The organism is Vibrio sp. HENC-03 (assembly GCF_000305755.2).
In the GTDB taxonomy this organism is placed as follows: domain Bacteria; phylum Pseudomonadota; class Gammaproteobacteria; order Enterobacterales; family Vibrionaceae; genus Vibrio; species Vibrio owensii.
In genome coordinates, this window is record NZ_JH976122.1 from 1 (window position 1) to 230,686 (window position 230,686).

Genomic DNA, 230,686 nt, shown 5'->3' on the forward strand with positions numbered 1-230,686 from the left:
CGATTAAAATTTCTGTTTGCACTAAAATTTTAGCTCCTCCTTGGAGGGGGGAGTCCATACATCGAACCGCGAGGGACGAGCATGATTCAGAATCTGCTCACCGAGTGCTGTGACTTGATGTGAAATATTGATTGAGAGCGTGTGGCAGTTAGATTCCTGATCTCTCCTAGGCTCGTCGGAATGACCGAGATTTGAGTGTTGAAAGAGATCCCCAACTCGCTCGTCCCTCGCTCTTGAGGATGACGGACGTAGGGTCTCTGAGGCTCATCAGAATGCTCGGAATATTGAATTGAGCATGTCACTCAACAACGCGTCATTCCCGAAAGCGACGAAGGAGCGCAGTCGGGAATCTCTTGTAAACGCAGTACTATCCAAATGAAAACAAAGCCGAAAGTAGAATAGGCAAGTATGAAAGAACAGAAGATTTCTCCGATATCCGTCTTGGATCAAAGCCCGATGTTTGTGTGCAGCGTGATGAACCGAACCTTCCGTAATCGTGCCCAAGCAGAGCTATCGCGTCAGGACTTGATGACGTTGGAAATGGCGAGTGCCTTGGCGGCGTTAGAAGAGTTTCAACCGATGAGTCAGCAAGAGTTGGCGGATGCGGTTCTAACGGAGCGAAGCGTCGCAAAACGTATGGTGGATAACTTAGAGAAACGAGGCTTTGTTAAAGTTTCTAAGAGCGAAACCAATCAGAGATTAAAGATTCTGACACTCACCAAAGAAGGGGTAGAAGCAGTACGCAAAGTGCACCGCATCATGACTAACCTCAAGCAAGATTTCTTTTCTTGTTTGACGGAAGAGGAATCCGACGAATTCTTCCGTTTGGTGCGGAAAATGACCTTAGCCAATCACGCTTAATTCTGCATTTCAAACGATGGCGAGCCAATTAGCTTTCTGTGAGGAAACGGTTCGCCACTTCAGCTTCTTGCTTCTTCATCAATTGATGCGCGGTCAGCATGTGTTGTTCCATCACTTGTTTGGCTTTTGAAGCGTCACCTTTACGCAATGCTTCCACCAGTGCACGTTGGCTTTGCACGCCCGTTTGCCACAGCTTGTGGTTCCCCGGTTCATACAATTTACGGTAAATCGTTAGCTCAGTAAGCATCTGCGCAGTGAAGCGAACCACAAACTTCAGCAGCTCGTTGCCAGAGTAACTGGCTAATAGGCTGTGAAACTCTATCGATGCAATGTGGTGTTCGCGCTCTTGATACACGTCTTCTGGTGGCGTTTGGTACTTATCGATTTGCTGATCGAGCGTGACAAGTTGTGCCTCGGTTAATGTACCTGCCAAAGAGGCAGCGATTTCTGGTTCAAGTGACAAGCGGATTTGGTACAGGTCAGAAATCGAAACATCTTTGAAGAACAGGTAGTTGCTTAGCAGTGCCTGAGCTTTGTTCTCGCTCATTTCGCTAACAAACACACCGCCTTTTGGTCCCGTCTTGGTCGAGAGAATGCCTTGTGCTTCAAGGATTCGCATGCTTTCTCGCACCGTGCTTTTGGAAGCATCAAAGGTTTCCATGACTTCGATTTCACTCGGCAGACGATCGCCGGGCTGCAAAGCTTGATCGACGATCCAAGTTTTGATCGACTCGGCCAGTTGTTGAGTTCTACGTCCTTTCGCGCTGCTTGCCACATTTTCCTCGCTGGGTTATCTCGCGGTATCTATTGAATTTTGAAGGAAATTCAAAGGATGTCACCTGTTTTCTACCTTTCATTTTCTGAAAAACGAACATGGTTTTAGTTATGAAACCATCCGATTATCGATCGAATCGCACTCACAAAAAAGTCTATTTATCATGATAAATGTCTTTCATTTGATATTTATCATGATAAATTAAAAATGAACATGGTTAGAAATAGAGCGATTCAAGATGGAAAAATTTGTAGAAACGGCCAGTCTAGCGTGGGAATGGTTGGAAGATATTGCTCAATGCAGCCAAACCAATGACCCAGATAGCGAAGGCGTGACGCGTTTGTGTGCCAGTGAAGAGCACGCAAAAGCGAATGAAAAGCTACGCGAGTGGATGTTGTTGTCTGGCATGGAAGTGCGCATGGATAACGCGGCTAACCTTATTGGTCGTTACCACAGTCCGAACCCAAATGCGCAGACGCTGATCTTTGGTTCTCACCAAGATACCGTGCCAAATGGTGGCAAGTACGATGGCATCTTAGGTGTCATCCTACCTATCGCTTTGGTCCATTATTTCCATCAGAAGAAATTCGAATTTCCTTTCCATATCGATGTGATTGCCTTCAGTGATGAAGAAGGCACACGATTCCAATCGACATTACTTGGTTCAAAAGCCATTGCCGGAACGTTTGACCCGAGTGTTTTGGATGCACGCGATGCTTACGGTATTACGATGCGTGAAGCACTGACTTCATTCGGTTGCCATCCTGAACTTATTGCGCAAGATGCTTACGACAAAGACAAGGTGTTGGGTTTTGTGGAACTCCACATTGAGCAAGGCCCGCAACTTGAGCAAGCGAATTTGCCTGTGGGTGTGGTTACGGCCATCACCGGTATCGAGCGCCATACTTTGTCGGTTTTGGGTAAAGCTGGTCACGCGGGTACAGTGCCAATGGACATGCGCCAAGATGCGCTAGTTGGGGCTGCGCAGGTCATCCATATGTTTGACCAACTGTGTAAACGTGAAGACGATCTTGTGGGTGTAGTGGGCAAAATTGCCAACTTCCCGAATGGTGTGAATGTGATTCCTCAGCAAACGGACATCACTATCGAACTGCGCTCGCCAAATGATGCTTCCCGTATTGCAGCACGACAAGAAATGCTGGCAAACATCGAAACCTTAATGACGCAGTACAACCTTGCGTATCGCCACGAGCAAACTTACGAGCAAGCGGCAGTTACTTGTTCTGATTCGCTCTCTTCGGCACTCACTCAGGCGATCTCGCTATCCAACATTGAAGCTAAGCACCTATTTAGTGGTGCAGGGCATGATGGTCTTGCGGTGTGTGAATTAACGGACATTGCGATGCTGTTTATGCGTTGTACGGATGGGGTTAGCCACCATCCAGATGAAGCGATTCTACAAAAAGATCTGATGGCCGCAGTCGAAGTGTTGAACCATTTCTGCATGCTGATGAAACATCAATAACACGCGAATAAAACAAGAGAGGGTGGGGATTCATCCTCTTTTTTACTTTTAAAACCAAGTGTTGGTTTTGCTTGCAAACGTGATTGCTCAAACGAGTGAGCTTTCATTCCTATACTAAGGAGAGATTTTGTTATGGATATGACAAAGAAGATGGAGACGACAGAGAAAAAGGCTTGGTACAAAAGCATGCCGGACCCAATGGTCCTGATCTTTATGATTTTAGTGGCGACTTACCTACTGACCTTTGTTGTGCCTGCGGGGGAATTCTCACGCGTTGTTGTCGATGGCCGAACCACGGTAGTGCCGAACTCATTTGCCTATCTGAATGACGTTCCAGCGGTGCATTTCTTTGATATTTTTGTCGCGATTCCGAAAGGTTTGATCAGTGCGGCGCCTTACTTGTTCATCGTATTTATTGCTGGTGGCTTGTTCCACATCTTGCAACGCACCGGAGCATTAGAGAACGCAATTGGTGTGGCGGTAAACAAAGCGGGTGTGAAGAACCGTAATCTGATCATCACCATCGGTACCTTCATTTACGGTTTCTTTGGCGTGGCGGTAGGCTTTGAGAACAACATCGCACTTGTTCCTGTCGCGGTTCTGATTTCTGCTGCGGTTGGTTACTCCAGCCTTGTCGGTACGGTAATGGCAGTGGGCGGCATCGGTGTGGGCTTTGCACTGTCACCAATCAACCCTTATACCGTAGGCGTGGCTCAAGGTATTGCAGAGCTGCCAACTTTCTCGGGCGCTTGGCTGCGTGCGGCGATGGTGATTTCCTCTTTGGCATTATTGTCTTACTACATCTGTACTCGCGTAGCGAAGATGGAGTTTAAAGAGCCAGATTCAGCAGAAGGCTTAAGCAAAGATCTATCGGAATACCATCTAGAGAAGAAAGACAAACTGACGCTGGGCGTATTCCTAGCTGGTCTTGGTGTGATGCTTTACGGTGTATTTGCCAATGGTTGGTACATCAACGAGATCGCAGGCCTGTTCTTATTGATGGCGATTGTGATCGGCGCAGTCAACGGCTTAAGCGCTAATGGCATTGTGAAGCAAATGATGGAAGGTGCATCAGGCGTAACCGCAGGCGCATTGGTCATTGGTGTTGCGGCATCGATTCAAATCATCCTCGACCAAGCACAAATCATCGACACCATCGTTAACGCGTTAAGCTCACTGATCCAAGATATGCCGATTGCTATCTCTGCGATTGTCGCGAGTGTGGTGCAAGGTGTGATCAACCTATTCGTACCATCGGGCTCTGGTCAGGCAATGGTGACCATGCCAATCCTAATTCCTGTAGCTGACCTTACTGGCATGAGCCGTCAGCTGATGATCACCGCATTCCAAGTGGGTGACGGTCTGACCAACCTTATCGTTCCGACTTCTGGTGGTACGCTAGCGATGTTGGCACTTGGTCGCGTGTCTTACGAGCAGTGGCTCAAAGCTATCATGCCATTCATGGCGTTCGTTTATGTTCTATGTTGGGTAGCCTTGTTTGTTGGACAAATGGTTGGTTACTAACGTCTTTTATATTGAGAATCTATGACGATTTCACTTATACACGTTAACCCAGAAACGGGGTTATCGGCTTCCATTACAGCCACTGGCGGCGTTGCCGTTGGTGGTTACGTAAACCACAGCTGGCGCGGGATTGGCGCCTGTGCAACCCAAGGTTTGTTTACTAACCCTTGGTATGCCGACAATGCCAAGCGATGGTTATCTCAAGGGCTTTGTTGCCATGATGTGGTTGAGCGTTTGAAAGAGGGCGATGCTGAATTTGCGAAGCGCCAATGCATGGTAATGGATAAACATGGCCACGCGGCGTTTATCAATGGTGAAGAGAATATCGCGCACGTGGGTTCTCTTGCTTTTCAAGATCTCGCCGTCGCAGGTAACATGCTAGAAAGTGATGCGGTTATTGAAGCTTTTGCGGATTCATTTATGGCTCAGACAATGCTGAATGCTGAGCAAGTGAGAGCAGGGGACAAACCTCAATATCGTGATAACTACGAAGCAAGGTTAGCGGAAGTGCTCATTACTGCACTAGAAGCCGCATTGGAAGCGGGTGGCGATAAACGCGGTACGTATTCCGCTTCGCTTCGTATTGAAAGCTACACGCAAGCACCGATTGATATTCGCGTTGATTGGTCTGATGACAGCTTGATTGAAGACATGAGAAAGGTACTGAGCCGCGTACAAGCGCCGAGCTTCCAAGAGTTTCTCAACGGATTGCCGAATCAATAAATCGACAGTTTTGCTGAGATTTGTTCAGAGACAAAAACAAAAAAAGCCGAACAGCGTATCACTGTTCGGCTTTTTCATATCTTAACGAGGTGAGGGATTAGTACTTCACTTCGTAGTTCAAGTGGAAGCGACGACCCGGTGCGTTGTAGTAACGTGAGTTGTTACGCTCTGATTGCGCGTACGCCGTCATGTAGTCTTCGTTGAATAGGTTTTCAACAGCGAAGCTTAACGTACCGAACGGAAGGTCGTAGTCCACACCAGCGTTTGCAACGAAGTAGCTGTCTACTGCGTATTTCGCGCCAGAAGTGATTTCATCTTCTTTATCACGGTTGCCTGAGTAAACCAGCGTCATGTTGTAGCGACCGAATTCGTAAGCGTCGTAACTGATAACAGACGTTACTTTCAATGGTGCGATACGCGTGCCGTCTAGTGGTTCCCAACCGCTGTCTTCGTTAAGTTTACGCTCACCTTCTTGCCAAGAGATCGTGCTGTCTGTACGAAGGTTAGCAAGAATGCTGTAACCAAGCGTTGCTTCCGCACCCCAAACTTTCTCTGGTGCACGAGTACTTTCTAGCGCATCGCCTGCTTCGTTTACGTTCAGCGTCGAACCTAGGTCAGATTCGCTGTAGAACGCTGCAAGAGAGTAGTCCGCTTCACCAAGGAAGCCGCGCACACCCACTTCGTAGTTGTCAGTAGTAATTGGCTTGATAGCACCTTCAACGGTCGAGCTGTTGCCAGAACGAATGTCACGTAGTGCTTCGTTCGTTGACATACCTTGCGCGAAAGATGCAAACAGCTGGTGGTTGTCGGTCAGATCGTGTGTCACACCAATGTTGAATAGGAACTCGTCAAAGTACGGATCTCCGCCTTGAACTTGATCACCTGCATTGTTGTGCGTGTTACCTACCGTGAAATCATCCACGCTTAGACGTACGTACTCGTAACGGATACCGTAAGAAAGAACCGTGTTATCGCTTACGTCAGTGATGAACTGTGCGAATGGTGCGATAGCAAACTGCTCTACATCCGGTGTGTTGTTGTAGAAACCGACGCTGTTTGGCTGTTTGAACGACTGTTGTTCAACGTCCATACCCCAAGTCACGAATGCCCAATCAATTTGGCTAGAGATGTTGGCTTTCACACCGAAACGATCAAAATCTGTCTCGTTGTGGCCGTATAGCGTTTGACCAAAGGTTGGAGAATTTGGGTTCTTGTCTTTCATCGCAAGCGTGAACGTCTCAGTGTCCTGAGTCATCCAGTAACCCGTTACGTCGAGCATACCTAGGCTAAAGCCCAGATCTTGGTAACGCGCTTGGTAGTTAGCGAACGTACGTGTCACGTCATTTGGTTTCGCGCCATCTTTGCCTGCTACGCCGTTGTTGTAACCTGGGCCACAGTGAACCGCTTCTGCAGGTTTGCCGTTAGCTGCATCGCCATTCGCTGCACACCAGCCGTCGTTGTCAGTAATGTTACGAACGCCAACAGTCAAAGTCAGTGAACGATCTTCGTCGATGTTACGGTTCCAAACGCCGTTTACGTTTAGGTTGTCCATGTCGTCTTCGTTGTTTACCGAAGGTAGGCGGTCACCGTTAGCATCGTAGCTGCCGCCACGTTGCTCGTAACCCAAACCTAAACGCCATTGATCTTTCTCATCACCGCCTGTCGCTTCTTGGTACACGTTCCAAGTGAACGCATCGCTACCAAACTCTTGGAAGCTTGTGCCAACTTTAGTGCGGTATTCTACTGCGCCTTCTTCTGGCATTTTGGTGATCACGTTGATGATACCGCCCTGTGCGCCAAGGCCGTAAACCGCAGAACCACCACGGATAACTTCGATACGCTCTACGTTTTGTGGATCAATGGCCGACAACTCTTGGCCGAAGTCTAGGAAGCTGTTGTTTTGTGCTACGCCGTCAATCAATAGTAGAACGCGACGACCACGGATTTGGTTTTGACCTTTGCTGCTCAGGTTACCGTGAACAGAAGTGCCCATACCCGGAACCAACGTTGAAAGCACATCGTTGATGCTGCGGCTTTGGTTTAACTGAGACTGAAGTTGTTCTTGATCGATAACGGTCACAGAGCGAGGAACGTCGTTAAGCAGCTGTTGAGAACGGCTTGCGGTAACAACCATTGTTTCCATTGCTTGGACTTCGTCGTTACTTTCTGCTGAAACGCCGAAAGATGAAAGAGTAATTGCACTTACCACTGCAATATTTAGCTTAGATAGTTTGAGTTTCATAACTTCCTGCAACTAAAAGTTGTCTTTTATAAACTTGTTAATAAATCGATTTAGCTAGCGATTATTGAGCACTTTGTAATTGCGTGGTAGTCTAGCACGCAAAGAAGTAATGTAAATATCAATAATTATCATTTGTCATTTAATGAGCAATTTTACTGCAGTCGTTATCATTTCAATAATTAGCCAAATGCTGTCTATTCAGCTTGCTTATGCAAGTGGATTAAACGCATCAGTTGTCGATGATTTAGACCATACGATATCGACGTCGAATGTGACCCATTTTCCGCGTGTTGCAAGTGTATCTACTTTTGGTGCAGAGCTAGTAATAGCAATGGGTGAGAAGCCTGTTGGTGTGTCCGATTACCCTGGTGGATTTCCTCCTTATCTTTCTGCTTTAAATGACGTGCCAAGTCTTGGTAATCGTTCAAGAACCAGCTTTGAAGCTTTGTACGATGTTAAACCAGATTTGGTCGTTGGTTTGGGGCGAATGTTAGAGCCTTACTATCAGCGCTTCGTCGAAATCGCACCGCCTCTCGGTTTTGATTTGATTACTTTAGAAGACAGTTTTTCTGCGGTAGAGCGTGCAAGCATGGCAATGGGTCGAGAAGAGCAAGGAAAGTCACTAAATATGTGCTTTCAGGCTTTTCTTGATGAAATGCAATCAAAGCTCGGTAATAGACAGTTTTCTGGTTTGTTTCTGACAAGTGCAGGCGTCACTCCGCGAGCATACTACTCACACTTTATGTCCGTCGCTCTTATGGAAAAATTGAATATCCAAAGTGCGAATGGTGATTCGCCGTACGCGACGAAAACGCCTTTTTCTGGACAGGTGGGTCTTGAGTGGTTGGTGAAACTCGATCCCGATGTGATTTTCATGTACCAGAACGCCGAGCCACAATTTACCGAATCGAAAATTTGGCAAAGCCTAAAAGCGGTGAAGAACAATCGAGTTTACTTGGTTGATATGACATGGCGAGAGCCAGAAGGGCCACTTTCACGAATTTGGGTTGCGATGGATATCGCCCACAAAGTGTATCCCGATCTTTTTCCTGCGCCTTCTGTTGAACGAGTTTATGAGGTGATCAATGGCTCATGCTCTTAGGATAACCAAACCAAGTGCGGTGATGGTTCGCAGTTTGGCGACGGCTTTGTTACTAGCTGTGGTTTATGCGTCTTTGTCGAGTGGCATTTACCATTTTGATGCACAGCAGATCATGGCGTTTTTGATTTCTGATTCAAGCAGCCAAGCATCTTTAGTGTTTTGGGAACTGCGTTTACCTCGTACCTTGATCGCACTCTTTGGTGGGGCGGCGTTGGCGGTATCCGGCTCGCTCATGCAAGACATCGTTCGCAACCCGTTAGCGTCTCCAAACCTGACCGGTGTGATGTCTGGCGCAGCGCTTAGCGTGTTGACGGCGACCATGTTTTTGCTGCCATTGCCAACGTTGTTTTGGGGGATAGTGGGTGGTTTGCTTGGCGGTGCCATTACCTTATCCATCAGTTGGAAACAGGGCGTCACACCAGCGCGTTTGGCGTTAGCTGGTATTTCTGTGAGTGCGTTTTGCCAAGCAGCGGTGACCTACATTCTGTTGTCAGATCGCGTAGACAGTGAGTCACTGTTTTTCTGGTTAACGGGCAGTAACGCAGGCGCGAATTGGTCGGTGTTTACGCCGCTTGTTTATACCGTCATTCCTGCGTTTATCTTGCTTGCGGTGACACATCGACAGCGTGGTTACTTACTGCTGGATGACACCGTTGCTCGTGGTTTAGGTATCGCGATTAACCGTTATAGATTGGCGTTTGGCTTTGTATCTGTCGTGCTTACTGCGGTTGCGGTTGGTGCATTTGGTCCTGTTGGTTTTGTTGGCCTTGTTGCTCCTCATCTCGCACGCATGATGGGATTGGGGCTTGGCGGTGCAGCTGTGATTGGTGCAGCACTCGTCACCGCAGCGGATCTCCTTTCTCGAACCCTGCTTATGCCGTTGGAAATTCCTATTGGCGTCATTACTGCGACTTTAGGTGCGCCTTGGTTTCTTATGTTGATTGTTCGTAAGCTGAGAGGGAATTAATGAAAACGCGTTTCTTATTCCCTTGCTTGGTATTGCTGGTGTTCGCTCCTGCATTGTTTATCGCTTCTAACCCAGAGCTTAGGCAAGCAGGCGAGCTGTTTATTACTCACGGTACTTATCACCCATTTTGGTCGCTAACCCTACCAAGGTTTTTGCTGGCAATAATGGCGGGTATGATGCTGGCAGTATCAGGCTTATTGCTGCAAACCACCCTCAAAAACCCGTTGGCAGATAGCGGTATTTTAGGTGTGAACGCTGGTGCTTCTCTTGGTGCCGTCTGTGCGATTTTGTTACCTGCTTGGTTTAATTGGAATATCACCACAGAAAGCGCGTTGCTGCTGTTTTCAATGGCGGGAGGTTTGCTCAGCGCGATTCCTGTTTTGATCGTGAGCCGAATCGGAAATACCAGTCTCACTCTACTCACAGGTGTGGCAATTACGGCGATTCTTGGCGCATTGAGTTCGGCGCTGATCTTCACTATTGGTCAGGGTAAAACCGACATCGCATTGCAATGGATGGCGGGTGGTATGTATGGCAGAGGTTGGGAGCAAGTAAGTTATCTTCTGCCTTGGTTCTTGGCCTGTTTAGCGTTCATTGTTTTGGTGTATTTGCCATTGAAATGGGTACGCTACGATGATGCGATTTTGCGTGGTATTGGTATTAACGGTGCTTTGCTGCGTTTGGGGATTCTGTTAGGCACGGTATTTATTACTGCGCCTGCCGTCTCAGCAGTTGGGCCGATTGGTTTTGTGGGATTGGTGATTCCGCACATTGCACGTTTGCTCAGTGCGAATGATCCTTTGCGAACCATGTTTACGACTTTGATTTTCGGCGCTGGCTTCCTCGCTCTTTCAGATGTTTTAGCCAAACACTTACTGTTCCCAACCGAAATTCCAGCGGGCGTGATTACCGCACTGCTTGGTGTGCCATTTTTCCTCTTCTTGTTAAGGAAACACTCATAATGACCCTATCTTCAAAAGGGCTTGAAGGGCAATCGCTCACCTCAGGCTACAACGATACGATGATCTTGAACGATGTGAACATCCGTCTTCAAGAAGGTAAGGTAACGGCGTTTATTGGCCCAAATGGGTGCGGTAAAAGTACGCTGATGAAGACCTTAACCGGTGCGATAAAAGCGAAAAAAGGCGACGTGACTTTTAAAGGTAAAGCGCTTAACCAATGGAAGCTTAAAGATCTCGCTAAGCACATTGCGATTCTGCCTCAACATCCTACGGCGCCAGAAGGTGTCTTGGTTGAGCAGCTTGTTGCGCTTGGTCGTGTTGCTCATCGCAAGTGGTATCAGGGCAACAGTGAGCGTGACCAAGAAGTGATTACTGAATCGCTTGCTTCTGTCGGGTTGGCTGGTTACGAAAAGCGTGTAGTGAGTACGTTGTCGGGCGGTGAGCGTCAGCGCGTATGGCTAGCGATGTGTTTGGCGCAAGAAGCTCAGTGGTTATTGCTGGATGAACCAACCAGTTATCTCGATTTAGGTCACCAACTCGAGTTACTTGAAGTGCTCGATAAGTTGAACAAGGAACGCAACTTAACCATCGTTTATGTTCTCCATGAGCTGAGCCAAGCTGCACAGTTCTGCGATGAACTGGTACTAATGAAAAAAGGTCAGATCTTAAAACAGGGAGCGCCTTTGGATGTGCTCACTGAATCGACCCTTGAATCGGTGTTTAAAGTGGAAGGAAAAATGGAAGTCATTGATGGCTACGTTTACTGTTTACCAAAAGCTTATGTTCGTGAGGAAGTGCGTTAATGGAAAGCCTGTTTAATCAGTTTCGTACTTTAGTGTCTTTGCCTGAGAATGTTAAAACGCTGAGTGTCAGCGAGCAGCAAGCCATCTTGAATCGACACGAACCTTTCTTCCGCTTACGTTTTGCTGAACAGCCGAAAGGCATTAAAGCCAGTGAATGGTTTGAGCGTGAGTTTCCTGCTGTTGTGCAAGATTACGCAGATTCTATTGAGGCGAAATTGCCATTTGCCGTGCCGATTTGGCAGAAAGTGTTCAACGCGATTTTGCTGACGTCGCTGGTCGGTCAACGTGTAGTGTTTGATCGCGTGTTGCAGTTAACACTCGATGATCTGTATCTGACGATTGGTGAAGACCATCGTGTCGCAAGCATTGAGGTGTCGAGTGCAACGCCTTTCTTTGCTCTTGAGAGTGGTAACGAAAATGCGATGCAAGTGGAATCGGAACAGGCCTTAGATGAGAAACTCGCGCAAGTTATTACGACGCTCTCTGAGCCATTGGTGCCGTTGTACAAAAAGCAGAAAGTTAGCCCGAAAGTGTTTTGGGGTAATGCCTTGTATGCGTGCGATTTGGCGTTTTCTAAACTTGCATATCAGCCATTAGCCAATGATATGGTAGAGCTAGACGTGCAAGCGGCATCAAAGTGGCAGCAAAACCTATTTAACGCGGTAACACCAAAAGGCGGTGAGTTAAACGCGGTAAAAAAGGTGACCTTTAATGGTTTTCAAAAGCTCTATGTGAGAAGAGAAACGTGCTGTCTGAAATACAAAATTGAAGGTAAAGAGAAGTGCTCAACCTGTAACTTGCACGATTCAGAAATCCAAGAAAACATCATGCGTAACAAGCTGCTTAGTGCTATCGCATAGTTTTGCCTGTACCGCTTGTTGATATCTCTTCTCTCATCGGCGATTTTCTAATTGAGAATCGCCGTTCTAAATCAAGCCATACGCTTTTAAAATCACAATCCCCACGGTACAAGTCACTGTTGAAAGCACAGTTGTCAAAGCAATGATGTTCGCTGCTAAGACGGAGTTTCCTCCCATCGAGCGTGCCATCACATAACTTGCTGCCGCCACAGGAGAGGCGTTCATAAAGAACAGAATGCCAAGCTCAATCCCTCTAAAGCCGACTAAATACGCGCCTGTGGTAATCACAATAGGGGCGACGATCAGTTTGTAGCTGCTAGCAAACCAAGACGGTCCTTTCTCTTTCTTCATCAAACTTAAATCGAGTGAGCCACCGGTACACAAGAGGGCAAGGGGAAGCGTCATCTTCGATAGATAGTTACCGGCATCAATTGCCACATCTGGAACAGGAATCGACAGAAGGTAGAACACCATGCCAGAGACAATCGCGATGATCAGTGGGTTGCGCGTTAAGGTTCTCACCATCATTTTGGCGGCTTGAGAGCCAGACGTTGCGCCTTTTGGAGACAAACAAATCACGGCTTGCACGTTATAGATAAAGGTGGTTACCGCAACATAAAGCGCAGCCAGAGCGACACCTTGTGAACCGTAAGCATTCGCCACATACGCAATGCCGATGATGCCCGTATTGGCGCGAAAGCCACCTTGGATTAAAACGCCTTGGTCGGGTGAAGATTTGAAGAACAGTTTGACGGAAACATAGGTGAAGATGAAAAACGCGATGCTGGCAATAATGCCGTAATTGACGAAGCCGCTAGCCGCAGAGAAATCGTGCTCGGAGACGACGATACTCAAGAACAACATCGCAGGTAGCGTGACCTGAAACACCAGTTTAGAACCGACTTCGATAAAGTTGTCGTTGATTAGCCCTATGCGTTTGAAGATAACGCCCAATACCAACATTAAGCAGATGGGGCCAGTGATCGACAACGAGAATTGCAACTGATGTAAAACAGCATCCATGAGTGTATCCGCAGCAAAAGAAAAGAGTTTTATAATTGTCATACAATTAAACCACAACTCAATCTTGGGAGACAGTAGGGTGGTGAAATTTTCTTCAGTTATTGTGGGGTTACTGGTGAAAGGAGAGGAAAACCAGTCTGGCTTGTATCACCAGACTGGAAGCAAACTCTAAAGCAGAATTACTTTTGAGCGTTTGAAAGGAGGTAATCAGGCCCTGCTGTTTCCGCCGTTACCACAGATAGCTTGCTCGTATCTGCACCAACGCCTTGGTATTGAGTAAAGCCTTTCACTTGTTCGCTTTTTGGTAGCTCTACCGAGTAAGAAGCGATTTGTTCTGCGTTAGTCACCGTGCCGATGTAAACTTCGTTGTTGTAGGTAGGATTCACCAGCGGCAACTCTTCTGTCGCGCGTACGCTGACGAATTGCTCTTGCTGGTGGTTATCAACCACGTTGCTGTCGAAGTGAACGTCCACGCCAGCGAAAATGTTCTTCACTTCACTGTTGTTGAACAGGCTCACACGGTGCGTTTGGTTGCCGTAGACAATGCCCCATTCCGTATCCACAAGGGTGTTGTTACGAATGGTGATGTTCTTTGGTGTCCATTGCTTGTTGAGCTCTTTGCCTTTCACTGCTTGGTCTAGCTTCTCGCCGTTTGCTACATCAATTATGCCGGTATTGATCACGATGCCGCCGCGTAGATCCGCATTGCCTTCAATCTTGCCATCACGACCGCGTGTGCCAGTGATGTAGTTGTTCTCAATCACGTGGTCTTCATCGTAAATACGCATACCGCCAGTCAGCAGTTTTTCATTACCTAGAATCACGTTGTCTTTCACCACGTTCGCTTTACCGTGACGAAGAGAAATCAGAGAGGCACTTTCAAAGATGGTGTTGCCAGAGATTTCATTGCCGCCTGACTTAATCGAAATCAGCTCGCGCTCACCATCCATATCAATCATCAGGTTGTTGGTGAACTTAGAGTTTGATGCCCATTGAGAAGATTTAGAGTCACCAATTCGAATCGCTTCCCAGCTGTTGCCGTTGTAGCGAATCGCTTCTTTGATATCGAATTCATTGAACTGGTTTGGTTTTTGGTCCAAGAAAATGTTGTTAGCAATAAGGTGGTTATCTGGTGTGTCGTCTTTTTGTACGCCAATTAAGGTGCCGCGCTTTTGCTTACCTTCAAAACGGTTATTGATCACCTTGCCATCTTTACCCCAAAGTGAAACCCACAAGTATTTCGGGTATTCAGAGCGACGTTCGTCCGGTTGGTATTCGTAAGCGTGGTTGAAGTAGTAGAACGTAGAGTTTTGCAAAGTGTTGTTGTTACCCATCATACGCACGCCGCCGAAACGTTCAGCAGGGCCGCCTTCGGTAAACACCAAACCGTCGACAGTGATGTTGTTACCTTCAAGGCGAAGCTGAGCCAAACCCGTTAGCCAAACGCTGCCAGGTTGCTCCGCCTTGATGGTAATGTCGTTGGCTTTCACCGTGACGATATCAAGATCCGCGTATTTACCCGCAGGAATCGTGATTGTTGTACCGTCCTCGGCATTCTCCATCTGTTGTTTCAATGCTTGCACAGCGTCTGCTGATTGCGCTTCAAGTACGCTGCCATCCACTGTGTTTAAGCGATCCGTAGCAAGCAAGTAATCGCGAGTGATGTCATTCACTGCGGTTTCAACAACAGCGGGAGCCGCAGCTTCCGTAGTTTGAGAAGGTGAAGTGTTACAACCTACTAGGGTTAGGGCAGAAATGGACGCGGCAACCACGCCAGCAAGCATTGTTTTTTTCATAATGTATCTCTTTGTAGAAGCACAAAAAGCGGTTGAATACTCAACCGCTTGTTTCTCGTTATGAGTTCTCCGTTATCGGAGCCCCCTCAGAAGCGCGCTCTGCGTTGCCATCGACTGCTCTCATCAGCGCCACGCCGACGCCAAGAACAATCACACCACAGAACACGAAAATCATGCGTCCCCAGAATGGGTTAGGCAGTAAGAACATCGCCATCACACCCACACCAGACACCGCAATCAACGAACCCAACATTTGGCGTTGTTTGTTATCCAGTTTTTTCTGTTCCGTTGAGTCAGAAACCAACGGTGTTGCTAAGTTATTGAAGAAGCGGTCAACGTCTTGTTGGCGTTTCTCTTCAAGCGGTTTGTAGAACAGTGTCGACAGAGCAAAGAAGCCTGCGGTAAACACCAAGTGACCAATCAAACCAACCGCAACTTTTAGATCTGACCATTCACGACCTGTTAGAGGCTGAAGATCAAACCAGTTTTGAATCATTTCCGGTGTGATGACAAAACCAACCGTGTAAGACACGATGCCACCTACCACCAATGTGCCCCAGCCAGCCCAGTCCGGTGTTCTCTTGATGAAGAAGCCACAGAACGCAGGAATCGTCATTGGGAAACCAATCAACGCGCCAACGTACATCATGGTGTCGAACAGGCTCAGACCTTTTAGCGAGTTGATGAACAGAGCAATCAAGATGATCGCGATGCCGAAGAAGGTAGAGGTGATTTTCGATACGATCATCAACTCTTTTTCTGTCGCGTTCGGACGCAGAATCGGCAAGTAGAAGTTCATCACGAAGATGCCTGAGTTACGGTTCAAACCTGAGTCCATTGACGACATCGTCGCTGCAAACATCGCTGAAATCAGCAGACCTACCATGCCCGCTGGCATGTATTGCTCAACAAAGTACAAGTAAGCAAAATCACCTGCTTTAGAGCCCGCTTCTGGGTAATGCGCTGATAGGTCAACACCTTGGCTTGCAATGAACCAAGAAGGGGTAAACCAAATCAATACGCCCACCGTCATTAGTACACACGCTAGTAGTGCAGCTTTCTTTGCGTTCTTAGAGTCTTTTGCCGCTAGGTAACGGTGACAGTTCAACATGTTGTTGTTGATAGAGAACTGCTTTAAGAAAATGAACACTGCCCAGATACCAAAAATACTGAGGTAGTTCAGGTTGTTACCGGTTACGAAAGACCCGTTTTCTTGAACAGGGAAGTTCGCAATGATTTCTGTAATACCGCCGCCTTTTACTACCGCAACCACAGCACACGTCACCGTTACTGCCATGATGATGACCATCTGCATAAAGTCAGATGCGATAACCGCCCAAGAGCCGCCCGTTACGGACATTATCAGTACAACTAAGCCCGTGATCCAAATGGTGGTTGTCATATCGAAGCCGAAAATGCCCGATGCAATGATCGCCAAGCCATTCAACCAGATACCCGCAGAAATCACGCTGCTTGGCATGCCAGACCAAGTGAATACTTGCTCGTTAAAGCGACCAAAGCGCATGCGAATCGCATCGATCGGCGTGATAACGCGCAGCTGGCGGAATTTCGGTGCGAAGTACAGGTAGTTCATCAAGTAACCGAACGCATTCGCTAAGAAGATAGTCGCTACAGCGAAACCATCGGTGTACGCTTTACCGGCCGCACCAGTAAAGGTCCAAGCACTGAACTGGGTCATAAACGCCGTTGCGCCTACCATCCACCACAGCATGTTGCCGCCCCCGCGGAAGTAGTCACTGGTGGTGCTTGTAAATGTTCTAAACATCCAGCCTATCGCAATGAGGAATAGGAAATAGATGCCAACAATCAGGGTATTGAGTTCCATTTTTCGACCTTCTCATAGTCATTGATTTCTGCCGGATATATTATCCGTTCGATTATTTATTTGTACTACAATAATTCAATTGTGTGATGAAGTGATTAATACTGGAAATCTGCTTGACCCAGTACATTCTTCTACTTCTATCTACACAAACTGATGGTTGTGAACTTAAAATATATTATTCAATAACTTATGATGAGTTTTGTCAGTATGGAACCCCGTTAATTACATTCGCTTATCGTTTCAACAAGAAACTTTGGTTATACATTTCGCTTATTTTGTATGATTATTTCTTTGTTAAATTCGCTGGTTATTTAATGTCTCAACCGCAACGGACTTAACAAAAAAGTAAACAAATAGACCTGAGTGATAAGGGAAGAATGAAGCGGCTGTGTACAACCGCTTCATAAGGTAGATTTAGCTTTCGGTTACTGCTTGTTGGGTTTGAGTACCGTTGTCGTCAACCGCTTTAACAAGTAGTAGACCAACGCCACCAACAATGGCACCACACAAGATGAAGACTAAGCGTCCCCACATTGGGTTTGGCAGTAGCGCCATCAGCATTACGCCTACACCAGCGACTGCGATGAGTTTGCCAAGCATTTGACGTTGCTTGTTATCCAGAATTTTCTGCTCTGTAGATTCAGCAACAAGTGGTGTTGATAGGTTGTCGAAGAACTTATCTACGTCTGCCTGACGTTTCTCAGTTAGAGGCTTGTAGAACAGCGTTGATAGAACGAAGAAGCCACCCGTTAGCGTAATGTGGCCAACTAGACCAATCGCGACTTTAATGTCTGACCATTCACGGCCAGTAAGCTGCTCAAGACCGAATGCTGAAGAAACCATGTCAGCAGTGATAACGAAACCAACAACGTAAGAGACAAGACCACCGACAATCAGCGTGCCCCAACCAGCCCAGTCTGGCGTTTTCTTAATAAAGAAGCCAAGGAATGCAGGGATGGTCATTGGGAAGCCGATCAAGGCACCAACGTACATCATGGTGTCGAACAGGCTCAGGCCTTTTAGTGAGTTGATGAACTGCGCAACCAGGATGATGGCAATACCAAATACCGTTGAGGTAATTTTCGATACCGTTACTAGCTCTTTCTCTGATGCTTGGCCACGGCGAATCACTGGTTCGTAGAAGTTTTTAACGAAGATACCAGAGTTGCGGTTTAGACCTGAGTCCATTGAAGACATGGTCGCGGCAAACATTGCTGCTACGAGAAGGCCAACCATACCCGCTGGCATGTACTCTTGTACGAAGTAAAGGTAAGCGAAGTCGCCTGCTTTGCTGCCTGCATCTGGGTAAGCGGCTGATAGGTCTACGCCTTGACCCGCAATGTACCAAGAAGGCATGAACCAAATGAATACACCGCCTAGCATTAGAACACACGCTAGCAATGCCGCTTTCTTCGCATTTTTCGAGTCTTTTGCTGCAAGGTAGCGGTAAGAGTTCAACATGTTGTTGGTAATAGAGAACTGCTTAACAAAGATGAAGAACGCCCAAATGCTAAAGATGCTTAGGTAGTTCAGGTTGTTACCAGAGACGAAAGAACCACCTTCTTCGACAGGGAAGTTACTGATGACTTCAGTAATGCCGCCGCCTTGAACGATCGCAACAACTGCACAAGTTACTGTTACCGCCATGATGATCACCATCTGCATGAAGTCAGACGCGATAACTGCCCAAGAGCCACCCGTCACTGACATCATCAGTACCACCAAACCGGTAATCCAGATGGTTGCTGTCATATCAAAGCCGAAAATACCAGAAGCGATGATCGCCAGTGCATTCAACCAAACACCAGCAGATACCACACTGTTTGGCATGGAAGACCAAGTAAAGACTTGTTCGTTCGTGGTGCCGAAACGCATACGAATCGCTTCAATTACCGTTACTACACGTAGCTGGCGGAACTTTGGTGCGAAATACGCAAAGTTCATGAAGTAACCGAATGCGTTTGCTAGGAAGATAACCGCAACCGCGAAGCCATCGTTATAAGCTTTACCAGCAGCACCAGTAAACGTCCATGCAGAAAACTGCGTCATGAAGGCCGTTGCACCAACCATCCACCAAAGCATGTTGCCGCCGCCTCGGAAATAGTCACTAGTCGTATTGGTAAACGTTCTGAACATCCAACCTATTGCAATTAAGAATAGAAAGTAGATGCCTACAATAAGGGTATTGAGTTCCATCTTTAGACCTTTTGATCGTTATTTAATGTCTTGAGGCAATACTAACTATCAGTTTGCTTATTTGTAGTACAATAACTCAAAAGCGTGACGAATGATCCGGAATGGGTCATTTCAATAATCATACAAGTGATCGTGATCGGATATTGACATTGCACTCAAAAGGGGAAGGGTGCACCAAGTCAATATCACGACAAGTTATCAATGCCTTTGGCGTGCACTCGATTGGTTCAATAGCATTTATAGCCTTAGATAATAAGGGTTATAACGGCGTAAGAAGGTGTGAAGTATTGTCAGATTTGTATGACTATTGCAGGTAAAAAAACGCCCACGACATGCCTGTAATGCGTGGGCGAAAAACGGTATTAATACCGTCTGAGCCAAGGGCTCTGTTGGATTGCAATAGAACAGTGAAACGAGGTTCTGGATGTAGCTGAAAGATACTCGAGGGGTATATCTCTCATCGCTGCTAAGCACGTTACGCTGTAAGATCTTCGACAATCATTGCAAAGTTCAACAAAGCTAGGCTCTGTAAAGTGTTGTTATGATATGGGAGCAACTATACCAATCGACACAAGTCATCATCCTCGTCTGATCGATCTCGGCGCTTTACTTATGCCGATTGGTATTAAACATTTCCCACTTAAGTAACTACTCCTAAAAACTCAATTAGTCATAACCAGTTAAGCGTTTTCCTTGGCTTGCTACCTATTGATAGCGAAACCAGGCTGTTGATTTTTCTCTATAACTGTCTGTTACAAAAGACAAACTGCTACAGCCACTTAAGTCCAATGAGAACCACAACCGTTGGAAGCAACAACAAGCTGCTTAGAACCATCAAGACTTGAGCAACAGCGAGTAAGGATGACAAAACAGTATTCTTCAATGTTGAAAGTTTCACTGGTCGCATCCATCTTGTTCGCTGTACTTTGCTTCTATTCGCTATTTCTTCTACTTACTTATTTCTTCTATCCACTTATGTCTCAGCCTGACATAAGTGGCCTCTGCTTATATAGCCTCGGCCTTTCTCATTTCATCTCTATAACCAAGCGATGCTTAACCTGTTATTGGACTTTATATAGAAAAGGACAGAGCGAAAAAGTGCGCGTCAATAGCAATTTGATGTTCTGTGTCTCAAAAACTTGAAATGATTATATTGTATGACAAATAAAAATGAACTCATTTGGTGCAAAAATATGCGGTAGAGCACATTTTCAGCCTAAATATTAAGACAATTCATGAGTCGTAAGTATCGGTAATATATTTAATATCAATAAGTTAATGTCAAATTTAGTGGTTGTAACAAAGTTTGATAGCGTGGATAAATCATACAATTAGATCTAATTCACAGAACGCTCAACATCGGCTGGGTACTATATTTGTAGTATTTTAATTCAAGATATAAGGCCGATAATAATGAAACCCCTACGACCTCTACATCTAGCAACCTGCCTCAGCGCCATTCTTTTCAGTGCTAACACTCTTGCTGCAGACTTTGTGTTCCTTGATGAAGCAACGCTTGAACAAAACCGCGCTGTTTTACAGTCAGATAAAGCGAGCGATTCAATGAAAGACGCGTACGACCGTCTGATTGAAGAAGCAGAACTGGCGATGAAAGATGGCCCGTTTACGGTAACGGCGAAAGGTATGACGCCACCAAGCGGTAGCAAAAACGATTACATGAGCATCAGCCCGTACTGGTGGCCAGATGAATCGAAAGAAGATGGCCTTCCTTGGGTTCGTCACGATGGCAAAACCAACCCTGCATCGAAAACAGCTGAAACAGATTCTAAACGTATTGGTCACTTCACTCGTTCTGTTCGCGCATTGGCATTGGCTTATTACTTTAGTCAAGACGAGAAATACGCAAAACAAGGTATCGAATACGTTCGTACTTGGTTCATGAATGATGAAACTAAGATGAACCCGAACGTGAATTACGGTCAGGGTGTACCTGGTCGAGCAGAAGGTCGTCGTGGCGGCATTATCGATACGCGTACTCTAGCAGACCGCATGCTGGATTCGATCGCCATCCTTTCGCTTTCTCCTGCTTGGACGGATAAAGACGAACAGCAAATTACACAATGGTACGGCGAATACCTAGATTGGTTGATTGTTGACGATCTATCAGGTGGCCCGAAAGGCGAAGCTGCTGCGGCAAACAACCACGGCACTTGGTATGACTTCCAAGTCGCCAGTATTGCTTACTTCTTAGGTAATGAGCCTCTCGCAAAACAGATGGTTCAAAAAGGCAAGATGCGCGTAGACACTCAGTTTGAAAAAGACGGCTCTCAGCCTCATGAAATCGAACGTACTCGCGCATACCACTACCACTACTTCAGCTTAGATCCATTGGTCGGCATCGCTCAAATCGGTGACAAAGTGGGCATCGACCTATGGCACTACCAAAACAAGAAAGGTGGCTCATTAGCGCAAGGTATTCAGCTAATGGCGACTTATCAAGATCCTGCGTCTGACTGGCCATACACCGCGAAAGACAATCCACGCCGCGTAGAGCGCATGACACCGATTTACCTAAAAGCAGGTGTGGCGATGGAGAAACCTGAGTGGGTGAAACTGGCAACCGAAACTGACTTTAGCCGCTTCACAGTGAAGAAGAACTTGGCAGAAGTTTGGGCTCAGCGCGATATCGAATTGCTTTACCCAAAACAATAAAACCCTAAAAAGGGCGGCGTGTATGCGCGTCGCCACTTTGAAATACAATTTATTTACAGTGGAACATTACTATGACTTCTAAAAAACAAATTGCTTTAGCGATCGCGACAACCCTTTTTGCAGGTAGCATTTCAGCCGCGTCTCTAGACTTCCGTGAAGAATACAAACACGATTCAGAGCAGTGGGCAGGTCGTATCAAAATTGGTGGCAGCACAGGTAACCATTACTACGGCGTAGAGATGAAGCACGCTGGTAACTTGAGCGAGCTTCAGCGTGGTGATAGCGAATTCGAATACGGCTACCACTTCAAATTTGATAACAACTGGCGTGTAACCACATCGATGCCAATTACCTTTGGTGATGAAGCCGTAACGTACAAACCTCAGGTTCGTGTTCAATACAAATTCGATTCTGGTATCACAACCAAGCTTCGCTACCGTCACGAGTTCCGCAACTACGCATCTGGTAAAACATCAACAGGTCTAGACGGCAAACAACACGATTCACTTAACGCGAGTAAAATCACGGGTAACATCGATTACAACTGGAACGCTTGGCAATTTGGTTTTGAAGCAAACTACAAAGAAGACTTCTTCAGCGATGAGTGGAAGCTAGGAAACCGCGACGGCAAGTACGAATGGGACTACAACTTTAAACTAGGCTACAAAGAGAAAGGTTGGGATTGGCGTCCATACGTAGAATTCGGTAACGTTCAATGTAACAGCTCTTGTGATGACAGCTCATCACGTCAGCTACGTAGCCGTGTTGGTGTGACGTACAGCTTCTAATCCAAGCCTGTATAAATTAAGAGTCTGTCCAATAGCCCGCCCCCGAAGCGGGCTATTTTTATTTTCGAACAAGCCCAGGCTCAGACCTAAGACATGCCAGTGAGCTTTTATTGCTAAAATTATCATTAATGATTTAGCGAACGGATAAGCTCATGGTGGGAAAAATACTTTGCATCGTCCTGTTTCTCTGGTCTTTCTCTCATACCAGTGTCGCATTGGAACTCTCTCCTTTAAAGTCTGACCCCTACGTGGGGGACTTAGATACCCTGAAGGAAAAGAAAGCCGTTCGTATTTTGGTGTCTGCTGATCTGGGTTTTTACTACATCCAAAATGGTAAGCCAAAAGGCATTATCTCTGAGCTTATTTATGAATTTGAACGCTATTTAAGGAAGAACAAAAAGGCTATCAACATTCAGGTTATTCCGGTCGCAAGAAACGAACTCATCCCCAAACTGATTGCTGGTTATGGTGACGTCATAGTTGCGAATCTAACCATTACCAATGAGCGCAAAGAGCTGATTGCGTTTAGCGATCCGGTGCGAGAAAACGTCTCAGAAATCATTGTGACCAACACCCGATACTCGGACATTAAAACGGTGGATGATTTGAGTGGACTGGATGTTTGGGTGAGAGAAAGCTCGAGTTACCATAAGAGCTTAACCAAGGTAAATAACTACTTCACGATACAAAACAAACCGCTGATTAATATCTTGTTTCTTGATGAGATCATGCAAGATTATGAGGTTCTGGAAATGGTCAGTGCGGGCATTATCGATATCACCGTACTCGACCGCCACAAGACGGGGATGTGGGGGAATATCTTTCCGGGCGTGGCGTTCCACAATCAAATCACCATCAGAGAAAATGCACAAATTGGCTGGGGAATACGACAAGATTCGCCTCAGTTAGAAGAGGCGGTGAACAAGTTCATCAAGGAAGTTCGGATAGGAACTTTGTTCGGCAATGTGGTCAATGAAAGGTATCTCGAAAACGACAAGTGGTTGAGAAAGTTCCTTAACCGAGACAATGCAGTTCGTTCTAAAGAATTGTTAGATATCTTCTACGCGTATTCTCAGGAGTATCAATTCAACCATTTACTAATGCTGGCTCAGGGCTTTCAAGAATCCGGATTGAACCAAAACGTCATTTCTCACAAAGGGGCGGTGGGCATCATGCAGATCTTGCCGACTACGGCGAGAGACAGAGCCATCAACATTTCTAATATCTACGAGAAAGAACCCAATATTCACGCTGGTTTGAAGTACATGCATTATCTTCGAAAGTACTTCTTTAACGATGAAAACATCAGCGAAAACGACATCATTTACTTCTGTCTTGCAGCCTACAATGCAGGGCCGGGTAACATGAGGAAGATGAGGAGAATCGCCAAAGAAAAAGGGTATGATCCCAATGTTTGGTTCGGCAATGTGGAAGTGGTAACGCGGCAATACATTGGACTTGAGCCGATACGCTATGTCAGCAACATTAACCATTACTTTATTGCCTACAAGCTGCTAGAACGACTCAACAATCGTCGTAGCGAACTCGAACCTTACCTTCATCCGCCATACAAACTCGAAACCATTAAGCTCTATTACTAACGAGGTAGTGGTCATCGGCAAAGACATTCGCAAGATAGCTTAAGCACAATAAAAAAGAGGAGCGCTGTGCTCCTCTTGAGTATTTATTGCATTGCTTGAGACGATTAAGACACTTCTTGCGCAGTTTCTATTCGACGCTTGTTACCCAATAAACGCTGCCAATTAAGCGGCATCATCGGCAATACAATGAGGATGATCCCGAGCGCGGTAAATAGGTCAGGTATTTCATCAAACCACATCACACCAAACAATGTCACAAATGCCAGCCCAGAATACTCTGCCAGTGCAATCTGGCTCGCCGGAGCACGCTTAAACGCTTTGACCACCAAGGCATGGTAGGCAAGTACAAACAAGTTAATCGCGACAATCCACATCAGGTGTTGCCATGTAATGGCTTGCCATTGAGGGTAGGCGAGCAATAAAGCGACTGGTAATGTCATTAACGTTGTCCAAAACAAGGTGCACACCAAAGGCTGCTCTTGTGGCATCCGGCGAATAAGAATGTTGCCCACTCCGATGGCAAGCGCGCTGCCTAGAGCAATGATCGCAGCCCAATGGAAATGTTCGGGACGAAGCACAATTAAGACGCCACCAAAACCAATCAAAGTACCGAAAATCTTGCTTTTGGAGGGTTTTTCTTTAAGGAAGATAACCGACAGCGGCAGCACCAATAGTGGACCGACATAGAAAATCGCATTCGCTGTCGCCAATGGCAGATGGGTGATTGCTACCATAGCGCTTGCACTGCCTATCAGAATCAATTGCGCACGCCAGAAGGTGATCCAATCGCATCCCATTTGACGTTCTCGTTTATCCAAACGAAGCCAAAGAGGCAACAGCAACACCAGACTGATTAATTGGCGAATAAAGACGTATTGAAAAGTGGGTACTTCGCCATTGAGCATTTTGAGGGAAACGTCAGAAAGAGACGCAACCAAGTTCGCCGCCACCAAAAGGAAGATGGCGCTAGAGACATCAGATTTTTTCATATTGGAATGGTTAGAGAGTTAGAGACTCAATCGATAAAGGGTACCGATGGTGGTTTTTCCTTGAGGAGTAATGCGAGTTTTTTGTGCCAACAACAGCTCTGCAGTCGCGACCGCATCCGCTAACGCATTGTGCCCATTGTATTCTGGCAGGCCATAACGAGCGCGAGTGCCAGAGAGAGTGACATCAATTTCGTCACGAGGATTAATCGCTTTCTGTAGATGTTTTTCAATGCACATGGTGTCGAGCCAAACCAAAGGCGGTTCGCTGAGTTTAAACACCCGATGTAGATACTGATTGATGAACTGGGTTTCGACCACACACGCGTGAGCGACCAAGATCTTGCCTTTGGCGGCGTGGAAAAACGCTCGCATGGCATCATGGATTGAAACGCCCTCGGACAGCATTTGCGGCGTAATATGGTTGATCACCGCGGTTTCTGGTTTTATTTGCGAATCGCTATTGATGTACATGTGCTGGCTGGTGGCCAGATCCACTTTGCCATTCGCAATGTCTACCCAACCGATCGACAAAATCAAATCTTCTTCGCTGTCTAAGCCGGTTGTCTCCAAATCCAGCACAATGTAATTGGCGTCTTGTGCAAATTGCGCCGCTTCCAGACGTGGCGTTTGAACCAGCGCTTTGATGTGCTCTGGCATGGTTGTCTGTTTCACGTATTGCTCGCGCTTTCGATTCAGACGCGAGCAAGGATGAAAGTGTTCTAGGATTCGCTTCATTAACGGCTCCCAAAGCGCACTTTCGCCGCTTCCTGCAAATCAGCAATAATACGGAACGCGTCTTTCAGGTGCTGACGTTCAAAGCTACCGAACGTATTTGGATCGATGTGGTTATTTGGCTCTTCACCGCGTTTCAGCGCTTCTAACTGATGAGCAAAACGGAACGACAAGATGAACTGGTACGCGTTAAGGATATTCTTGTACGCATCTTCACTTAATACGCCCGCTTCATTCGCGGCTTTGAAACGCTCGTCGGTTGCGGTTAAGTCGCACTCTACCGCCAAACCGTAAATGCGTGCCAAATCGATGATCAGATTGATGGCGTATTTCTTCACATCGAGCGTCTTCTTGTTCTCCCCTGACTTCTCCAAAACCAAACTGTTGAAGATGCCCAACGGTGGGTTGGTGTTCACCGCATCGTTCACAAGCATGGAGAGGAACTCACGATTGCTGCGAATGTTGGTATGCAGTTCATCTCGCAAGATGAGCTCGTAATCTTTATTGCCGTAAAGGGTACGAATTTCCAAGAACACGCTGATGTTTAGCAAGCGCTCGTACTCTGGGTTAGCCACCCATTTCTTATAGTACTTCTTCCAGACGCTCAGAGGTTGGCACCACTTTGGCGTTGCGGCCATAAATTTGCCAGGACACAAAGGGTAATCACAGCTCGCAAGGCCGTTACTGACGATCATAGCAAGGTGCTTGAAGTAAATTCGGTCGTTCTCTGTCGCGTGGTCAGCAAGGACGATCGCGCTGTCTTGATCCGACAACATGTGGACTTCGTTTCGAGCGTGAGAGCCAGCCACAATCCATGAGAACTTACAAGGCGGTGGACCAAGTTTATCAATCGCGATTTGAATCAAGCGACGCGTGTAGGCGTCCATGATCATCGTCATCACTTTACCGATGACTTCCGGTGAAACGTGTCCATCTACCAAAGCTTCAAAGATAGCCTGGCGCTCTGGGGTAAAGCTCGACAGGGATTTCACGCTACCTGCGTATTTGATCTTCTCGATCAAAAAGATGGCTTGCACACGGTGGTTTTGCACAAGGTGTGTCGTAGTCAGTACGCCGACGACCTTGTTGTTTTCCACTAATGGCAGGTTGCGAATATTGTGCTGCATCATCATCGATGCGGCATGCAAGACGAGATCATCCGGTTTGATGGTTTGCGGATCGTGGGTCATCACTTCAGAAATAGGGCGGTCAATACTTACCCCTTGTGCGATAACGCGCTTGGTCATATCGCGGTCGGTAATCAAGCCAACGATTTTGTCGTTCTCGTAAACCACGGCGCAAGGGGAGCATTTGGTTAGCATCTCGTTTGCAACGGTTTGAATCGACTGGTCGGCAGTCACCACAGCAACGCGACCGCTGGCAACCTCACCAACGCGGCGAATGAACAAGCCTTTCTCTTTGTTTGACCACACCACATCCAACGCGGATTTCAAACGAACTTGCGCTTGAGAAGCAAAGTGCTCTGCACATTCAGGGTGGGTTTCAAATAGCTTTTTAAGCGCCGAGTTGGGAATCACGTAAACCAGTGAGTTCTCAATCGCGATGGCACGGTAGCCCTTCGTACTGTCGATTTGGCTGCCGAGAAAGGTAAAACCGAAGATGTCTTCTGGCCCCAGTTTCGCACGTAGCACACCATCGGACTTTCTTTGCTCCATAGAGCCAGTACGTATGATGTAGAGTGACTTTTCTTGGCCTGTCGCGCATTGGTCAATGACTTCACCTTTGCCAAGGTAGGTAATCTGCACGTGCGATGCGAGTTCACGCAAGGCTGGTTTTGGGATCTTGTCGAATGGGTCGATTTGCCCAATAAATTGCAGGATGTTTGGCAGCAAAGATTCAGTCATAACACAGCACTTTAATAAATTTAATTTGTATTATTATATATCTAAATTTAATCAAAGTATCACTGAATAAGAAGTTTTTTGTGAGGATAGAGAGGATTCTGGCTAGAACAAGAGGGGGAGTAGATACAAAAAAGCACGCGAAGGACGCGTGCTTTCTATGGTTTGTCGCTGAACTTATTTTACTGGCGCTAAGCGGTGCTTAGAGTCTAATAAGTGATTCGCTGATGCTTGGCGTGCTTTTTCAGAGTTGCCTGCCATGATTGCATCGTAAATCTGACGGTGCTCTTTGATACAAGTGCTGCCTTCTTCCGAAGAGTGCGCAATAAAGTTAACGAACATTGTCGTCAGGATATTGCCGAATGGTAGGTAGAAGTCGTTACCTGTTGCATTGAAAATCAGGCTGTGGAAGCGAGTATCCACTTCCATCCATTTTTCGTGATCAAACTCTTCCGCTTCTGCAACGTCGACCATCTGTTGGAAAGTTTCAGATAATTCAATACGTTGTTCCGCAGTCGCGTGGATAGCAGCAAGTGCACATGCCTCTGGCTCGATCGCACGGCGTAAACCAAGGAATTGACCACAGAACTGATCAGTATCAGCTAGACCGTCCATCCATTCAATCAGTTGAGGATCTAAGAAGTTCCAGTAAGCGCGGTTGATGACCCGAGTACCAACTTTAGGGCGCGACTCAAGTAGGCCTTTTGACGTTAGCAATTTCACTGCTTCACGTAGTGCAGTACGGCTGATGCCAAATTGCTCACAAAGAACCATTTCGCCAGGTAGGATAGAGCCCTGAGGAAGCTTACCAGACAAAATACCACGTGCGATTTCACGCGCTACTTGCACATGAAGGCTTCGCTTAGAGCCTGAGATAGAATGAAATTCGCCAGACATAATCTTCACTTAATTGCTAAATATGTATTATTTAAGCCGTACTATAGCACTCTTGCCCCCACCCACCAAGCAGATGTGAACGTAATATAAGAGGGTTCACAGAACGCGCGTTTTCACTAGACACAATCAATGATTGCGTTGACCTGACCGCTTCTTCAATATCGTTTTTATCACTATCAAGTTGTTAAATTATTCATACAAATAATAGCTGTAAAATCCTACTTGTTGTGACCTAAACCACAAATGCAACGCAAAACTGACGAATTTTGCCGGATCTCGCTCAATTGGGCGCAAATACGCTTGCGACCGAAAGATCTTATTGTATGATTTATTTCGAAAGCACGAATAACTAACATAGGTAAACCGTCATGTTTAACGATTTGAAAGGTAAGCGCGTACTTATCACTGGTTCTACGTCTGGTATGGGCCTAGCGGCGGCACGCGTGTTCGCAAAATACGGCGCTAAAATCGGCATTAACAGTCATCAAACCGGTCCTGACGCAGATGCAGCAGTGACTGAGCTAACCGCACTTGGTGGCGATGTTAAGTTTTTCCAAGCGAACCTTATGGTGACCGCAGATTGCGAAAAACTGGTTAAGGAATTTACCGATCATTTCGGTGGCATGGACGTGCTAATCAACAACGCTGGTGGTCTTGGCGGTCGTGAAAACCTAGAAAACATCGATGATGAGTTCTACAACCGCGTGATGGATCTGAACGCTCGTTCTGCGTTGATGACAACCAAATATTCAATCCCGCATCTACGTGCATCCGCAGCGGAATCTGGTGAGACTGCATGTGTGATCAGCACTGGCTCTATCGCAGCTCGTGAAGGTGGCGGTGTTGGTGCTGGTATCTACGCAGCATCAAAAGCGTGGTTACACGACATTCACCGTAACTGGGTGAAAGAGTTCACTAAAGACAACATCCGTTTCAACATCGTTTCTCCAGGCACTATCGACACCGCATTCCACGATGGTAAATCTGACGAGTTGAAAGCAGCAATCGCAAGCGGTATCCCTATGGGTCGTTTCGGTCGAATCGAAGAAGTAGCACCAACGTTTGCTTTCTTCGCTTCACACGCATGTTCTGGTTACATCACTGGCCAAGTGCTGGATGTAAACGGCGGACAAATGGCGCCATAAGCGCTGACCTATTTCGTTTCAGACGAATACACTGACCTCAAAAAGCCAGCTTCGTCTGGCTTTTTTTGATCATTTATCAAGTGCTATGGCACTGGAAGCATAATTATAAGGAGCGTCAAATGGCAAAGTTTTCTCTTGTGGAGGATTCACACCGCAAGATCCATGTGCAAGTTGCCAGACAAATCGCCCGCAAAATACTGTCAGGTGAGCTAAACCAAAATGAAAAACTACCCAATGAGATGGATCTCTGTGACGCGTTTGGCGTGAGTCGCACAGCATTACGCGAGTCAACCAAACTGCTATCAGCAAAAGGGCTAATTGAGTCAAAGCCGAAGGTGGGGACGACCATTCGCGCGCGCAACCACTGGCATTTTCTCGATCCTCAACTCTTGGAATGGATTCAAGATTTAGAAGATACCGAGCCGTTTCTGGCTCAGTTTTTGGGGCTGCGTAAAGCGATTGAACCAGAGGCTTGTGCCTTAGCGGCGAATAACGCAACAGCAGAGCAACGCAAAGAATTGTCGGTCATTTTTCAGCGTATGACCATGGCGGCCAATCGTTTCGATTATGACGATTGGACGGTCAACGACCACCTGTTCCACCAGACAATATTCCTTGCAACAGGCAATCAATTCTACATTCCGTTTAGCAATATCTTGTCGACCATCTTCAAGCAGTTTATCGATCATTCAGCTGAAGGCGGTCGATTCTGTATTGAAGAGCATCGTGCGATTTACGATGCCATTATGGCGGGGAATGGAGACCAAGCTCGTATCGCGTCGCATACATTGCTTAACGACGAAAACCAAAAACTGGCTCAGGTCGTCAACGGTTGATGAATCAACGTGTATTTGGCTTTGCTCTAGCGGTGAAAGGATAGGGCAAGGCCAACGTTTAGCGGCAACGGCTGGCTTGCTAGTTGCGCTTGTGACAACTCCGAAAGGTCTACCATGTCTTCCCAACCCTATATAAGAAAAAATCTGTCCCTTGCTTGGCCGCTGGCCTTGAACGCATTATTAATGCAGTCGATGTTAATGATCGACACCTTCCTTGTCTCACCACTCGGTGAAGTTTCCCTTGCTGCCATGGGTATTGCCACCACCATCGTCTCCTTTGTTTTAGGTATTCAAATGGCGTTGGCGAACGGCTCACAGTTGGTACTCAGTCGTGCAGTTGGATCTGGGCAACACCTATCGTTGAACAAAGGCTTTTGGGCGGGCTTAATTATCAACGTTTTGGTCGCGGTTGTGTTTTGGACACTGATTACCGCCTTCGACAAAGCGTTGATCAGTAAGTTGACCGACAACGTTGCTCTTTATGCAGAGACCGAACGTTACCTCGCTGTGGCCAAGTTCATCATCATCTTCAACGCGATTACGCAAGTCATGATTGCTTTATTTAATGCGCTTGGCCGAACCAAAGTGCCGTTCAAAGGTTACTTGATTGAGCTGCCCGTCAACATGGCAATGTCGTACGTGTTGATTCATGGCTTTGCTGGTTTTGAGGGGATTGGTGTGCAAGGCGCGGCAGCAGGCAGTTTAATCGCCATCACCATTCGATTGCTGTACCTAACTCTTTGTATTCGATGGGATGATTCCATCGTCTTGTCGATTAAGAACCTAGATGCGTCACTGAAGGCCAACACGCTGAACCACTTTAAAGAGATATTCCCCGTTGCAGCAAACGTAACCATGTTGCAAACCGGCGCGACTATCTACATGTTGTTGTACTCACAGCTGACATTGAACGCCTACGTAGCGATGACCATCGTGATGCCTTGGATCAAAGCGGGGACACAGTTCATCACGGCTTGGGCGCATTCGTCGGCGATCACGATCAGCCAAGCGATTGGATCTCGACAAATGGATGAGCTACGTAAGAATGTTGATATCAGCATCGACATGGCTGTGATGATCTCATTTGTCTCAGCGGCGTTCTTCTTGGTCTTAAGTTTTGTTCTACCGGATTTATACCCAGACCTAGACCCAAGCACTTACGTTGCCCTTGCTTCTATCGCGCCGTTATACGTCTTTCTGCCGATTGTTCGTGGCTATAACACGGTACACGGTCACGTGTTACGTGCGTTGGGCAAGACCACGGAAGTCTTCAAGATCAACTTCACGGGTCAGTGGATAGTGTCCATCCCATTGTGTGCATTAATCATTCTGCATTGGGAGCTCTCTTTCTTTTGGGCATTCGCCGTTATGCCATTTGAAGAAATAGTGAAAGCGCTGCCATTTAGGCACTTGGCGCGTAAATCACTTAACGAGTTTGATCTAAAGAAAGCTGAGAAGCTTATGTATGATTAATTTGTCGTTTTTATGTTGATTTTTCGTCTAATAAAGAGCCCTAAACGATGAGGGCTTTTTTGTCTCTATAGTTTACTGCTGAGTGTTTGGTTTAAATAACCTGCTTTTATCTATCACTTTTTCTTAAAGTTTGATCCAAGTAGAACTTGCGATGATCAAACTGTGAGCGATTTTACACACCCGATTTTCCGTTCGGTTTAATCTCTGGATTAATAATTAATATGTACGACAATAATACATAAATAAGGGAATCCAAATCCATGTGTAATAACAAAAGACTGAACAAGAACCTCCTCGCAGCCACCTTACTGACTACGTTACCAATGACCGCTTTGGCTCATAATCAGACACCTCATCCAGTGCCAGCGGATAAGTTCGATATGATGAACTGGAAAATCACCTTGCCAATGGACAAAGACAATAACGGTCGAGCGGATGAAATCGAAGGCGTGGCGATGCTCAGCTACTCCCATCACCAATTTTTCTTCTTAGATGAAAACGACAATATGGTCTTTGAAGTACCCAACATGGCCGTGACAACAAAGGGCTCAACGAATGCGCGTTCTGAGCTGCGCCAAATGGGGCGAGGCACTGATGTGGATATCAGCGTGAAAGCGCCAGAAAACAACTGGGCGATTGCCGCGCACCCTCAAGCGGAATCATTCAGCGCAGTAGGAGGAACATTAGAAGCGACGTTAAAAGTAAACCACGTTGCTACGCGCTCTAAGAATCCAGAAAAATACCCAGCGTATTCCGTCGTGGTAGGGCAGATTCATGCAGGCAAAGATCCGGCTCAGTTAGAGGCGAACACAGGGTTTGGACACGGCAATGAACCACTAAAAATCTTTTACAAGAAATGGCCTAACCATAAGATGGGATCGGTGTTCTGGACATACGAACGCAACCTAGCGAAAGCGGATCCTGATCGCACAGACATCGCTTATCCGGTATGGGGTAATACATGGGAAAGCAACGCCGAGCCGGGAGACAAAGGCATCGCACTTGGTGAGGAGTTCAGCTACAGCGTAAAAGTCGAAGGTAACATTATGCAGCTTGCATTTGAAGCTGAAGGCCACCCAACCGTGAAGTATGAACTCGACTTGAGCAATAACGTCGACGCCTATGGAAAAGTGGATAAGAAAGATTTCGCCAAAGGCTATGCGAACGAGTGGTTCTACTTTAAAGCGGGCGCTTACGGACAATGCAGCGTGAAAACTGGCGATAACTTCTGGGCGACAGGTTGTGAAGGAACGGGAGATTTCGAGACGGATAAGAAGAACGGCGATTACAGCAGCGCGACCTTCTCTGTCCTGAAGTTAAACGGCAAATAAGCCCCCAAATTGGGTACCTTGCTAAAGAAAATCCCTACCACGTGGTAGGGATTTTTAGTTGGTTACTAAGTTTTTTGGTGCTTATGTTTGTCGGCGTCTGGGAAAGCGTTATAGATCGAAGCGATCGTTGTTCATCACTTTCACCCAAGCTGCGACAAAGTCTTGGACAAACTTCTCTTTGTTATCGTCCTGAGCGTAAACCTCAGCGTAAGAGCGCAGTACCGAGTTAGAGCCGAATACCAAGTCGACACGTGACGCTGTCCATTTGGTTTGGCCAGAAGCGCGTTCGCGGATTTCGTACTCGTTATCACCGGTTGGATGCCATGTGTAGCTCATATCAGTGAGGTTAACGAAGAAATCGTTGGTCAGTGCGCCGACGTTATCGGTGAATACGCCTTGGCTCGTACCACCATAATTGGTGCCAAGAACACGCATACCACCAATGAGCACCGTCATCTCGACAGCGGTCAGTTGCATCAATTGGCTTCTTTCCAATAAGAGCTCTTCAGCCGTTACGACGTAATCGGATTTCAGCCAGTTGCGGAAGCCATCGTGAATTGGTTCAAGCACATCGAACGAATCGGCATCGGTCATGGCGTCCGTTGCATCTCCACGTCCTTGGCTAAATGGTACAGAGACATTTATACCTGCGTTGGATGCCGCTTTCTCGATACCAAGGCCACCCGCTAGCACAATCAAATCCGCCATGCTAATTGGCGAGTTGTGTGTGGTGCGAATATCGTCGAGCACGCTCAATACTTTCTGCAATCTTTCTGGCTCGTTACCCACCCAATCTTTTTGCGGAGCAAGACGAATACGTGCGCCATTAGCACCACCGCGACGGTCAGAACCACGGTAAGTACGAGCGCTGTCCCATGCGGTAGAAACCAGCTCAGCAATGCTCAATTCACTATTGAGAATCGCCATCTTGAGCGCGTCGATGTTCTCTTCAGATAGGTGGTAAGAGACAGGTGGTACGGGATCTTGCCAAATCAAATCTTCTGCTGGCACATCAGGGCCGAGGTAACGAGATTTAGGGCCTAGATCGCGGTGAGTAAGCTTAAACCAAGCGCGAGCGAAACAATCTTCGAAGTACTTAGGATCATCACGGAAACGCTCTGCAATCTTGCGGTATTCCGGATCAAACTTAAGCGCCATATCCGCATCGGTCATCATTGGATTGCGACGGATGCTTGGGTCTTCCACATCCACCGGCATGTCTTCTTCTTTGATGTTTACTGGCTCCCATTGAGCAGCACCCGCAGGGCTCTTAGTAACCCACCAGTCGTAAGTGAACAACAAGTGGAAGTAACCGTGATCCCATTTGGTTGGGTTAGTGGTCCACGCACCTTCCACGCCACTGGTGACGGTATCTCGTCCTATGCCGCGAGAGGTTTTGTTGAGCCAACCAAAGCCTTGGTCTTCGATTTCTGCGCCTTCCGGTTCAGGGCCGAGTAGGGAAGCATCACCATTACCGTGTGCTTTACCCACAGTGTGACCACCCGCGGTGAGCGCTACGGTTTCTTCATCGTTCATTGCCATGCGCGCAAAGGTGACACGCATATCGTGTGCAGTTTTGATTGGGTCAGGTTTGCCATCGACCCCTTCAGGATTTACGTAAATCAAACCCATCATTACGGCTGCAAGCGGGTTTTCTAGATCGCGTTCACCGGAGTAACGGTTGTTCTCGCCGCCACTTGGTTGCAACCACTCTTTTTCTGCGCCCCAGTAAATGTCTTTTTCAGGATGCCAAATGTCTTCACGACCGCCAGCAAAACCAAACGTCTTAAAGCCCATGGATTCATAAGCCATGTTACCAGCAAGAATCATCAAATCGGCCCAAGACAATTTGTTGCCGTATTTTCTTTTGATTGGCCAAAGTAGGCGACGTGCTTTATCTAGGTTGCCGTTATCTGGCCAACTGTTGAGTGGAGCAAAACGCTGATTACCTCGGCTTGCGCCACCACGACCATCCGCAATTCTATAAGTACCCGCAGAGTGCCACGCCATACGAATCATTAAGCCACCGTAATGACCCCAGTCCGCTGGCCACCAATCTTGGCTGTCGGTCATTAGATCTTTTAGGTCTTTTTTCACTTCCTCTAAATCGAGAGAGTTAAAAGCATCGGCATAATTAAAATCCGCGCCCATCGGGTCGGTTTTTTGGTCGTGTTGATGAAGAATGTCGAGGTTGAGGGTTTTCGGCCACCAATTGAATTCAGCTGCCTGTTGGTTGGTATTCGCTCCATGCATGACAGGACATTTGGAGTGATTGTTTTTGTCGCTCATCTCTTGCTCCCTAACTGGGGTTAGTGTTCCCAAAGTTTAGTTACAGGTTGCGTATTTCGCCCTTGCGGTTTTACGTTATATTTCGGGATTTTGTTCAAAAGATGATCAGTGTCATTCTTCAAGCGTGCTGCTTATAACGCGCGCTTATTTGCAATTGGAAGGTCATGTATAGAAAGGAATATTTAAAGAGACAAGGCCAGCATTTAGCTAGCCTTGTTTTGATGGAGATTATTATGGCTCCTGCTCAAACATGGTGATTCTTGCTGATTTAAAGTCATACATGATTCTAGTGCAGTTGATGTGCTCACTGCCGTTCGTGTTTGATAGAACGAAGTAGATACTTTCCTCACCCCAAGTTACGTCATTGACGTGGTAGTTACTCTGTTCCGAAAGATCATGAAGCACCAAGGTATTCAACTCGTGCGCCTGAGAGCGAATCAAGGAATAAGCGAGATCGGACGTTGCTGGATTGTCTGGTGCATTACCAATCAGCACTTCAACAGGTGAGTCAGCGTAGATGTGTTGACGAAATTCCGTTTGACCCTCTATTCCATAATTAAGAGAGAATGCCGTGTTTGGATCGCTTATCTGTGTATTCGTCATCCGTGCTAGAGCTCCGGATAGTGGGTTCGTAATTGGCTTCCAAGCCCCGTTTTCTGGTTGGAGAAGATGTTCACCTCGCACGTGATAAGTCAGATCCAATTGTTGGCTGTGTGGGTTGAGAATCGTATTTAGCTCAATGGCGACATCATCAAGCCAAATGAAGGCTCGACGGAACACTACATCTTGATACGCCTCTTTGTCCCATTGCACGATAGTATGGCTATCGACACTGGCTTCTGGTTGTGACCAATCCACAACGGCATCGATGGTGGTGTAATCCTCAGTTTGTGTAAAACCCAGTAATTGCGGGTGGATTGGGGATTGGTTTTGCTGATTCACCACCAGTGTATTGTGTGTTGCGGTGTTTTTGTAATAGCCATAATGCAGTTCTGCACCGTAACCTGTCGTGCCTAAATCGGGCAAAACCTCTTTGCCATTTCGCGTTAGGATAAAGCCGAGTCGGTCATAATGGTCGTGCTCACCGCCATACGGTGCGTGCTTGTACAACAGAGCATTATTCAATGTTGGGTGATGGGCAATGGTCAAGCCAGCGGCTTCGCTATGTGTTGAGTGACAAAGTAACGGGCTAACTTGAGGGAGTTCATCCACGCCATAGAGCAAAGCGTTGATGTTATCGCGACTGATGTTTTGATAGATGCTGGCTAAGGCACGAGCAAATTCTTCACACGGTGTTTGTTTGTAGGCAAATTCAAACAAGTGAGCATGAGTGAGCTTTTCTTGTCCTGCAATACAATCGTTCAAGCGAGGGAAATCCCCGGTGTTCATTACCAACTGTAGCGGGAATTTCAGTAACTTTAAGTAGTTTGGATTCGAGCTGACAGAGTACGGGGTTTGATGTGCCATTTTCTCGAAATTCAGCAAGGCTTGTAACGCGTAGTAGTGATAGTGGATCGAGCCTTCAAACCACATGCCTTCCCCGATACAACCGTGTTCTAGCTGATAGTGCAGTCCGTATTCGGTGTTGAGTGCGAAATCGAGATAACGTTGTTCATCAAGAATAAGGCCAATCACACCGATAGTCGCGTTTATCTTCATCTCATGGTTATGCAGCTGAGCGGTGCGATGCTCCACCAGAAAGTCCGCACCTTCTCGTAGTAATCGCAATTCGATATAGGCTTGCTGTTCTGGCGTTAGAGCTTGCTTGATGAAGTCATAGCCTCTAGCGAAATCAAGGTGACAGTTCGCCTCACACAAGGTTTGTGCGTTTGCTTTACCAGGGCCATTGTAAGGAATGCCACCGTGTACCTCGTAGTCTGGGTAATATTTTGCATACTGGAGCAGTATTTGTTTCACTTTCTCTAGATAACGGTCTTCATTGGTCAGATGCCACAAAAGCCCTAGGTCATAACACGCCTTGGCGTTTAACCCATTCAACCAACGCCACCATGCACCGTCGTACGGCTCACCAGTAAATGTTTTTCCATCAACAGGGCAGCAATGAGACGTTGGTTTATTCCGATCCCAAGTCAGTCTCACCCCATGTTCAGGGCAATAATAGAATAGGTTCCAAGTCGCACGCCCGTCTTCGGGAACTAGGACTTCGTGATTAAGCACAATTTGGTTATCTTCAATAAGCGCTTTGATGACAGAAGGCGTCGCGCGATGACGAATATTCTCCATTTCTTTGTTTGAAAATTGCAGCATGGCGGTTACCCCTCTAAGCCTTGATCAGAATTGAAGCGAAAGTAGCGTTTGGCGTTGTAGTAACAAATGTTCTCTATGGTTTGTTTGAGTAATGGTTCGTCGTGAGGTATTTCTCCTTCCTCGACCCATTTTGCTAAGAGGTTGCACAATACTCGGCGAAAATATTCATGTCGGCTAAAAGAGAAGACATTGCGAGAGTCTGTCAGCATGCCAATAAAACGTCCAAGCGCGCCGAGATTTTTGAGTGTTGTCAGTTGAGATTCCATGCCGTCTTTATGATCGTTAAACCACCATGCCGCACCAAATTGAATCTTCCCCGCGACAGTATCGCTGTCCTGAAACGCACCCGCCATGCAGCTTAGTACTGGGTTGTCGTTGGGGTTGAGATTAAAGAGTACCGTATTAGGCAAACACGAACTTCGATCCAGTTCACTCAGTAACTGGGAAAGGGCATGGGCATACGAATCACTGTTAATGACGCTAAACCCAGTTCCTCCACCAAGTTGCGCTTTGCGTCTTTCATTGACGTTCATTAAAACGCCTATGTGAAGTTGCATACTCCAGCCGAGTTGGTAGTAACGTTGACCTAGCTCGAAAAACAATCTGGATGTCAGTTGAACAAATGCAGTTTGGGTAATCGCTTGGTTTTGTAGAAGCTGTTGGAAGATGAGTTCTGCTTGCTCTTCACTGCATGGTTCAAAGCTTACGCTTGGTAAGCCTAAATCAGATAAACGACAACCCACTTCATGAAAGGCATCTAGCCTTGTTTGGATTACACAAAGATAATCTTGAAATGTGCCAATTGAGGTAGTGGTTAACTTCGATAAGTGTGTGAGTAGCGCATGAAACTTGTCGGTTTGGTTGAAACAAAACAACTCGTCAGCACGGAACGTCGGTAACACTTGCACCTTAAAGTTAGATTCTTTTAGCGCGAGATGGTGCTCTAGGTTGGATAAAGGCGAATCCGTGGTACACAAGGTTTCGACGTTTAATTGTTCCAGTACATCACGAGTACTGTTGTTTCCTTGTTTGAATTGCTGGTGGCTTAACCCCCAGATGTCTTTTTGATTGTCTGGATTGAGTAATAAATCGCAATCAAAGAAACGTTTTAGCTCCAGATGAGACCATTGATAAAGGGGATTGCCAATCAAGTAAGGCACGGCTTCGCACCATTTGGCGAACTTTTCTGTTTCCGTTGCATCACCAGTGATGTAGTGCTCGTCGATTCCGTTGCTTCGCATCGCTCGCCACACATAGTGATCGCTATTAAGCCATGCTTGGGTGAGGTTCTCGTGTTTTGTGTCCTGCCAAATGTCTTTTGCTTCAAGGTGATTGTGAAAGTCAATGATCGGCATCGGTGCCGCAAAGCGATGATACAGATCCTGAGCAAGTGGGCTGGAGAGAAGAAAATTATCGTGAATGTAAGCTTGATTCATGGTTCTTACCTCAAAAAGTATTCAGCGAGTCACTCTGTAAAAAATGACTGACTCAAGACTTATCTGTAGTTCGTTGTGAATGTAGGAGGCTCAACCCTTCGAGCCTCCAAGGTCTGAATTCAACCGAGAATTAGTGTTGTAATTGTGTCGACAGTACTTCAGTTTTCTTGGCGCTCTTAAGAAGCAAGGCACCAACGGTAAGTACAACGCCACCACAGAATAGGAAGGCCATGCGTCCCCAGAATGGATTTGGAATCAACACCATGGCGATAACCAAAGCGCCGAACACCAAGATCAGTCTGCCAAGCATGCTGCGTTGTTGACGATCCACTTCATCTTGTCCTTCAGCTTCCACCACTGGTGTATCAACATCCGTCCAAAATTCCGAAAGCTCTTTTGCGCGCGCTTCTTGAGGTGCTTTGTAGAACTTAGTGGTTAAGCAGAAGAAGCCACCTGTAATCAGTAGATGACCGATGATGCCGTTCATGACAATCAGGTCAGACGCTTCACGGCTGGTAAAGCCATTTTCAAGGTTTAGTACGTTAGCGATAACGTCTGGTGTGATAACAAAACTCACGAGATAAGAGACCACCATACCAACAGCAAGCGTTGCCCATGCTGCCCAATCCGGCGTTTTCTTGATGAACATGCCGAAGAACAACGGCACCAAGATCGGCATTTGAAGTAGGGTACTTACGTACATCATTGCGTCGAATAAGCTCAAACCACGCAATGAATTGATGAACAATGCGACCATGATAATCAGTACACCAAACACAATGGTGACCGCCTGGCTGACACGCATAAGCTGACGTTCGGACGCATCTTTATTGATGATTGGGTTGTAGAAGTTACGAACGAAAACACCTGCATTTCGGTTGAGGCCAGAATCCATTGAAGACATCGTGGCTGCAAACACGGCAGACATAAGTAGGCCAACCATGCCGACTGGCATCACACGTTCTACAAACACAAGGTAAACCGCATCGGCTGCTTTTCCGCCAAGTGCATCGACGTGCGCAAGTGCTGCGTCTGGGTAGATAACTGCAGTTACCCAAGGAGGCATAAACCAAATCGCAGGGCCAACAAGCATCAACACAAAGGCAAGCAGAGCTGCTTTACGTGCGTTGATAGAATCTTTTGCAGTAAGAAAACGGTAAGAGTCCTGCATGTTGTTGATGTTTTGCAACTGCTTAACGAACATGAAGATAAACCAAGCGACGAACAGCAATGGGTAGTTCATACCCGGTCCCATAATTGAATCGGTAGGAAACTGCTCGATCAAGTTACTTGGGCCACCGATCTTAATGATCGCCGCTACGGCACACACTACAGTTACGGCCATGATGACAACCATTTGGACAAAATCTGACGCCACAACGCCCCATGAGCCGCCAATCACAGAAATAAACAGAACGATCAAACCCGTGACAATGATGGTGGTCTCGATGTCAATTTTGAACACCGCACTCACGAACAGCGCCAAGCCATTCAACCAAATACCCGTGTAAACAATGCTGGTTGGCATTGTTGCCCAAGTGAACACTTGCTCGTTCGTTGCACCAAAGCGGCGGCGCACACCCTCTACAGGTGTCACTACTCGCATTTGACGGAAACGGTACGAGAAGAATAACCAAGACAACAAGAAGCCGAACGCATTCGCCATGAAGATCACCATGATCGGAAAGCCGTCAGTAAAGGCCTTGCCTGCTGCACCGGTAAACGTCCACGCACTGAACTGGGTCATAAACGCCGTTGCGCCTACCATCCACCACAACATCTTGCCGCCACCTCTAAAGTAGTCACTGGTTGAGTTACCGGCCAAGCGTTTAAAGATGATCCCGACAGCGATCATAAACACAAAGTAAACGGCGACTACGAGTATATCTATGTTCATTTTTGTACCCCTAGTGATTTTAAAAATAAGGTTTCTGTTTTTTAAAACGTTGGTTCATTATTTAATATGTATGACAAAAGGTCGAACGGGAAATACAAAAAATGTGACAAATGAAACGCTATTTCAATTTTGTTATTTAAACAGTAAAGAAATGATTTTTCTTATGAGGCATTTGGTTAAGTGATTGAAATGTAATATTTTAAGTTAATTTGATTGGAGGGTGGGTAGGGCGATGGTACGATTTTATTTTGAAGGAATTAGAACGGATATCACGCTAAGAAAGAGTGATATGTATGATTATATTTTGGGTGGGATATATGCGTAAAACCGTTGCCGCTTAAAGATGGAAGAAAAGCGACAACGGGATTTAAGACATTAAGCTAAGATTTCGCGTACGAATGCTTCGATCTCCGCATCTTGGCAGTGCTCAAAGAAACATTGCTGGAAACGCACGCCACTTACTGCGGTTTTCACCAGTTCTGGGTCAATGGCTTTTAACGTATCGAGGTAGTTTTCTTTTACGACAGCAGACTTCACATCGTTAAGAATGGCAGCATTTCGCTGCTGCGGTTCTGCTCGTTCTAGTGGATAACCTTGGCCGCGATCTCCGGTTGTGAATGCTTTCTCGAAAATATAACGAACGTTTAATTCTGCACCCCAGCCATAACCTTTTGCGAACGCAAGCGATAAGGCATTACCGTTGTTAATTTGATTAAACAAGAATGCGTCAGATGGATCTAAGCAGTAGCCACAAACAATGCCCGGATGAATATTCAATGACATCATGGCACCTTGCCCTGTACCACAGCCAGTCACGATGAAATCCACTGCTTTAGAGTTGATCAAGATGCTCGCCATGATGCCTAGGTGGATGTAAGTCAGGTGATGATCGTTTTCATCACTCATGCCTACGTTAAATACTGAGTATTCTTGTGAACGAGCCACTTGCTCAAGTTCGTTTAGCACAATCGCGTTTTTACCCGCTTGGCTATTTTCCATCATCAGTGCAATCTTCATGGGTTTCTCCAATAATAATCTTTTAAATTTAGACAAAATCTTTGCGCATAGGCGTGAAGTTATCGAGCAGCACACCTTCGCTTAAACAAGTACAGCCATGAATGATGTTCGGCTGCTTATAAAGCGCATCTCCGGCTTTGACGACTTTCGTCTCGTCGCCAATGGTGAATTCAAACTCACCGGAGAGCACATAAGTAATTTGCTCATGAGGGTGACTGTGCAAAGCGCCGACCGCACCTTTGTCGAAATACACTTCGACGCTCATCATGTTGTCACTGTAAGCCAAAACTTTGCGTTTGATACCATCGCCAAGATCTTCCAGAGCAATGTCTTTATTAAATACAAACATCACTTTCTCCTTAACGAGCTAACCAGCCGCCATCGACCGCGATGGTATAACCGTTCACGTAATCAGAAGCAGAAGATGCAAGGAAGACACACGGCCCAGCCAGATCTTTTGGTGTACCCCAACGCTCTGCAGGGATGCGCTCGACGATTGCTTTATTTCGTTCTTCATCTGCTTGCAGAGCTGCGGTGTTGTTAGTCGCCATATAGCCCGGCGCAATCGCATTGACGTTAATACCTTTGCTTGCCCATTCATTCGCCATCAAACGCGTTACGCCCATCACCCCGCTTTTCGATGCCGTGTATGAAGGTACGCGAATACCACCTTGGAATGAAAGCATGGACGCCACGTTAATGATCTTGCCGCCAGTACCTTGAGCAATGAACTGCTTGGCTGCGGCTTGAGACATAAAAAAGACCGATTTGACGTTGATGTCCATCACGTCATCCCAATCTTGCTCACTGAATTCGAGTGCGTCATTACGACGAATGATGCCAGCGTTGTTTACCAAGATATCGACCTTGCCAAATGCAGTAACAGCTTGATCAATGATGCTTGGAATATCGTCTAGAACCATAAGATTCGCACGTACATCCAAAAAGCGGCGACCAAGCGCTTCGATCTGTTGTTTGGTTTCTGTTGGTTCAGAAATGTTCACGCCGACAATGTCACAGCCTGCGCTAGCCAAACCCAACGCCATACCTTGACCAAGTCCAGTATTACACCCAGTCACAACAGCGACTTTTCCTTCAAGATTGAACGAATCGAGAATCATAATGAGTTCCTTACCATGCAAATTAAGTATTAATGTATGACTTATTGCCATCAGATGAAGTCACTTTATAGAAATGAAATTACGCGATCAACTAAAATGAAAAGGCGTTTTAAAAATTTTATGATGTGAGTCACCTTTACGCGACGATTTATCATACAAATGAGATTTTTTATTGAAAAAGCTTTTCATTTTTTTTGAACACTAAAGGTATACTGGCTGAAACATTGATGTGGAAAAGCGAGAATATGGCAGAAAAGAACACACAACCAGAATCCGTCTCTTCCGTTCTAAAGGTCTTTAGTATCTTAGAAGCGTTAGGCGAGCAGAAAGAAATTGGCGTGTCGGATTTGTCTCAACGATTGATGATGTCGAAGGCGACGACTTACCGTTTTCTTCAAACAATGAAGACGTTAGGCTATGTATCCCAAGAGGGCGAAGCCGATAAGTACAGCTTAACCATTCGCTTGTTTGAATTGGGAGCGAAGTCGCTAGAGTATGTCGACCTTATCGAATTAGCAGACATCGAGATGACCAAGATCGCGGATGCAACGGGTGAAGCGTTACACCTTGGCGCATTAGATGAAGACGCGATCATCTACATCCATAAATTGGATGCTAAATACTCATTGCGAATGCACTCACGTGTCGGACGCCGCAATCCACTCTACAGTACCGCGATTGGTAAAGTACTTTTAGCGGAACGCGAAGAAATATTTGTCAGAGAATCATTGAAAGATATTGAGTTTATTTGTCATACAAAAAATACTCATAAAGACGTTGAATCTTTACTTAAAGAGCTTGAGTTAGTTCGTAAGCAGCATTACGCGGAAGATAACGAAGAGCAAGAACCTGGCTTATATTGTGTCGCAGTACCTGTCTATGACCGCTTTGGGCATGTGGTTGCGGGTGTGTCTATGTCTTTCCCAACGGTGCGCTTTGAAGAGTCTCGCCGTGAAGAGTACGTATCCATGTTGCACAATGCTGGCCGTGTGATCTCCGAGAAAATGGGTTTCCACGAATATCCGGCATGATCGTTCATACTGTTGAGATCAAGAACTCAACGAAAATGCTAAATTGAAACGGAGGCGCTAATGCCTCCGTTTTTTGTTTTTCCCCGACCTTATTTATTGCATCCTGCTAGGGGAACCTCAAAGCGTCGCTAATCGCTCGCCACTTTGTCAGATTGTTCTCGAACCCGACGTAAGATTTCCCAATCCAATGTTGGCCAATAGTAATCTCATTTCACCGATCTAACATGTGCCCTAAGCAACAAATACAGGGCTTTTAAATGAGAACAGCAAAGGGTTTCACCTTAATTGAATTAGTCGTGGTTATCGTGATTCTTGGGATATTAGCCGTGACCGCCGCGCCACGTTTTTTGAATATTCAAGGCGATGCGAGAGCGGCAGTGATTGAAGGCGTGAGAGGCGCTGTGGTGAACGCAAACCAAATTGCCAATGCCAAGTATCAGCTTGGTTATGGCGTATCGATTGGATCTACGGCAACAGACAATACCTTTTTAGATTTGAACAAAAATGGCTCGCAGGACGATGGCGAACCTTTGATGGTTTGGGGGCATTTAGACAACGTTTCGGTCGAAGAAATGGTGAACCTCGATGGGGATTTAGTGGTGTCTGATCCAGAGGCGCCGGGCAAGAACAAACTCTACATTGGTTTTGCGCAAAGCGCCGATGCATTAGAGAACGGTCAATGCTATTTCCTTTACACCCAAGCACCGGGAGAAGGCACGGAACCGGGCTTTGAAACCGTGACATCCGGTTGCTAGTTCTTTTGAACCTCGACAGTTTTGCACAATAAATCTGGCCGTTTTTAATAGACACGTCTCTGTAAACCTTGTCGGCTTTCATTGAACTTGTTCTAACGTCATCACACTTCTTGGACTAAGTGGTTTAAGTTTTCGCCAAAAATCGTAACGCTGTGTGCAACAGAGTGAACCGAAGATTGTTTGGCGTATCGATTCACCGGAAAGGATTTATCACTGTTCAACTTAGTATGAGAGCGGAGCAATCAACGTTGCTCTACGTGCTCTAAAGTCGAGAAGTAAAGGATGAGAAGCAAACAGAATAAAGCGGTATTGTGTGCGTTTGTATCGGGTAGCCTATTTGGCGCAGCACTGGTCATCGCCATGTATATCCAGATTTGATCCAGTGCTGGCAAAGCGTGCCAAAACTGAAAAATCAAATTGTACAAGGAGTAGGGTTGTTTTCAGCTCTGCTCCTTGTTAGTTTTAAAAGCATGAAAACGACATTCACACCTTCATCAAACTTCTTCTGGTGGCGCTCTAATTAGAGCGGCGCGGAATCTTTACATTCTTACGTTGCTGGACGGTAGCTAAGAGTGTCATGTCTTTTTATCTCCAGTAGCGATCTATTTTTATTCGGAGATAAGTTATGAACACCACACAAAACACTCAACAACGCGAAGTCATTCTCACTGGCGACCGAGCCACTGGCCCTCTGCATTTAGGTCATTACGTCGGCTCACTAAAACAGCGAGTCGCGCTACAAACTCAGCACGATCAAACCATTCTCGTTGCCGATATGCAGGGCTTAACCGATAACGCGCACAATCCTTCCAAGGTCTCTTCCAATATCTTGAACGTCGTTGCTGATTACCTTGCTGTTGGCATCGACCCAATTCAAACCACCATCTGTTTGCAGTCTCAAGTTCCGGCGCTTGCTGAGCTAACCATGTACTACAGCAACTTGGTTTCTATCGCACGCTTGGAGCGTAACCCGACGGTGAAAAACGAAATTCAAAGTAAAGGGTTTGATCGTTCCATTCCGGCTGGATTTTTGACTTACCCAATCTCTCAAGCGGCTGACATTACCGGCTTTCACGCGACACTTGTTCCCGTTGGTGATGATCAATTGCCAATGCTAGAGCAAACCAATGAAATCGTGAGAAAGATAAACCATCTTGGCGGGAAAACCATTTTGAAAGAGTGTCGTCCACTGCTCAGTGACGCGCCGCGTCTGCCAAGCACGGATGGCAAAAACAAAATGTCGAAAAGCATGGGTAACGCAATCAACTTAGGAGCGACAGAGAAAGAGATCAGCGCAGCGGTGAAATCCATGTACACCGACCCAAACCACATACGTATTGAAGACCCAGGCCAAGTGGAAGGCAACATCGTGTTCACTTACCTTGATGCGTTCCATACTGATAAAGCTTATGTGGAAGAGTTAAAAGCGCATTATCGCCGTGGTGGATTGGGTGACGGAACAACCAAGAAAGTGTTGGAAGAGTACCTGCAAGAGATGCTTCGTCCAATCCGAGAAAAACGCGCCATGTTCTTAGATGACAAAGCACAACTAATCGAAATCTTAAAACAAGGCAGCCAACGTTCGCGTGAGAAAACTGAGCAAGTGCTATTTGATGTGAAAGGTGTGTTTGGTTTGAATCTGTTCTGAAATCGAGCCTGCAAATCACGACCCAAAAATAATTCAAAAAAGTGTGCATCCTTTTGCGACCTCAAACGTGTTAGAGGTAAATCGTTTAGAGGGTGCCACTATGTTGGACGTTTTTACCCATTTTGCCGACTGGCTGACTTATTCCATTTTCAACTTGGAAGCCAGCACTTCAATGGCAAAAGGTGTTCATTTTTTTATTGAAGACACAATTAAGATCCTAGTCTTACTGGTTGTGTTGATTTACGTTATCTCCGCACTGAGAGCCAGCTTGAGTGTGGACAAAGTTCGCCAATATCTACAAGGTAAGCACCGTGGTGTGGGTTACTTTCTTGGCTCTCTATTTGGTGCGATTACCCCATTTTGCTCGTGCAGTTCTATTCCTCTTTTCATGGGGTTTGTCTCCGCGCGCATTCCTATTGGTGTGACCATCGCATTTCTTATTACCTCGCCTCTGATCAACGAGGTGGTGGTCATCATGCTTGGTAGTGTCCTCGGTCTGAAATTCACCATCATGTACGTCGTCATTGGTATGTTGCTGGGCATTTTTGCAGGCTTTGTCTTAGATGCTTTTAAAGCCCACCGTTGGTTACAACCTTTCCTCGCAGAGGCGTATCAAAAAGCCAATGAGCTAGATGCGCTGCCTCAAACGGCGATTGAGTCTCCGCCAATGACGTTGAAACAGCGCCACGAATTTGCAGTGAACGAGACCAGCACCATCTTCAAGCGCATTTGGATTTGGGTATTTGTTGGGGTAGGGATCGGTGCGTTTATTCATGGTTTTGTTCCGGCTGATTGGTTCGAGCAAAACCTCGCAAATGGACAATGGTGGACCGTACCACTCGCCACGCTCAGTGCCATTCCGATTTACACCAACGCAACGGGCATCGTGCCAATCATGGCGTCGTTGATCGACAAAGGTATGCCACTGGGAACCACGCTGGCGTTTTGCATGGGAGCGGTCGCCGTGAGCTTGCCAGAGTTCATGATGCTCAAACAAGTCATGCAATACCGATTACTTGGTGTCATCGCGGGTTACTTGCTGGTGGCAATTTCCATCACGGGTTGGTTGTTTAACTTCTTCTATTAATCACAACAGAGCAAGTGCTCACAGGAGTCTGATATGAAAAGCATTCAAGTTTATGGTTCAGGTTGTAAGAACTGCATCGTCACCGCAGAACGTATTGCCGAGGTTGCGCAAGAGCTAGGGCAACAAGTCAGCATTGAAAAAGTCACCAGTTTAGAAGCCATTATGAAAGCGGGCATTATGAGCACACCGGGTGTCGCGATTAATGGTGAATTGAAACACACAGGTTCGGTGCCATCTGTTGATCTGGTTCGCGATTTGCTCAAAGAAGATGTTGTAGCGTAAAGGCAAGGAAAGCGCGTCGCGCGTTCGGATTGTTTGAATGAGCACGCGCGACGACCAATCGAGATTCAAGAATGAAATGTTTGATGAATGCGTGGAATCATGCAGAACCGAGCCTTTATGGTTGGCTACTAAAACAAACCCAAAATCCGCATGAAGCGGAAGACATCATGCAAGAAGTGTTTCTGAAAGCCATGGAGAACAGCGAGCGTTTCTGTACATTGCAGGACGGTAAATCATGGCTGTTTAAGATGACCAGAAACCACTTCGTCGACCAACTAAGACGAAAAATCCAATCGGTAGAAATCGAAGAGTTGGTCACGCCAACAGAAATCTCTCCCGCGATGGTTCAACTTCAACGTTGTCTTCCAAAAGTATTAGTGAAACTTACCGAGCAAGAGCGAGATGTGATAGAGCAATGTGACCTCAACGGCATGGCACAAAAAGACTACGCAGAGAAACACCAGCTTAGCCTGCCAGCTGTGAAGGCGCGTTTACGTCGAGCCCGAATAGAGCTCAAAAGCATTTTGGTGAGCGAGTGCAAAGTGACCCAAGACCGAACGGGCGTCTGCTGCTTTAAGTCCTTTCAAGCTGAACCTTAAATTTTTCTGACAGTAACGTTTCTGATTTAAATTTATTGATAATAATTCTCATTACGTTATGTTTGTGGTCTCAAATACACTCATTGTTGCGGAGACCAACATGGAACACTCGGATATTACTCAACTGCTTATTCCAAAGAGTGATTGGGCATCGCCTGATCTTTTTCTTTATGAAGGGGAAGACAAACTTCGTCTGAGCTTAGAAGGTGCAATTCAATATAGCGGATTGAACAGCATTGGTGGCGTGGTTCTGGGTTTTAGGATGATCCAATACGCGGTGCAACTGGCGGCGGGTGATCAGTCTTTGCAACGAGATGGCATCAGTATTTATACCGCGTTCCCTGGGCGAGGTGCTCAAGATGCCTTTGAATACACATGCCGCGCGCTACGTGATAAACGATATTGCTGCGATACCACATTGCACCACCCAGCAGCGCAAACTGGGCAACGTGGTCAGTTCCTATTTACGATTCGTTTGAATGAACAATCTATGGTGATGACGCCAGCAAACGGACTACCAAGAAAAAGCTACTTTGAAGCCGACCGACATTCGCAAGACAGCCGAGAAGCAGCATTGAAATGGCGCGATGAGAAGATCAACTTCGCTAACACGCTCTTGAGCTTGCCTCCGGAAGAGTGCTTACGAGTGTTGTAACCCTTGAGTTGCAGCAAAGAATGAATAACAAAAGGTCGCTCGCTTTCAATTGAGCGACCTTCTTGTATCAAGCATTCGCGGGAACCAGATTCCTAGTCGCGCCAAGGCTTGCTGGAATGACACGGTTTAAGCTTTGAGTTAGTAGAGGACTTATTTGCTGTCGATGACCATGAACTCAAACATCGCCATTGCCTAGAGCGAAAATGAATGAGTAGAGAAGCTCATCTCATACTCATGCTCTAAACACCGTCATTCTGAAAAACGAGGGACGAGTGTAATTCAGAATCTACTTACCAAGTGCTGTTGAATCTTGGTGTTATCTCTAATTCACAGCTCGTCGAAACCAGATTCCTAGTCGCGCCTAGGCTTGCTGGAATGACCCAGTTTAAGCTTTGAGTTAGTGGAGGACTTATTTGCTGTCGATGACCACGAACTCAAACTCAAACAGCGTCATTCCCTAGAGCGAAGAATGAGCGAGTAGGGAATCTCATTTCATACTCATACTCTAAACACCGTCATTCTGAAAAACGAGGGACGAGTGTACTCCAGAATCTACTCACCAAGTGCTGTTGATTCTTAGTGCTCTCGCAAGTCCACAGCTTATTGAAATCAGATTCCTAGTCGCGCCTAGGCTTGCTGGAATGACACGATTGAAGTTTTGAGTTAGTGGAGGACGTATTTGCTGTCGATGACCACGAACTCAAACATTGTCATTCCCTAGAGCGAAGAATGAGCGAGTAGGGAAGCTCATCTCATACACATGCTCTATGCACCGTCATTCTTAAAAGCGAGGGACGAGTGTAATTCAGAATCTACGCACGAAGTGCTGCTGAACCTTGGTGTTCTCGCAAATCTACAGCTCGTTGAAACCAGATTCCTAGTCGTGCCTAGGCTTGCTGGAATGACCCAGCTTAAGTTTTGAGTTAGTGGAAGCCGTATTTGTTGCCTACGATCACGAACCCAAACAGCGTCATTCCCTAGAGAGAAGAATGAGCGAGTAGGGAATCTCTCACTTCCAATTGCTCAGACAAACAAGCCATTAACCCGCAAAAAACTCGCGACGAAAATCCGCCACCTCTTGTTGGTAATAACGCTGCCATTCCGAGTCCGATAAACCCGCGTGGCTGGTGGCTCTTTGAGTTGCCAGTTTGGATTCAAGCTGCTGCAACTCACTCTGATAATCGCGCACTTGCTGCTTTTGCTCGGCGACTTGTTGTTCGCGAGCGTGTATATCTTCACTCTCTTGTTCAGAAAGGTAAGTTTGTTGAAGCTCTTCAATCAAAGCCTCGCGCTCTGTTTGGCTCACGTTATTCGGAATTAACGCCACCGCACGCTCGTACTTTGCTTGCTCGCTGGCTAATCCCAACGTCTCTTCATTGCCTTGCCACTCTTGAACTAAATCCTCAAAGGCTTGCACGTAGTCTTGAGCGGGAGTCGAATCCAACTGTTCTGCCTGCAAACTAAAATCGTAAAGGGCAAATTCATCAGCAAAAATGACTTCGGCCAGCTCACCCCATATCTTTCTTGCTTCCGCTTTGAGCAGGGCAACACGAGAGGCGAGCGGTTGCTGCTCATCAAACAACAAATCACCTACACTTTGCTGCCATAAACTATTGAGCTGATGGTAGTTCGCCAATAAAGCAAATCGCTCACCCGACATATAACTTTCCAGTTCGGCCAGCTTAGATTCGCAGTTATAGTCAGACATACACGCATGCCAGAACGTCTCTATTTCGGCTTTTAATGCACGACCTTTGGCGTCATTCAAACGTCCAGCAATGGCTTTAATTGGAGAAGGGGTATCTTTGGCTTTCGGTACGACTTTTTTACTGGCAGTTTGATTATCTGCTGAAGAAGAATGACCACTGGTATCTTGCTCAGCACGCCCTTCAATAACAGAAGAAAACGGCAACAAGCTTTCACGCTTATCACCCGCCATTGAGAACCAAATCGTGCCCGCCACAACGGCGGACACAGTAACTAACGCAATACGCTTCATGGTTTGATCACAGCGCTAACAGGGAAGTGATCCGACAGATTGTAATGCTTCCACAAACTCTCTGCGGTAGAGCGCGGAACGTCGACACGGTTATCGTTGAACGACTTCACGCCATATTCATTACTCACCATCACGTAGTCGAGGTACTCCACATTCTCGCCACCAGATAAAGCCTCTCCGGCAAAGTTATTGATGCGAGGGTCGAAGGTCGAAGCGGTATAACCAGAGTACTGGGGCTCTATCGCACTCAAGTTCGCAATCATCTGCTGGTAGTCACCAGGGAACTTCAACTTGTTCACGTTAAAGTCGCCGCTGTAAACCACAGTCTCGTTGGTAGGGATATTTAGAGATTGGGCCATTGTGCGCATTTGTTTGAACTGGCGCTGACGATATTCGCGCGCCGTATCCGTATCAAAAGACGCAGTATGAGTCGCGAACACATGGTAAGCCTGACCACCTTTGATGATCTCCGCATAATTCACGCCCTTATCGGCAAAACAATCCGTACCCGAGCAATCTGGAAAGACGTATTGAGCCTGATTGACAATAGGGTAGCGGCTCACAATGATCACGCCGCCGTCGTAAATATTGAAGCCATCTTTATCCAGCATCTTAGTCTGGTAAGGGTATTCCTTTGCAAGCTCACGCAAGAAAGCATCACGTCCACTTGCAAACACCTCTTGCAATGCCAGTACATCGTAACCTTTGACGTAATCAGGAATCAGCTCGTAACGATCGCCAATGTGAGAAGCAATCGCAGGCAGTGCCCAGATGTTATAAGTCATCAGCTTTAGGTTCTGCTCATCGGTATCGACGACTTCATCCACCTTGTTTGGCGTGATGGTGTAATACAAATCATCATAACGAGCCGTGCTGGCAGATTTGAACGCCAGTTCTGACGTGCGGTCGCCAAATGCATCGGTACGAGAGCGGTGAATATTGCGATCGTCTTTGAGTGCTAAGCCCACATCCGCCGCAGACAAGCCATATTCAATCGTCGAGTTATACCAATGGCCTTCCATCACTTGGTTAAGCGTGATGCTCTCACCTTGTGGGTTAGACACCACGGTTTCAAAGCGATAGTTCTGACCAGATTTCACGCCTTCCCAGCGATTAAAGCTCAGTACGGATTTGGTTTCCCAAGGGCCAAGCACTTGTACATGCTGCTGCCATTCTTCTCCGTATTTCAGTAAATCACTGCCTTCGTGTTTCACTTGAATGGTTAACGGTTGGTCTGAGTTATTGGTGAGGTATACGTCCGTATCTGCCAAGCTCGGGAATGCCACTAAACCGCTTAGCAAAAGACTCCACTGCGAAAATTTCATCTTGTTTATCCATAAGTTGTGTTAGAGCAATAATTCTTATTTATAAATATGACTAGCACGTTAAATATGGATGACAGAAAGGCACTCAGCAGAAATAGTTAACGAGTTGTGATCTTTGTTCGGATTGAATTGCAATTTGAGCGACTTTGTTTACCCGATGCTGCTCGCTATCTATATGAAAATAAACGATTGTCACCATAAAAACTTCTTGTGAAAAATGAGAAGGTTTCACGCATATAAACCTGATTGACTGTGATACCGTTAGCGTATGTATCAGTTGGAAATTCGTCACTTTGCTCGACACGTTCTCCCACTGAGTAATACACATACAAGGGTTTACTATGAGAGTTTTTGGACACATACCCGATACCGAAGTCGGTTACATGTTCGAAAATCGAGCCGCGTTAGCCAAATCAGGCATCCATCCTCCAACGCAGGCTGGTATTAGTGGCGGCGCGAAAGAAGGCGCTGACTCAATCGTACTTTCCGGTGGTTATGAAGACGACGAAGATTTTGGCGACGTGATCATCTATACCGGAGCTGGTGGCCGTGACGAAAACACCAACAAACAAATTGCCGATCAAAAATTAGAACGCACCAACCTCGCTCTGGCTAGAAACAAGCTGGAGGGTTTACCCGTCCGCGTTACTCGAAGTCATAAACACCAAAGCCATTATTCTCCAACCAAAGGTTACCAATATGCGGGTTTATACCGCGTTGAAGACTATTGGTGCGAGCGTGGATTGTCTGGCTTCAAAGTATGGCGTTACAAACTTGTCCAAATTGATTCGGAACCTGCGGCAGAGGTGCAAGACACAAGCAAAGCACGTTATGAGGTAACGTCTCGCCAAGCCGTTACGGTCAACAAGATCGTCCGAGACTACAAAAAGGCAAAGCAGGTAAAAGACTGGCATCAATACCAATGCCAAGTATGCGGTTTGGCCATCGATACTGGAGCAGGGTTCTACGCGGAAGCTGCACACATTCAACCGTTGGGTGAACCGCATCGCGGACCTGATGTGGTCGAAAATATCCTGTGTTTATGTCCAAACCATCACGTGATGTTTGATAACGGTGTGTTCTCAATCGCAGATGATTACAGTTTGATTGGTCTGGACGGACAGTTAACGCTGAGCAAAAAGCACAAGATTGAACAGGCGTTTCTTCAGTATCACCGTGAGCATTATTTTAAATAAATATTGAGTAAGAATTAATGGAACCTAATTTAGATAATTTTGAGTTTTACAGCAGTTTCTTCTCTGGTTTAGCATCGACAATTTTAGGCGGTATAATCTTAGCATTGTTCTTCTTTTTGGTAAGAGAGAAGTGCTTTGGACCTATTGATATAGTTGGTCGATGGTATTTTGAAATAAAAACGGAGAAAACAGCATACAACCCTTACAAAGATATGGTTTTGAGGTACGTATGTGTGATCTGGAAAGAAGGTAATCACTTAAATGGCTCTGTAGAGAAAATATATGAGAATAGTACTATTAATAATAACAAGGAGTATGTAGGGGAGAATAGGTCAAGAGGAACTCTAACAGGTGTTTATGAGAAGAACTACTTTAGTAAAGATAGAGTATATATCCACATTAATGAAAAAGGAGAAAAAAGAGAGTCGACAATATATTTGTCCTTAGATATGAATAAGAATTTAGCATCAGGTGATTTTTTCACTTTTATCGCAGATCAAGAAGGAACTTGCATTTGGAAGAGAGAACCATTTTAGATTTAAAATATGAGTAGTTGTTTATATAATAATGATTGGAAAAAGCAGTTTCCAACTTACAATTTCTTAGAAAGAGATATTGCTCTCGAAGAGTATATATCTTCAACAAAAAATTTAGAATCAGAAGAGAGGATATTTGTTACTGCCTCAAATATCACATTAGTGTCTTTTACTGCGTTAGTATCATTGATAATGGCATCGACTGAAAAGATATCTAAACTATTTATCGATATACTACCGTCATATGTTGTTTCATCTTTTCTGTTATTTTTTGTTTTTGCTTTTTCAATTATACATGTTAGATATTTTGCTGAGCGACAAAAATCAATATTATTTTCAAGTCGGAAGATAGTTACTCTAAGAAGAATGCTCGGTTTGTCATATGGTACCATGAGGTTGGTATTGCCTAACTGGCGCGTTGAAGGCGCAGAACATCCTTTATCAATAAGACTTTTTCCTGGATGGTTTACTTATGTTGCATATCCTTTCTGGATACTGTTGATCACTTCAAGTTCTATATGCTTTGTTCTGTTGGCCGTAATATTTAATGACCTTTCAACGGGTGTTTTTTTCATCAATGAAAAGGTTTTTATTTTAGGTGGAACGCTTTGTTGGATTATAATGCTTTCTTTGTTTTTTAGAGCTTCATTATTAGATACTCATGAAAACTTAAGGTTGTTATTTTCATTACGACTTGCCAAGTTTCTCAAGTTGCCAATGGTTGATAATGTTGAATATACAATATATAAAGCTATTATATCAAAGTATGAGACTGAATGTTTAAAAGTAAAAATAGATAGTATTAAGGATTTTCTATTATTTATTGAAGATAAGAACTTTTTAAAGCATTCTGGCGTAAGTTATAAAGGTATAGTTCGAGCTATTCTAGGGATTTTAAGATTAAGAAATAAATCAGGTGGATCTACTATTCATCAGCAACTTATTAGAACATTGTTCATTTCTGATCTTAAAAAGAGAAAGAGAAGAAAGATAATTGAAATGATAATGGCAAAATGGCTTGATGATTCTTTTGATAAGAGTACGATACTAGATATTTATATATCCTCAGTAAGATTTGAAAACCATTGTTTTGGTATCGTTTCAGCAATGAATTTCTATTGGGGAGAAGTGAGGAAAGAAGTCACTCCAGCGCAAGCATTCTTCTTAATAGAAAGAGTTTCTAATATTCGTAGCTCATTATTGGTGGATAAGATAATTGCAACCGCTTTGTCCGCTCGTAAAGAAAACTTACTTTCAACAAAGGATCTTGATGGGTTGGCAGTTTTATACAGAGATGGGGTCAAGTTTGGGAAGATTAAGGCGCAAGAGGAAGATATTCTGCGTCTTACAACTGCTTTGACTCAAGCAAATAAAATTATTTAATAGGTAGAAGATATGGAAATCACATGCCATTGTGGGAACATCGTTGTTCAAGCTGACGTACCGAAAGAGATAGCATCATGTAATTGCTCTATCTGCCGTCGATACGCAGCTTATTGGGCTTACTACTCGCCCGAGCAAGTATCAGTTCGCTATTTGAAAGAGCCTTCTGTCTTTTATATTTGGGGTGATAAAGAAGTCGAGTTTCACCGCTGCAATCTGTGTGGGTGTTTGACACACTACGTAACGACAGAGAAATGCGACGCTAATATCGTCGCCATCAATATGAGGATGGCAGAAGAGGAAGTCTTGAAAGATATCCCGCTGAGACTCATAGATGGTAAGCGCTACTAATCAAAAAGCCAGACACATGTCTGGCTTTTCTCTTTCTAGTTAACTGACTTTATCTTTGACATTTCAATCAGTTGTGTAACGTTTTCGGCGAGAGATAATCGGCAAATCTGGCAATTTGTTTATAAATTAGAGTTAAATATCTAATTCCTGAACTAGCTTCATAAATTCTATGCAACTCAATTCACCTTATTTGTTGTAAGGAATATAACAGCGCCCTCAAACATATAACTAATTAATGAGTGTTGTTATGTCTCATACCCGTCTATTCCCACGTCATCGCTTGGCGCTAGCTTGCATGCTTGCCAGTGTTTCCAGTTTCTCATTCGCTCAAGAACAGTGTGATATTCCTGATCTTCAACAGGCGCCTGATCTTGCTTTAGCCATTTCTGAAGCGACTCATCATTGCTATGGTGCTTGGTTCTCTGCATCTGCTGATTCACTGAACGATATCTACAGTGAAGCGAGCTTAAGCCGTATTCAAATCGCGTTAAACCAAGCCATTGCAAGTTACCGTGGTGAGGCAGAACAAGCGCGCAAACTCGAAAACCTTGGTGAGTTTGTCCGCGCAGCTTATTACGTTCGTTATAACGCGCAACAGCCGGACTTTTCTCAGGCGTTAGGCCAACGTTTTGCTCAGTCGATTAATGCGTTCTTAGCGAATCCACACGCGCTAGACCAAGGACGCGAACAAGTCGGGGCGATGAAAAGCCTGACGTTGATGGTCGACAATGTGAAGCAACTTCCTTTGACGATGGAAGCACAACTTGCGGCACTGCGTCACTTCAATCGCGAAACGGCGCAAGACACACAGTGGGTCGATGGGTTGAATAACCTTTTCCGTGCGATGGCTGGCCATGCTTCGCGAGATGATTTTTACCAATACATGGCAAGCCATACGCAACACATCGATACGTTAGCAGCATTTGCTCGTGATAATGCTTGGGCATTGGACACGGATGCGAGCTTCTTGGTTTACAACGCCGTTCGCGAAACCGGACGTTTATTAGCGAGCCCAAACCAAGCAACCAAAGAGAAAGCGCTGCGTGTGATGCAACAAGTGATGGAGCAAAACCCGCTTGGTAGTGAGCACGATAAGCTTTGGTTAGCCGCAGTAGAGATGATGAGCTACTTCGCGCCAGAGGGTTTGAATGGTCTGGATTTAGATCAAGCGAAGCGTGATTTGGCGGCTCGCGTGCTACCGAATCGTCATGAGTGTGATGGTCCGGCCATCATTCGTTCTCAAGATTTAACCCAAGCCCAATCTATTGAAGCTTGTGAGGTTTTAGCCGCAAAAGAGGCCGACTTCCACCAAGTGGCGAACACAGGGCATCAACCTGTTGCGGACGACAACAACGAGCGAGTAGAAGTGGCCGTGTTTGCAAACAACGGCAGCTACGTGGATTACTCGTCTTTCTTGTTTGGTAACACGACGGATAACGGCGGTCAATACCTTGAGGGTAATCCGGCACAAGCAGGCAACGTGGCGCGCTTTGTCGCTTACCGTTATGACAATGGTGAGGCGCTTTCTATTCTCAACCTAGAGCATGAATACACTCATTACCTAGATGCAAGATTCAACCAATATGGCTCATTCAGCGATAACTTGGCACATGGTTACATTGTTTGGTGGCTAGAGGGCTTTGCTGAGTATATGCATTACAAGCAAGGTTACGATGCAGCGATTGGGCTGATTGCTGACGGCAAGATGAGCCTATCGGACGTGTTGGCGACCACTTACTCTCACGATACCAATCGAGTTTATCGTTGGGGCTACTTAGCGGTTCGCTTTATGTTGGAAGAGCATCCGCAAGAGGTAGATAGCTTACTGGCGCTTTCTCGTTCTGGTCAGTTTGCTGAGTGGGCAAAACAGGTTCAATCATTGGGTGAGCAATACAATGGCGAGTTTGACCGTTGGTTAGATTCAGTCTCTAGTGAACCACAGCAACCTGATCCAAACCCAGACCCAAATCCGGGTGAGCCGACTGGGCCTTCTGATCAAGTAACGCAGCTTGTAGCAAATCAAAGTGTGGTGCTCAGTGGCGCAGCATACAGCGAGCAACTGTTCTATGTGGATGTGCCAGAGAACACAACTCACTTTGACGTAGCGATTCATGGCAATAGCCAAGGCGATGCCGATTTGTACATGAGCTTTGAGAAAGAAGCCCATTACTATGACTTTGAGTTCAGCCAATATGGTGATGGCAGCAACGAGATGGTGACGTTTGAGCCGGAGCAATCGGGTTACATTAAGCCGGGTCGTTACTACATCAGCATCGCGGGCCGTTCTGACTTTAATGATGTGACGCTACAGTCATCATTAGTGACTGAAACCCCAACACCGCCAGCACAAGAGCAAGATGACTTAACCCCAGTGGTATTGGAATCTGGCCAAGCGCAAACCTTAACGGTGCACCAACAACGTTACGCAGCGGTTTATGTTCCGCAAGGCGTACAAGAGGTGCGAGTGTGGCTAACCGACAAAAACGGTAATGCAGACAATGGCAACGTTGATCTGTATGCGAGCAAAGCTTATTGGCCAACAGTAGGGCAGCACGAATACGCATCAAACTACTGGGGCAGTAATGAATACCTGCAAATCCCAGTGACAGAAGAAGGCTATGTTCATTTCTCTTTAAATGCTGAGCAGCAAGGGGATGACGTCGAGATGTTGGTTTACTTCTACTAACTCGCTGTACCGAAATCAAACCCTCATAAAACCAAAGCCGGACATCAGAGTCCGGCTTTTTACTGTGTGTTATTCGTTACGTAACCTTTTTCTAGGTTGTGACTTGGGGTTTGGCTTTCTTTTTCATCTTTAATGTTGAGTACACCGAGAAGATCGCGAGCAACACGAAGGCAAGTGCGATTGGTCGTTCATACAAGAATGACCATGAGTTGTCGTACATGAGCAAGGCTTTGCGTAAGTTGGTTTCTGCCATTGGCCCTAGAATGATGGCCAACAGTATTGGTGAGGATGGAATGTCCATCTTGCCGAGGGCGAAGCCCAGTAAACCGAACGCGATAGCGATGCCGACATCAAACATGGAGTTGTTAATTGCATAAGCACCTACCACGGACAGGAAGATGATGATTGGAATCATCAGTATTTTCGGAACTTCGATGATGCGACAGAAGAAACGAATACCAAGTAAGCCAACCAGCAGCATGACGATATTAGCGACCAACATCGAGCTAAAGACGCCATAAACCACCTCAGGGCTTTGGCTAAACAGCAGAGGCCCAGGCGTTAAACCTTGCACAATCAGTGCGCCCAACAAGACTGCTGCAACGGCATCACCCGGAACACCCAGTGTGAGCAAAGGGACTAATGAACCACCGGTTACGCCGTTGTTACCGGATTCCGCTGCGGCCAATCCATGAAGTGACCCCTTACCAAACTCCTCTGGTTTTTTCGCTGAACGTTTGGCTTCGTTGTAGCAAACAAAAGCCGAAACATCCGCACCCGCACCGGGTACAGAGCCAATCGCAGTACCAATCAGGCCGCTTTTAGTGGCTGTAGGCAGGATTGTCTTGAGGTCTTTTTTGCTTAGGATTTTACGATCAAACGTTGGTACTTCTGCATGCTTCTCATTGATGATCTTCTCGATCTGATTGATGGCTTCTGACAAGGCAAACAAGCCAATAAGCACCGGAATAACATTGATGCCGCTATAAAGATCCATCATTCCAAACGTGAAGCGCGGAACACTACTGATAGGGTCAAGACCAACCGTAGACACCAATAAACCAATGCTACCAGCCAACAAGCCTTTCAAAATATTTTGAGAAGAAACGCTAACAATAATGGTTAGGCCAAACAGAGCGAGCGCAAAGTACTCGGGCGCGTTAAAGCGTAGTGCAAAGTTTGCCAAAAGCGGGGAGATGGCGATTAAGACAATCGTACTCAGTAGTCCGCCGACAAATGAGGCAACCGCAGAAATACTGAGCGCGCGAGCAGCTTGTCCTTTTGCTGCTAAGGTGTGTCCATCGAGTACCGTCGCGGCCGAAGCCGGTGTACCCGGTGTCTTCAATAGAATGGCGGCAATTGAGCCTCCGTAAATACCACCGATATAGACGCCAATAAGCATCACCAGTGCTGGTGTGGAATCCATACCAAAGGTAAAGGGCAATAGAATCGCCACGCCCATGGTAGCCGTTAGTCCGGGTAGTGCGCCCAAGATGATCCCACCGACAACGCCGAAAATTAAGATGGGCAATACTTCTGGGCTAAATGCGGTTAATAGGCCATTGAGTAAGTGTTCAAACATAGCCTCTCCTTAATAGTACAAGCCTTGAGGTAGAGCGATGTAAAACACCTCTCCAAATAGGTAATACACCCCAAATACAAAACACCAAGCGATAAGGTAATACAGCGGCTTTTTGACTTTGAAAAAGACCAAGTAAGCGGTGAACGCGATTAAGCTTGCGATCAAATAACCGATGATATGAATCAGCAGCGCATAAGCCACGAGAAAGCCGATGCCAAATATCGCCATTTTTGAAAACACGGGAACGGCTGGCTGTTGAACGGCTGCTTTTAGCTTTCGTTGGACGATAAGAGCGATACAAATGATGATTTGTGCAATTGCGATAGCACTAGGAAAGAATTGGGCGTTAACGCTGGCGTCTTGGTAGTGTGGTTCATCGAATTGGCTGATTAGCACAAGTACGATGCTGCTAATGACGATCATCAAAAGCGGGAAAAAGATCTCTCTATCCAGTTTTGATGAGGGTTGGTTTTGAATGGGTTCTGTGGGCTGTGAGCCGCTTTGTTGTAGGCTGTTTTGACTCATGCTGATTCTCCTCAACACGAAGAGCATCGTGGTGATGCTCTTCGCTTAGAACATCACTTACTGAATTAGTTTTGCGAGTGCTTTGCTGTCTTCATCAACAAACTTGGTAAACGCTTCTGCATCCATGTTGTGGATCGTCATTGCGCCTTTCTCCATAAACTCTTTGAACTCTGCCGATGCCATCGCTTCATCAAAGGCTTTACCTAGCGTTTCAATAACTTCATCTGGCGTGTTCTTTGGTGCGCCAATACCGCGCCATGTACCAGTGACGACATCAACACCTTGCTCTTTCAATGTCGGAACATCAGCGATGTATTCAATGCGTTCGTCTGACATGACGCCCAATGCTTTTAATTGACCTGAACGCAACTGAGCAATAGCTTCTCCTGGCGTTACCATGGTGACGTCTGTGTGTTTACCAAGTACCGCGGGAATTGCTTCCGATGCACCGTTGTATGGAATGGCGTTAAGTTTGATTCCTTGGTTCTGCTCTAATGCCATCAGGTAGAAGTTTGGCGCCGCAGTCGAGGCAAACTTCACTTTACCTTCGCCTTTTTTGGCTTCGGCGATCAGGTCATTGATGGTGTTGAAAGGGCTGTCTTTATGAACCAAAACCACGGCAGGATCGAGGTTAACCATTCGAATCAGTTTAAAGTCGCTCGCATCATGTCGCATTAAACCCATTTGAGGGAGAGAAGCGATTTCACGAGTGACAACGGTAAGCGTGTACCCATCTGGACGCTGCTGCGCACCAAAACTCATGCCCACCGCGCCAGCGCCTCCAGTGCGGTTCATCACGGCGATGTTTTGTCCTAGTACATCTTTTGCGGAGTTAGCCAGAGTTCGACCGACGGCGTCTGTACCACCGCCTGCACCAAATGGAACAATAAGACGGATGTTTTTCGTTGGATAATCCGCGGCAATAGCCGTTGCAGAGACCATGATGCCAGCGGCGACAAGTAGAGATTTAAGAAGCTTGTTCATAATAATCGACCTTTTGTTTCCGTTAGTTTTTGTATGCTTGTGTAGGGTGGTTTGTTTTATTGTTTTGATATTCGCTCATGCAGAGCTGCTCAAATGCGACAGCGATCCAGCCGCTTATGAGCATGTCATACCATTGCTCGACACCACTGCACGCAACGACGACGTCGCCATGTACAAATGAGCCGAAGAACAGCAAATCGTTTTCTTGTAGAGAAGAGGTTTGGGTGGTTTGGTTATGAATATTAGGGCGTCCGTTACGCCACGCTTGTTGCGCTTTGTTTCTCGCGAACTCATCAAATGGAATGGTCCATTCTTGTGGTTTTCCCAGAGATGTTTCATAGAGAACGGCATCAGTAAAAGACGCTTCCCATGGTTTGACTCTAGGATCCATCACCACGATATGAAGTTCTTTTCGATTGGTTCGTTCGAATAATCGTTCTATGGATGGCTTGACTAACTCGACAGCATCCATGGCAATTTCAACATGACTTTTCATCATTGATTCCTTTTGATGTTCTTACCTGAACTTGCAAAAGAAATGATATTGTATGACAAGTGAGTGCGAAACGTACGAAACGATTAAATGATGGTCAGATCACTTGTGAATCAAGAGAATAGTGCGAGGGATCTAACTTTAATAAGGATATGGGTTATAAAAATGAGGGCTGAATCAAGTTTTATAACTAAGACAATAAATGGCCTAATAGAGAGATAAATTAGATGGATTTGAGCACGAATAAAGAACGTTTCGCCAAGATAAATTCGATAAAGCCGGACATCAGAGTCCGGCTTTTTGCCATTTTTGCGCAGGGCTTAATCTGCTTAGATTGGTTCATTCACTTTGCTCTTTGTTGCGACTTTGCCATCGGTAGAATACGCAAGCTCACCTGCAATGTAAGTGGCTTCGACGTTTCGTTCGTCACCCAACATCATCAAGGCAAACAACTTGTCTTCTAAGCTCTTGGAATGCTGGTAACGCAACTTCTGCAAATCTGTTGCCGCCCAGTTAAGGACAACAAAATCGGCCTCTTTCCCTGCTTCGAAATTGCCTATCTTGTCATCGAGACTCAGCGATTTCGCACCACCCAATGTCGCTAAGTACAAGCCTTTAAACGCAGAGAGTTTCTTTCCTTGTAACTGCATGATTTTATAAGCCTCATTTAAAGATTCTAACTGAGAAAAACTGGTGCCTGCGCCAACATCGGTCCCCAAACCGACGCGTACCTCTTTTTGCTCTGCTTTTTCTAAATCGAACAGACCGCTACCGAGGAATAGGTTGGAGGTAGGGCAAAAAGAAATCACGGAATCGGTACGCTGAAATGCACTCCACTCTTTATCCGTAAGGTGAACTGCGTGGGCGAAGATGGAGCGCTTGCCAGCCAAGCCGTAGTGCTCGTAAACATCGAAGTAGCCTTCACGATCCGGGAAGAGTGATTTCACCCATTCGATTTCGTTTTTGTTTTCTGACAAGTGCGTATGCACATACACATCGGGATACTCGGCTTTGAGCTTTCCGGCAGCCGCTAACTGTTCTGGCGTTGAGGTCGGCGCAAAGCGAGGCGTAATGGCATATTGCAATCGCCCTTGGTTGTGCCATTTGTTGAGCAGGTTTTTGCTTTCTTGATAACCCGTTTCTGGTGTGTCGAGTAGGTAGTCTGGCGCGTTGCGATCCATCATGACTTTCCCTGCGATGATGCGCATGTTCTTGTCTAGTGCTTCTTCAAACAACGCTTCTACAGATTGAGGGTGCACCGTGCCAAACACTAATGCGCTGGTGGTGCCGTTCTTCAGCAGTTCGTTGATAAAGAACTGAGAGATGGCTTTGGCGTGGGCTTTGTCTTCAAACTGCTTTTCTGTAGGGAAGGTGTAGGTTTCTAGCCACTCCAACAGTTGTTCACCATAGGCGGCGATCATTTGTGTTTGTGGGTAGTGGATGTGTGTGTCGATAAAGCCCGGCACGATGAGTTTTCCCCTGTGATCGACAATCTCTTGGTACTGTGACGTATTGCTTTCACTGAACGCTTTGATGGCTTTGATGTGACCATCTTCAATCACTAACAAGCCGTCTTCGAAGTACTGGTAGGCATCAGGCAGGTGTTCAACCTTGGCAGGATCATTGATGAAATGTAATAGGCTAGAGCGGATAGCAGTGACGTCTGCCGTCGCATGAGAAGAGAAGAAAGCCGTACCGAGTAAAGATAGAAGGATCGCGTTTTTGTTCATAAGTCACTCCATTGAATCGTTTGAAAATCCATGGTTTTTGACTTATTCGAGCAAGCCCTTGTCAATAGAGTGTAACAACCGAAAACCATTAAAAGCGAAGAGACTGTTGCGAGATGTATGCCAATCAACGACAAGGCGGTTAATGGTAAGCAGGACAAGGCTTGAGGGCGAATCCTCGAGACAATAAGTAGGTATTCGCTAACCATGATGGTGAGGAAAAACAGACAGTTGAACCGATGTGGTGCATTTCATGTTTTGCTAATAAATGACCTTGGGCTGCAATAAAGCTGTCATGTTTGGGTTATAAGTTGTGCGACTTAAATGGCTATGCCAGATGAGAAGCCCAAGCCAGATGATACGAGTAAACCATTTGGCGAACAACGTAACCAGTAGATTGGAGAATCATGGCAAGAGTAGTAAACGCAGCCGATGAAGTGATCATTAAGTTGCTCCAAAACCAAGGCTTTATTAAAAGCGAAGCTGAGGCCCGCTTGAAAGAAGAAGTGTACCGTTTACACCCACACGAAATCGAAAAAGTGAAAAACTACGATCAGCACTTTGGTATCAATGCAAAAGAGAAATTGATTGATGAGATTTTAGAGCTTAGACGTGAAGCATTGATCAAGGAAATATCCCGCCCAGAGACTGCTGTTTTTAAGTAGCTTGTCCTCAAACTATCCAAGACATTTGATCGACACTCAATGTGTAAAAGTAAGTAAATAAGAGAGTCAAAGCTAGTGAGCGGTTTGACACTTATGGAAATGCGTTTTAGTTTTCGATTCAATCAATCTTTGTCATGAATGGGTATAGATAGCAGGATATGGATTCAATCACACAAGCTGCATTAGGCGCGACTGTCGCCGGTGCGATTGCCGGTAAGCGCTGTAATGCGAAGGTATTACTGATGGGTGCTGCGCTCGGCACTTTGCCAGATCTGGATGTGATTCTGGATTATGGTGACGCAGTACAAAACACAATCAAGCATCGCGGCTTTACGCATTCTCTCTTGGTGTTACCTCCTTTTGCTTTGCTGATTTCTTGGCTTTATTGCCGCTGGCGACCAGATACGTTTTGGACGCTTTCTCGTGTGTTCTTTTTAACCGTGAGCGTGTTCGTTACCCACACTTTGTTGGATGCAATGACAACGTATGGCACGCAGTTGATTTGGCCATTTGAGGGCTATTTTGAGCTGCGGAACGTGTTCATTATCGATCCGCTTTACACTCTGCCTTTATTGCTTGCCATTGGTGTGGCTCTGTTTTCCAAAACTCGCGGCGGACGTTGGTGTCAGAGTGTAGTGCTCATCTCTACGCTTTATCTCGGTTGGGGTTACGCATCGCAGCAAATGATCGCATCTCGCGTGGAGCAAAACTTGGCGGCGCAGAACTTACCGAACCAACAAGTGCTGATCACGCCAACACCGTTTAATACCTTCTTGTGGCGAGTGGTGGTGATGGATGATGGCCAATATTACGAAGGCTTGGCATCGGTACTCGATAGCGATGAGCGTATTGATTTTGTTTCGCACCCGCTAGGCAGCTGGCCTTTGGCAGATAAGCCGGAGACTTTGAAAGGGCTTAAGGCTTTCTCTCATGACTATCTGAACTATCGAGTAGAAGATGATGCACTGATTGTGTCTGACTTGCGTTTGGGAATGTCGAACAACCTTTCCTTCGAATTTATCTTTGCGGAGAAGGGCAAAGATGGCGATTGGCAGTTGTTGGAATCAACACAACGCTACCCAAGTGAGCGCAGCTTGGATTTGTTAGGCCAACTTTGGGAAAGGTTGAAAGGCGACCAGAGTATTGATGCGAATTTGGAACGTGTGGAGTTAAGCGCGCGTTCCTAGTTTAGGTGTATAGTGATCCCCACCTCGCTCTTGAAGATGATGAGACGAGAGCGTGTTGTCGGGAATCTCTTCATCAAAATGAATACTGACACCAAACTGAATAAAGAAAGCCGGACGTGATGTCCGGCTTTTTCGTATTTGCTTTAATCAACTATCGGTCGAACTCACTACGGGAATTCATACCCGTCGTGCGAGTTGGTCAGGTAGTAGAACGTAGCTTGAACATAGTCAGTTGGATCACCTGAGTTGTTTTGGTTGTACACGCCCGCTTTGAAGTACATGTATTGGCCGCCAACATCATAGCCGCTGGTGGTCATATCTACCGTTTCAGTGACGTCTTCGTGGTCATCACGTTTGATGGTGACGATAAGTTGGTTGCCTTGCACTTCGATTCGGTAGAAGAACAACTCGTTTAGTGCGATGCCATCTTCAGGTTCTGAAGCGTTGGATGCTGAACTACCAATAAGATTAATGAACTGCTCTGGATCTGATGACGCGTCTTCGTTAGGTTCATGCGCAAAGTAAAGCGAACCTTTGGTGTGACCAGGTAATAAACGATAGTAGAGGCGGATTGGTTCATCGTTATTTGCGTGGATTTGGCCGACGATCACGCGGCCCACTTGGCTGGAATCACCCGTTGTCGTTACTGCGTTGACGGCCAATGTCGCTTCTAGGACGCCATCCACACCGCCAGAGTTGTTTTGATCATCGCTTGGTGCGCTCGCAAATACCCAGTTGTTTTTGGTGATGCCTGTGGTTGAGATGCTGGTGTCGCCACGACGGAGCATTTCACGCATTTCTGAACGTGTGTATTTGGTATTTGCAGATGTGGTTGCGCCTTCGACGGGTGAGATAAACACCAAACCGCCGTCATCACCAGTGTAGAAGAACTCGCTGTTCTCAAAGCCGCTAGAGAGTTCGCCTTCTTTCACTTCTTGAGCATCGCCAGACGCGTTACCGTTATCATCAACTGGCAGGTCGAGTTTCCAATCTAATAAGTCGAAGTTGCCTGATGGCGGCAGGGCAGGATCGAGATCGAAGACTGGCAGGGAAGTGGTCGGCGGGTCAATGATTTCAGAAGATGTGAGTTTGAAGAGATCGACACGACCCTCAGCGCCACTGTATTCACCAAAGACGGTGATTTCCGTTGCATCTCCTGAGTTGAAGGTAATGGTGGTTTGCGCCCAATCTGAGTTTGAAGCGGTTTTGCTAAAAGTGTCGCTGCCAACATTCACGCCGATGTTTGCATCTGCTAGCACGTACGCGCTCAGTGTGTATTCTGTATTGCTTGTGACCGGAACCAACTGCTCTAGACGTGCACCACTGCCAGAGAATTTTGCTGACTTTGCGCCGTCATAGGCAACACCGGAGACTGCGGTTGGATCCACCTCTGTCCATCCAGAAAAATCTTGTTCAAAACTTGGGTTAACGAGATTGACTTCGGCACTGTATGCGGCAAAGGAGCTCAGTAAAACGGCGCTGCCGACAATATTGACTAACTTGCTTTTCATGTTGTTCTCCACGGTTTTCAACGATGGCTTATCTTCTAATCCTGTAGAAGTAAGTTGTGCTTCATGTATTTTAATAACACAAATAGGCGTTAGTTCTTTCTCTGGAGAACAAAGATGAAGATGAAAAGCGAACTTCTGTATTTTGGTTGCGGCTAACTAGCGATCTTACGCAACTATTTGCAATGTAATTCTTCAGCATGCTGCTTTGGTTTGGAAGCGCGATAGCACTTTGTAGGTGTCAAAGCTTAGAAAAGTCTTTCAGGAATAGAGGGTTACAAGCTATACAATATGAATAATTGTGAGCGAAGATCGGTTTTATGAAGACGAAAAAAAGCCGAACATGACGTCCGGCTTTGAATTAGTTCCCGATTTTTACATTAATTTTTAGTGACTAGCTAAAGATTAAATTTGTGCGAATGCGCCTTCCCAAGTGTAAGTCACACCGTCGAACTCAACGCGATGTGCCGCGTTTTGCTTGTCTTCGTCTAGGTTGCAGATAGCGAAGTGGTAAGCGTTGCCTGTGGTCGTTTGCAGGCGAATCACGGTGCCCACTTCGTTGTTGCCAACGACGGTTACTGACTCTACTAGGCCACGAGCGCCAACCGATGCTTCAATAGACTCGTTGAAGTAACCGTGTGTCTCTAGCACTGAGGCAAACACGTGGTTCTGACCAGATTGACGTAGGATCAGTGCTGGTTCGCTCTTCAAGTTGAAGTCTGGATCATTTGCGCCTGTGCGAGTGAAGAACACTTTGCCGCCGTTTGTTGCGCTTGTGATTAGCGAGTAGTAGCTGTTGTCGTGCAACCAACTTACAAGCGAGCTGCCTTGAACTTGGCCTGAACCCACATTCCATAGATGCTGGTAGCCGTTGTCTTCGCCCATTGGACGCAGCGTGCTTTCTACATCGTATTCAAAATCCGTACGGATGATTTGACCAGAGTAGTGCACTGGCAGGTCGTATTGGTGCTCTTGATCTGCTTCGATGCGGTAAACATCAATCACAAGTGGTTTTTCGAATTCTGGCAATTCAGCAAGAATGATGCTGCGCTGCATGTCTACGCCGTTGTAGTAACCAGAAATACGACCGCTCATGCCTTGCAGTTTTTCGTCATCAGCTTTGAAGAAGTGCTTAGAACCGAACTTGGTTTCTGCTAGCGCTGTGTCGAAGTTGTTTTGCGTCTTTTGGTCAACGGTTACTGTGTTGTGTGCGACAGTCTGTTTACAGTAAGACTTGTTCTCTGGGATGTAACGACCGCCAAATTTAGGCTCAACGTTAACCCAGCGACCAAAGCCGTAATCGTGCAACACTTCATGACCGCGGTTGAATACGCTCAGGTGCAGGCCATCGTAGTGACCGTGGTCTAGCGCTGAGTGGTACTGGTGATCGGAGCCGTGCTGACCAAACCAGATAAGCGCCATTGTGTCGTCGTTTTGTTCGTCACGGTGGCGAAGAATGCTTACGCCGCCTTTTTCGCCTTCTGGGCCGTCAGTCACGAATAGGCTACCCCAGTTGAATGGCTTGATGTTGTCTGCGGCTGCAACTGCGTCAGACAATGTTTTACCTGAGATATGAACCCAAACGTCTTGCTGGTGGTCTGCCATGCCAAGTAGCGTTTCAGACTGCTCGTAACGATGGAAACATACTGACGTAGCCATGATTACGCCTTCATCGTTGATCGAAATCGTCTTCGATGAATCGTTCAGTGCTGGCAAAGTACCATCTGGGAATGCCGTCTTAAATACTGCGTAAGACGTGGTCTTGATGACCGAATCGTTGAACTCGTAAATACCAAGCTCAGGCTGACGACGTTCAATCGCTTCTGCGAATAGGTAGATTGGACGTAGCGAGAAACGGTGGTAGTAAGGACCTTCCATGTAGTAGCCATCTGGCGAGAACAGTTGGTCTAACTGAGCTAGGAAGCCGCCGCTAACTTTATCCAGTTTCAAGCCGTAAAGCGCTTTGTCTACTGCATCTTGATCGTTAATTGCGTAACCACAGATACCTACTGCTGCTACCGCCCACAGACCGTGGTTGTGTACGATGTCGAAGTCGTGACCGTAAGTGACAACGAACAGCTCAATCATTTGTTTGAACAGGTCGTTTTCAATCAGTGTTTTTTGCTCTTCTTCCAACGTGTGGTAAATGCAGCTGTACGCACAAGACGCGTATAGCATCCACATGTTCTCGTTCAGAGTTTGGTGGAAGATCTTACCCGGAGGGTTAGAGTCACGGCTGGTGTTGCTCTCTAGCGTCGGGTATACCTTCGCGTAAGCCGTTAGCATGTCCACGATGTAATCGCGGTATTTCTGTTCGCCAGTGATAAGGAATAGGCGACCCGCTAGATCAATGTGGATGTAGTTTTGCTTGTGGCGGTTGTGCTCGTAACCGCCGCCTTCGCCGTGACCTGGAACTTCAATACCGACCTCAGCCATGTAAGCGTCAGTTTGTTTGATGTCACGTGCTAATGCATTTCCTAATAGGCTATCCGTGCCAAGTGCTTTGCTTAGTTCTGCCGCTTCTTCAAAGTTCATTAATAGCGGTTGGTAAGACTGGGTTTGGTAGCTCATTATTATTTCTCCTGCCCGAATGCGTTCACTTCTAGAGAGTAGAAGCCATTCCAGCTGTAGGTTTTACCGTTCAATTCTACTTGGTGTGGGGTTTGGTCGTCAGCGCCTAGCACATTGCTGATCATCACAGTAATCAGTGATTTCTCAGTCGTGATTTCTACGATGCTGCCAACGGCGTTGTAACCCACGACGCGGATATCTTTCACCTGACCACGTGCATTCACCGACTGCTCAAACTCTTCGTTGAAGTAGCCGTGTGTTTCTAGCACAGAAGCAAATAGTGTCGATTCGCCCTTGCTACGTAGGATGAATGCTGGCTCGCTACGTAGGTTAAAGCTTGGGTCATTGGCGCCAGTGCGAGTGAAGATTACTTCATTCTCGCCGTTTTGTTTCGCGCTGCTGCTTGTGCCTAACCAAGTGTAGTAGGTGTTGTTTTGTAGCCAGCTAACCAGCGCCGTATCTTGCACTTTGCCGCTTGCTACTTTCCAAAGGTGTTGGTAACCGAAGTCATCGCCAAGCGTGTTCAGTTCACCAAAGCTTTGGTAATCGAAGTTAGTACGTACGATTTGACCATCGTATTGATGAGAGTAGTCGTACTGATGCTCGCCTTCACCTTCGATGCGATAAAGGTCTAGCAATAGCGGTGCTTCAAGCTCATCTAGGTTAAGCATGAACACACTGCGCTGCATGTCTGTGTTCGGGTAATGGTCGTTAGCAAACGCGCTCATACCGTTGATTTCAGTGCCTTCTACTTTGAAGAAGTGAGGCAAACCGTGTACTGAATCAGCGCGGTCTACATCGAAACCATTCTGACATTGCTCATCAATCGTTACCGCGTTATGCGCGATAGTTTGACGTGCGTACGATTTGTTTTCGTCTAGGTAACGACCGCCGAATTTAGGCTCTACGTTTACCCAGCGACAGAAGCCGTATTCACGCAGTACTTCTTGACCACGGTTGAAGAAGGTAATGCCAAGCGTATCGAAGTTACCATGTCCCATACCGTGTTGACCGTAGTTCATCACAAGCTGTGACACATCACCGGTTTTATCCTGCATACGGATAAAACCTTGTGCACCGTTGTTACCAGTTGGACCTTCGTTTAGTTCCACACTTGGCCAGAAAGGCATGCCGATTTCACGGTCAGCGATGGCTTTATCGTAAGCTTGAGAAAGCTCAAGACCACAAGGGTGCATCCAAACGGCGTTTTGAATCTTCGCCATGCCAAGGATATTGTCATCCATACCGTAGTGTTTGCTGTAAACGCTCACTGCAACTTGAACACCCATGTCGGTAATGCTCATGGTACGAGATGCGTCGTTTAGGGCAGGGAACTCACCATTCGGGTAAGCCGTTGCCAGCATCGCTTGTACAGTGTTGCCAATCACTTTGTCTTTGTAGTTGTAGATGTCTACTTCAGGCATGTGACGGTGTACTACTTCTGCAAATACACAAGTTGGACGAATCGCATAACGATGGTAGTACGGACCTTCCATGTAGTAACCAGAAGGGGCGAACAGTTGCGAGATTTGCGCTAGGAAGCCACCGGTATCATCACGGTCTTGACCGTATACCGACATCTCTAGATATTCAGGTTTGCCAATAGCTAGACCACAAATACCAACAGCCGCAACTGCCCAGATACCGTGGTTGTGAATACGGTCGAAATCGTGCGCGTATTTCACTGTGAACATGTCTAGCATTGGTTCGAAAATGCGCTCAACAACGGCTGTGCGCTCTTCTTCTGTCATCACTGATGCCACGCAAGAGTAAGCAAGGCTAGTAAACATTAACCAACAGTGTTCATTAAGGATCTGGTGGAAAAGACGACCTGTTGGGTTAGTGTTTTTCTGTACGTGGAAATCAAAAGTGAGGTACTTCTCTGCGTAAATAGCGAGAAGATCTTTAACGAACTGCGCGTACTTTTCTTCTTGAGTGATCAAGAACAAACGACCCGCTAAGTTCATGTAGGTATAGTTTTGTTTGTGGCGGTTGTGCTCGTAGCCACCCGCTTCGCCGTGACCTGGTACGTCTAGAGGCAGACGCATAAAGGCTTCAAGTTCCTTGCGATTCGCTTCAATGGATTTGCCCATTAAGCTCGGCTTTCCGACTTCCTTTCTTAGTAGTTCGACTTCTGCTTCAGTCAACAAAATCGGTTGTGTAGTCATTTCTTTACCACCCTCAGATGAAGTGTGTTGTTTTCTTAAACTTTCTATAAAGTAATACAATATTAAGTTTGGGTGTAGTTTTTGTGGCAAAAAGGGAGAGTGAAATCACGCGAATTTAGCTAAGTCATTGATTTATATTGTTGTGGTAATCCTTGTTGTGACTGATGTTTCGGCGTTATCAATCGTTAAGTGGAATGCTTTAACGAGCACCGTTTGATGAATATCACATATTTTTAGATATATTGTATGACAATTAAGATGGATCGGATATGCTCGTTACTAATTCGACAGCAGACCCTTTCGCTTCGCGTTTCACTTTTATCAATACGACGCTTTTTATAAGAGGACCTTTTAATAAAGCATGGTTAAGAATGAAGTGCCGTAGGGTTCGCTTTAATAGAGACTTTTTAGGAGTATGACGATGAATTCTTTCTTTGTATTAGATGAGAACCCGTGGGAAGAGCTAGGCGGCGGTATCAAGCGTAAAATTGTTGCTTACACAGATGACCTAATGGCGGTTCACCTATGTTTTGATAAAGGCGCGATTGGCGCTCCGCATACTCACGAAATCCATGATCAAATCGGTTACGTAGTACGTGGCAGCTTTGAAGCAGAAATCGAAGGCGAGAAGAAAGTACTGAAAGAAGGTGATGCATACTTTGCTCGTAAGCACATGATGCACGGTGCAGTTGCATTAGAGCAAGACAGCATTCTTCTAGACATCTTCAACCCAGCACGTGAAGACTTCTTAAAATAATCTATAGCGCAACCTCAGTTGCTAAGGTGACAACATGAAATCATTAAACATCGCGGTCATTGGCGAATGTATGGTTGAGCTACAGAAAAAGGAAGGTCAGCTAAAGCAGTCATTCGGTGGTGATACGTTGAATACCGCACTGTATTTATCTCGTTTGACCAAAGCTCACGATATCAAAACCAGCTATGTAACGGCTCTGGGTAACGATCCTTTTAGCCAAGAAATGCTATCAGCATGGCAAGAAGAGGGCATCGATACTAGTCTGGTTCTTTCCGTTAAAGAAAAGCAACCAGGTATCTACTACATCGAAACCGATGAAACTGGCGAACGTTACTTCCACTACTGGCGTAACGAAGCGGCCGCTAAGTTCCTATTCGAGCAAAACGAGTCTCCGCTGTTAGTCGACAAACTTTACTCGTACGATGCGGTTTACTTGAGCGGTATTACATTAGCGATCCTTACTGAAGAAGGTAAGACGCAACTGTTTGGCTTCCTTGAGCGCTTCAAGGCACAAGGTGGTAAGGTTATTTTCGATAACAACTACCGTCCTAAATTGTGGGAAAGCCGCGAGAATGCCATGTCTTGGTACCTTAAGATCCTTAAGCACACAGATATCGCACTGCTCACATTTGAAGATGAGCAAATGCTTTACGGTGACGAGCATCTAGAACAGTGCATCGAGAGAACCTCTGCACTGGGCGTGGATGAAATCATCATCAAACGTGGTAGCAAAGATTGCTTGGTTGTCGCGAATGGCGAAGCGCAATACGTGGCGCCAAACAAAGTCGACAACGTGATTGATACAACAGCGGCTGGTGATTCTTTCAGTGCGGGCTTCTTGGCGAAGCGTTTGACTGGCGGCAATGCAGCGGAATCGGCTTACTCTGGCCACTGTATGGCTGGCGCGGTAATTCAACATAAAGGTGCCATCATTCCACGTGAAGTGATGCCAGATCTTCCTTTGTAATTCTTTTGCGGAGCGTTGAGTAATCGGCGCTCCGCAGTGATTTATTGAACTCAAGTTAACGACGACGAGTACACTCTTATGACGACATTAAACGAACAATTAGCAAACCTAAAAGTAATTCCTGTTATTGCCATCAACAAAGCAGAAGATGCGATTCCACTGGGCCGCACTTTGGTTGAAAACGGTATGCCTTGCGCTGAAATCACGTTCCGCACAGAGTGTGCTGCAGAAGCAATTCGTGCTATGCGCGCTGAGTTCCCAGAAATGCTGATCGGTGCAGGTACTATCCTAACTAACGAGCAAGTTGACCAAGCGATTGAAGCTGGTGTGGACTTTATCGTAAGCCCTGGTTTTAACCCTCGCACGGTTCAATACTGCCTAGACAAAGGCGTGGCTATCGTACCTGGCGTAAACAACCCAAGCCTTGTTGAGCAAGCGATGGAAATGGGTCTGCGTACACTTAAGTTCTTCCCTGCTGAGCCATCTGGCGGCGTAGGTATGCTTAAAGCATTAACGGCGGTTTACCCAGTGAAATTCATGCCAACAGGTGGCGTGAGCCTAGGTAACGTAGACGAGTACTTGTCTATCCCTTCAGTACTGGCATGTGGCGGTACTTGGATGGTGCCAACAAAACTTATCGATGAAGGTAAGTGGGACGAACTAGGTACATTGGTTCGCGACGCAGTAGCTCACGTAGCATAAGTGTCGTAACACCCCGATAAAACTAGCGAAAAGAATGAAAAGCGAGCCTCAGTGCTCGCTTTTTTTGTGTTTGAAAGAGGCGAGATTGGAGAGTCGAGATGCAAGAAAAACAAACGAGAGATTAGAATCGAGAAACGAGATTTTAGAGGTAGAAATGGAAAGCGTTGGATTTTCCTCGCGTCATCCTCGAGAGCGACGAAGGAGCGAGTCGGGGATCTCAGAGAGCCAAATAAGAAACTTCAATAATGATTTGCCCCATTAAAGTAACGATTTGGTACTTGTCGGTGAAAAGAGATTTCCTACTCAGTCGTTCCTCCTTCTAGGAAATGACGGTAAGGAGCAGGGGAAAAGCTGAGAGGAGAAGCATAAGGTTTGAGAGCTGGGAATAGAAATGCGTAGAACCTCCTTTGCGTCGGTCTCGAGAGCGACGAAGAAGCGAGCCGGAGAGCCCAGAAAGTTGAGCGGGCAAAGGAACTTCGATAGTGGTTTAGACCTATTCAGGTAACGAGCTGATATTTGGTGGTAAAAGAGATTTCCTACTCAGTCGTTTCTCCTTCTAGGAAATGACGGGAAGGAGTAGGGGAAAAGCTGAGAGGTTAAGCATGAGGTTTGAGAGCTGGAAGTGGAAAGCGCTGAACTTTCCATGCGTCATCTTAGAGAGCGACGAAGGAGCGAGTCGGAGATCTTGCTTGTTACATTCATCTAAATCCCACTTTCTATCCAATTCCTTCGAAACATCTCATTACGTTTCGCTCAAAGAAATACCACGCATTTTTGATCTTCAGACAAAGCGTGAAGAAGAAAAATATTCCATACTTTAATGAATTTGCAATAGATTATTTGTATTACAATATAGTTGATTGTTGAGTGGCGGATAATCTGACTTAGAATGCCAATAGCCCAATAAAACAAAGGATTTCTCGCCAATTTTTCAATGAAATAACTTATGTTCCAGATCACAATTAAAGCTTATTGTAGTACAAATAAAATAATGAACAGAGTAGTCTAGGAGTTAGAAAATGATCAAACTTGAAAGGCTGAAAAAATGACTATTGATACTCTTGTTGTTCTTGCCTACTTCTTCTTCTTAGTTGCAATTGGTTGGATGTTCCGTAAGTTCACTACCTCAACCAGTGACTACTTCCGAGGGGGCGGTAAGATGTTATGGTGGATGGTAGGTGCTACCGCCTTCATGACGCAATTTTCAGCATGGACGTTTACAGGTGCCGCAGGACGCGCGTTCAATGACGGTTTCGTTGTTGTAATCCTATTCTTAGCCAACGCATTTGGCTACTTCATGAACTACCTCTACTTTGCTCCAAAGTTCCGCCAGCTACGTGTAGTGACGGCGATTGAAGCAATTCGTCAACGTTTTGGTAAGACTTCAGAGCAGTTCTTCACTTGGGCTGGTATGCCAGACAGCTTGATCTCAGCCGGTATTTGGTTGAATGGTCTTGCGATTTTCGTGGCAGCGGTCTTCAACATTCCTATGGAAGCGACCATCATCGTTACGGGTTTAGTGCTAATGCTAATGGCGGTAACAGGCGGCTCTTGGGCGGTTGTTGCATCTGACTTTATGCAGATGTTGGTTATCATGGCAGTGACGATCACTTGTGCGGTGGCGGCATACTTCCACGGTGGCGGTATTGGCAACATCGTGTCGAACTTCCACGGCGACTTCATGCTGGGTAACAACCTGAACTACGTCAGTATCTTTATCCTTTGGGTAGTGTTCATCTTTGTTAAACAGTTCGGTGTAATGAACAACAGCATCAACGCTTACCGCTACCTGTGTGCAAAAGACAGTGAAAACGCACGTAAAGCAGCAGGTCTTGCATGTGTGCTGATGATTGTTGGTCCTATCATTTGGTTCCTACCACCTTGGTACGTTGCGGCATTTATGCCTGATTTCGCAGAGCAATACGGCTCAGTAGGTGGTGATGCAGCTTACCTAGCATTCGTACAAAACGTAATGCCAGCAGGTATGGTGGGTCTTCTGATGTCAGCAATGTTTGCGGCGACCATGTCTTCAATGGACTCTGGTCTTAACCGTAACGCGGGTATCTTTGTGATGAACTTCTACAGCCCGATTGTACGTCCACAAGCGTCGCAAAAAGAGCTGGTTATCGTGAGTAAAGCAACGACTATCGTGATGGGCTTCATCATCATTGGTATCGGTCTATTCATTAACTCACTACGTCACTTGAGCTTGTTCGATATCGTACTGAACGTGGGCGCATTGATTGGCTTCCCAATGCTGATTCCTGTACTACTTGGTATGTGGATTCGTAAGACGCCGGACTGGGCTGGTTGGGCAACACTGGTTGTTGGGGGCTTTGTTTCTTACATCTTCGGTATCTCACTACAAGCAGAAGACGTAGAGCGCCTATTTGGTCTAGAACAAGCGTTTACAGGACGTGAATGGGCAGACCTGAAAGTTGGCTTGAGCTTAGCGGCACACGTTGTCTTTACTGGTGGTTTCTTCCTACTGACAACACGTTTCTACAAAGGTCTATCACCTGAACGTGAGAAAGAAGTGGCTCAATTGTTCGAGAACTGGAACACGCCACTTGTGGCTGACAGCGAAGAGCAGCAGAACCTAGATACAAAACAGCGTGGCATGCTTGGTAAGCTTATCAGCGTAGCGGGCTTCGGTATCCTAGCGATGGCTCTGATTCCAAACGAACCATCAGGTCGACTACTGTTTATCTTGTGTGGTGCGATTGTTCTCTCGGTGGGTGTTCTATTGGTGAACGCAGCACGAGGGCCTAAAAGCCCAAAGTTAGCTAACGCGAAAAGCTAACCACAATTATCGACTCTCTATGAAAAATCCCACAGTATCGCTACTGTGGGATTTTTTTATTATCGACTTTAAGCACCAAGAGAAAACCGAGTGATTAGGCTGTCTTGCTTCTTGCTTCTTGCTTCTTGCTTAAGGCGATTAGATTTAAGCAGGAATACCACTGTGGAATTTGAAGTCTTCGTCTGGCGTTGAAATTAGTTCAGCTTCGATGCGTCCAAACTCTGCAACGCGCTCGCTAATGTCTTTACCCGCGATTTGTTCTGCAAGGACTAGGTAGTCTTGGTAATGACGAGCCTCTGATCGAAGTAGAGAAACATAGAACTTCGCGATGTCTTCGTCCATGTGCGGAGCCAGTTTCGCAAAACGTTCACATGAGCGAGCCTCTATGTAGGCACCAATGATGAGCTTATCAATCAAGGTTTCTGGCTCATGTGTTTTCATGTTCGAAATCAGCGTTTTTGCATAGCGGCTTGCTGGAATGTTTTTGTATTCCACGCCACGGCTTTCCATGATTTCTAGCACTTGGTAGAAGTGGTGCAACTCTTCTTTGATCAGCAGAACCATCTTGTCGATCAGATCTTGGCTGTACGGCGAATCTGATTTAGCAATGATGGCTTTTGAAATGTTGCTTTTGCCTTTAAGCGTCTCTAGTGAGCCGGTCTTACGGTAGGCAAAGTCCTCGTATGGTTTGAACCAATCGAGTAGGGCATGTGAGCTTGCTTGGTCTACTGCGTATTTACGGATCAGGAACATTGCCGACTGACCCGCTTTGAGTTCGCACAGTAGGTGGTCTAATAAAATGGTTGGAAGGTTTTCAGGCTTCTTTGCTTCCTCAACCCATTCATCTGGGGTGCTGCATTGCAAGAACTGGTTAATTGGAGCAAGAAGGTCCTGATAGGCGTCGAGATTAATCATTTTAATTTTTGGTACTTTACATTCAATTTTGGTTTATCCGGCCAATGTCTATTCAATCAAGAAGACACAAAAAAGGCTGCAAACGCAGCCTTTAATCGGATAGGGCGGAAAGCTTAAGCGGAGTTTACCACTTTTTCTTCTCGCCGAAGAGCGCATCCATATCACTGTCGCGTTCTTTGTCGGCAATTTGCTGCATTTCTGCTTCATTCTTGTCTTGGCGCTTCTTATCCAAGTCACCAAGCATTTCTTCGAGCTTTTGTTTTGCTTGAATAGAGTAAGCATCGTTTTTGGTGCTTAACGCATCAATGCCTTTACGAAGCAGTTGCAGAGCGGTTCCCGGTTGACCACGAGCAATAGAGTCATTCGCACGCTTAATCACGTTCTCGATGTTGATGCGAATTTGCATCGTTTCAAGACGCGCGTTTTCTGTTACGTAAGTTTGCGTATCTAAACGGCCTTTGTTGTGCTCGTTACGAACCGCATCACGAAGACGTTTCACGAGCTTTAACATTACAATGGCTTGTTTATCGCTGCTTGGCATCTTGAATGTGGTGCTTTCACCGTTTGCGCTGCTCTCATTCAATTGAGCAATTTGCTGCTTCATGTTTTCGATGCGCTGCACGAGCTGCTTGTTCTTTGGATCAAGGTCGCGCATGCTTTCAAGTGCATCAAGAATACGGTTATTAAGACACAGCAGTAAGTCCTTGCTGAAAGGAATATGATGAGCGTGCCCGATGAGCTCTTCAGTACCGTCAATCAGTGCCACATAGCGAGCAGATTCCTGTCTTTTCGCGGTCTCTACTTTTACCTTGTACTGCAACATGATGTTATAGCCAAGGATCAATACCAGTAGGATGGCAACCAAAGCAATTATTAAAGGCATATTCATATTTTTGCTTCTACTACTTGTTATTTTTCTGTGTCCAGCGTTCAAGAATACATGAATCTTATCTTTCTCGGCACCCTATTTATTTGATTATTTTGCTCCAAACACATTTTCCTGTGGATTTAAGTAAAGAATGCGGTGAGCTGTTTAAAAAAGTGAATTTTGAAGATTCAACTCCATGCATATTTAGAGAAGGTGAGTAATTCGCTATGAGCTTGAGCTATAAGTTAGAAATTACTGTTCATTTAGTTGCTAACACGTTATAACTAATCATTATATCTACTCGGGCGAGTAGACTAGATAAGTATGACGTTATTATCTCAATCAATGAGTAAGGGATTACGATGAAACTGCAACAACTGAAGTACATTGTTGAGGTTGTGAACCATAATCTGAATGTGTCTGCGACAGCAGAAAGCCTATACACTTCTCAGCCGGGCATCAGTAAACAAGTCCGTCTATTGGAAGATGAACTGGGTATTCAGATCTTCGAACGAAGTGGTAAGCACTTAACGCAGGTGACACCCGCCGGTGAAGAGATCGTGCGAATTTCTCAAGAGATTCTAGCGCGTGTTGAAAGCATCAAGGCCGTGGCAGGGGAGCATACTCACCCTGAAATGGGCACACTGAACATTTCTACCACTCACACCCAAGCACGTTACGCACTTCCTGACGTGATCAAAGGCTTTACGGCACGTTACCCGAAAGTATCGCTGCACATGCACCAAGGTACGCCTTCTCAAATGTCTGAAGCGATTGCCAAAGGTACGGCAAACTTCGCGATTGCGACAGAAGCACTTCATTTATACCAAGATGCCATCATGCTGCCTTGTTACCACTGGAATCGCTCTATCGTGGTACCAAAAGATCACCCATTAGCGAAGAAAGACCGTGTAACTATCCACGATTTAGCCGCTTACCCGCTAGTAACTTATGTATTCGGCTTTACAGGCCGTTCTGAGTTGGACACCGCATTTAACCGTGAAGGTTTAACACCGCGCGTTGTGTTTACTGCAACGGATGCCGACGTGATTAAAACTTACGTTCGTATGGGTATTGGTGTTGGTGTGATTGCGAGCATGGCAGTTGATGAAGAGCAAGACAGCGATTTGGTTGCGATTGATGCAAGCCATTTGTTTGGCGCGAGCACAACGAGCATTGGCTTCCGTCGTGGTACTTTCCTCCGCTCTTACATGTTCGACTTTATGGAGCGTTTTGCACCGCATTTAACTCGTCCGGTTGTGGAGCAAGCGATCTCGCTTAAATCAAACACCGAAATTGAAGAGATGTTTAAAGACATCGAGCTTCCGGTCAGATAACACTTCATTGATGTTTCGATTCCCTCTACAATGCGCTCGTTGTAGGGGGAGCTATGAAAACGCAATTTCAATTTATTAATGACTGCTTGATCGAAAACCAATCTTTGTGGCGGTTCGAGCCTTTTAAAAGCAGCATTCACGCATCATTACCTTGGCAAGAGCAACACCCTCAGTTGTGCCAGTGGTTAGCGTCTCTTTCTCCCTCTCAGATTGAAGAATACAAAGCGGAACCGGAACTTGCCTTAAAAGCACTTAGTCCGTTTTTGCCTGAACTTGAACAACTTTCAGAACTCACTCGCTTAGAACCGCTAGCTTTAAAAGGCTTGGAGCTCGTTCGTGGTTTAGATAACGGCATTCCCGGTCGTAAGTTAGAGCAAATTAGTTCGATGGGTGAAGCGGCGATTCAGCTTCATCATGGTGACGAATGGTTAGAGTGGTGCTCAGGCAAAGGTTATTTAGGGCGAATCCTGACAACGCAAACCGATCAGCCTGTCACCAGTTTTGAATACCAACAAGCGTTGTGCGATTCGGGGCAACAAGCAGCCAATGAGCATCATTGGAAGATGACGTTTATTCAAGGCGACGCGTTCGATAGCAAAGCGAAAGCCGTATTTAAGCCAACTCAACACGCAGTTGCACTCCATGCCTGCGGTGATCTTCATGTTCGCTTGATGCAATACGGCAGTGAAAACGGTATTGCCGCGATGACAATCTCGCCTTGCTGCTACCATTTGATTCAGTCTGAGCAATATCAGCCGATGTCGGCACAGGGCAGGGCTTCTTCTCTCTCATTGTCTAAGCAAGAACTGCGTATTCCGCTGCAGCAAACAGTTACTGGTGGTGAACGTGTTCGACGCCACCGTCAGCAGGAAATGGTATTCCGTCTTGGTTTTGATTTGATCACGCGACAAGTTTTGGGAATGGACGAGTATGTACCTGTGCCGAGTATCCGTAAGTCGCAATTAAGTGATGGTTTTGAATCGTTATGTCGCTGGGCAGCGGAGCAGAAGGGTATCGCTCTTTCGCAAGAAATCGACTTCGACCATTTTGAAAAGTTAAGCGAACAGCGCTTTTGGCAAATGGAGCGTTTGAGTCTGGTTCAATTGGTATTTCAACGACCGTTGGAGATTTGGCTTGCTTTAGACAAAGCACTTTATCTTGAAGAACGTGGTTACCGTGTTAGATTGGCAGAGTTTTGCGCTAAATCAGTCACACCTCGAAACATTTTAATTTGTGCTTATAAGATTTAGATCTGTTTTATAATTAAATGCTCTATGCAAAAAAGCCCACTTTAGAGTGGGCTTTTGTAAACAAAACGTGACAATTTATGCGTTATTTTGTCATTAGTTGAACATTGCGATTGCTTGCGCTGGTTCAACGTATTCTAGGTCAAAGCTCTCAGCAACTTCTTTGCAAGTCACTTTGCCGTGGATAACGTTTAGACCTTCAAGGAAGCCATTGTCTTCTAGAAGTGCTTCACGGTAGCCTTTGTTTGCAAGCTTCACGATGTATGGAAGCGTTGCGTTGTTCAGTGCAAATGTTGAAGTACGAGCAACAGCACCAGGCATGTTTGCAACACAGTAGTGAACCACTTCGTCAACGATGTATGTTGGTTCTGCGTGCGTTGTCGCGTGAGAAGTTTCGAAACAGCCACCTTGGTCGATAGCAACGTCAACCACCGCCGCGCCTGGCTTCATCTTAGCAATGTGCTCTTTTGTTACCAATTTAGGTGCTGCAGCACCAGGGATTAGAACCGCACCGATCACTAGGTCTGCTTCTAGAACATGCTTCTCGATAGCGTCTTCAGTAGAATAAACCACTTTAGCGCGACCTTGGAATTCTTCGTCTAGTTTACGCAGTGTATCTACATTACGGTCAAGGATTGTTACGTCCGCACGAAGACCTACAGCCATACGAGCTGCGTTCGCGCCAACGACACCACCGCCGACTACAACAACTTTCGCTGGCTCAACACCAGGTACGCCACCTAGTAGTAGACCGCGACCGCCGTGTGATTTTTCCAACGTTTGCGCACCTGCTTGAATAGACATCCGACCTGCCACTTCTGACATTGGTGCTAACAGTGGCAAACGACCCATATTATCTGTTACAGTCTCATACGCTATACAGACAGCTTTGCTCTTGATTAGCTCTTCAGTTTGTGGAAAATCTGGTGCTAGGTGTAAATAAGTAAATAAAATCTGCCCTTCGCGGAGCATTGCTCTCTCGACAGCTTGGGGTTCTTTTACTTTTACAATCATATCTGCTTTCGCAAAAACGTCTGTAGCAGTAGGAAGAATGGATGCGCCTACAGCGATGTAATCATCGTCTGAAAAACCAATGCCGGCACCTGCATTGGTCTCAACCAAAACTTGGTGACCATGTGAGATAAGTTCTCTCACGCTAGCTGGGATCATACCCACACGGTATTCGTGGTTTTTGATTTCCTTAGGTACGCCAATGATCATCCTGTGTCCTCTTTCTAAAATGGTTGTATTAACTGTTTGTAGGGTGTTATTGTCGAATTAATATCTAGTATAGATGTTGATTTGTAATATTTGGCACCAAATATTAAAAAGTTGTAGTATATTTTTTTGCAAGGAAGTAATAAGGTGGAATAAAAAATGGCAGACAACTATAAGAAGCCGTCCAAGGAACTAGACCGTATCGACCGCAACATTCTTAATGAACTGCAGAAAGACGGTCGTATTTCGAACGTTGAACTTTCAAAACGTGTAGGACTTTCTCCAACGCCGTGTTTGGAGCGTGTGCGTCGCTTAGAGCGTCAAGGTTATATCACTGGGTACACTGCGTTATTAAACCCGCAGTTCCTAGATGCATCACTGTTGGTATTCGTAGAAATTACGCTTAACCGTGGTGCGCCTGATGTATTCGAACAGTTCAATGCGGCTGTTCAAAAACTAGACGACATCCAAGAGTGTCATCTAGTATCAGGTGATTTCGACTATCTTCTAAAGACTCGTGTATCAGACATGGGTGCTTACCGTCGACTACTAGGTGATACGTTACTGCGTCTTCCAGGCGTGAACGACACTCGTACCTACGTAGTTATGGAAGAAGTGAAGCAAACTAACCAGCTTGTGATTAAAACTCGTTAAATTCTTGCAAAGAAAGCGGTAAATGCTTCCGCTTTCTCGATAGAGTAATTGGGTTTTTCTCTTTGATATGGTTAAATCAATTTACCGAGCGGCTTTGTGCCGCTCGGAATGTTTTGCTTATTCCTAATTCATTTCCATATTCAAGTTGATTTATGTTCAAAGAGAACGCAAAGAAAGTCGAAACCATCATCAAAACCAGTGAAGAGCCTCAGTCTTCACGATTAAATGGCTTCCAACGCTTAAAAGAGTGCTGCTTTATCGTTGGCGTTCTTAGCTCGATATTGCTAGCCGTTGCATTATTTACCTTTAGCCCTGCCGATCCATCTTGGTCCCAAACTGCATGGGGCGGTGAGATCGATAACGCTGGTGGCCTGTTCGGCGCTTGGTTAGCCGACACACTATTCTTTACCTTTGGTTCCCTCGCGTATCCATTACCCTTCCTGTTAACTGCAGGTGCATGGGTGATTTGTCGCAAGCGTTCTGAAGAGGACCCTATCGACCTCATGTTGTGGGGCACTCGTCTACTTGGTTTAGTTATCCTTATTCTTACCAGTTGTGGTCTTGCTGATATCAACTTTGACGACATTTGGTATTTCTCGTCTGGTGGCGTCGTTGGTGACGTACTGACGAGCTTGTCTCTGCCTACATTAAATGTGCTGGGCACAACGCTTGTACTTCTTTTCCTATGGGGGGCAGGCTTCACACTATTTACTGGTATTTCTTGGCTTAACATTGTTGAGTGGTTGGGCGATCGTGCACTAGGCGTTATTGCAGCGTTAACAAATAAAGCACGTGGCACTGAACATGAAACTCTAGAGCCGCAATTAGACGAGTTTGCTGAAGATCGTGTAACGAGCAAACGTGGTTCAGATGACACGGAAGACGAGCCTATGCCTCATCTTACTGCTTATGATGTCGAAGAGCCGAAACAAGAAACACCAACACACGAATACCCAATCTACATGCCACAATCGGCAGTAGAACAATCGACTGCAGATAAACCGAGACATCAGCAAGCAGCGCAAGCTAACGTTCAGCCAACGCCGCAGCCTGCAGTTGTAAATGCCGCGCCTGTGCAGCCTCAAATCCAGTCTCAGGTTCAAGAACAAGCTCAAACTGTTGAGCCAGTGCGTGCGGTGAGCACAGATAATGTGGACCCATTCGTTGAACGTACTAAACAATTGAACGTAACGATTGAAGAGCTAGAAGCGGCTGCACAACAAGCTGACGATTGGGCAGATGAAGAACCACAGGTTCAAGAAACGCAAGTTGCACCTATTCAAACTCAGCCTGAAGTTCCACAGTCTGTTTCTCAGGAATTTGTTCCACAGCAAGCCGAGCATCAACAAGCGCCACAAGAACCGTTTGTGACACCAGAACCAACCGTCTCTGAACCGTTCGATAACGCACCAAGCTACGATGAGTATGCTAAGTTTGAAGCAGAGCAGGCTCAACAAGCGCAAGTTAATCAAGAACCAGCGCCAGTTCACGCGCCAATCGAACAGCCAACCACAGAGCAACCTTTACACGAAGAACCTGTGATTAGCTCTTCTGCATTGGATAACATTGCTGAACAAACAGAGCCAAGCCAGCACATCGAGCCAACGATTTCGAACTTCGATGTATTGGATGACGAAGATGATTACCCGGTGCAGCAGCCAGCTCAACAAGCTCAACCGGCTTATGCTGAGCCGCAGCAACAAGCGATGCAGCCACAAGAGCCAGTTCAGCAACCGCCTGTTCAAGAGCAACCTGTTCATCAGCCTGTTGCAGTTCAACCTCAACCGGTGACGCCTGCACCTTCCGCTACCTTTGAACCTGCACCTCAAGAAGTCGAGGTAGAAGAGGTTCAAGACGGCGATCAAGATGTGGCTGCATTCCAAAACTTGGTATCGAATGCTCAAGCGAAAGTGGCTGCTCAGCAGAACCCATTCTTGGTACAGCAAGAGCAAAACTTGCCAGTACCAGAAGAGCCATTGCCAACACTAGAATTGCTTTACCACCCAGAGAAGCGCGATAACTTTATCGACCGTGATGCACTGGAAGAGGTGGCACGTTTAGTTGAAACCAAACTTGCGGATTACAAGATCAAAGCAGACGTAGTCGGTATTTACCCAGGCCCTGTTATCACTCGATTTGAGCTTGATTTGGCGCCGGGCGTGAAAGTAAGCCGCATTTCTGGCTTGTCTATGGACTTGGCACGTGCGTTGTCTGCAATGGCGGTACGTGTTGTAGAAGTGATTCCGGGCAAACCTTATGTGGGTCTAGAGCTGCCTAATATGAGCCGCCAAACGGTATTCTTGTCTGATGTAATCAGTAGCCCTCAGTTTGAACAAGCAACGTCACCAACAACGGTTGTTCTTGGTCAAGATATCGCGGGTGAAGCGGTGATTGCAGATATCGCGAAAATGCCTCACGTACTGGTAGCAGGTACAACCGGTTCTGGTAAGTCTGTGGGTGTTAACGTGATGATCTTGAGTATGCTTTACAAAGCATCGCCAGAAGATCTGCGTTTCATCATGATCGACCCGAAAATGTTGGAGCTTTCAATCTACGAAGGTATTCCTCATCTACTTTCTGAAGTAGTAACAGATATGAAAGACGCGTCTAACGCACTACGTTGGTGTGTGGGCGAGATGGAACGTCGTTACAAACTGATGTCTGCATTGGGCGTACGTAACGTGAAAGGCTTTAACGAGAAGTTGAAGATGGCAGCAGATGCTGGTCACCCAATTCACGACCCGTTCTGGCAAGAAGGCGACAGCATGGATACTGAGCCGCCGTTGCTAGAGAAACTGCCTTACATCGTTGTGGTTGTCGATGAATTTGCCGACCTAATGATGGTGGTAGGTAAGAAGGTTGAAGAACTGATTGCTCGCTTGGCGCAAAAAGCGCGTGCGGCAGGTATTCACTTGATCCTTGCGACACAGCGCCCATCGGTTGACGTTATTACTGGTCTGATTAAAGCGAACATCCCAACACGTGTGGCGTTCACCGTATCAACTAAGACCGACTCACGTACTATCCTTGACCAAGGCGGTGCAGAATCGCTATTGGGTATGGGTGATATGCTTTACTTACCACCAGGTTCAAGCCATACGATCCGTGTTCACGGTGCGTTTGCATCGGATGATGATGTTCACGCTGTTGTGAACAACTGGAAAGCACGTGGTAAGCCAAACTACATCGATGAGATCATCAGTGGTGACCAAGGTCCAGAAAGTCTGCTTCCGGGTGAACAGATGGAATCGGATGAAGAAGTGGATCCACTGTTCGATCAAGTCGTAGAGCACGTAGTGCAATCGCGTCGTGGTTCAGTTTCCGGTGTACAGCGTCGATTCAAGATTGGCTATAACCGAGCGGCTCGTATTGTAGAGCAGCTTGAAGCGCAAGGCATCGTAAGTGCTCCGGGTCATAACGGTAACCGTGAAGTACTGGCTCCTGCGCCACCAAAAGATTAATGAACTTGTGTTACTCACCTCAGTCCAACTGAGGTGAGTGGTTCTAACAATAGGTATCTGAATGAAAAAACTATTTTCAGCGAAACTTTTCTCTGCGCTTGTTTTAAGCTTTTCTCTCTTCTCTACTGCACACGCCGCGTCTCCCAAAGATGAACTAAACAAACGCCTTTCTATGAATGATGGCTTCAGTGCGGATTTCTCTCAGCAAGTTATCAGCCCAGAAGGCGAAACGGTGATGGAAGGAGAAGGCACAGTTGAAATCGCTCGCCCAAGCCTGTTCCGTTGGAGCACAACATTCCCAGATGAAAACCTTCTGGTTTCTGACGGTAAAACATTGTGGTACTACAGCCCATTCATCGAGCAAGTGAGTATCTACTGGCAAGAACAAGCAACAGAGCAAACGCCATTTGTTTTGCTAACGCGTAATCGCGCAAGTGATTGGGATAACTACAAGATTTCCCAAAAAGGTGATGAGTTCATCCTCATTCCTACTGCAGTAGACTCCACACAAGGTCAATTCCAGATTAATATTGATGCTAAAGGTGTGGTGAAAGGTTTCAATGTGGTTGAACAAGACGGTCAAAAAGGTTTGTTCACCTTTAACAACGTGAAGCTGGGTAAACCAAAAGCAGACAGATTCACATTCACAATTCCAAAAGGTGTGGAAGTGGATGACCAAAGGAATTAATTGGTAGTGAGCAATTACACATTAGATTTCTCGGGGGACGAAGATTTTCGTCCCCTTGCTGCTCGTATGAGACCGGAAACGATCGAACAATACATCGGACAGCAGCACATTTTAGGTCCCGGTAAGCCACTGCGCCGTGCGCTAGAGGCGGGTCACATTCACTCGATGATCCTTTGGGGACCACCAGGCACAGGCAAAACGACATTAGCAGAAGTGGCTGCAAACTATGCCAATGCTGAAGTTGAGCGCGTGTCTGCCGTGACGTCTGGTGTGAAGGAAATTCGTGCAGCAATTGAGAAAGCACGTGAGAACAAAATGGCGGGTCGCCGCACCATCTTATTTGTGGATGAGGTGCATCGCTTCAACAAATCTCAGCAAGACGCGTTTTTGCCGCATATTGAAGATGGCACAGTTACCTTTATTGGAGCGACGACAGAAAACCCATCGTTTGAGCTAAACAACGCATTACTGTCACGTGCACGTGTGTACAAGCTAACGTCTCTCGACAAAGATGAAATCTCGTTGGCGTTAAACCAAGCAATTAGCGATAAAGAACGTGGGCTGGGTAATACGCCAGCACACTTCGCTGATAACGTATTAGACCGCCTAGCAGAACTGGTAAACGGTGATGCTCGTATGTCTCTCAATTATCTTGAGCTGCTCTACGACATGGCAGAAGACAATGCGCAGGGTGAAAAAGAGATCACGCTTAAGTTGCTTGCGGAAGTAGCAGGGGAGAAGGTCTCTCGCTTCGATAACAAAGGTGACATCTGGTACGACTTAATCTCTGCGGTTCACAAATCAATTCGTGGCTCAAACCCGGATGCTGCGCTGTATTGGTCTGCGCGTATGATTGCTGCTGGTTGTGACCCTTTGTATATTGCTCGACGCTTATTGGCGATCGCTTCTGAAGATGTAGGTAATGCTGACCCTCGCGCAATGCAAGTGGCACTGTCTGCTTGGGATTGCTTTACCCGAGTTGGTCCAGCAGAAGGTGAACGTGCGATTGCACAGGCGATCGTGTACTTAGCGTGTGCGCCGAAAAGTAATGCTGTTTACGTGGCGTGGAAACAAGCGCTCACAGACGCTCATAACTTACCTGAATATGAAGTGCCGCATCACCTTCGAAATGCACCAACCAGTTTGATGAAAGACATGGGTTACGGTGCAGAGTATCGTTATGCTCACGATGAGCCTGGCGCTTACGCTGCGGGTGAGCAATATTTGCCACCTGAAATGGGCGATCGTAGGTACTATCAGCCGACAAATCGTGGTCTAGAGACCAAAATCGGCGAAAAGTTAGATTACTTGGCTACTTTAGACGCAAATAGCCCACAAAAGCGCTATGAAAAGTAGGCGTTTTTGGATACATTTGTTCAGTAAATTTTTTTAACGCGTACGCTTGGAAAGTGCGCGTGATTTCACAACAAAAAGCATAGGATTAACAATGCTGGATTCTAAATTACTTCGTACAGAGCTGGATGAAACAGCTGCTAAACTGGCGCGTCGTGGCTTTAAGCTAGACGTAGATACTATTCGTAAACTTGAAGAACAACGTAAGTCCATTCAAGTAGAAGTAGAAAATTTACAATCCACGCGTAACTCCATCTCCAAGCAAATCGGCCAAAAAATGGCGGCTGGCGACAAAGAAGGCGCAGAAGAAATCAAGAAACAAATCGGTACTCTAGGTAGCGATCTTGATGCGAAGAAAGTTGAACTTGAGCAAGTAATGGCTCAACTAGACGAATTCACGCTTTCTGTACCAAACATCCCAGCAGATGAAGTGCCAGATGGCAAAGATGAAAACGACAACGTAGAAATCTCTCGTTGGGGTGAGCCAAAGTCTTACGACTTCGAATTGAAAGATCACGTTGACCTAGGCGAAATGGGTGACGGTCTAGACTTCGCAAGTGCTGTTAAGATCACTGGCGCACGTTTCATCGTGATGAAAGGCCAATTCGCTCGCCTACACCGTGCAATCGCTCAGTTCATGCTAGATCTTCACACTGAAGAGCACGGCTACACAGAAATGTACGTACCTTACCTAGTAAACTCTGACAGCCTATTCGGTACTGGTCAGCTTCCTAAGTTCGGTAAAGATCTTTTCCACACTGAGCCGCTAGTAGAAAAAGTAAACGACGAAGAGCCACGTAAACTGTCTCTAATCCCTACTGCAGAAGTGCCTGTAACGAACCTAGTTCGTGACACGATTTCTGACGAAGCGGATCTACCAATTAAGATGACGGCTCACACGCCATGTTTCCGTTCAGAAGCAGGTTCTTACGGTCGTGATACTCGTGGTCTGATTCGTATGCACCAGTTCGACAAAGTTGAGCTAGTACAAATCACTAAGCCTGAAGATTCAATGAACGCACTAGAAGAGCTAACAGGTCATGCTGAGAAAGTTCTACAACTTCTAGAGCTTCCTTACCGTAAAGTGGTTCTATGTACAGGTGACATGGGCTTCGGCGCTCGTAAGACTTACGACCTAGAAGTTTGGGTTCCTGCTCAAGAAACTTACCGTGAGATCTCTTCATGTTCTAACATGTGGGATTTCCAAGCTCGTCGTATGCAAGCGCGTTTCCGTCGTAAAGGCGAGAAGAAACCTGAGCTTGTACACACGCTAAACGGTTCTGGTCTAGCTGTAGGTCGTACAATGGTTGCTATCCTAGAAAACAACCAAGAAGCAGACGGCCGCATTGCAATCCCTACAGTACTTCAGAAGTACATGGCGGGCGCAACGCACATCGGTTAATTCATTAACCACTAGAACACCAAAACCCAGCCTTAGTGCTGGGTTTTTTGTTATCTGCGTCGAGCGAAAATACGTTGTTATGTAATTAGCACACGCATTAGTGACGAGCTCGCCCAGAATCTGGCAGTACGAGATAAATGATATTTTTCTAAGCGGTATTTCACGTGACAAGCTAATGGCTTCATCTGCCCTTGTTGTTAAACGTTATGCCAGTAAATCATCTTTCATTTCTCGTCACTTTTGCGCTTACCTTACTCGTTAGTGAGAGTGTTATCGCAAGTGAACTTATTCGGCCTCAATACTTAGATAGTGAGCGAACCGATCGCTTTTTTGCGCGCGAAATAGCGCAAGCTTCCAAAGAAAATATGCAGCTGCGTAATTCACTCGACTGGGGATACGAGCTTAAGTTGGCAAATGCGTCTGGCGATACGGAATCGGTGTCAAATTGCAAAGACTTAGCTACTGCAAACTCTGCGGGCTTTACTGCGGCTAAAGCTTATGAATACGGCACGTTTAAGGCGTATTTAACTCAGTGCCAAACATGGAGTGAGATGGCAAAGTTAACCGCCTCTAAGCGCTCATATATATCGAAATTTAAGTTAGATGATAGCTTTCCTAGTTTGGCTCCAAGTGCGCTTGCTTTTGTTATTTCTAACGAAAGTGCAGAGAAAGCAAAGACACTATCAACGTGGGATGAAGCAGACCATATCCAAAGAACTCATGTCTCCAGTGAAGTGAGAGCAGAGTACTTCGACGCGACCGATGGCTTTCAAGTCATTACGATTGTAGCAAAAGGTGATTACAACGCTGACGGCATCGAGGATATCGTTATTGAGAAAGAGAATAGTGTACTCAGTGGCTCGTATTCTTCTTCACACGGCTATGTATTAACCCGTATGTCTGAACAGGCGCTATTTAAAGTGTTGGCTGAATGGTAATGAAACGATTGGTGGCCACTTGGGGCTTAAGTGTTGCCATGATGAGCACGTTTGCCGTTGCTAGCACCTCGCCCAGAAAAGTCTTTGAATGTTCAGTAAACCAAGCTATGAATTTTAGTATTTCGATAGAGCAAGGCAAAGGTGGGCTTATCTTTAATAAGTTCACTGTGAATCAAAGCCCAGTTTTACTGCGCATTAAACCTCAAGATTATCGTATCAAACATTACCATCGAGCGTTGGTAGATGAGAAGTCACTGGAATTTAGTATTGGTGAGCTCGTCATATTAGTCAGTGAGTACTTTAGCGAGGAGTTTGGTGAGGTAGAGAAGATACTCAGTGTTACTTTGAGAGAGGCTGAGCAAACGCAGAACTTTGAATGTGAGGAAGGGAGTATGAGTAACCTTGCATCGCTTTTCCATGAGAGTGCCGAATAATCGATTGCAAAGTAATTATTACCAAAGCGTAATAGTGTTTTCGAATTTACCCTAATTATCTTGTTATTTGTAATCGATATAATCATCCACCTTACCACGGTAAGTAGATTTTCTCATTCAAGTAACGAGGAGGGCTTATGGCCGTAGGGTGGGCAAACGACGATAGCGTCAGCCAACAAATTCAAAACACAATAGACGACGAGATTTCCCGTGTTCGTGGCAGTATCACAAAGGGTGAGAGCGCCCATTACTGCGATGAGTGTGGTGATGAGATTCCAGAAGCGCGTCGTCTTGCAATGAAAGGCGTTCGTTTGTGTATCGAATGTCAGTCAACAATCGAATCGGTATCTCAACGCCAAGCATTGTTCAATCGACGAGCGAGTAAAGACAGTCAACTTCGATAGCTTTACTGCTCTAATAAATAACGAGACGGTTTGAGTCTCATACTCAAACCGTTTTTGTATTGAATTGGATTATGAAGCGAAGCAGTCTTTACGTTGTAACGCAGCATCAATCGCATTCACTAACTTTTCAATATCTTCTGGCTTGCTGATGAACGGCGGCATCATATAAATCAGTTTACCAAATGGACGAATCCAAACTCCGTGTTCAACAAATAAGCCTTGGATGGCTTCCATATTCACAGGGCGATGCGTCTCCACTACGCCAATGGCACCCAACCAACGGGTGTTTTTCACCAAGTCGTATTTTTCAAGTTTTGGTAGTAACTCAGAAAACAACGCTTCGATTTGTTGGGTTTGCTGTTGCCAGTTACCTTGCTCAATCAATTCCAAACTTGCAGTGGCAACAGCACAGGCAAGTGGGTTACCCATAAACGTTGGGCCATGCATAAAACAACCTGCATCACCGCCACAAACGGTATCCGCAACGTGTTTGCTCGCCAGAGTTGCAGAGAGGGTTATGTAGCCGCCAGTGAGTGCTTTCCCGACACACAAAATATCAGGCTGAATGTCTGCATGTTCGCAGGCAAACAATTTACCGGTGCGCCCAAATCCGGTTGCGATCTCATCTGCAATCAATAACAAGCCGAATTTGTCGCAAAGCCTACGCACGCCTTTGAGAAACTCTGGATGGTAGATACGCATGCCGCCTGCGCCTTGAACGATAGGCTCTAGGATCACCGCAGCAAGTTCTTTATGGTGCGTCTCAATCTTGTGCTCGAAGTCGGTGAGGTCTTCTGGCTTCCATTCATCCCAATAACCACAAGTTGGTGACTTCGCAAAGATATGCTCAGGCAAAAAGCCTTTGTAGAGAGAGTGCATTGAGTTATCGGGATCGGTAACCGACATCGCCGCAAACGTATCGCCGTGATAACCGTGTCGCAAAGTAAGAAACTTTGGTCGGCGTTCGCCTTTTGCATGCCAATATTGCAGCGCCATTTTTAAGCTGACTTCTACGGCAACGGAGCCTGAATCGGCAAGGAATACATGCTCAAGATTACTTGGGGCTAGGGATAGCAACTTCTTACACAAACTGATTGCTGGCTGGTGGGTAATCCCGCCAAACATCACGTGAGAGACCTGATCGATTTGCTGGTGAGCGGCTTGATTTAAGTGTGGATGGTTGTAGCCGTGGATCGTCGACCACCAAGAAGACATGCCATCGATAAGCTCAGTACCGTCTTCCAATTTAATGTGAACACCATTTGCCGATGCCACTGGGTAGCAGGTCAGAGGTGTCAATGTCGAAGTATAAGGATGCCAGATATGCTGGCGGTCGAAGGCGAGATCCATGTGCGATTCCAATAATAATTAAGATTAAAAAATAAACAGATGTAAACTTTGTTCTTTTGTGTTGTGTTGACAGTTTATCGAGACTCAGTAGACTGTCAACACAACAACAAAAGTGACTAAAGGAATACACGTGGAAGTTCGTCATAACTGGACGCATGCTGAAGTGCGCGATCTCATGGAAAAACCATTCATGGATCTCCTATTCGAAGCGCAGCTTGTACATCGTCAATATCAACAAACCAACCATGTTCAAGTAAGCACGCTTCTGTCGATTAAGACAGGTGCTTGTCCAGAAGATTGTAAGTACTGTCCTCAGAGTGCTCGTTACACCACAGACATCGAAAAAGAGCGTCTGATGGAAGTAGAACGCGTACTCGATGCTGCGCAAAAAGCCAAAAATGCTGGTTCTACTCGATTCTGTATGGGCGCCGCATGGAAAAACCCGAAAGAGCGTGACATGCCGCATTTGACCGACATGATCAAAGGCGTGAAGGGCATGGGTTTAGAAACGTGTATGACATTAGGCATGTTGACACCAGATCAAGCAAAGCAACTGGCAACCGCAGGTCTGGATTACTACAACCACAACCTAGATACTTCTCCTGAATTTTACGGCAACATCATTACCACACGTACTTACCAAGATCGTTTAGACACTTTGTCTCACGTACGTGACGCTGGCATGAAGATCTGTTCCGGTGGCATCATCGGCATGGGGGAAAGTGCTAACGACCGAGCTGGTTTGTTGGTTGAATTGGCTAACTTACCGGTACACCCTGAAAGCGTTCCAATCAACATGCTCGTGAAGGTGAAGGGTACACCGTTAGAAGAAGTGGATGATGTTGAGCCATTCGATTTCATTCGCCTGATTGCGATTGCACGAATCATGATGCCTCAATCAGCCGTTCGTTTATCCGCTGGCCGTGAAAATATGAACGAACAAATGCAAGCGTTGTGTTTTATGGCGGGTGCAAACTCCGTCTTCTACGGCTGCAAGCTTCTGACCACGCCAAACCCTTCAGAAGACAAAGACATGATGCTGTTCAACAAGCTCGGCATTAACAGCCAAGAGGTGTCTCAAAAACCTGATGAAATCGAAGAAAACGAGTTGCTGGATCGCGTCGTAGAGCGCGTTGCTGCTCGCCCGACAAAAGACGACCTTTTCTACGATGCCAGCGTTTAAATCTCGTATCGAGTCCGCCCTTGCTGAGCGTAAAACGCAAGGGTTGAATCGTTCTATGAATGTGGTGTTTGCCGGTAACCAGTCCGTTTTGGAACACGAAGGTAGACGCTACATTAATTTCTCAAGTAATGATTACTTAGGATTGGCCAATGACCAAGCGCTTGTTCGGGCTTGGCAGCAAGGTTTAAGCGTATACGGCAGTGGCAGTGGAGCATCGCCAATGGTCACTGGCTTTAGTGCCGCACACAGCAATTTAGAAGCCGCACTGACCGAATGGCTGGGTTACGACAGAGCAATTCTTTTTGGTTCTGGATTCAGTGCTAATCAAGCCTTGTTGTTCACCTTGTTAGAAAAGTCAGACGTATTGATCCAAGACCGTTTGAATCATGCGTCGTTGATAGAAGCAGGGGCGTTGTCACCAGCTAAAATGAAGCGCTTTAAACATAACGACATCGAGCACCTAAAATCGCTGTTGAATAGTGAAGGCAACCATCTAGTTGTGACTGAAGGGGTATTCAGCATGGACGGTGACTGCGCGCCGCTCAGCGATATAGCTGAAGTCACTCGCAGTCATGATGCTTGGTTTGCTGTCGATGACGCTCATGGTATTGGCGTTCTTGGTCAATCCGGTGGCGGTTCTTGCGAGTTAGCAAAGGTTAAACCTGAGATACTGATCGTTACTTTCGGCAAAGCGTTTGGTATGTCTGGCGCGGCTATTTTATGTGACCACGCAACGGGAGACTTTTTGACTCAGTTTGCTCGTCACCATGTGTATTCCACAGCGATGCCTCCGGCACAAGCCTACGCGCTAACGCATGCGGTTTCTATGGTTCAAGAGCAGTCTTGGCGACGTGAAAAGCTCACAGAGTTAAGTGAAGTGTATCGAGACTGCCTAAGCGATCTAGAGGGCTTTATTGAGACTCAGACTTCGATTAAGCCGTTTGTGATTGGTGAATCTGAACTGGCTTTACAAGTTGCGAGCGCTTGTCGCCAGAACGGCATTTGGGTGACAGCTATTCGCCCCCCGACGGTGCCTAAAGGGACGTCTCGTCTTCGAATCACACTCACTGCCAATCACACCAACGAACAAGTTAAAACGCTTTCAATGGCATTGAAGCAAGCATTAGGAGCGCTGTAATGGATAATGCAGAAAATATGACATTGGAGAGCTTTTACCAAGACAAAGAAGCGATTGCCTCTTCGTTTGGTAAAGCAGCAGAAACGTACGACAAACACGCAGCTTTTCAGCGTGATGTTGGACATCGCTTGCTTGATAAACTTCCTGAAAATTTGACGGGAAAACGTATATTAGATTTAGGGTGTGGCACGGGTTATTTCTCCCAACTGCTTCAGCAACGTGGTGCAGAAGTCGTCTGCGGTGATATCTCTCAAGCCATGTTAGACAAAGCAGAGTTGCGTTGTGGTGTTGTACGAATGCATTACCAAATTGCTGATGCTGAAAACTTACCATTTGACGATGAGAGCTTTGATTACGTGTTTTCAAGCCTAGCGCTGCAATGGTGTACAGATTTAAGTTACCCACTCAGAGAAGCGCGCCGTGTACTAAAACCCGGTGGAAAGGCGTGTTTCTCAACGCTGGTTGATGGTTCGCTTTATGAGTTACGCCAGGCTTGGTCAAAAATTGATACATATCAACACGTGAATAACTTTATTACCCACAATCAGGTAAAAATTGCGTTAGCGCAATCTTGGTGCCACAACCATCATCTAGACTTGACCCCCATCACAGTTTGGTACGATTCAGCGTTTTCTGTCATGCGTGATCTCAAAGGCATTGGTGCAAATCACGTAAGCGGGCGCTCACATGGCCTGACGAGCCGTCGCACTTTATTGCAAGTTGAGCGCGCGTACCAAGCATTTAGAAACGATCAAGGTCTTCTACCTGCAAGTTATCAGGTTTGTTTTGGAGTCATAGTTAAATGATTGATGCATTTTTTATTGCTGGTACGGATACTGATGTAGGAAAAACGGTAGCGTCTAAAGCTATTTTGCAAGCACTCGGTGCGAAAGGGCTTAACACCATTGGTTACAAACCAGTGGCAGCAGGAAGCGATAAGACGGCTGAAGGTTGGCGCAATTCGGATGCATTGCATCTGCAAAAAGCGGCAACGCTCGATATCGCGTACGACGATGTAAACCCATACGCTTTGGAATTGCCTGCTTCTCCTCACATCGCCGCAAAGCATGAACATGTAGAAATTAAATACGAAGTATTGAGTGAAAAATTAGCTCAACACAAAGAGCAATCAGACATTGTTCTAGTGGAAGGTGCAGGTGGTTGGCGTGTACCTGTGTCTGACACAGACAGCTTGTCGACTTGGGTGCAGCAAGAACAGTTGCCAGTTGTACTGGTTGTCGGTATTAAACTGGGCTGTTTGAGCCATGCATTGCTCACTGCTGAGATCATCAAAGCGGATGGTCTGAATCTCGTAGGTTGGGTGGCAAACCGCGTTAACCCAGGTACGGAGCACTATGCGGAAATCATCGATATGTTGGAAGAGCGTCTAGACGCGCCGAAACTCGGTGAGATCCCATACATTCCAAGTGCGAAGCGCAAAGAGTTGGGTAAATACATCAATGTCGAACCGTTGCTAAACGTATAATTAACCGACAAACAAAAATACAAAAAGGGCTGCATCATGCAGCCCTTTTCTCATGTAAACCTTTGTGCCTAATCGTAAGATTCGACGCTTAGTTTATTTCTCTTGGCTAAGCCCCATCAACGCTTGTTGTGTTTCTGCAACTCGCTTTGACATTTGAGCATCTGTTGAAATACCTAGCTGTTGTTTTGCCTCATCCTCTGAGATACCTAGGTGACAACAAAGTAAATCGATAGCCATTTGATAGTCGTTAGTTTCTACCATGATTTTTCCCTCAAGACATGGAAGTTTGGAGCTGCTTAATTGTCCTAAAAGCTAACCCCGTTTCGTTCATCTAACCCGAATCTAGCACGTACAGATAGTCGCACAATAAGACCAAAGTCTATACTCGGTCTAAAGTGCTGATTTAAGAGTGTAAAAAGGTGTGTATTATTTCAGTCTCGAAAACAAATGTTGCAATTTATTGCTTAACCTTGTTTTTAACGCGGATAGACTATATCTATAACGCAACGGAGCTTGAATCTAGCGAAATCGCCTCGTAGAGTTCTGTTTCATATAACAACCGTTTTTATAAAAACGATAAGCTTCCTCGGAGAAAAGTAATGAAGCGAATTATGTTATTCCTAGCAACTAACCTAGCAGTCGTGCTAGTGCTTAGTGTTGTTCTGAATATTGTTTACGCTGTAACTGGAATGCAGCCAGGCAGCCTGTCTGGTCTACTACTGATGGCAGCAGTGTTTGGTTTTGGTGGCGCATTCATCTCGCTAATGATGTCTAAGAGCATGGCACTACGCTCGGTAGGCGGCATGGTGATTGAGAGCCCACGTAACGAAACTGAACATTGGCTTCTAGAAACAGTTGGTCGCCAAGCTCAACAAGCGGGCATCGGTATGCCAACCGTCGCTATTTATGATGCGGCAGACATCAACGCATTTGCAACCGGTGCTAAGCGTGATGATTCGCTAGTTGCAGTATCTACCGGTCTTTTGCACAACATGACTCGTGATGAAGCGGAAGCGGTACTTGCGCATGAGGTTAGCCACATCGCTAACGGTGATATGGTGACCATGACGCTAATGCAAGGTGTCGTGAATACCTTCGTTATCTTCCTATCTCGTTTCATTGCTAACATTGTTGCTTCGAATGACGATGAGGAAGGCCAAGGTACAAACATGATGGTTTACTTCGGTGTGTCTATGGTGCTTGAACTGGTATTTGGTTTCCTAGCTAGCTTCCTGACTATGTGGTACAGCCGTCATCGCGAATTCCACGCTGACGCGGGCGCAGCGCATCTTGTGGGTAAAGAGAAGATGATCGCGGCGCTTGAGCGTTTGAAGATGAGCCACGAATCTCAACTGGATGGCACTATGATGGCGTTTGGTATCAACGGTAAGCGTTCGATGACTGAGCTTCTAATGAGCCACCCACCGCTAGATAAGCGTATTGCGGCACTACGTAGCCAACAGTACTAATCATTCAGCAAATAAATAGTTAATCTCCTGAAAAGGCTTGGTTTTTTGACCAAGCCTTTTTTTGTATCTATTGATCGCTACCGCACTCCATCACGTATCACTCTACAGAAACAAAGTTATACAAAAATATTTTTGTACAACTTTTCATGATTGGTCTATCTTGTACATATAATAATTTTGTACAACTGTTGAAGTAGTATAGGAGCATAGAAATGGACATTCATTCAGTTGGCAACATATATCAAAAGCTGAGCAAAGCGAATTTGCACTTGCTTGAAGGGGTATACCACCAGGATGTGGTTTTTGAAGATGCTGCTCATCGTCTAGAGGGCTGGCCTGCGCTTTCCGATTATTTTCAATCGCTCTACACCAACGTTATCCGTTGTGATTTTATCATTCACGATCATCAACAAGTGGGCGAGACAGGGTTTCTTACTTGGACCATGGATTTACAGCACCCAAAACTACAGAAAGGCGCGCCGATTTCAGTCAATGGTGTTTCTCATCTCAAGTTCAGTGAGGGGCAAGTTATCTACCATCGAGACTATTTCGATTTAGGAGAGATGCTGTACGAAAACCTTCCTCTACTTGGCTCTGTCGTTAGAACCATTAAGCAGAGGCTAGGACAATGAGCGGTTCAGTTCTTATCACTGGCGCGACGTCTGGCATTGGTAAGCAGCTTGCTTTGGATTACGCCGGTGAAGGTTGGAAAGTGATTGCGTGCGGCCGCAACGAAGCGGTGTTGGCTGAGCTAGAAGCAGCGTCGACCAACATCTCGACATTACGCTTCGATGTGACTCAGTACGATGAAACGATTCAAGCGCTCTCACAACTGCCGTTCACTCCTGAAACTTGGATCTTTAACGCTGGCGACTGTGAATATATGGACGACGGCATAGTGGATGCGAAACTCATGGCGCGTGTCATGAACGTTAACGTTGTAGGTGTGGCGAATTGTGTTGAAGCGTGTCAGGGACAGTTTGAACGTGGGCATCGCGTTGTAATTGTCGGGTCAATCGCATCAGAGGTGGCATTACCTCGTGCAGAAGCCTATGGCGCGTCCAAAGCGGCAGTCAGCTATTTTGCCCGCACACTAGCCGTCGACCTGAAAAAGAAAGGCATCAAAGTCGTGACGGTGTTTCCTGGCTTTGTTGAAACACCACTCACAGATAAGAACACGTTTGATATGCCGATGATTGTTACGGCTAATCAGGCCTCGGCTGCCATCCGAAAACAATTGGATGCCAACAAAAGCCATATTTATTTCCCAGCGAGATTTACCGGAATTTTACGTTTTATCTCGTTGCTTCCATACAGCTGGCAAGCTCGGCTAACCGAAAAACTCGTATCATAAGAAGGAAGAAGCATGAACACGGCAGGAAGAAAGAAAATCGCCATCGTTGGAACGGGTATCTCTGGCCTTACTTGTGGCTATTACTTGCATAAAGAACATGACGTAACGCTGTTTGAAGCGAATGATTACATTGGCGGCCACACTGCAACCGTTGATGTCAGCCTTGATGGCAAAGAATATGCAATCGACACTGGGTTTATCGTTTATAACGATCGTACGTACCCAAACTTTATCAAAATGATGAACGAGATTGGCGTTGAAGGTCTGCCGACTCAAATGAGCTTCAGTGTCAGAAACGATGGGAACGGACTAGAATACAACGGCCATACCGTGTCGACATTGTTTGCTCAAAAACGTAACTGGGCAAACCCTAAGTTCTATCGCTTTATTTTCGAGATCTTGCGTTTTAATAAACTTGCAAAGCGCTTTGCTAACGATCCATCAACGCAATCTCAAACGCTTGGCGCTTTTCTTGATGAGCACAAATTCAGTGCATTCTTTTCTGACAATTATATTCTTCCAATGGGCGCTGCGATTTGGTCATCGACTTTAGCGGATATGCGCGCGTTCCCGCTCATGTTCTTTTTGCGCTTCTTCCTCAATCACGGTCTGTTGGATGTGACTAACCGACCACAATGGTATGTGATTAAAGGTGGTTCACGTTCTTACATTCCACCATTGACCAAAGGTTTTGCCGAGAATATTCGTCTAAACAGCCCTGTCGAAAAAGTGATTCGCAACGAAAAGGGTGTTGGCGTTCAAGTTCTCGGAGAAACACATTGGTTTGATGACGTGATCTTCGCTTGTCACAGCGATCAAGCAATGCGAATGCTAGAGGATATCAGCCCAATTGAGCAGGAAATATTGGGGGATATGACGTATCAAGCTAATGAGGTTGTTCTTCATACCGATACCGGTCTATTGCCAAAACGCAAGGCGGCGTGGGCATCTTGGAACTACCTATTGGAAGGTAGCGAAGATGAGCAGCAACGTCTTCCTTCGCTAACTTACAATATGAACATCCTTCAGCACGTTCAATCAGAACATACATTTTGTGTAACGTTGAACAGCACCAATCAAATCAACCCAAACAAGATTCTGCGCTCATTTACTTATCATCATCCTGTGTTTACTACGGAGTCGATAGCAGCGCAGCAGCGCAAAGATGAAGTTCAAGGTAAACAGAGCACATGGTTCTGCGGCGCTTATTGGTACAACGGTTTCCATGAAGATGGTGTGCGTAGCGCGATTGACGTAGTTAAAGGGCTAGAAGAAAAGTATCGCGAACAAAATGTGGTTCCTTTTGAAAAAGGCGCGGCATGATATGGATAGCCAGATGAACAGCCGACTGTTTATAGGAAACGTTCGCCACCGTCGATTTACGCCTGTGAATCATGAGTTGAACTACTCATTGTTTATGCCTGCCATTGATGTAGATGAGCTTGATGCTTTAGAGAAAAAAGTATGGGGCTTTGGTTCGCGGTGGTGGCATTGGGCACGCTTCAAGCGCAGTGATTACATCGGCGAAGGTAGCGTTAAGTCGGCAGTGCAGAACAAAGTTGAAGAGCTGACTGGTGTTCGCTGTACTGGCAAAGTCGTCGCAGTTTGTCACCTGAGATATTTAGGGCTGTATTTCAGTCCAGTTAATTTCTACTACGTTTATAACGAGGAAGGTGAATGGAAATACCTCCTAGCAGAGGTGAGTAATACCCCTTGGAATGAACGACATTATTACGCCGTATCGGCAGACAAAGAAGACAAGGAATATGGTTGGGAGCAAGACAAAGCGTTCCACGTTTCACCATTTAATCCAGTTGACCAACTCTATCGTTGGAAAGTTAAACCTCTGACAGACAAGTTGAACATTCATCTTGAATGCCACAAAGGGGAAAAACACTTCGATGCCACGATGGCAATGAAAGCCAAACCGCTTTCAAGCAAAACCTTATTGAAATGCTTGATCGTTACGCCAATTCAAACGGTAAAAGTAATGGTTGGTATCTATTGGCACGCTCTCAAATTATGGCTTAAAGGCGCGCCGTTTTACTCACATCCTAAATACGCTCAACCTGAAACGACGGAATCTGAACAAGTGAGTAAAGAAGAAAAGAATAATAAGCACAAGGAGAACTCTGCATGTTAAATACGACTTCTATGGCAATGCCGCGTGAATTAACGACGACTCAAAAAGCGGCTCGTGGAGTTCTTTTCCAGTGTCTGCAAAAAATGGAAATTGGGTGTCTGACGGTGATTGAAAGCTTCAAGACCGAGACGACGGAGCGCAGTGAGCGCTTTTCAACTCCGAACGGGGACTACAATGGTGAACCTGTGGCGGCGACCATTGAAGTGAAGCATCCTGGATTTTACTCGCGTCTATTGCAAGGTGGTAGTATTGCTGCTGGCGAAGCTTACATGGATGGCTGGTGGGACAGTCCAGATTTGACGGCTCTAATGAAGCTGATGGCGCTTAACTTACGTGCGCTCGACAAGCTGGAAGAGCAGGGCAGTTGGCTTACTAAGCTGCTGTACAAGTTCAGTCATTGGTCAAACAGAAACTCTGAAGAGAACTCGCGTAAAAACATCCATGCCCATTACGATTTGGGTAACAACCTTTATGAAGCGTTCCTTGATACCAATATGTTGTACTCATCGGCGCTTTACAATCATGCGGATGACTCTCTAGAGCAGGCTCAAATCAACAAAATGGATCGTCTATGCCAGCAACTTGAGCTGAAGCCTACTGATCATGTTGTTGAAATTGGCACTGGGTGGGGCGCTATGGCGATTTACATGGCCGAACAATACGGTTGTCAGGTCACCACCACAACGATCTCTGAAGAGCAGCACGCGTACGCGGAGCAGAAAATCAAAGAGCGTGGCTTAGAAGACAAAATCACACTACTCAAAGAAGATTACCGCAATCTAACTGGTACGTATGACAAGCTTGTTTCAATTGAAATGATTGAAGCCGTTGGCAAACAATTCCTGCCTTCGTACATTAAGGTTTGTGAGTCTTTGTTGAAGTCTGGTGGCTTGATGGCGATTCAAGCGATTACGATTGCCGATCAACGTTATGATTACTACAGTAATAATGTCGACTTTATCCAGAAGTACATTTTCCCTGGTGGCTTTTTACCTTCTGTAACCTCACTCACTCAAGCAACAACAAAGTACAGTGACTTAGTGACGCGAGATTTGTTCGATATTGGTCTGGACTACGCCAAGACGCTGAACGAATGGCACCTACGTTTTAATCGAGCAGAGAGTGAAGTGCGCTCATTTGGCTACGACGACCGCTTTGTGCGTATGTGGCGCTACTATTTGAGCTACTGTGAAGGTGGCTTTTTGGCTCGCACGATCAGTGCCGTTCACATGACGTTTCAACGCCCATAGTTCGTTATGAAGGTATTTCTTGCTTCGACATGGTTCCAACTCTGCTGGTTTGTTGCAGTGCTTGGAACCTATCAATGGCAATGGGTGACGTTATTCCTTACTTTGGCAACCCTACTATATTGTCTAAAAACCGACGCATCTTCGCTCAAAAGTATTGGTGTGATCGTCATGGTCGGGCTCGTGCTTGATACGCTCAATCAACAACTCTCTGTCTTTGTCTTTCCAACCCCATGGCTGCCTGTTTGGTTAATATGCTTGTGGGTTTTGTTTTCTTGGTATGCCTATCAACTTAAGTCAATTTTGTACCGTTTCCCAAAAACCTACGTATCAATAGTAGGCGGACTCGGAGGGACAGCGAGCTACTTTGCTGGCTATAAACTCCAAGCCGTTGAATTTGGATTTAGCGTTGGCACTACTCTCATGATCTTATTCGTCGAATGGTGCGCAATGATGCTGTTGATACTCAAGGTGTACGGAAATGAAAAGCTTGAAGAGAAATTGGAAACGGAAGCTGACTAGCAGTGTAATGGTCGCCTCCTTGTTCTGTGCGGTGCCTTTGCAAGCTCAGAATGTCGCGGGTTCTAGTATCACAACAGACACGAGCAGTTGGCAACAATGGCAGACGGTGGGTGAAGCTCAACTTACTTGGTTTATTTTTGACATTTACAAGTCTCGTTTAAAAACGCCCGACGGGCAATATCAAGTGTCTGGTGACGTGTCACCACACCCTTTTGCGTTGGAGATTAACTACCAGCGCGATATAAGCAAGGAGCAGCTCTTGGATGTTACTGATGAACAATGGCAGAAACTGGGATTTACTCAGGCCTATCGTCAGCAGTGGATTTCCAAATTGAACACGATGTTCCCGGACATCAAGAAAGGCGACGAGCTTACCTACCTCACCGATGGTAAAAACGGTCAGCTTATCTATCGCCAAGCAGGCAGCAAGCCTTACCAGACTATTGGTTATGTTAAGGACGAGCGCCTCAATGATGCATTCCTTTCTATTTGGCTGTCGCCACAAACAGAATTTCCCAAGCTTCGTAAACAACTGATAGGGCAGGTAAGGTAGTGAAATTACTAAAACGAATGCTCAAAGCCCCCTTGATTGCTGCGGTAACGCTTCTTAGCGCGTGCTCTGCTGACATTGATAATTACCAAGCGTCATCGCCAGCCTTTGACCTGTTTGGCTATTTCGAAGGTGACGTCAAGGCATGGGGAATGGTGCAGGACTACACCGAGAAACAAACTCGTCGATTTGAAGTCGATATCGTTGGCACGGTTGAAGGCAATGAACTGACGCTGGTGGAAGACTTTGTATTTGATGATGGCGAGCTAGACCAGCGTATATGGGTCATTACTAAACTCGAAGACGGTACTTATCAAGGTAAAGCGGACGACATTATTGGAGTCGCCACGGGCAAAGAGATGGGTAATGCGCTGCAATGGCAATACGACTTCGAGTTAAAGATGGATGATTCAACTATCACGGTATCGTTCGACGACTGGCTTTACCGCCAAGATGAAATGCACGTATTTAATCTCACCAAGATTAAGAAGTTTGGCATTGAAGTAGGGACGATTACTCTTTTCTTCCAGAGGCAGTAAAAGAGTTAGGAACGCTGCGCTTCGAGATGCGGGAGCGATTGGCTCTAGGAGTCGAGAGTGGGGCACTAGTATTTCAGTGAAGGGAAGTTAAATTTGGGATGTGTTGGCTGTGGTTGTCTCTTGAATGGATATAACCGAGCTTTATCTTTTATCCCGAATCTTAGTGTTCCATAGGGCAAAGCCCGTTCCCATAAAAAGAAAGGGTTGACGCTTTCACGTCAACCCTCAAAATTATCCGATTCTCGATTCTCGATTCTCGATTCTCGATTCTCGATTCTCGATTCTCGATTCTCGATTCTCGATTCTCAATTCTCGATTCTCGATTTTCTTACAGCTTATCTGTCAGCTCGATTGCTTGACCGATGTAGTTCGCTGGTGTCATCTCTTTCAGACGTGCTTTCTCGTGCTCAGGAAGCTCAAGGCCGTCGATGAAGTTACGCATTGCTTCGCCGTCTACACGCTTACCACGAGTTAGCTCTTTTAGCTTCTCGTATGGCTTCTCGATGCCGTAACGACGCATTACTGTTTGTACTGGCTCTGCTAGTACTTCCCAGTTCTTGTCTAGTTCAGCAAGAAGCGCTTCACGGTTTACTTCTAGCTTGCTGATGCCTTTAAGCGTAGAAGTGTAAGCGATGATTGCGTAGCCAACACCAACACCAAGGTTACGTAGAACTGTTGAGTCAGTTAGGTCACGCTGCCAACGAGAGATAGGCAGTTTCTGTGCTAGGTGGCCGAATACAGCGTTCGCAAGACCTAGGTTACCTTCTGAGTTTTCAAAGTCGATTGGGTTAACTTTGTGAGGCATTGTTGAAGAACCGATCTCACCAGCAATAGTTTTTTGCTTGAAGTGGCCTAGTGCAATGTAACCCCAAACGTCACGGTCGAAGTCAATCAGGATAGTGTTGAAACGAGCGATAGCGTCGAACAGCTCAGCGATGTAATCGTGTGGTTCGATTTGAGTTGTGTAAGGGTTCCAAGTTACGCCTAGAGACTCAGTGATGAACTCTTCAGAGAACTTGTGCCAATCTAGCTCTGGGTAAGCAGAAAGGTGTGCGTTGTAGTTACCTACTGCACCGTTGATTTTCGCTAGGATCTCAACGTTTTCGATTTGCTTGAATTGACGCTCCATACGGTACGCCACGTTTGCCATTTCTTTACCCATAGTAGATGGAGAAGCAGGCTGACCGTGTGTACGAGATAGAAGAGGAATGTCGCGGTATTCCACTGCTAGAGCTTTGATAGCGTCGATTAGGTTACGGATTTCTGGAAGAATCACGTTCTCACGAGCTTCTTTAAGCATTAGTGCGTGTGATGTGTTGTTGATGTCTTCAGAAGTACATGCGAAGTGGAAGAACTCGTTTACTGCGTGCAGTTCAGGAACGTCTGCTACTTTCTCTTTTAGGAAGTACTCAACCGCTTTTACGTCGTGGTTAGTTGTACGCTCGATCTCTTTGATACGGCGTGCATCTTCTTCAGAGAAGTTTGCAGCAAGGTCGTCTAGGAATTGGTTTGCTTCTGCGCTAAACGCTGGCACTTCTGCAATTTCAGCAGTAGCAGCAAGCTTTTGTAGCCAGCGGATTTCAACGATAGTACGGTATTTTAGTAGACCGTATTCACTGAAAATTTCGCGTAACGCAATTGTCTTGCTTCCGTAACGGCCGTCTACTGGTGAAACAGCAGTCAATGCTGACAGTTCCATGATGTTCTCCTGAATTGGGTTTCTAAATTTCGTGAGCTTTATACCAATAACTGTGGCAATTGTCACGAATGTTGCGCAAACGTTTGCGCGAGATTTGTTTTGGTCGAAAAAAATGAGCTCGCGATAAACGCGAGCTGCTTACTTGATACCTTATTACATTCGAGCAAGAAGGATTTGTGCTTGCTCTACCATCTTCTTGCGTCCGAAAATCAGGTGGCGACGCTTGCCGCCAACTTGACGCCAGAGTACTGCGCTACGAATACCCGATAACAACAGCGCACGAACTTTGTGCTGGTTAGAGGTTTGTTGCAGTACCGATGGAGTACCAGTTACTTGAATACGAGGACCAATAGGGCTGACTACATCCAAGTAAATGCTTGCTAGGTTGCTGATCATTTGATCATCTAGCAATTCAAAATGTTCCGTTTGACGCTGAGCCATTTGAATGCGGTCACCAAGTTGTGACATTGCATCGTTACGACCCGATAGCTTGCGCTCTAATGCCATTAGGCTGATGATGTAGCGAGTGACTTCACTTCCCGATGGGGTGCTATCAATCCCTTTCACCAAGCATTCAAGACCCAGCTTAAGGTCGGCTTCGCGGCCGAAAACACCAATGGTGTTCGCTGGGCTAGTATTCAAAATGGCGTTAATTGACGTTTCAAAGGCATCTTGATCACAATGTCCGTTTCTCGCTACCTGTTGAACTAAGGCAACAGCTTGGCAGATACCTGCAAAAGCGATAGTACGGTCATAAAGTGTATTCGCCACGTAACGACTCCTAAGCTTGAGAATATTTAATGCGTTGCTCGATGATGCCGCCACCTAGGCACACGTCATCTTTGTAGAACACTGCTGATTGACCTGGAGTTACAGCAATTTGTGGCTCGTCAAAGATCACTTTAATGTTTTCATCATCGATAGGGATGATTGTACAAGGAATATCTTCCTGACGGTAACGAGTTTTCACTGTGCACTTCATAACATCGCGAATTGGCTCACGATCTACCCAGTGAAGTTGTGATGCAAGTAGACCTTCTGATTTCAACATTGGATGGTCTTTACCTTGAACGGCAATCAAAACGTTACGTTCTAGATCTTTCTCACCAACGAACCATGGGTCTTCGTTACCACCGCCGCCTTTACGGCCACCGATATGTAGACCTTTACGCTGACCAAGTGTGTGGTACATCAGACCTTGATGTTGACCAATCACTTCGCCCTCTGGTGTTTCGATGTTACCTGGTTGAGCTGGAAGGTAGCGACCTAGGAATTCTGTAAACTTGCGCTCGCCGATGAAACAAATACCCGTAGAGTCTTTCTTCTTCGCCGTGATTAGATCTTGCTCTTCCGCAATGCGGCGTACTTCTGGCTTTTCTAGATCACCAACAGGGAATAGGCTACGTGCGATTTGCTCGTTGCTTAATGTGTACAGGAAGTAGCTTTGATCTTTGTTGCCATCTAGACCACGTAGCATTTGTGGTTTTTCACCGTTTTCAGGGAAAGAACGACGCACGTAGTGGCCCATTGCAATGTAATCCGCATCAAGCACTTCATCAGCGAACTCTAGGAATGCTTTGAACTTGATTTCTTTGTTACAAAGAATGTCTGGGTTTGGTGTACGACCTGCTTTGTATTCTGCAAGGAAGTACTCAAATACGTTATCCCAGTATTCAGCAGCAAAGTTGATGGTGTGTAGGTGAATGCCCAGCTTGTCACATACTGCCTGAGCATCAGCAAGATCTTCTGCTGCTGTACAATACTCTTCGTTGTCATCTTCTTCCCAGTTCTTCATGAACAGGCCTTCTACTTGGTAGCCTTGTTGCTTTAGAAGATACGCAGAAACAGATGAATCAACGCCGCCGGACATACCGACGATGACTTTCTTTTGGCTGTTATCAGACATTACTAAACACCACTAAAATTAACGGGACGCAGATTCTACCAGAATCCACTGACCGGTGACAGATCCGAGATCGAAATCACACTTCGATTTTGGCTTAAATTTATCCAAATGCGAAGGTGAGGGTTAAATTCGATAAGTATAGAAGGGTTATATATGGCATAGTTGGCAAAAATCCAAGAGGAAAAAGCAAATGACTGAAGAAAACCAATTTATGCAAGAAAGTGAGTTGATTGAAATTGTTGAAAATCAGCTAGAAGATGGCAATCCGCTCAAAGTAAAAGAAACCCTGATGCGTTTAATGATGACGGGTACACCGCGTGAAGATGCGGTTGCGATGATGGCATGCGCAATGTCGATTGAGATTTTCGACGTGATGAAAAACGAAGGTGAATTCAATCTTAAACGCTACAGCGAGCACCTTGATCAATTACCAGATTTGGGTTTCATGGAAGGCGAATAGGCCGATTGAAAGAAAAAAGCAGACTGCAAACGTTTGCTATAATTGCCTTTATTGCTGCTTTAATAACGGCGGTATAGAATCCGTTCTCCTTTTCATCCCTTACTCAGACTAACAATATGAAATTTCCTGGACAACGCAAATCCAAGCACTATTTTCCTGTTCATGCTCGTGACCCATTGGTGAGCCAAGCACAAGAAAGCAAAAAGATGACGCGCACTCACATCATCGGCATTGATCAAACGCTGGTTGATATTGAAGCGAAAGTGACAACGGATGTGATTGAAAAGTACGGTTTGAGTAAAGGACACTCGTTGGTTATTGATGACGCTACAGCAGAAGCTTTGTACCAACAGCTAAAAGCAGAATGCCTTATTACCAATGAGTATGCAGGTGGTACGATCGGTAATACGCTGCACAACTACTCAGTGCTGGCCGATGACCGTTCAACACTTCTGGGCGTAATGAGCCAAGATATCAAAATCGGCAGCTACGGTTACCGCTACCTATGTAACACATCTAGCCGTATGGACCTGAACTACCTACAAGGCGTTGATGGTGCAATCGGTCGTTGTTTTGCTCTGATTACCGAAGATGGTGAACGTACTTTCGCAATCAGCGAAGGTCAAATGAACCAACTTCACCCAGACAATATCCCTGAGAAGATCTTCAAGAGCGCATCTGCTCTAGTTCTTACTGCATACCTAGTTCGTTGTAAAGAAGGCGACCCAATGCCGGAAGCAACGATGCGTGCTATTGAATACGCGAAGAAACATGATGTACCAGTTGTATTAACGCTAGGTACTAAATTCGTTATTCAAGATGATCCAACATTCTGGCAAGAATTCATTCGTGACAATGTTTCTGTTGTTGCAATGAACGAAGACGAAGCAGAAGCATTAACGGGTGAGTCTGATCCTCTAGCTGCTTCAGATAAGACGCTTGAGTGGGCTGATCTGGTTCTTTGTACTGCTGGTCCTGTAGGCCTGTTTATGGCGGGTTACACTGAAGAAAGCGCTAAGCGTGAAACTTCATTGCCACTGCTTCCTGGTTCTATTGCTGAATTTAACCGTTTCGAATTTAGCCGTCCAGCGAAGAAAGACTCATGTGAAAATGCAATTAAAGTATATTCACATATCTCTCCATACATGGGTGGCCCTGAAAAAATTAAGAACACCAATGGCGCAGGTGATGCGGCATTGTCTGCGGTTCTTCACGATATGGCAGCAAATAAATACCACAAAGAAAATGTGCCTAACTCAAGTAAGCACAGCAATGAGTATTTAACTTATTCTTCGTTCTCTCAAGTTTGTAAATACGCGAACCGCGCAAGTTACGAAGTGTTAGTGCAGCATTCTCCGCGTCTTTCACGTGGTCTTCCTGAGCGTGAAGATAGCTTGGAAGAGGCATACTGGGAACGTTAATTCATTCTGTTGAATTACCCAACTTTGCACATAAGTGAAAAAATGGCGCATTTCGAATGCGCCATTTTTGTATCTATTTATAGATAAATAAAAAGGTTCCCATTGGGAACCTTTTTAAAATTCATAAATCTTTTATTAGATTAGGAAATCGTCTAGAGATTTACCTGCATCAAGTTGCTCTTGGATTGCAGAAGGTGTACGACCTTGACCTGTCCAAGTTTTTTCTTCGCCGCTAACGTCAGTGTATTTGTATTTAGCAGGGCGAGGAGCGCGTTTAGATTTTGCTTTAGTTTTTGTTTCACCAGCAAGTGCGCTAATTAGTGCTTCAACGTCGATACCGTCTTGAGCGATTTGCTCAGCGATAGCAGCTAGTTTTGCTTCTTGCTCAGCTTGTGCTGCGCGGTCTGCTTCTTCTGCTTCTTTACGCTCTTCAACAACGATAGTTAGTTTATCTAGAGCTTCTTCTAACTGTTCTAGAGTCAGCTCACGAGAAAATGCACGAAGGCTACGGATATTTAGAAGTGTTTTAGTCAGCTCTGACATAACGATTCCTATTAATAGGTTAAAAGGTTCGACATTGCTTATCGAGACGATAAATTAAATGCGAAACTAGAATTAAAACATAGAGTCCTTATATTTAACTTTATCTTTCTCATATGTGCAAATGCTAATTCATGATTTAGATTAAATTTCTTTAGTTTTTTCGGTAATCAACAATATTAATTAATCAAATTGAAATCTAATTAGCCATTTCTAACACTTTTTACTTTATAGATACTGTCTTTTTCTCGATCACCATCATGTTTATTTATAGCTTGAATTAAATTTCCATTTTTCTGACAGAAAAGGACGAGCTATCGAATGTTCGTATCGTCATATTTCTTTCATTTATTGTTGCACGTAAAACTATGGCGAATTTAATAGTAGTAATAAAGTTTCATAAACATCAAGGTTGAAGCGATTGCAGTTGCACAATGTATGATTGGATCACATTTCATTTATAAATCAAAAGCTCGATTATTTATTCATTTAATTTAGTTTGATGTGTTGCATTGGGATGCTTCATAGGTACAATGACTGTCACCTGATGCAATATTGCAGACAATTTGTTGCTAATTTGTACAATTAGCAGTTAAAAGTTTGTTATTGCCGTAGAGGTGCAGTCTCGAAGAGTAGCTATTATTGGGGTGATGCCAATGAATAATAGTGGAAGGCGAAGATTGCCGAAGTAAGTGGCCTATCGAAACCACTTGCTGGGGTTGTCTCTGAAAGGAACAACACTGCCATAGTATATTTACATTAAACTATGGAGCGCTACTGTAGGGTTGGGTGAAGTGTTCGCTTCCCTGTCGCTAAGTTCAACATGAGCACGTATCGTATGCTACGTGACTTGTCTGCAGTAGATCTCTAGCCAAACTTTGGTTTTTGAAGATCATGAATTTAATAGATTTTGCACATTCTCCTGTTTCGTTATTACCGCCTATTGTCGCGCTGACGTTGGCGATTCTAACTCGACGTGTTTTAGTTTCTCTTGGTGTAGGTATCGTACTTGGTGCGGTTCTACTTAACGATTGGTCTATCGGTAACACGATAGGTTATGTAAGTTCTCAAGTTTCTTCTGTCTTTATTGAAGATGGTGGTATCAATACTTGGAACATGAGTATTGTTGGCTTCCTTATCCTATTGGGAATGACCACTGCGCTGTTAACACTTTCTGGTGGTACTCGAGCTTTCGCTGAGTGGGCGCAAACACGAGTGAAAAGTAAACGCGGCTCTAAACTTCTTGCAGCCTTCCTTGGCGTGTTCATTTTTGTCGACGATTACTTTAACAGTCTTGCTGTTGGTGCGATCTCTCGCCCAGTGACAGACCGTTTCTATGTGTCTCGCGCTAAACTTGCGTACATCCTTGACTCAACTGCTGCACCAATGTGTGTGATCATGCCTGCTTCTAGCTGGGGTGCTTACATCATTACTATTATCGGCGGTATCTTGGTGTCACACGGTATCACTGAGTACTCTGCTCTTGGTGCTTACGTTCGTCTTATTCCTATGAACTTCTACGCAGTATTTGCTCTACTAATGGTATTTGCAGTGGCGTGGTTTGGTCTAGACATTGGTAAGATGCGTGAGCACGAAATCGCAGCTTCTCAAGGTCGCGGTTTTGACAAAGATAAAGAAAACGATACTCAAGAAGCGCATGAGCTTAACGAAGAGCTAGATATTCGCGAAAGCGAGAAGGGCAAGGTTTCTGACCTAGTACTTCCAATTGTTACGCTTATCATTGCTACGATCGCTTCGATGCTTTACACCGGTGGTCAAGCACTAGCGGCAGATGGTAAAGAATTTGCGCTTCTAGGTGCGTTTGAGAATACAGATGTTGGTACTTCTCTTATTTACGGTAGTTTGCTTGGTCTTGCAGTGGCATTGTTCACTGTAATTAAGCAAGGCATACCAATGGTAGAGATTGCTCGTACGCTTTGGATTGGAGCTAAATCTATGTTCGGTGCAATCCTAATCCTAGTGTTTGCTTGGACTATCGGTTCTGTTATCGGTGACATGAAGACAGGTTCTTACCTATCAACAATGGCACAAGGCAACATTAACCCGCACTGGCTACCAGTTATCCTATTCTTGTTGTCTGGCCTAATGGCGTTCTCAACAGGTACTTCATGGGGTACGTTTGGCATCATGCTACCAATCGCGGGTGACATGGCTGGCGCAACAGACGTAGCGCTAATGCTACCGATGCTAAGTGCGGTTCTTGCTGGTGCGGTATTCGGTGACCACTGTTCACCAATCTCAGATACGACGATCTTGTCATCGACTGGTGCACGTTGTAACCACATCGATCACGTATCAACACAGTTACCTTATGCATTATCAGTCGCGCTTGTTTCATGCGTGGGCTTTATTGCACTTGGTATGACAGCTTCAATTGCGTTTTCTTTCATCGCAGCGTCGATTACATTCGTTATCGTTTGTGCGATTCTGTCATGGCTATCGAAGTCTAAAATGGCATCCTGCCAGAGCGCGTAGTTAGCTTTATTAAGCGTATAAAAGAGGAAGCTCCGCTATTGCTAGCGGAGCTTTTTTTATACGCGATTTATGGTGAGGGGGGCAAATCGCGTTTTGGGGATAATCTATTAAGTTCACATTAACTTAAGCAAAGGGTGTGCCTATTTTAACTTTATGAATTATAAGGAACTTTAATTTGAGGTTTTAACGCGATGAGCTAACTCTATGATAATTAACAATTCACCTGTTACACAGTGTTACGTTACAGTTCTAACGAAATTTAACACCATGTAGGTTTGTCAGATGGGCAGGTTATATTTCTTGATTAGACGGTAGAGTGTGGTTCGAGAAATACCTAAATGTCTCGCCGCGGCACTCATGTTGTGCTTGTTGTCCTCGATTGCTTTTAGTAAGTAATCTAAGTCAATTTGTTCGACAGAAGGAAGGATTTGTCGTTCGCTATTATCTAAGCCGAGATCGGCGATATGAAGTGTGTTGTCTTCACACATTACAATGGCTCTTTGAATGACGTTGCGAAGCTCTCTTACATTGCCCGGCCATTTATGTTTCAGTAATTTTTTTTGCACTCCTGATGACATACTTTGAACTTTGCCATTGGATAGCATTTCTAAAAAGTGCTCTGAAAGCATTAGCGTGTCTTGTCCGCGTTTTCGAAGTGGGGGAATAGTAAGCGGTAGTATGTTCAGTCGGTAAAATAGATCCTCTCGGAACCCTCCTTGTATTACCTCACTTTTTAAATCCACATGACTGGCTGCAATAACTCGGCAATCAACATCAATGATTTTATCTGCGCCCACTTTGTGAATTTGTTTACTCTCTAAAAAATGAAGTAAATGTATTTGTAAATCTGGTGGCATGTCGCCGATTTCGTCGAGAAACAGAGTCCCCTTGTTCGCTTTTTGAATGAAGCCAATTCGATCCGAAATTGCACCCGTAAACGCCCCTTTCTCATGCCCGAAGAGTTCTGATGCGATAAGTCCACTAGGGATTGCTCCGCAGTTAACTTCAACAAATGGGGCTGTATGTCGGCTGGAAAGCTCGTGAATGATTCGAGCGCACATACCTTTGCCCACTCCAGTTTCACCTTGGATGAGAACTTCCGCGTCGCATTGCGCGTATTTTTTGATTTTGTTACGTAGTTCATTGATGCAGGTACTAGTCCCAATAAGAGGAAGTAACGGATCTGCATCCAAAGAACGTCTATGTAACGTAGCTTCGCATTTTTGCTCTTTCATTGTTCTTCACTTTTATGCCCCACACAAAGTTTAGTAACGAACATAGTCTCAAAATTGAGCAACGTGTAACACTATTGAGAAAAGCCTCAATAGTGTTATTTGAAGGATTTTAAACGGTTGTTTTTAGAAGATTTAGTACTACACCATTTTTTTATAACAAATTGATGGCATAAATGAGTTTGTTTGATGCATTTTTGATGATTGAAATGAAAATTAAAATGAATAAAATCAATTGGATAATAAAAATATTAGGAAAAGTGCAAATTCGTTGTTGAAAAAAAATTAATCCTTGGTTAGTGTGGTCTTTAACGAAGCAACACAATCGAGCCTTAAATAAGTATGCGTAATTTTGTAATGAACATTCATCACCATCATCACCCAGCCTAGTCTTTCGGGAGATGTACGCATACCCGGGAGATAGGAAACTCCCGGAGGTGAAAATCAAAGTGAAAACAGATTTCAAACCCTCGGGAGACCAACATCTCTCGAGGGTTTTTTAGTTTTACTGGTTTATAAAATATTCAAATTATCGAATTTGCACAGGGATAAAGTAATGCAGACACAACGCTTAAGAATCGCAATTCAGAAAAAAGGCCGCCTAAGTAAAGAGAGCCAAGCTCTACTGAAAAAGTGTGGTGTGAAATTCAACGTAATGGGTGAGCGCCTAGTGGTTCACTCTGAGAACATGCCAATTGATTTGCTTTTGGTTCGTGACGACGACATCCCTGGTCTGATTATGGATGGCGTAGTTGACCTTGGCTTTATCGGTGAAAATGAACTGGAAGAAGTTCGTCTAGATCGTAAAGCGCTCGGCGAGCCATGTGAATTTGTTCAACTTCGTCGTCTTGATTTCGGCGGTTGCCGTTTGTCTATCGCAATCGACAAAGACGAGGAGTACAACGGTCCTCAAGATCTAGCGGGCAAACGTATCGCAACCACATACCCGCAACTGCTAAAAGCTTACATGGATGAAGCGGGCGTTCCTTTCTCAACATGTATGCTGACAGGCTCTGTAGAAGTAGCACCTCGCGCTGGTCTTGCTGATGCGATCGCTGACTTAGTCTCTACTGGTGCGACGTTGGAAGCGAACGGCCTTAAAGAAGCAGAAATCATCTTCAAATCAAAAGCGACACTGATTCAACGCACCGGCGAATTTGATGCGGATAAAGTAGCGCTAATCGAAAAACTTCTGACTCGTATGCAAGGCGTACAGCAAGCAAAAGAGTCTAAGTACATCATGCTACACGCACCAGCTGAGAAGCTAGACCAAATCAAAGCTCTACTTCCTGGCGCAGAAGACCCAACGGTATTACCTCTGTCTGCTGACAAGCAAAAAGTTGCGGTTCATTTGGTAAGTACTGAAAACCTGTTCTGGGAAACCATGGAACAGCTAAAGGAACTGGGTGCGAGCTCAATTCTGGTACTACCAATTGAAAAAATGATGGAGTAATCGCAATGAGAACAGTTGTATGGCAATCGCTGAGTGAAACTCAACAAGACTCGATTCTAGAACGTCCGGCAATCGCAGAAGGCGCAAACATCACTGCTGCGGTTTCTGAAGTAATCGCAAAAGTTCGTCAAGAGGGTGATGCTGCATTATTAGAGCTGACTGAGAAGTTTGACCGTGTGAAGCCAGAATCCATTCGTGTATCAGCTCAAGAAATCGATGAAGCGTCTGCTCGCCTTTCTGAAAAGATGAAAGGTGCGCTTGAGCAAGCTTATGCAAACATCTCGAAGTTTCATAAAGCACAAAAGCCACAACCAATTAAAGTAGAAACTCAGCCGGGCGTTCTTTGTGAGCAGGTAACGCGCCCAATTCAAAAAGTGGGTTTGTACATTCCTGGCGGTAGTGCGCCATTGCCTTCGACTGTTCTAATGCTAGGCGTTCCTGCAAAAATTGCGGGTTGTCGTAAAGTGGTGCTTTGTTCTCCACCGCCAATCGCTGACGAGATTCTGTACGTAGCGAAACTGTGCGGTATTGATGAAGTGTATAACGTCGGCGGTGGCCAAGCGGTTGCTGCAATGGCTTACGGCACAGAGACTGTATCTAAAGTTGATAAGATCTTTGGTCCAGGTAACGCTTATGTGACAGAAGCAAAACGTCAGGTTAGCAATGATTTCCGCGGTGCTGCGATTGATATGCCTGCAGGGCCGTCTGAAGTGCTTTTGATTGCCGATGAAACTGCAGATGCAGATTTTATCGCTGCGGATCTGTTGAGCCAAGCAGAGCACGGTCCTGATTCTCAAGTGGTACTTGTGACACCTTCACCTGTGATTGCGGATCAAGTGACGGACGCGGTTCAACGCCAACTTAAAGAACTGTCGCGTGCGGATATTGCCGAGCAAGCATTGGCTTCAAGCTTGATCATCATTGCCGAGTCCCTTACTCAATCGGTTTCTATCTCGAATTATTACGGTCCTGAGCACTTAATTGTTCAGACTAAGAACCCACGCGAGCTTCTACCTCTATTAGATAACGCAGGTTCTATCTTCCTTGGTGATTGGTCGCCTGAATCCGCAGGTGATTATGCATCGGGCACCAACCACGTTCTTCCTACTTACGGTTACACACGTACTTATTCAAGCTTAGGTTTGGCAGATTTCTCTAAGCGTATGACGGTTCAAGAACTGTCTGCAGATGGTCTAAAAAACCTTGCACCAACGGTGGTCACCATGGCGGAAGCGGAAGGCTTGGATGCACACAAACGTGCAGTGACGATCCGTGTAGAAAAACTGGCTGCTAAGTAAGAGGATATTGAGATGGAAAAGCTAGCGCGCAAACAAGTCCAACAACTTACCCCTTATATGTCGGCTCGTCGAATTGGTGGTACAGGTGACGTATGGCTGAACGCCAACGAATCACCATTCAATAATGAATACAAAACAGACTTCGCTCGTCTTAATCGTTACAGCGAATGTCAGCCGAAAGAACTGATTTCTGCTTACGCAGCCTATGCGGGTGTGAAACCAGAGCAAACACTAACATCTCGTGGTGCGGATGAAGGTATTGAACTACTGATTCGTGCTTTCTGTGAGCCGGGTGAAGATGCGATTCTGTACTGTCCACCGACTTACGGTATGTACGCCATCAGTGCCGAAACCATCGGTGTTGAGCGCAAAACCGTACCACTGACGTCAGATTGGCAACTAAACCTTGCAGGCATCGAAGCCAATTTGGATAACGTGAAACTGGTTTTCGTATGTTCGCCAAACAACCCAACAGGTAACTTGGTTAAGCGAGAGGACATTGTGTCTTTGCTTGAGATGACAAAGGACCGAGCAATCGTTGTAATGGATGAAGCGTACATTGATTTTTGTCCAGAAGCGTCAACGGTAGATTTGCTGGCGCAATATCCGAACCTAGCAATTCTGCGTACTCTGTCGAAAGCTTTCGCGCTTGCTGGTCTGCGTTGTGGATTTACGCTTGCGAACGAAGAGCTGATTAATGTACTTCTTAAAGTTATCGCACCATATCCAGTACCGGTTCCAGTGGCAGAAATTGCTACTCAAGCGCTGTCTGAAGCAGGTCTAGCGCGAGCGAAGTTCCAAGTTCTCGACTTGAATGCAAACCGAGCTTACTTACAAGTTGGTTTGTCAATGATTCCGGGTTTGGAAGTGTTTGAAGGGTGGGGGAACTACCTATTGGTGAAATTCCCAGGTGGCGATGACCTTTTCAAAGCGGCTTGGGATACGGGCATTATTTTGCGTAACTCGCCAATTGAGAACTGCGTACGTATCAGTGTGGGTAACCGTGACGAGTGTGAAAAAACGCTTGGATTTATTAGAAACTACTACGCATAAGTAGAGACAAAATTAATCGCTCTCGCTCAATAGCGGGAGCGCCAAAAGAATAGCAATAAGGAAGTTCCCGAGTGAGCAAACAACAAAAAATCCTTTTTATTGATCGTGATGGTACCTTAATTGTTGAGCCGCCGATTGATTTTCAAGTAGACCGTTTAGACAAACTAAAACTAGAGCCATTTGTTATTTCAAGCCTGTTGTCGTTGCAGGATGCAGGATACCGTCTAGTGATGGTCACGAACCAAGATGGTTTGGGGACCGACAGCTACCCACAAGCTGATTTTGATGCACCACACAACATGATGATGGAGATCTTTGAATCTCAAGGTGTGAAGTTTGATGACGTGCTGATTTGTCCTCACTTCGATGAAGATAACTGCTCTTGCCGTAAGCCTAAATTGGGCTTGGTAAAAGAGTACCTTCAAGGTGGCAAAGTTGATTTTCAAAACTCCGTTGTGATTGGCGATCGTCAAACCGATCTTCAACTTGCAGAAAACATGGCAATTCGTGGCATTCAATACAACCCAGAAACCATGGGCTGGAAACAGATCCTCAAAGATCTCACGGTGAAGGCGCGTGTTGCTGAAGTCGTTCGCACCACAAAAGAAACGGACATTAAAGTATTCGTTAATCTGGATGAGCAAGGCGGTAATGACATTTCTACAGGTCTTGGCTTCTTTGACCACATGTTGGATCAAATCGCGACGCACGGTGGATTCCAGATGGTGTGCAAAGTAGAAGGTGATCTACACATTGATGATCACCACACGGTAGAAGATACCGCTCTTGCGTTGGGTCAAGCGTTGAAAGAAGCACTGGGTGACAAGCGTGGTATTGGTCGCTTTGGCTTTAGCCTTCCAATGGATGAGTGTTTGGCACAATGCGCACTAGACCTATCTGGTCGTCCTTACCTTAAGTTCGACGCGCAATTCAGCCGTGAGCAAGTGGGTGATCTTTCAACAGAGATGGTAGTTCACTTCTTCCGATCTCTGACTGACACCCTAGCGTGTACGCTGCACCTGTCTTCTGCGGGCAACAATGATCACCACATCATTGAAAGCTTGTTTAAAGCGTTTGGTCGTACTTTGCGCCAAGCAATCAAAGTAGAAGGCACTGAGCTACCAAGTAGTAAAGGCGTGCTTTAAGGCTAACTTTAGCAAGGAGAAAAACAGTGACAGAACAGAAAGTTGTCATTATCGATACTGGCTGTGCCAACGTCTCTTCGGTGAAGTTTGCTATTGAACGCCTAGGCTATGACGTAACTATTTCAAAAGATCCGCAAGTCGTATTGTCGGCAGATAAGCTATTCCTACCGGGTGTGGGAACCGCCAGCGAAGCGATGAAGAACCTAGAAGAACGCGATCTTATCAGCTTGGTAAAACAGGTAGAAAAGCCGTTGTTAGGTATCTGTTTAGGTATGCAACTGTTGGGCAAAGTGTCTCAAGAGAAAGGGCAGAAAGCCGACGAGTTGGTTGAGTGTCTTGGGCTTTGTGATGGCGAAGTGAAGCTACTACAAACTGGCGATTTACCACTGCCGCACATGGGTTGGAATACAGTGTCTGCAAAAGCAGGTAATCCACTTTTCAAAGGTATTGAAGAAGGTGAGTACTTCTACTTCGTGCACAGCTTTGCAATGCCCGTTGGGGATTACACGATTGCGGAATGCGAGTACGGCAACCCGTTCACAGCAGCAGTACAAAGCGGTAACTACTACGGCGTGCAATTCCACCCTGAGCGTTCTTCAAAAGCGGGCGCGAAGCTTATTCAAAACTTCTTAGAATTATAAAAGGGATTTAGTGTGATTATTCCAGCTCTTGATTTAATTGAAGGACAGGTGGTTCGCCTTTATCAAGGTGATTACGGCCAAGTAACCGAGTACAAAGTCGACCCAGCAGAGCAGTTCAACTTGTACCACCAAGCGGGTGCTAACTGGTTGCACTTGGTGGATTTAACTGGCGCGAAAGACACGACAGCACGCCAGCTTGATTTGATTGCAAAGCTACTAGCAAGTACACCAGCAAACATCCAAATCGGTGGTGGTGTGCGTACAGAGCAAGACGTGATTGACCTGCTAGAAGCTGGTGCTCAGCGTGTTGTTGTTGGTTCTACAGCAGTAAAACAGCCAGAGCTTGTGAAAGGTTGGATGGAAAAATACGGCGCAGAGAAAATCGTTCTCGCGCTAGACATCAACATCGATCAAGACGGCACGCGTAAAGTGGCGATCTCTGGTTGGCAAGAAGACTCAGGCGTGACTATCGAAGCTCTGATCAACGATTACCTAACGGTAGGTTTGCAGCACGTGCTTTGTACGGACATTTCTCGTGACGGTACGCTAGAAGGCTCAAACGTAGAGCTTTACGTTGACCTATGCAAACAGTACCCACAAGTGCAGTTTCAATCTTCAGGTGGCATTGGCTCATTAGCAGATATCGAAGCGCTAAAAGGCAGCGGTGTGGCTGGTGTGATTGTTGGTCGTGCACTGTTAGATGGTAAGTTCACAGCAGAGGAGGCGTTTGCATGTTGGCAAAGCGAATAATTCCATGTCTTGATGTTCGTGATGGACAAGTGGTCAAGGGCGTTCAGTTCCGTAACCATGAAATCATTGGCGATATCGTTCCTCTGGCGCAGCGTTATGCGGAAGAGGGCGCAGACGAGCTTGTGTTCTACGATATTACTGCTTCAAGTGATGGTCGTGTCGTCGATAAAAGTTGGGTCGCTCGCGTTGCTGAAGTGATTGATATCCCGTTCTGTGTGGCTGGTGGCATTAAATCAGCGGAAGACGCGGCGCGCATTCTTGAGTTTGGTGCAGACAAAGTGTCTATCAACTCACCTGCATTGGCGAACCCGCAACTGATTACTGACCTTGCTGATAAGTTTGGTGTGCAATGTATCGTCGTTGGTATCGATTCATACTATGACCAAGAGACAGGTAAGTATCAGGTTTACCAGTTTACTGGTGATGAAGAACGCACCAAAGCAACTCAATGGGAAACGCGTGATTGGGTGCAAGAAGTACAAAAACGCGGCGCTGGTGAAATCGTACTGAACATGATGAACCAAGACGGCGTGCGTAACGGCTACGATATTGAACAACTTAATATGGTGCGTGAAGTGTGTAACGTGCCATTGATTGCATCGGGTGGTGCAGGTGCCATGGAGCACTTCGCAGAAGCCTACCAAAAAGCAAATGTGGATGGCGCGCTTGCCGCATCGGTATTCCACAAGCAAGTCATCAATATTGGTGAACTAAAGCAGTATTTGAAACAACAAGGCATTGAGGTACGACTATGAGTGTGAAAGCCGCCGAAGTAAGTTCGCTAGCTGAGCGAATCAACTGGGAAAAGGTGGATGGTCTGGTACCTGCCATCGTACAAGATTTCCAATCAAGCCAAGTGCTGATGATGGGTTACATGAACCAAGATGCGTTGGCAAAAACGGGCGAAACAGGTCAAGTGACGTTCTTCTCTCGTACCAAGCAACGTCTTTGGACGAAAGGTGAGACCTCTGGCAACGTATTGCAATTGGTGAACATACAGCTCGATTGTGACAACGATACGCTACTGGTGAAAGTGAATCCCATTGGTCCTACGTGTCACTTGGGTAACACAACTTGCTGGGATGTGGACCCTCAAGAGGAGTCACAAATGGTGTGGCTTCATCAACTTGAGCAGCTATTGGCTGCCCGCAAGAGTGCCGACCCAGATTCCTCTTATACTGCCAGTCTTTATGCCCGTGGCACCAAGCGTATTTCGCAAAAAGTGGGCGAAGAAGGCGTTGAAGTCGCGCTTGCGGCGACGTCGGGTGATAAGGCGGAGCTAGTGTGTGAATCAGCAGACTTGGTTTACCACTTACTGGTATTGCTTCAAGACCAAGGCTTATCGATGAATGACGTAGTGAACAAACTGAAAGAGCGTCATAAATGAAAGTAAAGGTTTTGGGATCCTAGGGCCTAGAATGGAGTGCGTGAGGAGTCTTGCGCACTCCATTAATTTTTATAAAGTGTATATGGAATACAGAGTGCTTCGCTTACAGAATACAGAAATGGTTGACATACCCACTAAGCGTACGAAAAATAATCCGTAATCCGTAATCCGTAATCCGTAATCCGTAATCCGTAATCCGTAATCCGTAATCCGTAATCCGAGATTTTAGACCCTAAACCCTAAACCCTAGGATCCTAGGACCTTTGTTTTACCTAGAACCTTTCTCTTACCCACAACACTTCTTAAATTTTTTACCACTTCCGCAGATGCATGGATCGTTTCGACCGACCTTTAGGCTACTTACTGGCTGGCTTAAGCGAGGATCTTGTACAGGTTCATCTTCTGGCTCTTCTTCTGGGAACGTGCCATCAATGTAGTACCAAAGCCCATCTTCTTTCACGAAACGAGAACGCTCGGTCATGCAGTAGCGTTTGCCGTTTTCATCAAAATAAGCGTTGAATTCAACAAAACCTTCATTCTCGTTACAACCCGCTTCAGCTTTCACTACCTCAAGCTTGCACCAATCGCTGTCGATAGATTGGGCAATGCCTTCACGTTGCTCTTCTGCATTACAGCTTGGGTGGTATGTGTTCACCACGTAATCCACTAGACCTAACACATGCGCGCTGTAACGAGAGCGCATTAGCTGCTCCGGAGTGGTGACGTCAGCGTGGTTATTGTGGGCAATTTCACAACACTGTTGGTAGGTGCGGTTAGAGCCGCAAGGACAAGAAGAAGCCATAAAATGAAATCTCGATTAATTAAGCGGTAAAAACAAACAACCCCACATAAGTGAGGTCGCAGGTATTCTTTGGGGCATTATAGCCGTTTAGGGCGTTTGAGACAGCAGTTCTTGAGCCCAAGCCGTGGATTGGCTAAACGCTTTGGCTAATTGTGGCTCAGTGAGTTTTAGGGCGGTACAGTATTTCTCTGTCATTTCCCAATCCGCTTTCTCGTACGCGATGATCATTGATAGAAGGTAACCCAAAACGCCTTTGTGTCCGGTTAAGGCATGTTTGATTTCTTCATCGACTGGAATATCACTGATCACATCTTCAAGGGGTTGATCGAGGAGAGAACCCAACAGTGAAAACATTCCGGTCAGAAACGCCTGACCAGGATCGTACTTGGTGTGCATCTGACTCAACAGAATCTCACACATCCGTGCGCGTTGAATCGCTAATGAATAGAGAGAATCAGGTTTGTCTTCATGCACAGAAGCAATCGCGACAAGTGAAATGAAACGTCTTAAACGGTCTTCACCAAGGTACACTAATGCTTGTCGGAACGATTTGATCTTCGTTGTGAGCGTGTAACCCGAGTTTACATAAGTCAGTAGCTTGTAAGATAGAGTGACATCAATAGAGAACAAACGCTCGACCTCATTAAAGTCGATAGGTTTATCTGCGATCTCTTTACATAGCTGAATTACTGTTAGAAACGCGGGATTGAGGCGCTTCTTCTGAATCATTTCAGGCTTACTGAAAAAGTATCCTTGGAAGAAGTCAAAACCAGCGTCCATCGCTTGTTCAAACTCTTCATAGGTTTCGACCTTTTCGGCTAAGAAATCAATGCCAAAATGCCCTAGCGACTGAATGTAAATGGCCGCTTTTTCGATCGGTATTAAGCGAATATCGAATTTGATTATCGCGACGTAAGGTAAAAAACGCTTCCAAGCTTTGGTTGGAACAAAGTCATCTAATGCAACGCGATACCCAGATGCATGCAGTTGTTTTATCGCATGAAGCAGTTCATCAGTCGGCTCACAATCTTCTAATACCTCAACAACTAATGATTCGTTAGGGAATAGGGTAGGAACAAGGTTAACCAAGCTCTGGTAAGGAAAATTAACAAAGCCGAGCTTGTCACCCAGAGTACTGTAGTGTGTGGTAAGGAAATGATCAGATAGAAGTCGACTAGTAGCCAGCTCGGGTTCTACTTCTGGGAAGGTATTTTTCGGACCGTCACGGAAGAGAAGCTCATACCCTATGGTACGCTTTTCTCTGTCCAATATCGGCTGGCGAGCTACGTATGAATACTTCAATGCGGTACTTTGTTCTGTTTAACTGAGTAATACGATAATAGCGATTTTTTTCAAAATTTCTATGCTTTGCGCGTCAATCTTCAACACGCTCGACATGCTTTACTTCAATTCTGTGTCAAACGGTCGTGTTTGCAAGTCAAAATGGTCAGAATTTACTTTTAAAACTGAGCCTTGGGTATACCAATCGCCTAAAACAATACGAGTATTTTTAGCACCATTTAGCTCAAAAACATGTGTATTTGGTCGATGTGTGTGACCATGAATCATCAAGTTGACGCAATTTTGAGACAACACGCGCTCAACTTCGCCTTGGTTGACGTCCATGATGTCGAGAGACTTGTTTTTTTTGTCGTCTCGAATGTCAGATTGAACTTTAGCGACAATTCTTTTTTTAACGAACCATGGAATGCGATTGAACAACCATTGTAGCCATGGCTTGTGAACGGTTTTTCTAAACTCTTGGTATTTCACATCGTCAATGCAAAGCGTATCGCCATGTAGGATTACGGCTTTTTGACCATAAAGATCAATCGTGCAGACATCATCGAGTAATGTCATTCCAGTTTCTTTGCAAAAGCGTTTCCCGAGTAAAAAATCTCGATTGCCTTGGATGAAAAACGTTGGCACTCCCGCGTCCGTCAGTGCTTTAAATTCAGCGCGGATTTGGTCTGCAAAAGGGGTGTTGTCATCGTCACCAATCCAGAACTCGAACAAATCACCAAGCACGTACAGTGCGTCGGCGTGGATCGCTTCATTACGCATGAACGTCACGAAACATTCCGTAATGTCTGGACGAGAAGGAGTGAGGTGGAGATCAGATATAAATAACGTCGTCATAGAAATAAGGGGAGGCTAAGCCTCCCCACAAACTTATCTCTTAATAGCAATTCTAAAGAATTACTCTTCGATTGTAGTACCAGTGATCATCACGTCTTCTAGAGGTACGTCTTGGTGCATGCCGTAAGAACCTGTGCTAACACCTTTGATCTTGTTCACGATGTCCATGCCTTCGATTACTTCACCGAATACACAGTAACCCCAACCGTCTAGGCTTTCGCTACGGAAATCTAGGAATGTGTTGTTGTTTACGTTGATGAAGAACTGAGAGCTTGCTGAATGCGGCTCCATAGTACGTGCCATAGCAAGTGTACCCACTTTGTTGCTAAGGCCGTTGTTTGCTTCGTTCTTGATAGGTGCACGTGTTGCTTTTTCACGCAGACCAGACTCCATACCACCACCTTGGATCATGAAGCCGTCAATAACACGGTGGAAAAGCGTGTTGTCGTAGAAACCGTCGCGGCAGTATTGAAGGAAGTTTGCGCTAGTTTCTGGCGCTTTCTCTTCGTTTAGTTGAATCTTGATGTCACCAAAATTAGTGTGAAGGGTGATCATGCTATTTTCCTTTACTGTGTTGTATTCAAAGAGGGATTCTAGCCTAAGTTAATACGCATGGAAAACTCAGGACAATGAAAATATACGCTTTGTGCTTGAAGTTTAGCCGATTATCGTTTTATCCGTTAATTGCTATTACCTAATAAGGTCGGAGTTGTTATACTCCTTCTTCTCGTAATTCATTCACAAGCATAGATAGAGATCATGTTAAAGATATATAACACACTCACAAGACAGAAAGAGGAATTCAAACCAATTACAGCCGGCAAAGTTGGCATGTATGTCTGTGGAGTTACCATCTACGATCTCTGTCACATCGGTCACGGTCGTACATTTGTTTCTTTCGATGTCGTGTCTCGCTATCTTCGTTACCTTGGTTATGACCTAACATTTGTACGTAACATCACTGACATCGATGACAAAATCATCAAGCGTGCTGCAGAAAATGGTGAGTCTTGTGATTCACTGACTGAGCGTCTTATCGGTGAAATGCACGCTGACTTCGATGCTCTGAACATGAAACGTCCTGACGTTGAGCCTCGTGCGACACAGTTCATTGCTGAAATCATCGAATTGGTTGAAAAGCTAATCGAGCGTGGTTTCGCTTACGTTGCAGACAATGGCGACGTAATGTTTGAAGTAGGTAAGTTCAACGAATACGGCAAGCTGTCTAAGCAAGACCTTGATCAGCTTCAAGCTGGTGCGCGTGTTGATATCGAAACTGCAAAACGCAGCCCGCTAGACTTCGTACTTTGGAAGATGTCTAAACCGGGTGAACCAACATGGGAATCACCATGGGGTCCAGGCCGTCCAGGTTGGCACATCGAATGTTCTGCAATGAACTCGTCAATCCTAGGCAACCACTTCGACATTCACGGCGGCGGTTCTGATCTTCAGTTCCCACACCACGAGAACGAAATCGCGCAATCATGCTGTGCACACGACACTCAATACGTGAACACATGGATGCACAGCGGCATGGTAATGGTAGACCGTGAGAAAATGTCAAAGTCTCTAGGTAACTTCTTCACTATCCGCGACGTTCTAGGTCACTACGATGCTGAGACAGTTCGTTACTTTCTAATGTCTGGTCACTACCGTAGCCAGCTAAATTACAGTGAAGATAACCTAAACCAAGCACGCGCGTCTCTTGAGCGTCTATACACGTCTCTACGTGGTTTGGATCTAAACGCTGCGCCAGCGGGTGGTGAAGAATACGTGACTCGCTTTACAGCGGCGATGAACGATGACTTCAACACACCAGAAGCTTACTCGGTACTGTTTGACATGGCGCGTGAAGTAAACCGTCTGAAGACAGAAAACCTAGAGAAAGCGAGCGAGCTAGGTGCGCTAATGCGTGAACTGGCTGACGTGATCGGTATTCTTCACCAAGATCCAGAAGCATTCCTAAAAGGTGATGCAGGCGATGACGATGAAGTGGCTGAAATCGAAGCACTAATTAAGCTACGTAACGATTCTCGTGCAGCAAAAGACTGGGCTAACGCAGATATGGCTCGTGACAAGCTGACGGAAATGGGCATTGTTCTGGAAGATGGTCCAGAAGGCACAACGTGGCGTCGTAAGTAATCGAATCTTTTAAAAGGGCTGATGATTCAGCCCTTTTCTTTACAAGCTTTTATAAATTCTAAACTTTAACGAAGGTAGTGCTCTGTGGCTCAGATGTATTTCTATTACTCGGCAATGAACGCGGGTAAATCGACAACTCTTCTTCAATCTTCATTTAACTACCAAGAACGTGGCATGACGCCTGTGATTTTCACAGCAGCGTTAGATGATCGCTACGGTGTAGGTAAAGTGAGCTCTCGTATTGGTTTGCAATCGGACGCGCATTTGTTTCGTCCAGATACCAACCTTTACCAAGAGATTGCAGCACTGCATGAAGTTGAAAAACGTCACTGTATCCTAATTGATGAGTGTCAGTTCTTGTCGAAAGAACAGGTTTACCAACTAACAGAAGTGGTTGATAAGCTGCATATTCCTGTACTTTGCTATGGTCTTCGTACCGATTTTCTAGGCGAACTTTTTGAAGGCAGCAAGTACCTGCTATCTTGGGCAGACAAATTGGTTGAACTCAAAACGATTTGTCACTGTGGTCGCAAGGCAAACATGGTTATCCGTACTGATGAGCACGGCGTTGCAATCAAAGAAGGTGATCAAGTCGCGATTGGCGGTAACGACCGTTACGTATCGGTTTGTCGTCAGCACTACAAAGAAGCACTTGGTAAGTAAGCCAATCTAGATAAGAGAAAGCCACCGAATTCGGTGGCTTTTTTATTGTCTGATTGTTGGTCGCTGAACGAAGGATTACGAGAGACCAAACTCGAACTTTTCTCTCAGTGCTTGGTAAGAAGATTCAACGTGAGCAGGGATTTCTTGTTCTGTTTGAAAGCCTTTCTCTGGGTAAGTCTTCACACGAGAAAAATCTTCCATCAATGCTTCCAGTACCATCATCAGAGGCATCTCTTCGTTGATGTATTCAAAGAAAGGATGAGCAGTAGAAGTCACTTGGAGATGAGTATAAGGCGATTGCCACTGTTTTTCGAAGGTTGCAATGGCGCATCGTTCCATAAATGGCTTTTGAACCAAGATGAGAGAATCACAGCTAATCCCTTTTTCTTTCAACAACTGTTCAGTGAAGCGAACATTCTCGCCGCTGTTGCTGGATTTTGTCTCTACTAATATTGCTTCACTTGGCACGCCCGCTAGTTTTGCGATTTCTGCGAATGTTTCCGCTTCGCTTTTATCAAACAAGCCATCTGTAAAACGCCCTTCGCCACCAGAAAACACAATGAGTGGTGCCAGTTTTTGTTGGTAGAGCTTGGCTGCGTATTCGGCAACACGTAAGTCATTACTGCACATGACAAATAAGCAGTTGGCAGGTTTTAGCTCCTGCTTGAGTTGCATGTAATCCCACAGGGTTTCAATGTGTTGATAAAGCTTCATAGTGCGTCCAGCGTTGAATTGAATTGGAACTGATAACCAAGTGCGACAAGTTTGTCTGCTAGGATTCGTTTATCGGCGGTTTCTGTGACTGGCGGAAGTGCTATATCTAAATCGCTTTGGGTAATCGCCGCTTGGTAAAATTCGGCTTTGCTTACGGTATTTGGCGTTGTAGCGTTTACCACTTCGTTATCAATTTGATTAAGCGCGAAAGCTGTCGCGGCTACCGCGTCGTTTTGATGCACCATGTTTGCAGGCGCCTTACGGCTCACTTGTTTTAATCGCATTGCAAAGCGAGAAGGGTGGCGGTCAGAGCCAATCAACCCACTACAACGAACGATGGCATAGTCGATGCCAGAATCAATCACGTATTGCTCGGCTTGCAGCATGATGCGAGCGTTGTCTGAGAAGTGTTCGCTCGTTTGGGCTAAGGCGAGTGTGGCGTCTTCTTCTTTCATATCGACAGCAAGGTTTGGATATACCGTGGTGGAGCTCACCATGAGCAGTTTGTTTACACTGCTTTGTTTGGCTGCCGAGACTAAGCGTTGCCACTGCTGTGCATACTCTTGCCCGTTGCCTTTACGAAATCCTGGTGGGAAAGCGCCAACAATGCGTTCAATTTGGTGTTGTTCGATAAGCTCAATAAGCTGTTGCTGTGAGTGTGGTTCGTTAAGATCGAGTAGAGCAGGTTGAACGGAAGTGAGCGGGAACTCATCTAGCCTTGTTTGGCTTCGACGTGTCACCGTAACTTGATGTCCTTGGTCAATCAAAGTTTGTGCAAGTGGGGTGCCTAACCAGCCTGCACCTACGATCAATGTATTTGCCATCTGTGTGTTCCTACTGTTGGCCCTGAGATCACTCAAACAGGGTTTGTAATTCTAATCTGGCTTGTTGGTGTAGGGGATCGGAATGCCATTTCTGATGTTGTATCAAGTCAATGTTGACCTGCCAAGCCAGCTTTGTGAATTCTTCGCCAATTTTGATCAGCGTATTCGGTGCGTAAGACACCAAATGCTCAGGAAGAAAGCACCAACCAAATCCCTTGTTCGCCAGTTCTAATAATATGTAGTAATCATCAGCGTACCAGATATCCGGGCTAAACGCCTGATTAAGGCCGCTTACATCTTCACTCTTTGAGCGGATAACGAGTTGACGATGTTGCTTGAGTTCATCGATGTTGCGGATCTTTTGTTGTGCGAGTGGATGTTCGGATGAGACAAATACATCAAAGCCGATATGACCTAGGTTAGATAGGTCGACGTTTTTAGGCATCTGTAAGTCACTTAATATAATGCCTGTGGTAGCACGCTCTGATTTCACCAACTCGATGATATCTGGACTTGAAGCCGTGAGACATTCCACTTGAAGGTTAGGAAACTTTTGTTCCAAATGTTTTAAAGCAATGGGGAGACGGGTTAATGGAATCCCCTCATCAACCGCAAGAACGAGCTTACTCGATGGTGCAGAAAAGAGTTGAGATGCTTTGTTATTCAGTCGATCTAGTTGGCTCAAGGTTGCGAGGGCATAGGGCATCAACTGATGGCCTTTCTCGGTCAGTTTAGGATAGCGGCCTGTACGGTCAAACAAATCAACGCCACAATCAAGTTCCATATTCATGATGTGTTGGCTGATCACCGATTGAGCTCGCCCAAGCTTACGCGCTGCTGCGGAGAAAGATCCGGCTTCTGAAGTGGTGACGAACGCTTGAAGTTGTTCAATAGTAAACATATCGTTTTTACCGATGGTATCTAACTTTTACTTATCTAAATGATAGATAAAATGCCAGTCATTGAGTAGAACTATTTAGGTAAAACATCATGACTCGTAACGAACGTATCTTTCACGCTGTGCTATTTGAAATGATTGCATTGGCGATCATCATTCCTGCGGCTTCTTTGATAACAGGGAAGGGATCGAGTGACTTGGCAGTGGTAGGTATTGGCTTGAGTCTTTACACCGTAGTTTGGAACTACATTTATAACCTGTACTTTGATAAATGGTTTGGCTCGAACCGAGAGGACCGCAGTTTAGCAATGAGAATTGGTCACACACTTGGCTTTGAGGGCGGATTGATTTTCCTATCGATTCCGGTCATTGCGTGGTTCTTGCAAATTACTTTATTACAAGCGCTTGCATTGGAAGCTGGTTTTCTAATTTTCTTCTTATTTTATGCAACGGGCTTTAACTGGGCTTACGATAAAATTCAGCCTTTTGGAAAAATGAGAAAATTGATCGCTTAATATAGTGAGTCTAGATAAATATAATTATCAAAAAAGCCACCAAGTATGGTGGCTTTTAATTTTAGAACTTGCTTATTTATAAGAGCTTATTCTGCAGTTAGTACACGAAGAATTTTATCGGCGTGTTCTGCAACTTCAATACCTTCATCAGTTAGGTAACCGCCGTCCGGCTGTGTGCAAAGTTGTTTCTCATACAGACGAGCAACCGCTGCCTGCATTTCTTCTGAAGCTTCTTTGTGGACTTTGATGCCCGTTGCTGCGCTGCTTAAATCGAATTGAAGAAGTAGGTTCAGTTCGGCAATGTGGTCAGCTGAATATTTCATAGATATTTCCTTCGTACTTTTTTATCCAAGCTAGTCTGAAAACTAAGGTTGAGCAATAGAAAACACTTAGAAATGTTAAGTGCCGCGCTATAGGCCTGATATAACGCGGTTTTTTTATTCTAAGGTAAACATTTGACCCAAATATTAATAATGGTTAAGACAAGAACTCATAGTTGAATTTTATCGATTACTCTCTCAGCAACAACAAATTTAGTAAACATGAAAAATAGCCCTTGAAAAAGTCTGGAAATGGAGCGATTATCCGCGCCTCGTTAATTGTTTCTAAATGTTACACTTCCATGAACTTCAATCAGTTTGACTCACTATTACCACCTCAGGCTGCTGAACGTGCCGCCGAAGTAGGTGTTGGCAAAGCAACTAAAGCTCCGATGAAATCTTTCCTGCTGGCTATTTCTGCAGGTCTTCACATTGGTATCGCTTTTATTTTTTATACAACCGTAACCACAGGTGCTGGTGATCTCCCTTGGGGCATTACTCGCCTTATTGGTGGTTTGGCATTCAGCCTTGGCTTGATCTTGGTGGTGGTAACCGGCGGTGAGCTATTTACTAGCTCGGTACTTACGCTGGTGGCTCGTGCAAGCGGCAAGATTTCATGGAAAGCCTTAATGAAAAACTGGGTGGTCGTGTACTTCGGTAACATGGTCGGCGCGGTTTTACTGGTTGTTTGTATGCTGATCACTAAGCAATACATGTTCGACGGTGGTCAAGTCGGTTTGAACGCGATGGCAATTTCGCAACACAAACTGCATCACGGTTTCTTCCAAGCTATCGCGCTGGGCATCATGTGTAACGTTTTGGTCTGTATCGCAGTTTGGATGACGTTCAGTGGGCGCACACTAACAGATAAAATCGCAGTAATGATCTTGCCTGTCGCTATGTTCGTTTCTGCTGGCTTTGAGCACTGTATTGCGAACATGTTCCAAGTACCAATGGCGATCGGTATTAAGTACTTTGCTCCAGAGTCGTTCTGGCAAATGACAGGTGCAAACATCGCAGACTATGCGGATCTGAACATGATGGGCTTTTTGGTGAACAACCTTATCCCTGTAACGATTGGTAATATCATCGGTGGTGGTGTCTTCGTTGGCATGTGGTACTGGATGATTTACCTACGTGATGAAGACAAGCATCTTAAGTAATTCTTAAGAAAGGCAAGCCCAGTGGCTTGCCTTTTTTTGATCTTTCCAAACTTAGTGTTTAAACCAACTCTTCATTGACGCCATATTCTTTTGGCGTCCAGTGAGACGTCATCTCTGAGGGTTCTTGCACTAGCCAATCCACTGGCGTGTCTAATAATAGGTCTTCGACCTTTTCTCGCGTGATTAACATATCCATGTGAGCTCTCCCTTTGTCGGTTAACCGCACTTTAGAGGAGTAAAGTGACGGTTCAATGACCAATCAATGACCATTAAATTTCTCAGAAGAGGGGGGGCGAAATGACGCTTATGTTTCTGGTTGCTTATGGGTTTTAGGGGGTTATCCACATTTTCTGTGGATAACCTGTCGCAAAGATCGTGAGTATCTATTGTGATCGAGAAAAATTCATAAAATGAGATGCTTATATGACTATTTAGTGAGCACGTTAGGCTTTCTCTTTGTTGATAAACTTCACTTTTATGCGTCCTTCTTTAGTTTGTACACAGGTAAGCGTCATCTCTAAGGTAATTGCTACCGACACACTTAGCATGACAAAAATCGCCAACATGATGACCAGTTGATACTTGATTGCCACCATAGGGCTCGCCCCTCCGAGAATTTGACCTGTCATCATCCCAGGGAGGGTCACTAACCCTGTAGTCGCCATCGAAGCTAGGATTGGAGCAAGAGATTTACGAAGCGCTTCTTGAAGGAAAGGGAAGGAAGCGTACTTAGGTGCAGCCCCTAGAGAAATAGCTGCTTCATATTCAGATTTTCGCTGTTCGAAAGCGGTGAACAAGTTCTGTAGTGCGACGATGTTACTACTCAAGCTGTTGCCAAGTAGCATTCCCGCTAGAGGGATCATGTATTGTGCGTTATAGAAAGGCTCAGGCTTTACAAGGCCCAATGCGATGGCGGCAAGAAGTGGAAGTAAACTGCATGACAGTCCGGTGATAAGGGGCATCATTAGAGGCTTTTTAGGAAGGTTTGCTTTACCCACAATTGAGCTCGCGCCAACCACCACCATAATCGCTAGCCACGCTAAGTTCACGATCAAGCTATTTAGTTCAAATAGATACTCAAGGTACACACCAACCAAAATTAATTGCACGGTCATACGGGCAACACTGATGGCAGTGTCTTTGGCTATGCCTAATTTGTATCGAGCATTAATGGTAAGGGGAACGATAAGAATCAAACTAAAAAGTGCGAGTTCAAACCAATTTATATCGACAACCTGATTCATAAACCTTCTCCCAAAATTAACCGTCTGATTTTAACGGAGCTCATTTGGTTTATGAATTGCAGAACTCTGTTTTTTTGCAATCTTATGTCCAGAAAAAAGCAGACATTTGGTGAGGTTTTATTAACATTTGGATAACAACTTCTTGTCTTTAGTCGAAAAAATAGCGATTTAGTAGCACGAAAAAATCCATAAAATTGTAAACAAAGTTAATCTTATGTTGTATTCTTAACATGTATGCAAAAGACTTATTTCTTCACATCTATTAATATTTCTTCACAAAAAATATCAATCAAACACATCTCTGGATGAGCTCAAAAAAGTGTTGGATAACAAGGGCTGGAGCGTCAGATTTGATTGAACCTTACTGTTAGTATGGTCTAACATTTTCCAATAGAGATTGTAAAAAACTTAAGCTTGGTAACGCGGGCTTTTCAATAACACTAGATACAAAATAGGCAAATGTATGAGTGATGTTAACAAAATTGAGAGTGGTGAAAAACGCTCACTGGAGTGGAAGTCTTTCCTCTTCATTGCAGTTGTTCTCTTCCCAATTCTGAGTGTGGCTTTCGTAGGTGGCTACGGATTTATCGTTTGGGCACTACAAGTGTTCTTCTTTGGTCCTCCAGGTGCACACGGCATGTAAGCCAGTGAGCTCACAACCACACTTTAGAAAAGATTTTAAGAGAGCAAATAATGAAATCATTAATCATTAAACTGTGGCGTACGATGACGCGCCCGGCAGTTCATATCAGCCTTGGCGTGCTGACTATGGGCGGTTTCATCGCTGGTGTTATTTTCTGGGGTGGCTTTAACACAGCCCTAGAAGCAACCAACACAGAAGAATTCTGTATTAGCTGTCACACAATGCGTGACAACGTATACGTTGAACTACAAGACACGGTTCACTGGAAAAACCACTCTGGTGTTCGTGCTACTTGTCCTGACTGTCACGTTCCACATAACTGGACAGATAAGATCGCTCGTAAAATGCAAGCGTCTAAAGAAGTATTTGCACAAGTATTTGGCAACTACGACGAACCGGGTGCTTTCGAAGAGCGTCGTATCGAGCTTGCTAAACACGAATGGGATCGTTTCTCTGCAAACAAATCCCTAGAGTGTAAAAACTGTCACAACTACGATTCAATGGACTTCGAGCAAATGTCTCCAACTGCTCGTATCCAAATGAAGCAAGCAGCTGAGAAAGATCAAAGCTGTGTTGACTGTCACAAAGGTATCGCACACAAACTACCAGCTGGCATGGACAGCATCGGTGGTATCGTTGGTGACCTAGAAGGTATGACTTCAAACACAGATTACGGTGTTGGTCAGCAACTAGTAAGTGTTCGTCACCTACCAATCTACTTCGACGATAAAGGTACTGAAGAAGCAGGTCTTCTAAACCCTGCGTCAACAGTTAAAGTTCTTGAAGATAAAGGCGACTACGTTGAAATCGAAATCGATGGCTGGCGTAAAGCGAAAGGCTTCGGTCGTGTAATCCAAGAAGACTTCGGTAAGAACATTGCAGTAGCATCGCTACTAAAAGAAGCAGCAACAGACGCTAACATTGTTACTGCTGGTGAGAAGAAAGTTGATGAGCTAACTGGTCTTCCATGGGAGAAAGTAGCTGCGAAAGTATGGATCAAGAAAGAATCTATGCTGAACGACATCAACCCTGTATGGGAAAAATCAAAAGAAGCTTACAAAACTAACTGTTCTGTATGTCACACACAACCTGCTGAAGCGCACTTCGATGCGAACACATGGCCAGGTATGTTCGACGGTATGCTAGCGTTCGTTAACCTAGATACAGACAGTGAAGCACTGATCTTGAAGTACCTACAGAAGCACTCTTCAGATTATGCTGAAGGTCACCACTAATAAGCGTCGGATTGGAGTAAATATAAATGGCTATTACACGAAGAAGTTTTCTTAAAGGTGTAGCAACCACAAGTGCAGCGTCAGTTATCGGTCCAAGCTTATTGGCTTCAGCATCTGCGAACGCAGCTGAGACTACAGGTACTTGGAAAGTAACAGGTTCACACTGGGGCGCGTTCCGCGCCCACATCTACGCGGGTAAAGTTCAAGAGATCAAACCGCTAGAACTAGACAAGAACCCAACAGAAATGTTGAACGGCATCAAGGGCATCATCTACAGCCCATCACGTGTTCGTTACCCAATGGTTCGTCTAGATTGGCTGAAGAAGCACAAATACAGCGCGGAAACGCGTGGTAACAACCGTTTCATCCGTGTTACTTGGGATGAAGCACTAGACTTGTTCTACCGTGAGCTAGAGCGTGTTCAGAAAGAATACGGTCCATGGGCTCTACACGCAGGTCAAACTGGTTGGAACCAAACTGGTGCGTTCAACAACTGTACAGCGCACATGCAACGTGCGGTAGGTATGCACGGTAACTTCATCACTAAAGTAGGTGACTACTCGACTGGTGCGGGCCAAACCATCATGCCTTACGTACTAGGTTCAACAGAAGTTTACGCACAAGGTACGTCTTGGTCTGAAATCCTAGAGAACTCAGACAACATCATTCTTTGGGCAAACGACCCAGTGAAAAACCTACAAGTAGGTTGGAACTGTGAAACGCACGAGTCATTCAAATACCTAGCGCAACTGAAAGAAAAAGTAGCGAAAGGCGAGATCAACGTTCTATCTGTAGACCCAGTTAAGAACAAGACTCAACGTTACCTAGAGAACGATCACCTATACATTAACCCGCTAACAGACGTAGCATTTATGCTTGCTGTAGCGCACGTACTGTACAACGAAGATCTATACGACAAGAAGTTCATTGAGACTTACTGTCTAGGTTTCGAAGACTTCATCAAGTACGTTCAAGGTGAAACGAAAGACAAAGTTGTTAAGACTCCAGAGTGGGCTGCGCCTATCTGTGGTGTGAAAGCGGACAAGATTCGTGAATTCGCACGCATGCTAGTGAACGGCCGTACACAGATCCTTATGGGTTGGTGTATCCAGCGTCAAGAGCACGGTGAGCAGCCATACTGGGCAGCAGCGGTAGTTGCAGCGATGGTTGGTCAAATCGGTCTACCTGGCGGTGGTATCTCTTACGGTCACCACTACTCAAGTATCGGTGTACCTTCAACTGGTTTCGCGGGCCCTGGTGGTTTCCCTCGTAACCTAGATACAGGTATGAAACCGAAGTGGGACAACAACGACTTTAACGGTTACAGCCGTACTATCCCAGTTGCACGTTGGATCGACTGTCTTCTAGAGCCAGGTAAAGAGATCAACTACAACGGTGGTAAAGTTAAGCTTCCAGACTTCAAGATGATGGTGATCTCGGGTAACAACCCATGGCACCACCATCAAGATCGTAACCGCATGAAGAAAGCGTTCCAGAAGCTTCAAACGGTTGTGACTATTGAGTTTGCTTGGACGGCGACTTGTCGTTTCTCAGATATCGTTCTACCTGCATGTACGCAGTGGGAACGTAACGACATTGACGTATACGGTTCATACTCGAACAAAGGTCTTATCGCGATGCATCGCCTAGTTGACCCATTGTTCCAATCTAAGCCAGACTTCCAAATCATGAGTGAACTGACTCAACGCTTTGGTCGTCGCGACGAGTACACTCGTGGCATGAGCGAGATGGAGTGGATCCGCAGTCTTTACAACGATTGTAAGAAAGCAAACGACGGTAAGTTTGAAATGCCAGAATTTGATGAATTCTGGGAACAAAGCGTACTAGACTTCGGTGAAGGTAAGCCTTGGGTTCGTCATGCGGACTTCCGTAAAGATCCGGAAATCAACCCATTGGGTACGCCTTCTGGCTTCATCGAGATCACTTCTCGTAAGATCGGTCGTTACGGTTACGAACACTGTCAAGAACACCCAATGTGGTTCGAGAAATCAGAACGTTCACACGGTGGTCCTGGCTCTGACAAACACCCGTACTGGCTACAATCTTGCCACCCGGACAAGCGTCTGCACTCTCAGATGTGTGAATCTGAAGATTTCCGTGCTACTTACGCTGTTCAAGGTCGCGAGCCTGTATACATCAACCCAGCTGATGCGAAAGCAAAAGGCATTAAAGACGGTGACTTGGTACGCGTATTTAACGACCGTGGTCAACTTCTTGCTGGTGCGGTTCTAACAGACAGCTACCCACGTGGTGTTGTGCGTATCGAAGAAGGTGCGTGGTACGGTCCTCTAAACGAGAAAGTAGGTGCAATCTGTACTTACGGTGACCCTAACACACTAACTCAAGATATCGGTTCTTCTGAGCTAGCACAGGCGACTTCTGCGAACACATGTATCGTAGACTTCGAGAAATTCACTGGTAAAGTTCCACCAGTGACTTCATTCGGTGGTCCAATCGAAGTTGCTTAATCACAGCACTAAGCTTTAAAAGAAATACCAGCCTTCGGGCTGGTATTTTTTTAACCAAAATTTCAGTGAGCACTCTCTCAATACCAAATCTAAGTATCTGCACGACCGCTAGATTCGTGATGCTGATAACGAATTGGGTAGGAGAAGCGGAGGATAATGAGCCAAACTAAACAATAATAATCAAGTGAGTAGATTTTCTATGGCTCAAACCATTCAATTGGCCAATCACACCGAACTAACGGTGCATGATAATGATCTTCTGTTTGAAGTGATGGGCAACCAAGTTCATTTTTCGTTTGCAGGGATCCACAACAAAACCTTCACCGATCGTGAAGTCCTGTTCGAAATGCCTTTCCTCTACGAACAAGGTGCAACTGTGTTAGGCGACGGTTTCCAAATGCTAGCGCAGACCAGCGGTACCATTTCTCAACCTGTCGACGTTGGTCGTTGCCCGGATAACAACAACTCTTACCGCATTTACCCTGAGAATTCCCCTAAGCGTTACTACAACTATCTAGCTGTTGAAGACGCTGCAGGTTATACCTTGTTCGGTTTTACCTCTTGTCATCGCTTTGCAGGCTATTTTGAAGTGCAGCAGCATGGTGAGCATTGGGTACTTTCTGCTTCTATCGACGGAGAGCAGACCCAAGTGGCTGATTGGGAGCACAACAAGCTGGAATCTGTTGCGGTACTTCGTGGCAATTCTCTCTCGGAGTTGTACAAACAGTACAGTGAGATGCTTGCCGAGCATCACCCAATCCGTAACGGTGTCACACAAGATGCCCCAGTTGGCTGGTGTTCTTGGTACGCATACTATGCGGATGTGACAGAAAATAACGTATTAGAAAACGTCGAGTGCATGCAAGACAACCTAGCTGAGCTTGAATGGGTGCTGCTCGATGACGGTTACCAAGCATTTATGGGGGATTGGCTAACACCTTCAGATAAGTTTTCTGGCGGTGTCAAAGAGCTGATTCACAACATTCGCGCTAAAGGTAAAAAACCAGCGATTTGGATGGCGCCATTCATTGCTCAACCAGAATCGGAGATCTTCCAAAAGCATCCTGAGTGGTTTGTGCGTCACCAAGATGGCAGCCTATTGAAAGCAGAAGATGTCACCTACGGCGGTTGGCGCTGTACACCATGGTACATTCTCGATACCTCAAATCCTGAAGTGCAAGATCACCTGACTCATGTGGTGTCTGTCATGCGTCAAGAGTGGGGCGTTGAGCTATTCAAATTAGACGCAAACTACTGGGGTACTTTAAAAGGTAAGCGAAGCCAATCGGGTGTCACCGGTGTAGAAGCCTACCGCATGGGTATGGAAGCGATCGCCAAAGGAGCAGGGGATGCATGGCTGTTAGGCTGTAACGCGCCAATGTGGCCTTCTTTGGGCTTAGTTGATGCAATGCGTGTCTCTGACGACGTAGAGCGCCATAGCCATCGCTTTGAACAAATTGCAAAAGAAACCTTCTTCCGTAGTTGGCAGCACCGCAAGTTATGGCAAATTGACCCAGATTGTGCGACGTTCACTTCATTACCCAACCAAGCAGCCTCGCGTGAAGATTACCAATTCCATCGTAACGCGCTGCTAGCGTGTGGCGGTCTACTGCTTTCTGGTGACCCTCTACCAGAAATCACCCCATTTGCGAGTAAGACGCTAGCGAAACTGATGTTGCGTCAGCGTCGTAATCAGGAATCGGCCAAGTTTACCGCGCTAAGTTTAAACCATGCTTTCCTGCCGCTAACATCTAAAAACGATCTGCACTGCTTATTTAATTACATCAATGATGAAGCGACAGAGTTTACGCTTACCGCAGACCAGCCTACCGATTGGTACGACTACTGGACAGGGGAGAAGCTCAACCAAGAGCCATGTCAGTTGCTGTTGGTTAGCTTGGATAAAGGCCTCAATGCTAAAGCTATCGTGACAGCTTAACCTTGCGCGCTTCCAAAAAACAAAAGAGCCTCAATTGAGGCTCTTTTTGTATCCATTGCATCTGAACTTAAAGCTAGTATTCGAATAGGAAAAAGTAACCGTATCCGACAATCAAAGCTGGTATCGCAGAGTAGATAGTGGCGACAAGCGCAGCTTTAGGAGCCATTGCAATCGCAGGGAACAAGGCATCACCATCATTGGAAATGGCATTAGAAAGCTGTGCCGATAATGGCGCAGCGCCGGATATATAAAGACTCGTTACGAGAATTTGTGGGCCACAGCCTGGCAATATACCAATAGCCAAACCAACGAGAGGCATCCAGATCCCCCAGTTTGAGAACGTCGCTCCCAAGTCTAAACCCGAGAAATAGGTGGTAAGTTCAAAGGCTAAGAAAGCCAAAATAACCCATGCGCTAACAAAGTTTGTGTCTTGCGCCGCTTTTTGAATTGGGTGTGAATCGATGATTTTGTCATCTTCAGATACCGTTGATTTGTAATCACCCAGTTCTTTGGTCATCGCCCACAAAAACATACTGACAACCGCAAATGTCGCACCTAACCATTCCATACTGTTTTCTTTGAGGCCAATTAATTGGTTGGTATCCACTTGGAATGAGCCCAGAACGGCAATGATACTTGCAGGTATGAGCAGCCATTTCCAGAATGCTCCTTGAAGATTGATAGCACGTTGCTCAACTGGCGTGTGCGTATCACTATGGCTATTACAGCATTGAGCTTGCTGAACATCCTCTTTTTGCTTTGGGCGCAAGAAGTCATCAGCGTGGAATGCATTCACTACCCACCCAGATATTGCACCTACGACAATACCTAAAGCAATCACACCAAACCCTGTTGCAGGTTCTGCTGCAAGTAATAAGAAGGCGGCATCACCCATGGTCGAGGTTAATACTGCAACGATAGCACCAAAGCCAACTCGGCCACTGATGAACTGAGTGGTGACAACGATAGCACCACCACAACCAGGCAAAGCTCCAAGGAGTGCTGCAAAGAAAACTTGATGGCTACGAGAGCTGTGGTAAAGCGCAGTGAGTCGATTTGTCTTCGACATGAAGTTCGAAAGGTAATGGTAGATAGCTAAGGTAGCTGCAACGTAACAAGAAACCGCCCAGAAAGAATCAGATAGGGTAGCGACGGTGACTTCTCTTGTTGTTTCACTCGCTAACAGTGCGAGCAATGCGATAGGCAGCAATAGCCTTTTATAGGCCAGACGAAATTGAGTTGGCTGCAGCAACTGATGTGCTGAGTGGAAAATTTTTGTTGCGTTCATAGTAAGTTCAAATGCAAATGGGAATGATTCTCATTATATTAAAGTGGGAATTATTCGCAATAGGCGGTAACAACTTTTCTTCGTGTCAATTTCCCTCAAATCAGGTAAAGTATCGGCCTTTGTGAGCAAACCCGCTTCCAAGGTGTAATTCGTTATGCAATTCACCCTTTTAGGAAGCGCATCAAACTGACTTGAATAGGAAGAAACATGATTCTAGTTGTAGGTCATAAGAACCCAGACAGTGACAGCATCTGTAGTGCACTAGTTGCAACTGAACTTCTAAAGGCGCGTGGCGTTGAAGCAATGCCAATCCGCCAAGGCGAAATTAACCGTGAAACTCAGCACATCCTTGAAGTAGCTGGTGCAGAAGTTCCTGAACTTCGCACATCAGTAGCGGGTGAAACTGTTTGGCTAGTAGACTACTCAGATCTAGCGCAAGCACCAGACGATATTGCTGAAGCAGAAGTTGCAGGTATTGTTGACCACCACCGTCTAGGTGACGTGATGACAGTAAACCCAATGGAAGCATGGATCTGGCCTGTTGGTTGTACTAACACAGTACTATTCAACATGTTCAAGATTGAAGGTCACGAGATCAAGCCTCAAATCGCTAAGCTAATGATGTCAGCAATTCTTTCTGACACAGTAGGTTTCGCTTCTCCAACTTGTACTCAAAAAGACAAAGATGCTGTAGCTGAGCTAGCGGCTATCGCAGACGTACAAGATGTTGACGCATTCACTAAAGATCTTCTAATTGCTAAGACAAACATCGAAGGTCTATCTGCGGCTGAACTTGTTGAAAAAGACCTTAAAGGTTACCCATTCAACGGTCGTGACGTAGTAGTAGGTCAGGTTGAACTTGCGACTCTAGAGCAAGTTGACGGCATGATCGAAGCACTAGAAGCGGATCTAGAAGCTCGTTGTGCGAACGACAACCTAGCATTTGCTGCAGTTATGCTAACAGACATCACTACTGCTCAAACTCGTCTTCTTTACAAAGGTGAGTGGGCTGAGAAGCTTGTTAAGCACGAGAAAGACGGCATGCTAATGATGGAAAACACTCTAAGCCGTAAGAAGCAAGGCTGGCCTTGGCTTCAAACTGAGCTTGTGTAATTTCATTATTACCAACGTATACTTTAAATGCCCGCCAATAGGTGGGCATTTTTCTATGGGAATAGGAGACAAACATGTCTGAAGCATTAACCCAAGAGCAAATGGACACCATCAATCGCTACAACGAAGAACAGCGTTTGAAATACTGTGTGAAGGAAATCGTAGCAAACCGCAAAGTGTGGATTCTGAAAGATGAACACGGCTGCGTAATGCTAAATACAGAAGATGACGATTGTGTGCCTGTGTGGCCAAACGAAGAGTTCGCGCAGCAGTGGGCGACAGGTGACTGGGAAGAGTGTGAACCAGAAGCTATCTCTTTGAATAAGTGGCACAGCCGTTGGACATCTGGCCTAGAGGACGATGAGTTGTCTGTTGTGGTTTTCCCAAACCAGAACGAAGAAGGCGTAGTTCTATTCCCTGACGAGTTTGATTTCGAGCTTCGTAAACAAGAGAGCCGTCGCTAGACACTACAAAGCGTGCTCTCAAATTCAGAGAATAAAAAAAGCCTGCGTTGATGCAGGCTTTGTTGTTTTTAGAAGACGTTTTTTTGAGGAAGCGAATACTAGAGACTTATCACTCGCTCAATTTTTAGTGGTTTGGCGCTTTGTAGAAGTGGCTCTCTACCAGTCGCTGAGTAATCGCATGCTCTGGGTTGGTCAGCACTTGGTTTGTCTCGCCAAATTCGACCACTTCACCTTCATGCATCACCATTACCTTATCCGTAATGTGCTTCACGATGCCGATATGTTGAGACACGTAAACAAACGACAGTCCCATCTCTTCTTGTAGCTCCAAGAACAGGTTAATGATTTGAGAGCGCATTGCCATGTCGAGACCGTTTAGTGCCTCATCAGCAACGATGATAGACGGTTGAAGAATCAAAGCACGAGCAAGACACACACGTTGCTTTTGACCCGCTGCCAGCATCTGAGGGTAGAAGTAAGCATGCTCCGGTAACAAACCTACGCGTAGCAAAGTATCCTTCACACGCTTCATTCGTGCATCCGGCGGCATGTTGGTGTTTCGCTTAAGCGGGCCTTCCAAAATACGACCGATCTGAATTCGAGGATTCAAAGAGGTGTTTGGATCTTGGAAAATCATACGAATCAGCTTACAGCGCGTCGAATAATCTTTGTGTTCCAGACGCTCACCATTCACGCGAATCTCGCCAGAGCTTGGCTCAACTACACCAGCAAGCATACGTGCTAGGGTTGATTTACCTGAACCGTTTTGACCGATAAAGCCAATGGTTTGGCCCGGCTCTAGAGTAAAGCTAACCGGTTTTACCGCTTCCTTGACTGTGCGTTTGAACAGACCTGAGCGCGTGACAAACTGTTTCGATAGGTTATCGACTTCAAGCAACGCACTCATGAATGTTTCTCCGTGTTCAATGGGAAGTGACAGCTAAATTTGTGGTTCTTAATACGCTTGGTGTGTGGAATCTCCACACATTGTCTTTGTGCATAAGGACAACGCGGCCCTAAGCGACAACCAATTGGCAAGTGCTGCAAAGGAGGGATGGAACCCGGCAGCGATTGCAGTTTCTGCTTATGAGGGATCCAGTCATTAAAGTCTGGCATCGCTTTGAGCAGTGCTGCGGTATACGGGTGTTTTGGAGCCGCAATCAGTTTTTCTGTATCGGCAGACTCAACCGACTGGCCGCAGTACATTACCGTAATACGATTCGCCCATTGAGTAATCGTGGTCAAGTCGTGCCCAATCAACACAATCGTGGTGTTGTTAAGTTGGTTCATTCGGCTCAACAAACGCAAAATCTGTGACTGGGTAATAGGGTCAAGGTCGTTGGTTGGCTCGTCGGCAATCAAGATTTTCGGCTTGGTTGCAATCGCCATTGCGATCATGACTTTTTGACATTCACCGTCCGTCAGTTCGTATGGGTAGCTGCCCATCAAACGTTTGTGATCTTTGATACCGACTTTGTGGAGTAGGGCAACCGCCTGCTTCTTACGCCACTTGAATCGCTCCCACCATTTGCCTTCGAAAGAGCGAGAAGGGATCGATTCGATCAACTGACGTCCTACTTCTTCAGAAGGATCCAAACAGGTTGAAGGCTCTTGGAAAATCATCGCGATGTCACGCGCAATCACTCGTCGGCGCTCTTTCGGCGTCAATTGAAGTAAGTCAACGTTGCCAAGGCGCATTCGGTCTGCGGTGACTTTCCAGTTGTCTTTACAAACCCCAACAATCGCTTTGGCGACGAGACTTTTACCCGAACCTGATTCGCCCACTAGACCGCGTATTTCCCCTTCGTTTAGGGTAATGCTCATGCGATCTACGGCTTTCACCAAGCCCGATGGTGTTTCAATTTCAATGGTTAAATGTCGAATATCTAATAACGGCATTATTCGATCCCCGCATTGAGCGCTTGGCGTACGCCTTCACCCACTAAGTTTAGAACAACAACAGTAAACATAATGGTGAGACCGGGTAGCGTCACCGTCCAAGGTGCGATGTAAATCAGTTCAACAGAGTCACCAAGAATTGCACCCCATTCCGTACTTGGCGCTTGAGCACCTAAACCAAGGAAACCCAGTGCGGTGATATCAAGGATCGCAACAGAAAGTGCTAGGGTGATTTCTGCCGCGATGACTGTTAACACGTTCGGTAGAATCGAGTTCCAAAGCAAGTAGAAGTCGTTAGCGCCATCCAAACGGGCAGCCATGATGTAATCTTTCTCAACTTCGGTATGCACGGCGATATAAACTGAGCGAATAAAGCGTGGAATTAAAGCCAAACATATCGCTAAAAGAATATTGAATTCCCCAAAGCCCAAGAAAGCCACAAAAATGATGGCAAGCAGCAGTGATGGAATTGACATGACGGTGTCGAGAAGGTGGTTCAGCGTGCTAGATAAAAGACCTTTGGTCATACCCGCTAACACGCCAATGAAGCAACCAATAAGAGCTGCAATTGCTGTGATTGCAACCGCTGCGCCAAACGTCAATTGAGAGCCCATGATAAGACGTGAAAGAATGTCACGACCTAAGTCATCGGTTCCTAAAAAGTAATCAACAGTGCCTGCTGGTGCCCATGATGGCGGAACCAGTAATTCGCCTGATTGCGCTTGCGGATCGTAGGGTGCTAGCAGAGGAGCAAAAATGGTAATCAGTACGACGAAAGCCAAACACCATAAGCCGAACATTGCCAAGCTGTTCGCACGGTAGCTGCGCCAGAAACGTTCGAACTGAGTCGGAATGCGTTCTTCCTGATAAACGTTATTTGTTAGCATACCATTCCTTTCTCACCAGAGGGTTAATCATGGCACCAATCAGATCCGAAAGGATGTTGGCAGTTAAAACAAGGGTCGCTAGAACCATTACACCCGCTTGAATCGAAGCGTAATCTTGATTGGAAAGGGCGTCTAACAACCAACGACCAATACCAGGCCAGTTGAAGATGGATTCAGTGATGATCGCGAGAGTAATCATGCTCGAAAGTTGAACCCCAACCTTTGGAATGATGGGTGGAATCGCATTACGAAGTACGTGTTGAGTCACGATCTCGCGGTTCGACAAACCTTTGATTCGCGCAGCACGGATGTAGTTTTGGCTCATCACTTCCGCAACTGATGCTCGCATCAAGCCAATGACCTGAGTGGTTGGCGTTAATGCCAATACCAAACATGGCAAAATCATATGCTCAATAACACTTTGTAGCGCGTGTGCTCGGTATTCACCTTTTGCCATGAAAGCATCAATGATGGCGAATCCTGTGACGTGGTCGATTTCATAAAGTAAGTCATAGCGTCCCGCAACTGGGAACACATGATACTGAAGCGAAAACACCATAATCAGCATTAGTGCAACCCAGAAGATTGGCGCAGAATAACCCGACATTGACACAAACGAGATACTGGTATCGAGCCATTTACCTTGCTTCATGCCTGCAATGGTACCCAGTGGGATACCGATAAGTAGCGACACTACAAATGCAAAGAAACACAGCTCTAACGTCGCAGGGAAAACGACAGCGAGCTCTTCGTAAATTGGATTGCCATTTTTACTGATGCCGAAGTTAAGCTGAGACAACTCGACTAAATAACTTTGCCAACCCGACCAAAATTCAACGTTTGCCCAATGGGAAGTGGGATCCAAACGCAGGAGTGAAAAGCCCACTAACGTGAGAATCATCAAAGTGATGACAAACAGATTAAGACGTCTTACGGCGTACCAAAACATTAATGAATTCTCTCAACTCTATCAAAAGGTTGTGCATTGAAAGGGCTCGACTTAAAGCCTTTCAGCGATTTATCGTGAACACGGAATTGAACACCATGAGCTAGCGGAATCACCGGGAACTCTTCGTTCAATATGTTTTGCGCTTGGCGGTATAAATTCAAACGGTAACGTTGTTGCTCTGTTTCTAACGCAAGATCCAACAAGAAGTCGAAGTCGTCGTTACACCACATTGAAACGTTCAAACCAACGCGCTCTGATTCACAAGAAAGCAGTGGACGGAAGAAGTTATCCGGATCGCCTGTGTCACCAATCCAGCCCGTTAGCAGTAAATCGACATCATTGATGGTTTCTAACTGAGTGCGCTCAAAACGGTCATCGGTCAGAAGTCGTAAATCAACGCCAATATCCGCAAAGTTAGCTTGAATCAGCTCCGCAGTTTTGCGTGGGCTTGGGTTGAATGCGCGTGGCTCTAAAGGTACCCACATAGTTAACTGAAGCCCTTTTTCGTAACCCGCTTCTCGCAACAGGGCTAGGGCGTAGTTACGGTCGTAACGGATTTTTACGCTGTCTTTTTGGTAAGCCCAAGAATTAGGAGGAAGTAGGGTATAGGCTTGAGTACCTGTTCCGTAGTAAACCGAATCAAGAATGTTCTGACGATTGATCGCGAGATTCAGTGCTTGTCGAACACGAGGATCGCGAAGCGCAGGGTGACCAGTGTTAATCGCAATAAAAGAGACGTTGTTCGCAGGTGTAGCGGTTAACTCAAGGTTTTCCGTTTCTTGAATGATTGGGATCTGGCTAGAAATCGGTGACGCCAAAACATCACATTCATTTCTCAATAGTTTAGCCAGCGTACCAGTACCTCGGTGAGAAATGTCGAATACCACTTGTTCCATCTTCGCCGGTGACTTCCAGTATTTTGGATGACGTTCCAAGCGAATCAAATCGTTTACTTGATACTCTTTTAGTTGGTAAGGACCAGTGCCAATCGGCAACATATCGATTTGTGCTTTTTCATCCTTCTCTGCCAATTGCTGCCCGTATTCGGCAGAAAGCAAAACAGCATGACTAGTGGCGATATTTGCCAAAAAAGCAAAGTTAGGCTGAGAAAGTACGAACTTAACCGTGTGGTCATCCAGAGCAATCACATCTTTAACGAGGTTTTGGAAATCCAAACCTGCAAACCATGGATAAAAACCACCACCGACGTCATGAAACGGATGGTCTACATCAATGATTCGCTTAAAGCTGAATACCACATCTTGGGCGTTAAACGGACGAGTTGGTGTGAACCAAGCGGTTTTTTGAAACGCGACGTCTTGTTTTAAGCTAAACGTGTATTCCGTGCCTTCGTCGTTGACCGACCAACTTTCCGCAAGGTTTGCGATAGGTTGGTGAGATTTAGGATCGAGAGTGAGCAGCGTGTCGTACAGCTGAGGACTTAATGCTTCGGCTGTGATGCCGCTGTCAATGAGCTGAGGGTTAAACGTGGTTGGCTTACCTTGCCCACAAAACACAAAGCCATTCTCTCGAATATCATTGTGATCGATTTCGTCACCACATGCGGTGAGTAAGCTAATACCAATAAGGCTCAGCGATAGTCTTATAAAAGCTTTCATAATATGAAATGGTCATTGGACTTTGCTTGTTCCTTCTGCTTTTTGCATCAGGGATGACAAGCGAAAATGATCCCGCTAATTTATCACCTTTGCCAACTCGCTCCAAACATAAAATCGTTGTGTAGCGAGGTGTTAGATCAAATTACCGTATCATTTCTGGTTGGCGACCTTATTTGCCTCTCAATTTGCTCACTATGTGTGTGATTTGCCACTGGTTAGGAAACGGCTTGTCTTCCTTAGTATAGTGAGACAACGCTAGAGTGAGAGGGCAGGTGCTATTTATCCTTGACCAACTAAGCCATATTTTCTGACCATGCCTCTGAGCTGGTGGTAACTTAGCCCTAATAGCTCTGCCGCTTGGCGTTGATTAAACTTCGCTTCTTCTAAAGCGCGGTTAAGCAGTTCGATATCTTGGTCTTCTTGCCACTGCTTGTAATCCAGAGGGAAGTGAATCTCGGCTCGCTGTGCTGTTTTAGCAGGTTCTGACTCTTCTTGATTTGCGGTATGGCCCAACGCGTTATCCCAATCCGCTTCAAATGGGTTAAAGATAAGATGTTCGATCGGATCAGAGTTTAAACCATGACGATAAATCGCACGCTCAATCACGTTCTTTAACTCACGTACGTTGCCCGGCCACGCGTAATCCAAAAGTGATTGTTGTGCTTCTTCCGTAAAGCCAACAAAGTATTCCAACTGCAATTCACGGCACATCTTGATCGCGTAATGTTCGGCAAGGGAAAGAATGTCTTCCTTTCGCTCTCTCAGTGGTGGAAGCATGATGACGTCAAACGCCAAACGGTCGAGTAAATCTGCGCGGAAATTGCCTTGTTCCGCCAGTTTTGGTAAATCGGCATTGGTTGCACAAACTAAGCGCACATCTGCAGTTAGTGCAGTATGTCCGCCAACACGTTCGTACTCACCATATTCAATCACGCGTAGAAGTTTTTCTTGAACAAGAAGAGGAGCGGTTGCCAATTCATCCAAAAATAAGGTGCCACCTTCTGCGCGTTCGAAGCGGCCTTTGTGCTTACCTTTAGATCCTGTAAATGAGCCGGATTCGTGGCCAAACAGTTCTGAATCAATCAGACCTTCGCTTAATGTCGCACAGTTTAGAGAAAGCAGTGGCTTATCCCAACGCTTTGATAAATAGTGTAAACGTTGCGCGATGAGTTCTTTACCTGTACCTCGTTCCCCAATGATGAGAACAGGACGTTCAATCGGCGCAAGTTGTGATACTTTATCTAGTACGGCGAGAAAAGCGGGCGATTCACCTATGAGGTTCTGCTTCATAAAATCCTTCTTATTTTCTATCTAGCCACGATTTACAGTATTGGAGTTGGTGAAATTTACCAACAGTTGGTAAAAACCATCATAGCATAACGGAGTGTAACGACAACAAAATGCGTAAGGCGCTGTTTATTAAAGAAAATAAAAGTTGGCACGCTACTTGTTATATCTAAAGGGAGACACAAGGTGAATCACCACCTTGTCGAGTTTAAATAGGAAAAAAGAGGAGTTCCGTTATGGGTATTTTTTCTCGTTTTGCAGACATCGTTAACTCAAACATCAGTGCATTGCTAGACAAGGCGGAAGATCCTGAAAAAATGATCCGTCTTATCATCCAAGAAATGGAAGACACGCTTGTAGAAGTGCGTACTAACTCGGCTAAAGCGATTGCAGACAAAAAAGAGTTGGCTCGCAAAGTAGAAGCGTTAGAAGAGCAAATCACTGAGTGGGGTCAGAAAGCAAGCCTTGCTCTAGTGAAAGAGCGTGAAGATTTGGCACGTGCTGCTCTGATTGAAAAGCAAAAGCTGGAGCAAGTGATTAAAGGTCTTCACACTGAGCAAACGCTAGTCGAAGAAACCATTGAGAAACTGACTGGCGAAATCGGTAAGCTAGAAGCAAAAATCACAGAAACTCGCGCGAAGCAGCAAGCGCTAGCGATTCGTAACCAAACGGCATCTAACCGTCGTGATGTACAAAAGCAACTTCACGCAGGCCGTACAAACGAAGCGATGGCAAAGTTCGAGCAATACTCTCGTAAGATTGACGAGATGGAAGCGGAAGCGGATCTATACGCGAAAACGGGTAATGCAAAGTCGCTAGACCAAGAGTTTGCTGAGCTACAAGCACAAGACGAAATTGAAAAAGAGTTGGCAAAACTGAAAGAACAGATGTCATCGAACGATAAATAAGAAAGGAGCCATTTATGTCGACATTTTTTATTACTGGACCATTGATTGTCTTTTTAATCTTTGTCGCTCCACTATGGCTCTTCTTACACTATCGCAGCAAACGCAAAGCAGATAGTGCACTGTCGAGCCAAGATCTAGAGCGCCTTCAGGTACTGTCTGAAAAAGCGGAAGCGATGCAGTCTCGAGTTGAAACATTAGAGCGTATCCTAGACTCAGAGTCCCCAACATGGAGACGAAAGTATGAATAGACGAGAACTGTATCGTGACCCGGTAAACGGCAAAATATCCGGTGTGTGTGCCGGAGTCGCAAACTACTTTGGCGCGGAAGTTTGGTTGATTCGTATCGTCGTGATCTCCGCAGCCTTGCTAGGTGGTACTTTTTTAGTCTTGTTGGCCTACATCGCAATGACCTTCATGCTAGAGAAGCAACCAATGACTTACACCGAGAACATTAAGTCACGCGAAGAACATACGTTGAAGAGCAAACCGTGGCAAAAAGGACAGAGTCCAGATCAGCTGTTAAGCGTGCTGGAAAATGACTTTAACCGTCTCGATGGAAAAATCCGCAACATGGAAGCGTATGTCACTTCTGACACTTATCGCGTAAACAGAGAGTTTAATAAGCTCTAGTGATTAGTTACTAATTTATTGATAAAGCAGGCTTCGGCCTGCTTTATTTTTGTCTCAAATTGCTATTTTTAAAGAAATTTTTTGCTCTGATGCTCTAGAAGAACACCATAAATTCATCTACTTTAAAAGGAATGGATCTTAAATGGATGAATTAACATGAGAAAAGCGCTCATTCCAATCGCTGTCATGACGGTTCTCTCTGGGTGTGGAAAAGAGCTGCCACCAGTCCCTGAACCCGAATCTCGGCCCGCCAAACTCTTCACGGTCTCTGTAGGCAATGCTCAGTTTGAACGACATTTTCCTGCCACCACAGAAGCCGGCGACCGAGCAGTACTCGCATTCCGTGTGCCTGGATTGCTTCAGTCGATTGAAGTCAATGCGGGGCAGATGGTTAACAAAGGCGATGTGCTTGCCGTACTCAACCCTGACGAGTATTCACTACTCGAAAAACAAGCCCGTGCGAATTACACCCTAGCGGATGTTCAATACGAACGTTCGAAAAAGCTTCGTAAAGAGCAAGTAGTGTCTGAGCAAGATTTTGATGCAGCGAAAGCTAATCATAATTCTGCAAAAGCACAGTGGAATCAGGCTAAAGCAAACCTGAGATACACCAAGCTTGTTGCCCCTTACGATGGCACTATTTCTTACCTGCCAGCGGAAAACCATGAATACGTGGCGGCAAAAGAAGGCGTCATGAACATTCAAACCAACCAAGTGATGAAGGTGTTATTCCAATTACCAGATCACTTGTTGAGTAAGTTTACGCAAGGTGCCAACGCACATGCGTCAATGACGTTTGATGCGTTCCCAGAGCGTTCTTTCGAATTGACCTTCCAAGAAATTGATACTGAAGCGGATCCTAAAACGGGCAGTTACAAAGTCACCATGGTGATGGCTCGCCCAGAAGGGGTCGGTATCTTACCGGGTATGTCCGGTAATGTGCATTTGGTGTCTGAAAATGCAGGTGCCACAAGAATTCCGAATTCAGCACTGTTTACTGAGAACGATAAAACGTGTGTTTGGCGTGTGAATGACCAAGGCATCGTTGAGAAAGTGACGGTAACGCTGAACGAGAAACAGCAGATTGCGTCTGGTCTAGAAGATGGTGATCAAATCATTATCTCTGGCGTCAACGTGATTGAGCCTGGCATTAAAGTGCGTGAGTGGGTTAAGGAGCGAGGACTGTAGTATGAAAGGAATCTTAGCTTTAACCACACTTTGCTCGGCAATGTTATTGGCGGGTTGTGGTGACAAAGGGCCGGAGCGAGAACTTGAAACGCCGCGCGTTCGAGTGGCTTCTCTGGAAGGTAAGAAGGTTGACGATAACCTTTATTTCCCTGCTGTCGCCAATGCGGCTGACCGTTCACACCTAAGCTTCCGCGTTGCGGGTGAGGTAAGTCGAGTCTTGGTCAAAGAAGGTGATAAGGTCACAAAAGGTGATGTTATTGCGACGCTAGACCCTACCGATTACAAGCTTGATGTCGATAACGCATCAGCGCGTTTTTCTGTGGTTGACAGCCAATACCGCCGTTCAGCCCCTCTAGTGAAAAAAGGCCTATTGGCAAAATCACAATTTGATGAGATCGCAGCACAACGTCAAATTGCGCTTGCTGAACTCGAATTAGCCAAGCTTCGTTTGTCGTTTACAGAGCTAAAAGCACCGGTTGATGGTGTTATCTCGCGCGTAAACGTCGACCAGTTTGAGAACATTCAAGTTGGCCAGTACATCGTGAACATTCACAGTGTGGATCGCGTTGAAGTACTGATTCAGCTTCCTGACCGTTTGTACGTTAATCAGCCTCCGACTGAAGAACATCTGACGGGAATCAATGCCGTGGTTCGTGTTCCAAGCGGCAATGAATACAACGCTCAAATCAAAGAGTTCACCACAGAGCCAGATCCTAACACTGGCACCTTTACGGTGACGCTGTCTCTGCCTATGCCAGAAAACGAATACATTCTTGATGGCATGGCGGTGGATGTGACCTCTAAAGATGAAAAGACTGGTCTGGACCTTAACATCGGTATCAACGTGCCAATCGAAGCCATCTTTAATGCTGATGGTGATGATCTGGATCGTGAAAACAAATTTGTTTGGGTCTTGAATGACGACAATACCGTAACTCGCAAGCAAGTGCGTGCTGGTAAAGCGTCACAAACCTCGGTTCAGATCCTTGATGGCTTAGAGCTTGACGACAAAGTGGTTGTCGCTGGTGTATCCCGATTAAGAGATGGCATGAAAGTGGAAGTGGTTAAGCAGGAGGCAACTCAATGAGTGAACAAAATAACGTTGCGCCTCAAAAAGATGATGATGAAAACGTAACGGGCATCGCGGCGTATTTCATTCGTAACCGTGTAATTAGTTGGATGGTATCGCTGATCTTCTTAATCGGTGGTATCTCTGCGTTCTTTGGCCTAGGTCGTCTTGAAGATCCGGCCTTTACCATCAAAGACGCAATGGTCGTCACCTCTTACCCTGGCGCGACACCGCAACAGGTTGAAGAAGAGGTAACCTATCCGATCGAAAAAGCGATTCAGCAATTAACCTATGTGGATGAGGTTAACTCCATTTCCAGCCGCGGTTTATCGCAAATCACTGTGACCATGAAAAACAACTATGGTCCGGATGACTTACCGCAGATTTGGGATGAGTTACGCCGTAAAGTCAACGACCTAAAAGGCACGTTACCGCCGGGTGTTAATGATCCATCGGTCATTGATGACTTTGGTGATGTATACGGCATCTTGTTGGCTGTAACTGGTGACGGCTACAGCTATAAAGAGCTGCTCGACTATGTGGACTATTTGAGACGTGAGCTCGAATTAGTCGACGGGGTGAGCAAGGTTTCTGTATCAGGCCAACAACAAGAGCAAGTCTTCATTGAAATTTCGATGAAGAAGCTAAGCAGCTTAGGTCTATCTCCGAACACGGTATTTAACCTACTATCGACCCAAAACGTCGTTTCTGACGCAGGTGCGATCCGAATTGGTGATGAGTACATTCGTATTCAACCAACCGGTGAGTTCCAGAGCGTTGACGAGCTCGGTGATTTACTACTGACAGAGTCGGGTGCGCAAGGTCTGATCTTCTTGAAAGACGTAGCGGAGATCAAACGTGGCTATGTCGATGTTCCAACCAACATCATTAACTACAATGGTGAGTTGGCGCTCAACATGGGTATTTCGTTTGCCCAAGGCGTCAACGTAGTTGAAGTGGGCAAAGCGTTTGATCGCCGAGTGGCGGAACTTAAATACCAACAGCCGGTTGGTGTTGAGATCTCAGAAATCTATAACCAGCCAAAAGAAGTAGATAAATCGGTAAGTGGTTTCGTTGTCAGCTTGGCGCAAGCGGTGGGCATCGTAATCGTCGTTCTGCTCTTCTTTATGGGGTTACGCTCGGGTCTTCTAATTGGTCTGATCCTATTGTTGACGGTATTAGGTACCTTCATCTTTATGAAGTACTTTGCCATCGACCTACAGAGGATCTCTTTGGGTGCTCTGGTTATCGCACTGGGTATGCTGGTGGATAACGCCATCGTGGTCGTGGAAGGGATACTCATAGGTACCCAGAAAGGACGAACGAGACTTCAAGCGGCTACAGACATCGTAACGCAAACCAAATGGCCACTGTTAGGTGCAACCGTGATTGCAGTTACGGCATTTGCTCCAATCGGTCTGTCAGAAGACTCGACGGGTGAGTACTGTGGTACCTTGTTTACTGTACTACTTATCTCTCTGATGCTGAGTTGGTTTACTGCGATCTCACTAACGCCATTCTTTGCTGATATCTTCTTTAAAGGTCAGAAAATCAAGAGTGGTGAAGGGGAAGACAACGACCCTTACAACGGCATCATCTTTGTGGTGTACAAAAAGTTCTTAAACTTCTGTATGCGCCGAGCATGGTTTACGGTTGTTGTTTTGGTGGCAGGTCTTGCGGCAAGTGTGTACGGCTTTACGCATGTAAAACAAGCCTTCTTCCCATCATCAACCACTCCTATCTTCCAATTAGACGTTTGGTTGCCTGAAGGTACAGACATTCGTGCGACAAACGACAAACTGAAAGAGCTTGAAGGTTGGCTAGCGAAGCAAGATCACGTTGAGCACATTACCACTACTGCGGGTAAAGGCTTACAACGTTTCATGCTGACTTACTCACCAGAGAAGAGTTACGCAGCCTACGGTGAAATCACGACGCGTGTAGAGAACTACGAAGCGTTGGCACCACTGATGGACCGTTTTAGAGAGCACATCAAAACCAACTACCCAGAAATCAACTACAAGTTGAAGCAAATTGAATTGGGTCCTGGTGGCGGTGCGAAGATTGAAGCGCGTATTATCGGTTCGGATCCAACTGTGCTTCGTACTATTGCAGCGCAAGTGATGGATGTGATGTATGCCGATCCTGGCGCGACCAACATTCGTCATGACTGGCGTGAACGTACTCAAGTGCTAGAGCCTCAATTTAACGAGAGCCAAGCACGTCGTTACGGTATCACTAAGTCTGATGTGGATGATTTCCTATCTATGTCGTTCTCAGGTATGAATATCGGTTTATACCGCGATGGCACAACGCTGATGCCAATCGTAGCTCGCCTTCCTGAAGATGAGCGTATCGACATTCGTAACATCGAAGGCATGAAGATTTGGAGCCCTGCGCAGAGCGAGTTTATCCCGCTACAACAAGTGACGATGGGTTACGACATGCGTTGGGAAGACCCAATCATCGTTCGTAAAAACCGTAAGCGCATGCTAACAGTGATGGCTGATCCAGATATCTTGGGTGAAGAGACAGCAGCAACATTGCAAGCTCGTCTACAACCACAGATTGAAGCGATCGAAATGCCACCAGGTTACTCATTAGAGTGGGGTGGTGAATATGAGTCATCAGGCGATGCGAAGGCGTCATTGTTCACAACGATGCCAATGGGTTACCTGTTCATGTTCTTGATCACTATCTTCTTGTTCAACTCGATTAAAGAGCCGCTGATTGTTTGGCTAACGGTGCCTCTGGCACTGATCGGTGTAACAACCGGCCTGCTCGCCTTGAACACGCCGTTTGGCTTTATGGCACTGCTTGGTTTCTTGAGTCTGTCGGGCATGGTATTGAAAAACGGTATCGTACTGCTTGATCAAATCGAGATTGAGATGAAGTCAGGTAAAGATGCGTACGACGCAGTCGTGGATGCAGCGGTAAGTCGTGTGCGCCCAGTATGTATGGCGGCAATCACTACCATTCTTGGTATGATTCCTCTACTACCGGATATCTTCTTTAAACCAATGGCTGTAACCATCATGTTTGGTTTGGGTTTTGCGACTGTACTGACACTAATTGTTGTGCCAGTGTTGTATCGTCTATTCCACAAGGTGGCAGTGCCAAAGTAACGACTGAGTTTTAAGAACGTTCTAAAGCGCCTCTGGCTGACCGTCAGGGGCGTTTTTATAAGGATTAAATATGGAACAGAATACGTGTGCATGGGCAATGAACCATCCACTTGAACGCGAATATCACGATGCAGAATGGGGCATCCCTGTGCATGATGATACCGTGTTGTTTGAGTTCATCACGTTAGAAGGCGCGCAAGCTGGCTTGAGTTGGATTACGATTCTGAAAAAGCGAGAAGGCTATCGTGAAGCGTTTGAGCACTATGACTTAGATAAGTTAATTCAACGCAATGAAGAGCGCACAGAGTTCATCGTTGAGAACTTCGACGTGGTTAAGCATCGCGGTAAAATCAATTCGGTATTTAGCAATGCCAAAGCGGCCAAGCAATTGATAGAAGAATACGGAAGCCTTTCTGCTGCGCTATGGCAATTTGTTGATGGCAAACCAATTGTGAATCACTGGACAGACATGAGCCAAGTGCCAGTATCGACAGAGCAGTCCAAAGCAATGAGCAAATTCCTTAAAAAGAAAGGCTTTAAGTTTGTGGGCGAGACGATTTGCTACGCCTTCATGCAAGCAGTAGGCATGGTCGATGACCATATTGTTGGTTGTCCTAAAAAGCCTAATTAGACATCGAATTAGTTGTTCGCTTCACTATCATGAATTCTTTCTAAAGCTTCGACGCGACGCCATTGGTTTTGCTCGAAGCTTTGTTCTCTTAATCCGGTAATTTCTGTTTTCTTTTCTTCTTCGCCGAGGAAATCATTGTTGATGATCTCCGCACGTTTCTCTAAATAATCGTTGAGTGATGCGTTAAACGAAGCTCGTTGTTCATCCAGAGTTTGTAGTTGTTCGGCGCCTTCTTCACCCACCAAATCAACACGAGCCAAATACTTCTCCTGTGCAGACATTTCCGAGGTCTGATTTAGTTCAATCACTAGCGCGTTGTTGCGCTCGCTTTGTTGAATGTACTTAGGTTGAGAGGCGAGGTTTTCTTCAAACATTTGTTGTTGAGAATCCGCGTCTAATTCGGTTTCTCGAATGGTGAGTTTATCTATTGCTAACTGGCGTAAGCGATTTTCTTCATCGAAAAGTTGAGCAATTTGTTCGTCAGTAAAAAACGCGCTTTGCATCGCTAAGATTGCGTCATTTAGCTGCTTCAGTTCGTTTAATGACAACGAATTTCCTTCGAACGGTTCTAGCTTGGATAACGCTTCTTTGTAGACTAGGTAAGTTTCGAACAGTTCTGCGCTGATACCCAGTGAATCTAGTTGTGATTCACCAGTTTTTACGTTGGCTTTGATTTCTTCAAGGCTTTGTTCTCCTAGACCGCTCAGAGTGTATTCAAAGAAGTCTTTTTGAGAAGAGAGATCAATACTGGTGTCCTGTTGTGACTGAGCTTTTATAAGTTGTGAAGGTGGAGACGATGGAAACAGATAAACCGCTCCTACACTAATGAGTGATACAACGGACACAATGACAAGAGCGGCTTTCTTCATGATAAGTTCCTTTTTATAGACCTTGCAGTTTCAAGCGATTTGCATGCTGGCGATACAGTGTGACTGGGTCAGTTTCGAACAAGTGATGAATACCAAGTAATCCGTTGATTTCATCCAGATGATTCATCTTGTAGTTGTCTCGAATTACTTTACCTAGGTGAGTACTGCATGCCCCGACCAGGCCATCGTTCGGACCATCAAATGCCAAGCCTAATACGACCATTGCGCCGTCAGTAGGGTCAAACAGATTGGTAAAGTTCGAAGAGCCCGTCCATGAGTAGTAATACACGCCATTGGATGCCAATAAATCACCATCTCCGCATTCACTGGTCGGGATGCCTTCTGGGTAATATTGGTTGAACGCCAGAGAACCTTCGGTGGTTAGAGCTTCTAAAGAGGCCAATGGATCTTGGTCGAGGTCTGTGCCACCAGAGAGTAGGTTAATCAGTGTCACGAGTCCTTCTGCCAACTTCACGGCCACGCCTTCACTGATAGAGCCTTCAGGCACCGTACCGCGCACAATATCTGCAACTTTAGATCCCTTATTTACTCCTCCAATACTGGTAACGGATGCCACTAAGTCTGGGCGTATGGAGGCGACATAGCGTGTTGTTGGGCCTCCGTGACTGTGTCCAATCAAGTTGACCTTCTGTGCGCCTGTTGCAGCAAGCAGCGTTTCAACCTGTGCCAAAAGCTGCTCACCGCGAGCTTCACTACTGTTGGTCGCAGACACTTGGGCAACATAAACCGTTGCGCCATCTTTGGTCAGAGAGTGTGGGATGCCATAGAAGTAATCGACACCTGCTAAGGTATCAAAGCCAAACAACCCATGAACAAGAACGATGGGATATTTAGTCTCCGTGTAACCACTGGCGTTGGCAGATGCAAAGGGTAGGGTGCTTAAAACGAAAAGCATTGTTGTTATGAATCTGAGTTTCAAAACTATCTCCTTGTGGTATGACCTCTTATGAGTTTTATAAAATAGGAGATAAGTTTTGCGGTTGAGAAGTTCGTTTGTGGCACATTGTTTTAATCTGTGATTACTCAAAAGAAAATCAACAGATATGATTAACATTGAATTGATGAATATTAGAATGTTAGTTAATTCTAATTAAGACAATGAGTTAGTAACTCTGTAATGAGAGGTAAAAAATAGCCTCGCAGTACGAGGCTATTTAATAGTTGTTCTGAATGCTTATAAAGAGGCTTCTTTTTCGAGTACGAGTGCGTTGTATCGCTCGAAGCCGGCTTCAAGGTCGGCAATGAGATCTTCAACATCTTCAAGACCGATGTGCAGGCGGACAAGTGTGCCTTCGAAGTTTGGATTCGCCACTGTGCGCAAGCTATTAAAGCTCTTTGGCTCGTTAGCTAAAATCAAACTCTCAAAACCACCCCATGAGTAACCCATACTGAAGTGTTTCATACCATCCAACAATGCTGTGGTTGCTTTCGGGTACGAGCTTTTCAATACGAATGAGAACAAGCCATTACCACCAGTAAAGTCGCGTTTAAAGAACTCATGACCAGGGCAGCTTTCTAGGGCAGGGTGACGAACGTGATCGACTTCAGGGCGGCTTGCCAACCACTGTGCGACTTTCAGGCTGTTCTCTGCATGCTGGCGTAAGCGAACATCCAAAGTACGAATACCGCGCAGACCAAGGTATGCATCATCAGGAGAAACGCATTGTCCCATAAGGTAGCTTTGCTCGCGCAGCTGGTCCCAGTATTTCTCTGACGCAACGGCCGTACCCAACATTACATCTGAGTGACCAACAATGTACTTGGTTGCAGCTTGGATAGAGATATCAACGCCGTGCTCGAATGGTGAGAAATTCACACCGGCACCCCAAGTGTTGTCTAACATGACGATGATGTCTTGCTCATGAGCAATGTTAGCCATCGTTGGGACATCCATCACTTCCATGGTGATCGAGCCAGGAGACTCTAAGAACAAGATCTTGGTATTCGGTTGAATAAGCTCACGAATACCTTCACCAATCATAGGATCAAAGTAAGTTGTCTCGACGCCCATCTTCTTCATGATGGTGTCGCAGAAGTCGCGAGTAGGTTCGTAACAGGTATCCACCATTAAGATGTGATCGCCCGTTTCAACAAAAGACAGGATGGCATTAGAAATCGCAGCCGTACCACATGGGTATAGGGCACAACCCGCACCGCCTTCGATTTCAACCATGGCATCTTGGAAAGCAAAGTGTGTATTCGTACCACGTCGTCCGTAGAAGAGTGTTTTATTTGTACGGTTGATCATTGCTTGGTTCTTTTCAGCAACCGTCTCAAAAACGATGGTTGAAGCGCGCTGTACTGGCGGGTTTACCACGCCGTTAGTCCATTTCTTGTCTCGACCTGCGGTAACGAATTTGGTCTTTTTGCCTTCTGACATAAAAATTCCCTGTCTAAATTACGATTTTCAATATTTAAAACATGGACCAAGGGTGGTTTGCAAGGGAAAAATGGAAATGACAGGACTCGTCAGAGCATCATGTGAACATGAGGAGTAAAGAGGGGGATAAAGAAAACCGACAGCGTGAATCTGTCGGTTTTGTATGGATTTATCGGTTTTAATCTATTTATTACAGTAATGGGTTAAATAAATAGAAAACACGCTCTAGGAATCGAGAAAAAATGCTGCGCTTTTCCCACTCGACTTTATCAACCGTATGAGACTGACTGATGTAAGTATCCTGTAGCCACGACATTTGTCTTGTGAACTCTTCGTCGTCTACCGCAAGCGTTACTTCAAAGTTCAGCCACAAGCTTCGCATGTCCATGTTGACCGTACCAACCAAACAGAATTGTTGGTCAATCACCACCGATTTCGTGTGTAGCAAACCGCCGTAAAATTCATAGATTTTGACGCCTGCAGCAAGTAGCTCACTGTAAAACGCACGTGAAGCCCACTGAACCATCATTGAATCGTTCTTATGCGGAATGATCAGCTCCACTTCTATACCGCGTTGTGCGGTCATTTTAAGCGTTTCCAATAAGTCTGTGCTCGGTACAAAGTAAGGCGTTGTGATTCTGACAGAGCGGTTCGCTTGATTGATTGCCAGCGTCAGTACTTGGTAAATCAAGTACTCTGGCATCCCCGGACCAGATGGAACCACCTGAATTGGATGTTGAAACTCATCGCTGTTGTCAATACGGCACTCTGGGTGCTTTGGAAACTGACGCTCGCCAGTCTCGACTTCCCAATCCCAACAATGGATAGCGCTTAATACATTTACCGTTGGCCCTGTAACACGCACCATGATATCGATCCATTGGCCCACGCCACTATTCTGTTTAAAGAAAGCAGGATCAACCAAGTTCATAGAACCTGTATAGGCTATCTCGTCATCAATAACGATGATCTTACGATGCTGACGCAAATCCAATCGGCGCAGGAAAATACGCCACATCTTTACTTCTAATGCCTGCACCACATCGATGCCTGCATCTTTCATCATCTTGTACCAAGGGCTACGGAAGAAGCGAGGGCTACCGGCTGAGTCGAGCAGCAGCTTAACATCCACGCCACGCTTCGCAGCTTGAATCAATGCAGAAGCAACAGAGTCGGCCAAGCCGCCCGGATGCCAAATGTAGAACACCATTCGAATGCTGTGTTGTGCGTTTTCGATATCTTCAATGATTGAATGGAGAATCTCATCCGGCGATTGTTGAAGTGAAAGCGTGTTACCACTCAGTGCTGGAAGGCCAAGACGGTTGTTACATAACTCATCGATGCGATAGATGTGACGGCCCATGGCTTCTGGAACATGCGCGTTACAATCATTTAACTGAGTGAACCATTGTTGGAACGGTGTGAACATGACTTTGGCACGTTCCGCACGTTTTCGGCCAAGGTTGAGCTCACCAAACAGGAAGTAGCAGGCAACACCAAGCACTGGCAGGATGTAAATGATCATGAGCCATGCGAGAGAAACGCTGACCGCGCGACGTTTTAATACGACACGAATAGTAACACCAGCGACTAGGAACCAATAAAGTCCGATGCTGGCTAGGGTGAGAAAGTGATAGAACTTGTCCATATACGCCAAAAGTAATAAGCCCAATATGGATATTAAGCGTAAATGGCGGAACGGGAAACTATTTTCATACCATCACGGATAAGTGATTTTGTGTTGTGAAATGAATTTTATAACGGGGGTTTGTGTTACTGAGGTGTGAAAAGTTGGATGAAACTTTAACTTTTGCGCAAAAAAGCAGCATTTAGCGTGAACAATGATACATTTGTGCGATAAATGTGCTGATCGGGGTTCCAATTTTAAATTGAAACTGCTTTACTTGCCATACATAGAGCGTCATACAAACATCTTATAAAGTGTACATTATTTTTTACACGAACATATTCTAGACGCCTATCTCTATGCAAACACAACAATACATTTTGGAGAAAAAGCGTGGCTACAAATACAGCAGCACCACGTGATACGTGGGGGTCTAAACTAGGCTTCGTAATGGCAGCAGCGGGTTCCGCTGTCGGTTTAGGCAATATATGGAAATTCCCTTACACAGCTGGTGAGAGCGGCGGCGGTGCGTTCGTTGCAATCTACCTTCTATTTGTTATTTTTATCGGCTTTAGCGTAATGCTTACTGAATTCGCTATTGGTCGTAAGACAGGTCTTTCAGCAGTAGGTGCTTTCAAATCTACTGACCGTCGTTGGACATTTACGGGTGTTATCGGCGTACTAAGTGGTCTACTTATCATGGGTTTCTACCCTGTAGTAGGTGGCTGGGCGCTAGCGTACATCTTTAAAGTAGGTGGTGGTCTACTAAGTGCTCCTGAAGCCATTGGTGACAGCTTCGGCGGATTCATTTCTGATCCAGTTCAACCGCTAATGTGGATGGGTATTTACCTGTTCCTAAACATCGTTATCGTAATGAAAGGTATTTCTGGCGGTATCGAGAAAGCGGGTAAAATCCTAATGCCTCTTCTTTTCCTTATCCTGATCGTTGTATCAGTGAAAGGTCTGATGCTACCGGGCGCAATGGCAGGTCTTGAGTTCTTATTCATGCCAGACTTCTCGAAAGTAGACAGCAATGTCGTTCTAGCGGCGCTAGGCCAGGCATTCTTCTCTCTAAGTCTAGGTATGGGTTGTATGATGACTTACGGCTCTTACCTGAAGAAGAAAGAGAACCTAGTTCAAACAACCGGTATGGTTACGGCAATGGACACAGGTGTTGCAATCCTAGCGGGTGTAGCAATGTTCCCAGCAATGTTCGCATTCGGTATGGAGCCAGCAGCAGGCCCAGGTCTGGTATTCGTAGTTGTACCTCAACTGTTTGCTGAAATGGGCGGCGTAATTGGTCTTCTATTTGCTCTGATGTTCTTCATCGGTCTAACAGTAGCAGCACTGACGTCTTCAGTATCTCTACTAGAGGTTGTGGTTTCTTACCTAATCGATGAGAAAGGTCTGAAGCGTTCAACAGCGGTTATCTCTGCAAGTGTTGTAATGGCGACACTGTGTGTGTTCGCATCGCTATCACTTGGTGGTGTTGGTCCAACACTATTCGGTACGGGCGCATTTGATATCTTCGACCTACTAACGGATAAGATCTTCCTAGCAGTTGGCGGTATGTTGGTATGTATCTTCGCAGGCTGGCGTCTAAACCGTGCTGACCTAGAGAAAGAAATTACTAACGACGGCAAAGTATCTTTCCCACTGTTTGGTCTTTGGTACAACCTAGTTAAATACGTAATCCCAGTTGCTATCGCAATCGTAGCCTTCATGGGTATCAAGTCTGGTTTCGACAGCGGTAAAGGCGAAATCATGCTACTAGGTATTGGTATCATCGCAGTCGCTGGTATCTTCTCTAGAAAGCTATAAAAATCTAGATTAAACAAACGATAGAAAGCGGGAGTCTTAACAGGCTCCCGCTTTTTTATATTTATCATTTATAAGAATGAGTTAATTCATATTAATTATGGGTATTAATTGTGAGATCACTCGCAAAGAGATTTAGATCACAAAAAAATGTATTAAAGTTGCAGTTGTTCGTTCCGATAATCCTTACAAAGCATGTGTAAATGTGTGGATAAACCAAGTTAAAAAATAGAAGACAAGGGTAAGGAAGGTTATTAGTGACAATGTCTGTTCGTAAAAAACTGTACGCGAGTTTCGGTGCCATTTTGGCAATCATGCTAGTGATGATAGGGATTATTACATTAGAAGTGTTGAACTCGCACAAAGTAGCTGATGAGGTGAGAACGGACGATGTTCCTGAAACCGTTAACTACTTAATCTTGATTGATGAAGCAGGTGACGTGTACCGCGATGCTTTAGGTAGCATCGCCAATATTGCTGGTGCTCAAGCGGATTACCAATCCAACAAGCTAGAGTTCGCAGCCGCAATTGAAGAAGTGAAGCGTCTTGAGACGGTTGGTGGGGAAGATTACCGTAACATCGAGAAGATGGAACGTTACATGGCGAACTTCACCCAAGATTTTGAATCTCAGGTGCTAACCAACCTTGGTTTAGAAAACGTTGAAGAGAACGTTGCGCGCCTTCGCTCTCTTTATGACGCTAACCTAGCGCCGATTGAATCTATCCTTGATGCAGCATCAACGGATGGTCGCCAAAGTACCAGTGAAGCGCTACTGGATCTTTCTGATTCATTCAACAGCATTGAGCTGACGATTTATGTACTTGGCTCGATTGCGCTTATTGCAACCGCGGTTATTGCGTACTTGTTGTCTAACTCGATTACTCTTCGTTTGAGTAAGTTGGACGAGTTGGCGCAACGTGTCGCTGAAGGTGATTTAACGGTTGAACCGATTGAAGATAAATCGGGTGACGAGTTGGCTAACTTAGCCACCTCTTTGAATAAGATGCAGGCGTCTTTGACCAGTCTTATCGGTTCGATTTCACTCGTGTCGGAAGAAGTGAAATCTGTTACCGGTGAACTGTCTGTTGTGAGCCAAGATATTGTGTCTGGTGCGAGCAGCCAATCTGATAAAGCAAACTTGATTGCGACTGCGGCAGAAGAGTTGAGTTTGACCATTTCTCAAGTTGCCGAGCAAGGTGCAGCTACGTTTGAAGAAGCACGCAAGTCGGAATCAACCGCTGAACAAGGTCGCACCGTGATTGTTGAGATGGTGGAAAGCATTCAGCAAGTATCACAGCAAATGTCGGATATGTCGGTGCAGATGAACAGCCTAGGCTCTCATGGTGAGAAGATCGGCGCGGTTATCAAAGTGATTGAAGACATTGCCGAGCAGACAAACTTGTTGGCATTGAACGCGGCGATTGAAGCGGCGCGTGCAGGTGAATTTGGTCGTGGTTTTGCTGTGGTTGCAGATGAAGTACGCGCACTGGCTGAACGCACAACGAAAGCAACACAAGAGGTTGGTGAGATCATTCAAGCGATTCAAGTCGGTACTCAAGAGGCCGTGACTTACACGGAAGATGGCTGTCGTTTGGTTGAAATTGGCGTGAGTCAAAGCTCGGGAGCGGTGAACTCATTGGAAGAAATCGTTTCTGGTGCGGCACACGTCCAAAGTATGGTGAACTCAATCGCGACGGCAGCGGAAGAGCAAACTGCAGTGACGAAAGAAATTGCGGCTGACATTACCTCGATCAGCGATATCTCAAACCGTTCATTACAATTGGCGAATGACAGCTCGCAAAGCGTAGAAGGTCTGAACCGTAAAGTTCAAGAATTGGAAGCGCTGGTGGGTAAGTTTAAGCTCGCCTAATTGCTTAGAATCGGTATACTTCTGGCTCCAAACGTGGAGCCAGTTTTTTATGTTCGACATTCTACACACCCATCCCGATTTTCTGATCATTAATAAACATCCCAACGTCTCAGTACATAAGGACGATGGTGATACCATGTTGCTGCAAGAAGTAGCGAAACAGAGTGGTGATGAGCAGTTGTATCTTATCCACCGTCTCGACAAAATGACGTCTGGAATTTTGCTTTTGGGTCGCAACGCAAAAGCAGCAAGTGCGTTGTCGCAAGCATTTGCAGATCGTGAAGTTGAGAAGTTCTACCTTGCGATTGGTTCGAAAAAGCCTAAGAAGAAGCAAGGACTGGTAGTGGGTGACATGGAACGCTCTCGTCGTTCGTCATGGAAATTGGTTAACAGTAAAACGAATCCCGCGATTACACAATTCTTCTCCCTCGCTGCAGAGCCGGGAGAGCGCCTGTTTTTATGCAAACCGCATACTGGAAAAACACACCAAATTCGCGTGGCATTAAAATCCGTTGGTTCGGGTATTGTTGGCGATCCTATTTATAATGCTGGCAATGAAGCCGACCGTGGCTACTTGCATGCATTTTCGCTGTGTTTCCCATATCAAGATGAGACACATTGCTTTGTTTGCGATCCTCGTGAACACAAAGCGCTTGGCAGTAAATGGCACAATGAAACGGTATCCCAAGGTATCGACACTTGGCTCTCTCCGTGGGAGCTGAACTGGCCTACGATTAAATAACCATCACAAAGAAAACGAATAAGAGAATTCGATGCAAGCATCACAACTTCCGCTGTTTTTTCAGCATCTAGAAGCCGAGCTAACACAAGCTCCCAATGAAATCCGCCGACTGTTTCACGGTCGTGGTCGCCGCTTCGAAGGTTTAGAGCAAATCACGTGTGATTGGTTACAAGGTCAGTTGATCATCAACCTATTTAAAGAAGTGGATGAGACGTTTCTTAGCGAGTTAAAAGCAGGATTGAACGCGTTAGCTGAATCTACTCTGTGGGCAGAGAAACAGGGGCGTACAATCGTAATTCAACATCGCTACGCTGACGGCGCACCTTCTGAAATTCTGTTGGGTGAGCTAGATGCTCGACCTGTGGTTGAAGAAAGTGGCTTAAAGTACCAGTTAGACATCGGTCGTAACCAAAACTTCGGTCTCTTCCTTGATATGCGTTACGGTCGTGATTGGGTTCGTGAAAATGCGAAGCACAAAAACGTACTAAACTTGTTTGCTTACACGTGTGGCTTCTCGGTTGCTGCAATTGCTGGTGGCGCAGATAAAGTGGTTAACGTGGATATGGCGAGAGCGTCGCTATCTAAAGGCCGTGAGAACCATAAGCTGAATGGTCATAATATCAACCAAGTGAGCTTTATGGGGCACGACATCTTTAAGTCGTGGGGCAAGATCAAGAAGTCAGGTCAGTACGATATGATCATCATTGATCCGCCGTCATTCCAGAAAGGCAGCTTTGCACTAACCAAAGACTACAAAAAGATTCTACGCCGTTTGCCAGATTTATTGGCAGAAGGTGGTCAGGTGTTAGCGTGTGTTAACTCACCATCAGTGACCAGTGATTTCTTGATTGAAAGCATGAAGGAAGAAGCGCCAGAGCTGACATTCCGCGAGCGTTTGGATAACCCGCCAGAGTTTATGGATGTGGATAGCGAAGCCGCACTCAAGGTTTTACTGTTTAGCTGAGTTTAGATAAAGAAACTTCTGAGTTTAATAACACGTTTCCACAAACAAAAAGCGCCAGTACGGCGCTTTTTTAATGTTCGTATCAACGGCTTTAACCAACCTGAACTTCAAGATCGGATTCAATCGTCGAAGAGCAGGCGAGTACATAACCTTGTTCAATTTCTTCTGGTGTCAATGTCTCTAGGCTGGTTGAAGAAACGCTGCCTTTGCGAACCTTACACTTACAAGAGCCACAAATACCGCTTCGACAAGCGACGATCAACGGTAATCCAGCACCTTCCAATACATCAGCAAGGACTTGGCCTTTTTGCGCATCGATCGTTTGGGCAAAGTCTGGAACTGACACACTGGCCGTTTCATCTGACACTTCAGCTTCTTCACTGGATGCTGGTGTAAAGCTTTCTTGGAAGAAGTTCGTCATATCAAAGCCAAGTTCACTTAGGTAGCTTTGGACATCAAGCATAAACTGGTATGGACCGCATAGGTAAACCGTGCGCTGTTTAAAGTCTGGCACCAGTTCTTTTAACCACTCGGTATTCAAACGACCTTCTGGGTATAGCGTTTCACCACGGTTTTTCAGCAGCAATTTCAAATTGAAATCTGGATAAACCGAATGGTAGGTCTCTAGTAAATCAAAGTAGATGGTTTCCGGCTTAGAACGGGCAATGTGCAGGAACTCAATATCAACACCAGTGTCGTTGCCTAGCCATTCTTTTGCCATCGCGAATACAGGCGTAATACCACAGCCCGCACTAATGAGCAGTGCTTTCTTTCTACCGTTGACCTCGATTGGTGGATGATCAATGCAATTGAAATCACCCGTAGGAGGAAGCGCTTGAACCGTATCACCAATAAGAAGCTTATCGATGATGTAGTTGGATACCTTACCGCCTTCGACACGCTTTATCGTCAGTTGCAGGCAATCGTCACCGGAAAGAGAGCTGAGTGAGTAGGCACGAAACTCCATCTTGCCATCGATTTCAACGCCAAGGTTGATGAACTGACCGGCTTTAAATTCAAACAAGAGCGATTCTGACAGGTCTGCCAACTTGAGGCTCACTGCATCGGCAGTTTCATGGTATTTGTCTACACAGCGTAATGTGACAGGTTGACTGCCTTGCCATTCAAAAAACATAACAATCTCTTTGGTTGTCGAGTACTCAATAGATAAAAGCGCCCCCAATTAAGGAGGCGCGTGATAAGCAAGGTGATTACGCTGCTAGGATGGTTTTAAGATCATCCTGAACATTACCAATGCTACGCATATCGAATTTATCTTGGATAATCGCAATCAAGTTTGGCGTCAGGAATGCAGGCGCTGTTGGACCTGTGTAAATGCCTTTCACACCAAGAGCGAATAGCGTAAGTAGGATCACAATCGCTTTTTGCTCGAACCAAGACAGAACAAGCGTTAGAGGAAGCTCGTTGATGTCGCAATCGAACTCTTTCGCAAGCGCTAGTGCAAGCTGGATTGCTGAGTACGCATCGTTACATTGGCCTACATCCAATAGACGAGGGATGCCATTGATGTCGCCAAATGTGTTCTTGTTGAAGCGGTATTTTCCACAAGCCAGCGTTAGGATTAGCGTATCTTCTGGTGCTTCTGCAGTGAAGTCGGTGTAGTAGCTACGTTCTGCTTTGTCACCATCACAACCACCTACTAGGAAGAAGTGTTTGATGTTGCCTTGCTTCACTTGGTCGATAACCGCTGGTGCTGCGTTCATTAGTGCGTTGCGACCGAAACCAACCGTGATGTTGTGTTCGATTTCGTCATGCTGGAAGCCTTCTTGCGCTAATGCACATTCAACGACTTGGCTAAAATCATCACCTTCTAGGTGAGCGACACCCGGCCAACCAACAATGCTACGAGTGAATAGGCGGTCTGCGTATTGGCCAACGTTCGGGTTCAATAGGCAGTTTGATGTCATCACAATCGCGCCAGGGAAGTTAGCGAATTCTTTTTGTTGGTTCTGCCAAGCGCTACCGTAGTTACCCACTAGGTGAGGGTATTTTTTCAGCTCTGGGTAGCCGTGTGCAGGCAGCATTTCACCGTTGGTGTAAACGTTAATACCTTTGCCTTCAGTCTGTTGCAGGATTTTCTCTAGATCGTGAAGGTCGTGACCAGAAACAAGAATACATTTGCCTTTCACTGGCTTAACGTTAACAGTGGTTGGCTCTGGGTGACCGAACGTTGCTGTTTCACCATGATCCAGCATTTCCATCACTTTGTAGTTCATAAGACCGATGCGCATTGAGCAGTCTAATAGCTCGCCTAGATCTTCTGGGTCTGTGCCTAACCAAGCCATGATCTCGTGGTATTCGGCGAAGATGTCATTGTTGGTTTGCTCAAGTACTCGTGCGTGCTCCATGTACGCTGCAGCACCTTTTAGACCGTACAGGCAAAGTAGGCGTAGGCCGATAACGTCTTCGTGTACTTGGTCTTTACCACGGTTTACTGCCACTTGAGGAGCAAATGCTAGGATTTCTTCTGCGCTGTTTGGCAGTTCGAAGTTCGCAACGTTAGGAACGTTCAATACGACTTCGTCAGCAAGTGTTGCGGCAGACATGACTTGGTCTTTTAGCAGTGCTTTGTATGTCGCTGCTTGAGAAGTTAGCTCAAGGATACGTTCAGGATCGAAGTTTACGTTAGTCAACGTAGAGAAGAATGCTCTTGGAGCCCATTGGTTGATTTCATCATTGATGATGTTGAATTCAAGCGCGCGTGCTGCCCAAAAAGAAACCCCTTGCAGAGTGTAAACCAACACGTCTTGTAGATCGGATACCTCTGAAGTTTTGCCGCACATACCTTGTGCGAAAGAACAGCCTTTTACAGCTGGGGTTTGGATTGTCTGTTCACATTGAATACAGAACATATTGGGTTCTCCAGTGATTGTAGTAATAGTCGTTTTGTTTTTCCTTCTAGAGCAGAATGCGTGCCAATTATTATCTTATTGATTTTAAATGATTTTATTGCTTTTGAAGTGCGTGGTTGATGTGATTGTGACAACACGAATGATGTGCAAATGACAACGAAAATACAGATGTGATGAGAAAAGCAACGCGAGAGAAACGTTTTAACGGGCGATAGTGGAAGTGCTTGTTAAACAGGAGAAAAGTTAACGAAGTTGTGTGGAGAAAGAGATTCCCTATTGCGCGCCTCTGTAGATTTCGGGAGTGACGCAATAGGGCTGCTGAAAACTTGGTGAGTTTAAAGAGTCAGAAGAAAGCGGAGACTAGAGCTGTTTAGTTGTTTTGAATGAGGAACAGGGAATGAAATGCGAGAAACCAGATGGGGCAGTTAGCCAATGTACATTGGTGTTGGGTGTCATTCCGGACGAGTCTAAGCGAGCCATCCGGAATCCCTCTGTTCAAGAGGTAACTTTTCCTTCTAGAGAAAAGAGCGAAGTAGGGGCTTCTATTTGCTAATGCCGAGCTTTTTACCCATGCGATACAAGTTGCCTCGATCCATTTGTAAAAACTCCGCTGCTTTCGCCCAAACACCGCCAGTTTGGTATAAAGCGTGTTTAATCAAGTCACGTTGGTAGCTCTCAACTAACTCACGCATTGGTTGACTCTCTTTTGGCAAGTAATGCGATGTGTTTTTTACATCATCCAGTGCCAATGAAGTATCAAAGTGATTGAGCATGATGGTGCTCGCGCCCTGTTGAATGGCATGTAACGCTGCACGCGTTAAAGTGTGCTCAAGCTCTCGAACGTTACCATACCAAGGCAGAGATTCTAGTTGAGTCAGCACCTTAGGGTGAACGTGAAGGTTTGGTGCGTTAAATTGCTGACGTACTTTTTCTAACAAATACCCCGCAAGAACTGGAATGTCGCCATCACGCCCACGCAGTGGTGGCACTTTGATTGGGAATACGTTTAAACGATGGAACAGATCCGCACGGAATGTGCCATCTTCCACTTCTTTTTCTAACTGTCGGTTGGTGGCTGCGATGATGCGCACGTTAACCATCAAATGTTGATCGCTACCTACACGCTGCAACTCACCTTGCTGGATAACTCGCAGCAGTTTTGCTTGTAAAATCAATGGCAATTCACCGACTTCATCTAAGAAGATTGTACCGCCATCAGCCAGTTCGAACTTACCTGCACGATGACTATTGGCTCCTGTAAAAGCGCCCTTTACGTGGCCAAACAGTTCACTCTCCGCCAGACCTTCGGGTAGGGCGGCGCAGTTTACGTAGATCATCGGTTTATCATTGCGATGAGATTGAGCGTGGACAGAGTGAGCAACAAGCTCTTTGCCCGTTCCCGTTTCTCCCGTTACCAATACTGCGTAATCTGATTGAGCAACGGTCGCAATGTTGTTTCGTAATTGATTGATTTGCGGACTTAAGCCAACCATGTCACCGTGTTGTGAGCGTGCCTGTTGGATCAGGGTTTGCGTGACGCTCTTTTGCTTCTGGTTCTGCGCTTTAAGGGCTTTTAATTGCGCAATGTTACGCAGTGTTGCCGCCGTTAGTGCTGCGAACGTTTCGATTGCTACTGGGTCGATATTATCAAACGCACCAACCGCAAGTGCGTCCATGGTTAATGCGCCGACAAGCTGCCCCTCAACGTACAAGCTAAAGCCCATGCAGTCATGGACGTCAATACATTGGTCTTCGGTTAACAGTGTTCCATCAAATGGATCGGGTAGGGCGCAATCAGCGTCGAAGCGAACAGGCTCGCGGCTATGAATGATGGCATCCAAACGTGGATGAGCTTTAGGAAAGTAACGGCGACCGAGTACTGAGCTCGACAAACCTTTTACTGCGACTGGCGTTAGGAAGCCATCTTCATCAAAGATAAACAGACAGCTCGCATCGCAAGGGAACACTTGTGCCACCCCGTCAATCAGGTTTTGGTATTGCTGCTCATGAGAGCGATTTGAGCTCAGATTGAGTGCGATATTGAGAAGTACGTGGTCGACAGTAGGAGTCATAACAAGCCCAGAGTTATCTTGAATGGGCTCATGCTAGCAACTTGATGTCATTTTAACATCGAAAGGTGTGATAGATTGATGTTCCATTGACGACGATCAAGTGACACAACAGAACTGTGATACAAACAAGTGCAACTGATTGAACTTAAGAGCTAGGAGTGAGAGATTCAGCCTCTGCAAATAATATTATTCGAAATTGAATTTTTTCCGTTGACCTGAAGTTAACTTTAGCTTTTATCCTCCACCTGTAAAACACGTCAGGAGGATAGGGTATGCATAATAACTACATTAAAGAATTGGCCGTAAAGAGCTACCAAGAGGACCTGCAAAAAGAGTATTACTGCACTAAGCAGCGGACGTGGCATTTTCCGAGTTTTGTCTCTGGAATTGTGGTGACGCTGGTGGTGAGTGGGGTGCTTTATTGAGGGGGGATTGAAAAGAGATTCCCGACTGCATTCCTTCGTTGCAATCAGGAATCTCTCTTGAAGTTTTGTTTACGGCTTCAGCGTATGAAACCCGGAGTAAATGCGCGTAAATGTAGTAAACCAACACGCTGCACCAAAGATGTACGCAATGATGGAAAAATGTTGTGGGAACAAACAGAACAGCACGAAGCAACCGATGGTCTCTGTGCCTTCTGTTAGGCCGCTCATGTAGTACAGAGATTTGTGCTTGTAGACTGGATTATCGATACCACGTTTACCCGCCATGATCGCGAAAGCTAAGAAGCTGCTTCCTGTACCAATAAACGAGAAGATCAAGAACGCGCCCGCGACAGCGTTTTGTTCTGGGTTTGCTAGTACAAAGCCAAATGGAATCAAAGAATAGAACAAGAAGTCTAGGCTTATATCAAGGAAGCCGCCCGCATCGGTGATGCCTTGAATCCTCGCTAAAGCGCCATCCAATCCATCACAGATTCGATTTAGCAGAATAAACGCTAATGCAAGCGTGTATTGCTCTGCCATCAATGCAGGTAATGCAAAACAGCCAAGGGCGAAGCCAAACAATGTGGTTTGGTTAGCTGTCACGCCACATTTATCAATAAGTTTTGCGCTCTGTGCCAATGGCCACTTGATGATTTTGGTACTCAGGCTATCAAGCATGACTTGTCTCCCAAGGCCAGTTCAGGCAGCGACTGCCCTCAGGAATATCGTCTTCATCGTGCGTCACCATTAAAGCAGGAATATTGGCTTGTTGAAGTTGCTCCACAACCCAATTGCGAAACTGTACGCGCAGATCTTTATCTAACTTGCTGTATGGCTCATCGAGTAGGGCAACTTTCGGTTTTGCCAACAACATGCGAGTGAGAGCAATACGTGCGCGCTGGCCACCTGAGATTTGATCAGGGAAAGACTCAGCAAGTTTAGTTAGCGAGATGTGCTTCAAAGCCTGCATCGCACGCTCTTTGCGCTCTGCGCCTTTGATTGAATCGGGTAGCGCGAAGGCCAGATTCTCCCACACGGTGAGGTGCGGGAAGAGCAAGTCATCTTGGAACAGAATACCCACCTGACGTTTGTGTGCAGGTAAAGCATCCAGCTTTTCGTTATCGAGCGTGATTGAGCCTGAATAGTCGAACTCGGAAGACAGGTGACCAGCAATCGCATCCAACAAGGTGGATTTTCCGCAGCCGCTTGGCCCCATCAGGGTAACAATTTCACCTTTCTTTACGGTCATGTTGAACGCAGAGAAAAGTGTGTCGCCATTGGTTTTACGGATGGCGAGGTTTTCGAGACAAAGACTCATTCGGTAGTAAACCTTTAATAGACAACCGGCGATACTTAACGTGTAAACGACTAAGTAGAATCGCAAAAGAGAAGAACATTAACGGCAAGAGCGCTTGCCAAATTGCGTAAATCGCGGTGACACGACGGTCGAAGCCACTTGAGAGGGCTACCGCTTCTGTTGTTATTGTGCTGATGCGACCTGCGCCCAGCACGAGTGTTGGTAGGTATTGCGCCAAGCTCACACTAATTCCCACTGCCCAAGCAAAGGCAATGGCAGGCAGAAGAATCGGCAACTTCACTTTCAACCAAGCTTGCATTGGTGATTTACCAAGGCTAAGAGCGACACGAGTCAAACCGTTGTCGAAGCTGCGCCAAGGCCCATCCAATGACAGGTAAACAAATGGGAAAGCGAAGAATACATGTGCCCAGCATACCCAGAAGAAATACGCATTGCTGTCGAGATACAGAGTGGCAACTTGCATACCAAACAACACAGAAAGCTGTGGGATCAACATAGGTACAGCGATGATGTAACCCGGCACCTGCCATCGGTAACGTAGGCGGTACTCATGAGCGATCAGCGCCAATACAAGGGCAATAGATGCACTGATAACTGCAATCAACATGCTTTGTTCTAGCGTGCCAAGAATGCTTTGCCACTCGTATTCCCAAAAACGTAAGCTATAACGGCTTGGTAATAAGTCAGGGAAACGCCAACGCTGTGCAAAGCTCCACACCACCATTAAGGGCACCATTAACAGTGCGAGTAGAGCAATCATAGAGAACAAGGTCTTACCCGGTAAGCGGAAGCCGCTACGGCCGGAGTATTGCCAGCGTTTAAAGCCTTTGGTCACGCTCCACTCGACGAGTCGTGCAAAACCAATCAAAAGGCTTGCAATAGCAAATAGCACCACCGCACCTGCCGCTGCTCTTGGTAGGAGTGACAAATCAGGGTCGTTAAACCACTGCCATACCAACACTGCAAAAGTAGGTGGGTTTGTTGGACCGATAATTAGCGCCACATCAACAACCGACAAGCTGTAAGCCAGAACGGCCAACATTGGGAAACGCAGCTTCGCTAACCATTGTGGGAAAACGCATTTCCACCATGCTTGCGCGGAACTGTAACCCATCGAATGGCTGACTTTTTCAATCTTCTCAACTTTTAATTGCTGAAGAATAGGAATGCTCATCAACAATAAAAACGGCACTTCTTTAATAGCAAGCATGACGATCAACCCCAGTGCATGTGGGTCTTTGATCAACAACGCTAAGTCATTCACTGTTTGCGCATTTGGATCGTAACCAAACAATTGATTGAGAACACGAACGCCCATACCTGTTGGTGCGAATAGAAAAGCGAAGCCGATAGCAAACGCGACATGCGGCATAGCAAGAAGAGGGGAAAGACTCATTTCAATCTTGCGCCAGAACTTGCTGCCCCATGAGGCTTGAAGAATTGCGAAAGTGATCAAACAAGCAAGGTAGCTGCTGAAAATGGCGGAATAGAAAGTCAGTCCAATCGACGTCCACACACCTTCCCAGTCAAACACAGCATGAAAGCCATCCAGTGAAAAGTGGTGTAAACCGATAGGTGGGACATAGCCGAGCGCAGACACCACCACCCCGAGTAGCCCCGGGATGGTCGGTAATATACAAACTGCGATAATAACTAGATACAGCGCTCTTAACATGGGTGTTTATTAATTTCCGTAGCGTTTCAGCCATTCTTTTTCTAACGCTGCTTGCCAACTTGGGTGTGGCTCCGCGATAGATTTGAACTGTTGGGTATTTTTAGCCGTGCCGGTTAGGTACTGGCTGCTTAGCACTGAAGGATCACCCCAGATGTTGATGTCACCTTTGCGAGATTGTGCTTCAGGGCTTAATAAAAAGTTTATAGCAACTTGCGCGCCTGCACTGGCATTTGCGTTCCAAGGAATCGCTAAGAAGTGGATGTTCGACAGTGCCCCAGCGTCCATCGCGTATGCTTTGGTGCTTTCTGCTAGATTGCCGCTTGATTGTGCTGAGTAAACTGCGTTCGGGTTGAACGTTACCGCTAGGTCAATCTGACCATCATCTAGCAGCTGTACGGTTTCTGCTGTTCCGCCAGGGAATTGTTTACCGCCGCGCCATGCAACAGAGTGGAATTCATCTAAGTAAGTCCATAGAGGTTGCGTAACGGTTTTGAATGCTTCGTCGGTCACTGGTTTTTGCAGTGCAGGATCGTTGTTACTTAACTCAATGAGTAGAGATTTAATGAAGCTAGTGCCATGGAACTCTGGTGGGCGAGGGTAAGTAAGGCGGTTAGGAAACGCTTTTGCGTAACTTAGCATTTCTGCGTACGAGCTTGGCGGGTTATTTAGCGTCTCTTCGTCGTAGATAAAAACAAGTTGACCGACACCCCATGGCGCTTCAAGGCCATCAGTCGGTTCTGAAAAATCAACATCTACCGGTAGTGTTTTGTCGACATATTGCCAACTTGGTAGACCGTCAACAAAAGGACCAAACAGCAGTTGGTTGTCTTTCATTGATTTAAAGTTTTCACCATTAATCCAAACCATATCTACGCTGCCACCGCTGTTCTTCCCTGCGGCTTTTTCTGCGATAAGACGAGTGGTGGTTTCAGAAATGTCGGTGACTTTTACGTGGTTAAGCGTCACGTTGTAGCGAGATTTAAGCTCTTGGCCTGCCCATTGGATATAGCGGTTGATCTCTTGACTACCACCCCAAGCATGGAAATAAACAGTCTGACCGTCGGCTTGTTGTTCGATTTTTTGCCATTCTTCGGAGTGAGAAGTGGCATAAGAGGAGGTGGCAAAAGTGGTGGCTAAAATGCCAATGGTGCTAAGTAGCTTTTTCATACGTAATCCGTGTTTCTTTATCTTTGTTTTCATTTTGGAGCTTTGTTCGCCTATGTGATGAAAAACGTCTATTTTCGATACTCAACATAGGGGTATAAACAGGCTGAACGCTCCGTTCCCTCTACATGGATAGTAATCTATCTCGCTTTATTATCAACGCGAATTTGATAATAGTTTCATAGAATTATTCGCCTTGTGAGGTCATACCAATTCACGTCAGTTTTTGGTTTTAAAAGTCGCCAAAAGAGGCACAAACTGTGAGCAAATTAGTAAGAATGAAAAGAGTGCAACTCCCGATAAGTCGCACTCTTTTGGCGTCAATAATGGATAGACCGGATTACTTCGCTAATTCTTCCATGTTGATGCCTTTTTTCTTCGCGATGAATTTTGGAATCAGAGACATGCCAAACAAGATAAGACCCGCAACCGCAAACTTCACTAGTAGCATCGCAGACACGCCGTTTGTTGCAATATCACCCGCCATGTAAGCGAAGATGAATGCGCCTGGTGCCATTGTTAGTAGAGAAACCAGAGCGTAAGTACCTAGGTTTAGGCTCGTTAGACCGTAAGCGTAGTTCTGTAGGCTGAATGGGAATACAGGTACTAGACGCGTTAGGATCAAGAAGCTTGTACCGTTTGCTGCTACGCCATCGTCGATTTTCTTGAAGATTGGGTTATCGCCAAACTTCTTCATGATGGTGTTTCGAAGCAGGAAGCGCGCCACGATGAATGCCGCCACCGCGCCAAGCGTTGCAGAGAACAGCGCTAAGATACCGCCTTTGATTGGGCCAAATACGATCCCCGCTACGATGGTGAACGCACTGCCCGGTAGTAGGAAAACACACGCAAATACGAATGCTGCTACGAATACTGCGTAACCCCAAACGCCAAAGCTTGCGATCCAATCTTGTAGGCTCTTGATGTCTGTGATGATTTCAAGGATGCCAGTTTGTTTTGCTGCAAATAGAGCGAGAGCGATAACAGCAACAATAAGAGCGATTTTTACGAATTTCATAAGTTCAACTTCACTTAAACCTAATAATTAAAAAGATGTAGCTACAAAAACGTAGCTACAGAGACACATCTACACAGACATACACTTGATTAGGCCCGCTTTAGATTTGTAGCGGTTGAACCAAGCTTTCACAGGGCTAGCGAGCACGTTTACTGGCGGCTCATCACCTTGCATGATTACAGGGCCGAACATCAGATCCAGAATGTGCCAAGATTTCGTACCAACACCCATCATGGATGCGCGACAAGCTGAGCAGTAAACCACAACGTAGTCTGTCTCAAACTCTTCCACGCGGCGTTTGATTACGCGTGTTGCGACGTCTGGGTTTGCTGGCACTACCATGCCGCCGAAACCACAACAGCGTGTGTTTTCACGTGTGTGTTCTGGTTCTGAGGTTTTGTATCCAAGCTCGCTCAAGATCCAGCGGATACCGTCTTGCAGTTCTTTTTCGTAGCGAGTAGAACAAGAGTCGTGAATGGTAAATACCACGTCACTGTTTTTCGCTTTACCGCGTAGCGCTTCTGGCAGACCGATTTCTGGAAGCAGTTTCCACAATGAAACCGGTTTTTGTGTGCCACCAGATTTCTTGATCATGCCGTAGCAGCTTTGGCACGCCACAATGACTTCTTGTGCGTCTAGCTTATCGAAGTCCGCTTGAAGCTGGCCGTAACGCTCTTTGAACTTCTCAGTCTGACCGATAGCAGCGGTTGGTTTACCACAACACTTCTGCACTGCGCCCATGTCTGGGTACACTTCTTTTAAGTAGCTCGCAATTGCTGCTACGCCTTCAGGTGAGTAGGATGGCAAGCTGCATCCTGGCATAAATACTTTATTACTCATTTTGTCGATACCGCTCGTTTTGCCATAGTGAAGATTTTTGAGAAGCCCAGCTTCTGGTGCATGTTGATTGCTTTGTGTCCCGGCATTGGTGATTCACCATTGTTTGCCTTAACAAAGTCCGCACGTGCGCCTAAGAACATTTCCTTCATTGGGAAGTCTTTCGGACATACGATGGTGCACTGGTCACAGGCGTTACATGAGTAAGCCATCAATGGGTCCATTGACTTGTTGTTCACGAAGTCAGAGAAGATGGTCTTCGGACAGTCACTGAAGTCGTTCATCATGATGCACTCGGTCATACATAGCTTGCAGCTACATTGCAGACAGCGAGAGGCTTCTTGTTTGATTTGTTCTTCAGTAAAGCCTAAATCCACTTGTGCAAAATCTTGCTTACGCTCTTCCGCGTTACGCAATTCACCGTGTAGGCGAGGGGTATCTACCGTACCTTTTGGTAGTGGCACGTCTAGACGAGATGAGTAGCTGTATTCTTGCTCGAAGTCGCGACCTTCAGTCAGTGGGCGAGTCGTTAGGAAACGCTCAACACTCATTGCGGCTTTGCGACCTAATGCCATCGCTTCAATCACGATGTTACCGCCACACGCGTCACCGGCTACGAAGACGTCTTCTAGGCTCGATGCTAGTGTTTGTTTATCGACAACGTAACGGCCGCCGCGAGTTTGTTCTAGCGCGCCGCCAGTGATGTCAGCCACTACTTGACCCGTAGCGAAAACAACCGTATCCACAGAGATAGTTTTGCTTTCTTCGCTGTACTGAGGCGCAAAGTTGCCTTGCTCATCAAAGATAGACACTACTTTCTTGATAGTGATGCCGGTTACTTTGCCGTTTTCATGTTCGATAGCAACTGGGCCCCAACCTGCGTTGAACTCGACGCCTTCTTCTAGCGACTCGTCGATTTCGATTTGGCTTGCAGGTAGATTCTCTAGGCTCTCAAGCGAACATTGGTAAACTTCGCTTGCACCGATACGCCATGAAGAGCGCGCACAGTCCATCGCAACGTCACCACCGCCGATAACCATCACGCGTTTGCCTGCACGTGGGAATTGGCGAGTTTCAGAAATCTCTTTCAAGTACTCAACCGCAGAGAATACGCCATCGTTGTCGTGACCTGGTAATGGAATGATAGAGCCTACGTGTGCACCGTGAGCCAGAATCACAGCATCGTGTTCGCTACGTAGAGTGTCGAAGCTGATGTCTTTGCCGATTTCAACACCGAAACGAGTCGTCACACCTAGCATTGCTAAGTAGCTGTATTCGAAGTCGATAACGTCGCGTGGTAGACGGTATTCAGGGATACCCACACGCATCATGCCGCCGTATACGTCTAGCTTTTCGTAAATCGTTACTTCGTGGCCTTGACGGCGAAGCTCGATAGCGGCTTGTGCGCCAGCAGGGCCTGCACCCACAATCGCGATGTGCTTGTTGGTTAGGGGCGCAATGTTAAGGTCCCAATGATCTTGGTTATCCAGTTTTTCTGCAACGAAGCGTTTGATGCCTGCAACGCTGATTGGCTGACCGAATTCAGTGTTACGACGACAAGAAGCCTCACAAGGGTGTGCACAGATGCGGCCAAGCGTTTGAGGTAGGAATAGTTTGCTGCGGATCAGATCCAAAGCACCTTGGAAATCACCTTCGCCTGCCATGCGAACGTATTGTTTTACGTCTGTGTGCATTGGACATGCGGTTTGGCATGCCGGATCGGCATCACCCATACAGCCATCGACAATCATTTGCGCGGTGTCGTATAGCTTTTGACTAAAAATTACATTGTTCATTAACTGCGGTTTCCGTGTTGATTAGCTCTTGCCGTTGATAACGTTCACTTCAGGATTCTTCTGCTCGTAGTGAGCATGGCTGTACTCGATCCATGAGCCGTCGTAGTTGTAGACGCCTTCTGCACCTAATACTTCAGTAAGAATCATGGTGGTGTGGGCAGAGCGAACACCAGATTGGCAGTAAGCGATAACTTTCTTGCCTTTGATGATGTCGCCGTAAAGGGCTTGCAGTTCTTCTGCTGATTTCAGCGTTGTGTCTTCGTTCAACGCTTTGGTCCAGTTAATGTGAACACTGCTTGGGATAGTGCCCGGACCGTATGCGCCAGACACCGCTACTTCACCGCTAAATTCGTCGTTGCCGCGCGTATCTAGGATCACCCAATCAGGGTTGTTTTGCGCTGCGATAACCATATCCAGCGTTGCTAGTGTGTTGTTGTCTTGTTTTGTATTCGGAGCTTTGTATTCAACCGCTGCAACGCTTTGGTTTGCAGAGCCAGTTGGGAAACCTGCGCCCATCCAAGCGTTTAAGCCACCGTCTAGGTAACGAACGTCTTGGTGACCAAGGTTATGGATTTGCCAGTAAAGACGTGCAGCATCGTGGTGAGAGCCTGCCGCGTAAACGACGATTGTGCTGTCAGTGGTTGCGCCAAAGCTACCTAAGATGGTTTCCATCTCTTCTGTGCTGTTGCTCATACCGCCGAAATCGTAAACGCCTTCCGCCGCAGAGTAATCGTTACGCCACATAGTGTAAGAACCAGAGATAGGGCTGTCTGGCTTGATAGGGTTTAGCGCGCCGATCACAACTACGTCTTTATCACTGTCCATCAGTGATTTCAGTTGTTGTGCAGAGATGAAATGCTCTGGGTGAGCGTATTCAGTGAACTTTTGCTCTTGTGCTGCGGCATCCACTGTCACTGCTTCAGCTGAGAACATCGTATTGTAAGCTGAGTAGCCAACAGCTGCGACAGCCGCCAACACACCCAACGCAATCGTCGATTTTTTCATGAGTTGCTTCCATATTTTAATTTAAAGTTTTCCTGACGAGTCATTTCGCTCGGCAGTTAGAATTTTTGCAGCTAGGAAGAAGACGCATGAACTTTGTAATTTTTCATAAGTGTTCATGGTGTATTAACACTCTTAAAGAGTGCATTCGCATCTAGCCCTTTGTTGGTAGGCATTTTGAGGAAATCGATACTTAGGGGGTATTGTGGTTTCCCACAATAATGAATCCGAATTGATCTAAAGCAACAAACTGATAGGGGGATGTGATGGTAAAATGTGCTACAAACAAATTTTCATATTATTTATTAAGTGATTAATAACCATTCTCATAAATTCGTCCGGTTGATACTCCTTGTTTCCCTTTTCTTCTCTTCTTTTAGTTTTTCGGACGAGCAAAAAACACAAAGAATGATTTATGACGTCGGTGTATTAGCACTGCGCGGGCACGCACATGCGCGAGAAGCATGGCAACCGACTTTGGATTGGTTAGAGGCTCAAAATCCCGGTTATAAATTCAACTTACATACTTACGACTTTGACCAACTCGAAGACGCGTTTTTGCACGGTTGGCTCGATTTCATCCTGACCAGTCCGGGGCAGGCGACCAAGCTTGCTCGCGAGTACCCAATCAACTGGTTAGCAACGCAGAAAACTGCCTACAGTAACTTGCCGAACAAATCGATCGCATCTGTTGTGGTGGTGCGTGAAGCTTCACCGTACAAAACGCTACGTGACATCAATAAAGCGAACGTTGCGGCAGTATCAGAAAAAGCGTTTGGTGGATTCTTAGCCCTGCGTTACGAGCTCGATAAATTGGGTTACTTCAACTCTTCTTTTTTCGAAAAGATCCATTTTACCGGCCCGCCGACTGATCAACTGATTTTGGACGTGATAAAGAATGATCTCGATGTCGCGATCGTGCCAGCTTGTACTCTGGAGAACATGGCGAAAGAGGGGCGTATTCAGCTGCATAACTTGCGCGTTCTAAATGAAAAGCGTCCCGCCGATTCTGTTTGTGCGGTGAGTACACCTTTGTACCCAAACTGGACGATGGCAATGACAGAGCGAGCACCTGCGGATGTGGGGCAAATGGTGGCGCAAACCTTATTCGCAATGCCTGAAGAGCACCCTGCAGCGATTGCTGCGAATAACGTGGGGTGGATGTTGCCAGCGCCGAGCATCAATGTCGATAAAGTCTACAAGCACTTAGACATGCACCCATTACAAAAATCTTGGGGACAAAAAGCACAAGAGTGGCTGCATAAGAACCAAGCGATTGCGATGGCCTCTTTGCTGACTTTGTTGCTATTAACGGGCTATCACTTCTGGTTGGAGTGGAAATTCAAACGCAGCCGAGAAGAGCTGCAAGCAACGATGAACGACTTGCGTCGTAAGAGCTCGATGCTTGAACATGCTCAGCGAATTACCATTGTTGGTGAGCTAGGAAGTAGCCTCGCGCATGAAATCAATCAACCGCTTGCAGCCATCAAGAATTACAGTCAGGGCGCGAAAGTGCGAATGGAGCGGGGCGCGACAGCAGAAGAAATGTCGCCAATCCTAGATAAGATTCAGCAACAAGTTACCTCCGCGAGCGATATTATTCAGCGTCTTCGTAGCTTGATAAACAAAACGCCGATTGAAAAGAGCTGGGTAGATTTACCTTTCTTAATCGAAGAAGCGATGAAGCTGGTGGATTACGAATTTCAGCGTCATCGTATCCAACTTGGTGTGCTGTACTCCGGCGAACCGCAAAAAGTGTTTGCCGACGTTACCGGTTTGCAGCAAGTCATTCTTAACGTTCTGAACAATGCCAAAGACGCCTGTTTGAGCCATTCACCGAAACGAAAAGATTTGTATGTGGATCTGCACGTCAGTTTTTGTGATGAGATGGTCATCATTGATGTGACCGATAACGGCATTGGTATCGAAGAAGAGAGCACGCCACTTGATCAAGCCTTCTACACCACCAAAGAGAATGGGCTGGGGTTGGGTTTGGCGATTTGTCGTGATGTGCTTGATGCCCACCAAGGCAGCATTCAATTTAGGTCAATTGAGCCAACGGGGTGTCAGGTGACCATTGTATTACCGTATCAGGAGGCTTGTCATGAGTCGTAACCTTTGTCCGCTCTATATCGTTGATGATGAAGAGCCAGTATTGGAATCCATGGCATTTATGTTGGAAAGCTATGGTTATGAGGTTGAGACTTTCTCTAGCGGGATGGCGTTTCTCGATAATGCCGATTTATCATCACCCGGTTGCGTTTTGCTTGATAGCCGCATGCCAGAGATGCGAGGCCAAGATGTTCACCACTTTATGAACGAGAAGTTTAGTCCAATCAGTGTGATTTACCTGACAGGGCATGGCGATATCCCGATGGCAGTGGATGCGCTCAAAGATGGTGCGTTAGATTTCTTCCAAAAGCCGGTTGATGGCAACGCTCTGGTGGTCGCCGTAGACGATGCGATGGCACAGTCGATCAAAAACTGTGAAAAGCTCGGAGCAAAACAAGTTCTACAGAATCTGACTAAGCGCGAAAGAGAAGTGCTTGGCTTAGTGGTGAAAGGGATGAAAAACCAAGAGATGGCGGATTTGTTGTGTGTTTCTCTGCGAACAATTGAAGTGCACCGTTCTAACGTGATGAAGAAACTCGAAGCGGAAAGCCTTGCTGTACTGATTCGTAAAGTTGGACATTTAATCTAACAAAGTCGTATTCGCTGAACAAAGCGCATGATTGTGGGTAAATGAATCTATTCAGATCGAAGTAATTACGGTAACTCAATGATAATTAGGGAAAGGTTTGCTCATTTAGTATCTGGAAGATAACATCAGTAACCAGAATAAACCTTACTCTTAATTAGAATCCAACTATGTTTGTCGATACCGTTAAAAGCGCTTTCTCTTCATTGAGTGAAAATAAACAGGCTATTGCGAAAGCAACGGCGTTACCCATTCTCCTTTCTTTGATGCTGGATCTTGTACTGAACTCAGCGCAAGGGGATGTCGCTCCTATTCTTGTTCAGATCTTGATGGCTCTTTTATCTGCAATCGTTGCCATCAACGTTCACAGCATCATTTTGAAAGGCCCTCAGTCTGTGCCACAGTGGGGACGTTTCACGTTTGGAAAAATCGAAATGTGGTTTATCGGCCACTACTTGGCCATGACGGTGGCGGTGGTCGCAGTGGCTGCGATTTTCGCGATGATTAATCTTATCCTTGCAGCTATCGCGCTATTAGCGTTAAGCGTTGTGTGTTGTCGATTAGTCTTGGTTTTTCCTGCCATCGCGATTGGTAAAGGTGTTTCTTTTCCTTACGCGTGGAATCTTACTAAAGGCCATACCTGGTACATGATGAGCGTTGTGGTTATTGTGCCGCTTCTGTTTGGTTTGGCTATGTCTCCACTTGCGTTTTTACAGCTTCCTTTCTTGATGAGTCTTTTAAGCTTCTTCGTCACGATTGTTGGTATTGCCATTCTTTCCAAAGCTTATGAGCAATTAAGTGGCTTTGATGGAGAAGGTTACTCTCAGCAGTCATTCTAAAATCGGTTTTTGCGATAATCCCTTATCCTGTAAGGCATAGAGATGATAAGAACGCTTCCTTTGTGAGGCGTTTTTTTGTGGCTTTCTGTAGGATTATTGACTTCGTTTTGTAAGAATTGATTACAATTTACATTTTTATAGTGATATAAAGCACACTTCTTTTGAGGGGATCACTCGCTGTTTGTCCTCATTTTTCGGCTCATCAACAGGAAAAGGAAGGTGCTTTTTGCTCATTAGTCCGCCTTAGAACGATCTCTCAGATGCGTTTGCATCACTCCCTTCACCGTGCGCAATGCACCAACTAAGGCAATACGTTTATGAGAGATTTATGTTTAAATTTACAAAAGATACTTGGTTCAACAATATTAAAGGAGATTGTTTATCAGGAGTTGTTGTAGCGCTGGCACTGATACCAGAAGCTATCGCATTCTCTATTATCGCGGGACTTGACCCTAAAGTTGGTCTATACGCCTCGTTTTCAATATGTGTCGTTATTGCGTTCACAGGCTCAAGGTCCGGAATGATTTCCGCGGCGACAGGAGCGATGGCGCTATTAATGACCACCTTAGTCAAAGATCATGGTTTGCAGTATCTGTTAGCGGCTTCTTTTTTCGCTGGCGTACTTCAATTATTGATTGGGTATTTGAGACTAGGGGACCTAATGCGTTTTGTATCCAAGTCGATCATGACGGGGTTCGTTAACGCTTTGGCTATCTTGATCTTTATGGCTCAACTGCCTGAACTGACGAACGTTTCTTGGCCAGTTTATGCGCTGACTGCGTTAGGATTAGCCATTATTTATCTGTTTCCATACTTACCTAAAATCGGAAAAATGCTGCCTTCTCCATTGGTGTGCATTATCTCGGTGACGGTGATTGCGTTGATGTTTGATATCGATATCCGAACAGTTGGAGATATGGGGGATTTGCCCGATTCGCTCCCTGTGTTCATGATTCCCGATATTCCCTTCAACCTTGAAACGCTCCAAATAATTTTCCCGTATTCGTTAGCACTCGCCATTGTTGGTGTGCTGGAGTCTCTTATGACGGCATCGATCGTTGATGAGCTCACTGATACGGAAAGCGAAAAGAATGATGAGTGTAAAGGGCAGGGCATTGCGAATATGGTGGCGTCACTGTTTGGTGGCATGGCCGGATGCGCGATGATTGGTCAATCGATGATCAACATTCAATCTGGTGGTAGAACACGTTTGTCTACGCTTTGTGCGGGTGTGTTTTTGCTGATTATGGTGGTGTTCTTAGGAGATTACCTTAAGCAAATACCGATGGCTGCTTTGGTTGCTGTGATGATCATGGTTTCTATCAGTACGTTTTCTTGGTGCTCTCTTGCTGAGATGCGTAAGCACAGTTTACCAACTAACGTGATCATGGTGTCCACCGTCATTGCTGTTGTTGCGACTCATAACCTCGCAATTGGCGTGTTAGTCGGCGTTTTACTTGCGTGTGTGTTTTACGTGAATCAAAGTCGCACCTTAATGAAGGTATCGGATGAGGTCATCATTGATAATGACCATACGATTCACAAAGTACACGGCCAAATCTTTTTCGCTTCTGCTTACAGCTTTACCGATATGTTTGATTTCGAGAATGCGACTAAGTACATCACGATAGATTTATCCGATGCGCACTTTTGGGATATCACGGCAATATCTGCATTAGATAAAGCGATCATCAAGTTCCGAAAAGGTGGTTCTATTGTCGCTGTGAGAGGAATGAATGAAGCAACGCTGGATATGATTGATCGCCATGCGATTTATGATGATCCGGAAAAGCTTGCTAAACAAGGTATGGGACACTAGAAACAAAAAAAGCAGCCAAAAGGCTGCTTTTTTAGGGACTTGTGTATGTAGAAGCGATTGGTCTGCACATTAAGGCTTTAAACCCGCTCTAAAACTCAAGTTATGATTAGTTTACCCACTCACGCAGTGTGAACGTTAGTTCGTGATCTGCGCTTTTAAGTACTAGACCTTGGTCAGTCAGAGTAACGTCGCTCCAATCAGAAAGCGTTTCAGACATTACTTTTTCAATCTTCATTTGATCGCCTACACACATCATCATGGTCATGCCCATTTTTTCAATGCGTAGTTGGTTGTCTTTCAGTTCAGCTTGACCGAAGAAGTTGTTACAACCTGCGTTGCCGTTCGCCGTTAGGTTTTCACCGATTTCTAGACGAGGGGCTTTTTGTTGTTCTTCCAATGCGATGTTTTTGCCATCGATTTGAACCAGCTCCCAGTTATGGTGCTGTAGATCCTGAGCCGTAATTTCTTTCACATTATCACCGTTGCTAGCGCATGCAGTCATTAGAACTGGAAGAGAGATTGCTGCTACTAACGTTTTTAGGCTAAGCTTCATTTTATTGACTCCGTTTTTAGAAAACGTGGTAAGTATAGGTAATAAAACACTGTTTTTGTCAGCATACGGTTATGGTTTCGTATGTTTTTAAACACAGCGTATTTTATAACAGAGATCCCATTCCCGGTATTGAAATTCACAGAAAACTTCGAAATTTCTTACAGTTATTCGACTATAAGCGAATCGGATCTTGATGAGATAACCAAAGAACGGGTTGAGCATGGAGCAACTGGAGTTTTTTACCGTCCCAAGTCCTTGTGTCGGAGTGTGTACCTCAGACGAAAAGGGCTATTGCAAAGGATGTATGCGTAAAAGAGAAGAGCGATTTAATTGGCTGAGCTTTACCCCAGCGCAGCAATTGCACGTGATTAAGTTGTGCCGTCAGCGTTATAGAAGAAAAGTACTGGCAGGGAAGGGGAAAGCAGAGCTGCCTAAAGATGATTTGTCACCGCAACAAGATTTGTTCTGATGGTTGGGATTTGGTTTTCACTATTTAAACTGTCATATCTATTCGTCGGCTGAGCACCTATTCTATCGGCTTAGCTAACCAATTTATCGACGTTACCCAGTTTATCGACTTATTTACCTATTGATTGTCCAGTTTAACAACTATTCCCGGCCCAGTCTGAGAGGCTCATCCGTAAGAGCCGGGAAGTTCCTATCCATTTTCTCGCCCAAAAGAGTGAGCGTTTGGCGTTATTTTAAAGACCATTGGTCGCTTACCCAGCCTCCTGCTTGTTCGTCGAAGTGACTCCCGGCAAAGCGGTGGTTTTGTTCAACCTCTAGTTTACTCGCTGGCATTTCATCCATCAGTCGGTGGATATAGTTTGCCATTGGATCAGTACATGATTCGCGCTCTCTACGAGTAACCACTTCTTTAATTAATTGCAGTCTATAGCTGTTGCTGGCTCGTTTCATTTTTGACCTCCAGAACTCGATGGCAGCAGTTTGAACACATTGGCGTTCATATCGCTGCTCATTGGCGTGACCGTAGAAGCCCATCGCCTTCGTTTGAAGTCTGAGAGACAAATTGTTTGAGAGCAGTGTTTGTAACGCCATTCACGTCTTTCTCAGAATCATTGGCTGCATGAATCATAAATGACTCCAAAAACTCAGTTAATGAATCTGCATATTTGAAAGACCTTATCAAACATAGAAGCCGCACACAGGGGCGTCAATAACACAAATGAACATTTTTTGAACGATTTGTGAAGGTGGCGTTTTATCAGAGATTTAGCGCCAATAAAAAAACCGGAGCCACTTGGGCTCCGGTTGGTCTTAGAGTCAGTCTGACACGCCTTTGTTTCGATTGTTATGCAACCGAATGGCTGTCAACGTCTAAGTGTAGACAATGTCTAGATAGATTAGCTACCAGAAGCAGGACAACCTTTCACTGATTGACCGTTGCTGAAGTACTGGATGTTGCCTAGGTTTTTCTTGAAATCATCTGCTGAAATCTGAGGGTTCTTAGCAAAGAACTCACGTAGCACATAAGCATCTGTTAGCTGAGTAGATTCAACATCAATGATCGGGTAGTCATCGCCGCCCGCTGCGCTGAAGCTGATTACAGAGAAGGTGTACGTCGCTGCTGGATCGAAAGCTTTATTGTTGATTTCAGTAATCGTTACGTCACTTTCGTCACAGTTAACAGATAGTTTGATGTTATCCAGTTGAGCGTAAGCACCAGAACCCGCTGACTTAGTTGCAACTACGTCTAGGTACTCTTTCACTTCTGCACCCGTCATGGTCGCTTTAGTTACGAAGTTACCAAAAGGTTGTACCGTTAGTACGTCGCGGTAAGTAATGTCGCCAGTTTGGATTGAATCACGCACACCACCTGAGTTCATTACACCGAAGTCAGCGTTAACTAGCTCATAAGTACGGTACGCTTCACCCAGTAGGTGACCAAGGTTAGTTTGCTCAGAACGAACAACACTACGGTCACCTTCAAGTTTACCGTCAGTTGCTGAGATCACTTCATCTAGCAGGTCTTGACCTTGTTGTTGGTAAGGTAGAAGGATCGATTTCACTGTCGCATCGTGCTTGATGTATTCACCGATAACTTCATCGTTATCATCAAGAAGGTTCACAGGGATCAGAGCGTAGTTCGCTAGGTGAAGTTTGCCATCGTAGTATTCGAAGTCTGCACGACCTACGTATTTACCCCACTCATGCGCTTGCATGATGTAAGTACCGTTTTGTTGATCTGGCGTACAGTCATCACCTGGTTTGAAGTCAGCGTAGTTATTGGTACCTGGCTCCATACATACAGGGTTTTGAGAGTGGCCACCGATGATTGCGTCTAGCTCACCTTCTTCAAGAGAACGTGCAAGTAGAACATCACCAGGTGCTTCGCTGCCGTGTTGACCATCTTGGTAGTGGCCCATGTGAGTTGTAGCGAATACTAGGTCAACTTTTTCGTTTGCTTCGATTTCTGCAAGTACTTTTTGGATTTCAACTTGTGGATCTTCGAAGTAGATATCAGCAACGTTGTCTGGGTTTACCAGTTTCGCTGTGTCTTTTGTTGTAAGACCGATTACCGCTACTTTAAGGCCGTTAATCGTGAATACTTTGTAAGGAGCGAAGTAACGCTCGTCAGTTACTTTACCGTCTGCATCTTTCTTGTAGATGTTCGCTGCTAGCATAGGGAAGTCTGCTAGCTCAGCTTGCATGTCTAGAACATCTAGAGAGTTATCGAATTCGTGGTTACCCACTGCCATTGCATCGTAACCAATAAGGTTCATACCTACGAAGTCTGGTACTGCATCTTGCATATCTGACTCTGGTACACCTGTGTTGATGTCACCACCAGATAGAAGAATACTCTCACCGCCGTTTGCAGCAACTTCTGCACGAATAGACTCGATAAGCGTTTTACGAGCAGCCATGCCGTACTCGCCATCACTGTTGTGCCAGAAACGACCGTGGTTATCGTTAGTGTGTAGAACCGTGAACTTAGTACATGAGTCTGCTGTGTCACAGGTCACTGGAGAGTTGTCGCTGTCTGAGCCACATCCTGCTAGCGCAGCGCCGACCGAAAGTACCAAAAGGGATTTGGAAAACTTCATAAGGGATCCTTTCTTTGTGATTTTGTTATTGTTACGGCGTGCAATATACGGAAATAGTGTGAAACTTTAGTGATCTACTTCTTATTTATAGTTTTGTTGAATAAGGGAAATTACGGCACTGCAAAGCATGTCGATAAATAAACAGAAATCGTATTTAGTAAAGGTTTGATCCATTATTGAATTAAAAGTGTGAGCGGTTTAATTGAATGCATTTTGTTTATGTGAATCAATACGCGTTTTGGTGAGATATAAAGCAAACTTTGGTGATTATTTTGCCAAATTCATGTCTTCTTAATGCTAAAGAAACAAATAGTTATACTTTTCTGTACGCTGTGTTGAGAGGAAGGGATGCTCAAAAAAACAACCGCGCTTGCCGCAGAAATCGATTGCTCATGGCAGAAACTGTTCAACGTGAACGGTAATTTGTACAACGGCTATTCTTATGACCCACATTATTGGCAAAAGTTCTCCGATCTTTGTGCTGTATTTTTATACCAATCTGATGCCTGTACGTATATATCCTGTCCTCCAAGTTTATGGGAACGAATTAAACATTTTCAGACCAATGAGCTGGAGAGAAAATTAAATAACAAGCAATTGTTCTGTGAATACGACGATGTCGACTACTATTTATTTAATGACGATAACGTCAACAAAGACGACGAAGTGATTTCTCTTTCTATTGAGTCGGATCGTGAGTTGCTCGAATCCTTTTTAAGTCGTGAGAGTGAAGAAGATATTTTAAAGGCGGATTTTGACCTCGATAGCCATTTTTTCTATGGCATCTTCGACAACAAAGAACTGGTCGCTGTGCTTGCTTCATACTGTTATCAAGGAAAAGAACCATTCGAGTCTTTGTCCATATTAGTTTCCCCAAATTCGAGAGGGAAAGGTTATGGGAAACGGCTGCTTGGCCACTTAATTAATGAAGTGAAGACTAGGCAGCGCACAATTAGGTATCGAGTAAATATTGAAAATACGATCTCAATAAAGCTGTGCCAGTCATTAGGTTTTGAAGCGTACAGCCGTCAGAGGGTGTTTACTCAGGAATAACGAGAAAGGCGAGCAATGGGATATACAGTTAGAAATGCAGTGAGAGACGAAGCGAGTTATATCGCCAAGATACACGTTGATTCCTGGCAAGTTGCTTACAGAGGGTTGATGCCGCAAAGCTACATTGACCAGTTCACCCGAGAGCGTCGAGAACGCATGTGGACGCGAGTGATGACGGAACAACTGGCAAACCTCATCGTTGTCGAAAAACAAAAAGAGATTGTCGGTTTTCTGAGTTATGAACTACCTAATCATTCAAGTGAAGACAAGACGGCGATTGTAACCTGTTGCTATGTATCCCCTTTATATTACGGGCAGGGTGCTGGCAGTGCATTGATTGATGAGTTAGAAACAAGATTGCTCTCAACGCCTGTGATGCAGATTAGCCTTAAGGCGTTAGATACCAATAAACAGGGGCTGAATTTCTATAAGAAGTGCGGTTTTGTACGCTCTGGAGAGGAAGAGGCCGAGGTTATTGATGATATGACGCTAAATGACGTCACATTGGTGAAGTATATAGCGCGAACCTAGTGCTTAAGCTCACATTTGTCTGAACTGAAATGCCCAATGCAAAGCTTGGTTGAATAGAGAGTCGTTTATTAGACTCAAAGTGTAGGGGAGATTTACGTTTACCCTAAATAGTAAAACCCCGGAGGTGGTAAGTCTCCGGGGTTTTGAAATTTTTTTAGATATCTCGGTTGGTAAGTCCGATAATCTTTATGCAAAAGGTTTGGATTTTATCCGTTAATTCCTTGGTAGGGAATTAGATACGGATGAAGTCCATGTGCTCAACTTTTGGCTTGTAAGCGTGACGTTGAACGTCTTGTGGCTTAACTTTAACTTCAGCGCCGTCGATCACTAGAACGATACCTTCGTAGAACTCAGGCTTGTCCATTTGGTTAACGATGTCGTCGTGGTTAAGAACGATAGCAACTGCTGCTGCTTCACCGCCGTATACAACTGCAGGGAATTTGCCAGCGTGACGTAGGCGGCGGCTCGCACCTTTACCTAGTTCAGTACGTACTACTGCTTCGAATTTCATAGTATTTACTCTCAAATTAGTAAAAAATAAAACTTTACAAACACAATGCGACCTTGTGTTCGTAGTAAAGCTTGAAACAGGAACTGTTCAAGCGAGCGCGGATACTATCATCCTACTCTACATTCAGCAACCAAAATTGTACCTAAATCACCAAAAAGCCAGTAATTCTTCGTCAAGAAGAGTGTCTGTTTTATGGTGTCGGCAAAACTTTGTCCGCATTGCGCTGATTTTAACCTATTTGGCTCTTTGTCAGCACGTTTCTATTTGCCTAGGACTCAATCCTCTTCTCAAGTTAATTCATTCATTAACGACATCTGTTATTCACAAAATGAACGCAAAATGAATGTTGACCTCAGTAACCGTTAAGTCAGTCGGTTCTATTCTCCATCGTACATAAACGGACAACCTCAATGGAGCACATTATGAATCCTATCAGTATCGTGATAATTACCCTCAATGAAGAAAAACGTATTGGTCGACTACTTGAAGACTTAACCAAACAAACTCACCAGAAATTTGAAGTGATTGTGGTGGACTCGAACAGCGAAGATTCGACACGTGAAGTTGCACAAGCATACGAAAGCTCATTACCAGAACTTACCGTTCATCAAATGGAGACTCGTGGTGTCAGCTTAGGACGTAACACTGGGGCAGAGTTGGCGAAATACGAACGTATTCTTTTCTTGGATGCAGACGTACGTTTGCCAAGCGACTTTCTAAGTCGTGCAATGAGCAAGTTAGAAGACGCTAAGTTAGAAGTAGCTGGCGTCTATATGGGCGCTAAAGACTTACCAATGGCGCACAAGCTAGGCTATGGCATGTTTAACGCGGGTTTATTTATTACTCAGTACACATTCCCAACTGCGGTAGGTGCTTGCATTTTCTCTACCAAGCGTGCGCACAAAGAGATAAACGGCTTTGATGAGTCTATTACGCTTTGCGAAGATTGTGATTACGTGAAACGCGCTTCAAAAACATGGCGATTCCGCTTTTTACCAATGACGTTCGAATTCGATCCGCGTCGTTTGGAGCAAGATGGTTTCTTTAAAATGGGCATGACCTATTTCAAAGCTAATGTGCGTCGATTCTTCTTTGGAGAAATGCGTAACAACGAGATGGAGTACAAATTCGGTCACTATAAAGATCAACACTCATAATCGTCGGAGGCTGTATGCTGGAAGCGATCAGTCTGTTCTTCGGGGCATTTCTGGATGCGACGATTGGACCAAATCTCTTTGTCCCGGGCGAGCCGTTTCTGCTCGCTGCGGGCTATCAATTACACCAAGGCATCATCTGGGGCGTAATCGCTGTCCTCGTTGGTGGTTGGCTTGGTGATCAACTCAGTTACTTTATTGGTAAACGTTCGGGCTCTAAAGCTCAGAGAAAGCTGATTCGTTGGCAAGCTAAGACGAAGCGCCCAATTGCTCGTTGTCGCTTGCTGATGAAAAAGCGTGGCAACGCCATTTTGATCTTTGCACGCGTATTAGGCCCAGTCGCTTGGGTCGTGCCATTTATGGCGGGTTCAGTGAACGTGAGTTGGAAGCGCTTTACCGTCTGTTCATCAATAGGTTTGATACTCGGTGTTGGGCAATTTGTTGTTGCTGGATATTTGCTTGCTGCAGGTCTGCAAACTTGGTTGCCATTGGATTCCTTAAAGTTAATCTTAATTGAACATAAACTTCTTATTGCTTCGGTATTGGTGGCTGTGACATTTACCGTTGTTGCGTGGAAAAAGAATTGGTCACGCAAGTGGACCAAGTCACTGACGGCATTAGTGCTGTGTTTGGTTGCTGCAAACTATGGTCATTTTTTCTATCTTGCTGACGATAATGTTCAGCAAGTCGAGTCCACTGAGATTCAACCAATCGCGTTTAACGATCTTGGTTTTAAAGTGTATCCAGGACGTTCAAATGTATTTGACGCTCAGGCCGTAAATTTGGTCTACGTCGGTGAATCACCGAGAACCTTAATGCAAGAACTCGGTTGGCTAGAAAATCAAACATTCTCAAGAAACGACATTGAGTTGTCTGATTATGTGAGTTTGTTGAAGCAAAAGCTGCCACCTGTGTCGGATTTGTTTTGGAATGGCAAACCACAAGCGATGGCATTTCAAGAACCCGGAAGCTTACTTAAACGTTCTCATATACGCTGGTGGCAAGCAGGACACGAGGCAAGCTCAAATCAGTCGGTTTGGGTGGGGGCGATAAGCTATGATGATGGACTCAAATTAGCGCATTACTCCGGTATTGTGACTGTGCTGCATCGGATTGATCCAAACGTAGACAGTGAAAGAGACCGTCTGGCGAATCAAATCGAAATGAGTCATCTAGCCTTAGTAGGGGAATTGCATTCGTTAGCGCAACCTGTCGCAATGGACAATAAGCATGACTATTACTCAGATGGGAATGTATTGTTGATTAGCGAGCCTTCACTTGCTTTCAATGTGCTTAATCAGAGCTCAGATACAAAAAATGGCACCTAACGATGAAGCATCGATAAGTGCCATTTCAGAGTTATCACCGGATGTGATTTAAGCTCGACTCTTTTGCAAAATGAGGGTGGCTTTTAAACCGCCCATTTTACTTTCTGAGAGTTCAAGTTGGCCTCGGTAACTGTGTGCCATTTCATTCACGATGTTCAAACCCAAACCAGAACCCGGAGTGGTTTCATCCAGTCGATAACCTCGCTTAATCACTTGGCATAGTTGCTCAGCAGGAATCCCCGGGCCATCATCTTCAATAACGATGTGAATGTTGTCTTTGTCCAAGGTTGAATGAACACGAATGATGCTGTTTGCCCACTTGTAGCCGTTTTCTAGCAAGTTACCCACCATCTCATCAAGGTCAGTTTTCTCTACTGCCACATTCAGTTCAGAATCGAGCTCGTTAATCAATGTGACATCACGATGTGCATAGACTTTATCAAACGCCATCGAAATGGCATCAACACGCACTGAAGGGTTCGATTTCACCGAAAGGATGTTCATTGAACCAGCCATACGAGCACGACCTAAGTGATAGTCGATGTGCTGTTGAATCTGCGTGATTGGCGCGTTCAAGCGATCTTGCTCTTCGGGCTTTAAGGTTTGCACTTCGTTTTTCAAAACCGAAAGCGGCGTTTTCAGCGCGTGGGACAAGTTCCCTGCATGGTTACGAGCACGCTCAAGCAGTTCTTGATAATGGAATAACAGGGCGTTGAGGTCTGAGATTAGCGGCGAAATTTCTTTCGGGTACTCTTCTTCCAAGCCTTTTTTATTACCAGATTTCAGTTCGGCCAACTCTCTTTGTAGCTTGGTCAACGGGCTCAGAGACCACGCAATTTGCAGCAAGATAACGGCGAGCACGCCAGCAAACAGCAATCCCAAGATAATCCAAAGTTGCCCGGTTAAAGATTGAATCGTGCCTTCAATTGGGTCTTCGTCGATACCAATGATGACATCAATAGGGCCATCATAATCAGGAAGGTAAAGGGTCTTCTTCAACGTGATGAGCTTTTCATCGCGCGCGCCAAAAGCATCTTTATCCAATCCTTTGTATTCGATTTTTTTGTCCCACAGAGAGCGAGAGCGTTCTAAGCTCGTCTCAGTAGAAGCGCTCCAGTATAAGCCACTGTATGGGCGGCTAAATCTTGGGTCTGAAAGTTGGGTAGGGAGGGTGAGTTTGCCTTTGCTGTCGACTTCAAGCTGGGCGGCGATTTCGTCCATGTAAACATTCAATTGCGAACGAGTGTCGTCCACCATGTAGCTATACACTTGAGTAGGGATTGTTACGCCAGCAGCAAGGATCATTGCGGTCAGCCAAACGACCGCAGCTAAAACTAAGCGACTCTTGATACTGAGCCGCTTAAGTACATGTATGGAAGGCCTTGCTTTATTCGGCATTCAGTTGATACCCCAAGCCACGAACGGTCTTGATGATTTTCGGTGCGATTTTCTTACGAATACGACCGATGAACACTTCAATGGTGTTTGAGTCGCGGTCGAAATCTTGCTTATAGATGTGTTCGACCAACTCGGTACGAGAAATAACTTTTTCAGGATTGTGCATGAAGTACGCCACCACTTTGTACTCTAGCGCGGTTAAGCTGACAGCTTGGCCTTGCCATAGAACTTTTGATGAGCGCGTATCTAAGCTTAAATCACCAATCTGCATTACAGGTGATGCGTTACCTGAAGCACGACGCAGTTGAGCGCGGAGACGTGCAGTAAGTTCCACCATTTCAAATGGTTTAGTTAGATAGTCGTCGGCACCTGCATTCAAACCTTCAACACGTTGAGATAGAGTGTCACGCGCACTCAAAATTACCACGGGTGTATTAATGTTTTCGTCTCGAATGCCTTTTAGAACCGTCAAACCATCGAGTTTTGGTAAACCAAGGTCGAGTACGATCGCATCCCATTCTTCAGAAGTAGCGCGATACAAAGCATCGATGCCATCTTGAGAAAGCTCTGGCACCCAGCCATTGTTTTCTAACGTTTCTAAAATCTGTTCGCCTAGGCGAGGCTCATCTTCGACAACAAGTATTTTCATATTCTTTCTTCTTATTATGCTTAGTGACTATTTATGATTGATCAGGTTATGAATGATCAGGTTATTAGTGCACAGTGCTTGCGATTGATTACTGTGGCTTGAGTGCTTTATTAAAGTTACGGCCTTTGATTTCGAGCATTTCCAGCGTTGCTGCGTCGTATTCCACTTTGATTACGCTGTCATTGAACAGGATTTTCAGCTCGTATACCCACTCATCATCGTCTTCTTCAAGTTCTACTTTAATAATACGCCCATACAGATCATTCTCCACTGCTTCATACATATCAGAGAAAGGGCGAATATAGCCTTTCTGAACGGCGCGGTAGACTTCATCCTGATCTTCATCGAACTCGATTCGTGTTCCTGGTTTTTCGACGTCACGAACAATGGCATGACCGTCTTTGTCATCATGATGATCATGGTGAGACGCAAAGCTTGGTGCAGACAATAAAAGCGGTACTAAACCTAGCAGCACAGGCAGCTTGCGTGGTGTGAAGGATGTAGACATAGCAAAGCCTTTTTCGGAGAGTTAGCAAAATTATATCGGCTCGTACATGAATGGAAAGTGAATACGAAATCGAGTTCAAATTTTTCTACCTTCGTTACGATAAAAAAATAATTTCTGTAATTTAAATGGCTTATAGAGAGATTTAACAGTAATTAGGCACTGGTCGGATTTGCATTTCGCAATATGCCTATAAACAAAAACCTAACAAATGTATATTTTTCGCGCTATACGCTGCTGATATAAATATTACATATAATTGGTCTGGACAAATGATAGGGCATTTTAATTGGATGGCTCGGTGCAGTTCCTAGTGTATGCATGGAGTTCTTAGGGTAGAGAATGCTTCTGTTTAAACTGTCGAAAAATCCTCTGGTCATTTCGTTACTGGTCTATGTTGCTGTCGTTTCTTCGATGAGCTTTTGGGCGATCAATCGCAGTGAAAAAGAGTTTGCTTCTATCGCCAATTATCTGGAGCTCTACAAAAGCACTGCGGTCCTAACTGGATTGAGAATTCAATCTGACCTAAAACACGATTCTCCAGTTTCCCTTACATCAGATCATATAAACCAATCGCAACGAGTTAAATCGCTAAACGATGACGAGCTCAATCACAGCGAAAGGATTGCGTTCACCGTATTAGAAGACCTTTATCAGTACAACCGCGAGCTTGCGGAAAGACCCAACGTTCACATTTATTATCGCTCTTACACAGGGCAAAAGCTTATCTTCTCGAAAGCAGGGGACAACCTTGCTATTGAGCCTTCGATGTTCGATCCCGCTTTATGCAGTCAAACTCGCGATTGCACCTTGAATATGCATGACTCTGATTTAGCCGACCGAGTTGTCTTTTCTGAAAACTTTAATAACACCGAGACGGGAGAAACGACCTTCAGCATCTCAAGTCCTGTTTATAGTGACGGGAGCATCGTTGGTGATGTGGTCGTTGAAGTTCACGTGAACTATGAGTTTTTGGAAGGGCAGAGCTTATCGACGGAGAAAGTGAACGGGCACTATTACGTCACTATCGGGCATGCAAATTACCCGTTTTATGATCTCGCTGGAGGGCTAATATTGCCGCTTGATAACGTCAGCGTGGTGATCTATCAATTGCCTGTCGTGAAGGTGATCATCGATAACCTTTGGGTGTTGCTGGTGACTTGGGTTTTGGTTCGAACTTATCACCGCCTTTACTCTTCCAATATAAAGCACAGGGATCACTTAGCGCATGCGATTAAAAGTGCCAGTCGGGATGAGCTGACCGAGTTGTACAATCGCAAGGTATTTGAAGATCAGGACTTTGAAGACGCACTTAAAGATGGACACTATTCGGTGATTCTTATCGATGGTAAAAAGTTTAAGCAAATCAATGATACCTATGGACATAAAGCGGGTGACCTAGCGCTTATTCATATTGCAAGAATGATGAAGTCGACCTTTAGGCAGAGTGATTGGTTGATTCGCCTTGGTGGTGATGAGTTTGTGGTTGTTATGCCACATTGCCCGCTAGAGTCTGCAGAGGAGCTTGCTGCCAATTTGCGAGATAGCATCGCTGCACGACCTTTAGTGCGTTATGGTATAGAGGTTGGTGTGACGACAGGGGTGGCTAAAGGAACGAGTGACGAGTCTTTGCTTGATGTGATTGAACTCGCCGATCAAGACATGTATCAGTACAAGGGCATTTGAGTCTAAGTCTTAAAGTGAAACAGCGCTGAAGTGGGCGCTGTTTGTCATTTTATAGCTGGACGATACTTGAATTTTTACTGCTTGAGTTCGTCTTCGAAGATCTTATCACGAAGCTTCCAGAAACGACCTGATTTACGAGCAATCACAAATTGAGGTAAACGGAAACGATGTTGGTTTGCCACCACTTTCGTTGGTGATGCTTCTTCAAATGGGCGATGTTTGTCGGCAAGGTGAGGGCGCACAAACTGGTCTTTGAAGGTTTGCTTTTGTTTCTTGGTATTCAGTGACCAGAACTCATGCACCAATGCATTGCCTTCGCCTTGATAGGTTTCACCAGAGTACGTCACTTTTAGTTGTGACTTACCGTCACTGGACTTAAATACCGACAATTCCATTTCTGTACATTCGAAGATCAGCGCATCTTTCAGGTTTAACGCTTCTTTGAGTTTTTTATCTGGATCGACAAGAGTGGCATCGCATTCATGACAAATACGCGCTGCAATGTCGTTATCTGCGCCACATTCACCACAATATTTGGCTCTAAAGCGATAACCACAGTGTTCGCGCTCTCCGGTTTCATCATCTTCAAAATATCCTTGGCAGCGACGACCAAAGTGCTCAAGCAAAAAGCCGTTGCTGTCTAACTTGCCCCAGAAGTTGTTATTAAAGCCGCAAGCAGGACAAGGAATGGTGATAATTTCGCTGGTGGAATCGGGCTTAGGGTCGCCCACTTCAGGTTGATATAAGTCATAGCTGTTGCCAGCGTAATCCAGAACTAAACATTCAGATTTGCCTTCCGACAGACGCAAACCACGACCAACAATTTGTTGATATAAACTGACCGACTCGGTTGGGCGCAGAATCGCGATTAAATCCACATGTGGCGCGTCGAAACCTGTGGTTAAAACGGACACGTTAACCAAGTACTTTATCTCTCGATTCTTGAACGACTGAATGATGGCATCGCGCTCAGGTGTTGGCGTATCACCAATCACAATTGCGGTTTCACCTTCAGGCAGTAATCCATGGATTTCTTGCGCATGGCGAACTGTGGCAGCAAACACCATGACGCCTTTACGTTCGTTGGCGTATTGAATGATTTGCTCAACGATTTGTGGCGTCGCACGTTTGGCTTTGTCGATCACCATGTCCATTTCAGCTTCTTTGTATCGACCTGTGTTAGCCGGTTTTAGCTGCGAGAAGTCATAAGACAAGACGGGCGCATCCATCATACGTGCTGGTGTTAGGAAGTTTTCGTCTAGTAAATAACGGATAGGGAGCTCGAAGATACAGTCGCGGAAAAAGCGTGATTCTTCAGTGCGAACCTGCCCACGGGTGTGATACTGGTAAATCCAACCCATACCTAAGCGATATGGTGTTGCGGTTAAGCCCAACACTTTAATGCCCGGGTTAAGCTCTCTCAGGTGAGTAATGACTTTTTGATAGCTACTGGTTTTTTCGTCTGGCACGCGATGGCATTCATCAATAACGAGCAAAGAAAACTGGTTCTTGAAGGAATCCAGATTACGAACCACAGATTGCACCGACGCAAACACCACTTGTTGATCGGTTTCTTTTCGCCCAAGCCCTGCTGAGAAAATTGAACCTTTTAGTCCGTAGCCTTCGTACTTGGCGTGGTTCTGTTCCACTAGCTCTTTTACGTGAGCAAGTACCAGTACTCGACCTTTGGCAAGCCTTGCTAACTCTGCAATGACCAAGCTTTTCCCCGCACCTGTAGGCAGCACAATGACCGCTGGTGTGGAGTGTTTACGAAAATAGTGAATCACCGCTTTTACAGAGTCGGCTTGGTATGGTCGAAGGGTGTACATGAAAATCTGTGAAATTGCTCAACTATTCGAATTAGGATCGCTATAATACCCGACCTTAAACATTAGAGGTATTCATGCGTTTAGATAAATATTTGTGTGATGCACTGGGCGCGACTCGCAAGCAGGCAACGAAGATCATCAAAAGTGGTGAAGTAACGGTTGATGGTGAAGTACAAAAGAGTGGCGCTTTCAAAGTGCCAGAAGGTGGTGTAGTTGAGTGGGAAGGACGCGAAGTTGGTGCTCCTGGTCCTCGTTACATCATGCTGTACAAACCTGCGGACTTTGTATGTTCACATGAAGATGGGCACAACCCAACTGCATTCGTGTTACTTGATGAGCCAAAGGTAGAGAACCTTCACTTTGCTGGTCGTCTGGATGTGGACACAACCGGTCTTGTGTTGATCACAGACGACGGTCAGTGGTCGCACCGTATTACGTCACCAAAACACAAATGTGAAAAGACGTACCGTGTATGGCTAGTGGATGCGATTCAACCTGATTATGTTGAGAAGTTTGCTGAAGGCATTGAGCTACGTAACGAGCGTGAAGCGACACTGCCAGCACACCTAGAAATCGTCAACGAAGCAGAAAACGAAGTACTTCTAACGATTGTGGAAGGTAAATACCACCAAGTGAAACGCATGTTTGCTGCACTCGGCAATAAAGTAGAGCACTTACATCGTGAACGTATTGGTTCTATCGTGCTTGATGAAGCATTGGAGCCGGGTGATTACCGATTCTTAACCGAAGAAGAAGTCGAATCAGTTTGGAAGTAATCCATTCTATTCGGAAATAATTGCTGTTCTGGGAAATTGTTTAATTCCCGATAGGAACTAGTGTTTTGGTAGGAAATCGCTCAAAATGAGGGTTCCTACCAAATATGTCTTAGTGTCTGAACAAGACGCACATTCGCCGCTCGTAAACGCAGGCAGAACTGTATTTAATCTGAGAAAAGTCTTTTCTCTTGTTGGTCCTTACTGACGATAAGTACAGACGGTGTTAACGTCACCGCCTCTTCGTTTTAGCTCGGTTATTTTGTCGTTCTGCATACTGATCATGCAGGTTATAGCGTCGAGTTAGTCAAGACCGTCTTGGTATACTTTCGTCTTTTATGATCTTCTCATTAGTAAGGAAACTATGCTCTGTCTCCGTAACTACTACGAATTCAGGGTAGGAGAAGCGTCAATCATCTATCTCAATCAATGTGGAATGTTGATGGGAGGACACAACAAGAGGTAAAGCAATGACAGAAAAAGCCCAAAGTGCTCCCCAGTCACAAATCAGTTTTTTATTGTTTCTTGTACTCGGTGCTATTGGTGCGTTGACGCCACTTGCTATCGATATGTATCTGCCAGCTATGCCAACCATCGCAAAAGATCTTGGCGTAACCCCAGGTGCGGTACAAATTACATTAACGGCTTATACGGCAGGTTTTGCTATAGGTCAGTTAATTCACGGTCCTTTAGCAGACAGCTACGGTCGCCGACCAGTACTCATTTTAGGTGTGCTCTTTTTTGGTTTGGCAGCGGTAGTCAGTGCAACCACTAACGGTATTGATGCGCTAACTTATGTGCGCACTGCACAAGGTTTTGCTGGCGCTGCGGCTGCTGTGATCATTCAAGCGGTCGTGCGTGATATGTTTGACCGTGAAGATTTCGCGCGTGCAATGTCATTCGTGACCTTGGTGATCACGATTGCGCCTCTGGTAGCGCCGATGATTGGTGGTCACCTTGCTATCTGGTTCGGTTGGCGCTCGATCTTCTGGGTTCTAGCTATTTTTGCCGTTGTGGTGATTTTGCTGGTTCTATGGATGATCCCAGAAACGCTGAAACCAGAAAACCGTCAGCCACTAAGATTTAGAACTACGATTCGCAACTATGCGCGTCTGTGTTCTAACCCTGAGGCATTAGGTTTAATGCTTTCAGGTGGGTTTTCGTTCTCGGGTATGTTTGCATTCCTGACTGCGGGTTCGTTTGTTTATATTGATTTATATGGTGTTCGACCGGACCAATTCGGTTACCTATTTGGTTTGAACATCATCGCGATGATCATCATGACCAGCCTGAACGGCCGCTTGGTCAAGAAAGTTGGTTCACACGCCATGCTTCGCTTTGGTTTAACGATTCAGTTGATTGCGGGTATTGGTCTGTTTGTTGGCTGGATGCTTGATCTCGGTTTATGGGGAATCGTGCCATTCGTTGTGCTGTTTATCGGTACTTTGTCTACGATTGGTAGTAACTCGATGGCGTTGCTACTTAGCGGCTACCCAACAATGGCGGGTACGGCATCTTCGCTTGCGGGTACACTGCGCTTCGGTACGGGCTCATTGATTGGTGCACTCGTTGCAGCAATGCCGGGTGGCGTGTCGTGGCCGATGATCATCGTTATGTTTGCTTGTTCAGTGCTGTCTGCACTGTTTTATTGGACTTTAGGAAGAAAGGCGTAATGTCTAATTACACCAAAGAAATTCAAAACTTAGTTAACGCTGCTCTGGCGGATTTAGACCAGGAGCATCGCTCAGGTAAATTGGCGAATGCGCCAGTAGCGAACAACCATTACTTAGTTCGTTGGGTAACCAAGGCGCTGAAATCACAACGTTTTGGTCGCACTGTGGGTGATGATTTAACGCGTTGGCAAAAAGCTGGTCGCTCAAAAGGTAATGATGCGGGTTTGCTATTCATCTTCAAACGCATCTCTGGCTTTTACGCGCAGTTTTTCCCAGAAGGTGAAGAGCCTAAAGTGATCAAAGATTCTGACATTGAAGCGTTTCTTGATGCAATGGAACAAGCGGGTTGGGAAGTGTCTACGTCTGAGCAACTGGTTGGTTGTGGCAAAGTGCAAATCTTCACAGAGGGGCAAAATTCTCTGGCGTTGTGTGCCGATCAGTGCGAAAGCTGTTTTGATGGTGAGCTACTCGTTAAACCAATGAGCTGGTTTGTTCGTGGCAACCACGCTGAGTTTGTCGAAAAAGCATCACAAGCGGGTTATATGGTTCATAAAGTGACGGACTACAAATCCATGGTGAAATACCACGGTGAGTACCTGATCTTCCCAGCAAACGAAGGCAATCAGCTGGCAGAGATCCCGCTGTCATTTAAAGCTGACTAGACCGTATTTAGCATCTCAATAAGTAACCGAGCTTCACCTTGAGGTGAGCGAAAAACGTTACTTATCGGAGATTACGGCTCTCAAAAGCGTACATACTGTGGTGTGTACGCTTTTTTGTTTTTGAGGGCATGGCATTCACTTCTATCAAGCGATTAAACAAACTTATGGCTGTGATCGTAGAAGTTCATGATTCGCTTCAGGGCCCAATCTCGATATCGGTCGGATTCAATTAAAATGTCATGCCTTGCATGAGGAATGCTTAAAAGCCTCGAACTGGCACAATGCTCATTGAATAAGTCTTGGGCAGGCAAGGACACAACGTTATCCCCCTCTGGTTGCACGATTAAAATCGGCGTTTTAATGTCTTTGGCTTGAGCTAAACAATTTTTACCCGCAGCAACGGCTTCGCTAATCCACTTAGGGCTAACACCACCGAGTCTCAGGTTGGGGTGGTTGCTTAACAAATCACTGTAGGCTTTGAAGCGATTAGGGCTACTTGTATGGTCATTACCTTCAAAGGTTTTGGTCACAAATGCCGTCTGGGTAGGGGCGAAATTCGGTGTTTTCTGAAGTTGACTGATGAGTTTAATCGTTGCCGTTTGAATGCCGCCAACCACTTTGGGTAACTTGATACCAAACATTGGGCTTGTTAGGGCGCACGCTTTAACGTTGTGCTCATAGCTCGCGAGGTATTGAGTTGCGACAGCGCCTCCCATCGAGTGGGCGAGCATCATAACTTCGTCTTTATGTTGGCTCTCTACAACCTCTTCAAGAAACTGAGCCAAGTCTTCAACATAATGCTCAAATTGGTCCACATGTCCAAGTTCGCTGTGCTCTGCCAAGCGTTGCGACTCTCCCTGACCCCGATGATCAAAGGAATAGATATTGAAGTATTGGCTGAGTTCGTAAATGACTTCTTTGTACTTCCAAAACGATTCATTTCGCCCCTGAACAATGACTAACGTTCTTGTATGGTTTTGAGGGTTCACGTTGATCCAAGCGATATCATTATTCATCGCGCCTTTGAAGTAACCGCTCTTTCTGTTTTGCCATACATCATCTATTTGTTGGTGATAATTATGGTTATGGTGACTCAACTCCGAGGTAATGGGGTGATAGCGTTTATAGGGTTTGTGAGGAATATTGAGTTTTCTTCCTATGCTGGTCACAAACAAGCGGCCCAGTTGAGCTCCGTGCAAATAATCCGCATCGAGTTGTTTTTTCGTACTCTCAACAACCGAAGATTGTAAGTTCCGTGCCGGAGAGATTTCGTAAATGTTTACATCATCAGGAGGAAAGGCGAGAAAGCGTCGAGTTTGTCGATAAGTTTCTTCGTGTTTGAGCAATATAGCTGATAGCTCACTCATTGTTTTGGATGGCGCGCGCTTTAGCACGGCTTCTATTAGAGGGTGATGCTCGTCAAAGTCGATGGGCATCGTTCGGATTACCACGATGTGTTTGTAACCTCGACGATAAGCTTCTTCTACTGGGATTGGTGCAGAAACACCGCCGTCTAACCAACGTGCGCCATTAAACACAACCGGCTTTTTGTGTAGAGCGGGAATCGCACAAGATGCTCTAAGTACATCCTTCCAATTATCAACGGTGACATCAAAACACTCTGTTGTTAGGTTTCGTGCGTGTGTCGCGACGGCGACGACTTGCTTTGTTTTGAGTAAATCAGAACCTTTTTCCCAGTTTAACGGGATGCTTGTCTCGGCATTGTCTACTAAAAAATCTAAGTCAAATCCTTCCCCATTGAGCAAGTATTTCGTGAGTTTAAAGAACTCAGGGCGTCGTGTTGTTTCTGTGATGATTTTGTAGGCATGCCCTTGATGCCCACAGACATACGAGGCTAGGTTGAGAGAGCCAGCAGAAGTACCAATTAGCAAATCAAAAGGATTGAAATCAGCATGTAGGAAGGCATCTAACACGCCTGCAGTAAAAATGCCTCGCTGGCCGCCTCCCTCAGTCACCAACGCGATCTTATCGACATGTTGCTGACGAAGCATAAAGTTATCGTGGTGTTTGCTGCTAATGATGTATCGATTGCCCATTGTGATTCCAAAATCTGCTTAACGTATAGTCACTAAGTTCAGAACAAAGCCGGTCTAAAAAGGTATGAGCTAAGAATAATATGGGGATTACACTGAAATAAATTCAATTAAATTTACACAGTGTTAATCAATATAGAACCTTTTCAATAGCACTCTCAAATCGTCTTTATTTGCTTTGTTTGGAAGTGCTATGAGCGGCCAAATGTAATGGTGTTACTCCTGCTCTAAATGATCTGCTTCTTTGGCGATCGCTTTTACCATACCTTTGAAGATGAATAGGTGTGCTGGCATCATCGCAAACCAATAAAGCAAACCGGGGAAGCCCTGCGGATGCCACCATGCGGTGATATCAAATTCACGCTCTTCGCCATCGTCTTTGATCGTAATTTCTAAACGGCCAAGTCCCGGGCCTTTCATACCGAAAAACAGTGAAAGGAACTGGTTCTCTTCGCAGCGAATAACCTTCCATGAATCAATGAAATCACCCACTTTGAGCTCTGGCCCTGGTGGTGAAACTCGAATGGGTTTCCCTCCACCAAAGAAGATATCAAGCCACTCTCGGGTGCGCCAAAGGATGTTGGCAAAGTAATAGCCTTTTTCAGGGCTCCCGATCTTTTGTGCTACCTTCCAAAGTGATTCTGCCGAGGCTTTTGTCTTAATGCTTGCTCCTGCCTGTTTTGGATAATAGCCGTAGCCCGGTTGCCAACGTTTGAGTGCTGCTGGTTCAAACCCCCATACGTTACTGCGCACAAAAGTTCCTTCCGTAGCGATGGTGTCCGCTACGGATTGCTCATAGCTGATTAGCTCTTGTGGAAATCGTTCGTGAATGGCTTTGGTATCAGCAATGTAATCGTGCTCCAAACCAGCTAGCAGCGCTTTACCAATGCTTGCAGGAACTGATGTCACAATGGCTAACCAATACGATGCCATTTTGGGTGTCAGCAGTGGGGTTGACCAAAGCCGGTAAGGTTTTTTCGTGATTTTACAAATGACTTCAAATTGCTCGCGATAACTTAATGTATCCGGCCCACCAACTTCATAGATCTCACTTTCTGTCGGTTTAGTTTCTGCCAGTTTAAGCAAGTAGTGATTGAGGTTGGGTAGGGCGATTGGGTTGGCTTTGGAGTCGACCCACTTAGGCGCAATTAGAATTGGCAGGTTGTAGACGAAGTCACGCATGATCTCGAATGCCGCAGACCCCGGCCCAATAATCACGCCTGCACGAAGCTCGGTAACAGGAATGCCAGCTTGGCGAATGATCTTCCCCGTTGCTTTACGTGCTGCTAAGTGTTGAGAGTTGCCGGTTTGTGGCTGAATCGCACTCAAGTAGATCACGTGTTCTACACGACTTTTCTCAAGCGCATTTTTGAAGTTCTCTGCGAGGTTTAATTCGTACTCAACAAAGTCGTGACCTTGCGCCATACCGTGCACAAGGAAGAACACCAAATCAAAATCATTTACGACTTCGAGTGTCGCTTCTGCGTCTGCGAGGTCTAAATAAGTGAGTGTGAGATTAGGGTGTGGTTGAGTTCGAGATTCTAAATAGTCTATATGACGTGCGGCTGCCGTGACAATGTAACCTTTGTCGAGTAGCTGTGGAAGAAGCTGTGAGCCAATGTATCCTGAAGCCCCAAGTACCAACACCTTTTTCATTCTGAGTCCTTTTTATTGCTGGTGGATTAGTCACCACTGGGTATAATCATGAGACACTTTTCTCGTTCTATCAATAAGTTGTCGTCGGAGCGTGCATGACTTTTTTCTCACAACTGGTTACTCATGCCGATAAGTCGTTTTTACGTCGACTATTTGCCATCGCATTACCCATCACTTTACAGAGCATGATGTTCTCCAGCCGAAGCTTGGTAGACGTTTTGATGCTCGGTCAATTGGGCGAGGCGGAAATTGCTGCGGTTGGCGTTGCAGCAAGAGCGACATTCGTTACGACCATCATGCTCCTTGGCGTAACAACTGGCGGTGCGTTGTTAACAGCGCAGTACTGGGGAGCGGGAAACAAAGTAGGTGTAAGGCAAAGTACGTCGCTGACGTGGATGATCTCCATGGTATTCGCTGCCCTGACGGTGGTGTTATTCGTACTATTCCCAGAACCAATCATGCGCTTGACGACAGATTCGGAAGAAGTGATTCGCCTTGGTGCTGATTATCTCGTTATTTCATCGGTTAGTATGTTCGCTGTAGCTTGTGTCGCAAGTATGGCGGTGGGTCTGCGCGCCATGCATCAACCGGGACTAAGTACGTTTTTTAGCGGCATCGGCATTCTTTCCAACATCTTCCTTAACTGGGTGCTTATTTTTGGGCAATTTGGCTTTCCTGCGATGGGTATTAAAGGGGCTGCCATTGCCACCGTCATCAGTGGTGCTATTGAGGTAACTTGTTTATTCAGTTACCTGTGGTTTAAAAAACACATCATTGCTTTTGGTTTGGACGACATTCGTGCCAACTTAGTGTTGGATAAAATCACCCGTTTCCTAAAACTTTCCCTTCCGACAACATTTAACTTCCTAGCATGGGCGGGCGGCTTGTTTGCTTATCACGCGATTATGGGACAAGCAGGCGTGCAAGGCTTAGCGGCATTGTCAGTAATGACACCGGTAGAGTCGATTGCTCTTGCTATGATGATCGGTTCATCTAACGCTGCTGCGGTATTGGTGGGTAATCAATTAGGCGCCAAGAACTTTGGTCCGGTTTACTATCAAGCGTGGGCAACCGTGATTCTCAATGTGTTGATAGCCATCGTTGTCGCGATTTTACTTCTGCTCTCAAACCAACTTATTCTCGATGCTTTTAGTGCTCTGACGCCGGAAACGCGCCACCTAGCTGAACAGTTTATGGTGATTCTTGCTGTCGGGGTGGTACTTCGTTCTGTTCCTATGATGGCTATTGTCGGCGTGCTTCGGGCGGGTGGGGATGTGAAGTTCTGTTTGTACCAAGATCTGATCGCACAATGGGTAATAAGTATTCCATTAGCCGCATTCGGTGCTATCTATTTAGGCTTTGAGCCGCAATGGGTTTATTTACTGTTTTTGACCGAAGAAGTCGTGAAGTGGGGGACATGCCTACACCGCATGGCGAGCAAGAAATGGATGAAAAATTTGATCGATGCTTAGGAAGGGTCGCGAGACAAGTTGCATTTGTACTCTGATAGTGTGATCAACTATTCAAAATACTTCCTACCAACAGGATTTTAGTGTAGATTCTGATTCCAATTTTTAAACACCATTTGAGCGGCAAAATCAATGTTAAAACTGTCAGACCTATGTAAAGGCTATGTAGACGGGGGAGAGTTTCATCCTGTACTACAAGGGGCAGAATTAACATTACAACAAGGTGAACAAGTCGCATTAATGGGTGAAAGTGGATCGGGGAAAAGTACGCTCCTTAACCTTATCGCAGGTCTTGATACTGCCGATTCGGGCGAGATCCAATACCCAAGCTTTGCAATGCATAGCGCACCTGAACATCTTAGAACACTCTACCGCCGCAACAACATTGGAAATATCTTCCAGCAGTTCAACCTGCTTCCTACCTTGAATATCGCTGACAACATCCGTTTCTGCCGCCAATTAAAAGGCTTACCAGAAGACAAAGGCTTGTGGCGTCAAATTCTTTCTGCTCTCGATCTTATGCCGCTTTTAGGTCGTTACCCTGAAGAAGTGTCTGGTGGTCAGCAACAACGTGCTGCGATTGCTCGTGCTTTGTATATGGAGCCGAAAATCCTGCTTGCCGATGAGCCGACAGGTAGCTTGGATGAGCGTAATGCTGAAGCGGTAATGCGTCTACTAACCAGCCTAGCACGTCAATTAGAGTGTACGCTGCTGTTGGTTACGCACAGTGAGAAAGTTGCAGAGCACATGGAAGGTAGAATTCGTCTTCAAGGAGGACAGCTGCATGTTATGGCCCGTAGTTAAGGCACTACTCGGTCATTACCGTCGCTATCCACTTCAAATTATTCTTGTTTGGCTTGGTTTAACCTTAGGTGTATCACTTCTTGTTGGTGTGACATCGATTAACCAACACGCAAAACAGAGCTACGAAACCGGTGAGAAACTCTTTTCAAACCCTTTGCCTTACCGTATTCGTACCAAGCATTCAGCTAATAAAATCCCTCAGGGTTTTTACATTCAACTTCGACGTGCTGGTTTTAATCAGTGCGCGCCATTCGATGTTCTTCATCTCGATACCAAAGCCGACTTAAGCCTTATGTTGGTTGGGGTAGATCCTGTTGCGTTACTGCCTTTGCAGCAAGGAAAGTCGCTAAAAGACCTTCCTATGCTGACGTTGATGACGCCGCCTTACCCAATTTTAGTGAGCCAAGACTTAGCGTCTCACATGTCATGGAATGATGGTGATTTTATTACCCTTAACGATGGCAGCAGATTAGGGCCGTTGAAAGTCGACAGCGACAACTTACTTTCAGGCACGCGCTTAGTGACGGACATTTCGCTTCTTCGAATGTTAAAGCGCAGCTCTGGCTTGTCCGCGATTGCTTGTGGCGAAATGCCAGAAGAGAAGGTAGTAGCGCTGAAAAATATGCTGCCAAATGGCATGACGCTGGTACGTAATAGCCGCTCAGAATTGGAATCTTTGACGAAAGCATTCCACATGAACCTGACAGCAATGGGCATGCTATCGTTCCTAGTTGGCTTGTTCATCTTCTACCAAGCGATGTCTTTGTCTTTCATTCAACGTCAACGTTTGGTGGGGATCCTTCGTCAAACCGGTGTGAATGGTATGCAACTGGCACAAGCTTTGATGCTGGAGCTGACCATACTTGTTCTTGTCGCTTGGGCATGTGGTAATTTCTTCGGTTTGATTCTAGCTAACGAGCTTATTCCAGCCGTTTCATCAAGCTTGAGTGATTTATACGATGCCAATGTAGGGCTGACGATTGGTTGGTCTTGGGAATCCAGCCTATACAGTTTGGCTATGTCGGCCTTAGGTGCCTTGATTTCCTGTCTGTGGCCGTTGATCCGCTTATTAAAATCACAACCTATTCGCTTATCTTCTCGCTTGTCCCTAATGCGTTTTGCTGGGCGTGAGTTCTCTTGGCAAGCATTTGCGGCCTGCGGGTTCTGTGTGGCTGCTGTTGCGGTTTATCAGGCACCAAAAACGCAAGAGTCAGGTTTCGCGATTATCGCGCTAATGCTGATCAGTGTAGCGTTGTTTATGCCGTTCCTAATGTGGCACATGTTCCAAAGCTTCTCTTATTCATTACGATGGGTTCGTGTGCGTTGGTTCTTTGCTGACGCGGCGGCAAGTATGAGTTACCGAGGCGTAGCGACCATGGCATTTATGCTTGCACTTGCTGCAAACATTGGTGTTGAAACCATGGTGGGTAGCTTCCGCGATACGACGGACAAATGGTTGAGTCAACGCTTAGCGGCCGATCTCTATATTTATCCAACCAACAACTCTGCAGCACGTATGAGTTCTTGGTTAAAAGAGCAGCCAGAGGTTGATTCGGTTTGGTGGCGTTGGGAAAAAGACGTACCGACTGAACGTGGTGCTTTGCAGGTTGTGAGTACAGGCTCTTCTGAGGGCGAGTTGGACTCTCTAACCGTGAAACTTGGTGTGCCTAACTATTGGTATCATTTACATCACTCTAAGAGTTTGATGGTAAGTGAATCCATGGCTTTAAAGCTCGACATTCGCCCTGGTGATTACATAGACCTGCAACCTCCATTAGGGGGAGGGTGGCAAGTCGTCGGTGTCTACTACGACTATGGTAACCCATATAATCAAGTCATGATGTCGCATCGAAATTGGCTGTATGCGTTCGCAGGCTCTGGCAACGTTGGACTTGGCGTCTTGCTCGAAGACAACGTGAATGGCGAAGGCCTAAAGCGTCGACTAGAAAACGTATTCCGTCTGTCGCAAGATCGAGTGTTTGACAATAACAATATCTATAACCAAGCCATGCGCGTGTTTGACCATACCTTTGCAATCGCGGGTACGCTGGGCAACATTACGTTGATTATTGCTGTGTTTGGTTTGTTCTTCGCAACGCTCGCGGGTGAGCTTTCTCGTCAACGACATTTCTCTTTGTTGCGGTGTATGGGCGTTTCAGGTAAAGAACTCGTCTTATTAGGTGGTTTACAGTTGTTCGCCTTCGGTATGATTTCTGCGATTATCGCGGTTCCACTGGGCTTAGCGTTGGCGCACTTGATTGTCGATATCATCATTAAGCAGTCCTTCGGCTGGTCGTTAGAGCTTCAAACCATTCCTTGGGAATACGTTCAGACGATTGCTTGGGCGATGTTGGCCATCATGATTGCAGGGGCACTGCCTGTGATAAGAATGATCAAGAGTACACCGATGAAATCGTTAAGGGATGCGTTGTAATGAAGAAGATGACCCCAAAAAAGACGTTTTCTATTTCTGCTCTGGTGTTTGTTGTGTTTATCGCATTAGCGGGTGTGACTTTGTACGTTACACATTGGGCAGAAGCGACAGCAACAGAACAAAGTGAGATCAGCGATGTTCTAAAACGCGAGAGCAAAACCATCTTTGAGCCGGTGCTACCAGATCAACATGTTTCGTTACCGCAGGATTTTCGTTTCCACCCTGACTATCAACATGAATGGTGGAACTACTTTGCCAAAGTTCAAGACAAGAACGGCAAAGTATATAACGTTCAATGGAGCTACTTCCGAGTGGCTACGGACGAACGCGATACTCGTGGTTGGCAGAACCCACAATTGTTTATCTCCCATATCGTTGTGAGCTCTGGCTCTCATGTGTGGAAAGAGCAGAGAGTTGCACGAGGCGGTATTGGACAGGCTGGTATGACGAATCGCCCGTTCCGCTTGTGGATTGATAACTGGAACTGGCGAGCACTAGGCTCTACTCCATTTCCGGGTAACCTAGACGTAACTACCGACACGTTTGCGCTTGATTTGAACACCACAACCAATGGTCCATTTGTCGTAAATGGTGATCAGGGCTTCCAAGTTAAACACGCACTTCAATCCATTGCTTCTTTCAGCTTCAGTGCGCCGTTCCTTAATGTAAAAGGTACACTGACCTTAAATGGTCGTGAAATTCCTGTCTCTGGTTCTGGATGGACGCAGAAAGAGTGGGGAAGCGGTCTGATTGGCGAAGGGCAGCAAGGTTGGGATTGGTTTGTATTTAATCTTGATGATGGCCGCGCATTGACAGTAAGCCGCTATCGACACAATGGTCAGGTGCCACATCTATTTGGCACACTATCAACACGTTCTGGCAAGGTGATTAACCTTACCGAAAAAGATTTAACCATGACGCCACTACAGGTGACCAACTTGTCTAATGGACGACGTTTACCGCTGCAGTGGATCATTAATGTCCCCGAGCAGAAGATTAATTTGACGACGAGGATCATAAAATCGGACATGTGGCTGCCTTTTGTGATTCCATATTGGGAAGGTCCGATACTTGCTTCGGGGTCCAATGAAGCCTGGGGATTTATGCAACTCACCGGTTACTAAAATACGAAAAAAGCCATCCAGAAGGGTGGCTTTTTTGTTAATGAAACACGCAGTTTTCGACGCAAAACCGCACGTTAATCACGAAAATTCATCAGATATTATACTAACTTAATAGTAGTCTATGTTAATAGATTGAGCTTATAAGGAGATAGGCAGGTCTTGTAAATAATTATGTTCTTGTTGAAAAATACGATGTTTCGTAAATGAAACATCGGAAAAATCGAAGTTTAAACTCTAAACAAGCGATTATTCTAAAATTTTCAGCAGCTATACACTCTCATCATTCTTTGTTAATCGTTTATTAAGATAATAAATATAAGGGCGAAATCATGAACGATGTCATTCGTGACTTTTTCAAAATGGAATCCGCTGGTGGTATTCTTCTAGTAATTGCTGCTGCAATTGCGATGACCATTGCTAACACCCCACTTGGCGAAACTTATCAAGCTATGCTGCATACTTATGTATTTGGTATGTCAGTTTCTCACTGGATCAACGATGGCCTGATGGCTGTGTTCTTCCTACTAATCGGTCTTGAAGTAAAGCGCGAGCTACTTGAAGGCGCACTAAAATCGAAAGAAACCGCAATCTTCCCTGCTATTGCAGCGGTAGGCGGTATGTTGGCTCCGGCACTTGTTTATGTTGCATTTAACGCTGGTGACCCAGAGGCGATTTCTGGTTGGGCAATCCCAGCTGCAACAGACATTGCTTTCGCTCTAGGTATCATGGCGCTTCTTGGTAAGCGTGTGCCAATTAGCCTGAAGGTTTTCCTACTGGCATTGGCTATTATCGATGACCTTGGTGTTGTTGTTATCATCGCGCTTTTCTACACAGGCGATCTATCGACAATGGCATTGGTGGTTGGCTTTATCATGACGGGCGTGCTCTTTATGCTGAACGCGAAAAACGTCACCAAGTTAACGCCGTATATGATAGTTGGTGCGATCCTTTGGTTTGCCGTACTGAAATCTGGTGTACACGCAACACTAGCAGGTGTAGTAATCGGTTTTGCTATCCCACTTAAAGGTAAGAAGGGCGAGCACTCTCCACTGAAACACATGGAGCACGCACTGCACCCATACGTAGCATTCGGTATCTTGCCTCTGTTTGCTTTTGCAAACGCTGGTATCTCGCTAGAGGGCGTGTCGATGTCCGGTCTAACTTCTATGCTACCTCTAGGTATTGCACTGGGTCTGTTGGTTGGTAAGCCACTTGGTATCTTCACATTCAGCTGGGCTGCTGTGAAAATGGGTATTGCTAAGTTGCCAGAGGGCGTGAACTTTATGCACATCTTCGCTGTATCGGTGCTGTGTGGTATCGGCTTTACGATGTCGATCTTCATCTCATCACTGGCATTCGGTAATGTAAGTCCTGAGTTCGATACTTATGCTCGACTAGGTATCTTGATGGGCTCAACAACGGCGGCAGTGCTCGGTTATGCGCTATTGCACTTCTCTCTACCAAAGAAAGCGGCAGAAGAAGTAGCGGTAGAAAAAGCGTAAGAAAAGACGATTACATTTTAAAGCCTCCCATATCGGGAGGCTTTTTTGTATCCAGAGGAAAGTCATTTGACAAAGCTTCAAACGACAGACGAAAAAAAGCCCAGACGAAAAAGTGTCTGGGCGGATACAAACATAGGAGTTAATAAGAAAAAGCAGCAATGTAGCAACTAGATAGAAACAAGTTTGACGGCCAGTAAAACTTTAAATGCCCTAGTTGTTACAGTAATTCAGACCGGAACAATTCCAAACAGTTCCATTTTTTTTAGAAGTTTTTTTCACAAAACAAGAACCGCTTTAAATTCATCTCGTTAACTGCACACTTTCCTTGTCTGGTCAGACCAATGAGTGAAAATGTGATGTTAATCATTTGTTAATCTCAAGTTTCGGGAGTATATTTTCAAACAGTTGTTTAATACGAGTGATTGAAATGGCCCCGAGAAGTACAACAAAAGAAAAAATACTCGATGTAGCAGAAGGACTATTTGCAGAATACGGCTTCAATGACACATCACTGAGAACCATTACTGGCAAGGCGAACGTGAACCTAGCTTCGGTCAACTACCACTTTGGCGACAAGAAAACACTTGTAAGGGCAGTACTAGACCGATATCTAGAGGCGCTAATGCCGAGCATCAAAACGTCTTTGATCGAGTTAAACACACGCGACGATTACAACATGGATGAAGTGTTTGAATCGCTACGTTTACCTCTGCGTGCACTGAATGACGTGAGACCGAACGGCACAGCATTGTTTATGTTGCTGATTGGTCGAGGATACACCGATGTACAAGGCCATTTACGTTGGTTTATCAGTACAAGATATGAAGAAGTGTTGAACCTGTTTATGTTCTCCATCATGAAGGCAAACCCTGAAATGAGCGAAGAACAACTTTTCTGGAGATTGCATTTCACACTTGGCACTTGTGTTTTCACTATGGCATCGAGCCAAGCGTTAACCGAGATTGCAGAAAGCAAATTTGAAAAAGAGGTGGACGTGAAGTCTGTCGTTGACCTACTGATTCCTTACTTGTCGGCCGGTATGTCCGCTAAGTAAAAAACATTAAATCAATAAAAAAGATAAGTGAAAGCCGCGAGCGGTGACGTGAACAAAAGGATCTGAACTATGAGCTCTCTACGAAGAAAATGGATTAGTGACCCAGCATTCAAAATGTTTAAGAAAGTATTGCCTCCATTGTCGAGCACTGAAAAAGAAGCAATGGAAGCGGGTAGCGTTTGGTGGGATGCAGAGTTGTTCTCTGGCAAGCCTAACTTTACAACGTTACATCATTATCCGAAGCCTGCATTGTCTTCTGAAGAGCAAGCTTTCATGGATAATGAACTTGAAACACTGCTTGAAATGCTTAATGACCAACAAATTGTGAAAGATGATCGAGATCTTCCGCCAGAGGTTTGGGATTTCTTACGCAAAGAGCGTTTCTTTTCACTGATCATTTCAAAAGAGTATGGTGGCCGCGAGTTCTCTGCTCTGGCTAACTCAACCATCGTATCTCGTATTGCAACACGCAGCATCAGTGCAGCAGTGTCTGTGATGGTACCAAACTCTCTTGGTCCGGGTGAGCTGCTTTCTCACTACGGTACTCAAGAGCAGAAAGATTACTGGCTGCCACGTTTAGCGGACGGTACTGATATCCCTTGTTTCGCGTTGACTGGCCCTGAAGCTGGCTCAGATGCGGGTGGCATTCCTGACCAAGGCGTGGTGTGTTACGGCATGCACGAGGGTGAGGAAGTCCTTGGTATTCGTGTTAGTTGGAACAAGCGTTACATCACTCTCGCTCCTGTAGCAACGGTACTTGGCTTGGCGTTCAAGCTTCAAGACCCTGATGGTCTGCTTGGCGACAAGAAAGATGTGGGTATCACCTGTGCATTGATTCCTGCCGATCATGAAGGCGTGGAGATTGGTGAGCGTCACGACCCGCTAGGTTCTGCGTTTATGAACGGTCCTACTCGCGGTAACGACGTGTTCATTCCTATGGAATGGCTGATTGGTGGTTCAGAATACGCAGGTAAAGGCTGGCGTATGCTGGTTGAGTGTCTATCGGCCGGTCGCGGTATTTCCCTTCCTGCATTAGGTACCGCGATTGGTCACCTTACTACGCGTACTACTGGCGCTTATGCATACGTTCGTAAGCAGTTTGGTATGTCGATTGGTAAGTTTGAAGGTGTGGCAGAAGCAATGGGCCGTATTGGCGGTTTGACTTACCTGCTTGAGGCGACACGCACGCTGACGACGACTTCTCTGGATATGAAAGAGAAACCGGGCATCGTGACCGCAATTGCGAAATACCACATGACAGAAATGGCTCGTACTATCCTGAACGATTCTTTCGATATTCACGCGGGTCGAGCAATTCAAGATGGTCCAATGAACTACCTAGCGAAACACTATCTGGGTATTCCGGTCGCGATTACGGTTGAAGGGGCAAACATCCTAACCCGTAACCTAATGATCTTCGGTCAAGGTGCGACACGTTGTCATCCATACGTGTTGAAAGAGATGGAAGCTGCTGCGAACCCAGATTCGAAAGAAGGCGCAAAAGAGTTTGATGATCTGCTGTTCAAACACATCAAACACGCAATGGGTAATACCTTTGGTGCGTTGGGTGCAGCACTGACCGGTTCTCGCTTCGTGAAAGCGCACATGAGTGGCCCTACACAGCAATATTACAAAGACATCACTCGCCTAAGTCGCGCACTGGCAGTAAGTGCAGACTTTGCGATGCTAACGTTGGGCGGTGATCTGAAACGTAAAGAGATGATCTCTGCTCGTCTTGGTGATGGCTTGAGCTATCTATACATGGCGTCAGCGGCGCTTAAGAAATACGAAGACGAAGGCCGTCAACAAGGTGATTTGAACTTTGTACACTATGCCGTTCAACATTGTTTGTACAACGCTTCGAAGTCGCTAAATGAAGCGTACTCAAACTTCCCTGTGAAATACGTGGGTGGCGTTCTAAAAGGCTTGTTGTTCCCATTAGGTAATCACTTCAAAGCACCAAGTGACGAGCTGTGTGTGAGCCTAGCAGAAGCAATGATGACGCCAGGAGCACAACGTGACCGCATGACGAGCTTGTGTTACATAGGTAAAGCAGAGGACGACAGTGTTGGTCTGATGGAGCGAGCGTTCTTAGCGATGTACGATGTGAAACCTCTAGAGCGTAAACTGATGAAAGCGGCGAAAGATGGCAAAGTAGCTCGTAAAGGCCTACTGCATGACCGTCTACAGCAAGCGTTTGAAGCAGAGGTACTGACAGAGCAAGAAATCGATCAAATCATGGCGGCAGATAAGTTGCGCTACAAAGCGATTCAAGTCGACCACTTTAGCCACGATTTCTCAGAAGTTCGTACCAATGTGACAACCAAGAAATCGCATTTGAACTCAGCAGCATGAAGCGCGTGAGTACAAAATGAGAGAAGCACCTCAATTGAGGTGCTTTTTTATGTTTAACGCTTTTACTTTTCGGCTGAGTGCTCCAACCACTTGCATTTTCGCAGCATTTTTACAGAAATTAGGTGCGAAGTAGGGCTGAACCTTTTATCCTAGCAACGTTTTTTAAAGGAAGTTGAATATGATCATCAAACCTAGAATTCGTGGATTTATCTGTACTACTACGCACCCAGTGGGTTGTGAAGCTAACGTAAAAGAACAAATTGCTTACACTAAAGCACAAGGCCCAATTAAAAACGCACCAAAACGCGTTCTTGTTGTGGGTGCATCAAGTGGCTACGGCCTATCTTCTCGTATCGCTGCGGCATTTGGTGGCGGCGCTTCAACTATCGGTGTTTTCTTCGAAAAAGAAGGCACAGAGAAGAAGCCAGGTACAGCAGGTTTTTACAACTCTGTTGCATTTGAAAAGCTAGCTCGTGAAGAGGGTCTATACGCGAAAAGCCTAAACGGTGACGCGTTCTCAAATGAAGCAAAACAGAAAACAATCGATCTGATCAAAGAAGACCTTGGTCAGGTAGATATGGTGGTTTACTCACTGGCTTCTCCAGTACGTAAAATGCCAGAAACGGGTGAACTGATCCGTTCAGCACTTAAGCCTATCGGTGAGACATACACGTCGACGGCTGTTGATACCAACAAAGACGTCATCATCGAAGCAAGCGTAGAGCCTGCTACTGAGCAAGAAATCCAAGACACAGTAACCGTAATGGGCGGTGAAGACTGGGAACTATGGATTAACGCACTATCAGAAGCTGGCGTTCTAGCAGATGGTTGTAAAACTGTGGCATACAGCTACATCGGTACTGAGCTAACTTGGCCGATCTACTGGGATGGTGCGCTAGGTAAAGCGAAAATGGACCTAGACCGCGCAGCTGCAGCACTTAACGAGAAACTGTCTACAACTGGCGGTAGCGCAAACGTAGCGGTACTTAAGTCTGTTGTAACCCAAGCAAGTTCTGCAATTCCTGTAATGCCTCTATACATCGCTATGGTATTCAAGAAAATGCGTGAAGAAGGTGTACACGAAGGTTGTATGGAGCAGATCTTCCGTATGTTCAGCCAACGTCTATACAAAGAAGACGGCAGCGCAGCAGAAGTAGATGAAGTGAACCGTCTACGTCTGGATGACTGGGAACTACGTGAGGATATCCAACAACACTGCCGTGACCTATGGCCACAAATCACCTCTGAAAACCTAAAAGAACTGACTGACTACGTTGAGTACAAAGAAGAGTTCTTGAAGCTATTTGGCTTCGGTGTTGACGGTGTGGATTACGAAGCAGACGTGAACCCAGCAGTAGAAACAGATTTTACTCAAATCTAATCGTTTCTAACGGAATTAAAAAAGGCGCTCAATGAGCGCCTTTTTTGTGTCTTGAATCTCTGTGTTGAATAAGGAGCGCTGCATAAGCTGTTCTGCAACGCCCGCTTAAAGTGATTAACTCAGAATAATCAGAATTGTACCAGCTAGGGTCATCAAGATATTGGCAATCGCGTACGTACCTGCGTAGCCAAGTGCTGGAATCGTCGACTTCGCGTATTCGTTCACTACGTCCATTGCTGGTGCACATGTACGAGCACCGATGATGGCACCAAAGAGTAGGGCACGGTTCATCTTAAGCACGTAAGCGCCAACTAGGTATGCAAGAACGACAGGCACAACGCTGACGATAAACGCCAAACCGATGATCTGTGGGCCCACTTGAGTTAAGTGTTCGAACATCTTGCCACCGGCGCTTAAGCCGATGCCAACCATAAAGAACATCAAACCTAAGTCTTTGACCATGTTCAATGCCCCTTGCGGTACATAACCGAAAGTAGGGTGGTTCGCTCGTAGGAAGCCTAACGTGATGCCTGAAAGCAGTAGGCCAACGGCGTTACCTAGGCTGAATGACACCTGACCAAACGTCATTGTCACCAAACCAAACATAATGCCTAGAATAAAGAAGCTACAGAACGCAAGTAAGTCTGCCATTTGGCTGTGGATCGAGATGAAACCGATTTTCTCAGCAAGACCATGAACGCGGCTTTTCTCACCACTTACTTGGAGCACGTCACCTTTGGCCAGAACGATGTCTAAATCCATTGGCATTTCAATTTGAGCACGCACTACGCGGTTCAAGAAACAGCCGAATTCCGATAGGTTCAAATCAGACAAGCGCTTACCCGCAATCGCATCACTTTTAACGACGATCTCTTCTTCGACAATTCGAAGATCAAGTAGGTTGCGGTCGAATACTTCTTTACCGTTACGGAAACTTGGGTCAAGACGTGCGTGGCTGTCTGGGAAGCCTACTAGTGCGATTTCGTCACCTTCTTGCAGGATTGCGTCACCGTCTGGATGGGCCAAAATCCCGTTACGACGAATACGTTCGATGTAACAACCTGTCTGGCGGTAAATACCCAATTCTCGGAGGTTTTTACCATCTGTCCAATCAATCAGCTCAGGACCAACGCGGTATGCACGGATGATCGGCAAGTAAACCTTACGTTGACTAGAGTTGCCTAGGCCACGTTCTTGCGCAATTTGCTGAGCTGAATCCGATAGGTTCTGTTTTTGCAGTTTTGGCAGTAGTTTGGCGAACATAATCATACTGATTAAACCCACCAGATAAGCCATCGCATAACCCACCGATAGATTTTCTAATACCAAAGAAAAATCCATGTTGCGTGGAATGGTTGCAAGACCAGAGTTCAGCGCATCTTGTGCACCTACCAGAACAGGCGTCGCGGTAAGAGCGCCAGCCATCATACCGGCAGACAAACCAAAATCGAGACCCATATAGTGGCTGCAGAAATAGGTAAGACCTACCGCAGAAACGAGTACGGTCATACTCAAAATAAAGTAATGCTTACCGTCTCGGAAAAATATGCCGAAGAAGTTTGGACCCGCTTCGATACCCACACAGTAGATAAACAGCATAAAGCCGATGGTCAGTGCTTCTGCATTAAAAGAAAAGCCAAGATGGCCCATTACGAGAGACGTAATGAGAACGCCAATGGAATTACCTAACTGCAGCTTTCCAAAGCGAATTTTACCAATGGCAAGACCAATTGCTAATACGACGAAGATTAGAAGAATGGGGTTTTGTTCAAGAAGGTGTACGACGTCTATGTTCACAGCGTGGCTCGGTAAGGTGTGTGCCAAATAAAAATTAAGAATTTCGAATTGTAACTAAATATAGCAAAAAGATAAGTGAAATTTTTTAGGTTTTACTATTACTTGACGTAGGGGAGTAACAATCTGAATACATAATAAAAAAGCCGCTAATAGCGGCTTTTTAAAAATTCAGTTATTCGAATTACTCGTCGAATAGACCTAGGTGTTCTTTTGCGTAAGCTTCAAAGTCATCACAACCACCGATGTGCGTTTGGTCGATGAAGATTTGAGGAACAGTTTCTACGGGCTTACCAACTGTTTTCTCTAGGTCAGCTTTAGAAATACCTTCAGCGTGGATGTCTACGTAACGGTAGTTGAAGTCATCACGTTTTGCTTTAAGTGTCTCTGCGTGCTCTTTTGCGCGAACACAGAATGGGCAAGCTGGGCGACCAAAGATAACTACGAACATAATCTTATTTCTCCTAAAATCTATTCTTGTTGAAAGCACAACTAGACGTCATGTCGGTACATGCTTTCGTTTGTTGGGATAACTATGCCCGATCCAGATACGGAAATAAAGCAGCATTTACCTCTTGGCTCGATAGGTGAAATCTATCGTATAAAAACTAAACACGCACTAAGCTTAAAGCCAAGAAAAGTCACTTTTGGGGATGATTCTTAACCGCAAAATCGCTGCAGTTAAGTATGTGAAGTGACGCATAAAAACGCACTTTTTGAAGGGTTAATGGCGGCAAGGTGCACTCGGTCAACTTTTTTTTGCTGAAAGCATAGCACTCTAGTGTGAGTTGTTGTTTGGGGAGGAAGTGTATGTTTCAGTTTATGACTGCGACACGGATTATCTTCGGCGAGGGAGCACTCCAATCTTCGCTGTCTGTAATCAATCAATTTGGTTATAGCGTTTTACTGGTCACTGGTAAAGACACGCAACGAGCCACACCTATCATTAATTATTTAAAAGCGCAGAACATGCGTTATCAACACGTCGCCATCAATGGCGAACCCAATATCACCATGGTGGAAGAAACTGCCGTGCTTGGGCGCAAGTTTCAACCTGACATGGTCATTGCGATTGGCGGGGGCAGTGTCATTGATATGGGCAAAGCACTTGCCGCTATCATACCCAACCAAGGTGATGTTTATGATTACGTCGAAGTGGTTGGACGAAACGTACCTTTAAAAACCAAACCGATTCATTTTATTGCGATTCCTACCACGGCAAGCACCGGCTCTGAGGTAACCAGAAACGCCGTACTTAAATCCGGGCAAGACCAAGTGAAGGTCAGTTTAAGAAGTCCGGAAATGCTCGCTGATGTGGCGATAGTCGATCCAACGTTAACCTATGGCACTGACCAATATACCTCTGGTCGCGGAGCAATGGATGCCTTCACGCATTTGATGGAAGCATACGTATGTGGTGATCCAAACCCTCTCACCGATATGGTGTGTGAAGAGGGATTACGTCGATTAAGTCGTTCGGTCATTGCGGGCTGTAAACAGGACAATCATAAGGCCAGAGCAGACCTTTCTTTTGCGGCACTTTTAGGCGGGATGGCCATCACCAACGCTAAACTTGGTGCGGCGCACGGATTAGCCTCTGCACTCGGTGGCAAGCTCGATGCCCCACACAGTGTTATTACTGCGCGTTTGGCTCCTCATGTTATGCAAGAAAACATCAATGCCGCAAAAAGAGCAGGGCGCAGTGATGTGATAAGCCGTTACAAGCGATTGGCCCAACTCGTCACGGAAAGAACCAATGCTAACGAACATGATGGCGTACTTTGGGTGAGAATGGTGCTGGATAAGCTTGAATTGCCTCAGCTTGGTAAATTTGGCGTGTGTCAGACGTCGTTTGAGCAAGTCGCCGATGATGCACTAAAGTCAGTTGCCATCAAAGGTAATCCATTACCGCTAACGCAAGATCGTTTGGTGTACATTCTTCGCCAAGTTTGTGATTGCAGTGATGCCTGCATTAGCGAGAGTGAAGGTAGCCAGCATGTCAGCTCAGTAGAGGTGTTGGAGTCACGTTCCGATCTTTCGGATGTGAATCAATAGAAATACGATCTACCAGATACGAAAAGGGGAGCTATTTAGCTCCCCTTTCTATTTTTTATTACTGACTAAGTCGATTCGTTAGTACTGACTTAGCTTGTCGTAGCGGCTGTCTTTCAGCGCGTCTTTTACTCGCTTCAAGTTCTCACGGAAACCAGTACCACGGCGTAGCGTAAAGCCCGTTGCTAGCACATCGATGACCGTCATTTGCACCACACGACTTGCCATTGGCATGTATACGTCTGTGTCTTCAGGTACATCTAGCGTGATAGCCAGTGAACTTGCTTTCTCTAGCGGTGAGTCTTTTGCTGTAATGGCAATAACCGTCGCACCGTTTTCACGAGCAAGGTTTGCAATCTCAACTTGGCTCTTAGTGCGACCAGTATGAGAAATCAGAACGATAACGTCATTGTCACTACAGTTGATGCAGCTCATGCGTTGCATCACGATATCTTCGAAACAAGTAATTGGAATATTGAAGCGAATAAACTTGTTTTGAGCGTCTCGTGCAACAGCAGAAGAAGCACCTAGACCGAAGAATGAGATGCGCTTAGCTTGAGTCAGAAGATCAACCGCGCGGTTAACTTGCATCGAATCAAGACTGTTTTTCGCTACGTCCAAACACGCCATTGTCGATTCGAAAATCTTGTGCGTGTATGCATCCGGACCATCGTCTTCTTCGACATTACGGTTTACGTAAGGCGTACCATTGGCAAGGCTTTGCGCAAGGTGAAGTTTAAAATCTGGGAAACCTTTAGTATCCAGACGACGACAGAAACGGTTAACAGTAGGCTCACTCACGTCAGCCATTTTAGCTAACGTTGCAATGCTTGAATGAATTGCAGTTTGTGGAGACGCCATAATTACTTCCGCAACTTTGCGCTCTGACTTACTGAAATTCTCCAGGTTTTTTTGAATTTTTTCTAATGTATTCATAGTGTTCACGAGGGTATAGAGAACAACTCGCTGGCTCTGTTAACGTATGGAAACCCAAGGGGCTTCTCGGTCTAGAGGGGCGTTAACGAAAACCACCAGCGCCATAAATTCAGTATAAACCCGATCCTTTATCTGGCTAAAACAAATACCGTTACTATTTCGTGAGAATTTGACAAGCCTCAAACAAAATGTTGTAAAAACTACAGAATTGAAGGCGGGATCGTTGGTTTGTTGCTCTAGTGGCACAATAATGATGTCTGAGTTACACCAAAAAGAAAGAAATTTTCACTTTGATGTAACTCACATTGGCGCCTAAGAATTGAGAATGTCGTCGACAGTTTCTTCAATCTTAGCCATCAAGCTCGGTGCTTGCTGAGCAATTTCTCTTTGCTCACTCAAAACCGCGCTCAAGATATCATTGGTGGTTAATGGGTTAGCAAGAACGACGCGAAATACAATGGTGTTCATGCGTTGCCATTGGTCTGGATTCAGTCGAGTACGAGAGACAAATGACTTACCAGTTTCACGCTGACGTTTCTGAATAAACTGAGTGAGCTGGTTGATTAACTCATTAAGTTTTTCTTTCTGAACGCCTTGTGCTTTATCTAACGCCGCGCGCATATTGGTTGGCAGATAGCGGTAGGTTAACAAACAAAGCTCAGGCTCAGACACCAATTCGAAGTCTTCTTGTTGGTTAATCAAATCAGCGAAGTAACGTGCTTTCTCAATACTTTGGTCGATCAGAAGCTCGTAACCTGGGCGACTGATGATGTGCATTGCTGCGTAAACCAACATTGCCATACCAGATCGAGAACCCTCAAGCGTATGACTGCCCAAGTCTTTAGAGCCTTTACGCAAGATGTACTGTGCATGATGCTCGATAGACTTCATTGCATCTGGATCTTTAAACAGAACCATGCCAGCGCCCATTGGAATGTAAAGCTGTTTGTGAGCATCGATCGTTACAGAGTCGGCAAGTTCAACGCCACCAAGTAGGTGACGATGATTATTCGACATCAGAGTCGCGCCGCCCCAAGCTGCATCCACGTGAAAGTGGCAGTTGTGCTCAGCACATACTTCTGCAATTTGAGGTAGAGGGTCAACGCTACCAGTCTCTGTCGTACCAGCAACACCAACCACAGCGATAGGTTTGATGTTCTGTGATTCGAGCTCGGCGATTTTTGCTTTTAGGTCGTCAACAATGATGCGGTTGTTCGCGTCAGTTTTGACAGCAACTAGGCCCTCTTGACCAAGGCCAAGAACGTCTGCCGCTTTCTTCAGTGAGTAGTGACCTCGTTCAGAAACCAAAATTGCTAAGCCTTCGTAGCCATAATGTTTCATGGCTTTGAACAGACCTTCTTTCTCTACACCTTTGAATGCGCCATCTGCCTTCAGCGCTTTATTTCGAGCAACCCAAAGTGCAGTGATGTTAGCGATGGTACCGCCAGAGCAAAATGCACCAAGAGAGTGTTTCGCGCTGTGCATCCATTTACGGTAGAACTTATCGTCCTGACCATAGATAAGGCGATGCAACATACCAAGAACTTGACGCTCAAGCGGTGTGAAAGCTTTTGATGTTTCGATTTTCACCAAGTTTTGGTTCAAGGCAATCATGATCTTCGACAGCGGCATTAAGAAATACGGCAGGGCAGAAGTCATGTGACCAATAAAGCTTGGTGCAGAGGTGTGAACCGAGTGAGATACCAAGGTATCTAGCAGGTGCTCGGTATGGTCTGACACGAACTCAGGTTGCTCAGGAATCTGAGCAGAAGAAAAGTCTTTCTCAATTTCACGTAAAGGCTTTTCTTCTGCCACGATGTGTTCACGAAGAAATTGATTCAAGTTCTGCGAAAGACTTTCATCAATTTTAGTCAACGTTGAATCTGGACCTTCAGGGATAGTGAAGATCTTTAACAAGCTCTCGAAGCTAACGTCAGCGGTTTTTTGTTCCTTAACCATAGCAAAGAATCTTTGTAGTTATTTTGGTAATGCGAGCGGCACAATCTAAACCAAAACGGGCGCAAAGTCCCGTTTTAATTATTGAAACCCATATTGCTGAAATGAAATTCTAGGGTGGGATTTATTCACATTTCTGCTTTTCAATCTTAGCAATTGATTGATTATACTTGTTAAGCGCAGAATCGATCTGTTTTGGGTGGCTCAATAAGTCAGCAAATGCAGAGCGTAGGTCGTAGTTCTTTGGATGGTTTGCAGATTGACGATCGCTGAAGGTTTTCTTCGCTGCTTCCCCTAGGGCATCACTGCGTGTCGCTAGTTGCTTCACATCATGTTGTTCTAGCTTCAACCATGCCTCAACCGGTTGCTCTGTTGCTACTCGGCTTGGATCGTTTTCTAGAAAGTAATGTACTGCTTCACGGTTGAGTTCGAAGTGGTGTTTACGGCCTTCTAAGAACCATTGGCTAACTTCGTTTAAGTCAGGGTATTGAGTCACAGTTAAGTCTACGAGGTCTTGATACCACTGTAGGGAAGCATCAATGTAGCCATCGTATTTAGTTGCAAGACATTGCTGATCAGCAGCAAAAGTAAAAGTTGAGCTTGTAGCGAGGAGCGCCGCAACGACAAAGCGTTTCATTATTATTCCTTTTGGTTGTATTCCCTTTGTAACCCCAATAGACATATGCCTTGCCTGTCACTGATTACCGATCCAACAGTTAAAAATTAAAGGGCTCGATAACAAAGCGGTGAACCAGAAAATTCTCTTCGAATTGAGCGTTTTGAGGTTACTTGGGTATTTGAATTTTTGCCGTATTGTAATGGATGTTAATGAATATTCCTGAGATCTAGCTAGCAAGAGACACAAAGAAAAGCATCATAACTGGCACCAATAAGCTCAAGATAAAGCCACTAACAATGGCAACAGGCACACATCGAACACCGCCAGTGGTTTGAATGACGGGCAGGGTAAAGTCCATCGCCGTCGCTCCAGCGTAGCCAATTGCCGTTGATGGATAACTGCGAATAAGTAGTGGGATGGCAATCAAAGCGACCAGTTCACGCATCAGCTCAATTAAGAAAGAAGCGCCGCCAAAGATAGGGCCGAAGGCGTCACCCATCAAAATGCCAGCCAGTGAGTACCAACCAAAACCAGAAGACATTGCCAAAGCTTGATAAAGAGGAAGATCCAAAACCATTGAAGCAATTACGCCGCCAAGCATACACGTTGCAATGATCACTGTCGCAATCGCCATGCCTTGCTTGTTGAGTAGAATTTGTCTAAGCGTCAAACCACTATTGCGCAGTTGAATGCCGATAAAGAAAAGCAAAAGGAATAAAATCCATTCGCTCGCAGTATCCACCCAAGACAAACCAATAGGAAGAATCAAGCCCGCGATTAGACCACCACCCACAACAACGACAAGCTTGATTGACTCTAAGGCCATTGACGAAAGGGGTAGCTTCTTTTGATTCTGATCGGTTTGCAAAGGAAGCAACTTATCGACCAAAGGTAAAGCGAGTAGGTTGCAGGCTCCCAAGCACACAAAGAAGGTGCCCGCGTACAGAAGGATGGTTTGTAGATTGCTACCTAAATTATCCAGCGCAGCCAAACTCAAGCCCATGAGGGAAAGAATGACGTAAATAAGGTATGACGTCGATTTATTGATCTTCTCCAATACTGACGCGCGAGAAACTGGAATTAAATAACCCACCACGAGTGGGGCGAAGATAAATAGCATCCCTGAGAACATAAAGCCCAATGATTCCTTTCTGGATAAAGAACAACAGAGCCACGAATCAACGTATCAAAATACTATCTGATGCTTATCGTGGCTTAATTTGAAGCTGGTAAGATTAAAGGCCGCTTGCGCTGAGTACTTCTTTAATTTCACTTTGGAAGTCAGTATCACTCATATTACTGAGATCGTACAAGACTTCTGCACCCGTTAGATTAAATTCTACTTCGTGATCTTCAATGCGTTCATCTTGATTGCGGAACATTAATAGATGGTTTGCGATACGAGCAATATCTAAATAGCTTACTTCAGGGCGAGCAGATTCGAACTTCTCATTCGAGGAGACTTCGCGGAAATCATTATCAAAGCCCCATTTTTCTAGCACTAACTTACTCGTAGCAGAACAGCGGGTTTGGAATATTTGTAGTGCGATATCGGCATCAAGGTAATTGCCGCGATCGAGATAGAGATGGTATTCATTGATTAGGCAGAATAAGCCAATGTCGGCTAACAAGCCAACCAGCAGTGCCTTTTCTTGCTCCAGATGCCCATAGGTCGCCGGCTCATGCTTACGAAACTCTTGAACCACTAACACCATGGTTGCGCCAAGCTCACGTGAAACCGCCGCACTTTTCACCAAGATGCTATTACACTCTTTAGTTAGGTTCACAGAGTGCTTCAACTGTTCAATCGCTTGTGCAGTGACGATATCCCTCACTCGCAGAATCCCAAGGCGTGAAACTGCCGTCGTTAGGTCATTGCATGTAATGTTGCGACGATTAAAGATGACAGAGTTTGCCACGCGAACAACAACTGCAGCCAAACCTGGATCTTCCAGTAAGGCATTTGCTACATCTGCAATGGTCGTGTGTTCTTCAGTGCAAAGTTGTTGGATCTTGAGGACGACATCTGGGATGGGAGGAAGGGAAATTTTGCCAGTAGAAATCGATTGTTCTACCAGCTGAGCGAACTCAGATTCGAGTGCCTTTATGAGCTTATCTTTATTATTAGGTAGCCAAAAAAATGATAAATGTTCCATTATGACGCTGTGCTTGAGAGCTTTCGTACAGTGTACCCTCACAGTATGTTAGTTATCAATTAAATACCTAATTCGCTCTCGCAATTGCCGTATTAATCACCATGATGCTTATTTTTTGGCACTTACTGCGTCAAAAAAACATCGGGTGAAGATAAGTAAGTGTGAAACTAATCACGTATGTTGAATTTGTAGTTTGGCATCTGTGACATAGATCCTAACTTATTTTTCAACGTTAAGTATGATTAAGACAGTTGGTGAGCGCAATTCACAAAAATATC

The 230,686-nt window shown here is 45.6% G+C and carries 198 protein-coding genes, 1 riboswitch and 1 other annotated feature; of the genes, 112 read left to right on the plus strand and 86 right to left on the minus strand.

Annotation, left to right across the window (positions count from 1 at the left end):
- The first annotated feature begins 408 nt into the window (after window positions 1–408).
- The gene (locus VCHENC03_RS15010; protein ID WP_009705677.1) at window positions 409–861 is read left to right on the plus strand and encodes a MarR family winged helix-turn-helix transcriptional regulator; all 453 of its coding nucleotides are present in this window, start codon (window positions 409–411) and stop codon (window positions 859–861) included.
- Window positions 862–889: 28 nt separating this feature from the next.
- On the opposite strand, the gene VCHENC03_RS15005 is transcribed toward VCHENC03_RS15010, so the two are convergent.
- Complete coding sequence (locus VCHENC03_RS15005; RefSeq protein WP_005437056.1) at window positions 890–1,636, minus strand: FadR/GntR family transcriptional regulator; 747 nt, start codon at window positions 1,634–1,636, stop codon at window positions 890–892.
- Window positions 1,637–1,874: 238 nt separating this feature from the next.
- On the opposite strand from VCHENC03_RS15005, the gene VCHENC03_RS15000 reads away from it, so the two are divergent.
- From VCHENC03_RS15000 to VCHENC03_RS14990, 3 genes are all read left to right on the plus strand, one after another.
- Entirely contained in the window at window positions 1,875–3,122 is a 1,248-nt protein-coding gene (locus tag VCHENC03_RS15000; protein ID WP_009705678.1) for a M20 family metallo-hydrolase, read from the plus strand.
- A gap of 132 nt (window positions 3,123–3,254) precedes the next feature.
- Entirely contained in the window at window positions 3,255–4,646 is a 1,392-nt protein-coding gene (locus tag VCHENC03_RS14995) for a YfcC family protein (RefSeq protein ID WP_005437061.1), read from the plus strand.
- Between the two features lie 21 nt (window positions 4,647–4,667).
- On the plus strand, window positions 4,668–5,369 hold the full coding sequence (locus VCHENC03_RS14990; protein ID WP_009705680.1) for a DUF1028 domain-containing protein: 702 nt from the start codon (window positions 4,668–4,670) through the stop codon (window positions 5,367–5,369).
- Between the two features lie 97 nt (window positions 5,370–5,466).
- Here VCHENC03_RS14990 and VCHENC03_RS14985 read toward each other — a convergent pair whose 3' ends face one another.
- The gene (locus VCHENC03_RS14985; protein WP_009705681.1) at window positions 5,467–7,611 is read right to left on the minus strand and encodes a TonB-dependent receptor; all 2,145 of its coding nucleotides are present in this window, start codon (window positions 7,609–7,611) and stop codon (window positions 5,467–5,469) included.
- Between the two features lie 142 nt (window positions 7,612–7,753).
- On the opposite strand from VCHENC03_RS14985, the gene VCHENC03_RS14980 reads away from it, so the two are divergent.
- The 5 genes from VCHENC03_RS14980 to VCHENC03_RS14960 are packed head-to-tail and all read left to right on the plus strand — an operon-like array spanning window position 7,754 to window position 12,305.
- On the plus strand, window positions 7,754–8,713 hold the full coding sequence (locus VCHENC03_RS14980) for an ABC transporter substrate-binding protein (protein ID WP_032802636.1): 960 nt from the start codon (window positions 7,754–7,756) through the stop codon (window positions 8,711–8,713).
- Entirely contained in the window at window positions 8,697–9,680 is a 984-nt protein-coding gene (locus tag VCHENC03_RS14975; RefSeq protein ID WP_009705683.1) for a FecCD family ABC transporter permease, read from the plus strand. Before VCHENC03_RS14980 ends, VCHENC03_RS14975 begins: the two co-directional genes overlap by 17 nt.
- Complete coding sequence (locus tag VCHENC03_RS14970) at window positions 9,680–10,642, plus strand: FecCD family ABC transporter permease (protein ID WP_009705684.1); 963 nt, start codon at window positions 9,680–9,682, stop codon at window positions 10,640–10,642. Before VCHENC03_RS14975 ends, VCHENC03_RS14970 begins: the two co-directional genes overlap by 1 nt.
- On the plus strand, window positions 10,642–11,445 hold the full coding sequence (locus tag VCHENC03_RS14965; protein ID WP_009705685.1) for an ABC transporter ATP-binding protein: 804 nt from the start codon (window positions 10,642–10,644) through the stop codon (window positions 11,443–11,445). The genes VCHENC03_RS14970 and VCHENC03_RS14965 overlap by 1 nt, the downstream gene beginning before the upstream one ends.
- Entirely contained in the window at window positions 11,445–12,305 is an 861-nt protein-coding gene (locus VCHENC03_RS14960) for a (2Fe-2S)-binding protein (RefSeq protein ID WP_009705686.1), read from the plus strand. Before VCHENC03_RS14965 ends, VCHENC03_RS14960 begins: the two co-directional genes overlap by 1 nt.
- Window positions 12,306–12,371: 66 nt before the next feature.
- On the opposite strand, the gene VCHENC03_RS14955 is transcribed toward VCHENC03_RS14960, so the two are convergent.
- The 4 genes from VCHENC03_RS14955 to VCHENC03_RS14940 form a co-directional block, all read right to left on the minus strand.
- Window positions 12,372–13,328 (minus strand): AEC family transporter, encoded by a 957-nt coding sequence (locus tag VCHENC03_RS14955; protein WP_032802639.1) that lies wholly within the window; start codon window positions 13,326–13,328, stop codon window positions 12,372–12,374.
- 179 nt (window positions 13,329–13,507) lie between these two features.
- Window positions 13,508–15,124, minus strand: a complete 1,617-nt coding sequence (locus VCHENC03_RS14950; protein ID WP_009705688.1) for a polysaccharide lyase 6 family protein — start codon at window positions 15,122–15,124, stop codon at window positions 13,508–13,510.
- A 58-nt stretch (window positions 15,125–15,182) separates the two neighbouring features.
- Complete coding sequence (locus tag VCHENC03_RS14945) at window positions 15,183–16,970, minus strand: sodium:solute symporter family transporter (protein ID WP_009705689.1); 1,788 nt, start codon at window positions 16,968–16,970, stop codon at window positions 15,183–15,185.
- Between the two features lie 414 nt (window positions 16,971–17,384).
- Window positions 17,385–19,166, minus strand: coding sequence for a sodium:solute symporter family transporter (locus VCHENC03_RS14940; protein ID WP_009705690.1), 1,782 nt, complete (start codon window positions 19,164–19,166; stop codon window positions 17,385–17,387).
- 1,413 nt (window positions 19,167–20,579) lie between these two features.
- Here VCHENC03_RS14940 and VCHENC03_RS14935 point away from each other — a divergent pair.
- The 3 genes from VCHENC03_RS14935 (at window position 20,580) to VCHENC03_RS14925 (ending at window position 24,228) form a co-directional block, all read left to right on the plus strand.
- Window positions 20,580–21,839: an alginate lyase family protein gene (locus tag VCHENC03_RS14935; RefSeq protein WP_032802640.1), complete on the plus strand. Its 1,260-nt coding sequence runs from the start codon at window positions 20,580–20,582 to the stop codon at window positions 21,837–21,839.
- Window positions 21,840–21,910: 71 nt separating this feature from the next.
- Window positions 21,911–22,627 carry an oligogalacturonate-specific porin KdgM family protein gene (locus VCHENC03_RS14930; RefSeq protein ID WP_009705693.1) on the plus strand — a complete coding sequence of 239 codons (717 nt, stop codon included), beginning with the start codon at window positions 21,911–21,913 and terminating at the stop codon, window positions 22,625–22,627.
- Between the two features lie 152 nt (window positions 22,628–22,779).
- A complete protein-coding gene (locus VCHENC03_RS14925; protein ID WP_009705694.1) occupies window positions 22,780–24,228 on the plus strand; it encodes a lytic transglycosylase F in 1,449 nt (482 codons plus the stop codon).
- 104 nt (window positions 24,229–24,332) lie between these two features.
- On the opposite strand, the gene VCHENC03_RS14920 is transcribed toward VCHENC03_RS14925, so the two are convergent.
- The 4 genes from VCHENC03_RS14920 to VCHENC03_RS14905 all read right to left on the minus strand — a co-directional run bounded on the left by VCHENC03_RS14920 (window position 24,333) and on the right by VCHENC03_RS14905 (window position 28,708).
- On the minus strand, window positions 24,333–25,217 hold the full coding sequence (locus VCHENC03_RS14920; RefSeq protein WP_009705695.1) for a DMT family transporter: 885 nt from the start codon (window positions 25,215–25,217) through the stop codon (window positions 24,333–24,335).
- A gap of 18 nt (window positions 25,218–25,235) precedes the next feature.
- Window positions 25,236–25,952: a 3'-5' exonuclease gene (locus tag VCHENC03_RS14915; protein ID WP_009705696.1), complete on the minus strand. Its 717-nt coding sequence runs from the start codon at window positions 25,950–25,952 to the stop codon at window positions 25,236–25,238.
- On the minus strand, window positions 25,952–27,814 hold the full coding sequence (locus VCHENC03_RS14910) for a putative nucleotidyltransferase substrate binding domain-containing protein (RefSeq protein ID WP_009705697.1): 1,863 nt from the start codon (window positions 27,812–27,814) through the stop codon (window positions 25,952–25,954). Before VCHENC03_RS14910 ends, VCHENC03_RS14915 begins: the two co-directional genes overlap by 1 nt.
- A 174-nt stretch (window positions 27,815–27,988) precedes the next feature.
- Window positions 27,989–28,708, minus strand: coding sequence for a FadR/GntR family transcriptional regulator (locus VCHENC03_RS14905; RefSeq protein WP_009705698.1), 720 nt, complete (start codon window positions 28,706–28,708; stop codon window positions 27,989–27,991).
- A gap of 368 nt (window positions 28,709–29,076) precedes the next feature.
- On the opposite strand from VCHENC03_RS14905, the gene VCHENC03_RS14900 reads away from it, so the two are divergent.
- From VCHENC03_RS14900 to VCHENC03_RS14885, 4 genes are all read left to right on the plus strand, one after another.
- A complete protein-coding gene (locus VCHENC03_RS14900; protein WP_005437107.1) occupies window positions 29,077–29,853 on the plus strand; it encodes an SDR family NAD(P)-dependent oxidoreductase in 777 nt (258 codons plus the stop codon).
- A gap of 119 nt (window positions 29,854–29,972) precedes the next feature.
- Window positions 29,973–30,689, plus strand: a complete 717-nt coding sequence (locus VCHENC03_RS14895; RefSeq protein ID WP_005437108.1) for a FadR/GntR family transcriptional regulator — start codon at window positions 29,973–29,975, stop codon at window positions 30,687–30,689.
- A 183-nt stretch (window positions 30,690–30,872) separates the two neighbouring features.
- A complete protein-coding gene (locus VCHENC03_RS14890) occupies window positions 30,873–32,162 on the plus strand; it encodes an MATE family efflux transporter (RefSeq protein ID WP_032802642.1) in 1,290 nt (429 codons plus the stop codon).
- A 260-nt stretch (window positions 32,163–32,422) separates the two neighbouring features.
- The gene (locus tag VCHENC03_RS14885) at window positions 32,423–33,493 is read left to right on the plus strand and encodes a polysaccharide lyase family 7 protein (protein ID WP_009705700.1); all 1,071 of its coding nucleotides are present in this window, start codon (window positions 32,423–32,425) and stop codon (window positions 33,491–33,493) included.
- A 108-nt stretch (window positions 33,494–33,601) separates the two neighbouring features.
- Here the strand turns inward: VCHENC03_RS14885 and katG are convergent, their stop codons facing one another.
- The 7 genes from katG to kduD all read right to left on the minus strand — a co-directional run bounded on the left by katG (window position 33,602) and on the right by kduD (window position 43,521).
- A complete protein-coding gene (katG, locus tag VCHENC03_RS14880) occupies window positions 33,602–35,782 on the minus strand; it encodes a catalase/peroxidase HPI (protein ID WP_009705701.1) in 2,181 nt (726 codons plus the stop codon).
- A gap of 231 nt (window positions 35,783–36,013) precedes the next feature.
- The gene (locus tag VCHENC03_RS14875; RefSeq protein ID WP_009705702.1) at window positions 36,014–38,050 is read right to left on the minus strand and encodes a heparinase II/III domain-containing protein; all 2,037 of its coding nucleotides are present in this window, start codon (window positions 38,048–38,050) and stop codon (window positions 36,014–36,016) included.
- Window positions 38,051–38,055: 5 nt separating this feature from the next.
- Window positions 38,056–39,486, minus strand: coding sequence for a glucuronate isomerase (gene uxaC / locus VCHENC03_RS14870; RefSeq protein ID WP_009705703.1), 1,431 nt, complete (start codon window positions 39,484–39,486; stop codon window positions 38,056–38,058).
- Between the two features lie 130 nt (window positions 39,487–39,616).
- Complete coding sequence (locus tag VCHENC03_RS14865; RefSeq protein WP_032802645.1) at window positions 39,617–41,383, minus strand: sodium:solute symporter family protein; 1,767 nt, start codon at window positions 41,381–41,383, stop codon at window positions 39,617–39,619.
- A gap of 375 nt (window positions 41,384–41,758) precedes the next feature.
- Entirely contained in the window at window positions 41,759–42,400 is a 642-nt protein-coding gene (locus VCHENC03_RS14860; RefSeq protein WP_009705705.1) for an RpiB/LacA/LacB family sugar-phosphate isomerase, read from the minus strand.
- Between the two features lie 28 nt (window positions 42,401–42,428).
- Window positions 42,429–42,749, minus strand: a complete 321-nt coding sequence (locus VCHENC03_RS14855) for a cupin domain-containing protein (protein WP_009705706.1) — start codon at window positions 42,747–42,749, stop codon at window positions 42,429–42,431.
- A gap of 10 nt (window positions 42,750–42,759) precedes the next feature.
- Window positions 42,760–43,521 (minus strand): 2-dehydro-3-deoxy-D-gluconate 5-dehydrogenase KduD, encoded by a 762-nt coding sequence (gene kduD, locus VCHENC03_RS14850; protein WP_009705707.1) that lies wholly within the window; start codon window positions 43,519–43,521, stop codon window positions 42,760–42,762.
- 245 nt (window positions 43,522–43,766) lie between these two features.
- Between kduD and kdgR the strand changes: the two genes are divergently transcribed.
- The 7 genes from kdgR to VCHENC03_RS14815 all read left to right on the plus strand — a co-directional run bounded on the left by kdgR (window position 43,767) and on the right by VCHENC03_RS14815 (window position 49,578).
- Window positions 43,767–44,552 (plus strand): DNA-binding transcriptional regulator KdgR, encoded by a 786-nt coding sequence (gene kdgR / locus VCHENC03_RS14845; RefSeq protein ID WP_009705708.1) that lies wholly within the window; start codon window positions 43,767–43,769, stop codon window positions 44,550–44,552.
- 257 nt (window positions 44,553–44,809) lie between these two features.
- Window positions 44,810–45,307: a prepilin-type N-terminal cleavage/methylation domain-containing protein gene (locus VCHENC03_RS14840; protein WP_009705709.1), complete on the plus strand. Its 498-nt coding sequence runs from the start codon at window positions 44,810–44,812 to the stop codon at window positions 45,305–45,307.
- Window positions 45,308–45,932: 625 nt separating this feature from the next.
- Window positions 45,933–46,955 (plus strand): tryptophan--tRNA ligase, encoded by a 1,023-nt coding sequence (trpS, locus tag VCHENC03_RS14835; protein WP_009705712.1) that lies wholly within the window; start codon window positions 45,933–45,935, stop codon window positions 46,953–46,955.
- 100 nt (window positions 46,956–47,055) lie between these two features.
- Window positions 47,056–48,042, plus strand: coding sequence for a permease (locus VCHENC03_RS14830; protein WP_009705713.1), 987 nt, complete (start codon window positions 47,056–47,058; stop codon window positions 48,040–48,042).
- A 33-nt stretch (window positions 48,043–48,075) separates the two neighbouring features.
- Window positions 48,076–48,324 carry a thioredoxin family protein gene (locus tag VCHENC03_RS14825; protein WP_005437129.1) on the plus strand — a complete coding sequence of 83 codons (249 nt, stop codon included), beginning with the start codon at window positions 48,076–48,078 and terminating at the stop codon, window positions 48,322–48,324.
- A gap of 83 nt (window positions 48,325–48,407) precedes the next feature.
- On the plus strand, window positions 48,408–48,923 hold the full coding sequence (locus tag VCHENC03_RS14820) for a sigma-70 family RNA polymerase sigma factor (RefSeq protein WP_009705714.1): 516 nt from the start codon (window positions 48,408–48,410) through the stop codon (window positions 48,921–48,923).
- Window positions 48,924–49,023: 100 nt separating this feature from the next.
- Entirely contained in the window at window positions 49,024–49,578 is a 555-nt protein-coding gene (locus tag VCHENC03_RS14815; RefSeq protein WP_009705715.1) for a hypothetical protein, read from the plus strand.
- Window positions 49,579–50,617: 1,039 nt separating this feature from the next.
- Here the strand turns inward: VCHENC03_RS14815 and VCHENC03_RS14810 are convergent.
- A complete protein-coding gene (locus VCHENC03_RS14810) occupies window positions 50,618–51,577 on the minus strand; it encodes a hypothetical protein (RefSeq protein WP_009705716.1) in 960 nt (319 codons plus the stop codon).
- On the minus strand, window positions 51,574–52,902 hold the full coding sequence (locus VCHENC03_RS14805) for a sphingomyelin phosphodiesterase (RefSeq protein WP_032802652.1): 1,329 nt from the start codon (window positions 52,900–52,902) through the stop codon (window positions 51,574–51,576). Before VCHENC03_RS14805 ends, VCHENC03_RS14810 begins: the two co-directional genes overlap by 4 nt.
- 341 nt (window positions 52,903–53,243) lie before the next feature.
- Here VCHENC03_RS14805 and VCHENC03_RS14800 point away from each other — a divergent pair, with 341 nt between their 5' ends.
- The 5 genes from VCHENC03_RS14800 to VCHENC03_RS0125720 all read left to right on the plus strand — a co-directional run bounded on the left by VCHENC03_RS14800 (window position 53,244) and on the right by VCHENC03_RS0125720 (window position 59,054).
- Window positions 53,244–54,098, plus strand: a complete 855-nt coding sequence (locus tag VCHENC03_RS14800; protein ID WP_050554375.1) for a YDG/SRA domain-containing protein — start codon at window positions 53,244–53,246, stop codon at window positions 54,096–54,098.
- Window positions 54,099–54,115: 17 nt separating this feature from the next.
- Entirely contained in the window at window positions 54,116–54,634 is a 519-nt protein-coding gene (locus tag VCHENC03_RS0125715; protein ID WP_032802654.1) for a hypothetical protein, read from the plus strand.
- 9 nt (window positions 54,635–54,643) lie between these two features.
- Window positions 54,644–56,017, plus strand: a complete 1,374-nt coding sequence (locus VCHENC03_RS14795) for a biosynthetic peptidoglycan transglycosylase (RefSeq protein ID WP_009705719.1) — start codon at window positions 54,644–54,646, stop codon at window positions 56,015–56,017.
- A 12-nt stretch (window positions 56,018–56,029) separates the two neighbouring features.
- The gene (locus tag VCHENC03_RS14790) at window positions 56,030–56,368 is read left to right on the plus strand and encodes a GFA family protein (protein WP_009705720.1); all 339 of its coding nucleotides are present in this window, start codon (window positions 56,030–56,032) and stop codon (window positions 56,366–56,368) included.
- A 247-nt stretch (window positions 56,369–56,615) separates the two neighbouring features.
- Window positions 56,616–59,054: a M9 family metallopeptidase gene (locus VCHENC03_RS0125720; RefSeq protein ID WP_032802656.1), complete on the plus strand. Its 2,439-nt coding sequence runs from the start codon at window positions 56,616–56,618 to the stop codon at window positions 59,052–59,054.
- Between the two features lie 91 nt (window positions 59,055–59,145).
- Here the strand turns inward: VCHENC03_RS0125720 and VCHENC03_RS14785 are convergent, their stop codons facing one another.
- From VCHENC03_RS14785 to guaD, 5 genes are all read right to left on the minus strand, one after another.
- Window positions 59,146–60,636, minus strand: coding sequence for a tripartite tricarboxylate transporter permease (locus VCHENC03_RS14785; protein WP_009705722.1), 1,491 nt, complete (start codon window positions 60,634–60,636; stop codon window positions 59,146–59,148).
- Between the two features lie 9 nt (window positions 60,637–60,645).
- On the minus strand, window positions 60,646–61,059 hold the full coding sequence (locus VCHENC03_RS0125725) for a tripartite tricarboxylate transporter TctB family protein (RefSeq protein ID WP_032802730.1): 414 nt from the start codon (window positions 61,057–61,059) through the stop codon (window positions 60,646–60,648).
- Window positions 61,060–61,218: 159 nt separating this feature from the next.
- Complete coding sequence (locus VCHENC03_RS14780; RefSeq protein ID WP_009705724.1) at window positions 61,219–62,145, minus strand: tripartite tricarboxylate transporter substrate binding protein; 927 nt, start codon at window positions 62,143–62,145, stop codon at window positions 61,219–61,221.
- A gap of 22 nt (window positions 62,146–62,167) precedes the next feature.
- Entirely contained in the window at window positions 62,168–62,641 is a 474-nt protein-coding gene (locus VCHENC03_RS14775) for a hypothetical protein (protein WP_009705725.1), read from the minus strand.
- A 326-nt stretch (window positions 62,642–62,967) separates the two neighbouring features.
- Window positions 62,968–64,368: a guanine deaminase gene (gene guaD, locus VCHENC03_RS14770; protein WP_009705727.1), complete on the minus strand. Its 1,401-nt coding sequence runs from the start codon at window positions 64,366–64,368 to the stop codon at window positions 62,968–62,970.
- 404 nt (window positions 64,369–64,772) lie between these two features.
- On the opposite strand from guaD, the gene VCHENC03_RS14765 reads away from it, so the two are divergent.
- Complete coding sequence (locus tag VCHENC03_RS14765; protein WP_009705728.1) at window positions 64,773–65,030, plus strand: hypothetical protein; 258 nt, start codon at window positions 64,773–64,775, stop codon at window positions 65,028–65,030.
- 158 nt (window positions 65,031–65,188) lie between these two features.
- A complete protein-coding gene (locus VCHENC03_RS14760) occupies window positions 65,189–66,217 on the plus strand; it encodes a metal-dependent hydrolase (protein ID WP_009705729.1) in 1,029 nt (342 codons plus the stop codon).
- A gap of 167 nt (window positions 66,218–66,384) precedes the next feature.
- On the opposite strand, the gene VCHENC03_RS14755 is transcribed toward VCHENC03_RS14760, so the two are convergent.
- From VCHENC03_RS14755 to VCHENC03_RS14745, 3 genes are all read right to left on the minus strand, one after another.
- A complete protein-coding gene (locus tag VCHENC03_RS14755; protein WP_009705730.1) occupies window positions 66,385–67,728 on the minus strand; it encodes a polysaccharide lyase family 7 protein in 1,344 nt (447 codons plus the stop codon).
- Between the two features lie 402 nt (window positions 67,729–68,130).
- Window positions 68,131–70,296, minus strand: coding sequence for a heparinase II/III domain-containing protein (locus tag VCHENC03_RS14750; RefSeq protein WP_009705731.1), 2,166 nt, complete (start codon window positions 70,294–70,296; stop codon window positions 68,131–68,133).
- 2 nt (window positions 70,297–70,298) lie between these two features.
- Window positions 70,299–72,464, minus strand: a complete 2,166-nt coding sequence (locus tag VCHENC03_RS14745; RefSeq protein WP_009705732.1) for a heparinase II/III domain-containing protein — start codon at window positions 72,462–72,464, stop codon at window positions 70,299–70,301.
- Between the two features lie 421 nt (window positions 72,465–72,885).
- Here VCHENC03_RS14745 and VCHENC03_RS14740 point away from each other — a divergent pair, with 421 nt between their 5' ends.
- The 4 genes from VCHENC03_RS14740 (at window position 72,886) to VCHENC03_RS14725 (ending at window position 77,693) form a co-directional block, all read left to right on the plus strand.
- Complete coding sequence (locus VCHENC03_RS14740) at window positions 72,886–73,221, plus strand: cupin domain-containing protein (protein WP_005450851.1); 336 nt, start codon at window positions 72,886–72,888, stop codon at window positions 73,219–73,221.
- Between the two features lie 34 nt (window positions 73,222–73,255).
- Window positions 73,256–74,188 carry a sugar kinase gene (locus VCHENC03_RS14735; RefSeq protein WP_005437155.1) on the plus strand — a complete coding sequence of 311 codons (933 nt, stop codon included), beginning with the start codon at window positions 73,256–73,258 and terminating at the stop codon, window positions 74,186–74,188.
- A gap of 78 nt (window positions 74,189–74,266) precedes the next feature.
- Window positions 74,267–74,890, plus strand: coding sequence for a bifunctional 4-hydroxy-2-oxoglutarate aldolase/2-dehydro-3-deoxy-phosphogluconate aldolase (locus tag VCHENC03_RS14730; protein WP_005388506.1), 624 nt, complete (start codon window positions 74,267–74,269; stop codon window positions 74,888–74,890).
- A 1,045-nt stretch (window positions 74,891–75,935) separates the two neighbouring features.
- Window positions 75,936–77,693, plus strand: coding sequence for a sodium:solute symporter family protein (locus tag VCHENC03_RS14725; protein ID WP_005437156.1), 1,758 nt, complete (start codon window positions 75,936–75,938; stop codon window positions 77,691–77,693).
- A gap of 144 nt (window positions 77,694–77,837) precedes the next feature.
- Here VCHENC03_RS14725 and miaE read toward each other — a convergent pair whose 3' ends face one another.
- Both miaE and VCHENC03_RS14715 read right to left on the minus strand, forming a co-directional pair.
- Window positions 77,838–78,608, minus strand: coding sequence for a tRNA isopentenyl-2-thiomethyl-A-37 hydroxylase MiaE (miaE, locus tag VCHENC03_RS14720; RefSeq protein ID WP_005437159.1), 771 nt, complete (start codon window positions 78,606–78,608; stop codon window positions 77,838–77,840).
- Between the two features lie 124 nt (window positions 78,609–78,732).
- Window positions 78,733–79,497 carry a hypothetical protein gene (locus tag VCHENC03_RS14715; RefSeq protein ID WP_009705733.1) on the minus strand — a complete coding sequence of 255 codons (765 nt, stop codon included), beginning with the start codon at window positions 79,495–79,497 and terminating at the stop codon, window positions 78,733–78,735.
- Between the two features lie 341 nt (window positions 79,498–79,838).
- Here VCHENC03_RS14715 and cysB point away from each other — a divergent pair, with 341 nt between their 5' ends.
- Window positions 79,839–80,813 carry an HTH-type transcriptional regulator CysB gene (cysB, locus tag VCHENC03_RS14710; RefSeq protein WP_009705734.1) on the plus strand — a complete coding sequence of 325 codons (975 nt, stop codon included), beginning with the start codon at window positions 79,839–79,841 and terminating at the stop codon, window positions 80,811–80,813.
- Window positions 80,814–80,866: 53 nt separating this feature from the next.
- Complete coding sequence (locus VCHENC03_RS14705) at window positions 80,867–82,063, plus strand: methyltransferase (RefSeq protein WP_009705735.1); 1,197 nt, start codon at window positions 80,867–80,869, stop codon at window positions 82,061–82,063.
- A 93-nt stretch (window positions 82,064–82,156) separates the two neighbouring features.
- On the opposite strand, the gene ald is transcribed toward VCHENC03_RS14705, so the two are convergent.
- Window positions 82,157–83,281 carry an alanine dehydrogenase gene (gene ald / locus VCHENC03_RS14700; RefSeq protein ID WP_005437167.1) on the minus strand — a complete coding sequence of 375 codons (1,125 nt, stop codon included), beginning with the start codon at window positions 83,279–83,281 and terminating at the stop codon, window positions 82,157–82,159.
- A 156-nt stretch (window positions 83,282–83,437) separates the two neighbouring features.
- On the opposite strand from ald, the gene lrp reads away from it, so the two are divergent.
- From lrp to VCHENC03_RS14665, 8 genes are all read left to right on the plus strand, one after another.
- Window positions 83,438–83,932 carry a leucine-responsive transcriptional regulator Lrp gene (lrp, locus tag VCHENC03_RS14695; protein ID WP_005437169.1) on the plus strand — a complete coding sequence of 165 codons (495 nt, stop codon included), beginning with the start codon at window positions 83,438–83,440 and terminating at the stop codon, window positions 83,930–83,932.
- Window positions 83,933–84,084: 152 nt separating this feature from the next.
- Window positions 84,085–87,393, plus strand: a complete 3,309-nt coding sequence (locus VCHENC03_RS14690; protein WP_009705736.1) for a DNA translocase FtsK — start codon at window positions 84,085–84,087, stop codon at window positions 87,391–87,393.
- A 61-nt stretch (window positions 87,394–87,454) separates the two neighbouring features.
- Window positions 87,455–88,081, plus strand: coding sequence for an outer membrane lipoprotein chaperone LolA (lolA, locus tag VCHENC03_RS14685; protein WP_009705737.1), 627 nt, complete (start codon window positions 87,455–87,457; stop codon window positions 88,079–88,081).
- A complete protein-coding gene (locus VCHENC03_RS14680) occupies window positions 88,082–89,437 on the plus strand; it encodes a replication-associated recombination protein A (RefSeq protein WP_020196990.1) in 1,356 nt (451 codons plus the stop codon). It begins immediately after the preceding gene.
- 91 nt (window positions 89,438–89,528) lie between these two features.
- Window positions 89,529–90,836, plus strand: coding sequence for a serine--tRNA ligase (gene serS, locus VCHENC03_RS14675; protein ID WP_005437179.1), 1,308 nt, complete (start codon window positions 89,529–89,531; stop codon window positions 90,834–90,836).
- Window positions 90,837–91,201: 365 nt separating this feature from the next.
- On the plus strand, window positions 91,202–91,774 hold the full coding sequence (locus tag VCHENC03_RS0125735; protein WP_009705739.1) for a hypothetical protein: 573 nt from the start codon (window positions 91,202–91,204) through the stop codon (window positions 91,772–91,774).
- Window positions 91,768–92,208, plus strand: a complete 441-nt coding sequence (locus VCHENC03_RS14670; RefSeq protein WP_009705740.1) for a hypothetical protein — start codon at window positions 91,768–91,770, stop codon at window positions 92,206–92,208. Before VCHENC03_RS0125735 ends, VCHENC03_RS14670 begins: the two co-directional genes overlap by 7 nt.
- Window positions 92,209–92,345: 137 nt before the next feature.
- Window positions 92,346–92,612: a DksA/TraR family C4-type zinc finger protein gene (locus tag VCHENC03_RS14665; RefSeq protein ID WP_009705741.1), complete on the plus strand. Its 267-nt coding sequence runs from the start codon at window positions 92,346–92,348 to the stop codon at window positions 92,610–92,612.
- Window positions 92,613–92,681: 69 nt separating this feature from the next.
- On the opposite strand, the gene bioA is transcribed toward VCHENC03_RS14665, so the two are convergent.
- A complete protein-coding gene (gene bioA / locus VCHENC03_RS14660; RefSeq protein WP_009705742.1) occupies window positions 92,682–93,962 on the minus strand; it encodes an adenosylmethionine--8-amino-7-oxononanoate transaminase in 1,281 nt (426 codons plus the stop codon).
- 130 nt (window positions 93,963–94,092) lie between these two features.
- On the opposite strand from bioA, the gene bioB reads away from it, so the two are divergent.
- Genes bioB through bioD form a run of 4 tightly spaced genes read left to right on the plus strand, consistent with a single transcriptional unit; the run spans window position 94,093 to window position 97,769 of the window.
- On the plus strand, window positions 94,093–95,145 hold the full coding sequence (gene bioB, locus VCHENC03_RS14655; protein WP_005378222.1) for a biotin synthase BioB: 1,053 nt from the start codon (window positions 94,093–94,095) through the stop codon (window positions 95,143–95,145).
- On the plus strand, window positions 95,132–96,283 hold the full coding sequence (bioF, locus tag VCHENC03_RS14650; RefSeq protein ID WP_009705743.1) for an 8-amino-7-oxononanoate synthase: 1,152 nt from the start codon (window positions 95,132–95,134) through the stop codon (window positions 96,281–96,283). The genes bioB and bioF overlap by 14 nt, the downstream gene beginning before the upstream one ends.
- Window positions 96,283–97,089 (plus strand): malonyl-ACP O-methyltransferase BioC, encoded by an 807-nt coding sequence (bioC, locus tag VCHENC03_RS14645; protein WP_009705744.1) that lies wholly within the window; start codon window positions 96,283–96,285, stop codon window positions 97,087–97,089. The genes bioF and bioC overlap by 1 nt, the downstream gene beginning before the upstream one ends.
- Window positions 97,086–97,769, plus strand: a complete 684-nt coding sequence (gene bioD, locus VCHENC03_RS14640) for a dethiobiotin synthase (RefSeq protein WP_009698190.1) — start codon at window positions 97,086–97,088, stop codon at window positions 97,767–97,769. The genes bioC and bioD overlap by 4 nt, the downstream gene beginning before the upstream one ends.
- Before the next feature lie 93 nt (window positions 97,770–97,862).
- Here bioD and VCHENC03_RS27380 read toward each other — a convergent pair whose 3' ends face one another.
- A complete protein-coding gene (locus VCHENC03_RS27380) occupies window positions 97,863–98,030 on the minus strand; it encodes a hypothetical protein (protein WP_005450789.1) in 168 nt (55 codons plus the stop codon).
- A 338-nt stretch (window positions 98,031–98,368) separates the two neighbouring features.
- Here VCHENC03_RS27380 and htpX point away from each other — a divergent pair, with 338 nt between their 5' ends.
- The 9 genes from htpX (at window position 98,369) to VCHENC03_RS14605 (ending at window position 105,593) form a co-directional block, all read left to right on the plus strand.
- Complete coding sequence (gene htpX / locus VCHENC03_RS14635) at window positions 98,369–99,238, plus strand: protease HtpX (RefSeq protein WP_009705745.1); 870 nt, start codon at window positions 98,369–98,371, stop codon at window positions 99,236–99,238.
- A 212-nt stretch (window positions 99,239–99,450) separates the two neighbouring features.
- Window positions 99,451–99,870 carry a nuclear transport factor 2 family protein gene (locus tag VCHENC03_RS14630; RefSeq protein WP_005437198.1) on the plus strand — a complete coding sequence of 140 codons (420 nt, stop codon included), beginning with the start codon at window positions 99,451–99,453 and terminating at the stop codon, window positions 99,868–99,870.
- Window positions 99,867–100,592, plus strand: coding sequence for an SDR family oxidoreductase (locus VCHENC03_RS14625; RefSeq protein WP_009705746.1), 726 nt, complete (start codon window positions 99,867–99,869; stop codon window positions 100,590–100,592). Before VCHENC03_RS14630 ends, VCHENC03_RS14625 begins: the two co-directional genes overlap by 4 nt.
- Window positions 100,593–100,604: 12 nt before the next feature.
- A complete protein-coding gene (locus tag VCHENC03_RS14620; RefSeq protein WP_009705747.1) occupies window positions 100,605–101,915 on the plus strand; it encodes an NAD(P)/FAD-dependent oxidoreductase in 1,311 nt (436 codons plus the stop codon).
- A 1-nt stretch (window position 101,916) separates the two neighbouring features.
- Window positions 101,917–102,735, plus strand: a complete 819-nt coding sequence (locus tag VCHENC03_RS14615; protein ID WP_005437201.1) for a DUF1365 domain-containing protein — start codon at window positions 101,917–101,919, stop codon at window positions 102,733–102,735.
- Window positions 102,729–103,985 (plus strand): SAM-dependent methyltransferase, encoded by a 1,257-nt coding sequence (locus VCHENC03_RS14610; protein WP_005437202.1) that lies wholly within the window; start codon window positions 102,729–102,731, stop codon window positions 103,983–103,985. Before VCHENC03_RS14615 ends, VCHENC03_RS14610 begins: the two co-directional genes overlap by 7 nt.
- A gap of 6 nt (window positions 103,986–103,991) precedes the next feature.
- Complete coding sequence (locus VCHENC03_RS0125740) at window positions 103,992–104,504, plus strand: DUF2878 domain-containing protein (RefSeq protein WP_032802671.1); 513 nt, start codon at window positions 103,992–103,994, stop codon at window positions 104,502–104,504.
- Complete coding sequence (locus tag VCHENC03_RS0125745; RefSeq protein WP_032802673.1) at window positions 104,464–105,057, plus strand: chalcone isomerase family protein; 594 nt, start codon at window positions 104,464–104,466, stop codon at window positions 105,055–105,057. Before VCHENC03_RS0125740 ends, VCHENC03_RS0125745 begins: the two co-directional genes overlap by 41 nt.
- A gap of 17 nt (window positions 105,058–105,074) precedes the next feature.
- On the plus strand, window positions 105,075–105,593 hold the full coding sequence (locus tag VCHENC03_RS14605; protein ID WP_032802674.1) for a DUF3833 domain-containing protein: 519 nt from the start codon (window positions 105,075–105,077) through the stop codon (window positions 105,591–105,593).
- A 328-nt stretch (window positions 105,594–105,921) separates the two neighbouring features.
- On the opposite strand, the gene purB is transcribed toward VCHENC03_RS14605, so the two are convergent.
- From purB to mnmA, 3 genes are all read right to left on the minus strand, one after another.
- Complete coding sequence (gene purB, locus VCHENC03_RS14600) at window positions 105,922–107,292, minus strand: adenylosuccinate lyase (RefSeq protein ID WP_005378198.1); 1,371 nt, start codon at window positions 107,290–107,292, stop codon at window positions 105,922–105,924.
- 153 nt (window positions 107,293–107,445) lie between these two features.
- Complete coding sequence (gene hflD / locus VCHENC03_RS14595) at window positions 107,446–108,063, minus strand: high frequency lysogenization protein HflD (RefSeq protein ID WP_005437207.1); 618 nt, start codon at window positions 108,061–108,063, stop codon at window positions 107,446–107,448.
- A 10-nt stretch (window positions 108,064–108,073) separates the two neighbouring features.
- On the minus strand, window positions 108,074–109,198 hold the full coding sequence (gene mnmA / locus VCHENC03_RS14590; RefSeq protein WP_009705752.1) for a tRNA 2-thiouridine(34) synthase MnmA: 1,125 nt from the start codon (window positions 109,196–109,198) through the stop codon (window positions 108,074–108,076).
- A gap of 190 nt (window positions 109,199–109,388) precedes the next feature.
- Here mnmA and VCHENC03_RS14585 point away from each other — a divergent pair, with 190 nt between their 5' ends.
- Window positions 109,389–109,658 (plus strand): hypothetical protein, encoded by a 270-nt coding sequence (locus VCHENC03_RS14585; protein WP_005437209.1) that lies wholly within the window; start codon window positions 109,389–109,391, stop codon window positions 109,656–109,658.
- A 116-nt stretch (window positions 109,659–109,774) separates the two neighbouring features.
- The gene (locus VCHENC03_RS14580; protein WP_009705753.1) at window positions 109,775–111,079 is read left to right on the plus strand and encodes an inosine/guanosine kinase; all 1,305 of its coding nucleotides are present in this window, start codon (window positions 109,775–109,777) and stop codon (window positions 111,077–111,079) included.
- A 135-nt stretch (window positions 111,080–111,214) separates the two neighbouring features.
- Here VCHENC03_RS14580 and VCHENC03_RS14575 read toward each other — a convergent pair whose 3' ends face one another.
- Entirely contained in the window at window positions 111,215–111,622 is a 408-nt protein-coding gene (locus VCHENC03_RS14575) for an H-NS family histone-like protein (RefSeq protein WP_005437211.1), read from the minus strand.
- Between the two features lie 601 nt (window positions 111,623–112,223).
- Window positions 112,224–112,404, plus strand: a riboswitch (Lysine riboswitch).
- A 109-nt stretch (window positions 112,405–112,513) separates the two neighbouring features.
- Between VCHENC03_RS14575 and tet(35) the strand changes: the two genes are divergently transcribed.
- Window positions 112,514–114,115 carry a tetracycline efflux Na+/H+ antiporter family transporter Tet(35) gene (tet(35), locus tag VCHENC03_RS14570; protein ID WP_009705754.1) on the plus strand — a complete coding sequence of 534 codons (1,602 nt, stop codon included), beginning with the start codon at window positions 112,514–112,516 and terminating at the stop codon, window positions 114,113–114,115.
- A 278-nt stretch (window positions 114,116–114,393) separates the two neighbouring features.
- On the opposite strand, the gene txr is transcribed toward tet(35), so the two are convergent.
- The gene (gene txr / locus VCHENC03_RS14565; RefSeq protein ID WP_009705755.1) at window positions 114,394–115,350 is read right to left on the minus strand and encodes a putative sigma-54-dependent transcription factor Txr; all 957 of its coding nucleotides are present in this window, start codon (window positions 115,348–115,350) and stop codon (window positions 114,394–114,396) included.
- Between the two features lie 362 nt (window positions 115,351–115,712).
- Window positions 115,713–115,851 (plus strand) — a sequence feature (His leader region).
- A 52-nt stretch (window positions 115,852–115,903) separates the two neighbouring features.
- Here txr and hisG point away from each other — a divergent pair.
- From hisG to hisIE, 8 genes are all read left to right on the plus strand, one after another.
- Window positions 115,904–116,800, plus strand: coding sequence for an ATP phosphoribosyltransferase (gene hisG / locus VCHENC03_RS14560; RefSeq protein WP_009705756.1), 897 nt, complete (start codon window positions 115,904–115,906; stop codon window positions 116,798–116,800).
- A gap of 5 nt (window positions 116,801–116,805) precedes the next feature.
- The gene (gene hisD / locus VCHENC03_RS14555; RefSeq protein WP_009705757.1) at window positions 116,806–118,098 is read left to right on the plus strand and encodes a histidinol dehydrogenase; all 1,293 of its coding nucleotides are present in this window, start codon (window positions 116,806–116,808) and stop codon (window positions 118,096–118,098) included.
- Between the two features lie 12 nt (window positions 118,099–118,110).
- Entirely contained in the window at window positions 118,111–119,151 is a 1,041-nt protein-coding gene (hisC, locus tag VCHENC03_RS14550; RefSeq protein WP_009705758.1) for a histidinol-phosphate transaminase, read from the plus strand.
- 71 nt (window positions 119,152–119,222) lie between these two features.
- The gene (hisB, locus tag VCHENC03_RS14545; protein WP_009705759.1) at window positions 119,223–120,296 is read left to right on the plus strand and encodes a bifunctional histidinol-phosphatase/imidazoleglycerol-phosphate dehydratase HisB; all 1,074 of its coding nucleotides are present in this window, start codon (window positions 119,223–119,225) and stop codon (window positions 120,294–120,296) included.
- 26 nt (window positions 120,297–120,322) lie between these two features.
- On the plus strand, window positions 120,323–120,937 hold the full coding sequence (gene hisH, locus VCHENC03_RS14540) for an imidazole glycerol phosphate synthase subunit HisH (protein WP_005389830.1): 615 nt from the start codon (window positions 120,323–120,325) through the stop codon (window positions 120,935–120,937).
- A gap of 12 nt (window positions 120,938–120,949) precedes the next feature.
- The gene (hisA, locus tag VCHENC03_RS14535) at window positions 120,950–121,687 is read left to right on the plus strand and encodes a 1-(5-phosphoribosyl)-5-[(5-phosphoribosylamino)methylideneamino]imidazole-4-carboxamide isomerase (RefSeq protein ID WP_005390889.1); all 738 of its coding nucleotides are present in this window, start codon (window positions 120,950–120,952) and stop codon (window positions 121,685–121,687) included.
- On the plus strand, window positions 121,669–122,442 hold the full coding sequence (gene hisF, locus VCHENC03_RS14530; protein WP_009705760.1) for an imidazole glycerol phosphate synthase subunit HisF: 774 nt from the start codon (window positions 121,669–121,671) through the stop codon (window positions 122,440–122,442). Before hisA ends, hisF begins: the two co-directional genes overlap by 19 nt.
- Window positions 122,439–123,074 carry a bifunctional phosphoribosyl-AMP cyclohydrolase/phosphoribosyl-ATP diphosphatase HisIE gene (gene hisIE, locus VCHENC03_RS14525; RefSeq protein WP_009705761.1) on the plus strand — a complete coding sequence of 212 codons (636 nt, stop codon included), beginning with the start codon at window positions 122,439–122,441 and terminating at the stop codon, window positions 123,072–123,074. The genes hisF and hisIE overlap by 4 nt, the downstream gene beginning before the upstream one ends.
- Window positions 123,075–123,360: 286 nt before the next feature.
- Here the strand turns inward: hisIE and VCHENC03_RS14520 are convergent, their stop codons facing one another.
- The 4 genes from VCHENC03_RS14520 to VCHENC03_RS14505 form a co-directional block, all read right to left on the minus strand.
- Window positions 123,361–123,876: a YchJ family protein gene (locus VCHENC03_RS14520; RefSeq protein WP_009705762.1), complete on the minus strand. Its 516-nt coding sequence runs from the start codon at window positions 123,874–123,876 to the stop codon at window positions 123,361–123,363.
- 87 nt (window positions 123,877–123,963) lie between these two features.
- On the minus strand, window positions 123,964–125,178 hold the full coding sequence (locus VCHENC03_RS14515; RefSeq protein WP_032802676.1) for an EAL and HDOD domain-containing protein: 1,215 nt from the start codon (window positions 125,176–125,178) through the stop codon (window positions 123,964–123,966).
- Between the two features lie 99 nt (window positions 125,179–125,277).
- A complete protein-coding gene (gene lpxH, locus VCHENC03_RS14510; RefSeq protein WP_032802677.1) occupies window positions 125,278–126,015 on the minus strand; it encodes a UDP-2,3-diacylglucosamine diphosphatase in 738 nt (245 codons plus the stop codon).
- Between the two features lie 60 nt (window positions 126,016–126,075).
- Window positions 126,076–126,570: a peptidylprolyl isomerase gene (locus tag VCHENC03_RS14505; protein ID WP_005437228.1), complete on the minus strand. Its 495-nt coding sequence runs from the start codon at window positions 126,568–126,570 to the stop codon at window positions 126,076–126,078.
- A 204-nt stretch (window positions 126,571–126,774) separates the two neighbouring features.
- Between VCHENC03_RS14505 and cysS the strand changes: the two genes are divergently transcribed.
- Both cysS and VCHENC03_RS14495 read left to right on the plus strand, forming a co-directional pair.
- Window positions 126,775–128,157, plus strand: coding sequence for a cysteine--tRNA ligase (cysS, locus tag VCHENC03_RS14500; RefSeq protein ID WP_005437232.1), 1,383 nt, complete (start codon window positions 126,775–126,777; stop codon window positions 128,155–128,157).
- 84 nt (window positions 128,158–128,241) lie between these two features.
- Window positions 128,242–128,820 carry a thymidine kinase gene (locus VCHENC03_RS14495; RefSeq protein ID WP_005450744.1) on the plus strand — a complete coding sequence of 193 codons (579 nt, stop codon included), beginning with the start codon at window positions 128,242–128,244 and terminating at the stop codon, window positions 128,818–128,820.
- Between the two features lie 75 nt (window positions 128,821–128,895).
- Here VCHENC03_RS14495 and VCHENC03_RS14490 read toward each other — a convergent pair whose 3' ends face one another.
- From VCHENC03_RS14490 to VCHENC03_RS14480, 3 genes are read right to left on the minus strand one after another with little or no spacing between them, the layout of a single operon-like run.
- On the minus strand, window positions 128,896–129,534 hold the full coding sequence (locus VCHENC03_RS14490; protein WP_009705765.1) for a YdcF family protein: 639 nt from the start codon (window positions 129,532–129,534) through the stop codon (window positions 128,896–128,898).
- On the minus strand, window positions 129,531–130,358 hold the full coding sequence (locus VCHENC03_RS14485; protein WP_009705766.1) for an NAD(P)H-binding protein: 828 nt from the start codon (window positions 130,356–130,358) through the stop codon (window positions 129,531–129,533). Before VCHENC03_RS14485 ends, VCHENC03_RS14490 begins: the two co-directional genes overlap by 4 nt.
- Before the next feature lie 28 nt (window positions 130,359–130,386).
- Window positions 130,387–131,259, minus strand: a complete 873-nt coding sequence (locus VCHENC03_RS14480) for a LysR family transcriptional regulator (protein ID WP_009705767.1) — start codon at window positions 131,257–131,259, stop codon at window positions 130,387–130,389.
- Window positions 131,260–131,348: 89 nt separating this feature from the next.
- On the opposite strand from VCHENC03_RS14480, the gene VCHENC03_RS14475 reads away from it, so the two are divergent.
- On the plus strand, window positions 131,349–131,771 hold the full coding sequence (locus tag VCHENC03_RS14475) for a PACE efflux transporter (protein WP_009705768.1): 423 nt from the start codon (window positions 131,349–131,351) through the stop codon (window positions 131,769–131,771).
- Between the two features lie 86 nt (window positions 131,772–131,857).
- On the opposite strand, the gene VCHENC03_RS14470 is transcribed toward VCHENC03_RS14475, so the two are convergent.
- A complete protein-coding gene (locus VCHENC03_RS14470) occupies window positions 131,858–132,094 on the minus strand; it encodes a TIGR02647 family protein (RefSeq protein ID WP_005437251.1) in 237 nt (78 codons plus the stop codon).
- 299 nt (window positions 132,095–132,393) lie between these two features.
- Here VCHENC03_RS14470 and focA point away from each other — a divergent pair, with 299 nt between their 5' ends.
- Complete coding sequence (focA, locus tag VCHENC03_RS14465; protein ID WP_009705769.1) at window positions 132,394–133,254, plus strand: formate transporter FocA; 861 nt, start codon at window positions 132,394–132,396, stop codon at window positions 133,252–133,254.
- 58 nt (window positions 133,255–133,312) lie between these two features.
- Here focA and VCHENC03_RS27785 read toward each other — a convergent pair whose 3' ends face one another.
- Together VCHENC03_RS27785 and VCHENC03_RS14460 are read right to left on the minus strand one after the other, a co-directional pair.
- Window positions 133,313–133,450 (minus strand): hypothetical protein, encoded by a 138-nt coding sequence (locus tag VCHENC03_RS27785; RefSeq protein WP_009705770.1) that lies wholly within the window; start codon window positions 133,448–133,450, stop codon window positions 133,313–133,315.
- 247 nt (window positions 133,451–133,697) lie between these two features.
- Window positions 133,698–134,498 (minus strand): ABC transporter permease, encoded by an 801-nt coding sequence (locus VCHENC03_RS14460; protein ID WP_009705771.1) that lies wholly within the window; start codon window positions 134,496–134,498, stop codon window positions 133,698–133,700.
- A 463-nt stretch (window positions 134,499–134,961) separates the two neighbouring features.
- Between VCHENC03_RS14460 and torE the strand changes: the two genes are divergently transcribed.
- From torE to VCHENC03_RS14440, 4 genes are all read left to right on the plus strand, one after another.
- Entirely contained in the window at window positions 134,962–135,141 is a 180-nt protein-coding gene (gene torE, locus VCHENC03_RS14455; protein ID WP_005450728.1) for a trimethylamine N-oxide reductase system protein TorE, read from the plus strand.
- Between the two features lie 50 nt (window positions 135,142–135,191).
- Entirely contained in the window at window positions 135,192–136,376 is a 1,185-nt protein-coding gene (gene torC / locus VCHENC03_RS14450; protein WP_009705772.1) for a pentaheme c-type cytochrome TorC, read from the plus strand.
- Between the two features lie 26 nt (window positions 136,377–136,402).
- Entirely contained in the window at window positions 136,403–138,865 is a 2,463-nt protein-coding gene (gene torA / locus VCHENC03_RS14445; protein ID WP_009705773.1) for a trimethylamine-N-oxide reductase TorA, read from the plus strand.
- Between the two features lie 199 nt (window positions 138,866–139,064).
- Entirely contained in the window at window positions 139,065–140,804 is a 1,740-nt protein-coding gene (locus VCHENC03_RS14440) for a glycoside hydrolase family 36 protein (protein WP_009705774.1), read from the plus strand.
- Between the two features lie 73 nt (window positions 140,805–140,877).
- Here VCHENC03_RS14440 and VCHENC03_RS14435 read toward each other — a convergent pair whose 3' ends face one another.
- On the minus strand, window positions 140,878–142,092 hold the full coding sequence (locus VCHENC03_RS14435; RefSeq protein ID WP_009705775.1) for a putative manganese transporter: 1,215 nt from the start codon (window positions 142,090–142,092) through the stop codon (window positions 140,878–140,880).
- A gap of 207 nt (window positions 142,093–142,299) precedes the next feature.
- Here VCHENC03_RS14435 and VCHENC03_RS14430 point away from each other — a divergent pair, with 207 nt between their 5' ends.
- Complete coding sequence (locus tag VCHENC03_RS14430; protein WP_005437259.1) at window positions 142,300–143,205, plus strand: manganese-dependent inorganic pyrophosphatase; 906 nt, start codon at window positions 142,300–142,302, stop codon at window positions 143,203–143,205.
- 74 nt (window positions 143,206–143,279) lie between these two features.
- A complete protein-coding gene (locus VCHENC03_RS14425) occupies window positions 143,280–143,669 on the plus strand; it encodes a DUF2750 domain-containing protein (RefSeq protein WP_005437260.1) in 390 nt (129 codons plus the stop codon).
- Between the two features lie 124 nt (window positions 143,670–143,793).
- On the opposite strand, the gene VCHENC03_RS14420 is transcribed toward VCHENC03_RS14425, so the two are convergent.
- From VCHENC03_RS14420 to pspF, 6 genes are all read right to left on the minus strand, one after another.
- Entirely contained in the window at window positions 143,794–144,576 is a 783-nt protein-coding gene (locus VCHENC03_RS14420; protein ID WP_005437261.1) for a peptide ABC transporter ATP-binding protein, read from the minus strand.
- Window positions 144,573–145,568, minus strand: a complete 996-nt coding sequence (locus VCHENC03_RS14415; protein ID WP_009705776.1) for a peptide ABC transporter ATP-binding protein — start codon at window positions 145,566–145,568, stop codon at window positions 144,573–144,575. Before VCHENC03_RS14415 ends, VCHENC03_RS14420 begins: the two co-directional genes overlap by 4 nt.
- Entirely contained in the window at window positions 145,568–146,455 is an 888-nt protein-coding gene (locus VCHENC03_RS14410) for an ABC transporter permease subunit (protein WP_009705777.1), read from the minus strand. The genes VCHENC03_RS14415 and VCHENC03_RS14410 overlap by 1 nt, the downstream gene beginning before the upstream one ends.
- On the minus strand, window positions 146,442–147,404 hold the full coding sequence (locus VCHENC03_RS14405; protein WP_005437264.1) for an ABC transporter permease: 963 nt from the start codon (window positions 147,402–147,404) through the stop codon (window positions 146,442–146,444). Before VCHENC03_RS14405 ends, VCHENC03_RS14410 begins: the two co-directional genes overlap by 14 nt.
- Window positions 147,404–149,023, minus strand: a complete 1,620-nt coding sequence (gene sapA / locus VCHENC03_RS14400; RefSeq protein WP_009705778.1) for an ABC transporter substrate-binding protein SapA — start codon at window positions 149,021–149,023, stop codon at window positions 147,404–147,406. Before sapA ends, VCHENC03_RS14405 begins: the two co-directional genes overlap by 1 nt.
- Before the next feature lie 279 nt (window positions 149,024–149,302).
- Window positions 149,303–150,313, minus strand: a complete 1,011-nt coding sequence (gene pspF / locus VCHENC03_RS14395) for a phage shock protein operon transcriptional activator (RefSeq protein ID WP_009705779.1) — start codon at window positions 150,311–150,313, stop codon at window positions 149,303–149,305.
- Window positions 150,314–150,546: 233 nt separating this feature from the next.
- Between pspF and pspA the strand changes: the two genes are divergently transcribed.
- The 7 genes from pspA (at window position 150,547) to VCHENC03_RS14360 (ending at window position 157,861) form a co-directional block, all read left to right on the plus strand.
- Window positions 150,547–151,218, plus strand: a complete 672-nt coding sequence (gene pspA / locus VCHENC03_RS14390; RefSeq protein WP_005425704.1) for a phage shock protein PspA — start codon at window positions 150,547–150,549, stop codon at window positions 151,216–151,218.
- A 14-nt stretch (window positions 151,219–151,232) separates the two neighbouring features.
- Window positions 151,233–151,466, plus strand: coding sequence for an envelope stress response membrane protein PspB (gene pspB, locus VCHENC03_RS14385; protein ID WP_005437276.1), 234 nt, complete (start codon window positions 151,233–151,235; stop codon window positions 151,464–151,466).
- Window positions 151,459–151,848 carry an envelope stress response membrane protein PspC gene (gene pspC / locus VCHENC03_RS14380; RefSeq protein WP_005437277.1) on the plus strand — a complete coding sequence of 130 codons (390 nt, stop codon included), beginning with the start codon at window positions 151,459–151,461 and terminating at the stop codon, window positions 151,846–151,848. Before pspB ends, pspC begins: the two co-directional genes overlap by 8 nt.
- A 156-nt stretch (window positions 151,849–152,004) precedes the next feature.
- A complete protein-coding gene (locus tag VCHENC03_RS14375; protein WP_005437278.1) occupies window positions 152,005–153,036 on the plus strand; it encodes an efflux RND transporter periplasmic adaptor subunit in 1,032 nt (343 codons plus the stop codon).
- Window position 153,037: 1 nt separating this feature from the next.
- A complete protein-coding gene (locus VCHENC03_RS14370; protein ID WP_009705780.1) occupies window positions 153,038–154,123 on the plus strand; it encodes an efflux RND transporter periplasmic adaptor subunit in 1,086 nt (361 codons plus the stop codon).
- On the plus strand, window positions 154,120–157,230 hold the full coding sequence (gene vmeI / locus VCHENC03_RS14365; protein ID WP_009705781.1) for an efflux RND transporter permease subunit VmeI: 3,111 nt from the start codon (window positions 154,120–154,122) through the stop codon (window positions 157,228–157,230). The genes VCHENC03_RS14370 and vmeI overlap by 4 nt, the downstream gene beginning before the upstream one ends.
- Before the next feature lie 70 nt (window positions 157,231–157,300).
- Window positions 157,301–157,861, plus strand: a complete 561-nt coding sequence (locus tag VCHENC03_RS14360) for a DNA-3-methyladenine glycosylase I (RefSeq protein WP_009705782.1) — start codon at window positions 157,301–157,303, stop codon at window positions 157,859–157,861.
- Between the two features lie 8 nt (window positions 157,862–157,869).
- Here the strand turns inward: VCHENC03_RS14360 and VCHENC03_RS14355 are convergent, their stop codons facing one another.
- From VCHENC03_RS14355 to cls, 4 genes are all read right to left on the minus strand, one after another.
- The gene (locus VCHENC03_RS14355; RefSeq protein ID WP_009705783.1) at window positions 157,870–158,730 is read right to left on the minus strand and encodes a lipase secretion chaperone; all 861 of its coding nucleotides are present in this window, start codon (window positions 158,728–158,730) and stop codon (window positions 157,870–157,872) included.
- Window positions 158,731–158,743: 13 nt separating this feature from the next.
- Window positions 158,744–159,646 carry an esterase/lipase family protein gene (locus VCHENC03_RS14350; RefSeq protein ID WP_009705784.1) on the minus strand — a complete coding sequence of 301 codons (903 nt, stop codon included), beginning with the start codon at window positions 159,644–159,646 and terminating at the stop codon, window positions 158,744–158,746.
- Between the two features lie 279 nt (window positions 159,647–159,925).
- Window positions 159,926–161,131, minus strand: a complete 1,206-nt coding sequence (locus VCHENC03_RS14345) for a cystathionine beta-lyase (RefSeq protein WP_009705785.1) — start codon at window positions 161,129–161,131, stop codon at window positions 159,926–159,928.
- Between the two features lie 190 nt (window positions 161,132–161,321).
- A complete protein-coding gene (gene cls / locus VCHENC03_RS14340; RefSeq protein ID WP_009705786.1) occupies window positions 161,322–162,779 on the minus strand; it encodes a cardiolipin synthase in 1,458 nt (485 codons plus the stop codon).
- Between the two features lie 372 nt (window positions 162,780–163,151).
- Here cls and VCHENC03_RS14335 point away from each other — a divergent pair, with 372 nt between their 5' ends.
- The 4 genes from VCHENC03_RS14335 to VCHENC03_RS14320 all read left to right on the plus strand — a co-directional run bounded on the left by VCHENC03_RS14335 (window position 163,152) and on the right by VCHENC03_RS14320 (window position 168,153).
- On the plus strand, window positions 163,152–164,579 hold the full coding sequence (locus VCHENC03_RS14335; protein ID WP_032802678.1) for a sodium-dependent transporter: 1,428 nt from the start codon (window positions 163,152–163,154) through the stop codon (window positions 164,577–164,579).
- Between the two features lie 254 nt (window positions 164,580–164,833).
- Entirely contained in the window at window positions 164,834–166,447 is a 1,614-nt protein-coding gene (locus VCHENC03_RS14330; RefSeq protein ID WP_009705788.1) for a methyl-accepting chemotaxis protein, read from the plus strand.
- Window positions 166,448–166,496: 49 nt separating this feature from the next.
- Window positions 166,497–167,189, plus strand: coding sequence for a TIGR01621 family pseudouridine synthase (locus VCHENC03_RS14325; RefSeq protein WP_032802679.1), 693 nt, complete (start codon window positions 166,497–166,499; stop codon window positions 167,187–167,189).
- A 31-nt stretch (window positions 167,190–167,220) separates the two neighbouring features.
- Window positions 167,221–168,153, plus strand: coding sequence for a class I SAM-dependent methyltransferase (locus tag VCHENC03_RS14320; protein WP_009705790.1), 933 nt, complete (start codon window positions 167,221–167,223; stop codon window positions 168,151–168,153).
- Window positions 168,154–168,244: 91 nt separating this feature from the next.
- Here the strand turns inward: VCHENC03_RS14320 and VCHENC03_RS14315 are convergent, their stop codons facing one another.
- From VCHENC03_RS14315 to norR, 3 genes are all read right to left on the minus strand, one after another.
- Window positions 168,245–169,288, minus strand: a complete 1,044-nt coding sequence (locus VCHENC03_RS14315) for a hybrid-cluster NAD(P)-dependent oxidoreductase (RefSeq protein ID WP_009705791.1) — start codon at window positions 169,286–169,288, stop codon at window positions 168,245–168,247.
- Window positions 169,289–169,364: 76 nt separating this feature from the next.
- On the minus strand, window positions 169,365–171,026 hold the full coding sequence (gene hcp, locus VCHENC03_RS14310; protein ID WP_009705792.1) for a hydroxylamine reductase: 1,662 nt from the start codon (window positions 171,024–171,026) through the stop codon (window positions 169,365–169,367).
- Window positions 171,027–171,568: 542 nt separating this feature from the next.
- Window positions 171,569–173,098, minus strand: a complete 1,530-nt coding sequence (norR, locus tag VCHENC03_RS14305; RefSeq protein ID WP_009705793.1) for a nitric oxide reductase transcriptional regulator NorR — start codon at window positions 173,096–173,098, stop codon at window positions 171,569–171,571.
- 272 nt (window positions 173,099–173,370) lie between these two features.
- Here norR and VCHENC03_RS27790 point away from each other — a divergent pair, with 272 nt between their 5' ends.
- A complete protein-coding gene (locus VCHENC03_RS27790; protein ID WP_009705794.1) occupies window positions 173,371–173,523 on the plus strand; it encodes a hypothetical protein in 153 nt (50 codons plus the stop codon).
- A gap of 69 nt (window positions 173,524–173,592) precedes the next feature.
- On the opposite strand, the gene VCHENC03_RS14300 is transcribed toward VCHENC03_RS27790, so the two are convergent.
- From VCHENC03_RS14300 to VCHENC03_RS14265, 8 genes are all read right to left on the minus strand, one after another.
- The gene (locus tag VCHENC03_RS14300) at window positions 173,593–174,201 is read right to left on the minus strand and encodes a CDP-alcohol phosphatidyltransferase family protein (protein ID WP_009705795.1); all 609 of its coding nucleotides are present in this window, start codon (window positions 174,199–174,201) and stop codon (window positions 173,593–173,595) included.
- The gene (locus tag VCHENC03_RS14295) at window positions 174,194–174,841 is read right to left on the minus strand and encodes an ATP-binding cassette domain-containing protein (RefSeq protein ID WP_009705796.1); all 648 of its coding nucleotides are present in this window, start codon (window positions 174,839–174,841) and stop codon (window positions 174,194–174,196) included. Before VCHENC03_RS14295 ends, VCHENC03_RS14300 begins: the two co-directional genes overlap by 8 nt.
- Complete coding sequence (locus tag VCHENC03_RS14290) at window positions 174,807–176,516, minus strand: ABC transporter permease (RefSeq protein WP_032802680.1); 1,710 nt, start codon at window positions 176,514–176,516, stop codon at window positions 174,807–174,809. The genes VCHENC03_RS14295 and VCHENC03_RS14290 overlap by 35 nt, the downstream gene beginning before the upstream one ends.
- Window positions 176,517–176,525: 9 nt before the next feature.
- The gene (locus VCHENC03_RS14285) at window positions 176,526–177,683 is read right to left on the minus strand and encodes an ABC transporter substrate-binding protein (protein WP_009705798.1); all 1,158 of its coding nucleotides are present in this window, start codon (window positions 177,681–177,683) and stop codon (window positions 176,526–176,528) included.
- A gap of 337 nt (window positions 177,684–178,020) precedes the next feature.
- Entirely contained in the window at window positions 178,021–178,698 is a 678-nt protein-coding gene (locus VCHENC03_RS14280) for a TVP38/TMEM64 family protein (RefSeq protein WP_009705799.1), read from the minus strand.
- 69 nt (window positions 178,699–178,767) lie between these two features.
- On the minus strand, window positions 178,768–179,538 hold the full coding sequence (locus tag VCHENC03_RS14275; protein ID WP_032802681.1) for a (Fe-S)-binding protein: 771 nt from the start codon (window positions 179,536–179,538) through the stop codon (window positions 178,768–178,770).
- Window positions 179,535–181,331 carry an FAD-dependent oxidoreductase gene (locus tag VCHENC03_RS14270; RefSeq protein WP_009705801.1) on the minus strand — a complete coding sequence of 599 codons (1,797 nt, stop codon included), beginning with the start codon at window positions 181,329–181,331 and terminating at the stop codon, window positions 179,535–179,537. Before VCHENC03_RS14270 ends, VCHENC03_RS14275 begins: the two co-directional genes overlap by 4 nt.
- A gap of 21 nt (window positions 181,332–181,352) precedes the next feature.
- Window positions 181,353–182,336: a sulfurtransferase gene (locus VCHENC03_RS14265; protein ID WP_009705802.1), complete on the minus strand. Its 984-nt coding sequence runs from the start codon at window positions 182,334–182,336 to the stop codon at window positions 181,353–181,355.
- A gap of 306 nt (window positions 182,337–182,642) precedes the next feature.
- Here VCHENC03_RS14265 and VCHENC03_RS14260 point away from each other — a divergent pair, with 306 nt between their 5' ends.
- The 4 genes from VCHENC03_RS14260 to VCHENC03_RS14245 all read left to right on the plus strand — a co-directional run bounded on the left by VCHENC03_RS14260 (window position 182,643) and on the right by VCHENC03_RS14245 (window position 187,689).
- Window positions 182,643–184,448, plus strand: a complete 1,806-nt coding sequence (locus VCHENC03_RS14260) for a sensor histidine kinase (protein ID WP_032802684.1) — start codon at window positions 182,643–182,645, stop codon at window positions 184,446–184,448.
- Complete coding sequence (locus tag VCHENC03_RS14255) at window positions 184,438–185,034, plus strand: response regulator transcription factor (RefSeq protein WP_005442298.1); 597 nt, start codon at window positions 184,438–184,440, stop codon at window positions 185,032–185,034. The genes VCHENC03_RS14260 and VCHENC03_RS14255 overlap by 11 nt, the downstream gene beginning before the upstream one ends.
- A 167-nt stretch (window positions 185,035–185,201) precedes the next feature.
- Window positions 185,202–185,870, plus strand: a complete 669-nt coding sequence (locus VCHENC03_RS14250; RefSeq protein ID WP_009705804.1) for a hypothetical protein — start codon at window positions 185,202–185,204, stop codon at window positions 185,868–185,870.
- Window positions 185,871–186,198: 328 nt separating this feature from the next.
- Window positions 186,199–187,689 carry a SulP family inorganic anion transporter gene (locus VCHENC03_RS14245; protein ID WP_009705805.1) on the plus strand — a complete coding sequence of 497 codons (1,491 nt, stop codon included), beginning with the start codon at window positions 186,199–186,201 and terminating at the stop codon, window positions 187,687–187,689.
- A 106-nt stretch (window positions 187,690–187,795) separates the two neighbouring features.
- Here VCHENC03_RS14245 and VCHENC03_RS14240 read toward each other — a convergent pair whose 3' ends face one another.
- The gene (locus VCHENC03_RS14240) at window positions 187,796–188,242 is read right to left on the minus strand and encodes an META domain-containing protein (protein ID WP_009705806.1); all 447 of its coding nucleotides are present in this window, start codon (window positions 188,240–188,242) and stop codon (window positions 187,796–187,798) included.
- 220 nt (window positions 188,243–188,462) lie between these two features.
- Between VCHENC03_RS14240 and VCHENC03_RS0125750 the strand changes: the two genes are divergently transcribed.
- Window positions 188,463–188,711 (plus strand): DUF1289 domain-containing protein, encoded by a 249-nt coding sequence (locus VCHENC03_RS0125750; RefSeq protein WP_020194912.1) that lies wholly within the window; start codon window positions 188,463–188,465, stop codon window positions 188,709–188,711.
- 227 nt (window positions 188,712–188,938) lie between these two features.
- On the opposite strand, the gene VCHENC03_RS14235 is transcribed toward VCHENC03_RS0125750, so the two are convergent.
- Together VCHENC03_RS14235 and ushA are read right to left on the minus strand one after the other, a co-directional pair.
- Entirely contained in the window at window positions 188,939–189,160 is a 222-nt protein-coding gene (locus tag VCHENC03_RS14235; protein WP_009705808.1) for a hypothetical protein, read from the minus strand.
- A gap of 446 nt (window positions 189,161–189,606) precedes the next feature.
- Window positions 189,607–191,310: a bifunctional UDP-sugar hydrolase/5'-nucleotidase UshA gene (gene ushA, locus VCHENC03_RS14230; protein ID WP_009705810.1), complete on the minus strand. Its 1,704-nt coding sequence runs from the start codon at window positions 191,308–191,310 to the stop codon at window positions 189,607–189,609.
- A gap of 348 nt (window positions 191,311–191,658) precedes the next feature.
- Here ushA and VCHENC03_RS14225 point away from each other — a divergent pair, with 348 nt between their 5' ends.
- Entirely contained in the window at window positions 191,659–192,363 is a 705-nt protein-coding gene (locus VCHENC03_RS14225) for a GNAT family N-acetyltransferase (RefSeq protein WP_009705811.1), read from the plus strand.
- 15 nt (window positions 192,364–192,378) lie between these two features.
- Window positions 192,379–192,894 (plus strand): GNAT family N-acetyltransferase, encoded by a 516-nt coding sequence (locus VCHENC03_RS14220; RefSeq protein ID WP_032802687.1) that lies wholly within the window; start codon window positions 192,379–192,381, stop codon window positions 192,892–192,894.
- Between the two features lie 232 nt (window positions 192,895–193,126).
- On the opposite strand, the gene rplY is transcribed toward VCHENC03_RS14220, so the two are convergent.
- Window positions 193,127–193,405 (minus strand): 50S ribosomal protein L25, encoded by a 279-nt coding sequence (rplY, locus tag VCHENC03_RS14215; RefSeq protein ID WP_005442281.1) that lies wholly within the window; start codon window positions 193,403–193,405, stop codon window positions 193,127–193,129.
- A gap of 422 nt (window positions 193,406–193,827) precedes the next feature.
- On the opposite strand from rplY, the gene VCHENC03_RS14210 reads away from it, so the two are divergent.
- Both VCHENC03_RS14210 and VCHENC03_RS14205 read left to right on the plus strand, forming a co-directional pair.
- Window positions 193,828–194,562, plus strand: a complete 735-nt coding sequence (locus VCHENC03_RS14210; protein WP_009705813.1) for a glycosyltransferase family 2 protein — start codon at window positions 193,828–193,830, stop codon at window positions 194,560–194,562.
- 14 nt (window positions 194,563–194,576) lie between these two features.
- Window positions 194,577–195,887, plus strand: a complete 1,311-nt coding sequence (locus VCHENC03_RS14205; RefSeq protein WP_009705814.1) for an LssY C-terminal domain-containing protein — start codon at window positions 194,577–194,579, stop codon at window positions 195,885–195,887.
- 48 nt (window positions 195,888–195,935) lie between these two features.
- On the opposite strand, the gene VCHENC03_RS14200 is transcribed toward VCHENC03_RS14205, so the two are convergent.
- The 3 genes from VCHENC03_RS14200 to VCHENC03_RS14190 form a co-directional block, all read right to left on the minus strand.
- Complete coding sequence (locus tag VCHENC03_RS14200) at window positions 195,936–197,285, minus strand: ATP-binding protein (RefSeq protein WP_032802688.1); 1,350 nt, start codon at window positions 197,283–197,285, stop codon at window positions 195,936–195,938.
- Window positions 197,275–197,934, minus strand: a complete 660-nt coding sequence (locus VCHENC03_RS14195; protein WP_005442273.1) for a response regulator transcription factor — start codon at window positions 197,932–197,934, stop codon at window positions 197,275–197,277. The genes VCHENC03_RS14200 and VCHENC03_RS14195 overlap by 11 nt, the downstream gene beginning before the upstream one ends.
- 88 nt (window positions 197,935–198,022) lie before the next feature.
- Window positions 198,023–198,442, minus strand: coding sequence for a PepSY domain-containing protein (locus VCHENC03_RS14190; RefSeq protein ID WP_005442271.1), 420 nt, complete (start codon window positions 198,440–198,442; stop codon window positions 198,023–198,025).
- Window positions 198,443–198,781: 339 nt separating this feature from the next.
- Here VCHENC03_RS14190 and VCHENC03_RS14185 point away from each other — a divergent pair, with 339 nt between their 5' ends.
- The gene (locus tag VCHENC03_RS14185; protein WP_009705816.1) at window positions 198,782–200,125 is read left to right on the plus strand and encodes a GGDEF domain-containing protein; all 1,344 of its coding nucleotides are present in this window, start codon (window positions 198,782–198,784) and stop codon (window positions 200,123–200,125) included.
- A 74-nt stretch (window positions 200,126–200,199) separates the two neighbouring features.
- On the opposite strand, the gene VCHENC03_RS14180 is transcribed toward VCHENC03_RS14185, so the two are convergent.
- On the minus strand, window positions 200,200–201,954 hold the full coding sequence (locus tag VCHENC03_RS14180; protein WP_009705817.1) for a DEAD/DEAH box helicase: 1,755 nt from the start codon (window positions 201,952–201,954) through the stop codon (window positions 200,200–200,202).
- Window positions 201,955–202,028: 74 nt separating this feature from the next.
- On the opposite strand from VCHENC03_RS14180, the gene rsuA reads away from it, so the two are divergent.
- The 3 genes from rsuA to VCHENC03_RS14165 all read left to right on the plus strand — a co-directional run bounded on the left by rsuA (window position 202,029) and on the right by VCHENC03_RS14165 (window position 205,062).
- A complete protein-coding gene (rsuA, locus tag VCHENC03_RS14175) occupies window positions 202,029–202,730 on the plus strand; it encodes a 16S rRNA pseudouridine(516) synthase RsuA (RefSeq protein WP_009705818.1) in 702 nt (233 codons plus the stop codon).
- A 467-nt stretch (window positions 202,731–203,197) separates the two neighbouring features.
- Window positions 203,198–204,400, plus strand: a complete 1,203-nt coding sequence (locus VCHENC03_RS14170; RefSeq protein WP_009705819.1) for a Bcr/CflA family multidrug efflux MFS transporter — start codon at window positions 203,198–203,200, stop codon at window positions 204,398–204,400.
- On the plus strand, window positions 204,400–205,062 hold the full coding sequence (locus VCHENC03_RS14165; protein ID WP_005442263.1) for a DUF2913 family protein: 663 nt from the start codon (window positions 204,400–204,402) through the stop codon (window positions 205,060–205,062). The genes VCHENC03_RS14170 and VCHENC03_RS14165 overlap by 1 nt, the downstream gene beginning before the upstream one ends.
- A 152-nt stretch (window positions 205,063–205,214) precedes the next feature.
- Here the strand turns inward: VCHENC03_RS14165 and VCHENC03_RS14160 are convergent, their stop codons facing one another.
- The gene (locus VCHENC03_RS14160) at window positions 205,215–207,119 is read right to left on the minus strand and encodes an alpha/beta fold hydrolase (RefSeq protein WP_009705820.1); all 1,905 of its coding nucleotides are present in this window, start codon (window positions 207,117–207,119) and stop codon (window positions 205,215–205,217) included.
- A gap of 213 nt (window positions 207,120–207,332) precedes the next feature.
- Window positions 207,333–208,772, minus strand: a complete 1,440-nt coding sequence (locus tag VCHENC03_RS14155; protein ID WP_009705821.1) for a DUF2867 domain-containing protein — start codon at window positions 208,770–208,772, stop codon at window positions 207,333–207,335.
- 95 nt (window positions 208,773–208,867) lie between these two features.
- On the opposite strand from VCHENC03_RS14155, the gene VCHENC03_RS14150 reads away from it, so the two are divergent.
- The 8 genes from VCHENC03_RS14150 to fabV all read left to right on the plus strand — a co-directional run bounded on the left by VCHENC03_RS14150 (window position 208,868) and on the right by fabV (window position 220,895).
- On the plus strand, window positions 208,868–210,244 hold the full coding sequence (locus tag VCHENC03_RS14150) for an MATE family efflux transporter (protein WP_009705822.1): 1,377 nt from the start codon (window positions 208,868–208,870) through the stop codon (window positions 210,242–210,244).
- A gap of 129 nt (window positions 210,245–210,373) precedes the next feature.
- Complete coding sequence (locus tag VCHENC03_RS14145) at window positions 210,374–211,045, plus strand: ABC transporter ATP-binding protein (protein ID WP_005428554.1); 672 nt, start codon at window positions 210,374–210,376, stop codon at window positions 211,043–211,045.
- Entirely contained in the window at window positions 211,026–213,479 is a 2,454-nt protein-coding gene (locus VCHENC03_RS14140) for an ABC transporter permease (protein ID WP_009705823.1), read from the plus strand. The genes VCHENC03_RS14145 and VCHENC03_RS14140 overlap by 20 nt, the downstream gene beginning before the upstream one ends.
- Window positions 213,479–214,603, plus strand: a complete 1,125-nt coding sequence (locus tag VCHENC03_RS14135; protein ID WP_009705824.1) for a lipocalin-like domain-containing protein — start codon at window positions 213,479–213,481, stop codon at window positions 214,601–214,603. The genes VCHENC03_RS14140 and VCHENC03_RS14135 overlap by 1 nt, the downstream gene beginning before the upstream one ends.
- Before the next feature lie 329 nt (window positions 214,604–214,932).
- Window positions 214,933–216,105 carry a Na+/H+ antiporter NhaA gene (gene nhaA / locus VCHENC03_RS14130; RefSeq protein ID WP_009705825.1) on the plus strand — a complete coding sequence of 391 codons (1,173 nt, stop codon included), beginning with the start codon at window positions 214,933–214,935 and terminating at the stop codon, window positions 216,103–216,105.
- Between the two features lie 427 nt (window positions 216,106–216,532).
- Window positions 216,533–217,159 carry a TetR/AcrR family transcriptional regulator gene (locus VCHENC03_RS14125; protein WP_009705826.1) on the plus strand — a complete coding sequence of 209 codons (627 nt, stop codon included), beginning with the start codon at window positions 216,533–216,535 and terminating at the stop codon, window positions 217,157–217,159.
- A 69-nt stretch (window positions 217,160–217,228) separates the two neighbouring features.
- Complete coding sequence (locus tag VCHENC03_RS14120) at window positions 217,229–219,514, plus strand: acyl-CoA dehydrogenase (RefSeq protein WP_005442252.1); 2,286 nt, start codon at window positions 217,229–217,231, stop codon at window positions 219,512–219,514.
- Window positions 219,515–219,692: 178 nt separating this feature from the next.
- Window positions 219,693–220,895, plus strand: a complete 1,203-nt coding sequence (gene fabV / locus VCHENC03_RS14115; RefSeq protein ID WP_009705827.1) for an enoyl-ACP reductase FabV — start codon at window positions 219,693–219,695, stop codon at window positions 220,893–220,895.
- Window positions 220,896–221,009: 114 nt separating this feature from the next.
- Here the strand turns inward: fabV and VCHENC03_RS14110 are convergent, their stop codons facing one another.
- Both VCHENC03_RS14110 and VCHENC03_RS14105 read right to left on the minus strand, forming a co-directional pair.
- A complete protein-coding gene (locus VCHENC03_RS14110) occupies window positions 221,010–222,692 on the minus strand; it encodes an aspartate:alanine antiporter (RefSeq protein WP_005442250.1) in 1,683 nt (560 codons plus the stop codon).
- Window positions 222,693–222,873: 181 nt separating this feature from the next.
- Entirely contained in the window at window positions 222,874–223,140 is a 267-nt protein-coding gene (locus VCHENC03_RS14105) for a GrxA family glutaredoxin (RefSeq protein ID WP_005428550.1), read from the minus strand.
- A gap of 359 nt (window positions 223,141–223,499) precedes the next feature.
- Here VCHENC03_RS14105 and VCHENC03_RS14100 point away from each other — a divergent pair, with 359 nt between their 5' ends.
- Entirely contained in the window at window positions 223,500–224,744 is a 1,245-nt protein-coding gene (locus VCHENC03_RS14100) for an iron-containing alcohol dehydrogenase (RefSeq protein ID WP_009705829.1), read from the plus strand.
- A 78-nt stretch (window positions 224,745–224,822) separates the two neighbouring features.
- Here the strand turns inward: VCHENC03_RS14100 and VCHENC03_RS14095 are convergent, their stop codons facing one another.
- The 5 genes from VCHENC03_RS14095 to VCHENC03_RS14075 form a co-directional block, all read right to left on the minus strand.
- Window positions 224,823–225,677, minus strand: a complete 855-nt coding sequence (locus tag VCHENC03_RS14095; RefSeq protein WP_005442248.1) for a MurR/RpiR family transcriptional regulator — start codon at window positions 225,675–225,677, stop codon at window positions 224,823–224,825.
- 312 nt (window positions 225,678–225,989) lie between these two features.
- Window positions 225,990–227,636, minus strand: a complete 1,647-nt coding sequence (gene panP / locus VCHENC03_RS14090) for a pyridoxal-dependent aspartate 1-decarboxylase PanP (protein WP_009705831.1) — start codon at window positions 227,634–227,636, stop codon at window positions 225,990–225,992.
- 121 nt (window positions 227,637–227,757) lie between these two features.
- A complete protein-coding gene (locus VCHENC03_RS14085; protein ID WP_005442243.1) occupies window positions 227,758–228,270 on the minus strand; it encodes a hypothetical protein in 513 nt (170 codons plus the stop codon).
- A 208-nt stretch (window positions 228,271–228,478) separates the two neighbouring features.
- Window positions 228,479–229,384, minus strand: a complete 906-nt coding sequence (locus VCHENC03_RS14080; RefSeq protein ID WP_009705832.1) for a lysine exporter LysO family protein — start codon at window positions 229,382–229,384, stop codon at window positions 228,479–228,481.
- A 103-nt stretch (window positions 229,385–229,487) separates the two neighbouring features.
- On the minus strand, window positions 229,488–230,408 hold the full coding sequence (locus VCHENC03_RS14075; RefSeq protein WP_009705833.1) for an HDOD domain-containing protein: 921 nt from the start codon (window positions 230,406–230,408) through the stop codon (window positions 229,488–229,490).
- Between the last annotated feature and the right edge of the window lie 278 nt (window positions 230,409–230,686).

Excerpts from the sequence above, each read along its gene's own strand:
- VCHENC03_RS14980 (WP_032802636.1), top strand. The coding sequence starts at position 7,754 with ATGAGCAATTTTACTGCAGTCGTTATCATTTCAATAATTAGCCAAATG.
- VCHENC03_RS14235 (WP_009705808.1), bottom strand. The coding sequence starts at position 189,160 with ATGAAACGAGCCAGCAACAGCTATAGACTGCAATTAATTAAAGAAGTG.
- VCHENC03_RS14290 (WP_032802680.1), bottom strand. The coding sequence starts at position 176,516 with ATGTTAAGAGCGCTGTATCTAGTTATTATCGCAGTTTGTATATTACCG.
- purB (WP_005378198.1), bottom strand. The coding sequence starts at position 107,292 with ATGGAACTGTCAGCATTGACTGCTGTTTCACCAGTAGACGGCCGTTAC.
- VCHENC03_RS14955 (WP_032802639.1), bottom strand. The coding sequence starts at position 13,328 with ATGGATGCTGTTTTACATCAGTTGCAATTCTCGTTGTCGATCACTGGC.
- VCHENC03_RS14180 (WP_009705817.1), bottom strand. The coding sequence starts at position 201,954 with ATGTACACCCTTCGACCATACCAAGCCGACTCTGTAAAAGCGGTGATT.
- VCHENC03_RS14800 (WP_050554375.1), top strand. The coding sequence starts at position 53,244 with ATGAGAGTTTTTGGACACATACCCGATACCGAAGTCGGTTACATGTTC.
- VCHENC03_RS14815 (WP_009705715.1), top strand. The coding sequence starts at position 49,024 with ATGGAACACTCGGATATTACTCAACTGCTTATTCCAAAGAGTGATTGG.
- VCHENC03_RS14775 (WP_009705725.1), bottom strand. The coding sequence starts at position 62,641 with ATGAAAAGTCATGTTGAAATTGCCATGGATGCTGTCGAGTTAGTCAAG.
- hisG (WP_009705756.1), top strand. The coding sequence starts at position 115,904 with ATGCAGACACAACGCTTAAGAATCGCAATTCAGAAAAAAGGCCGCCTA.
- focA (WP_009705769.1), top strand. The coding sequence starts at position 132,394 with ATGAACTTCAATCAGTTTGACTCACTATTACCACCTCAGGCTGCTGAA.
- VCHENC03_RS14915 (WP_009705696.1), bottom strand. The coding sequence starts at position 25,952 with ATGAAGCGAATCCTAGAACACTTTCATCCTTGCTCGCGTCTGAATCGA.
- kduD (WP_009705707.1), bottom strand. The coding sequence starts at position 43,521 with ATGATTCTCGATTCGTTCAATCTTGAAGGAAAAGTCGCTGTTGTGACT.
- VCHENC03_RS14610 (WP_005437202.1), top strand. The coding sequence starts at position 102,729 with ATGTTAAATACGACTTCTATGGCAATGCCGCGTGAATTAACGACGACT.
- VCHENC03_RS14105 (WP_005428550.1), bottom strand. The coding sequence starts at position 223,140 with ATGTTCGTAGTTATCTTTGGTCGCCCAGCTTGCCCATTCTGTGTTCGC.
- VCHENC03_RS14970 (WP_009705684.1), top strand. The coding sequence starts at position 9,680 with ATGAAAACGCGTTTCTTATTCCCTTGCTTGGTATTGCTGGTGTTCGCT.
- VCHENC03_RS14195 (WP_005442273.1), bottom strand. The coding sequence starts at position 197,934 with ATGAAAATACTTGTTGTCGAAGATGAGCCTCGCCTAGGCGAACAGATT.
- VCHENC03_RS14860 (WP_009705705.1), bottom strand. The coding sequence starts at position 42,400 with ATGAAGATTGCACTGATGATGGAAAATAGCCAAGCGGGTAAAAACGCG.
- fabV (WP_009705827.1), top strand. The coding sequence starts at position 219,693 with ATGATCATCAAACCTAGAATTCGTGGATTTATCTGTACTACTACGCAC.
- VCHENC03_RS14900 (WP_005437107.1), top strand. The coding sequence starts at position 29,077 with ATGTTTAACGATTTGAAAGGTAAGCGCGTACTTATCACTGGTTCTACG.
- hisF (WP_009705760.1), top strand. The coding sequence starts at position 121,669 with ATGTTGGCAAAGCGAATAATTCCATGTCTTGATGTTCGTGATGGACAA.
- bioA (WP_009705742.1), bottom strand. The coding sequence starts at position 93,962 with ATGGATCTCGCCTTCGACCGCCAGCATATCTGGCATCCTTATACTTCG.
- VCHENC03_RS14940 (WP_009705690.1), bottom strand. The coding sequence starts at position 19,166 with ATGGAACTCAATACCCTTATTGTAGGCATCTACTTTCTATTCTTAATT.
- VCHENC03_RS14715 (WP_009705733.1), bottom strand. The coding sequence starts at position 79,497 with ATGAATATGCCTTTAATAATTGCTTTGGTTGCCATCCTACTGGTATTG.
- VCHENC03_RS14750 (WP_009705731.1), bottom strand. The coding sequence starts at position 70,296 with ATGAGCTACCAAACCCAGTCTTACCAACCGCTATTAATGAACTTTGAA.
- VCHENC03_RS14415 (WP_009705776.1), bottom strand. The coding sequence starts at position 145,568 with ATGCCGTTATTAGATATTCGACATTTAACCATTGAAATTGAAACACCA.
- VCHENC03_RS14910 (WP_009705697.1), bottom strand. The coding sequence starts at position 27,814 with ATGACTGAATCTTTGCTGCCAAACATCCTGCAATTTATTGGGCAAATC.
- rplY (WP_005442281.1), bottom strand. The coding sequence starts at position 193,405 with ATGAAATTCGAAGCAGTAGTACGTACTGAACTAGGTAAAGGTGCGAGC.
- VCHENC03_RS14965 (WP_009705685.1), top strand. The coding sequence starts at position 10,642 with ATGACCCTATCTTCAAAAGGGCTTGAAGGGCAATCGCTCACCTCAGGC.
- VCHENC03_RS14615 (WP_005437201.1), top strand. The coding sequence starts at position 101,917 with ATGGATAGCCAGATGAACAGCCGACTGTTTATAGGAAACGTTCGCCAC.
- VCHENC03_RS14760 (WP_009705729.1), top strand. The coding sequence starts at position 65,189 with ATGGATTCAATCACACAAGCTGCATTAGGCGCGACTGTCGCCGGTGCG.
- VCHENC03_RS14275 (WP_032802681.1), bottom strand. The coding sequence starts at position 179,538 with ATGAGTAATAAAGTATTTATGCCAGGATGCAGCTTGCCATCCTACTCA.
- VCHENC03_RS27790 (WP_009705794.1), top strand. The coding sequence starts at position 173,371 with ATGCATAATAACTACATTAAAGAATTGGCCGTAAAGAGCTACCAAGAG.
- VCHENC03_RS14490 (WP_009705765.1), bottom strand. The coding sequence starts at position 129,534 with ATGAAGCTTTATCAACACATTGAAACCCTGTGGGATTACATGCAACTC.
- guaD (WP_009705727.1), bottom strand. The coding sequence starts at position 64,368 with ATGAACAAAAACGCGATCCTTCTATCTTTACTCGGTACGGCTTTCTTC.
- pspF (WP_009705779.1), bottom strand. The coding sequence starts at position 150,313 with ATGAAGCAGAACCTCATAGGTGAATCGCCCGCTTTTCTCGCCGTACTA.
- VCHENC03_RS14410 (WP_009705777.1), bottom strand. The coding sequence starts at position 146,455 with ATGCTAACAAATAACGTTTATCAGGAAGAACGCATTCCGACTCAGTTC.
- hcp (WP_009705792.1), bottom strand. The coding sequence starts at position 171,026 with ATGTTCTGTATTCAATGTGAACAGACAATCCAAACCCCAGCTGTAAAA.
- ald (WP_005437167.1), bottom strand. The coding sequence starts at position 83,281 with ATGATCATTGGCGTACCTAAGGAAATCAAAAACCACGAATACCGTGTG.
- VCHENC03_RS14945 (WP_009705689.1), bottom strand. The coding sequence starts at position 16,970 with ATGGAACTCAATACCCTGATTGTTGGCATCTATTTCCTATTCCTCATT.
- VCHENC03_RS14520 (WP_009705762.1), bottom strand. The coding sequence starts at position 123,876 with ATGGCTTCTTCTTGTCCTTGCGGCTCTAACCGCACCTACCAACAGTGT.
- kdgR (WP_009705708.1), top strand. The coding sequence starts at position 43,767 with ATGGCAGAAAAGAACACACAACCAGAATCCGTCTCTTCCGTTCTAAAG.
- VCHENC03_RS14755 (WP_009705730.1), bottom strand. The coding sequence starts at position 67,728 with ATGAAAAGCAAGTTAGTCAATATTGTCGGCAGCGCCGTTTTACTGAGC.
- VCHENC03_RS0125725 (WP_032802730.1), bottom strand. The coding sequence starts at position 61,059 with ATGATCGTCATTAGCAGCATCGTACTTGTGCTAATCAGCCAATTCGAT.
- VCHENC03_RS0125750 (WP_020194912.1), top strand. The coding sequence starts at position 188,463 with ATGGAGCAACTGGAGTTTTTTACCGTCCCAAGTCCTTGTGTCGGAGTG.
- pspB (WP_005437276.1), top strand. The coding sequence starts at position 151,233 with ATGTCGACATTTTTTATTACTGGACCATTGATTGTCTTTTTAATCTTT.
- cls (WP_009705786.1), bottom strand. The coding sequence starts at position 162,779 with ATGGACAAGTTCTATCACTTTCTCACCCTAGCCAGCATCGGACTTTAT.
- VCHENC03_RS14935 (WP_032802640.1), top strand. The coding sequence starts at position 20,580 with ATGAAACCCCTACGACCTCTACATCTAGCAACCTGCCTCAGCGCCATT.
- VCHENC03_RS14145 (WP_005428554.1), top strand. The coding sequence starts at position 210,374 with ATGTTAAAACTGTCAGACCTATGTAAAGGCTATGTAGACGGGGGAGAG.
- VCHENC03_RS14470 (WP_005437251.1), bottom strand. The coding sequence starts at position 132,094 with ATGAAATATTCAGCTGACCACATTGCCGAACTGAACCTACTTCTTCAA.
- VCHENC03_RS14085 (WP_005442243.1), bottom strand. The coding sequence starts at position 228,270 with ATGAAACGCTTTGTCGTTGCGGCGCTCCTCGCTACAAGCTCAACTTTT.
- VCHENC03_RS14165 (WP_005442263.1), top strand. The coding sequence starts at position 204,400 with ATGTCTAATTACACCAAAGAAATTCAAAACTTAGTTAACGCTGCTCTG.
- VCHENC03_RS14280 (WP_009705799.1), bottom strand. The coding sequence starts at position 178,698 with ATGAAATTCGTAAAAATCGCTCTTATTGTTGCTGTTATCGCTCTCGCT.
- VCHENC03_RS14220 (WP_032802687.1), top strand. The coding sequence starts at position 192,379 with ATGGGATATACAGTTAGAAATGCAGTGAGAGACGAAGCGAGTTATATC.
- VCHENC03_RS14190 (WP_005442271.1), bottom strand. The coding sequence starts at position 198,442 with ATGTCTACATCCTTCACACCACGCAAGCTGCCTGTGCTGCTAGGTTTA.
- VCHENC03_RS14160 (WP_009705820.1), bottom strand. The coding sequence starts at position 207,119 with ATGGGCAATCGATACATCATTAGCAGCAAACACCACGATAACTTTATG.
- lpxH (WP_032802677.1), bottom strand. The coding sequence starts at position 126,015 with ATGACGACGTTATTTATATCTGATCTCCACCTCACTCCTTCTCGTCCA.
- VCHENC03_RS14740 (WP_005450851.1), top strand. The coding sequence starts at position 72,886 with ATGAATTCTTTCTTTGTATTAGATGAGAACCCGTGGGAAGAGCTAGGC.
- bioC (WP_009705744.1), top strand. The coding sequence starts at position 96,283 with ATGGATAATGCAGAAAATATGACATTGGAGAGCTTTTACCAAGACAAA.
- torE (WP_005450728.1), top strand. The coding sequence starts at position 134,962 with ATGAGTGATGTTAACAAAATTGAGAGTGGTGAAAAACGCTCACTGGAG.
- VCHENC03_RS14080 (WP_009705832.1), bottom strand. The coding sequence starts at position 229,384 with ATGTTCTCAGGGATGCTATTTATCTTCGCCCCACTCGTGGTGGGTTAT.
- cysB (WP_009705734.1), top strand. The coding sequence starts at position 79,839 with ATGAAACTGCAACAACTGAAGTACATTGTTGAGGTTGTGAACCATAAT.
- torA (WP_009705773.1), top strand. The coding sequence starts at position 136,403 with ATGGCTATTACACGAAGAAGTTTTCTTAAAGGTGTAGCAACCACAAGT.
- VCHENC03_RS14580 (WP_009705753.1), top strand. The coding sequence starts at position 109,775 with ATGAAATTTCCTGGACAACGCAAATCCAAGCACTATTTTCCTGTTCAT.
- VCHENC03_RS14270 (WP_009705801.1), bottom strand. The coding sequence starts at position 181,331 with ATGAACAATGTAATTTTTAGTCAAAAGCTATACGACACCGCGCAAATG.
- cysS (WP_005437232.1), top strand. The coding sequence starts at position 126,775 with ATGTTAAAGATATATAACACACTCACAAGACAGAAAGAGGAATTCAAA.
- katG (WP_009705701.1), bottom strand. The coding sequence starts at position 35,782 with ATGAGCGACAAAAACAATCACTCCAAATGTCCTGTCATGCATGGAGCG.
- ushA (WP_009705810.1), bottom strand. The coding sequence starts at position 191,310 with ATGAAGTTTTCCAAATCCCTTTTGGTACTTTCGGTCGGCGCTGCGCTA.
- VCHENC03_RS14240 (WP_009705806.1), bottom strand. The coding sequence starts at position 188,242 with ATGAAGCTTAGCCTAAAAACGTTAGTAGCAGCAATCTCTCTTCCAGTT.
- VCHENC03_RS14405 (WP_005437264.1), bottom strand. The coding sequence starts at position 147,404 with ATGTTTTGGTACGCCGTAAGACGTCTTAATCTGTTTGTCATCACTTTG.
- VCHENC03_RS14460 (WP_009705771.1), bottom strand. The coding sequence starts at position 134,498 with ATGAATCAGGTTGTCGATATAAATTGGTTTGAACTCGCACTTTTTAGT.
- VCHENC03_RS14995 (WP_005437061.1), top strand. The coding sequence starts at position 3,255 with ATGGATATGACAAAGAAGATGGAGACGACAGAGAAAAAGGCTTGGTAC.
- VCHENC03_RS14375 (WP_005437278.1), top strand. The coding sequence starts at position 152,005 with ATGAGAAAAGCGCTCATTCCAATCGCTGTCATGACGGTTCTCTCTGGG.
- VCHENC03_RS14990 (WP_009705680.1), top strand. The coding sequence starts at position 4,668 with ATGACGATTTCACTTATACACGTTAACCCAGAAACGGGGTTATCGGCT.
- VCHENC03_RS14360 (WP_009705782.1), top strand. The coding sequence starts at position 157,301 with ATGGAACAGAATACGTGTGCATGGGCAATGAACCATCCACTTGAACGC.
- VCHENC03_RS14370 (WP_009705780.1), top strand. The coding sequence starts at position 153,038 with ATGAAAGGAATCTTAGCTTTAACCACACTTTGCTCGGCAATGTTATTG.
- VCHENC03_RS14440 (WP_009705774.1), top strand. The coding sequence starts at position 139,065 with ATGGCTCAAACCATTCAATTGGCCAATCACACCGAACTAACGGTGCAT.
- VCHENC03_RS14295 (WP_009705796.1), bottom strand. The coding sequence starts at position 174,841 with ATGAGTCTTTGTCTCGAAAACCTCGCCATCCGTAAAACCAATGGCGAC.
- VCHENC03_RS14505 (WP_005437228.1), bottom strand. The coding sequence starts at position 126,570 with ATGATCACCCTTCACACTAATTTTGGTGACATCAAGATTCAACTAAAC.
- VCHENC03_RS14625 (WP_009705746.1), top strand. The coding sequence starts at position 99,867 with ATGAGCGGTTCAGTTCTTATCACTGGCGCGACGTCTGGCATTGGTAAG.
- VCHENC03_RS14840 (WP_009705709.1), top strand. The coding sequence starts at position 44,810 with ATGAGAACAGCAAAGGGTTTCACCTTAATTGAATTAGTCGTGGTTATC.
- VCHENC03_RS14135 (WP_009705824.1), top strand. The coding sequence starts at position 213,479 with ATGAAGAAGATGACCCCAAAAAAGACGTTTTCTATTTCTGCTCTGGTG.
- VCHENC03_RS14170 (WP_009705819.1), top strand. The coding sequence starts at position 203,198 with ATGACAGAAAAAGCCCAAAGTGCTCCCCAGTCACAAATCAGTTTTTTA.
- VCHENC03_RS14585 (WP_005437209.1), top strand. The coding sequence starts at position 109,389 with ATGACTGAAGAAAACCAATTTATGCAAGAAAGTGAGTTGATTGAAATT.
- VCHENC03_RS14725 (WP_005437156.1), top strand. The coding sequence starts at position 75,936 with ATGACTATTGATACTCTTGTTGTTCTTGCCTACTTCTTCTTCTTAGTT.
- VCHENC03_RS14950 (WP_009705688.1), bottom strand. The coding sequence starts at position 15,124 with ATGAAAAAAACAATGCTTGCTGGCGTGGTTGCCGCGTCCATTTCTGCC.
- VCHENC03_RS27380 (WP_005450789.1), bottom strand. The coding sequence starts at position 98,030 with ATGGTAGAAACTAACGACTATCAAATGGCTATCGATTTACTTTGTTGT.
- bioF (WP_009705743.1), top strand. The coding sequence starts at position 95,132 with ATGCCAGCGTTTAAATCTCGTATCGAGTCCGCCCTTGCTGAGCGTAAA.
- VCHENC03_RS14795 (WP_009705719.1), top strand. The coding sequence starts at position 54,644 with ATGAGTAGTTGTTTATATAATAATGATTGGAAAAAGCAGTTTCCAACT.
- uxaC (WP_009705703.1), bottom strand. The coding sequence starts at position 39,486 with ATGAATCAAGCTTACATTCACGATAATTTTCTTCTCTCCAGCCCACTT.
- htpX (WP_009705745.1), top strand. The coding sequence starts at position 98,369 with ATGAAGCGAATTATGTTATTCCTAGCAACTAACCTAGCAGTCGTGCTA.
- VCHENC03_RS14315 (WP_009705791.1), bottom strand. The coding sequence starts at position 169,288 with ATGTTTTTTGAATGGCAAGGCAGTCAACCTGTCACATTACGCTGTGTA.
- VCHENC03_RS14355 (WP_009705783.1), bottom strand. The coding sequence starts at position 158,730 with ATGAAGAAAGCCGCTCTTGTCATTGTGTCCGTTGTATCACTCATTAGT.
- VCHENC03_RS14780 (WP_009705724.1), bottom strand. The coding sequence starts at position 62,145 with ATGAACAAGCTTCTTAAATCTCTACTTGTCGCCGCTGGCATCATGGTC.
- hisD (WP_009705757.1), top strand. The coding sequence starts at position 116,806 with ATGAGAACAGTTGTATGGCAATCGCTGAGTGAAACTCAACAAGACTCG.
- VCHENC03_RS14855 (WP_009705706.1), bottom strand. The coding sequence starts at position 42,749 with ATGTTTGTATTTAATAAAGACATTGCTCTGGAAGATCTTGGCGATGGT.
- VCHENC03_RS14185 (WP_009705816.1), top strand. The coding sequence starts at position 198,782 with ATGCTTCTGTTTAAACTGTCGAAAAATCCTCTGGTCATTTCGTTACTG.
- VCHENC03_RS14975 (WP_009705683.1), top strand. The coding sequence starts at position 8,697 with ATGGCTCATGCTCTTAGGATAACCAAACCAAGTGCGGTGATGGTTCGC.
- VCHENC03_RS14665 (WP_009705741.1), top strand. The coding sequence starts at position 92,346 with ATGGCCGTAGGGTGGGCAAACGACGATAGCGTCAGCCAACAAATTCAA.
- VCHENC03_RS14875 (WP_009705702.1), bottom strand. The coding sequence starts at position 38,050 with ATGCTGCAATTTTCAAACAAAGAAATGGAGAATATTCGTCATCGCGCG.
- VCHENC03_RS0125715 (WP_032802654.1), top strand. The coding sequence starts at position 54,116 with ATGGAACCTAATTTAGATAATTTTGAGTTTTACAGCAGTTTCTTCTCT.
- VCHENC03_RS14250 (WP_009705804.1), top strand. The coding sequence starts at position 185,202 with ATGTTTGTCGATACCGTTAAAAGCGCTTTCTCTTCATTGAGTGAAAAT.
- sapA (WP_009705778.1), bottom strand. The coding sequence starts at position 149,023 with ATGAAAGCTTTTATAAGACTATCGCTGAGCCTTATTGGTATTAGCTTA.
- VCHENC03_RS14245 (WP_009705805.1), top strand. The coding sequence starts at position 186,199 with ATGTTTAAATTTACAAAAGATACTTGGTTCAACAATATTAAAGGAGAT.
- norR (WP_009705793.1), bottom strand. The coding sequence starts at position 173,098 with ATGACTCCTACTGTCGACCACGTACTTCTCAATATCGCACTCAATCTG.
- VCHENC03_RS14265 (WP_009705802.1), bottom strand. The coding sequence starts at position 182,336 with ATGAAAAAATCGACGATTGCGTTGGGTGTGTTGGCGGCTGTCGCAGCT.
- VCHENC03_RS14745 (WP_009705732.1), bottom strand. The coding sequence starts at position 72,464 with ATGACTACACAACCGATTTTGTTGACTGAAGCAGAAGTCGAACTACTA.
- VCHENC03_RS14805 (WP_032802652.1), bottom strand. The coding sequence starts at position 52,902 with ATGAAATTTTCGCAGTGGAGTCTTTTGCTAAGCGGTTTAGTGGCATTC.
- hisIE (WP_009705761.1), top strand. The coding sequence starts at position 122,439 with ATGAGTGTGAAAGCCGCCGAAGTAAGTTCGCTAGCTGAGCGAATCAAC.
- txr (WP_009705755.1), bottom strand. The coding sequence starts at position 115,350 with ATGAAAGAGCAAAAATGCGAAGCTACGTTACATAGACGTTCTTTGGAT.
- VCHENC03_RS14140 (WP_009705823.1), top strand. The coding sequence starts at position 211,026 with ATGTTATGGCCCGTAGTTAAGGCACTACTCGGTCATTACCGTCGCTAT.
- trpS (WP_009705712.1), top strand. The coding sequence starts at position 45,933 with ATGAACACCACACAAAACACTCAACAACGCGAAGTCATTCTCACTGGC.
- VCHENC03_RS0125720 (WP_032802656.1), top strand. The coding sequence starts at position 56,616 with ATGTCTCATACCCGTCTATTCCCACGTCATCGCTTGGCGCTAGCTTGC.
- VCHENC03_RS14605 (WP_032802674.1), top strand. The coding sequence starts at position 105,075 with ATGCTCAAAGCCCCCTTGATTGCTGCGGTAACGCTTCTTAGCGCGTGC.
- VCHENC03_RS14155 (WP_009705821.1), bottom strand. The coding sequence starts at position 208,772 with ATGAAAAAGGTGTTGGTACTTGGGGCTTCAGGATACATTGGCTCACAG.
- hisC (WP_009705758.1), top strand. The coding sequence starts at position 118,111 with ATGGAAAAGCTAGCGCGCAAACAAGTCCAACAACTTACCCCTTATATG.
- VCHENC03_RS14985 (WP_009705681.1), bottom strand. The coding sequence starts at position 7,611 with ATGAAACTCAAACTATCTAAGCTAAATATTGCAGTGGTAAGTGCAATT.
- VCHENC03_RS14690 (WP_009705736.1), top strand. The coding sequence starts at position 84,085 with ATGTTCAAAGAGAACGCAAAGAAAGTCGAAACCATCATCAAAACCAGT.
- VCHENC03_RS14890 (WP_032802642.1), top strand. The coding sequence starts at position 30,873 with ATGCAGTCGATGTTAATGATCGACACCTTCCTTGTCTCACCACTCGGT.
- pspC (WP_005437277.1), top strand. The coding sequence starts at position 151,459 with ATGAATAGACGAGAACTGTATCGTGACCCGGTAAACGGCAAAATATCC.
- VCHENC03_RS14100 (WP_009705829.1), top strand. The coding sequence starts at position 223,500 with ATGTTTCAGTTTATGACTGCGACACGGATTATCTTCGGCGAGGGAGCA.
- VCHENC03_RS14920 (WP_009705695.1), bottom strand. The coding sequence starts at position 25,217 with ATGAAAAAATCTGATGTCTCTAGCGCCATCTTCCTTTTGGTGGCGGCG.
- miaE (WP_005437159.1), bottom strand. The coding sequence starts at position 78,608 with ATGATTAATCTCGACGCCTATCAGGACCTTCTTGCTCCAATTAACCAG.
- VCHENC03_RS15010 (WP_009705677.1), top strand. The coding sequence starts at position 409 with ATGAAAGAACAGAAGATTTCTCCGATATCCGTCTTGGATCAAAGCCCG.
- VCHENC03_RS14435 (WP_009705775.1), bottom strand. The coding sequence starts at position 142,092 with ATGAACGCAACAAAAATTTTCCACTCAGCACATCAGTTGCTGCAGCCA.
- VCHENC03_RS15000 (WP_009705678.1), top strand. The coding sequence starts at position 1,875 with ATGGAAAAATTTGTAGAAACGGCCAGTCTAGCGTGGGAATGGTTGGAA.
- VCHENC03_RS14125 (WP_009705826.1), top strand. The coding sequence starts at position 216,533 with ATGGCCCCGAGAAGTACAACAAAAGAAAAAATACTCGATGTAGCAGAA.
- VCHENC03_RS14150 (WP_009705822.1), top strand. The coding sequence starts at position 208,868 with ATGACTTTTTTCTCACAACTGGTTACTCATGCCGATAAGTCGTTTTTA.
- VCHENC03_RS14830 (WP_009705713.1), top strand. The coding sequence starts at position 47,056 with ATGTTGGACGTTTTTACCCATTTTGCCGACTGGCTGACTTATTCCATT.
- VCHENC03_RS27785 (WP_009705770.1), bottom strand. The coding sequence starts at position 133,450 with ATGGATATGTTAATCACGCGAGAAAAGGTCGAAGACCTATTATTAGAC.
- VCHENC03_RS14825 (WP_005437129.1), top strand. The coding sequence starts at position 48,076 with ATGAAAAGCATTCAAGTTTATGGTTCAGGTTGTAAGAACTGCATCGTC.
- VCHENC03_RS14475 (WP_009705768.1), top strand. The coding sequence starts at position 131,349 with ATGACTCGTAACGAACGTATCTTTCACGCTGTGCTATTTGAAATGATT.
- pspA (WP_005425704.1), top strand. The coding sequence starts at position 150,547 with ATGGGTATTTTTTCTCGTTTTGCAGACATCGTTAACTCAAACATCAGT.
- lrp (WP_005437169.1), top strand. The coding sequence starts at position 83,438 with ATGGCAGACAACTATAAGAAGCCGTCCAAGGAACTAGACCGTATCGAC.
- VCHENC03_RS14300 (WP_009705795.1), bottom strand. The coding sequence starts at position 174,201 with ATGCTTGATAGCCTGAGTACCAAAATCATCAAGTGGCCATTGGCACAG.
- VCHENC03_RS14075 (WP_009705833.1), bottom strand. The coding sequence starts at position 230,408 with ATGGAACATTTATCATTTTTTTGGCTACCTAATAATAAAGATAAGCTC.
- VCHENC03_RS14325 (WP_032802679.1), top strand. The coding sequence starts at position 166,497 with ATGTTCGACATTCTACACACCCATCCCGATTTTCTGATCATTAATAAA.
- VCHENC03_RS14925 (WP_009705694.1), top strand. The coding sequence starts at position 22,780 with ATGGTGGGAAAAATACTTTGCATCGTCCTGTTTCTCTGGTCTTTCTCT.
- VCHENC03_RS14885 (WP_009705700.1), top strand. The coding sequence starts at position 32,423 with ATGTGTAATAACAAAAGACTGAACAAGAACCTCCTCGCAGCCACCTTA.
- panP (WP_009705831.1), bottom strand. The coding sequence starts at position 227,636 with ATGGTTAAGGAACAAAAAACCGCTGACGTTAGCTTCGAGAGCTTGTTA.
- VCHENC03_RS14630 (WP_005437198.1), top strand. The coding sequence starts at position 99,451 with ATGGACATTCATTCAGTTGGCAACATATATCAAAAGCTGAGCAAAGCG.
- VCHENC03_RS14420 (WP_005437261.1), bottom strand. The coding sequence starts at position 144,576 with ATGAGTGCGTTGCTTGAAGTCGATAACCTATCGAAACAGTTTGTCACG.
- VCHENC03_RS14785 (WP_009705722.1), bottom strand. The coding sequence starts at position 60,636 with ATGTTTGAACACTTACTCAATGGCCTATTAACCGCATTTAGCCCAGAA.
- nhaA (WP_009705825.1), top strand. The coding sequence starts at position 214,933 with ATGAACGATGTCATTCGTGACTTTTTCAAAATGGAATCCGCTGGTGGT.
- VCHENC03_RS14810 (WP_009705716.1), bottom strand. The coding sequence starts at position 51,577 with ATGAAGCGTATTGCGTTAGTTACTGTGTCCGCCGTTGTGGCGGGCACG.
- VCHENC03_RS14350 (WP_009705784.1), bottom strand. The coding sequence starts at position 159,646 with ATGCTTTTCGTTTTAAGCACCCTACCCTTTGCATCTGCCAACGCCAGT.
- VCHENC03_RS14485 (WP_009705766.1), bottom strand. The coding sequence starts at position 130,358 with ATGGCAAATACATTGATCGTAGGTGCAGGCTGGTTAGGCACCCCACTT.
- VCHENC03_RS14765 (WP_009705728.1), top strand. The coding sequence starts at position 64,773 with ATGGCAAGAGTAGTAAACGCAGCCGATGAAGTGATCATTAAGTTGCTC.
- VCHENC03_RS14095 (WP_005442248.1), bottom strand. The coding sequence starts at position 225,677 with ATGAATACATTAGAAAAAATTCAAAAAAACCTGGAGAATTTCAGTAAG.
- serS (WP_005437179.1), top strand. The coding sequence starts at position 89,529 with ATGCTGGATTCTAAATTACTTCGTACAGAGCTGGATGAAACAGCTGCT.
- VCHENC03_RS14930 (WP_009705693.1), top strand. The coding sequence starts at position 21,911 with ATGACTTCTAAAAAACAAATTGCTTTAGCGATCGCGACAACCCTTTTT.
- VCHENC03_RS0125745 (WP_032802673.1), top strand. The coding sequence starts at position 104,464 with ATGAAAAGCTTGAAGAGAAATTGGAAACGGAAGCTGACTAGCAGTGTA.
- VCHENC03_RS14960 (WP_009705686.1), top strand. The coding sequence starts at position 11,445 with ATGGAAAGCCTGTTTAATCAGTTTCGTACTTTAGTGTCTTTGCCTGAG.
- VCHENC03_RS14480 (WP_009705767.1), bottom strand. The coding sequence starts at position 131,259 with ATGTTTACTATTGAACAACTTCAAGCGTTCGTCACCACTTCAGAAGCC.
- VCHENC03_RS14575 (WP_005437211.1), bottom strand. The coding sequence starts at position 111,622 with ATGTCAGAGCTGACTAAAACACTTCTAAATATCCGTAGCCTTCGTGCA.
- VCHENC03_RS14120 (WP_005442252.1), top strand. The coding sequence starts at position 217,229 with ATGAGCTCTCTACGAAGAAAATGGATTAGTGACCCAGCATTCAAAATG.
- VCHENC03_RS14285 (WP_009705798.1), bottom strand. The coding sequence starts at position 177,683 with ATGAAAAAGCTACTTAGCACCATTGGCATTTTAGCCACCACTTTTGCC.
- VCHENC03_RS14735 (WP_005437155.1), top strand. The coding sequence starts at position 73,256 with ATGAAATCATTAAACATCGCGGTCATTGGCGAATGTATGGTTGAGCTA.
- VCHENC03_RS14255 (WP_005442298.1), top strand. The coding sequence starts at position 184,438 with ATGAGTCGTAACCTTTGTCCGCTCTATATCGTTGATGATGAAGAGCCA.
- VCHENC03_RS14620 (WP_009705747.1), top strand. The coding sequence starts at position 100,605 with ATGAACACGGCAGGAAGAAAGAAAATCGCCATCGTTGGAACGGGTATC.
- bioD (WP_009698190.1), top strand. The coding sequence starts at position 97,086 with ATGATTGATGCATTTTTTATTGCTGGTACGGATACTGATGTAGGAAAA.
- VCHENC03_RS14820 (WP_009705714.1), top strand. The coding sequence starts at position 48,408 with ATGAATGCGTGGAATCATGCAGAACCGAGCCTTTATGGTTGGCTACTA.
- VCHENC03_RS14210 (WP_009705813.1), top strand. The coding sequence starts at position 193,828 with ATGAATCCTATCAGTATCGTGATAATTACCCTCAATGAAGAAAAACGT.
- VCHENC03_RS14345 (WP_009705785.1), bottom strand. The coding sequence starts at position 161,131 with ATGTCAGAAGGCAAAAAGACCAAATTCGTTACCGCAGGTCGAGACAAG.
- VCHENC03_RS14200 (WP_032802688.1), bottom strand. The coding sequence starts at position 197,285 with ATGCCGAATAAAGCAAGGCCTTCCATACATGTACTTAAGCGGCTCAGT.
- VCHENC03_RS14430 (WP_005437259.1), top strand. The coding sequence starts at position 142,300 with ATGATTCTAGTTGTAGGTCATAAGAACCCAGACAGTGACAGCATCTGT.
- VCHENC03_RS14905 (WP_009705698.1), bottom strand. The coding sequence starts at position 28,708 with ATGTCTGGCGAATTTCATTCTATCTCAGGCTCTAAGCGAAGCCTTCAT.
- VCHENC03_RS0125735 (WP_009705739.1), top strand. The coding sequence starts at position 91,202 with ATGCAGCTGCGTAATTCACTCGACTGGGGATACGAGCTTAAGTTGGCA.
- VCHENC03_RS14670 (WP_009705740.1), top strand. The coding sequence starts at position 91,768 with ATGGTAATGAAACGATTGGTGGCCACTTGGGGCTTAAGTGTTGCCATG.
- VCHENC03_RS14205 (WP_009705814.1), top strand. The coding sequence starts at position 194,577 with ATGCTGGAAGCGATCAGTCTGTTCTTCGGGGCATTTCTGGATGCGACG.
- vmeI (WP_009705781.1), top strand. The coding sequence starts at position 154,120 with ATGAGTGAACAAAATAACGTTGCGCCTCAAAAAGATGATGATGAAAAC.
- torC (WP_009705772.1), top strand. The coding sequence starts at position 135,192 with ATGAAATCATTAATCATTAAACTGTGGCGTACGATGACGCGCCCGGCA.
- mnmA (WP_009705752.1), bottom strand. The coding sequence starts at position 109,198 with ATGTCTGATAACAGCCAAAAGAAAGTCATCGTCGGTATGTCCGGCGGC.
- VCHENC03_RS14865 (WP_032802645.1), bottom strand. The coding sequence starts at position 41,383 with ATGAACATAGATATACTCGTAGTCGCCGTTTACTTTGTGTTTATGATC.
- VCHENC03_RS14425 (WP_005437260.1), top strand. The coding sequence starts at position 143,280 with ATGTCTGAAGCATTAACCCAAGAGCAAATGGACACCATCAATCGCTAC.
- VCHENC03_RS14730 (WP_005388506.1), top strand. The coding sequence starts at position 74,267 with ATGACGACATTAAACGAACAATTAGCAAACCTAAAAGTAATTCCTGTT.
- rsuA (WP_009705818.1), top strand. The coding sequence starts at position 202,029 with ATGCGTTTAGATAAATATTTGTGTGATGCACTGGGCGCGACTCGCAAG.
- VCHENC03_RS14705 (WP_009705735.1), top strand. The coding sequence starts at position 80,867 with ATGAAAACGCAATTTCAATTTATTAATGACTGCTTGATCGAAAACCAA.
- VCHENC03_RS0125740 (WP_032802671.1), top strand. The coding sequence starts at position 103,992 with ATGAAGGTATTTCTTGCTTCGACATGGTTCCAACTCTGCTGGTTTGTT.
- lolA (WP_009705737.1), top strand. The coding sequence starts at position 87,455 with ATGAAAAAACTATTTTCAGCGAAACTTTTCTCTGCGCTTGTTTTAAGC.
- VCHENC03_RS14790 (WP_009705720.1), top strand. The coding sequence starts at position 56,030 with ATGGAAATCACATGCCATTGTGGGAACATCGTTGTTCAAGCTGACGTA.
- VCHENC03_RS14225 (WP_009705811.1), top strand. The coding sequence starts at position 191,659 with ATGCTCAAAAAAACAACCGCGCTTGCCGCAGAAATCGATTGCTCATGG.
- VCHENC03_RS14895 (WP_005437108.1), top strand. The coding sequence starts at position 29,973 with ATGGCAAAGTTTTCTCTTGTGGAGGATTCACACCGCAAGATCCATGTG.
- VCHENC03_RS14320 (WP_009705790.1), top strand. The coding sequence starts at position 167,221 with ATGCAAGCATCACAACTTCCGCTGTTTTTTCAGCATCTAGAAGCCGAG.